This window comes from Amycolatopsis sp. w19, from assembly GCF_051373225.1.
GTDB classification, from domain to species: Bacteria; Actinomycetota; Actinomycetes; order Mycobacteriales; family Pseudonocardiaceae; genus Amycolatopsis; species Amycolatopsis japonica.
Map to the genome: position 1 here is coordinate 742,915 of NZ_JBPQFM010000001.1, position 227,910 is coordinate 970,824.

Annotated in this window: 211 protein-coding genes and 2 pseudogenes (2 of these 213 cut by a window edge); 106 read left to right on the plus strand and 107 right to left on the minus strand. The window is 68.7% G+C overall.

Going from position 1 to position 227,910, the window contains the following annotated elements:
* From ACSMFO_RS03340 to ACSMFO_RS03360, 5 genes are all read left to right on the plus strand, one after another.
* Positions 1–928: the 3' portion of an NAD(P)/FAD-dependent oxidoreductase gene (locus tag ACSMFO_RS03340; RefSeq protein ID WP_436456859.1), read on the plus strand. The gene continues 335 nt to the left of window position 1, outside the view; 928 of the gene's 1,263 nt are visible here — the last part of the coding sequence; its start codon lies beyond the left edge, outside the window; its stop codon occupies positions 926–928.
* An 11-nt stretch (positions 929–939) separates the two neighbouring features.
* Positions 940–1,110 (plus strand): hypothetical protein, encoded by a 171-nt coding sequence (locus ACSMFO_RS03345; RefSeq protein WP_038513393.1) that lies wholly within the window; start codon positions 940–942, stop codon positions 1,108–1,110.
* A 90-nt stretch (positions 1,111–1,200) separates the two neighbouring features.
* A complete protein-coding gene (locus ACSMFO_RS03350; RefSeq protein ID WP_436456860.1) occupies positions 1,201–1,677 on the plus strand; it encodes a GreA/GreB family elongation factor in 477 nt (158 codons plus the stop codon).
* Positions 1,678–1,710: 33 nt separating this feature from the next.
* Positions 1,711–2,514, plus strand: a complete 804-nt coding sequence (locus tag ACSMFO_RS03355) for a metallophosphoesterase (RefSeq protein ID WP_436456861.1) — start codon at positions 1,711–1,713, stop codon at positions 2,512–2,514.
* A 10-nt stretch (positions 2,515–2,524) separates the two neighbouring features.
* Positions 2,525–2,968 (plus strand): DUF6389 family protein, encoded by a 444-nt coding sequence (locus ACSMFO_RS03360; RefSeq protein ID WP_436456862.1) that lies wholly within the window; start codon positions 2,525–2,527, stop codon positions 2,966–2,968.
* Here ACSMFO_RS03360 and ACSMFO_RS03365 read toward each other — a convergent pair.
* Positions 2,926–3,594: a GntR family transcriptional regulator gene (locus ACSMFO_RS03365; protein WP_436456863.1), complete on the minus strand. Its 669-nt coding sequence runs from the start codon at positions 3,592–3,594 to the stop codon at positions 2,926–2,928. The two genes, ACSMFO_RS03360 and ACSMFO_RS03365, sit on opposite strands and share 43 nt — an antisense overlap.
* Positions 3,595–3,653: 59 nt before the next feature.
* On the opposite strand from ACSMFO_RS03365, the gene ACSMFO_RS03370 reads away from it, so the two are divergent.
* Positions 3,654–4,667: a proline racemase family protein gene (locus tag ACSMFO_RS03370; RefSeq protein WP_436456864.1), complete on the plus strand. Its 1,014-nt coding sequence runs from the start codon at positions 3,654–3,656 to the stop codon at positions 4,665–4,667.
* 12 nt (positions 4,668–4,679) lie between these two features.
* The gene (locus ACSMFO_RS03375) at positions 4,680–5,615 is read left to right on the plus strand and encodes an ornithine cyclodeaminase family protein (protein ID WP_436456865.1); all 936 of its coding nucleotides are present in this window, start codon (positions 4,680–4,682) and stop codon (positions 5,613–5,615) included.
* Here ACSMFO_RS03375 and ACSMFO_RS03380 read toward each other — a convergent pair.
* The 6 genes from ACSMFO_RS03380 to ACSMFO_RS03405 form a co-directional block, all read right to left on the minus strand.
* Positions 5,594–6,496 carry an SAM-dependent methyltransferase gene (locus tag ACSMFO_RS03380; protein ID WP_436456866.1) on the minus strand — a complete coding sequence of 301 codons (903 nt, stop codon included), beginning with the start codon at positions 6,494–6,496 and terminating at the stop codon, positions 5,594–5,596. The two genes, ACSMFO_RS03375 and ACSMFO_RS03380, sit on opposite strands and share 22 nt — an antisense overlap.
* A gap of 35 nt (positions 6,497–6,531) precedes the next feature.
* A complete protein-coding gene (locus tag ACSMFO_RS03385) occupies positions 6,532–8,157 on the minus strand; it encodes a carboxylesterase/lipase family protein (RefSeq protein ID WP_436456867.1) in 1,626 nt (541 codons plus the stop codon).
* A 212-nt stretch (positions 8,158–8,369) separates the two neighbouring features.
* Complete coding sequence (locus ACSMFO_RS03390) at positions 8,370–8,600, minus strand: hypothetical protein (protein ID WP_073843210.1); 231 nt, start codon at positions 8,598–8,600, stop codon at positions 8,370–8,372.
* 109 nt (positions 8,601–8,709) lie between these two features.
* The gene (locus ACSMFO_RS03395; protein WP_436456868.1) at positions 8,710–10,884 is read right to left on the minus strand and encodes a xanthine dehydrogenase family protein molybdopterin-binding subunit; all 2,175 of its coding nucleotides are present in this window, start codon (positions 10,882–10,884) and stop codon (positions 8,710–8,712) included.
* A complete protein-coding gene (locus ACSMFO_RS03400) occupies positions 10,881–11,843 on the minus strand; it encodes an FAD binding domain-containing protein (RefSeq protein WP_436456869.1) in 963 nt (320 codons plus the stop codon). The genes ACSMFO_RS03395 and ACSMFO_RS03400 overlap by 4 nt, the downstream gene beginning before the upstream one ends.
* The gene (locus ACSMFO_RS03405) at positions 11,830–12,282 is read right to left on the minus strand and encodes a (2Fe-2S)-binding protein (protein ID WP_037338075.1); all 453 of its coding nucleotides are present in this window, start codon (positions 12,280–12,282) and stop codon (positions 11,830–11,832) included. The genes ACSMFO_RS03400 and ACSMFO_RS03405 overlap by 14 nt, the downstream gene beginning before the upstream one ends.
* A gap of 221 nt (positions 12,283–12,503) precedes the next feature.
* Between ACSMFO_RS03405 and ACSMFO_RS03410 the strand changes: the two genes are divergently transcribed.
* Entirely contained in the window at positions 12,504–13,079 is a 576-nt protein-coding gene (locus ACSMFO_RS03410) for a TetR/AcrR family transcriptional regulator (protein ID WP_436456870.1), read from the plus strand.
* Between the two features lie 232 nt (positions 13,080–13,311).
* On the opposite strand, the gene ACSMFO_RS03415 is transcribed toward ACSMFO_RS03410, so the two are convergent.
* Together ACSMFO_RS03415 and ACSMFO_RS03420 are read right to left on the minus strand one after the other, a co-directional pair.
* On the minus strand, positions 13,312–15,051 hold the full coding sequence (locus ACSMFO_RS03415; RefSeq protein ID WP_436456871.1) for a pyruvate dehydrogenase: 1,740 nt from the start codon (positions 15,049–15,051) through the stop codon (positions 13,312–13,314).
* Positions 15,052–15,121: 70 nt separating this feature from the next.
* Positions 15,122–15,712, minus strand: a complete 591-nt coding sequence (locus ACSMFO_RS03420; protein WP_436456872.1) for a cysteine hydrolase family protein — start codon at positions 15,710–15,712, stop codon at positions 15,122–15,124.
* A 120-nt stretch (positions 15,713–15,832) separates the two neighbouring features.
* Between ACSMFO_RS03420 and ACSMFO_RS03425 the strand changes: the two genes are divergently transcribed.
* The gene (locus ACSMFO_RS03425) at positions 15,833–16,789 is read left to right on the plus strand and encodes a helix-turn-helix domain-containing protein (RefSeq protein ID WP_436456873.1); all 957 of its coding nucleotides are present in this window, start codon (positions 15,833–15,835) and stop codon (positions 16,787–16,789) included.
* A 401-nt stretch (positions 16,790–17,190) separates the two neighbouring features.
* Here the strand turns inward: ACSMFO_RS03425 and ACSMFO_RS03430 are convergent, their stop codons facing one another.
* Complete coding sequence (locus ACSMFO_RS03430) at positions 17,191–17,544, minus strand: ArsR/SmtB family transcription factor (protein ID WP_436456874.1); 354 nt, start codon at positions 17,542–17,544, stop codon at positions 17,191–17,193.
* A gap of 263 nt (positions 17,545–17,807) precedes the next feature.
* Here ACSMFO_RS03430 and ACSMFO_RS03435 point away from each other — a divergent pair, with 263 nt between their 5' ends.
* On the plus strand, positions 17,808–18,449 hold the full coding sequence (locus ACSMFO_RS03435) for a hypothetical protein (protein WP_073843221.1): 642 nt from the start codon (positions 17,808–17,810) through the stop codon (positions 18,447–18,449).
* A 17-nt stretch (positions 18,450–18,466) separates the two neighbouring features.
* On the opposite strand, the gene ACSMFO_RS03440 is transcribed toward ACSMFO_RS03435, so the two are convergent.
* From ACSMFO_RS03440 to ACSMFO_RS03465, 6 genes are all read right to left on the minus strand, one after another.
* Entirely contained in the window at positions 18,467–18,616 is a 150-nt protein-coding gene (locus ACSMFO_RS03440) for a hypothetical protein (RefSeq protein WP_198941630.1), read from the minus strand.
* A gap of 108 nt (positions 18,617–18,724) precedes the next feature.
* Complete coding sequence (locus tag ACSMFO_RS03445) at positions 18,725–19,075, minus strand: beta/gamma crystallin domain-containing protein (protein ID WP_038513360.1); 351 nt, start codon at positions 19,073–19,075, stop codon at positions 18,725–18,727.
* Between the two features lie 202 nt (positions 19,076–19,277).
* Positions 19,278–20,648 (minus strand): aspartate aminotransferase family protein, encoded by a 1,371-nt coding sequence (locus ACSMFO_RS03450; protein WP_436456875.1) that lies wholly within the window; start codon positions 20,646–20,648, stop codon positions 19,278–19,280.
* Positions 20,645–24,709: a Pls/PosA family non-ribosomal peptide synthetase gene (locus tag ACSMFO_RS03455; protein ID WP_436456876.1), complete on the minus strand. Its 4,065-nt coding sequence runs from the start codon at positions 24,707–24,709 to the stop codon at positions 20,645–20,647. Before ACSMFO_RS03455 ends, ACSMFO_RS03450 begins: the two co-directional genes overlap by 4 nt.
* Complete coding sequence (locus tag ACSMFO_RS03460) at positions 24,706–25,974, minus strand: aspartate kinase (protein WP_436456877.1); 1,269 nt, start codon at positions 25,972–25,974, stop codon at positions 24,706–24,708. The genes ACSMFO_RS03455 and ACSMFO_RS03460 overlap by 4 nt, the downstream gene beginning before the upstream one ends.
* 495 nt (positions 25,975–26,469) lie before the next feature.
* On the minus strand, positions 26,470–27,456 hold the full coding sequence (locus ACSMFO_RS03465) for an Acg family FMN-binding oxidoreductase (RefSeq protein WP_436456878.1): 987 nt from the start codon (positions 27,454–27,456) through the stop codon (positions 26,470–26,472).
* On the opposite strand from ACSMFO_RS03465, the gene ACSMFO_RS03470 reads away from it, so the two are divergent.
* Both ACSMFO_RS03470 and ACSMFO_RS03475 read left to right on the plus strand, forming a co-directional pair.
* Complete coding sequence (locus ACSMFO_RS03470) at positions 27,455–27,607, plus strand: hypothetical protein (RefSeq protein ID WP_436456879.1); 153 nt, start codon at positions 27,455–27,457, stop codon at positions 27,605–27,607. The two genes, ACSMFO_RS03465 and ACSMFO_RS03470, sit on opposite strands and share 2 nt — an antisense overlap.
* 42 nt (positions 27,608–27,649) lie before the next feature.
* On the plus strand, positions 27,650–28,312 hold the full coding sequence (locus tag ACSMFO_RS03475; RefSeq protein WP_436456880.1) for a response regulator transcription factor: 663 nt from the start codon (positions 27,650–27,652) through the stop codon (positions 28,310–28,312).
* Here the strand turns inward: ACSMFO_RS03475 and ACSMFO_RS03480 are convergent.
* The 6 genes from ACSMFO_RS03480 to ACSMFO_RS03505 form a co-directional block, all read right to left on the minus strand.
* Positions 28,309–30,045, minus strand: a complete 1,737-nt coding sequence (locus ACSMFO_RS03480) for a GAF domain-containing protein (RefSeq protein WP_436456881.1) — start codon at positions 30,043–30,045, stop codon at positions 28,309–28,311. The two genes, ACSMFO_RS03475 and ACSMFO_RS03480, sit on opposite strands and share 4 nt — an antisense overlap.
* Before the next feature lie 51 nt (positions 30,046–30,096).
* Positions 30,097–30,981 carry a universal stress protein gene (locus ACSMFO_RS03485; protein WP_436456882.1) on the minus strand — a complete coding sequence of 295 codons (885 nt, stop codon included), beginning with the start codon at positions 30,979–30,981 and terminating at the stop codon, positions 30,097–30,099.
* Complete coding sequence (locus ACSMFO_RS03490; protein ID WP_360131763.1) at positions 30,978–31,583, minus strand: CBS domain-containing protein; 606 nt, start codon at positions 31,581–31,583, stop codon at positions 30,978–30,980. The genes ACSMFO_RS03485 and ACSMFO_RS03490 overlap by 4 nt, the downstream gene beginning before the upstream one ends.
* A gap of 12 nt (positions 31,584–31,595) precedes the next feature.
* Positions 31,596–32,456, minus strand: a complete 861-nt coding sequence (locus ACSMFO_RS03495; RefSeq protein WP_436456883.1) for a universal stress protein — start codon at positions 32,454–32,456, stop codon at positions 31,596–31,598.
* Between the two features lie 169 nt (positions 32,457–32,625).
* Positions 32,626–33,309: an ABC transporter ATP-binding protein gene (locus ACSMFO_RS03500; protein WP_436456884.1), complete on the minus strand. Its 684-nt coding sequence runs from the start codon at positions 33,307–33,309 to the stop codon at positions 32,626–32,628.
* Complete coding sequence (locus ACSMFO_RS03505) at positions 33,306–34,388, minus strand: ABC transporter permease (RefSeq protein ID WP_436456885.1); 1,083 nt, start codon at positions 34,386–34,388, stop codon at positions 33,306–33,308. The genes ACSMFO_RS03500 and ACSMFO_RS03505 overlap by 4 nt, the downstream gene beginning before the upstream one ends.
* A 171-nt stretch (positions 34,389–34,559) precedes the next feature.
* Here ACSMFO_RS03505 and ACSMFO_RS03510 point away from each other — a divergent pair, with 171 nt between their 5' ends.
* Both ACSMFO_RS03510 and ACSMFO_RS03515 read left to right on the plus strand, forming a co-directional pair.
* Positions 34,560–35,735, plus strand: coding sequence for a sensor histidine kinase (locus ACSMFO_RS03510; RefSeq protein WP_436456886.1), 1,176 nt, complete (start codon positions 34,560–34,562; stop codon positions 35,733–35,735).
* Positions 35,732–36,367, plus strand: coding sequence for a response regulator (locus tag ACSMFO_RS03515; protein ID WP_073843236.1), 636 nt, complete (start codon positions 35,732–35,734; stop codon positions 36,365–36,367). Before ACSMFO_RS03510 ends, ACSMFO_RS03515 begins: the two co-directional genes overlap by 4 nt.
* 305 nt (positions 36,368–36,672) lie before the next feature.
* Here ACSMFO_RS03515 and aztD read toward each other — a convergent pair whose 3' ends face one another.
* The 4 genes from aztD to aztB are packed head-to-tail and all read right to left on the minus strand — an operon-like array spanning position 36,673 to position 40,806.
* On the minus strand, positions 36,673–37,845 hold the full coding sequence (aztD, locus tag ACSMFO_RS03520; RefSeq protein ID WP_436456887.1) for a zinc metallochaperone AztD: 1,173 nt from the start codon (positions 37,843–37,845) through the stop codon (positions 36,673–36,675).
* A 26-nt stretch (positions 37,846–37,871) separates the two neighbouring features.
* Positions 37,872–38,771 (minus strand): zinc ABC transporter substrate-binding protein AztC, encoded by a 900-nt coding sequence (aztC, locus tag ACSMFO_RS03525; protein ID WP_378418784.1) that lies wholly within the window; start codon positions 38,769–38,771, stop codon positions 37,872–37,874.
* Positions 38,768–39,958, minus strand: a complete 1,191-nt coding sequence (locus ACSMFO_RS03530; RefSeq protein WP_436456888.1) for a hypothetical protein — start codon at positions 39,956–39,958, stop codon at positions 38,768–38,770. The genes aztC and ACSMFO_RS03530 overlap by 4 nt, the downstream gene beginning before the upstream one ends.
* Complete coding sequence (gene aztB, locus ACSMFO_RS03535; RefSeq protein WP_360097905.1) at positions 39,955–40,806, minus strand: zinc ABC transporter permease AztB; 852 nt, start codon at positions 40,804–40,806, stop codon at positions 39,955–39,957. The genes ACSMFO_RS03530 and aztB overlap by 4 nt, the downstream gene beginning before the upstream one ends.
* 48 nt (positions 40,807–40,854) lie before the next feature.
* On the opposite strand from aztB, the gene aztA reads away from it, so the two are divergent.
* The 3 genes from aztA to ACSMFO_RS03550 all read left to right on the plus strand — a co-directional run bounded on the left by aztA (position 40,855) and on the right by ACSMFO_RS03550 (position 44,168).
* Positions 40,855–41,589, plus strand: a complete 735-nt coding sequence (gene aztA, locus ACSMFO_RS03540; protein ID WP_436456889.1) for a zinc ABC transporter ATP-binding protein AztA — start codon at positions 40,855–40,857, stop codon at positions 41,587–41,589.
* Between the two features lie 9 nt (positions 41,590–41,598).
* Positions 41,599–42,075, plus strand: coding sequence for an SMI1/KNR4 family protein (locus ACSMFO_RS03545; protein ID WP_436456890.1), 477 nt, complete (start codon positions 41,599–41,601; stop codon positions 42,073–42,075).
* Positions 42,076–42,158: 83 nt separating this feature from the next.
* Positions 42,159–44,168: an acyltransferase family protein gene (locus tag ACSMFO_RS03550; protein ID WP_436456891.1), complete on the plus strand. Its 2,010-nt coding sequence runs from the start codon at positions 42,159–42,161 to the stop codon at positions 44,166–44,168.
* On the opposite strand, the gene ACSMFO_RS03555 is transcribed toward ACSMFO_RS03550, so the two are convergent.
* Positions 44,169–44,732 carry a TetR/AcrR family transcriptional regulator gene (locus ACSMFO_RS03555; protein WP_436456892.1) on the minus strand — a complete coding sequence of 188 codons (564 nt, stop codon included), beginning with the start codon at positions 44,730–44,732 and terminating at the stop codon, positions 44,169–44,171.
* A gap of 73 nt (positions 44,733–44,805) precedes the next feature.
* Between ACSMFO_RS03555 and ACSMFO_RS03560 the strand changes: the two genes are divergently transcribed.
* Positions 44,806–45,282 (plus strand): nuclear transport factor 2 family protein, encoded by a 477-nt coding sequence (locus tag ACSMFO_RS03560; protein WP_436456893.1) that lies wholly within the window; start codon positions 44,806–44,808, stop codon positions 45,280–45,282.
* On the opposite strand, the gene ACSMFO_RS03565 is transcribed toward ACSMFO_RS03560, so the two are convergent.
* Positions 45,279–45,962: a class I SAM-dependent methyltransferase gene (locus ACSMFO_RS03565; RefSeq protein ID WP_436456894.1), complete on the minus strand. Its 684-nt coding sequence runs from the start codon at positions 45,960–45,962 to the stop codon at positions 45,279–45,281. The two genes, ACSMFO_RS03560 and ACSMFO_RS03565, sit on opposite strands and share 4 nt — an antisense overlap.
* Before the next feature lie 663 nt (positions 45,963–46,625).
* Between ACSMFO_RS03565 and ACSMFO_RS03570 the strand changes: the two genes are divergently transcribed.
* Both ACSMFO_RS03570 and ACSMFO_RS03575 read left to right on the plus strand, forming a co-directional pair.
* The gene (locus ACSMFO_RS03570; protein WP_233629657.1) at positions 46,626–47,027 is read left to right on the plus strand and encodes a hypothetical protein; all 402 of its coding nucleotides are present in this window, start codon (positions 46,626–46,628) and stop codon (positions 47,025–47,027) included.
* 123 nt (positions 47,028–47,150) lie between these two features.
* Positions 47,151–48,605 (plus strand): trypsin-like serine protease, encoded by a 1,455-nt coding sequence (locus ACSMFO_RS03575; protein WP_436456895.1) that lies wholly within the window; start codon positions 47,151–47,153, stop codon positions 48,603–48,605.
* A gap of 57 nt (positions 48,606–48,662) precedes the next feature.
* Here ACSMFO_RS03575 and ACSMFO_RS03580 read toward each other — a convergent pair whose 3' ends face one another.
* Entirely contained in the window at positions 48,663–49,094 is a 432-nt protein-coding gene (locus ACSMFO_RS03580; RefSeq protein WP_436456896.1) for a hypothetical protein, read from the minus strand.
* Between the two features lie 337 nt (positions 49,095–49,431).
* Between ACSMFO_RS03580 and ACSMFO_RS03585 the strand changes: the two genes are divergently transcribed.
* Positions 49,432–49,683 carry a hypothetical protein gene (locus ACSMFO_RS03585; RefSeq protein WP_038513300.1) on the plus strand — a complete coding sequence of 84 codons (252 nt, stop codon included), beginning with the start codon at positions 49,432–49,434 and terminating at the stop codon, positions 49,681–49,683.
* Here the strand turns inward: ACSMFO_RS03585 and ACSMFO_RS03590 are convergent.
* Positions 49,655–51,115 (minus strand): aldehyde dehydrogenase, encoded by a 1,461-nt coding sequence (locus ACSMFO_RS03590; RefSeq protein ID WP_436456897.1) that lies wholly within the window; start codon positions 51,113–51,115, stop codon positions 49,655–49,657. The genes ACSMFO_RS03585 and ACSMFO_RS03590 overlap by 29 nt on opposite strands.
* A 77-nt stretch (positions 51,116–51,192) precedes the next feature.
* Between ACSMFO_RS03590 and ACSMFO_RS03595 the strand changes: the two genes are divergently transcribed.
* The 3 genes from ACSMFO_RS03595 to ligA all read left to right on the plus strand — a co-directional run bounded on the left by ACSMFO_RS03595 (position 51,193) and on the right by ligA (position 54,938).
* Positions 51,193–51,729: a TetR/AcrR family transcriptional regulator gene (locus ACSMFO_RS03595; protein WP_436456898.1), complete on the plus strand. Its 537-nt coding sequence runs from the start codon at positions 51,193–51,195 to the stop codon at positions 51,727–51,729.
* A 65-nt stretch (positions 51,730–51,794) separates the two neighbouring features.
* A complete protein-coding gene (locus tag ACSMFO_RS03600; protein ID WP_073843258.1) occupies positions 51,795–52,892 on the plus strand; it encodes a calcium:proton antiporter in 1,098 nt (365 codons plus the stop codon).
* Positions 52,893–52,946: 54 nt separating this feature from the next.
* Positions 52,947–54,938: an NAD-dependent DNA ligase LigA gene (ligA, locus tag ACSMFO_RS03605; RefSeq protein WP_436456899.1), complete on the plus strand. Its 1,992-nt coding sequence runs from the start codon at positions 52,947–52,949 to the stop codon at positions 54,936–54,938.
* 64 nt (positions 54,939–55,002) lie between these two features.
* Here ligA and ACSMFO_RS03610 read toward each other — a convergent pair whose 3' ends face one another.
* From ACSMFO_RS03610 to ACSMFO_RS03625, 4 genes are read right to left on the minus strand one after another with little or no spacing between them, the layout of a single operon-like run.
* Positions 55,003–56,133: a family 2 encapsulin nanocompartment cargo protein terpene cyclase gene (locus ACSMFO_RS03610; protein ID WP_360095447.1), complete on the minus strand. Its 1,131-nt coding sequence runs from the start codon at positions 56,131–56,133 to the stop codon at positions 55,003–55,005.
* Positions 56,134–56,150: 17 nt separating this feature from the next.
* Entirely contained in the window at positions 56,151–57,014 is an 864-nt protein-coding gene (locus ACSMFO_RS03615; protein ID WP_073843264.1) for a geranyl diphosphate 2-C-methyltransferase, read from the minus strand.
* 53 nt (positions 57,015–57,067) lie between these two features.
* Positions 57,068–58,456, minus strand: a complete 1,389-nt coding sequence (locus ACSMFO_RS03620; RefSeq protein ID WP_038513284.1) for a family 2B encapsulin nanocompartment shell protein — start codon at positions 58,454–58,456, stop codon at positions 57,068–57,070.
* Positions 58,453–59,874, minus strand: a complete 1,422-nt coding sequence (locus ACSMFO_RS03625; protein ID WP_038513282.1) for a family 2B encapsulin nanocompartment shell protein — start codon at positions 59,872–59,874, stop codon at positions 58,453–58,455. The genes ACSMFO_RS03620 and ACSMFO_RS03625 overlap by 4 nt, the downstream gene beginning before the upstream one ends.
* Positions 59,875–60,328: 454 nt before the next feature.
* Here ACSMFO_RS03625 and cmtR point away from each other — a divergent pair, with 454 nt between their 5' ends.
* Genes cmtR through ACSMFO_RS03645 form a run of 4 tightly spaced genes read left to right on the plus strand, consistent with a single transcriptional unit; the run spans position 60,329 to position 62,402 of the window.
* Complete coding sequence (gene cmtR / locus ACSMFO_RS03630; protein WP_436456900.1) at positions 60,329–60,655, plus strand: Cd(II)/Pb(II)-sensing metalloregulatory transcriptional regulator CmtR; 327 nt, start codon at positions 60,329–60,331, stop codon at positions 60,653–60,655.
* Entirely contained in the window at positions 60,652–61,305 is a 654-nt protein-coding gene (locus tag ACSMFO_RS03635) for a cation transporter (protein WP_436456901.1), read from the plus strand. Before cmtR ends, ACSMFO_RS03635 begins: the two co-directional genes overlap by 4 nt.
* Positions 61,306–61,315: 10 nt before the next feature.
* Complete coding sequence (locus ACSMFO_RS03640; protein WP_436456902.1) at positions 61,316–61,927, plus strand: class I SAM-dependent methyltransferase; 612 nt, start codon at positions 61,316–61,318, stop codon at positions 61,925–61,927.
* Between the two features lie 43 nt (positions 61,928–61,970).
* On the plus strand, positions 61,971–62,402 hold the full coding sequence (locus ACSMFO_RS03645; protein WP_436456903.1) for an LppU/SCO3897 family protein: 432 nt from the start codon (positions 61,971–61,973) through the stop codon (positions 62,400–62,402).
* Here the strand turns inward: ACSMFO_RS03645 and ACSMFO_RS03650 are convergent.
* Both ACSMFO_RS03650 and ACSMFO_RS03655 read right to left on the minus strand, forming a co-directional pair.
* Positions 62,348–63,196: an MBL fold metallo-hydrolase gene (locus tag ACSMFO_RS03650; RefSeq protein WP_436456904.1), complete on the minus strand. Its 849-nt coding sequence runs from the start codon at positions 63,194–63,196 to the stop codon at positions 62,348–62,350. The two genes, ACSMFO_RS03645 and ACSMFO_RS03650, sit on opposite strands and share 55 nt — an antisense overlap.
* On the minus strand, positions 63,190–63,768 hold the full coding sequence (locus tag ACSMFO_RS03655; RefSeq protein ID WP_436456905.1) for a TetR/AcrR family transcriptional regulator: 579 nt from the start codon (positions 63,766–63,768) through the stop codon (positions 63,190–63,192). The genes ACSMFO_RS03650 and ACSMFO_RS03655 overlap by 7 nt, the downstream gene beginning before the upstream one ends.
* 70 nt (positions 63,769–63,838) lie before the next feature.
* On the opposite strand from ACSMFO_RS03655, the gene ACSMFO_RS03660 reads away from it, so the two are divergent.
* Positions 63,839–64,732, plus strand: coding sequence for an NADP-dependent oxidoreductase (locus ACSMFO_RS03660; protein ID WP_436456906.1), 894 nt, complete (start codon positions 63,839–63,841; stop codon positions 64,730–64,732).
* A 6-nt stretch (positions 64,733–64,738) separates the two neighbouring features.
* Here ACSMFO_RS03660 and rraA read toward each other — a convergent pair whose 3' ends face one another.
* Positions 64,739–65,218, minus strand: coding sequence for a ribonuclease E activity regulator RraA (rraA, locus tag ACSMFO_RS03665; RefSeq protein WP_436456907.1), 480 nt, complete (start codon positions 65,216–65,218; stop codon positions 64,739–64,741).
* Positions 65,215–65,820 (minus strand): TetR/AcrR family transcriptional regulator, encoded by a 606-nt coding sequence (locus ACSMFO_RS03670; RefSeq protein WP_436456908.1) that lies wholly within the window; start codon positions 65,818–65,820, stop codon positions 65,215–65,217. The genes rraA and ACSMFO_RS03670 overlap by 4 nt, the downstream gene beginning before the upstream one ends.
* A 59-nt stretch (positions 65,821–65,879) precedes the next feature.
* Here ACSMFO_RS03670 and ACSMFO_RS03675 point away from each other — a divergent pair, with 59 nt between their 5' ends.
* On the plus strand, positions 65,880–66,116 hold the full coding sequence (locus tag ACSMFO_RS03675) for a hypothetical protein (RefSeq protein WP_436456909.1): 237 nt from the start codon (positions 65,880–65,882) through the stop codon (positions 66,114–66,116).
* On the opposite strand, the gene ACSMFO_RS03680 is transcribed toward ACSMFO_RS03675, so the two are convergent.
* A complete protein-coding gene (locus ACSMFO_RS03680; protein WP_436456910.1) occupies positions 66,100–66,720 on the minus strand; it encodes an NAD(P)-dependent oxidoreductase in 621 nt (206 codons plus the stop codon). The two genes, ACSMFO_RS03675 and ACSMFO_RS03680, sit on opposite strands and share 17 nt — an antisense overlap.
* On the minus strand, positions 66,717–67,607 hold the full coding sequence (locus ACSMFO_RS03685; RefSeq protein WP_436456911.1) for an EamA family transporter: 891 nt from the start codon (positions 67,605–67,607) through the stop codon (positions 66,717–66,719). Before ACSMFO_RS03685 ends, ACSMFO_RS03680 begins: the two co-directional genes overlap by 4 nt.
* 79 nt (positions 67,608–67,686) lie before the next feature.
* Here ACSMFO_RS03685 and ACSMFO_RS03690 point away from each other — a divergent pair, with 79 nt between their 5' ends.
* Positions 67,687–68,559: a LysR family transcriptional regulator gene (locus tag ACSMFO_RS03690; RefSeq protein WP_436456912.1), complete on the plus strand. Its 873-nt coding sequence runs from the start codon at positions 67,687–67,689 to the stop codon at positions 68,557–68,559.
* A 620-nt stretch (positions 68,560–69,179) separates the two neighbouring features.
* Here the strand turns inward: ACSMFO_RS03690 and ACSMFO_RS03695 are convergent.
* Together ACSMFO_RS03695 and ACSMFO_RS03700 are read right to left on the minus strand one after the other, a co-directional pair.
* Positions 69,180–70,040, minus strand: coding sequence for an NAD(P)-dependent oxidoreductase (locus ACSMFO_RS03695; protein WP_436456913.1), 861 nt, complete (start codon positions 70,038–70,040; stop codon positions 69,180–69,182).
* Positions 70,041–70,050: 10 nt separating this feature from the next.
* Entirely contained in the window at positions 70,051–70,926 is an 876-nt protein-coding gene (locus ACSMFO_RS03700; protein ID WP_436456914.1) for an NAD(P)-dependent oxidoreductase, read from the minus strand.
* Positions 70,927–71,009: 83 nt separating this feature from the next.
* On the opposite strand from ACSMFO_RS03700, the gene ACSMFO_RS03705 reads away from it, so the two are divergent.
* The 4 genes from ACSMFO_RS03705 (at position 71,010) to ACSMFO_RS03720 (ending at position 78,269) form a co-directional block, all read left to right on the plus strand.
* Positions 71,010–74,198, plus strand: coding sequence for a BTAD domain-containing putative transcriptional regulator (locus ACSMFO_RS03705; protein ID WP_436456915.1), 3,189 nt, complete (start codon positions 71,010–71,012; stop codon positions 74,196–74,198).
* Positions 74,199–74,345: 147 nt separating this feature from the next.
* Positions 74,346–76,922, plus strand: coding sequence for an FtsX-like permease family protein (locus ACSMFO_RS03710; protein ID WP_436456916.1), 2,577 nt, complete (start codon positions 74,346–74,348; stop codon positions 76,920–76,922).
* Complete coding sequence (locus ACSMFO_RS03715; protein ID WP_360095495.1) at positions 76,915–77,607, plus strand: ABC transporter ATP-binding protein; 693 nt, start codon at positions 76,915–76,917, stop codon at positions 77,605–77,607. Before ACSMFO_RS03710 ends, ACSMFO_RS03715 begins: the two co-directional genes overlap by 8 nt.
* Positions 77,607–78,269 (plus strand): ABC transporter ATP-binding protein, encoded by a 663-nt coding sequence (locus ACSMFO_RS03720; protein WP_436456917.1) that lies wholly within the window; start codon positions 77,607–77,609, stop codon positions 78,267–78,269. Before ACSMFO_RS03715 ends, ACSMFO_RS03720 begins: the two co-directional genes overlap by 1 nt.
* 73 nt (positions 78,270–78,342) lie before the next feature.
* On the opposite strand, the gene ACSMFO_RS03725 is transcribed toward ACSMFO_RS03720, so the two are convergent.
* On the minus strand, positions 78,343–79,971 hold the full coding sequence (locus tag ACSMFO_RS03725; RefSeq protein WP_436457068.1) for a tannase/feruloyl esterase family alpha/beta hydrolase: 1,629 nt from the start codon (positions 79,969–79,971) through the stop codon (positions 78,343–78,345).
* A gap of 241 nt (positions 79,972–80,212) precedes the next feature.
* Between ACSMFO_RS03725 and ACSMFO_RS03730 the strand changes: the two genes are divergently transcribed.
* The gene (locus ACSMFO_RS03730; protein WP_436456918.1) at positions 80,213–84,505 is read left to right on the plus strand and encodes a GH92 family glycosyl hydrolase; all 4,293 of its coding nucleotides are present in this window, start codon (positions 80,213–80,215) and stop codon (positions 84,503–84,505) included.
* A 58-nt stretch (positions 84,506–84,563) separates the two neighbouring features.
* On the opposite strand, the gene ACSMFO_RS03735 is transcribed toward ACSMFO_RS03730, so the two are convergent.
* A complete protein-coding gene (locus ACSMFO_RS03735; RefSeq protein WP_436456919.1) occupies positions 84,564–85,955 on the minus strand; it encodes an MFS transporter in 1,392 nt (463 codons plus the stop codon).
* A 640-nt stretch (positions 85,956–86,595) separates the two neighbouring features.
* Positions 86,596–89,379: a M36 family metallopeptidase gene (locus ACSMFO_RS03740; RefSeq protein ID WP_436456920.1), complete on the minus strand. Its 2,784-nt coding sequence runs from the start codon at positions 89,377–89,379 to the stop codon at positions 86,596–86,598.
* A 154-nt stretch (positions 89,380–89,533) separates the two neighbouring features.
* On the opposite strand from ACSMFO_RS03740, the gene ACSMFO_RS03745 reads away from it, so the two are divergent.
* The 4 genes from ACSMFO_RS03745 to ACSMFO_RS03760 are packed head-to-tail and all read left to right on the plus strand — an operon-like array spanning position 89,534 to position 96,439.
* A complete protein-coding gene (locus tag ACSMFO_RS03745; protein WP_436456921.1) occupies positions 89,534–90,430 on the plus strand; it encodes an RNA polymerase sigma-70 factor in 897 nt (298 codons plus the stop codon).
* Positions 90,431–90,460: 30 nt separating this feature from the next.
* Positions 90,461–91,219, plus strand: a complete 759-nt coding sequence (locus ACSMFO_RS03750) for an SDR family oxidoreductase (protein ID WP_436456922.1) — start codon at positions 90,461–90,463, stop codon at positions 91,217–91,219.
* A 55-nt stretch (positions 91,220–91,274) separates the two neighbouring features.
* Positions 91,275–94,355, plus strand: coding sequence for a GH92 family glycosyl hydrolase (locus ACSMFO_RS03755; RefSeq protein ID WP_436456923.1), 3,081 nt, complete (start codon positions 91,275–91,277; stop codon positions 94,353–94,355).
* The gene (locus tag ACSMFO_RS03760; RefSeq protein ID WP_436456924.1) at positions 94,352–96,439 is read left to right on the plus strand and encodes an FUSC family protein; all 2,088 of its coding nucleotides are present in this window, start codon (positions 94,352–94,354) and stop codon (positions 96,437–96,439) included. Before ACSMFO_RS03755 ends, ACSMFO_RS03760 begins: the two co-directional genes overlap by 4 nt.
* A gap of 129 nt (positions 96,440–96,568) precedes the next feature.
* Here the strand turns inward: ACSMFO_RS03760 and ACSMFO_RS03765 are convergent, their stop codons facing one another.
* From ACSMFO_RS03765 to ACSMFO_RS03780, 4 genes are all read right to left on the minus strand, one after another.
* A complete protein-coding gene (locus ACSMFO_RS03765; RefSeq protein ID WP_125733869.1) occupies positions 96,569–97,213 on the minus strand; it encodes a DUF4360 domain-containing protein in 645 nt (214 codons plus the stop codon).
* 223 nt (positions 97,214–97,436) lie between these two features.
* The gene (locus tag ACSMFO_RS03770) at positions 97,437–98,078 is read right to left on the minus strand and encodes a DUF4360 domain-containing protein (protein WP_436456925.1); all 642 of its coding nucleotides are present in this window, start codon (positions 98,076–98,078) and stop codon (positions 97,437–97,439) included.
* A gap of 255 nt (positions 98,079–98,333) precedes the next feature.
* On the minus strand, positions 98,334–99,188 hold the full coding sequence (locus ACSMFO_RS03775) for an LLM class F420-dependent oxidoreductase (RefSeq protein WP_436456926.1): 855 nt from the start codon (positions 99,186–99,188) through the stop codon (positions 98,334–98,336).
* An 8-nt stretch (positions 99,189–99,196) separates the two neighbouring features.
* On the minus strand, positions 99,197–99,598 hold the full coding sequence (locus tag ACSMFO_RS03780; RefSeq protein ID WP_436456927.1) for a nuclear transport factor 2 family protein: 402 nt from the start codon (positions 99,596–99,598) through the stop codon (positions 99,197–99,199).
* A gap of 91 nt (positions 99,599–99,689) precedes the next feature.
* Here ACSMFO_RS03780 and ACSMFO_RS03785 point away from each other — a divergent pair, with 91 nt between their 5' ends.
* Both ACSMFO_RS03785 and ACSMFO_RS03790 read left to right on the plus strand, forming a co-directional pair.
* Positions 99,690–100,178 carry a MarR family winged helix-turn-helix transcriptional regulator gene (locus ACSMFO_RS03785; protein WP_073844588.1) on the plus strand — a complete coding sequence of 163 codons (489 nt, stop codon included), beginning with the start codon at positions 99,690–99,692 and terminating at the stop codon, positions 100,176–100,178.
* A gap of 43 nt (positions 100,179–100,221) precedes the next feature.
* Complete coding sequence (locus tag ACSMFO_RS03790; RefSeq protein WP_016334432.1) at positions 100,222–101,211, plus strand: malate dehydrogenase; 990 nt, start codon at positions 100,222–100,224, stop codon at positions 101,209–101,211.
* Between the two features lie 12 nt (positions 101,212–101,223).
* Here ACSMFO_RS03790 and ACSMFO_RS03795 read toward each other — a convergent pair whose 3' ends face one another.
* A complete protein-coding gene (locus ACSMFO_RS03795) occupies positions 101,224–101,607 on the minus strand; it encodes a MerR family transcriptional regulator (RefSeq protein ID WP_436456928.1) in 384 nt (127 codons plus the stop codon).
* A 54-nt stretch (positions 101,608–101,661) separates the two neighbouring features.
* Here ACSMFO_RS03795 and ACSMFO_RS03800 point away from each other — a divergent pair, with 54 nt between their 5' ends.
* Together ACSMFO_RS03800 and ACSMFO_RS03805 are read left to right on the plus strand one after the other, a co-directional pair.
* Complete coding sequence (locus ACSMFO_RS03800; protein WP_436456929.1) at positions 101,662–102,501, plus strand: NAD(P)-dependent oxidoreductase; 840 nt, start codon at positions 101,662–101,664, stop codon at positions 102,499–102,501.
* Between the two features lie 75 nt (positions 102,502–102,576).
* Positions 102,577–105,024, plus strand: a complete 2,448-nt coding sequence (locus tag ACSMFO_RS03805) for a DUF6493 family protein (RefSeq protein ID WP_436456930.1) — start codon at positions 102,577–102,579, stop codon at positions 105,022–105,024.
* Here the strand turns inward: ACSMFO_RS03805 and ACSMFO_RS03810 are convergent.
* On the minus strand, positions 105,007–106,140 hold the full coding sequence (locus ACSMFO_RS03810; RefSeq protein ID WP_436456931.1) for an SWIM zinc finger family protein: 1,134 nt from the start codon (positions 106,138–106,140) through the stop codon (positions 105,007–105,009). The two genes, ACSMFO_RS03805 and ACSMFO_RS03810, sit on opposite strands and share 18 nt — an antisense overlap.
* Before the next feature lie 556 nt (positions 106,141–106,696).
* Here ACSMFO_RS03810 and ACSMFO_RS03815 point away from each other — a divergent pair.
* The gene (locus ACSMFO_RS03815) at positions 106,697–107,569 is read left to right on the plus strand and encodes a helix-turn-helix domain-containing protein (RefSeq protein WP_436456932.1); all 873 of its coding nucleotides are present in this window, start codon (positions 106,697–106,699) and stop codon (positions 107,567–107,569) included.
* 6 nt (positions 107,570–107,575) lie between these two features.
* Here the strand turns inward: ACSMFO_RS03815 and ACSMFO_RS03820 are convergent, their stop codons facing one another.
* On the minus strand, positions 107,576–108,673 hold the full coding sequence (locus ACSMFO_RS03820; RefSeq protein ID WP_360130645.1) for a HesA/MoeB/ThiF family protein: 1,098 nt from the start codon (positions 108,671–108,673) through the stop codon (positions 107,576–107,578).
* Between the two features lie 285 nt (positions 108,674–108,958).
* Between ACSMFO_RS03820 and ACSMFO_RS03825 the strand changes: the two genes are divergently transcribed.
* Together ACSMFO_RS03825 and ACSMFO_RS03830 are read left to right on the plus strand one after the other, a co-directional pair.
* Complete coding sequence (locus tag ACSMFO_RS03825) at positions 108,959–109,828, plus strand: helix-turn-helix domain-containing protein (protein WP_360130648.1); 870 nt, start codon at positions 108,959–108,961, stop codon at positions 109,826–109,828.
* Positions 109,818–110,051 carry a DUF397 domain-containing protein gene (locus tag ACSMFO_RS03830; protein ID WP_436456933.1) on the plus strand — a complete coding sequence of 78 codons (234 nt, stop codon included), beginning with the start codon at positions 109,818–109,820 and terminating at the stop codon, positions 110,049–110,051. Before ACSMFO_RS03825 ends, ACSMFO_RS03830 begins: the two co-directional genes overlap by 11 nt.
* 84 nt (positions 110,052–110,135) lie before the next feature.
* Here the strand turns inward: ACSMFO_RS03830 and ACSMFO_RS03835 are convergent, their stop codons facing one another.
* On the minus strand, positions 110,136–111,002 hold the full coding sequence (locus tag ACSMFO_RS03835) for a TetR/AcrR family transcriptional regulator (RefSeq protein ID WP_436456934.1): 867 nt from the start codon (positions 111,000–111,002) through the stop codon (positions 110,136–110,138).
* 88 nt (positions 111,003–111,090) lie between these two features.
* On the opposite strand from ACSMFO_RS03835, the gene ACSMFO_RS03840 reads away from it, so the two are divergent.
* Together ACSMFO_RS03840 and ACSMFO_RS03845 are read left to right on the plus strand one after the other, a co-directional pair.
* Positions 111,091–112,890 (plus strand): right-handed parallel beta-helix repeat-containing protein, encoded by a 1,800-nt coding sequence (locus ACSMFO_RS03840; protein ID WP_436456935.1) that lies wholly within the window; start codon positions 111,091–111,093, stop codon positions 112,888–112,890.
* A gap of 70 nt (positions 112,891–112,960) precedes the next feature.
* Positions 112,961–113,590: a hypothetical protein gene (locus ACSMFO_RS03845; RefSeq protein ID WP_436456936.1), complete on the plus strand. Its 630-nt coding sequence runs from the start codon at positions 112,961–112,963 to the stop codon at positions 113,588–113,590.
* Positions 113,591–113,616: 26 nt separating this feature from the next.
* On the opposite strand, the gene ACSMFO_RS03850 is transcribed toward ACSMFO_RS03845, so the two are convergent.
* On the minus strand, positions 113,617–114,990 hold the full coding sequence (locus ACSMFO_RS03850) for a PLP-dependent aminotransferase family protein (protein ID WP_436456937.1): 1,374 nt from the start codon (positions 114,988–114,990) through the stop codon (positions 113,617–113,619).
* On the opposite strand from ACSMFO_RS03850, the gene ACSMFO_RS03855 reads away from it, so the two are divergent.
* On the plus strand, positions 114,989–116,212 hold the full coding sequence (locus ACSMFO_RS03855; protein WP_436456938.1) for an aminotransferase class V-fold PLP-dependent enzyme: 1,224 nt from the start codon (positions 114,989–114,991) through the stop codon (positions 116,210–116,212). The two genes, ACSMFO_RS03850 and ACSMFO_RS03855, sit on opposite strands and share 2 nt — an antisense overlap.
* Positions 116,213–116,268: 56 nt before the next feature.
* Here the strand turns inward: ACSMFO_RS03855 and ACSMFO_RS03860 are convergent, their stop codons facing one another.
* The 4 genes from ACSMFO_RS03860 to ACSMFO_RS03875 form a co-directional block, all read right to left on the minus strand.
* The gene (locus tag ACSMFO_RS03860) at positions 116,269–118,311 is read right to left on the minus strand and encodes a M3 family metallopeptidase (protein ID WP_436456939.1); all 2,043 of its coding nucleotides are present in this window, start codon (positions 118,309–118,311) and stop codon (positions 116,269–116,271) included.
* Between the two features lie 102 nt (positions 118,312–118,413).
* Positions 118,414–119,124: a histidine phosphatase family protein gene (locus ACSMFO_RS03865; RefSeq protein ID WP_436456940.1), complete on the minus strand. Its 711-nt coding sequence runs from the start codon at positions 119,122–119,124 to the stop codon at positions 118,414–118,416.
* 110 nt (positions 119,125–119,234) lie between these two features.
* Positions 119,235–120,074, minus strand: coding sequence for an undecaprenyl-diphosphate phosphatase (locus tag ACSMFO_RS03870; protein WP_037311927.1), 840 nt, complete (start codon positions 120,072–120,074; stop codon positions 119,235–119,237).
* Complete coding sequence (locus ACSMFO_RS03875; protein ID WP_436456941.1) at positions 120,074–121,120, minus strand: LLM class F420-dependent oxidoreductase; 1,047 nt, start codon at positions 121,118–121,120, stop codon at positions 120,074–120,076. The genes ACSMFO_RS03870 and ACSMFO_RS03875 overlap by 1 nt, the downstream gene beginning before the upstream one ends.
* A 136-nt stretch (positions 121,121–121,256) precedes the next feature.
* Between ACSMFO_RS03875 and ACSMFO_RS03880 the strand changes: the two genes are divergently transcribed.
* From ACSMFO_RS03880 to ACSMFO_RS03890, 3 genes are all read left to right on the plus strand, one after another.
* Complete coding sequence (locus tag ACSMFO_RS03880; protein WP_038513211.1) at positions 121,257–122,222, plus strand: aldo/keto reductase; 966 nt, start codon at positions 121,257–121,259, stop codon at positions 122,220–122,222.
* 113 nt (positions 122,223–122,335) lie between these two features.
* Complete coding sequence (locus tag ACSMFO_RS03885) at positions 122,336–123,349, plus strand: YncE family protein (protein ID WP_436456942.1); 1,014 nt, start codon at positions 122,336–122,338, stop codon at positions 123,347–123,349.
* Entirely contained in the window at positions 123,346–123,567 is a 222-nt protein-coding gene (locus ACSMFO_RS03890; RefSeq protein WP_016334446.1) for a DUF5703 family protein, read from the plus strand. Before ACSMFO_RS03885 ends, ACSMFO_RS03890 begins: the two co-directional genes overlap by 4 nt.
* Before the next feature lie 332 nt (positions 123,568–123,899).
* Here the strand turns inward: ACSMFO_RS03890 and ACSMFO_RS03895 are convergent, their stop codons facing one another.
* Genes ACSMFO_RS03895 through ACSMFO_RS03910 form a run of 4 tightly spaced genes read right to left on the minus strand, consistent with a single transcriptional unit; the run spans position 123,900 to position 127,484 of the window.
* Positions 123,900–124,646, minus strand: a complete 747-nt coding sequence (locus ACSMFO_RS03895) for an SRPBCC family protein (protein WP_436456943.1) — start codon at positions 124,644–124,646, stop codon at positions 123,900–123,902.
* A complete protein-coding gene (locus tag ACSMFO_RS03900) occupies positions 124,647–125,243 on the minus strand; it encodes a winged helix-turn-helix domain-containing protein (protein WP_436456944.1) in 597 nt (198 codons plus the stop codon).
* Between the two features lie 40 nt (positions 125,244–125,283).
* A complete protein-coding gene (locus tag ACSMFO_RS03905) occupies positions 125,284–126,162 on the minus strand; it encodes an alpha/beta fold hydrolase (RefSeq protein ID WP_436456945.1) in 879 nt (292 codons plus the stop codon).
* Positions 126,162–127,484, minus strand: a complete 1,323-nt coding sequence (locus ACSMFO_RS03910; protein WP_436456946.1) for a M20/M25/M40 family metallo-hydrolase — start codon at positions 127,482–127,484, stop codon at positions 126,162–126,164. Before ACSMFO_RS03910 ends, ACSMFO_RS03905 begins: the two co-directional genes overlap by 1 nt.
* 210 nt (positions 127,485–127,694) lie before the next feature.
* On the opposite strand from ACSMFO_RS03910, the gene ACSMFO_RS03915 reads away from it, so the two are divergent.
* Positions 127,695–128,810 (plus strand): serine hydrolase domain-containing protein, encoded by a 1,116-nt coding sequence (locus ACSMFO_RS03915; protein WP_436456947.1) that lies wholly within the window; start codon positions 127,695–127,697, stop codon positions 128,808–128,810.
* A 481-nt stretch (positions 128,811–129,291) separates the two neighbouring features.
* Complete coding sequence (locus ACSMFO_RS03920; protein WP_436456948.1) at positions 129,292–130,035, plus strand: hypothetical protein; 744 nt, start codon at positions 129,292–129,294, stop codon at positions 130,033–130,035.
* Here ACSMFO_RS03920 and ACSMFO_RS03925 read toward each other — a convergent pair.
* The 3 genes from ACSMFO_RS03925 to ACSMFO_RS03935 all read right to left on the minus strand — a co-directional run bounded on the left by ACSMFO_RS03925 (position 129,949) and on the right by ACSMFO_RS03935 (position 132,224).
* Positions 129,949–130,176, minus strand: coding sequence for a YxiG-like protein (locus ACSMFO_RS03925; protein ID WP_436456949.1), 228 nt, complete (start codon positions 130,174–130,176; stop codon positions 129,949–129,951). The two genes, ACSMFO_RS03920 and ACSMFO_RS03925, sit on opposite strands and share 87 nt — an antisense overlap.
* A 4-nt stretch (positions 130,177–130,180) precedes the next feature.
* Complete coding sequence (locus ACSMFO_RS03930; RefSeq protein WP_436456950.1) at positions 130,181–130,489, minus strand: YxiG-like protein; 309 nt, start codon at positions 130,487–130,489, stop codon at positions 130,181–130,183.
* 502 nt (positions 130,490–130,991) lie between these two features.
* Positions 130,992–132,224 (minus strand): acetyl-CoA hydrolase/transferase family protein, encoded by a 1,233-nt coding sequence (locus tag ACSMFO_RS03935; RefSeq protein ID WP_436456951.1) that lies wholly within the window; start codon positions 132,222–132,224, stop codon positions 130,992–130,994.
* A gap of 256 nt (positions 132,225–132,480) precedes the next feature.
* On the opposite strand from ACSMFO_RS03935, the gene ACSMFO_RS03940 reads away from it, so the two are divergent.
* From ACSMFO_RS03940 to ACSMFO_RS03960, 5 genes are all read left to right on the plus strand, one after another.
* Entirely contained in the window at positions 132,481–135,351 is a 2,871-nt protein-coding gene (locus ACSMFO_RS03940) for a type 2 lanthipeptide synthetase LanM family protein (RefSeq protein ID WP_436456952.1), read from the plus strand.
* A gap of 13 nt (positions 135,352–135,364) precedes the next feature.
* Positions 135,365–135,559: a hypothetical protein gene (locus tag ACSMFO_RS03945; protein ID WP_016334466.1), complete on the plus strand. Its 195-nt coding sequence runs from the start codon at positions 135,365–135,367 to the stop codon at positions 135,557–135,559.
* A gap of 89 nt (positions 135,560–135,648) precedes the next feature.
* Positions 135,649–138,537: a helix-turn-helix transcriptional regulator gene (locus tag ACSMFO_RS03950; protein ID WP_436456953.1), complete on the plus strand. Its 2,889-nt coding sequence runs from the start codon at positions 135,649–135,651 to the stop codon at positions 138,535–138,537.
* 3 nt (positions 138,538–138,540) lie between these two features.
* Entirely contained in the window at positions 138,541–138,780 is a 240-nt protein-coding gene (locus ACSMFO_RS03955; RefSeq protein WP_073843331.1) for a glutaredoxin family protein, read from the plus strand.
* The gene (locus ACSMFO_RS03960) at positions 138,777–138,992 is read left to right on the plus strand and encodes a putative acetyltransferase (RefSeq protein ID WP_360130293.1); all 216 of its coding nucleotides are present in this window, start codon (positions 138,777–138,779) and stop codon (positions 138,990–138,992) included. Before ACSMFO_RS03955 ends, ACSMFO_RS03960 begins: the two co-directional genes overlap by 4 nt.
* A gap of 449 nt (positions 138,993–139,441) precedes the next feature.
* On the opposite strand, the gene ACSMFO_RS03965 is transcribed toward ACSMFO_RS03960, so the two are convergent.
* Together ACSMFO_RS03965 and ACSMFO_RS03970 are read right to left on the minus strand one after the other, a co-directional pair.
* A complete protein-coding gene (locus tag ACSMFO_RS03965) occupies positions 139,442–140,326 on the minus strand; it encodes a manganese catalase family protein (RefSeq protein ID WP_436456954.1) in 885 nt (294 codons plus the stop codon).
* 33 nt (positions 140,327–140,359) lie between these two features.
* On the minus strand, positions 140,360–140,815 hold the full coding sequence (locus ACSMFO_RS03970; protein WP_037338321.1) for a DUF4383 domain-containing protein: 456 nt from the start codon (positions 140,813–140,815) through the stop codon (positions 140,360–140,362).
* Positions 140,816–140,981: 166 nt separating this feature from the next.
* Here ACSMFO_RS03970 and ACSMFO_RS03975 point away from each other — a divergent pair, with 166 nt between their 5' ends.
* Entirely contained in the window at positions 140,982–141,650 is a 669-nt protein-coding gene (locus tag ACSMFO_RS03975; protein WP_436456955.1) for a hypothetical protein, read from the plus strand.
* A gap of 1 nt (position 141,651) precedes the next feature.
* On the opposite strand, the gene ACSMFO_RS03980 is transcribed toward ACSMFO_RS03975, so the two are convergent.
* The 4 genes from ACSMFO_RS03980 to ACSMFO_RS03995 form a co-directional block, all read right to left on the minus strand.
* Positions 141,652–142,959, minus strand: coding sequence for an aldehyde dehydrogenase family protein (locus tag ACSMFO_RS03980; protein WP_436456956.1), 1,308 nt, complete (start codon positions 142,957–142,959; stop codon positions 141,652–141,654).
* A gap of 488 nt (positions 142,960–143,447) precedes the next feature.
* Complete coding sequence (locus tag ACSMFO_RS03985; protein ID WP_436456957.1) at positions 143,448–145,781, minus strand: chitobiase/beta-hexosaminidase C-terminal domain-containing protein; 2,334 nt, start codon at positions 145,779–145,781, stop codon at positions 143,448–143,450.
* Between the two features lie 124 nt (positions 145,782–145,905).
* On the minus strand, positions 145,906–148,269 hold the full coding sequence (locus tag ACSMFO_RS03990) for an ATP-binding protein (RefSeq protein ID WP_436456958.1): 2,364 nt from the start codon (positions 148,267–148,269) through the stop codon (positions 145,906–145,908).
* An 81-nt stretch (positions 148,270–148,350) separates the two neighbouring features.
* Positions 148,351–148,770, minus strand: a complete 420-nt coding sequence (locus tag ACSMFO_RS03995) for a hypothetical protein (RefSeq protein WP_436456959.1) — start codon at positions 148,768–148,770, stop codon at positions 148,351–148,353.
* A 195-nt stretch (positions 148,771–148,965) separates the two neighbouring features.
* On the opposite strand from ACSMFO_RS03995, the gene ACSMFO_RS04000 reads away from it, so the two are divergent.
* The 4 genes from ACSMFO_RS04000 (at position 148,966) to ACSMFO_RS04015 (ending at position 152,465) form a co-directional block, all read left to right on the plus strand.
* Positions 148,966–149,985 (plus strand): transcriptional regulator, encoded by a 1,020-nt coding sequence (locus tag ACSMFO_RS04000; protein ID WP_436456960.1) that lies wholly within the window; start codon positions 148,966–148,968, stop codon positions 149,983–149,985.
* Positions 149,986–150,065: 80 nt separating this feature from the next.
* Positions 150,066–150,890, plus strand: a complete 825-nt coding sequence (locus tag ACSMFO_RS04005) for a hypothetical protein (RefSeq protein WP_038513178.1) — start codon at positions 150,066–150,068, stop codon at positions 150,888–150,890.
* Between the two features lie 121 nt (positions 150,891–151,011).
* Positions 151,012–151,635 (plus strand): cyclodeaminase/cyclohydrolase family protein, encoded by a 624-nt coding sequence (locus ACSMFO_RS04010; RefSeq protein ID WP_436456961.1) that lies wholly within the window; start codon positions 151,012–151,014, stop codon positions 151,633–151,635.
* Positions 151,632–152,465 (plus strand): bifunctional 5,10-methylenetetrahydrofolate dehydrogenase/5,10-methenyltetrahydrofolate cyclohydrolase, encoded by an 834-nt coding sequence (locus ACSMFO_RS04015; protein ID WP_072027049.1) that lies wholly within the window; start codon positions 151,632–151,634, stop codon positions 152,463–152,465. The genes ACSMFO_RS04010 and ACSMFO_RS04015 overlap by 4 nt, the downstream gene beginning before the upstream one ends.
* 166 nt (positions 152,466–152,631) lie before the next feature.
* Here ACSMFO_RS04015 and ACSMFO_RS04020 read toward each other — a convergent pair whose 3' ends face one another.
* Positions 152,632–153,204: a TetR/AcrR family transcriptional regulator gene (locus tag ACSMFO_RS04020; protein WP_436456962.1), complete on the minus strand. Its 573-nt coding sequence runs from the start codon at positions 153,202–153,204 to the stop codon at positions 152,632–152,634.
* A 113-nt stretch (positions 153,205–153,317) separates the two neighbouring features.
* On the opposite strand from ACSMFO_RS04020, the gene ACSMFO_RS04025 reads away from it, so the two are divergent.
* Positions 153,318–154,058, plus strand: coding sequence for a class I SAM-dependent methyltransferase (locus tag ACSMFO_RS04025; RefSeq protein ID WP_436457069.1), 741 nt, complete (start codon positions 153,318–153,320; stop codon positions 154,056–154,058).
* A gap of 44 nt (positions 154,059–154,102) precedes the next feature.
* On the opposite strand, the gene ACSMFO_RS04030 is transcribed toward ACSMFO_RS04025, so the two are convergent.
* The 3 genes from ACSMFO_RS04030 to ACSMFO_RS04040 all read right to left on the minus strand — a co-directional run bounded on the left by ACSMFO_RS04030 (position 154,103) and on the right by ACSMFO_RS04040 (position 158,362).
* Complete coding sequence (locus ACSMFO_RS04030; RefSeq protein ID WP_436456963.1) at positions 154,103–155,554, minus strand: cellulose binding domain-containing protein; 1,452 nt, start codon at positions 155,552–155,554, stop codon at positions 154,103–154,105.
* Positions 155,551–157,875 carry a cellulose binding domain-containing protein gene (locus tag ACSMFO_RS04035; protein ID WP_436456964.1) on the minus strand — a complete coding sequence of 775 codons (2,325 nt, stop codon included), beginning with the start codon at positions 157,873–157,875 and terminating at the stop codon, positions 155,551–155,553. The genes ACSMFO_RS04030 and ACSMFO_RS04035 overlap by 4 nt, the downstream gene beginning before the upstream one ends.
* A gap of 121 nt (positions 157,876–157,996) precedes the next feature.
* Positions 157,997–158,362, minus strand: coding sequence for an RNA-binding S4 domain-containing protein (locus ACSMFO_RS04040; RefSeq protein ID WP_436456965.1), 366 nt, complete (start codon positions 158,360–158,362; stop codon positions 157,997–157,999).
* A gap of 173 nt (positions 158,363–158,535) precedes the next feature.
* Here ACSMFO_RS04040 and ACSMFO_RS04045 point away from each other — a divergent pair, with 173 nt between their 5' ends.
* Positions 158,536–160,077 (plus strand): GMC oxidoreductase, encoded by a 1,542-nt coding sequence (locus ACSMFO_RS04045; RefSeq protein ID WP_436456966.1) that lies wholly within the window; start codon positions 158,536–158,538, stop codon positions 160,075–160,077.
* A 57-nt stretch (positions 160,078–160,134) separates the two neighbouring features.
* On the opposite strand, the gene ACSMFO_RS04050 is transcribed toward ACSMFO_RS04045, so the two are convergent.
* A complete protein-coding gene (locus ACSMFO_RS04050) occupies positions 160,135–160,614 on the minus strand; it encodes a carboxymuconolactone decarboxylase family protein (protein ID WP_125733837.1) in 480 nt (159 codons plus the stop codon).
* On the minus strand, positions 160,611–161,690 hold the full coding sequence (locus ACSMFO_RS04055) for an NAD(P)H-dependent amine dehydrogenase family protein (RefSeq protein WP_436456967.1): 1,080 nt from the start codon (positions 161,688–161,690) through the stop codon (positions 160,611–160,613). The genes ACSMFO_RS04050 and ACSMFO_RS04055 overlap by 4 nt, the downstream gene beginning before the upstream one ends.
* A gap of 374 nt (positions 161,691–162,064) precedes the next feature.
* Between ACSMFO_RS04055 and ACSMFO_RS04060 the strand changes: the two genes are divergently transcribed.
* A complete protein-coding gene (locus ACSMFO_RS04060; protein ID WP_436456968.1) occupies positions 162,065–163,210 on the plus strand; it encodes a Cmx/CmrA family chloramphenicol efflux MFS transporter in 1,146 nt (381 codons plus the stop codon).
* Here ACSMFO_RS04060 and ACSMFO_RS04065 read toward each other — a convergent pair.
* Entirely contained in the window at positions 163,143–163,778 is a 636-nt protein-coding gene (locus ACSMFO_RS04065) for a GNAT family N-acetyltransferase (protein WP_436456969.1), read from the minus strand. The genes ACSMFO_RS04060 and ACSMFO_RS04065 overlap by 68 nt on opposite strands.
* A gap of 43 nt (positions 163,779–163,821) precedes the next feature.
* Between ACSMFO_RS04065 and ACSMFO_RS04070 the strand changes: the two genes are divergently transcribed.
* A complete protein-coding gene (locus ACSMFO_RS04070) occupies positions 163,822–164,418 on the plus strand; it encodes a formylglycine-generating enzyme family protein (protein ID WP_436457070.1) in 597 nt (198 codons plus the stop codon).
* Between the two features lie 82 nt (positions 164,419–164,500).
* Positions 164,501–164,764, plus strand: a complete 264-nt coding sequence (locus ACSMFO_RS04075) for an amphi-Trp domain-containing protein (protein ID WP_016334492.1) — start codon at positions 164,501–164,503, stop codon at positions 164,762–164,764.
* Positions 164,765–164,921: 157 nt separating this feature from the next.
* On the opposite strand, the gene ACSMFO_RS04080 is transcribed toward ACSMFO_RS04075, so the two are convergent.
* The gene (locus ACSMFO_RS04080; RefSeq protein ID WP_350595736.1) at positions 164,922–165,647 is read right to left on the minus strand and encodes an SDR family oxidoreductase; all 726 of its coding nucleotides are present in this window, start codon (positions 165,645–165,647) and stop codon (positions 164,922–164,924) included.
* 92 nt (positions 165,648–165,739) lie between these two features.
* Here ACSMFO_RS04080 and ACSMFO_RS04085 point away from each other — a divergent pair, with 92 nt between their 5' ends.
* Positions 165,740–166,414 (plus strand): TetR/AcrR family transcriptional regulator, encoded by a 675-nt coding sequence (locus tag ACSMFO_RS04085; protein WP_436456970.1) that lies wholly within the window; start codon positions 165,740–165,742, stop codon positions 166,412–166,414.
* A 1-nt stretch (position 166,415) separates the two neighbouring features.
* On the opposite strand, the gene ACSMFO_RS04090 is transcribed toward ACSMFO_RS04085, so the two are convergent.
* On the minus strand, positions 166,416–167,264 hold the full coding sequence (locus ACSMFO_RS04090; protein ID WP_436456971.1) for a fructosamine kinase family protein: 849 nt from the start codon (positions 167,262–167,264) through the stop codon (positions 166,416–166,418).
* A 99-nt stretch (positions 167,265–167,363) separates the two neighbouring features.
* On the opposite strand from ACSMFO_RS04090, the gene ACSMFO_RS04095 reads away from it, so the two are divergent.
* Entirely contained in the window at positions 167,364–168,053 is a 690-nt protein-coding gene (locus ACSMFO_RS04095) for a hypothetical protein (protein WP_436456972.1), read from the plus strand.
* Here the strand turns inward: ACSMFO_RS04095 and ACSMFO_RS04100 are convergent.
* The gene (locus ACSMFO_RS04100; protein WP_436456973.1) at positions 168,024–168,851 is read right to left on the minus strand and encodes a helix-turn-helix domain-containing protein; all 828 of its coding nucleotides are present in this window, start codon (positions 168,849–168,851) and stop codon (positions 168,024–168,026) included. The genes ACSMFO_RS04095 and ACSMFO_RS04100 overlap by 30 nt on opposite strands.
* 57 nt (positions 168,852–168,908) lie before the next feature.
* Here ACSMFO_RS04100 and ACSMFO_RS04105 point away from each other — a divergent pair, with 57 nt between their 5' ends.
* A complete protein-coding gene (locus ACSMFO_RS04105) occupies positions 168,909–169,772 on the plus strand; it encodes an alpha/beta fold hydrolase (protein WP_436456974.1) in 864 nt (287 codons plus the stop codon).
* Here ACSMFO_RS04105 and ACSMFO_RS04110 read toward each other — a convergent pair.
* Positions 169,769–170,146 (minus strand): hypothetical protein, encoded by a 378-nt coding sequence (locus ACSMFO_RS04110; RefSeq protein ID WP_125733829.1) that lies wholly within the window; start codon positions 170,144–170,146, stop codon positions 169,769–169,771. The two genes, ACSMFO_RS04105 and ACSMFO_RS04110, sit on opposite strands and share 4 nt — an antisense overlap.
* Before the next feature lie 161 nt (positions 170,147–170,307).
* On the opposite strand from ACSMFO_RS04110, the gene ACSMFO_RS04115 reads away from it, so the two are divergent.
* A complete protein-coding gene (locus ACSMFO_RS04115; protein ID WP_436456975.1) occupies positions 170,308–171,063 on the plus strand; it encodes a thioesterase II family protein in 756 nt (251 codons plus the stop codon).
* Between the two features lie 95 nt (positions 171,064–171,158).
* Positions 171,159–172,175 carry an alpha/beta fold hydrolase gene (locus ACSMFO_RS04120; RefSeq protein WP_436456976.1) on the plus strand — a complete coding sequence of 339 codons (1,017 nt, stop codon included), beginning with the start codon at positions 171,159–171,161 and terminating at the stop codon, positions 172,173–172,175.
* On the opposite strand, the gene xylA is transcribed toward ACSMFO_RS04120, so the two are convergent.
* A complete protein-coding gene (gene xylA, locus ACSMFO_RS04125; protein ID WP_436456977.1) occupies positions 172,172–173,341 on the minus strand; it encodes a xylose isomerase in 1,170 nt (389 codons plus the stop codon). The two genes, ACSMFO_RS04120 and xylA, sit on opposite strands and share 4 nt — an antisense overlap.
* 93 nt (positions 173,342–173,434) lie before the next feature.
* Here xylA and ACSMFO_RS04130 point away from each other — a divergent pair, with 93 nt between their 5' ends.
* A complete protein-coding gene (locus ACSMFO_RS04130) occupies positions 173,435–174,610 on the plus strand; it encodes an ROK family transcriptional regulator (protein ID WP_436456978.1) in 1,176 nt (391 codons plus the stop codon).
* Here the strand turns inward: ACSMFO_RS04130 and ACSMFO_RS04135 are convergent.
* The 4 genes from ACSMFO_RS04135 to ACSMFO_RS04150 form a co-directional block, all read right to left on the minus strand.
* Positions 174,567–175,028, minus strand: a complete 462-nt coding sequence (locus tag ACSMFO_RS04135; RefSeq protein ID WP_436456979.1) for a hypothetical protein — start codon at positions 175,026–175,028, stop codon at positions 174,567–174,569. The genes ACSMFO_RS04130 and ACSMFO_RS04135 overlap by 44 nt on opposite strands.
* A gap of 103 nt (positions 175,029–175,131) precedes the next feature.
* Positions 175,132–175,551 carry a hypothetical protein gene (locus ACSMFO_RS04140; RefSeq protein WP_436456980.1) on the minus strand — a complete coding sequence of 140 codons (420 nt, stop codon included), beginning with the start codon at positions 175,549–175,551 and terminating at the stop codon, positions 175,132–175,134.
* 64 nt (positions 175,552–175,615) lie between these two features.
* A complete protein-coding gene (locus tag ACSMFO_RS04145; RefSeq protein WP_436456981.1) occupies positions 175,616–176,533 on the minus strand; it encodes a lysyl endopeptidase in 918 nt (305 codons plus the stop codon).
* A gap of 99 nt (positions 176,534–176,632) precedes the next feature.
* Entirely contained in the window at positions 176,633–177,244 is a 612-nt protein-coding gene (locus ACSMFO_RS04150; RefSeq protein ID WP_436456982.1) for a LysE family translocator, read from the minus strand.
* On the opposite strand from ACSMFO_RS04150, the gene ACSMFO_RS04155 reads away from it, so the two are divergent.
* Positions 177,243–177,788 carry an Lrp/AsnC family transcriptional regulator gene (locus ACSMFO_RS04155; RefSeq protein WP_436456983.1) on the plus strand — a complete coding sequence of 182 codons (546 nt, stop codon included), beginning with the start codon at positions 177,243–177,245 and terminating at the stop codon, positions 177,786–177,788. The genes ACSMFO_RS04150 and ACSMFO_RS04155 overlap by 2 nt on opposite strands.
* A 239-nt stretch (positions 177,789–178,027) precedes the next feature.
* On the opposite strand, the gene ACSMFO_RS04160 is transcribed toward ACSMFO_RS04155, so the two are convergent.
* Entirely contained in the window at positions 178,028–178,510 is a 483-nt protein-coding gene (locus ACSMFO_RS04160; protein ID WP_072027029.1) for an Lrp/AsnC family transcriptional regulator, read from the minus strand.
* 135 nt (positions 178,511–178,645) lie between these two features.
* On the opposite strand from ACSMFO_RS04160, the gene pdhA reads away from it, so the two are divergent.
* The 6 genes and pseudogenes from pdhA (at position 178,646) to ACSMFO_RS04190 (ending at position 184,424) form a co-directional block, all read left to right on the plus strand.
* Entirely contained in the window at positions 178,646–179,734 is a 1,089-nt protein-coding gene (pdhA, locus tag ACSMFO_RS04165; RefSeq protein ID WP_436456984.1) for a pyruvate dehydrogenase (acetyl-transferring) E1 component subunit alpha, read from the plus strand.
* A complete protein-coding gene (locus ACSMFO_RS04170) occupies positions 179,734–180,732 on the plus strand; it encodes an alpha-ketoacid dehydrogenase subunit beta (protein ID WP_436456985.1) in 999 nt (332 codons plus the stop codon). The genes pdhA and ACSMFO_RS04170 overlap by 1 nt, the downstream gene beginning before the upstream one ends.
* Positions 180,725–181,918: a dihydrolipoamide acetyltransferase family protein gene (locus ACSMFO_RS04175; protein ID WP_436456986.1), complete on the plus strand. Its 1,194-nt coding sequence runs from the start codon at positions 180,725–180,727 to the stop codon at positions 181,916–181,918. Before ACSMFO_RS04170 ends, ACSMFO_RS04175 begins: the two co-directional genes overlap by 8 nt.
* An 81-nt stretch (positions 181,919–181,999) precedes the next feature.
* On the plus strand, positions 182,000–183,388 hold the full coding sequence (locus tag ACSMFO_RS04180; RefSeq protein WP_436456987.1) for an MFS transporter: 1,389 nt from the start codon (positions 182,000–182,002) through the stop codon (positions 183,386–183,388).
* Positions 183,297–183,572 (plus strand): annotated as a pseudogene (locus ACSMFO_RS04185) (VOC family protein); the annotation flags it as partial. The gene ACSMFO_RS04180 and the pseudogene ACSMFO_RS04185, both read left to right, overlap by 92 nt.
* A gap of 78 nt (positions 183,573–183,650) precedes the next feature.
* On the plus strand, positions 183,651–184,424 hold the full coding sequence (locus ACSMFO_RS04190; RefSeq protein WP_016334513.1) for a PE-PPE domain-containing protein: 774 nt from the start codon (positions 183,651–183,653) through the stop codon (positions 184,422–184,424).
* 465 nt (positions 184,425–184,889) lie between these two features.
* On the opposite strand, the gene fusA is transcribed toward ACSMFO_RS04190, so the two are convergent.
* Positions 184,890–186,929, minus strand: a complete 2,040-nt coding sequence (gene fusA / locus ACSMFO_RS04195; protein WP_436456988.1) for an elongation factor G — start codon at positions 186,927–186,929, stop codon at positions 184,890–184,892.
* 382 nt (positions 186,930–187,311) lie between these two features.
* Between fusA and ACSMFO_RS04200 the strand changes: the two genes are divergently transcribed.
* From ACSMFO_RS04200 to ACSMFO_RS04210, 3 genes and pseudogenes are all read left to right on the plus strand, one after another.
* Entirely contained in the window at positions 187,312–188,331 is a 1,020-nt protein-coding gene (locus ACSMFO_RS04200) for a sigma-70 family RNA polymerase sigma factor (protein ID WP_436456989.1), read from the plus strand.
* A gap of 130 nt (positions 188,332–188,461) precedes the next feature.
* A pseudogene (locus ACSMFO_RS04205) lies at positions 188,462–189,792 on the plus strand (MFS transporter).
* Entirely contained in the window at positions 189,789–190,532 is a 744-nt protein-coding gene (locus ACSMFO_RS04210) for an isocitrate lyase/PEP mutase family protein (RefSeq protein WP_436456990.1), read from the plus strand. Before ACSMFO_RS04205 ends, ACSMFO_RS04210 begins: the two are co-directional and overlap by 4 nt.
* A gap of 10 nt (positions 190,533–190,542) precedes the next feature.
* On the opposite strand, the gene ACSMFO_RS04215 is transcribed toward ACSMFO_RS04210, so the two are convergent.
* Positions 190,543–191,679 carry a serine hydrolase domain-containing protein gene (locus tag ACSMFO_RS04215; RefSeq protein WP_436456991.1) on the minus strand — a complete coding sequence of 379 codons (1,137 nt, stop codon included), beginning with the start codon at positions 191,677–191,679 and terminating at the stop codon, positions 190,543–190,545.
* A 212-nt stretch (positions 191,680–191,891) separates the two neighbouring features.
* Between ACSMFO_RS04215 and ACSMFO_RS04220 the strand changes: the two genes are divergently transcribed.
* Positions 191,892–192,386, plus strand: a complete 495-nt coding sequence (locus ACSMFO_RS04220) for a hypothetical protein (protein ID WP_436456992.1) — start codon at positions 191,892–191,894, stop codon at positions 192,384–192,386.
* On the opposite strand, the gene ACSMFO_RS04225 is transcribed toward ACSMFO_RS04220, so the two are convergent.
* Positions 192,383–192,733 carry a hypothetical protein gene (locus ACSMFO_RS04225; RefSeq protein WP_436456993.1) on the minus strand — a complete coding sequence of 117 codons (351 nt, stop codon included), beginning with the start codon at positions 192,731–192,733 and terminating at the stop codon, positions 192,383–192,385. The two genes, ACSMFO_RS04220 and ACSMFO_RS04225, sit on opposite strands and share 4 nt — an antisense overlap.
* Positions 192,734–192,805: 72 nt before the next feature.
* On the opposite strand from ACSMFO_RS04225, the gene ACSMFO_RS04230 reads away from it, so the two are divergent.
* The 4 genes from ACSMFO_RS04230 to ACSMFO_RS04245 are packed head-to-tail and all read left to right on the plus strand — an operon-like array spanning position 192,806 to position 194,836.
* Positions 192,806–193,201 (plus strand): GntR family transcriptional regulator, encoded by a 396-nt coding sequence (locus ACSMFO_RS04230; RefSeq protein WP_037338426.1) that lies wholly within the window; start codon positions 192,806–192,808, stop codon positions 193,199–193,201.
* Positions 193,198–194,205 (plus strand): DUF5808 domain-containing protein, encoded by a 1,008-nt coding sequence (locus tag ACSMFO_RS04235; protein WP_436456994.1) that lies wholly within the window; start codon positions 193,198–193,200, stop codon positions 194,203–194,205. Before ACSMFO_RS04230 ends, ACSMFO_RS04235 begins: the two co-directional genes overlap by 4 nt.
* A 27-nt stretch (positions 194,206–194,232) precedes the next feature.
* Positions 194,233–194,454: a hypothetical protein gene (locus tag ACSMFO_RS04240; protein WP_436456995.1), complete on the plus strand. Its 222-nt coding sequence runs from the start codon at positions 194,233–194,235 to the stop codon at positions 194,452–194,454.
* Positions 194,455–194,485: 31 nt separating this feature from the next.
* Entirely contained in the window at positions 194,486–194,836 is a 351-nt protein-coding gene (locus ACSMFO_RS04245) for a DUF5997 family protein (protein WP_084098217.1), read from the plus strand.
* Here the strand turns inward: ACSMFO_RS04245 and ACSMFO_RS04250 are convergent.
* The 6 genes from ACSMFO_RS04250 to ACSMFO_RS04275 all read right to left on the minus strand — a co-directional run bounded on the left by ACSMFO_RS04250 (position 194,833) and on the right by ACSMFO_RS04275 (position 203,372).
* Positions 194,833–195,585, minus strand: coding sequence for a LysR family substrate-binding domain-containing protein (locus tag ACSMFO_RS04250; protein WP_436456996.1), 753 nt, complete (start codon positions 195,583–195,585; stop codon positions 194,833–194,835). The genes ACSMFO_RS04245 and ACSMFO_RS04250 overlap by 4 nt on opposite strands.
* A 526-nt stretch (positions 195,586–196,111) precedes the next feature.
* The gene (locus ACSMFO_RS04255; protein WP_436456997.1) at positions 196,112–198,835 is read right to left on the minus strand and encodes an AbfB domain-containing protein; all 2,724 of its coding nucleotides are present in this window, start codon (positions 198,833–198,835) and stop codon (positions 196,112–196,114) included.
* Positions 198,836–198,845: 10 nt separating this feature from the next.
* Entirely contained in the window at positions 198,846–199,838 is a 993-nt protein-coding gene (locus ACSMFO_RS04260; protein ID WP_038513096.1) for an ABC transporter permease, read from the minus strand.
* Positions 199,835–200,791, minus strand: coding sequence for an ABC transporter permease (locus ACSMFO_RS04265; RefSeq protein ID WP_436456998.1), 957 nt, complete (start codon positions 200,789–200,791; stop codon positions 199,835–199,837). Before ACSMFO_RS04265 ends, ACSMFO_RS04260 begins: the two co-directional genes overlap by 4 nt.
* Before the next feature lie 38 nt (positions 200,792–200,829).
* Positions 200,830–202,302 (minus strand): sugar ABC transporter ATP-binding protein, encoded by a 1,473-nt coding sequence (locus tag ACSMFO_RS04270; protein ID WP_360128931.1) that lies wholly within the window; start codon positions 202,300–202,302, stop codon positions 200,830–200,832.
* Positions 202,303–202,304: 2 nt separating this feature from the next.
* The gene (locus ACSMFO_RS04275) at positions 202,305–203,372 is read right to left on the minus strand and encodes an ABC transporter substrate-binding protein (protein WP_016334530.1); all 1,068 of its coding nucleotides are present in this window, start codon (positions 203,370–203,372) and stop codon (positions 202,305–202,307) included.
* Between the two features lie 161 nt (positions 203,373–203,533).
* On the opposite strand from ACSMFO_RS04275, the gene ACSMFO_RS04280 reads away from it, so the two are divergent.
* From ACSMFO_RS04280 to ACSMFO_RS04300, 5 genes are all read left to right on the plus strand, one after another.
* Positions 203,534–204,532: a LacI family DNA-binding transcriptional regulator gene (locus ACSMFO_RS04280; protein ID WP_072027016.1), complete on the plus strand. Its 999-nt coding sequence runs from the start codon at positions 203,534–203,536 to the stop codon at positions 204,530–204,532.
* Between the two features lie 89 nt (positions 204,533–204,621).
* On the plus strand, positions 204,622–205,725 hold the full coding sequence (locus ACSMFO_RS04285; RefSeq protein WP_436456999.1) for a sensor histidine kinase: 1,104 nt from the start codon (positions 204,622–204,624) through the stop codon (positions 205,723–205,725).
* Positions 205,722–206,363 (plus strand): response regulator, encoded by a 642-nt coding sequence (locus ACSMFO_RS04290; RefSeq protein WP_436457000.1) that lies wholly within the window; start codon positions 205,722–205,724, stop codon positions 206,361–206,363. The genes ACSMFO_RS04285 and ACSMFO_RS04290 overlap by 4 nt, the downstream gene beginning before the upstream one ends.
* 249 nt (positions 206,364–206,612) lie before the next feature.
* Positions 206,613–207,011: a hypothetical protein gene (locus ACSMFO_RS04295; protein WP_436457001.1), complete on the plus strand. Its 399-nt coding sequence runs from the start codon at positions 206,613–206,615 to the stop codon at positions 207,009–207,011.
* 2 nt (positions 207,012–207,013) lie between these two features.
* Entirely contained in the window at positions 207,014–208,381 is a 1,368-nt protein-coding gene (locus ACSMFO_RS04300) for a GlxA family transcriptional regulator (protein WP_436457002.1), read from the plus strand.
* Here ACSMFO_RS04300 and ACSMFO_RS04305 read toward each other — a convergent pair.
* Positions 208,315–209,268, minus strand: a complete 954-nt coding sequence (locus tag ACSMFO_RS04305) for an Acg family FMN-binding oxidoreductase (protein WP_436457003.1) — start codon at positions 209,266–209,268, stop codon at positions 208,315–208,317. The genes ACSMFO_RS04300 and ACSMFO_RS04305 overlap by 67 nt on opposite strands.
* Before the next feature lie 96 nt (positions 209,269–209,364).
* Positions 209,365–209,724, minus strand: coding sequence for an antibiotic biosynthesis monooxygenase (locus ACSMFO_RS04310; RefSeq protein ID WP_378415099.1), 360 nt, complete (start codon positions 209,722–209,724; stop codon positions 209,365–209,367).
* A gap of 51 nt (positions 209,725–209,775) precedes the next feature.
* Here ACSMFO_RS04310 and ACSMFO_RS04315 point away from each other — a divergent pair, with 51 nt between their 5' ends.
* Positions 209,776–210,633 (plus strand): DUF1206 domain-containing protein, encoded by an 858-nt coding sequence (locus tag ACSMFO_RS04315; protein ID WP_436457004.1) that lies wholly within the window; start codon positions 209,776–209,778, stop codon positions 210,631–210,633.
* A 51-nt stretch (positions 210,634–210,684) separates the two neighbouring features.
* Positions 210,685–212,034, plus strand: a complete 1,350-nt coding sequence (locus tag ACSMFO_RS04320) for a DUF2252 domain-containing protein (RefSeq protein ID WP_436457005.1) — start codon at positions 210,685–210,687, stop codon at positions 212,032–212,034.
* An 18-nt stretch (positions 212,035–212,052) separates the two neighbouring features.
* Here ACSMFO_RS04320 and ACSMFO_RS04325 read toward each other — a convergent pair whose 3' ends face one another.
* The 3 genes from ACSMFO_RS04325 to ACSMFO_RS04335 all read right to left on the minus strand — a co-directional run bounded on the left by ACSMFO_RS04325 (position 212,053) and on the right by ACSMFO_RS04335 (position 216,885).
* The gene (locus ACSMFO_RS04325) at positions 212,053–214,620 is read right to left on the minus strand and encodes an FtsX-like permease family protein (protein WP_436457006.1); all 2,568 of its coding nucleotides are present in this window, start codon (positions 214,618–214,620) and stop codon (positions 212,053–212,055) included.
* Between the two features lie 4 nt (positions 214,621–214,624).
* Positions 214,625–215,365 (minus strand): ABC transporter ATP-binding protein, encoded by a 741-nt coding sequence (locus tag ACSMFO_RS04330; protein ID WP_073843433.1) that lies wholly within the window; start codon positions 215,363–215,365, stop codon positions 214,625–214,627.
* 113 nt (positions 215,366–215,478) lie between these two features.
* On the minus strand, positions 215,479–216,885 hold the full coding sequence (locus ACSMFO_RS04335) for an amidase (RefSeq protein WP_436457007.1): 1,407 nt from the start codon (positions 216,883–216,885) through the stop codon (positions 215,479–215,481).
* A 234-nt stretch (positions 216,886–217,119) separates the two neighbouring features.
* Between ACSMFO_RS04335 and ACSMFO_RS04340 the strand changes: the two genes are divergently transcribed.
* Together ACSMFO_RS04340 and ACSMFO_RS04345 are read left to right on the plus strand one after the other, a co-directional pair.
* Positions 217,120–218,442 (plus strand): MFS transporter, encoded by a 1,323-nt coding sequence (locus tag ACSMFO_RS04340; protein ID WP_360083783.1) that lies wholly within the window; start codon positions 217,120–217,122, stop codon positions 218,440–218,442.
* Positions 218,439–218,987, plus strand: coding sequence for a nuclear transport factor 2 family protein (locus tag ACSMFO_RS04345; protein WP_436457008.1), 549 nt, complete (start codon positions 218,439–218,441; stop codon positions 218,985–218,987). Before ACSMFO_RS04340 ends, ACSMFO_RS04345 begins: the two co-directional genes overlap by 4 nt.
* Before the next feature lie 219 nt (positions 218,988–219,206).
* On the opposite strand, the gene ACSMFO_RS04350 is transcribed toward ACSMFO_RS04345, so the two are convergent.
* The 5 genes from ACSMFO_RS04350 to ACSMFO_RS04370 form a co-directional block, all read right to left on the minus strand.
* Complete coding sequence (locus tag ACSMFO_RS04350) at positions 219,207–219,848, minus strand: response regulator transcription factor (RefSeq protein ID WP_037338472.1); 642 nt, start codon at positions 219,846–219,848, stop codon at positions 219,207–219,209.
* Between the two features lie 10 nt (positions 219,849–219,858).
* The gene (locus ACSMFO_RS04355; RefSeq protein WP_436457071.1) at positions 219,859–221,073 is read right to left on the minus strand and encodes an amidase; all 1,215 of its coding nucleotides are present in this window, start codon (positions 221,071–221,073) and stop codon (positions 219,859–219,861) included.
* Between the two features lie 5 nt (positions 221,074–221,078).
* Entirely contained in the window at positions 221,079–221,339 is a 261-nt protein-coding gene (locus ACSMFO_RS04360; protein WP_436457009.1) for a hypothetical protein, read from the minus strand.
* Entirely contained in the window at positions 221,336–221,836 is a 501-nt protein-coding gene (locus ACSMFO_RS04365; protein WP_436457010.1) for a flavin reductase, read from the minus strand. The genes ACSMFO_RS04360 and ACSMFO_RS04365 overlap by 4 nt, the downstream gene beginning before the upstream one ends.
* A gap of 70 nt (positions 221,837–221,906) precedes the next feature.
* Positions 221,907–223,394, minus strand: a complete 1,488-nt coding sequence (locus tag ACSMFO_RS04370) for a PAS domain-containing sensor histidine kinase (protein WP_436457011.1) — start codon at positions 223,392–223,394, stop codon at positions 221,907–221,909.
* 159 nt (positions 223,395–223,553) lie between these two features.
* On the opposite strand from ACSMFO_RS04370, the gene ACSMFO_RS04375 reads away from it, so the two are divergent.
* The 6 genes in view from ACSMFO_RS04375 to ACSMFO_RS04400 are tightly spaced (at most 35 nt apart) and all read left to right on the plus strand, a layout consistent with a single transcriptional unit that may run on beyond the window.
* Entirely contained in the window at positions 223,554–224,693 is a 1,140-nt protein-coding gene (locus ACSMFO_RS04375; protein ID WP_038513036.1) for an acyl-CoA dehydrogenase family protein, read from the plus strand.
* 35 nt (positions 224,694–224,728) lie between these two features.
* A complete protein-coding gene (locus ACSMFO_RS04380; protein WP_038513032.1) occupies positions 224,729–225,100 on the plus strand; it encodes a hypothetical protein in 372 nt (123 codons plus the stop codon).
* 5 nt (positions 225,101–225,105) lie between these two features.
* On the plus strand, positions 225,106–226,401 hold the full coding sequence (locus ACSMFO_RS04385) for an aromatic ring-hydroxylating oxygenase subunit alpha (protein WP_436457012.1): 1,296 nt from the start codon (positions 225,106–225,108) through the stop codon (positions 226,399–226,401).
* On the plus strand, positions 226,394–226,888 hold the full coding sequence (locus tag ACSMFO_RS04390; RefSeq protein ID WP_038513029.1) for an aromatic-ring-hydroxylating dioxygenase subunit beta: 495 nt from the start codon (positions 226,394–226,396) through the stop codon (positions 226,886–226,888). The genes ACSMFO_RS04385 and ACSMFO_RS04390 overlap by 8 nt, the downstream gene beginning before the upstream one ends.
* Positions 226,885–227,634: an SDR family NAD(P)-dependent oxidoreductase gene (locus tag ACSMFO_RS04395; RefSeq protein WP_436457013.1), complete on the plus strand. Its 750-nt coding sequence runs from the start codon at positions 226,885–226,887 to the stop codon at positions 227,632–227,634. The genes ACSMFO_RS04390 and ACSMFO_RS04395 overlap by 4 nt, the downstream gene beginning before the upstream one ends.
* A 15-nt stretch (positions 227,635–227,649) precedes the next feature.
* A protein-coding gene (locus ACSMFO_RS04400) for a PDR/VanB family oxidoreductase (protein WP_436457014.1) crosses the window boundary here: on the plus strand, positions 227,650–227,910 show its 5' portion. 693 nt of this gene lie beyond the right edge of the window; only the first 261 of its 954 coding nucleotides appear in the window; it begins with the start codon at positions 227,650–227,652; its stop codon lies off the right edge, out of view.

The window sequence follows — 227,910 nt, forward strand, 5'->3', positions numbered from 1 at the left end:
CCGCGCGGTCGAGGCGAACGCACCGCTGAACGACGAATGCCTGGAAGCGTTCGACGTCCTCACCACGAACGGCGTGGACGCGCCGACCATCGAAGCGCCGATCACGGCGGCGTTCGAGACCGCCGACCACGCCGCCGGCCTGATCGGCGAACTGCGGCGGATCGAGGAAGTGGGACAGGGCATTTCCTACACCCGCCTCACCGCGGCCGACCTCGCCGAGCGGTTCCCCCAGGCCACGGCCAGGCTCGGCGCCGGTGTCCGGATCGACGGGCAGCGCTACGTGGATCCGGGCCGGTTCGTCGAGTCGCTGGCACGGTCGGTGGTGAGCCGGGGCGGGACGATCCGCCACAAGTTCGAGGTCGCTTCCCTGCGCGCGTACCGTCACGCGCTCAGCGTGCGCTCGAAGACGGGGCAGACGGTGAACGCCAACGCGGTCGTGCTGGCGACCGGGGCCTGGCTCGGAGATCTGGGCCGCAAGTGGGGCGTCAAGGTCCCCGTGCGGGCCGGGCGCGGCTACTCCTTCACCGTGCCGACCGACGAACCGGTGCCCGGACCGCTCTACCTGCCGGACATCCGCGTGGCGTGCACGCCGTACCGCGGAGGGCTCCGCGTGGCCGGGACGATGGAGTTCCGGAAACCGGACGCTCGCCTGGATCCGGCCAGGATCGCCGCGATCATCGCCTCGGCGCGGCCGTACCTCACGGGCCTGGACTGGGAGCGGCGCACGGACGAATGGGTCGGCTCCCGCCCCGTCACCACCGACGGGCGGCACGTGATCGGCGCGACCAGCACACCAGGGCTCTACGTCGCGGGCGGGCACGGGATGTGGGGACTGACCCACGGCCCGATCACCGGACGCCTTCTGGCCGAGCACATCACCACCGGCAAACAGCCGGAGGCGCTGCGGCCCTTCGACCCCCTTCGCTGATTCGGACGGAAATGCTCCCAGAGAAAGAAACCCCACCGGGCGAACAGTCCGAAGTGGACCGGCTCCGCGCCGAGAACGCCCTGCTGCGCACCGAGAAGGACCTTCTGCTGAAGGCCGCGATCGGGTTCGCCACCGACGCGGGCGCCTTCCAGCGGCGGTCCCGTGAACCAGAGACCCGCTGACCGACGCGGGACTCACCGAAGGTCTGTGGGGGCCGGGTCCTTTCCGCGCCCGGCCCTCACAGACGTATCCACCGAAAGGCGATCACCACCATGTCCACCGTCTCGTCAGGCCCTTGGCTGACCAAGGAAGCGCACGCTCGGCTGATGCGGGAGCTCGCGACGTTGCGGCGCCCCGGCACCGACGACCGGTACGGCGACGACGAAATCACGCACAACGCCCACCGCCAGGCACGGATCCGGCAGATCGAGGACATGCTGCGCGGCGCCGTCGTCGGACAGGATCCACCCGACGACGGGATCGCCGAGCCCGGCATGGTGCTCACCGTCCGGTACGACGACGGTGACACCGAGACCTTCCTGCTCGGCACCCGCGACGAGGCGGGACACGGCGCCCTGGAGGTCTACTCGCCCGATTCGCCGCTCGGTCGCGCGCTGCACGGCGCGAAACCGGGTGACCGGCGGGAATATCTCGTGCCGAGCGGCGGGTCGGTCCACGTCACGTTGCTGGACGCCAAGCCTTACGGGCGGCATCGGGAGGCTGGAGTGCGCCGGCGCGAGATTCCGTAACCTGGGTCCTGACGACCGGCTTGGGGAGTGCGTATGGGGAAAGTCGCCCTCATCGGCGATGTCGGCGGGCATCCGGATCAGCTGCGCCGGGCCCTGGCCTGGCTCGGCGTGACCTCGGAACGACTCCCACCCGAGCTCACCGTGATCCAGGTCGGCGATCTCGTCGATCGCGGCCCCGACAGCGCGGGGGTGCTCGACATCGCGGGGAAACTGCTGGAGGACCGGCAATGGATTCAGCTCGCCGGGAACCACGAGACGCAGTACCTGCCGGGCGGAGAGATCTTCTGGCGCGAGCCCTTACCGGAAGACGACGTCACCAGGTTGCGGGAGTGGTGGGCCGACGGCCGGTTGCGGGTGGCCGAGGCGGTACGGACCGCCGACGGCGAAGAACTTCTGGTCACGCACGCGGGTCTGACGCTCGCCTGCTGGCAGCGTCTGGGAGGACCGACGTCGGCGACGGAAGCCGCGGCGATCCTCAATGAGCGCCCGGACTTGATCTGGGAAAGAGGCGAACACGGCCGCGACGAGGACGCAGGGCCCTTGTGGGCCGAATCGGGAGCGGCCTTGCACGAACCGTGGATGGGCTACTTCGGCGTCGTACCGTTCGGCCAGGTCCACGGGCACTCCACGGTCGTGCGGTTCGCCGAGCGGACCTGGCGATGTGCGGGCCGGATCCGGCACCGTACGACGGTCGACTGGCGGGCCCGCCACGTTCGCGTACGGATCGGAGGGCGTGTGTTCACCGGTATCGATCCGGGGCACGGCCGCACTGGTGCCGACGAGTGGCGACCGCTCATCCTCGACGACGCCCACGTCACGACACCGAGCCGACGCTAGATTGTCCTGTGTGGACCAAGACGAGTACCGCCGCCGACTTCGCCGCGTCCTCGACGCGCATTCCGACGACGTCGCCGCGCGGCTGAGGGTGATCGTCGGAGCGATCGGCGACAGGGTCGAGAGCGTGCGGATCGAGGTGTTCCCCGACCAGGACGGCGAGGGCACTTTCGATGTCTGGGCCCGGTTCGAGGGCCCGGACCCCTATGTCCTCAACAAACCGATCGACGAGCACCGCCACCTGTTCGGCGTCGTCCACCACGAGACAGGCTGGGAACCCGACGTACCGCCGCTCCCACGAGGCCTTTCGGCGGACCTCATCGTGGACACGGTCGTCGAGTGGCTCGACTCGGTCTGGGCCCGGACGTTCGACCCGCAGCCGTCGATTCCGGTGGAGGTCTCCTGCCCGGACGGCTACGGCTCGGCCGCCCAGATACCGCGGACATGCCCGATGTGACGACGCATCAGCGCCTCCGCACCGTCGGCGTCACGGGCCTCGACGAGCTCGACGAGTTCGGCATGTTCGCGCGCCGAGGCGACGAGCTGTCCGCGTTCGGCCAGGACCTTGAGGCCGTAGATCCGTGATCGGGCACGCAGCGACCGGACGATTTCGACGAGGTGTTCGTTGCCTGCCAGTCCCAGCAGCGCGAGATGGAACTCCATGTCGAATCTGACGTGCCCGATCAGGTCCTGCTCGACGGAAGCGCGCTCGATCCCGGCCGCGAGCTCGCGGAGTCGCTTCAGAGCGTCGGTGTCGACGCCCGTCTCGGCGATGCGGCGCACGGTGGGTACCTCGATGAGGGCACGCAGCTCGGTGAAGTCGTCGAGTTCGTGTTCGGATGGCTCGGTGACCCGGAAACCCTTGTTGCGCACGGTTTCCATGAGCCCTTCCTTGACGAGGTCGAGCATCGCCTCCCGCACCGGCGTCGCGGACACACCGAACTGTTCGGCCAGCGTGGGCGCCGAGTAGACGACACCGGGGCGCATCTCGCCGGAGATCACCGCACCGCGAAGGTTCTCGATGACCTCGTCGCGCAGGTTGCGACGACCACCGATCGACGACAGTCCTTCGACCGCACCCATCATCGACCCCTTCACCAGGCGTTGTCTCAGTACAATGTCACATGTTACGTTCGTTCACCATGACAGACGATGGGGTCGAGGCGGTGGATTACCACTGCGGTGGCGAACCGTTCAGGATCGTCACGGCGATGGCCGGGCCGGCCGGAGCGACGGTCGCGGAAAAGCGCGTCGCGGCCGCCGTCGATCCCGAGGTCGACGGATTGCGGCAGCTGCTCTGCTCCGAGCCTCGCGGGCACGCCGACATGTACGGCGGTTTCATCGTGGCGCCGGACGATCCGGGCGCCCATTTCGGCGTTCTCTTCTGGCACAAGGACGGCTTCTCCGCCGCGTGCGGCCACGGCACCATGTGCCTGGGCACCTGGGCGGTCCAGACCGGGCTGGTGCTCGCCGATCCCAGCGGCGTCACCGACGTCGTGATCGACGTTCCGTCCGGACGGGTGACCGCGCGGGTCTCCACGGCCGAATCGAAGGTCACCGCGGTCGACTTCGTCAGCGTCGCCGGCTACCTGCTCCATGACGAGGTCATCGTGGAGACCTCACGCGGCGCCGCCTCGTGCACGATCGGGTTCGGCGGCGCGATCTACGCCCACGTGACGGCGGCGACCTTCGGCCTCTCCGTCGACAAGGCCTCGCTACCCGAATTGATCACACTGGGGCGGGAGATCAAGAACGAGATCAACGCGACCGCGTACGCCGAGCACCCGCTCGATCCGCGTCTCAGCGGCGTCTACGGCGTGATCTTCTTCGACGAACTCGGCGACGAGGACGGAGACGTCCACCAGCGCAATGTGACCGTCTTCGCCGACGGGCAGGTGGACAGGTCGCCCTGCGGTTCGGGGACCGCCTCCCGCGTCGCGGCTCTGCACTCGTCCGGACGGCTGGCGACGGAAGGCACCCTCGTCCACTCGTCGATCGTCGGTTCGACGTGGTCCGCCCGGATCGCGGACACGACCGTGGTCGCCGGCCGGAACGCGGTGCTGCCCATCGTGACCGGCCGCGCGTTCCGCACCGGTCACCACCGGTTCGTCGTGGACCCCGACGACGACCTGGTCCCGGGCTTCGTACTGCGCTGACAAGGAGGATTCGTGGACGTCGTGACCTTCGGCCCGGACGAGATCCGGTCCGCTGTGTCCATGCCCGCCGCGATCAACGCCGTCCGGGACGGGGTTCTCGCCCTGCACCGCGGAGAGTTCGAAATGCCGACGCGAACCGTGTTGCGCGACGGCGGATTCCTCGTGATGTCAGCGCACCACCGTCCGACCGCGTCGGCGATGATCAAGACCTTGAGCCTCGATTTCGACCGCGACCCGGCCATCGCCGGCACCGTCGTCTGGAGCGAACTCGGCCACAGCCGTCAGCTCGTCGCCGACGCCATCGAGGTGACGCGCATCCGCACCGGCGCCATCACCGGCGTCGCGACCGATCTGCTGGCCCGGCCGGAAGCGAAGACGTGCACCCTCATCGGCGCGGGTGGGCAGGCGGCCGACCAGATCCGCGCCGTGCACGCCGTCCGGCCGCTGACCGAGCTCAGGATCGTCAGCCGCGGACTCGAACGCGCGGAAGCGCTCGGCAAGGCACTCGGCGCGGAGCTGGACATCAGCGCCGTCGTCCTCACCGATGCCGACGAGGCCGTTCGGGACGTGGATATCGTCTGCTGCGCGACGACGTCCACCGAACCCCTGTTCTCCCTCGAATCGCTGGCCGAACACGCGCACGTCAACGCCATCGGCGCGTACCGCCCCACCATGCGAGAACTGCCCGACGAACTGCTCGCCGACGCGACCGTCGTCATCGACGAACGAGACGCGATCCTCGAGGAGTCCGGGGAGATCATCCACGCTCTCGCGGCGGGGGCCATCACCGAGTCCGACCTCATCGAACTGGGTACCGCGCTGACCGACGGCGTCGTGAAGCCGGGAGGCCGCACGGTCTTCAAGTCCGTCGGCGTGGCCATGCAGGACTGGGCGATCGCGCGTCTTCTCGCTGCCAGGCAGGCAAGTCAGAGGATCCCGCTGACGTAGCGCATGTCCCCCATCCGCATGCCGTCGTCCGTCAACGCGGGCAGACCGTTGACGGCGAACAGTTCCCGGATGGTGATTCCGGTCAGCGTCCAGCCTCGATCGGCCAGGTACGGACCGGCCTCGTTGCGTTCGCCGAAGTAACGCAGCCTCGCCATGTCGGTGTCGACGCTGTGCTCCCGCCAGCGTTCGGACATGCGGTTCAGGCGTTCCTTCGTCTCGGCTTCCTCGCCCGGCCGGGGGTTCGGCCTGCTTTCGGTGGCCACGCGGCTTCCCGGTGCGCTGAGCTCGGTGATGCGGTCCAGCAGGTCGTCCTGCGCCTCGGGTGGCAGGTAGCCGAGAAGGCCTTCGGCGCTCCACGCCGTCGGCAGAGCGGAATCGAAACCGACGGCGCTCAAGGCACCGGGCCAGTCGGCGCGGAGGTCGGCCGCGACCGCCCTCCGGTCGGCGGTGGGCTCCGCGCCCAGTTCGGCCAGCGTGCGTGTCTTGAACTCGATGACCTGCGGCTGGTCGAGTTCGTACACCACGGTCCCGGCAGGCCAGGGCAACCGGTACGCCCGGGAATCCAGCCCCGAAGCCAGGATCACGACCTGCGCGATCCCGGCTTCGGTGGCGTCGAGGAAGAACTCGTCGTAGAACCTGGTGCGGACCTTGGCGACGTCGATCCACACCTGCTCGACGAGTTCGCCGGGGGCGGTTTCACCCGACGCGAGGCGGGTGAGGGAGCCGACGCCCACCGCCCGGACGAGGGGTTCGGCGAACGGGTCGTCGATGAGCGAACGATCCGCGCGCGTGGCCATCGCCCGCGCCGTCGCGGCCATGGTCGCGGTCGTGCCGACGCTGGAGGCCAGATCCCAGCTGTCTCCGTCGTGCCTGGTGGACATGATCCTCCCCGTGGACTTTCCCGGATTATCGTCCGTCAGCGTCCTTCGGTGAACGGGGTCAGCTTCTTCCAGAATCCGCAATGATGCTGACGCGGGATGTCGGTCGTGAGCCTGCTGTCCCCCGCGGCGTTGAGCGACATGACGACGGGGTTCTCGGCGGTGTAGCGATCCCAACGAGGAGTGCCGTCCACGGTCGGGTCACCGGTGCGGGCGAACCCGGTCCACTGCGCGACGAGCTGGTCGGACAGGACCTGCTGATTCGGCGCGAGTTCGACGCCGTCCGGGAACAGCAGGAGCCATTCGGCGATGTGGTAGGCGCCGTTCGGTTTGGTGGGATCAAGGAAGAACTGCGGCGGGACGTCCGTATCGTCCATCTGGTAGGCGAAGACCGGGATGTGTTCGGCCAGCCGTTCGTTGTTGAGCATCGAAGGGCAGACCGAGTTGGAGTCGGCCACGATCGTCCGGAAGGCGAGGAACGGCGCGGGCGCGGGGAACCGGGTCAGCGGATAGAGGCGTTGGACCGCGGTGGCGTGCTTGCCGTACTGCTGGCGCACCAGTTTCTCGTAGTCGGCCGGAGTCGAGGCGGACGGCAACTGTGTCTCGTCGCGGGCGACGCCGTGCATCAGCGCGACGTCGTTGACGCGCCCGGTGGCGAAGGCCTCCCCTGGCGACATCGGCAAGGTCTTCCCGTCCACGGTCGGCGCGACCGTCCCGTTGTCGGGGTTCCTCCCGTGATCCGCCTGCTTGAGCAACACCGCGGCAGGCGTCTTACGCAGGCAGGCGGCAGCTGCGGCGACGTCGCCGCAGCCGACGGCCGCGGCGAACCGTGCCCCAGTGCGCTGAGCCTGTGCTTCGGTGGGCAGCTTCGCTTTGCAGTCCTGCGCCTGCCACACGGTGTCGACGCCGAGCAGCGAGTTGTACTCGCCGCTTTCGCTGATACCGCGCTGGAACAACCCCGCCGAGGCGGGCGAAATCGTGTGGGCGCAGACGCTCGACCCGCCGGCGGAAGCACCGTAGATCGTCACGTTACGGGGGTCGCCGCCAAACCGCGAGATGTTGCGCTGCACCCAGCGCAACGCGGCCTGCTGATCCTGCAGTCCGTAGTTCCCGGCCTGCGCGCCGAACGCCTCGTGGGCCAGGAAACCGAAGATCCCCAGCCGATAGTTGACCTCCACGCTGATGACGTCGCCCGCGGTCACCAGGCGGCTCGCGTCCTGCGGTTTCCACAGCAGGAACCCGCCTCCATGGAGCTGCACCATCACCGCGAGCGGGCCGGGGCCGCGCTTGGCGGGCACCCGGACCGTCAGGTTGAGGCAGTCCTCGTCGTCCGAGCCCGGCCCCGCACCTGCCGGTTGCGCGCACTGTTTTCCCTCGGTGGTCGCGACGAACGGCTCGGTCCACGGCGTGGGCCGCCGTGGCGGCTTCCACCGCAGTTCGCCGGTCGGCGGTGCGGCGTAACGGATCCCTTGCCACGATGTGACCGCGGCGCCGGCGACACCGCACACCGGGCCGTCGTCGGTCGCCACCGTGGTACCCGGCGAACAGGCCGGTGTGGGTTGCTTCGCTTCGCGCAGATCACCGGCCATGGACGCCGAGCCTGCCAACGGCGTCATCAGCACGACAGCCGCCACGACGGCGGCCACCTTTCTGTCGAGTCTCATCCGTCCTCCTTCACTCCCGCCCGGCACGAGGGGACGAACGGCCTACCGGCGCGGGCACGACTGCGACACTGCCCGTGTCCCGATCTTTCCAGTCTGGCCACGCCCAATTCCGGCGCAACCACCGTTCGGTCGCGCCGGAATTGTCAAATCGAGGGAGGAAATGGTCTTTCGCCGGGTTGGTCTTTCCACTTCGGACGGACAGGCTGCGAAACTCAGTGGTCCTGGCGGCCTTCACGTTCGCGGAGGACACGGGCTTCCCGGCGGCGCAGGTCGGCCCGTTCCGACCAGCCGTCGATCAGGTCGTAACCCGCGATGCAGAGGCCGAGCAGGCCGAGGATGCCGACGATCACCGCGGCGGGGATCAGGTCCAGCTTCGAGCACAGCACCGCCGCCGCCATCAGGACGGCACCGATGCCGAGATTCCATTTGCCGAAGCCGCTCATGCTCGTTCCTGATTCCGTAGAGAAGACGCGATCAGGGAGACATGATGCCGTACGGCGGACGCGAGCGTGGAGATTCGGGACGTGACGTGTCCCGAATCTCCACACCCTTCTAGGACTCGTCGAGGAGATCCTCGATCACGATGGGGATGTGCCGCACCCGGATGCCGGTGGCGTTGTGGACGGCGTTCGCGACCGCCGCCGCCATCCCGACCGTGCCGATCTCGCCGAGCCCCTTCGCGCCGACCGAGTTGTGCAACGTGTCCGGGTACTCGACGAAGTGGACGTCGACCTCGGGGATGTCCGCGTTCACCGGGATCAGGTAGCTCGCGAAATCCCCGTTGGCGAAGCGCCCGTTCTCCTCGATCTCCAACCCTTCGTGCAGAGCGGCCGACACACCCCAGATCATGCCGCCCATGATCTGGCTTCGCGCCGCCTTCGGGTTGATGATCCGGCCGGCGTCGAACACGCCGAGCATGCGCGACACCCGGATCTCGCGCGTCCACCTGTGCACGCGGACTTCGCAGAACTGTGCGCCGAACGAGCTGAACGAATGCTTCGTCAGCTCCTCGCCGGGCGCCGAAGAACCGGTCACGGACAGCGCCGGCCGGTCCAGAGCCCGCAACAGCTCACCGAAGGTCATCATCCGCTCGCCGGCCTGCACGTGGCCGTCCGCGTAGGCGACCTCCATGCCTTCGAACGGCGCACCCGGGGCCGACGCCAGCGCCAGCAGTTCGTCGATCGCCTTGGCGGCGGCGATCATGATGGCCGTCCCGGCGCTCGCGGTCGCCGTCGAACCGCCGGACATACCTCCGGACGGCAGGCGCGAGTCACCGAGCCGCGCCTTGACCCGATCCGGCGAGATGTCGAGCGACTCCCCGCCGACCAGGGAGAGCACGGTCAGCAGGCCCGTGCCGGGGTCGGCCCCGCTGGTCGCGACGGCGGCCGTGTCGTCGGGCAGCAGGGTGATCTCGACCGTGGCCGGGAATCGCAGTGCGGGGAACATGGCGGTGGCCGTGCCCATGCCCACGAGCCAGTCGCCGTCGGTTCGCCCTTCGGGTGAGCGATCGGCCCAGCCGAACCGCTCCGCGCCGACCCGGAAGCATTCGTCGAGATGCTTGCTCGACCACTGCAGGTCCTTGCCGGGCGGAGCGGTCGAGTTGTTCCGCTGCCGCAGCTCGATCGGGTCCATGCGCAGCGCGACCGCGAGTTCGTCGATCGCGCTTTCCAGCGCGAAAGACCCGGGCGCTTCCCCCGGTGCCCGCATGAAGGTGGTCGGCGGGATGTTGAGCGGCACCATCTTCTGGCTGATGGACAGGTTGCGGGTGGCGTACCACTCGCGTGAGGTGCCGTGCGAGGTCGGCTCGACGAACGACCGGTCCATGGGCGTGCTGCACCACGAGTCGTGCTGGAGCGCGTTGAGCGTGCCGTCGTGTTCGGCGCCGAGGGCGATCTTCTGCACCGTCGCGGCCCGGCCCGCGGTCGCGGTGAAGACCTGTTCCCGGCTGAGCACGGCCTTCACCGGCCTGCCCAGCGCCCTCGCTGCGGCCGCCGCCAGGAACGCCGGGGTGGACGTGTGTCCCTTGCCGCCGAACGCACCGCCCACGAACGGGTTCACCGCGTGCACCTCGGACGGCTCCACGCCGAGCGCCATCGCCAGTTCCGCAGCCTGCAGATCGGAGGCCTGGTTGCCGCTGTGGATCGTGAGTCCGTCGGCACCCCAGGCCGCGACCGCGGAATGCGGTTCCATCGCGGCATGGTTCTGCGTCGCGGTGGTGTACGTGGCCTCGACGACCACCGGACTCTCCGCGAGCGCGTCTTCGATCGACTCGACACCCTCGGCGAGGATCGCGAGGGACGACGGCCCGCCCCTCCCGTCAGGTGCGTCTTCGGCCGAGGCGAGGCCGTCCTGCAGCGAAGTCAGGGCGGGCCGGGTCTGATAGAAGACCTCGACCAGCATCGCCGCGTCGCGCGCCTGCTCGTACGTCTCGGCGACCACGAAGGCGATCGGCTGGCCGTAGTAGGTGACTTCCTTGTCCTGCAAAGGAACCCAGGTCTCACCCATGAACGGCGTCGCGGGCGTGTGCAACTGCAGCGTGTCGAACGGCGTGTACACCCCGACCACGCCCGGAGCCTCCTTCGCCGCCGTGACGTCCATCAGGTCGATCTCACCGTGGGCGACGGTGCTCAGTACGACGTAGCCGTGGACCAGCCCGGGAAAGGAGAAGTCCGCCCCGTATTCGGCCCGGCCGGTGACCTTCAGCGGCCCGTCCACCCTGCTGGTCATGAGCGGTTCCCTTCGGTCAGTTCGAGCAGCGCGCGGACGATGGTCCGCCGCAGCAACGACGGCTTGAACGCGTTCGCGGACAGCGGGCGCGCGCCCTCGGCGGCGAGCGACGCCGCCGCTTCGAAAGCGGTGACGGTCGCGGGCGCACCCCGCAGGGCCTCCTCCACGGCCGGCAGCCGCCACGGCACGGTCGCCACACCGCCCGCCGCGACCCGGGCATCGACGATGCGCGAGTCCTCGACCCGCAGCGCGACCGCCGCGGAACACAGCGCGAACTCGTAGGACTGCCTGTCACGCACCTTGACGTACGTGGAGTTCGACGCCCAGTCCAGCCGAGGGACCACCACCTCGGCGATCAGCTCGCCGGGCCGCAGATCGGTCTCGACCTCGGGGGTCTCACCGGGCTGCCGGTAGAACGAGGCCAGGTCGACGGTGCGGGTCCCGCTCTCGCTGACCAGCCGGAGCCGCGCGTCGAGGGCGACCAGGGCGACGGCGACGTCGCTGGCGTGGGTCGCCACGCACGCATCGCTCGTGCCCAGCACGGCGTGCATCCGGTTGGCGCCCTCGATCGCCGGGCAGCCGCTGCCCGGCACCCGCCGGTTGCACGGCATGGCGACGTCACGGAAGTACGAGCAGCGTGTGCGCTGCATGAGGTTCCCGCCGATGCTGGCCATGTTCCGGATCTGCTGGGACGCGCTGAGCAGCAGTGCCCGGGAGATCACCGGGTACACCCCGGCGTGTCCGGCGATGTCGCCCATCCGCTCCAGCGCGCCGAAGCGCAGGCCGTCGGTGGTGTCGATGCCGCGCAGCGGGACCGCGTTGATGTCCAGGACCTGTCGCGGAGTCAGGACGTTCAGCTTCATCAGGTCGACGAGGGTGGTGCCGCCCGCGAGGAAGGTGCCGGGTGAGGCGACCGCGTCCTCGACGGTCTCGGGTGCGAGAAGCTCAAAGGGACGCATCGGCCCTCCTCGCCTGCTCGACCGCCGCGATGATGTTCGGGTACGCCGCGCACCGGCAGAGGTTGCCGGACATGAACTCGCGGACGTCCTCGACGTCCTGTTCGACGGCGGCGACCGCCGACATGATCTGCCCGGACGTGCAGAATCCGCACTGCAGGGCGTCCTGGTCGACGAACGCCTGCTGGACCGGATGCAGACCGTCCTCAGTGGACAGTGCTTCGACCGTGGTCACCGGCTGTTTCACGGTGGCGGCCAAGGTGAGACAGGACAGCACCGGCCGTCCGCCGACGTGCACCGTGCACGCGCCGCACTGCCCCCTGTCGCAGCCCTTCTTCGGACCCGTGACGGCGAGCCGCTCTCGCAGCGTGTCCAGCAGGGTCACCCCGGGATCGACACTCAGGTGTTCCGTCCTGCCATTGACTTCGAGTGAGATGTCCACTGAAACTCTTTCCGCAGATCGTCCTGGCCGCGGCCAGGACGGCGTAGGTTGAGGTGGTGGGAGTCCGTTCGTGAATCGAAACGGATATTCATCCGCTTCGATTCAAGTTAGCGGATCGCGATCCACCCGGCAAGGTCGGTGTCCACTCCTGGAGTCGCTCCAGGTTTCCCGGTTCCCTCGGCTACATTCACGGAGAACGGGATCGGTGGACAGGAGGGCAGATGACGACGGGTTCGGTCAATCCCCGGCGTGCGGACACCCGGCGCAACCACGAGCGCATCCTCGCCACCGCCGCGAAGTCGCTCGCCTGCTCCGGTGAAGTGTCGTTCAATGCCATCGCGAAGCAGGCCGAGGTCGGCGTCGGCACGGTGTACCGGCACTTCCCCACCCCGGAAGCCCTCATCCTGGCGGTGTACCGGCGCGAGGTGCGCCAGCTGGTCGAGATCGTGCCCAGCCTGCTCGAGAAGTACCCGCCGGAACAGGCTTTCCGAGTCTGGACGACCGATCACCTGGCGCACTACATGATGACCAAACGCGGCCTGGCCGACGCCTTGCGCGCCGCGGGAGCCTCACGCGGAGAGCTGCCGGCGGGCGCCTATCAGGACATGGTCCGGGCTGTCTCGACCTTGCTGCAGGCCAATGTCGATGCGGGCACCGTCCGCGCGGATCTGAAGCCCGAGACCATCCTGCGCGGCCTCGGCGGACTGCTCTACCTCGACCCGAAAGGCGAATGGCGAAGCGACGTCGCGAGCCTCCTCGACCTGCTCTGGCGCGGGATGGGCACCGGCCGAGCCTGACCATCCACGGTGGACGCCATGTTCAGAATCAATGCCAGAACTTGTTGAGCGGTAAGGAAAAGGTGTCGTGGTCGCGGGCGGGTCGGTGGTGGGGTGAAGGCTCCCTTCGCCGCGTCTAATGCGGTGAAGGGAGCCTTCACGGACCCATCATCTGTCGTCGGCGAACTATCAGTGACGAACAGGCATATCTGCTGGAGCTGGGGCCTTCACGCGCAAAGTCGGCGCAGCGGTCTCACGGCCGCGGGATGTTGCGGAGGTTGGCCCGGGCGAGATCGATCATCCGGCCGACCCCGCCTTCGAGCACGACCTTGCTCGCGGCCAAGGCGAATCCGCCGAGCTGACCGGCGGTGATGTGCGGCGGGACGGACAGCGCGTTCGCGTCCGTCACCACATCCACCAGCGCGGGGCCGTCGTGGCTCAAAGCTTCCTTGAGCGCCGCGCGCAGGCGGGTCGGATCGGTCACCCGCTCGGCACGCAGCCCCGCGCCACTGGCGATCGCGGCGAAGTCCACCGGGCGGTGATCGGTCTGATAGTCGGGAAGTCCGTCCACCAGCATCTCCAGCTTCACCATGCCGAGCGAGGAGTTGTTGAACGTCACGATCTTGACCGGAAGGTCGTGCAGGGCCACGGTGAGCAGTTCGCCGAGCAGCATGCCCAGGCCCCCGTCGCCGGACATCGACACGACCTGGCGCCCCGGGTAGGCGAACTGCGCGCCGATGGCGTGCGGCAGTGCGTTGGCCATGGTGCCGTGCAGAAACGACCCGATGACCCGGCGGCGCCCGTTGGGCGTGAGATACCGGGCCGCCCACACGTTGCACATGCCGGTGTCGACGGTGAAGATCGCGTCGTCGGCGGCAAGTTCGTCGAGGAGGTCCGCGGCGAACTCCGGATGGATGGGCACGTGCCGTTCGACGTTGCGGGTGTAGGCGTCGACGACCTGTTCCAGCGTCTTGCAGTGATCACGCAACATCCGGTCCAGGAAGGTGCGGTCGGTCTTGCGCCGCAGGAGCGGCAGCACGGCCCGCAGGGTCTCCCGCACGTCGCCGTGCACCGCCAGCTCCAGCGGGGTACGGCGGCCCAGGCGGGTCGCGTCGTGGTCGACCTGCACGGTCCGCGCCTGGGGAAGGAAGGAGTCATAAGGGAAATCGGTGCCGAGCAGGACCAGCAGATCCGCGTCGTTCATGGCCCGGTAGCAGGCGCCGTAGCCGAGGAGACCGCTCATTCCGACGTCGAACGGATTGTCGTACTGGATCCACTCCTTGCCGCGCAGGCTGTGGCCGACCGGCGCCTGCACGGTCCCGGCCAGCTCCATCACCTCGGCGTGCGCGCCACGCACCCCGGCACCGGCGAACAACGTGACGGTTTCAGCCTCGTTGATCAGCTGGGCGAGCCGGGCCACCTGCGGCTCGGGCGGCACGACCGTTCCGTGCTCGGTGACCGGCACCCCGTTCCCTGTGGGCGCGACGGCGTCGAGATGCGCCACGTCGCCAGGCAACACCAGCACCGACACTTCGCCGCGGGACAACGCGTGCTGCATGGCGATCCGCAGCACCCTCGGCATCTGGGCCGGCCTGCTGATCTGCTCGCAATAGCCGCTGCAGTCGACGAACAGCCGCTCGGGATGGGTCTCCTGGAAGAACCCGGTCCCGATCTGACCGGACGGGATATGCGAGGCCAGCGCGAGAACCGGAGCTCCCGTGCGGTGCGCGTCGTAAAGTCCTTGCACCAGATGGGTGTTGCCGGGACCGCAGCTGCCGGCGCACACCGCGAGCCGTCCGGTCAGCTGGGCCTCGGCCGCCGCCGCGAACGCGCCGGCCTCCTCGTTGCGCACGTGCACCCATTCGATACCCGGTGTCCGGCGGATGGCGTCGACGATGGGGTTGAGGCTGTCTCCGACCACGCCGTAGATCCGCTCCACCCCGGCCTGAACCAGGACTTGGACGAACTGCTCGGCGACGTTGGGCTTGGCCATCAGGACCCCTTCGATGCTTCGGCGGCGGGAACACCTTCATGATCCACGCGCGAGCGCGGCCTCGCAGGTCCTAACCGAGCTCGGCCGAGGAACCGACGACGACCGCGTAGAGATCACCGATCGTGGCGAGCGCCGCGCGGTGCTGTTCGGCGGCGGTCACCGGACCGGCGACGGACGGGAGCGGACGCGTGGCGCAGGCGGCGGCCACCACGGTCGGGCTGTTCCCGCGCAGGAACGCGCCTTCCGTGGTGAACGTGACGCACATATGCGTCATGAACCCGGCCACGACGACGTCCTGGTGCCCGGCGGCGTCGACCAGTTCCCCCAGCCGGGTTCCGACGAACGAGTTCGGCGCGGTCTTCACGACGACCTCCTCGCCCGGAGCGGGGGCGACCCGCTCGTGGATCCGGCCGATGTCCTGCTGGAGGTCGTACGGGCTGCCCTCGCCGCCGTCGTGCATGACGTGAATGACCGTCGCGCCCTCGGATCGGGCGCGCGCCAGCAACGTGGCCGCCTCGTCGAGCGCTGCTTCCCAGCCGTCGAGCTCCATCACGCCGCGCGTGTAGGTGTTCTGGTAGTCGACGAGGATCACCGTCGCGTCCGAGAGTGCGGCGGGGGTCGTCGGCAGGGTGCTGATTTCGCGGAGAGTGGTGCTGGTCATCGTGTTTCCTTCGCTTTCTGTCGGTACGGCTACCATCTTGTCCGACCCGATTCGATATCGAGATACGGAATCGGGTCAGGCAGGGTCGAGATCGGCCGACATCCGCGGGAAGAGGGATCGATGAGTGCTCCGAGGGTGGCCGTCCTGGCGTTCGAGGGAATCAGCCCGTTCCACCTCGCCGTCCCGTCGCTGGTGTGGGGCCCGGAATCCCCGGCTGGCGACATGGAGCCGTGGCCGCTCACGGTCGTCGCCACCGAACCGGGCAGGCTCACCACGAGCGCCGGATACACGATCGACGTCTCCGCGGGGCTCGATGCCCTCGCGGACGCCGACATCGTCGTCGTGCCGTGGTGGTCCGCCCCGGAAACCGCGACGCCCGCGCCCGTGTCCGCCGCGCTGCGAGCCGCGCACGAACGCGGAGCCCTCGTCGTCGGGCTCTGCCTGGGGGTCTTCGCCCTCGCGGACGCCGGCATCCTCGACGGCCGCGCCGCGACGACCCACTGGAAATGGATCGAGACGTTCCAGCGGCGCTTCCCATCGGTCGAGCTGCGCCCCGAGGAGCTGTACGTCGACGAGGGCGACGTCGTGACCGGCGCCGGTGCGACCGCCGGGATCGACACCTGTCTTCACCTGCTCGCCCGCACGGAAGGGCAGGTCGTCGCCAACCGCGTCGCCCGCCGGATCGTCGCGGCGCCGCACCGTCCCGGCGGCCAGGCCCAGTTCATCGAGCTTCCCGTACCCGCCGCGGACGAGGATCCGCTCGCCGAGGTGATGAGCTGGGCGCGAGCCCACCTGGGCACGCCGCACAGCATCGACGGCCTCGCCGCCCGAGCGCATATGAGTCGCAGTACGTTCACCCGCTCGTTCCGCGCCCGCACCGGGACCACCGTCCACAACTGGCTTGTCGCGCAACGTCTCGCGCGGGCGCGGCACCTGCTCGAGACGACCTCGCTCGGCGTCGACGCCGTGGCCGCACAGGCCGGTTTCGGCACGCCCGCCCGGCTTCGCGAGCACTTCGCCACCGCACTGGGCACGACGCCGACCCGCTACCGGGTCGAGTTCTCCGCCCCGCGCTGACCAGCCGCGCGACGAGTGAGCAATCCTTTTCTCATACACAGCGGGAAAGCGGAATCATCATTTCCGCAAAACCCGGCGAAGCCGCCGAAAGGGCCATGTCCTACACTTCGCTTTTCAGATCGATGAATAACTCACCCCCGAGGGTGAGCTCAATCGAGTGCATTGCCCGGCGGAACTGGATCGAAGAAGCCGTTCCGGGGCAAGATGATCGGGCACGAGGACCGGCGCGACGGAGGACCATGTGGAGCTGTGCGGAACCCCCATCTTCGACTCTTTGGTCGAGGAGACACGGCGGACCCGGGACGGCGAGGACCATTCCGAATCGAATGGGAAGCACGCCGATTCCGACAACGAAAACAAATGACGGTCGCAGCGAGGCCGTGAATATCCGAAATTGCTTTTCATCCTGATTCGGGCGAATCCGCACCGATGGAACTCTGCAGATCGTCGAGCAGTCCCAGCTGGCCGGTAATGACCCCGGTCAGAATCCCGCGCGCGACGGCGAGCAACTCGGCGACCGACGGACTGGTCAGGGAGTAGGAGACGGTCGTGCCGTCCTTGTGCGGCACCACCAGGTTGGCCCGGCGCAGCACGGCGAGCTGCTGGGACAGGTTGGCGGGCTCGATACCGAGGTCGGCCAGCAGCTCCGAGACGTGATGGTCCCGCTCACTGAGCAGTTCGAGCACGCGGATCCGGACGGGATGCCCCAGCGTTTTGAAGAACTCCGCCGTCGCCTGATACAGGGGGCTGTTCATCGGCATCCCTTCCCCGCAGAGCCGTCCGCACCTCCCTGATCGTGCCCGAGATCAAGGGCGGCCGAACGTCACCTCACACGGAACGGGCGCGACCACACCCGATCAGGGCACAAACTCGCGGTTCTTGAGCAGCACCGCACATCCATTAATTGCATATTTATGCAAGTCTGCATATCAGAGAAGGTGAGAACACCTGTGAGTCACGGCATGCGGGATTCCGCGAGCCTCTTGTCGAGCCTCCGGCCTGCCACGAGGAGCGGACGGTGACCACACGCCACACCATCCCCGCCGCGGCCACCCGGGCCCATCTGGTCCTCGCCGCGCACGCGGCGGAACTGGCCGATCTCGCGGCGAACGCCGCCAGGGTGGACGCTTCCACCCCGCCGGACCACTCCGGCCTGATCGGGATGGCGCAGCAGATCGTCGAGGCGGCGGTGGTCGCCGCGCGACTCGACGGAAAGACCTGGCAGGAGATCGCGGGCGGTCTCGACGGGGAGACACCGAAGTCGGCTCGAACCCGGTATTGGCCCTCGGTCGCACGGTTCCGGGCGGACCCCTTCCCCGCGCAGGGCTCACGCCGCGAGGGTGTGCCGGGAAACACCGAGCAGACGACCCTCCGCCTTCGACGCCTGCCCACGGTGGAACAGCGGTCCGACACGACCACCGAGCCCACGACTCGCGCGCCTGCCGGACACTTGGCCCTGGTCACGATCCCGGCCGAGCAGAGCGACCCCGAACCGCCTGCCGTGGAAGCCCGCCTGAAGATCGCGGAACGGCTCGTCGCCGCCTACGAGCGGATCGCGACCAACGACCGGCAGCCCCCGCAATGGATACTCGACGGACTGGCCCACGCCCGTCGCACGGCCGCGGAACTGCGCGGCCACGCCGGGACACCGGCTGAATGACCTGCCGCGGCAGGAAGCTACACCGACGTCGCGAGACCGGCTTCGCGGTCCAACTCGTGCTCGTCCTCGGTCTGCGTCCGCGACACCATCTTCGCGACCAGATCGAAGATCGGCGTAGCTTCCTGCGGGAAGGTCACGCTCTGCTGGTTCGCGCTCTCGGCGATCATGAACTGCTACTCCTCAAGGGTGACGACTACAGCGACTGTTCACTCTAACGGCCGGGTATCGATCACGGGCCGTATCCGGAGTTTTGGTCGCTCCCCCTGAGGCGATCGTCACCAGATGCGCACCTCGTACACCCGGACGGTCCCGGCGAAACCGACCCCCTGCCAGTACCCGAGGGTCGACGATTCGTACCGGCCGTTGCGCTCGTAGTTGACCGTCACCTTGTTGTTGCCCGAAGTGACGTTGTAGACCCCGCCGATGTCCGTGCCGGTGACGCCGCCGTTCGCGAAGCACCGGTTGGTGCCCATCCCGTTGCCGAACGAGATGTCCAGCTTCACGAAGTCGTCCCTGTTGCCGCAGGCGACCTGGTCGATGGCGAAGGCCGGGCTCGCCGGAACCGCGACGAGCAGGCCGAGCGCGGCCGCACCGACGACCGAAAGCCTCTTGGCACTCTTCCGCATGGGGCTGGATTCCTTTCCTCGCAACGGATAGCTGCCCGACCGGGCGTGAGCGAGCCTATCCACGCAAGAGCGGCGAAGAACGAAAAGTCCGCGATGCTGCCTGTTGCGCACACCGACGCTGTCCGAAGAGGCAACGGCCTCGTGAGTGGTGCGGACGGTTAGAACCGTCCTCACCACTCACGAGGCGGGACCTGCGGATTCCCTACTGCGGCGGGCCACAGCGCTCGATCGCGTCCAGCAGGATCGCGCAGGCGAGGTCGATCTCCTCGGCGGTCACGGTCAGCGGCGGCATCAGGCGGATCACGCTGTCGTCGCGGCCGCCGAGTTCGACGATCAGCCCGTGCTGCAACGCGTACGCCTGCACGGCGCGGGCGTATCCGCCGGCCGGGCGGCCGTCGCGCGGATCGGCCAGCTCGATCCCCCACATCAGGCCGAGGCCGCGCACCTCGCGGACCCAGACGTCGCCGTGCAGGGCGCCGAGCCGTTGCGCGAGTTGTCGCCCGCGCTGCCGGACATTGCCGAGCACGTCGTCCCGCCGGATGATGCGGACCGCCGCCGCGCCGGCGGCGAACGCGGCCTGGTTGCCGCGGAACGTCCCGGTGTGCGCGCCGGGTGCCCAGCCGTCCAGCCGCCGGTCGTAGAAGATCACCGCCACCGGGAGTCCCATCCCGCTCAAGGCCTTCGAGGCGATGATCACGTCGGGCTCGATGTCGTAGTGCTCGAACGCGAACCAGGTCCCGGTGCGGCCGCAACCGGTCTGCACCTCGTCGACGACGAGCGGGATGTCCAGTTCCGCGGTCAGCGCGCGGACCCGGCGCACGAAGTCGCGGTCCGCCGGGATGATCCCGCCTTCGCCCTGCACCATCTCCAGGATCACCGCGGCGGGAAGGGGGATGCCGCCGTTGGGATCTCGCAGCGACCGTTCCAGCAGGCCGACGCAGTTGGTCGCGCAGGTGTCCGGCGAAAGCCCCACCGGGCACCGGGCGCAATAGGAGTACGGGAAGAAATGCACGCCGGGCACGCCGTTGGCGATCGGCCGTTTCTGGGCGACGAGCCCGGTCAACGCCATCGCGGCGTGACTCGAGCCGTGGAACCCGCCCTGGAACGACACCAGGTCACCGCGTCCGGTCGCGGTCTTGCACAGTTTGATCGCGGCGTCCACGGCGTTGGCGCCACCGGGACCGCAGAAATGCATCCGCATCCGTGAGCTCAGGCCCGGCGGCAGCATGGACAGCTGGGCGTCGACGAACTCGCGTTTCGCCGCCGTCGGGAAGTCCAGGCCGTGGGTGAGTACGTGCATCTGTTCGGTGGCCGCGTGCACCAGTTCGGGATGGTTGTGGCCGAGGGAGAGTACGCCCGCGCCCGCCAGGAAGTCGACGAAGACGTTCCCGTCCATGTCCCACAGGTAGCTGCCCTCCGCGCCCGCGATGGCGATCGGCAGGTGGCGTGGATACGCCCGCGCGCTGGATTCCCACTGTCGCTGGTGTTCGAGGAACTCGGCCGAACGCGGCCCGGGCAGGGCACCTTCGACGCGAGGGGCGAGTGCCGGTCTCGCCGTGGGAGTGCGGGTCATGGCAGCCTCCTTGCCGCGGTGATCTCTTCCGCCGTGTCGAGTTCGACCGCCGGATTGGCGTACCAGCGGGTCCGGGCCGGTGCCGTGGTGCCCTTCATCAGGAACGCGTCCGCTTCGGCGATCGCCCCGTCCGCCATCGTCACTCCATAGTGGACGAAGGAGCCGGTGCTGAGGGTGCACCCCGCGCCGATGTCGATGTAGTCGGATTTGAACGTGCCGTCCTCGAGCGAATGTCCTTGCACGACGGTGTGCAGGTTGAGCACGCAGTCGTCGCCGATGCTCACCAGCGACCGCTCCGGGATCGCGCACCCGTCGTCGAAGACCCGGCGGCCGACCCGGACGCCGAGACGACGCAGCAGGAACGGTTTGAACGCCGTCCCGTTGAACAGTGCGAGATAGCGGGCCGGGCTGAGCTTCCAGAACCGCTCGTGCCGCCAGAAGACCGGATCGTAGATCGAGCAGAACCTCGGCCGCAGCGCCCGGAAGCCCTGCACGGCGAGTTCCGCCGCCATGAGGAACGCGACCGAGAACACGAGTGTCGCCACGATGCCGACACCGACCGCGAGTGGACCGATCCGCTCGTGCAGGGCACCGGCCGCCGTGCTGATCAACAGGATTCCGAGCAGGTGCAGCCAATGCACGAGCAGGTAGACGCCGATGGTGACGGTGTTGTGGCGGTTCTTCCCCCGAAGGCCCCGGCGCAGCGCGTCCCCGCTGCCGAGATGCTCGAATCCGGTGTCGCGGCGGACGGTCCGGGGGATCTCGAAGGCGGGCGACCCCAGCAGGCCGACGTTCTCCCGGACCGGCCCGTCCAGCGGAACGAGCACCTTGGTGGCCAGCAGGCAGTTCCGGCCGATCCGCGCGTCCGGCGGGAAGGCGATCTCGTTGCCCAGGAACGCCTCCGGCGCGACGGACGTCCTGCGCAGCCGGAACGACGAGGACGAGAAGTCGGCGTTGAGCAGCGAAAGACCGTCCGAGACCATCGTCCCGGTGCCGACCGTGCTGAGGAACGGCGTCTCGTGCTTGACCTCGACCCCGAAGTTGGATCCGGTCTGCCGGATCTTCGACAGGTCGTATCCCAGCGCGCGCAGGTAGTACACGATGTAGCTGCTGTCGCCGAACAGGTACGTGTACGCACGCATGTTGGTCAGCCGCGCGATCAACCGTTGGATGGCGAAATGCCTGCCGTAGAGCGGATAGACACGATCCGGCCGGAGGAAGAGGCCGAGCAGGCGCGGGATCACGAGGACGACCGCGAGTCCGGCGAGCAACGCCCCGAAGTACAGCAGAGCGGAGTCGAGGATCCGGCCGCGATAGAAGGCCCAGCTCGTGAAGTCCGTCGTCGTGGTGAGCCAGCGGTCGACGAACACGTCGGCTCCGCCCAGGGTCACGGGAAGCGTCACCGAGAGCAGGAGCAGCAGGCTGGACGCGCAGAAGACGATCGGCCTGAGCCTGCCGCGCGGGACCGTTCCCAGCGCCCGGTAGTCCACCGTGGAGAGACGAGCGGGCGACCCGTGCCAGCTTTCGCCATCGGGGACGGATTGCCCGGAGTTCAACGACGACGAGTGGCCGAGCTGTGAGTCGTGGCCGAGTGCCGTGCCGATGTCGAGCACGGTCATCTCACCGACGAAGGCGTTGTCGCCGAGGGTGACCCGACCGGTCTGGATCCGCCCCGCCCTGGCGCGGTAGCACGAGAAGTACGCGTCCTTCCGGATCACCGCCCCGGCACCGACGCTGACCAGATCGGTGCACACCGGCGGGTTCCGAGACAGGATCACGGCGCCTTTGCCGATGTCCGCGCCGAGCGCACGCAGGTACCACGAGTACAGCGGCGTACCGATGAACAGCATCAGCGGGCTGAACCTGACCAACGTCCTGACCGTCCAGAAGCGCAGGTAGCCGACGCTCCACAACGGGATCTCCCCCGGCTTCCACCGGCCGACGATCGCCCATTTCGCCACGATCGGCACCACGGACATGATGACGAAGACGACGAGCCCGAGTCCGGCGGCGCGCGCGTAGCTCTCGACGAACCCCGTCGCTGCGGAGATCCAGGCGAATCCCGTGTCCAGGATCCAGCCCGAACCGGCCGCGTAGGCCAGAAACGCCAAGAGCTGGAAAACTCCACAAAGGACGTACGACCCGGTCGACGCGCGGCGCGGCTCCTCGGCGCGAGCGACCGTCACCTGGGACGCGGCGGCGGCCGACTCGGCGAGACCGCGAACGGTGGGGTTGAGGTACACGTCCCTGGCCGACAACGGCGCGAGGTCTCCACGTTCCCGGATCACCGCGCAGAACTTGGCCAGCAGCAGGGAGTCGGCCCCGTAGTCGTCGAAGAAGTGCCCCGTCGCCGAGATCCGCTCGATCCCGAGGACACCGCCCAACGCCTCCGCCAAGCGGAGTTCGGTTTCGGTGGCCGGTGCCACGTAGCCGACGTCGTTTCCCGCTCTTCGCGGACCGCTGGGCGCCGGGAGATGCTTGCGGTCGGCCTTGCCCGCCGGGGTCAGCGGGATGTGGTCGAGCCTTTCGAGATAGGCGGGCACCATGTAGCCCGGCAGCAGTTCCGCCAGACGACCACGGAGTTCACCGGGATCGACATCCGCCTGGTCGCGGCGCAGGCTGTAGTAGGCGACCAGTTCGACGGTGCCGGGTTCCGGATGGTGGGTTTCGACCACCGCCTGGGCGATTCCGGGGATCTGCAGGAGGACCGACTCGATCTCGGTGAGTTCGACCCGGTAGCCACGGATCTTCACCTGCGTGTCGGCGCGGCCGTGGTATTCGATCTCGCCGTCCGGGGTGATCCGGCCCAGATCACCGGTGCGGTAGATGCGCTGGGACGGATTGTGCCCGATGCCGAGGAAGTCCGGGATGAACGCGCGCTCGGTCAGGTCGGCCCGGTTGAGGTAGCCGCCGGCGAGCCCGATCCCGGCGATGCCGATCTCGCCGAGCTCACCTGCGGCCAGCGCCCTCGGCTCGTCCGGGTCGAGGATGACCACGGAATACGTCGGCAGGGGCACGCCGATGGTCACCGGCCGATCGGGCCGCAGCACCGACCACGTCGCGGTGACAGTGGCCTCTGTCGGGCCGTAGACGTTGAGGAACCGTCTGTCCGGGCGATACCAGCGGCGCACGAGGTCTTCGGGGCACGCTTCACCGGAAACCAGAAGGAATCTCAGCAGCGGCAGGTCCTCGTCGAGGCTGGCCAGCAGCGTCGGGACGCAGCACAACGCGGTGACCTTGTTGTCCCGCAGGAATTCGAGGAGGTCGTGACCGACGAGCGCGGCGCCGCCGGGTTTCGGCACGAGCGTCGCGCCGCTCAGCAACGGCACCCAGATCTCCTCGACCGAGAAGTCGAACGCGATCGTCATGCCCTGGTAGACCCGGTCGGTGTCCTGGATGCCGTAAACCTCGGCGGCGACCTGGACGAAATTGCAGATCGAGGCATGGTCGATCGTCACGCCCTTCGGCCGCCCGGTCGAGCCGGACGTGTAGACGACGTAACAGAGTTCGTCGGCCGGTGCACCCTTTTCGACTGCGGTGAGCCGCTCGCCCGAAAACCCGGCGATGCGATCCGAGTTATCGTCGACACAGAGCACCTCGACACTGCCCGGCTCGAACCGGTTACGCAGGTCGGCGGTCGACACCACGAGCCGGACGCCGGCGTCCTGGACGATGTAGGCCAAGCGGTCGTCCGGAAACCCCGCGTCCAGCGGTACATAAGCCGCGTTGACCTTGAGCACGGCGAGCATCGCGACGTAGGGGTGAACCGGCTCGCTGAACAACAACCCGATCCGGTCGCCGGGCCGCACCCCGTGGGCTCGCAGGTGCCGGGCGAGCCGATTCGCCCGCTCGTCCAAGCCGTCGAACGTGAGCTTCTCGCCCTCGGCGTCGACCGCGAGACGGTCGCCGAGGCCGTCGGCTCGCAGCCGGTCGCAGAGCCGCTCGTACAACTCTTCCAGCCGATCGCCGACCCGCCATCGAATCCGCTGGTCGTGGCCGTCGCAGGTCAGGACCAGGCCATCGGTGGTGAACTGGCCCGACGGCAGTCCGTAGGGGCTCATGTCCTGTCCGCCGACAAGCCGAACGAGTCGTGCAGGGCGCGGACGGTCGTGTCCACGGCGTCGGCGGGGATCACGGCGGTGAGGCGCGACTGCGAGGTCGTCATCGCGGGCACCGTGACCCGGTGGTCGGCGAGGACTCGGAGCAACTCGGGGAGGAACCCGGGCGGATCGAGCAGCGCGGTGCCGACCACGGAAACCGAGCCGAGTTCCTCGAACACTGTCGAGCGGGCGTCCAGTTCCATCGCGAGCCGGGTGATCGGCAGGCCGAGCGGCTCGGTCCCCCGGACGGTGAACCGCAGTTCGCCGGGATCGGGCCAGCTCAGGTTGTCCGGCCGCACCCCGCAGCCCGCCAGCGTCGCGAGAACGCGCGCGTAGTGGTCCGGGCCGGAGGCCGAAACCTCGACGCGGACGAGCCGCACGTCGCGCTCGTGGGCGATGCCGATGACGCGGGGAGTGCCTTCCAGCGACGGTTCTTCCGCCGTCACGACGGTCGACGGGCCGGGATCCGACGCGTGCGTCACCCGCACCGCCACTCCGTGACGGCGCGCGAGCTCGACGGATCTGGGATGCAGCACCCGTGCGCCGAGCCCGGCGAGCTCCACCATGGCGTCGTACGAGATCCTCCGGACCGCCCGGGTGTCTTGCACGATCCGGGGATCGGCCGTGCGAACGCCGTGCACATCGGTCCGGATCTCGCATTCGGAACCGCCGAGCGCGGCCGCGAGCGCCACCGCGGTGGTGTCGGAACCGCCTCGGCCCAAGGTCAGCAGTTCGCCGTCGGCGTCGCGCCCCTGAAACCCGGCGACCACGACGACCCGCGCGTCACGCAGCCGCGCGACGATCTTGCCCGGATCGACCCGCACGATGGTCCCCGCGCCCGGTTCGCCCGCGACCTCGATCCCCGCCTGGTCACCGGACAACGAGACGGCCTCGATCCCGCGCTCGGCCAACGCCATCGCGAGCACCGACGCGGACACCTGTTCACCGGTCGCCATCAACTGGTCGAGTTCTCGGGGAGCGGGCGGTTCGGCGAACTCGCCAGCCAGCGCGATCAACCGGTCGGTACTGTCCCCCATCGCCGACACGACCAGGACCACCCGATCTCCCGCTTCGGCGATCGCGGCCACTTCGGCGGCCACGTCGTTCACCATTTCCGGCGTGGCCAGCGACGAGCCTCCGTATTTTCGTATGACCAGTCCTTCGTTTCGCGTCTGCGACAGGGGTGGATTCGGGCTGACGTCGAGTTTCGGGGAAGAATTCACCATTTTCCTTAATAGGTAGCCACAGTGGCCGCATTCGCGGTGGGGTATACGGCAGAGTTCGGAAGTGCCTGCCGGACAAGATGCCCTGGCGGAGGTGACAGGATTGGAAAGTAGTGCGGGACACTTTCCACGGGTACCTCCGTAAGTACGAAAGATCGGTCGTCCGTTTCCCCCAGGCCATAACCCGACGACAGCGCGCAAGGTTATGACGGCAAACAGCCGAGTTCGATGGAATTAGGGCAGACGAATGACGTATTCGCAGTGACTTCGAAATTCGGGAGAACGACGGCGTGACAAAACGGAACGAATTTCCCCACTCGCCGGAAGTTACGAGATCCTTTTACGTGCCCGAAGCCGAGGAGGAACCCGTCAAAATGACCATGCCGCGCGCGGTGGCCGAAACCCAGCATTTTTCCCACTGTTCGGAAAGAGGACATGACGACGCCCGGTCCCATATCGTGGACCGAGTCGTCGTATGTCCTTTGTGGAGTCTCGGGTTCAGAAACCGCGACCGAGTATTTCGTCGATCGCGCGGCGCGGGCTGGACGGCACCGCACCGGCGGGATAGCCGAGCCGCATGATCAGCTGCGGGAAACCGGCGAGTTCGAGATCGTCGCACAACGCCGAACGCACTTCGGGCAGATGCAGCGGCTGGGTCAGCACCGAGCCGACGAGACCTCCGTCGACCGCGTCGAGCCAGGTGCGCTGCACGGCCTGTCCCGCGGCCAAGTGGTCGTGGCGGGTGTCGTCGAGGGTCAAGAAGACGAGCAACGTCTCTTCCGTCAGCCGATGGGTCAGGACCACACTGTCCGGCAAGGCCGTCGACGGCCGGACCAAGCCCGCCCAGGGCAGCGAGCCCGGAGGAAGCGCCGTCGCGGCGAGCCCCACACCGTGTCGGTGCGAGACCTCGTCCCGGATCGTCCACAGGGCGAGCTCGCGCTGGTATCCGTGGTCGTGCTGATGGGCTTCCGCCGCGAATTCGAGCAGTTCGGCGACGTGAACCAGTTCCAGCTCGTCACGGATCGGCCTGGCTTCGACGCCGGCCGAGGCGGCGGTGTCCACCAGCTCGCCGATCCGCTGAGGCGAGACGGGGCGGCCGGCGAACCGCCGCCGGTGGCTGCGCCGTCGTTCGATGGCCGAGTAGCGGTGCAGATCGTCCGCGGACGGCAACGCACGCTCGTCTGGCGTGACCGACGCGACCACTTCCGGGCGGCCCGGTTCGGGGAACGTCTCCGTGCGCGGTGCGTAGCCGAGCACACGGACGGCGAGCTCCAGGTTCGTGAGAGCGGCGCCGCAGGAGATCACCCGGTCGCGGCCCAGCGGATCGTGTTCCGGGAGGGTCAGCTCACGGCGTTCGATCAACAGGAGCCTGCCGCCGTCGAACTCCAGGATCCACGGCTGGGTGTTGTGCACCGAGGGCGCCCGAAGCAAGGTCCGTGCCAGGACCTCCGTCTCCCCCGTCGACCAGATCTCTCGTCGCTCCATGCTCCCTGCCCTCCGCGGTGGCGCCGTGCTCGAATCCACCGTGCGCCACACCGGGACCGGTGCGCAGGTGCGGACGGCTCCGATCTCCGGGACCAAAGCCCTACGACGCCGGGACGTCCAGGCCGCTGTGCCGTCCCGCGTGCCGGAGTAGGTTCGGCAGCACGGCCAGGACCCTGCGGCGGGAGGACGAGCCATGGTGACCAAGGTGTTCCTGGTCGACGATCACGAGATCGTCCGGCGTGGGCTGTCCGATCTGCTCGGCAGCGAGCCGGACATCGAGATCTCCGGCGAAGCCGCGTCGGTCTCTGAAGCGCTCACCCGGATTCCCGCGACCGAAACCGACATCGCGGTGCTGGACGTCCGCCTCCCGGACGGCACCGGCATCGAGCTGTGCCGCGAGCTGCTCTCGACCCGGACCGACCTGCGTTGCCTGATGCTCACGTCCTACGCCGACGACGAGGCCCTGCTCACCGCGATCATGGCGGGTGCTTCCGGCTTCGTCCTGAAACAGGTGCTCGGCAACGATCTCGTCTCGGCGATCAGGACCATCGCCGAAGGCGGCTCACTGCTCGACAGCCGCACCACCGCCGCCCTGATGAGCCGCATCCGCCGGGAGCACGACCGCGACGATCCGATCGCCGGGTTGTCCGAGCAGGAACGAGCGGTCTTCGAGCTCATCGGGGAAGGGCTCACCAACCGGGAGATCGGCGAACGGCTCTTCCTGGCAGAGAAGACCATCAAGAACTACGTTTCCCGCATCCTCGGCAAACTCGGCATCCAGCGCCGGACCCAGGCCGCCGTGCTCGCGAACGAGCTCAAGAAGGAAGACCGGCTCCGCCTGTTCGGCGACCGCTAGGCGCTTTCGTGCGACAGCGGGACACGCCACGCGATCCGGGTCCCGCCGCCCTCCCTGCCGGTGAACTCGGCGTATCCGCCGCATCGTTCGGCACGCTGCAAGAGGTTGTCGAGCCCGCTGCGCCTGCCGGACGAGGGCAGCCCGACGCCGTCGTCGCTCACCTCGATGGCGAGTTCGGTGCCGGCCTCGACGGTCACGGAGATCTCTTTCGCGCCGGAGTGCCGGATGGCGTTGCTCAACGCCTCACGGACGACGGCCTCGGCGTGCTCGTACACCTCGACCGGCACGAGGGTGTCCACCGCGCCCGCGATCCGGACCGACGGTGTCACGGCCGAAGCCGTCGTCAGTTCCGTGACGATGTCGAGCAGCCGCCGGCGGAGACCGGCCGACTCCCCCGCTCCCGCGGTGTGCAGGTCGAAGATCGAGGTCCTGATCTCGCGAACGGTCCGGTCGAGTTGCTCGACGGCCTGCGTGACCCGGTTGCGGGCGAAGTCGTCCGGCACTCTCGGCAGGATGCTCTGGAGGCTCATACCGGTGGCGAAAAGCCGCTGGATGACGTGATCGTGAAGGTCCTGCGCGATCCGGTCCCGGTCGGCGAGCACGTCCAACAGGCGCTGGTTGCGCTGCTTTTCGGCGAACTCGAGCGCCACCGCGGCCTGGTCGCCGAACGACGACAACATCGGGATCTGGTCGGCCTTGAACTGCTGCGTGCCCTTCTCCCGGCTGGCGACCAGCACGCCGCCGACACCCGACGCGCTGGTCAACGGCGCCAGCGCTCCGGGGCCGGAAAGCGCCTTGTCCGCCGAACCGAACACAGTGCCGAGGTCGGCGACGAGACAGGTCTGCCCGCCGGCGAAGATCTCGTCGAGCAAGGGATGCTCGCCGGAGACCTGCTTCCCCCGTAGCGGACCCTGCCGTCCGCCGCTCACCGCGGTGACCGTCAACGGCCGCGTTCCCTTCTCGCCGTCTTCGGCGAGGAGGATCATCACCTCGTCGGCCCCGGCCAGCTCACGGACGCTTCCGACGATCAGTGCCAGCGTGTCCACGACCGACGCGCCACCGAGCAGCTCGCCGTTGACCTTCGCCACCGCCTCGAGCCACCGCTCCCGGGTCCGGGAGCGCTCGAACAGGCGAGCGTTGTCGATGGCCACGCCCGCGGCCGCCGCGAGTGCCTGCAGGACGACCTCGTCGTCCGCGGTGAACTCGGCGGCTCCGCGTTTCTCGGTCAGGTACAGGTTCCCGAACACCTCGTTCCGCACCCGGACCGGCACACCGACGAAGCTGTGCATGGGCGGATGGTTGGCCGGGAAGCCGACCGAGGCGGGATGCGCCGAAAGGTCCGGGACCCGTACCGGCTGCGGATCCTCGATGAGCAGGCCGAGCAGGCCCCTGCCCTCGGGCAGGTGGCCCATCGTCTCGCGTACGTCCTGCTCGATGCCGACGTACACGAACTGGGAGAGGCCGTCCTCGTCGCCGAGGACACCCAACGCCCCGTATTGGGCGTCGACCAGCTCGACCGCGGCCTGGACGATGCGCTGCAGGGTCGAATCGAGTTCGAGACCGGTCCCCACCGCGAGAACCGCGTCGAGCAACCCTTGCAGCCGGTCACGGGTCTTGACGATCTCCGAAAGCCGCTCCTGGACCTCGTGCAGCAACTCGTCCAGCCGGAGCCCGGTCAGCACCGCCGCGCTGGGCGGCGGATGCCCGCCCGCCGGTGATGGCTCGGACGCCATCGCCACCTCCTTCCGGATAGGGTGACGACTCGTTCATCGTCCGCACCGGCCTCAGCGTTCCATTCGGCGGACCACCATCACAGGGCATTCCGCGTGCTGGGCCAACGCCTGGCTGGTCGAGCCGAGCAGGAGCCCGGTGAACCCGCCACGACCGCGGCTGCCCACGACCACGAGCCTCGCCTTGGCGCTCCACTCCAGCAGAACCTGCCGCGGCCGGTCACGCACCAGCGAGCGTTCCACCGTGACGTCCGGGTACTTCTCCTGCCAGCCCGCGAGACGTTGCGCGAGCAGCCTGCGCTCATCGTCCTCAATGGACTCCCACTGGCTCACCAGGCGCGCCATCCCGTAGACGTCGTCATAGGTGACGTCCGACCACGCGTGCACGGCGACCAGCGTCGCGGACCGGCGCGAGGCTTCGTCGAAAGCGGCCTCCAGGGCCCGCTCGCTCGTCGGGCTCCCGTCGATCCCGACGACCACCGGCCCCGTGTCGGGCTGATTCGTCGTTCCCTTCCTGCTCCGGAGCACGACCACGGGACAGTGCGCGTGCGCGATCAGCGCGGATGCCGTCGATCCCAGGGTCATCTGCCCGAAGAAGCCCTTGCCCGTCCCGCCGACCACGACCATCGTGGCCGACTTCGACGCGTCGACCAGCGTCGAGACCGGCGAATCCGCGGGCATGAGGGTGTCGACCCGGACACCGGGCGCGGTCGATCCGGCTTCCGCCACGGCCTCCTCGAGAACACGCCCGCCCTCGCCCGCGAGCACGTCGAACCACGGCACCGGCCCGGCCAGACCGCCACCGTAGGCCCACTGCTCCACATGCAGGGCATGCACGACCAGCAGCCCCAAACCTCGTTCGGCCGCGACGGTGGCCGCCCATCGCACGGCCACCCGGCCCGGTTCCGCTCCGTCCACCCCGACGACGATCCGGCTCATCTCTCACCTTCCTGGTAGGTCACTTTCGCTTGGACGACACCGGGGATCCCCTCCGCGATGACCTTCGCGACGTGATGGTCGGTGTCGTTGCCGTATCGGTCCCCGATCCGGACAAGGCCGTCCTCGACGTCGACCGTCCAGCGGCCGGGGCCGCCGTAGATCGCGAGGTGGTGCCGGACGTCGGCGGCGATCGCGCTGTCGGCTCTCGCGAAGGCGCGGACGAAGTCGGCCCTGGTGACGATCCCCACCACCGCCGCACCGTCCACAATGGGCATCGCCCGGATCTTCCCGTCCAGCAGCGCCTTGCCGACCTCGGCGAGGTCCGCCCCGGCGCTCATCGCGGTGGCGGGCGTCGTCATCACCTCCGCCACGGTGGCGCCCGGCGTCCCATGACCGGCGGGACGCCGGGCGAACCGGACGTCTTCGGGGAATCGGTCCCGGATCAGGTCCGCCTCGGTCACCATGCCGATCAAGCGGTCGTCGTCGTCCACCACCGGGAGAGCGGTGAAGCCGTGCTCGGTCAGCAGTTCGGCCGCGTGTTTGGCGCTCGTCCCCGCCGTGACGGTGACGACCGGCCTCGTCATCAGATCCCTTGCCCGCATGTCGTTCCCGTCTCACAGGTCGGCGTCGTCGCTCGCTACAGCGGGCCGGATGACGGCGACAGGGCACTCCGCATGGGCGATCAGCGCCTGGCTCGTCGAGCCCAGAAGCATCCCTTCGAATCCGCCGCGGCCACGGCAGCCGACGACGAGCAGGCCCGCCCGCTTGCCGAGTTCGAGCAGTGCACGGACGGGACGGCCCTGCCGCAGGACGAACTCGACCGGCACCTCCGGGTACTTGTCCCGCCACGGAGCCACTTGCTCTTCGATCGACTTCCGCTCGTCGTCCTCGACCCGATCCGACAGGTCGGACCAGGTCCGGACGACGGTCAGCCCGGCGTTCCGCGAATTCGCTTCGTCGAAGCCGAACCCGAGGGCGCCCTCGCTCGCCGGAGAACCGTCCGTGCCGACCACGATCCGGTCCTCGTCGCGCCAGGCGCCACGGACCACCACGATCGGGCAATGGCCGTGTTTGGCGAGCGCGACCGCGGTGGAACCGATCAACGGTCCGGTGAACCCGCCCAGCCCCCGTGATCCCAGCACCAGCATCGTCGCCCTGGTGGACTCCTGGACCAGCGCGGGCACCGCGCTCCACTCCCGGACCGCGGTCTCGACGACCAGGTACGGAAAGCGGGCCAGCACCGCCTCCCGTACCTGCGACACCCACTCTTCTCCCAGACCGGCGAACCCCGCTCGGATCGTCTCGGCCGGTGGAAGAACACTCGGTACCTTCGCGAGCGGCACGGCGTAGACATGGACGAGCCGGAGCGGCACACCCCGTCGTGAAGCGGCGCCCGCCGCCCAAAGGGCCGCCGTCCTCGCCGAGCGGGATCCGTCGATCCCGGCGACGATCGAACCTTCCGTGGCGATCGGCATCCCGGCTCCTTTCGAGGTCGGACCCGCTGTTGTGGGCCGGTCCCAGTCTCGAATGGCGGCACCGCCCGATCGCAGAGGACGAAGTCCCCCGGCACCTGCTCCCGGGTCCCGGTCGCGTCGCCGACCGGCCCACGAGGAAGGGGCGAAAGTCCCTATGACCGGAGACGGATCAGCCGACCGGCGCGGGGCTGCCCAACCGTCCATCGTGGACTTCGACGATCCGGTCGACCGCGGTGAGATGGGCGCGGTCGTGCGTGACCAGGACGGTCGCGGTGGCCCGCTGATGGGTCAGGCGCGTGATCAGATCGATGACCGCGGCACCGCGGTCGTGGTCGAGGGCGCTCGTCGGTTCGTCGATCAGCAACACGGTGGGCTCGTTCATCAGCGCACGCGCGATGTTCACCCGCTGCCGTTGGCCGCCGGAGAGCTGGTGCGGGCGACGTCCGGCCTGCGGCCCGAGCCCGACGGCGTCGAGCAGATCCAGGGCCACGCCGCGTGCCGCCGACGGGGAGCGGCCGTCGATCCGGGCCATGACCTGGAGTTGTTCGGCGGCGGTGAGGGCGGGCAGCAGATTGGGTTGCTGGAAGACAATCCCGATCTTGCGGCGGCGTAGCTCGGTGAGTTCACCGCGGCTCAGCCCGGTGGTCTCAGTGCCGTCGATGGTGACGGAACCGTGGTCCGGGGTGATGAGGGTGGCGGCGACGGCGAGCAGGCTGGACTTGCCCGAGCCGGAGGGCCCGGCGACGGCGGTGATCGTGCCCGGCGGGACGTCCAGGGTGACGCCGTCGAGGGCGGTGAGGCGGGAATCGCCATCGGGATAGGTGAGGGTGACATCGGTCAGGTTCAGGCTCATCGGGCACTCCCCAATGCGGTCAGCGGGTCGACGGAGGTGATGCGGCGGACGGAAAGCGCGGCCCCGAGAGCGCCGAGCAGGATCATCACGGCGGCCGGGACCAGCACGGTGGCCGGCGTCAGCAGGAAGGGCACGGCGGATCCGGCGACGACCGCGCCGAGGCCGACGGCCAGTGCGGTGCCGACGGCGGTGCCGCCGACGAGAAGGACGACAGCCTGGCCGAGCGCGTCCTTCAGCAGGAAGGCCGTACTCGCTCCCAGCGCCTTGAGGACGGCGATGTCGCCGCTGCGCTGGATCGTCCAGACGGTGAAGAAGGCGCCGATCACGAGCGCGGAGATGGCGAACAGGAACCCTCGCATCAGTTGCAGCGAGCCGTTTTCCGAGGCGTAGGAGCCGATCGCGGACAACGAGTCGCTCTTCGAGACCGTCTTCGTGCCGGCGGCGAGATCGGTGGCCGCGAGATCGGCGTCGGCAGTGGTGGTCAGCGCGAGCACCGTCGCGCTCGGCTCGCCGCCGGTGGGTGGCACCGTCTTCGCCCAAACGTCGAGGCCTGCCCATACCACCGGGGTGTGGCTGAACCAGGCGTCCCCCGACACGGCGGAGACCGTCAGCTGACGCCCTGCCACGGCGATGACGTCCCCGCTCCGGACACCCAGGTCGTCGGCGGCGGACGTCGACAGCACCACCGAGCCGCGGGTGATGTTCGCGCCGCCCGGGGCGAGCGCCGAACCGGGCCGGACTCCGAAGACGGAGATCCCGGCACTGCGGTTTCCCGCGGTGGCCTTGGTGGTGGAGATGCCCAACGGCTCGGCGCCGGTGACGCCCGGGGATTCGGCCCACTGCCGCCGCTGCGTCTCGGTGATCGCGGAGTTGGCGTAGGAAAGGCTCTGCCCGTCACCAGGAGCGGCGAAGACGATCTTGTCGGCGGGCAGGCCGGTGATCGCGGAAATGTTCTGCTCACCCAGCCCGGCGGTGAGCCCGGACAACAGGCCGACCAGCAGGGTGATCAGCACGACCACGGCTCCCATCAGGGCGAACCGCCCTTTGGCGAATCTCAGATCTCTCCAGGCGACGAACACGGTTCCGGTCTGTCCTCTCCGGCGGGTGGGCTGGTTACCTCTCCACGATCGCGGCCGGAGACCGCGACGACATCTGGCCGGAGATGGCACTTCGCCCGCCGGAAGACGGCACGCCGGTTCTACCTTTGGATAGAGGCGCCCGCCGGTCGCGCTCCGTAATCTGGAGGCACTGTGACCACCGCGCCCCCTTTGACCCCGACCAGCCGGGTGCTGACCTGGTGTCTGCACCTGCTGCTCATCGCCCTGCTCGCACTCGCGGCCGTCCGTGCGGTGGCGGACCGCTCGTCCGACGCGGGAGCGGTCGTCGCGACGGCGTTGGCGTGCGCTGTCGTGTACGCGGCAGGCCCGCTCCTGCCGCGTGTCAGGACGTCCCGGCAGGCCGCCCTGTGGTGGCTGATCGCGGTGGGCGTCGTGTGGCTGGTCCTGTTGGTGCTGACCGCCGACGGCGTCTGGGTCGCCTTCCCGCTGTACTTCCTGCAGTTGCATCTGCTGCCGCGCCGTCAGGGCCTGGTCGCGGTGATCGCGACCGCGTTCGCGGCGATCACCGCGTTCGCCGCCCACCAAGGTTCCTTCGTCCCGGCTGCGGCGATCGGCCCGGCGCTGGGAGCAGCCGTGGCGGTCGCGGTCGTCTGGGGATACCAGGCGCTGTACCGCGAAAGCGAACGACGCCGGAACCTGATCGAGGAACTGACCGCCACCCGCGCCGATCTCGCCGAAGCCCAGCACGCGGCCGGAGTGCTCGCCGAGCGGGAACGGCTGGCCCACGAGATCCACGACACCCTCGCCCAAGGGCTGTCGAGCATTCAACTTCTGTTGCGTGCCGCGGAAAGAACCCTGCCCGACACCGCCGGGAACGCCGCCCGCTACGTCGAGCAGGCCCGGCAGGCGGCCGCCGACAACCTGGCCGAAGCCCGCCGCTTCGTCGTCGCGCTGTCCCCGCCGGCGCTCGACGACACCACGCTCACCGACGCGCTGGAACGGTTGTGTGCCACCACCAGCGCCCGGCACCTGATCACCGCACGGTTCCGGTTCACCGGTACGCCCACTCCCCTGCCGACCGCGTACGAGGTCACCCTGCTGCGCATCGGCCAGGCGGCCCTCGCGAACACCGTCCGTCATGCCGACGCGTCCACCGCCGAAGTCACCCTGTGCTACCTCGACGAGCACGTCCTCCTCGACGTCGTCGACAACGGTGTCGGCTTCGATCCGGAACACAGCGGCTTCGGCCTGACCGCAATGCGGACCCGAGTCGAAGCCTTGGACGGAACCTTCGCCATCGAGTCCTCCCCCGGCCACGGCACCGAGTTGTCCGTGCGGCTGCCCGTCGAAACCAAGGAACGTCCGTGACCGAACCCGCGATCCGGCTCCTGCTCGCCGACGATCATCCGATCGTCCGGGCGGGCCTCCGCGCCTTGCTGGAAACCGAACCCGGTCTCATCGTCTCCGCCGAAGCCGCGACCGCGGAGGAAGCGGTGTCCCGCGCGGCCGAAGGCGACATCGACGTCGTGCTGATGGATCTGCGCTTCGGCCCCGGCATGACCGGCGCCGAAGCCACCGCGGTGATCACGGCGCGGCCGGACGCTCCGCGCGTGCTGATCGTCACCACCTACGACACCGACGCCGACACACTGCCCGCCATCGAAGCGGGCGCCACCGGCTATCTCCTCAAGGATGCCCCACCCGAGGAGCTGGTGACCGCCGTCCGTACCGCCGCCGCCGGACGCACCACCCTCGCCCCGACCGTCGCCGACCGGTTGATGAACCGGATGCGGATGCCCACCACCGCGCTGACACTGCGCGAGATCGAAGTCCTGGTCCTGGTCGCCGACGGCCTGTCCAACCGGGCCATCGCGGAACGGCTCCACCTGACCGAAGGCACCGTGAAATCCCACCTCGCCCGCAGCTACACCAAACTCGGCGTCGACTCGCGCACCGCCGCCGTCGCCACCGCGACCGACCTGGGCCTCATCCGCCGCTGACCGCCTGCCGCGGCAGGTTTCGGCTCCGTCCGTGAATGCCTCCTTAGGGACTCTGGGTCCCTCAAGGAGGCATTCACGGACCGGTATTCGTTGATCTACGTCTGACCTGTGCGTGAGCGGGATTAGCTCCGTTCAGACCGGGCCGAGCGTTGTCCATGAAGGATTTGGGACGTTCACCGTCCCAAATCCTTCATGAACGAATCCAAGCGCGGACGAGCCAGGACGTACAACGCCCCGAACCCCTCGGACTCGACCCACACCGCAAGGGGAGCGAAGGCGCGGCTGCGTGGTGGGGCACGAGTTGATCAGCCTCCGAGCACGCCGCTGACCTCGTTCGGCGTTCCCGGGATCGTGCCGGTCGCGGTCTTCGCGCCGGACGCGAGGTCGACCGAGTGGATCTTCTTCTTGCCGGGATCGGTGACGTAGGCGGTTCCGCCGCGGACGAAGATCGCCGGGCGCGGCTGCTGCCACTCGATCGGCTCCTGCCAGGTGCCGATGACGGCGATCTTCTTCGTCACCGCACCGCTCACCGGGTCGATCACGTGGATCTGACCGTCGGTGCCCAGCACCAGCGCCTCGCCCTGAGGACCGCGGGCCAGCGAACGGAAGGTGTAGCTGGTCCCGATGTCGACGTGCTTGAGCGTGGCCTTCTCGGTGTCGATCAAGGAAATCCGGGTCGGGCGCTCGAGCTCGGCCGCTTCGTCGACCTTGTAGTCGCCCAAGGTGATCGGCGAGACGTCCGAACCCGCCTGGTTACCGATGCGCCCGTAGGCATCCGGGCTGGTCACCTTGGTGATCACACCGTTCCGGTAGATCAGCGCGCCGGTCTGGCAGCCGACCACGATCGCCTCCCCGCGCGCGGCGGCTTCACCGTGCACACCGGGGCACTGCTCGTTGCGCGCGATCTCCTTCTTGTCCTTGTCCAGCACCACGATCCCGGACCGCTTGTCCTTGTTCCCGACGGTGGTCACCAGTTCGCCGTTCTCGAGTTCTACGGCCACGCCGTGGTGTGCTTCCGGCGTCTTGTGCTTCGGCGCGGGGAAGGCCGCGGTGCCGATCGTCTTCGGGTCGAAGACGGTCACTTCGCCGGTCCCGTCGGCGAACAGCACCGTCTTACCGGCGTGACGGACGACGTGGCCCGGCTTGGCCGCCTTCACTTCGTTGTCCGTCAGGACGGCGCCGACGGCGTCGAGGACCCGGAACCCGGTGGAGGTCGAGACCATGAGGTGCCGGTCGTTCCCGGCCGGGTTGAGCCGGTTGAAGCCTTCCAGCGGAAGGTTCTTCGCGACCTGCAGGGACTTCCCGTCGAGCAGGACGATTCCGCCGTCGTAGGTGACCGCCACCGGATTCGCGACGACGGGAGCCGGAGCCGCGTTCTTTCCGGGTTCCGCCGCCGGCTGTTCGGTCGCGCAGGCGGCGAGTGCGAGGGTGCTCGCCGTCGTCGCCATCAGCGCGAGATATCGGGTCTTCCGTGCCATTTCACTGTGCCTTTCGTCTGTTCCGATCAGGAACGGGTCAAACCGGTGGTGATCGATTCGGTGTTGGCGCGCATCATTTCCAGGTAGGTGGCCGCACCCTGGCCTGGTTCGCTGAGCGACTCGGAGAACAACGGGGCCACCTGGACGTGCAGCCCCGCCTGCTCGGCCAGTACCCGCGCGAGCCGGTCCGGCTGGGAGGAATCCGCGAAGATCACCGGCACTCCCGCAGCGCGAACGGTGTCGGCGAGGGATTTCAGATCCGAGGAGCTGGGCGACGCGAGCGTCGTCCCGCCGGGAATCACCGCGCCGACGACCTCGAACCCGAACCGCTGGGCCAGGTAGCCGAACACGTGGTGATTCGTCACCAGCTTCCGGCGTTCGCGGGGAATCCCGCCGAACTTCTCGGTCATCATGCGGTCGAGCGCTTCGATCTCCCCGCGATAGCGGTCGGCGTTCGCGCGGATGACCGCTTCGTCGACGCCGCCGACATGGGCGACGACCTCGTCCGCGATCGTCTTCACCGCGTCGCGCACCCGTGCCGGATCCGTCCAGAAATGCGGGTCCGGCTTGTTGTCGGCGTAACTGATCGGGTTCACCCGCTCCCCGGCGGGCAGCGCCGGTACGCCGTTTTCCTCGGCTGTGCGGACGGTGCGCAGCATGCCCTCTTCGAGCCCGAGTCCGTTGTAGACGATCAGGCCCGCCCGCTCGACCTGGGCGGCCTGCTGTGCGGAGATACCGAACGAGTGCGGATCGGCGTTCGGCTTCATCAACACGGTCACTTCGGCCTGATCGCCGACGACGGCGCGGGTGATGTCGCCGAGGATGTTCGTCGTGACGACGACCGACTTGCCGCCCCCGCCGCTTCCGGAGCACCCCGCCGCCGCCAGCAGCGCCACCGCGACCAGGGCGAGTGCCCGGCGCCTCATCGGCCGGTCTCCACGATGTGGCCCGCCTTGCCGCCGACCTTCAGGGTCCTGGCACGCCGGAGGTTGTCGTTGTAGTCGATCTCGTACACGTCCGCGGACAGCGGGTTGTTGACGTAGGCGCGCGTCGAATCGACCTGGATCGAGGCGGCGGCTGTCGCTTCCGGAGCCAGGAGCGGGATCGCCGTCTGTTCCTTTCCGGTGCCGTCGAAGGAGCGCAACTTCCCGTCTCGGCTGAGGACCAGCAGCGGGCCGCCCTCACCGACGGCGTTCACCGCGGCGACCGGCCCGGTCTCGACGTACTGCCAGCTGCGGCGTCCGACGTCCAGCGCCCACACGGCCGATTCGCCCGCCTGGGCGGCCAGCGTGGCGCCACCCGGCCGATGGAAGAAAGCGGTGGCACGTTCCTGAGCGGTGACGCTGCGCGGATACGGGATCTTCACCCCGGTGAACGCACCGTCCTTTTCGCTCACCAGCAGAGCGCCGTCCGCGCATCCGAAGACGACACCACGCCGGGTCACCGCCTGGCCCCGCAGTTCCGGACATGGCTGGCCGATCTCGGCCACGGCCTTGCCCTGGCGGTCGTGAACACGCACTCCGCGGGCGAACGGCTTACCTGCGTCCGCCACCGTGGCGATGATGTGCTCGCCGTACGGGATCGCGACGCCGGCATGCGGCTCGCGCGGGATCTTCCCCAGGTCGGTGACCGTCCCCTTGTCCAGCGCGGCACGGTCGAGCAGGGTCGCCGTTCCGTCCGAATAGGACAGTGCCGAGACGGCGGGATCGCTGTAGGCCGCCAAAAGCTGCTTTCCCGGCGCCACCCCGACATCACGGACCTTCGCCCGGTAGTAGTGGACGTGGTCACCGTGGTCGACCATCCAGGACCCGCTGTCGATCATCCGGATCGTGCCGTCTCCCGCGGTCAGGTAGCCGAAGCGGCCGTCGCCGGTCACGGCTTGCACACCGTCGACACGCCCGACTTCGTGCACCTCCTCGGTGATGAGGTCCACGACCCGCACCGCGCCCGTGTCCGAGTCGGCGACGATCAGCCGCGACTGCGCCTCTGCCGCCTCCTCGGCGCCTTCGACGTAGCCGTGCGGGACTTCCGCGGTCACCTCCTTCGGCTGCTCCCCGCCGCACGCCGCCAAGGTCAGCGCCGCGACGACCGCCGTCACTGCTTTCAGTTTCATCGTGAGCACTCGATCTCCGGTGTCAGGGAACGGAATCGCTGTCGTACGAACGACAGGAACGCGGAAAGGAAGAACAGGAGGACCGCGGCGGCGGCGATGGTCGCGCCCGCCGCGGTGCCCCAATGCCAGGACACGAGCAGACCGCCGACCGTGGCGGCGATACCGAGCAGCGCCGCGACGAGCATGATCGTGGTGATCCGCCGCGACCAGAAGAGCGCCGCCGCGGCGGGGGCGATGAGCAGGCCGAACACCAGCAGCGTCCCCACGACACGGAACGACGCGACGATCGTGAGCGTGACCAGTCCGAGCAGCACCGCGTTCGCGAGCCGTGGCCGCAGCCCCAGGGTGTGCGCTTTGCGGACGTCGAAGGTGAGTGCGGTGAACGAACGGTGTCCCACCAGCGCCACCACCCCCACGACGAGCAGGGTGATCGCGAGGCCCACCAGGTCGCCGGATCCGACGGCGAGCACGTCACCGAACAGGAATCCGGTGAGATCGACGGCGAACGACCGCGAGTGCGACACGATGATCACGCCGCTCGCGAGCATGCCGACGAACAACAGCCCGATCGTGGTGTCCTCGGAAAGCCGCCGCGAACGCCCGAGCGCCGTCACCCCGAGCGCCATCACGCCGGCGCTGATCGCCGCACCGATCAGCAGGTTCACGCCGGTCAGCGAGGCTATCGCCACGCCGGGCAACATGCCGTGCGACATCGCGTCGCCGATGAACGCCATGCCGCGCAACACCACCCAGGTGCCCACGACCGCGCACACCGCCGAAACCAGCACTCCCGCCACCAGCGCGCGCTGAACGAACGACACCTCGAAGGGGATCAGCAACCACTCCACGCGTCACACTATAGTGGTAATGATTGTCATTATCTGAAAGAGGGTGGGATGACCCCGGACACAACGGCGCTCACGATCGACCGTGCGCACGCCCATTACGGCTCCCGCGAGGTGCTGCGCGGGATCACCGCCCAGGTCCCGTCGGCGCGGCTCACCGCGGTCGCCGGCGCGAACGGCGCGGGCAAGTCGTCGCTGCTCAACCTCGTCGCGGGTGTGCTCCCGCCGACCACCGGTTCGGTGACCCGCCGGGATCCGGGCCGCGTCGCCTACGTGACCCAGCAGAGCGAGGTGTCGCGATCGCTGCCGATCACCGTGCGCGCGACCGTCACAATGGGCCGCTGGGCGCACCGGGGACATTGGCGACGACTGTCCAAGTCGGACCGAAAGATCGTCGGGGAATGCCTGGAGCTACTGGAGATCACGTCGATCGCGGACCGGCCGATCGGCATGCTGTCCGGCGGGCAGCGGCAACGCGCGCTGGTGGCGCAGGGACTCGCCCAGCGATCCGGGTTGCTGCTGCTCGACGAGCCATCGGCCGGTCTCGACCTGCACGCCCGCCGTTTGATCGACGAAGCCTTGCGCGCCGCACTCGCCGAGGGCACGACGGTTCTGCGGGTCACGCACGATCTCGAAGTGGCGGGACGGGCCGATCACTGCCTGCTGCTGCAGGACGGCCGCCTCGTCGGTGAAGGCGCGCCCGCTTCCGTGCTGACCCCGGAGCGGGTGGCGGACGCCTGGGGTCTTCCGACCGGAATTCGGCCAGGAGCCGCCGATGCTCGCTAGGGTGTACCGGTGGAAGCGACGTGGCAGGACCTCGAGCGCCTGAAAACTCGCGTCGGCCTCGAACTCCCGCCCGAGCTGCTCACCTGGTGGGCCCTCATGGGCGGCGTCGACGACCAGCGCGATCACGGAGCGGGGAACCGATCCGTAGAGCTGGTCCCGAAGGGCTACCTGCCTCTGTCGGTGGCGCGTGCCGAGGAGGAGTACGCCCGACAGTCGCAGTACCCCGACCCTGGCTGCTGCACTCCCGAAGGAACGCACCTCAAGCAGGCGGGCGCGAACGGATTCCCGTACTGCACAGCGGTTCTGCCCATCGGCCGGTCCATCGACGGCGGCCTGCTGTGCGTCGATCTCCGGCAGGGCGAGCACCACGGCCGGGTCATGGAGTGGTACGCCAGTGAAGGGATCTACGACTCCGGCTGGGCGAGCGTCACCGAGATCCTCGACGAGATCGCCGAGCGGCTCGACGACGGGCGCGGTGTGACGTGACACTCCCCTGACGGTGGGAACGAAATCACCCTGGGTCACCACCTAGGCTGCCAGGACGTCCGACCGTCAGTGAGGAATCGCGTATGCCAGCCGCCGAAGCAGCGGAAACGCGCCGCCGCTATCGGCCAGAGTTGCAGGGACTGCGCGCCCTCGCGGCGCTACTGGTCGTGGTCTACCACGTGTGGCTGGGCCGGATCTCCGGCGGCGTCGACGTCTTCTTCCTGATCTCCGGGTTCCTGATCACCGGCCAGCTGGTTCGGGCCGCCGACCGCGGGCGGATCGCGTTCCGGCCGCTGTGGGGCCGGATGATCAAGCGGTTGTTCCCCGCCGCGATGACCGTTCTGCTGGCGGTGCTCTTCCTGGGAATGTGGCTGCTGCCGCAGGATCGCTGGTTCCAGACCATCAAGGAGGTCTTCGCCGCCGCGCTCTACGTCGAGAACTGGCGGCTGGCGGCGGATTCGGTCGATTACTTCGCCCAGCACAACACGGCGAGTGTCGTCCAGCACTACTGGTCGCTGTCCATTCAGGGGCAGTTCTATCTCGTGTGGCCGCTGCTGATCGGGCTCGTGGCCTTCGCCGCCACTCGGCTGCGCCGTTCCCTGACCGGCTCGGTCGCGATCACCCTCGGTGTGCTTTTCGCCGTGTCGCTGGCGTTCTCCATCCGGCTCACCGCGACGAACCAGCCGCTGGCGTACTTCCACTCCCTCACCCGGGTCTGGGAGTTCGCCCTCGGCGGGCTGCTCGCGCTGGCCATCTCCCGCTTCGTCCTGCCTCGGCTCGTCCGTATCGTGCTGGGCTGGATCGGCGTGGCCGCGCTGGTGACCTGCGGGATGATCCTGGACGTGGGCGAGGTCTTCCCCGGCTGGGCAGCCTTGTGGCCGACAGTCTCCGCCGCGCTCGTGATCGTCGCCGGCGCGACCGGCAGCCGCACGGGCGCGGATCGGTTCCTGTCGTCCCGGCCACTGGTGTACCTGGGCAATCTCAGCTACGCGCTGTACCTGTGGCACTGGCCGGTGTTGCTGTTCTACCTGGTCGCTAGGCATCGCGAAGCCGTCGGACCGCTCGGTGGGGCGGTGGTGATCAGCGTGTCCCTGGTCTTGGCGGCCGCCACCTACCGGTTCGTCGAAGAACCGGTGCGGAAATCCTCGATCGGCGAGCGGACGCCGTGGGGTGCGTACCGATTCGCCGTGCTCGCGCTGCTCCCGGTGCTCCTGGTCGCCGGAACCTGGCAGGTGGTGAGCACCAAGAAGGCCGACTTCACCATCGCGCTCGACGACGAAAACCATCCCGGCGCGATGGCCCGTGACCCGGAAGCGCCGAAGAAGACCGTCCCCGGCAAGGAAGCGCTACCGCCGCTGATCGCCGTCCCGAACGACTGGGGCGGTATCCCCGACGCGCAGTGCACACCGTCCCGGTTCGACCAGATCCTCGAAGTCTGCACCTCTCGGCCGGAGGGTGCCCCGGCTAAGACGATCGTCGCCGTCGGTGACTCCCATATGCAGCAATACCTGGCCGCGATCAAACCGATGGCGGAGAAGAACGGCTACCAGGTCACGTTCATGCTCAAGGGGGCGTGCCCGTTCTCCACGACGTCGGACGTGATGCCGGGCGACCCGGGTTGTCTCGCGTGGAATTCCGCGGCACAGAAGGAAATCCTGGCGATGCGACCGGACGCCGTCGTGGCACTGTCCACTCGGGACGTCCGGGTCGGCCCCACTGAGAAGACGCCGCAGGGTTTCGTCGACCAGTGGAAGGTCCTCGATCGCGCGGGGATCCCGGTGGTGGCGATCCGCGACAGTCCCCGCCCCGGTTTCTCCCCGCCCACCTGCATCGACACTCACGGAATCAAAGCACCCGAATGCACCGTGCCGCGGAACAAGCTGCTCGCCGAGCCGCCGTACGCGAAACTGAAGGACGTACCCGAGAACGTCTCCTTCCTCGACTTCAGCGACTATTTCTGCGGGCGGGGACTCTGCCGTCCGGTCGTGGGGAACGTGCTGGTGTACATGGACGACAACCACGTCACCGCCAGTTTCATGACCACCCTCTCCCCGGTGCTGGAACGAGGAATGATCAGCGCGCTCAGCTGGTGATCACAGACCGAGCAGCGCCTTGACGGTCTCGCGCGCCTGACGGGCCGGCGCCGGGTCGCCGCTGATCCCCGCCGTCACGATCGCCCCTTCGGCGAGCAGGTACACCGGTTCCGTGACCGGCCGTCCGGTGGCCCGCACCCAGGCCTCGATCTGCGCGTGGAACTCCTGTTTGTGGGCCCGCACCTCGGCCAGCACGGCCGCGGACGACGGGCCGAACTCGCCGTGGGCGTTGATCCAGGCGCAGCCGCGGAAGCCGGGTTCGGCGAACCAGCCGGCGAGCCAATCGAAGATCGCGAGCACACGCTCCTTGGGATCCTGGACTTCCTCCACTCGAGCGGCCAGGCTGCCCCGCCAGCGCTGGTCACGGCGTTTGAGCATCGCCACCACGAGGTCTTCCTTGGCTTCGAAGAAGCGGTAGATCCGCTTGAGTGAGAGGCCGGACGCCGCACGGACCTGATCCATGCCGACCGCCTGGATGCCGTTCTCGTAGAAGAGTTTCTCGGCGGCGTCGAGCAGGGCTTCGCGGTCCACGCGGTTCTGCTCGTCGGTGACGGCGGCCGGCATCGGTACTCCCTTGACGTCGAGAACGGTCGTTCCCTATCGTAGGCGTCAGACGTAGAGAACGCACGTTCTCAACATGAGGAGGTTCGACGTGACGGAAGATCGCCCGCCCTACCCGCCGTTCACCCGGGAGACGGCGCTGCGGAAAGTCCAAGCGGCGGAGGACGCCTGGAACACCCGCGATCCGCGGAAGGTGGCGTCGGCGTACACGCCGGACTCCGTTTGGCGGAACCGTGACACCTTCGTCCAGGGCCGGGAGGAGATCGCCGCGTTCCTGACGGCGAAGTGGGAGCGAGAGCTGGATTACGCGCTGCGCAAGAACCTGTGGACGTTCACCGAGAACCGGATCGCCGTCCGGTTCCAGTACGAATGGCACGACCGGGCCGGACAGGTGTGGCGCAGCTACGGCAACGAACTCTGGGAGTTCGACGAGCGCGGCCTCATGAGCCGTCGCGAGGCGAGCATCAACGACGTCGCGATCCCCGAGTCCGAGCGACGCATCTTCGGCCCACGCCCCCAGGAGGAACACGGCGACGAGTTCCCGCTCCGCTAGTCCACGATCGCCGAGATCTCCCACAGCCCCAAGGACTTGTCGGCGTAGGCGCCACCCTCTTCGGTGCACCCCTCGACCAGTACGGCCAGCGGCTCGGGGAACCCGAACGGTTCCCGGCACAGGTTCAGCGGCCGCCAGTCACCGGTCACGATGTCGTTGTTGGTGCCGAGTTCGGTGAACGTCGTGGTCAGCAGGTACCGGGAACCGCTCCGCCGGAGGTTGCGCAACGCCCGCTCGATGTCGGCGAAACTGAGATGCACCAAGCAATCCCGGCAAAGCACGAGATCGGCCTTCGGCAGCGGGTCGGCGGTCAAATCGAGCACCTGGAACTCGTGGACCGGATCGCCCCGGAACCGCTTCGCGTTCAGCTCGATGAGATCGGGCACGATGTCCGCACCGATGTAGCGGTCGAGGTCGAGATCCACCTGGCTGAGCCAGCCGTAGTCGCCACACGGAAGATCGAGCAGCGTCCGAACCCCGAAGCGATCGAGGAGCAGAGGCAACTGATCGCTCAGCTCCCGCGTCTGGACGGACTCGGAGCCGGGCCCGGAGACCGACGAGGAAGTCCACAGCCGGGAGCGGAAGATGTAGGTGAAACGATCCTGGGTCCCCATGCTTTCCAGCTCGCCGGCGACCCTCCGAAAGTTGCGCTGCGCCGTGGTGATCGGTCGTTCGTCCACTTCCGCATCGTAGATGACCTCGCGCCCCACCAAGCCACTGTCACGCTCTCTCCCAGCTCAAGTACATGAAGGCCCCCTTCCTTGCGCTAGACGCAAGGAAGGGGGCCTTCATGTACTTGGGGAAGGAGGCCTTCACGGACCTTCAGCCAATCAGACCAGTCACTCGCTGTTGGTAAGCCGAGCGGGTCGACTACGAGCGACCAAGCGCCTGAACGAGTGAACCCAACGTGAGCATGATTGCTCGAATCTCGGCGACCTTGACCGAAGTTCGACCGTACTCGACAGTTGCGATCAGCATTTCGCATCTTGCGAAAATGGCGCGCACGCAGGGGAAGATCTTGGTCGTCACCTGCGAAGAGAACCGCAGCTGCACTTTCACGCCGACGCCGGGATACGCAAGTTGCCGACCTGTCGACGGCGCTGCTCCATTCGGCCCCTCCCGCTACTTTTAGTAGTTTTCCGGGTCACCCAGACCGTTGAGCGACGCGTGCATACCGTTCAGCGCGACACACGCTGTACTACTGAACGGTCACAGTCCGCTTTCGCCAAGATGTCCTCAGCCGCACCGGTCAAGAACCGGTAACGCACGCGTGGCCCCCTGCTGTCACAGGAGGCCACGCGGATGTCCATTCGCAAGCTCGCTAGAACAAGGACAGGACGGTCGTGACCATACAGCCTGATAACGCGAAGACACCAGACAACGGACCGCCCCAACGGGTCAAGGTCGTCATCGAGCACGTCGAAAAGCCGGCTCGGCGAGTCGCGACGTCCGCGGAGATGATCCGCGCGGCGCGGCCGCTGCTGAGGACGCCGGGACGCCATCGCAAAGTGCAGAGCCGCGACAGCTGGCTCTGCCTGGCGATGGCTGTCCTCGCCGGCTGGGCTCCGACGTTGCGGATGTGCCTGCTGCTGACGGTCGGCGGCGCCATCGTCGTCGGCGTCGTCGAGATCAGCACTCCGAAAGTCGGGGTGTCAGCGGGGACCAGCATCGGTCTCCTGACTCTTTTCGGCGCCTGGATTGTCAAGTCCCGGCAAGGTAAACCGCGGCGAGAGCCGAGTCTGTAAACGAATTCCGCCCCGTGCCCGCCTCGTCGCGGGCACGGGGCGCGGCAATGTCGGAAAATCTCCACGCTCGTTCGGTGCCCTCCGGTTAAATGATCGCGAAGTCCCGACATGTGAGGAGATCTCGTGCGGAGAGCTAGAAGACTGGGGGCCCTGGTCGTTTCGGTGCTGGCTGCGGCCACGGCACTGGGCGGCTCGGCGTCGGCCGAAACCGTGCAGTCGTTCCACACCTCGCTCGACCCCGCTTCGGTGCGGGAGTCGGTGCGCTATCTCGTCGAGAACTACCGAGTGAGCGAACAGGAGGCGTTGCGCCGCCTGGAATTGCAGACCGACGGCGGCAAGCTGGACGAACTGCTGCGACGCGACCGCGGCACCGAGTACGGCGGCATGTGGCTCGACCAGGACCGGGGGCAGCTGGTCGTCGCGATGACCAAACCCGCGGCGGCCGAGCCGTATCTGAGGGCGATGCCGAAGCGTTCCGCTGTTCGCACGCAACAGGTCCAGCACTCGTTGCAGCAGCTCAACGCGGCGAAGGAACGCGTCGCGGCCAAGGTCGGCGCGGGACCGGACGCGGTCTACCTGCCGTCGGTGAGCGAGTCGGAAAACCGTGTGGTGCTTTGGGAACGCGACTGGGTGGCCCGGGCGAAGGCGGCCGTGGCCACCGAGACGAGCACCGCGCAACGGGCCACGGCGGAGGAATCCGGCATGGTCGTCTCCCGGGTGCTGAAGAATCCGAACGCGCTGGCCACGCCGAACGTGGATCTCGGTTTCTGTCATCCGCTCTACTGCACGAACTACGGTCCGATGCGGGGCGGTCTCCGGCTGGACATGACGCGGGACGACGGCACCTGGGGCGGCTGCACCAGCGGGTTCAACCTGCGGTCCACCGGTGGCGGTTTCCCCGGCAAGGGATGGGTGCTCACCGCCGGGCACTGCATGCGGACGAAGACCAACAACACGCCGACCCAGCACAACGGCAATGACGTCCTGCAGCAGCACGGCATCGAGAAGAGCTCGTATCCGTACGACTACGCGGCCCTGCCGTACGTCAACGACGCGGCGTCGACGAAGTGGCTCGAAGGCCAGACCGGCCGCAACCGCGTGCTGAAGTACTGCCGCAACGGAGGCATGGACAGCAACGGTGACACCCCGTGCGGTGCGCAGGCCACATCGGTGGACGAGTACATCACCGGCGCGCGCAAGCTCGCCGAGATCAAGGCCGGATATGTCGTCTGCGCTTCCGGCACGGCGTCGAGCAAGGTGAACTACCCCGATTCCGTCGACAGCGGAGCGGGCGCCGGCTACCTCGTCGGGACCCGCTGCGGCCGGGTCCTGTCCACGGACGTCGGCATCAACACCGACCTGTGTGCTCGTCCGGGCGACAGCGGCGGACCGCTGTTCAGCCAGGCCGACCACGCGGCGTTGGGCATCCTGGTCGGCAACCAGCAGTCCCGCTCGGGCCCCTGCCAGGCCGGTGAGCTGAACAACTACGCGCCGATCGAGACGATCACGACCGATCTCAGCGAGCGGATCGCCAGTCAGGGATCCACCTTCGCGGTGATCACGACTCCGAACGGCTGATCTCGCCATTAACTGGAGGCCCCCTTCGTCGCGGACGCGGTGAAGGGGGCCTTCGCGTCACCTGGTCAGCAAGGGACCTTCGTAGCGCAACGCGTCATCATCGCCGTACACCCGGACCGTCAACTCCGGCGGCTCCCAGGGTGCGAACACCTCGTCGATCGTCCGGGGCTCCGGCCCCAGGTCCACGTCCACGGCGAAGGTGTGTGCCACGATCTCGGCCTGGACGACGACGCCGTCCGCGTCGGTCACGTCCAGCCGGGTCACCCCGGGGTCGATCGCTCCCAGCGCGCCCGGCCGCGCGCTCCACACCGCGAACCCACGCTCCGTGGTGTCACTCCCGTATCCGGTGCTCATGATGTTGAACAGCGTGCTTTCTCCCGCCCGGAAGACGCATTCCGCCTCGACACCCGAGTCCTGGTAAGCCAGCATCCGCCCGTCGCCGGTGCCGGTCCCGATCCGGGCTCCGGTGTGCCACCCCTCGTATGACACCTGACCCGCCGATCCGGCGGACCGGTAAAGCTCGGTGAGGGCCGTCAGTTCCGCGATCCACCGCGCGGTTTGTTCATCACTTGCCGGGGCCACTACGCGTGTGCCCTCCTCTCGGACTGTCCACAATGGTCACCATCGAGGCTGGCACACCCGGATGTCGATCACATCGGGGTTTCCCCGGAGATCGCTCCGCCCACTGCACGGTTCGATGCAACCGGCGTCGGCGATTAGGCCGAGCAGAGCAATCTCGCGGGATCCCCGTCATGGGTGATCCGGTCGCCCGTCGGAGTGTCGCCGGGGCGAACCGGCGACACTCCGAAGCAGAGGGGTACGGCTGATGACCGCGCAGCGCACGATCACGGACGAGATCGGCGAAATCGGTGTCTGGCTGATGGGCGAATTCGGCGGCCGGTTACCCGCGAACGTGATCAGCCGGGTGCTCAACGCGAGCAAGCGCGACCTCGAAGGCCGCATCGACCCCGAAGAGCTGGGCGAGATGTTCCATACGCTCTGCCGGTTCCGGCTGCAGCGGATCCTGGCCGCGGACGAGCGGATCACGGTCAAGATCCCGGACGCTCGCCTTTCGTGACGGTCTTGAGCTCGACGTACTGAGCGAGGCCGGCCGCGCCGTATTCACGGCCGATGCCGCTGGCCTTGTAGCCGCCGAAGGGACCGTCGAAGCCGATCGGCGCCCCGTTGACGGTGACCGTCCCGGTGCGCATCCGTCGTGCGACGGCGAGCGCGCGGTCCTCGTCGGCCGACCAGACACCGCCGGAGAGCCCGTACTCGGAGTCGTTGGCGATGCGGACCGCGTCGTCCTCGTCGGTATAGGGGATGACGACGAGCACGGGCCCGAAGATCTCCTCCTGGGCGATGCGCATCGTGCTCTCCACGTCGGCGAACAACGTCGGCGTGACGTAGTTGCCCTTGTCCAGACCTGGCGGGATTCCGGAGCCTCCGGTGACCAGGCGCGCGCCCTCGGCGATTCCGATCTCGATGTAGTCGCGCACCCGCCGCTGCTGGTCCGGCCGCACCATCGGGCCGATGAAGGTCTTCTCGTCGGCCGGGTCGCCGACCACGAGCGATTCCATCATCTCCTCGAGCCCGGCGACGACCTCGTCGTACCGGTCGCGCGGCGCGAGGATCCGTGTCTGCGCGATGCAGGCTTCGCCGTTGTTGAGCAATGATCCGAACTTCAGCCCGGCGATCACGTCCGCCATGACCGCGTCGGGCAGGATCACCGCCGCGGACTTCCCGCCCAGCTCCAGGCTGACCCGCTTCAGCCGCTCCCCCGCCAGCGACGCGATCCGGCGGCCGGCGGCGGTCGAACCGGTGAACGCGATCTTGTCGACGCCGGGGTGCTTCACCAGATACTCGCTGGGCTCCCGATCCGCGGGCAGCACGCTGATCACTCCGGAGGGCAGCCCGGCCTCCTTGAGCAGGTCCGCGAGCAGGCTCATGCTGAGCGAGTTCTCCGGCGAGACCTTGAGGACGACGGTGTTCCCCGCGAGCAGCGCCGGGACGATTTTGGCTATCGACGCCGAGAAGGGCGAGTTCCACGGGATGATCGCGGCGACCACCCCGATCGGCTCCCGCCGCACGATCGAACGGAACGGCGCGGACGGGTCCGAGGGCGTGAGCGTCTCCTCCCACCCGAATTCCTCCGCCGCCTTCAGGTACGAGACGGCGAGACGTCCCACTCCGGGCTGTCCGGCCCTCGTGAACCAGAGAGCGGAACCGTTCTCGGCCGAGATGAGCTCGGCGATCTCGTCCGCTCGGGCCTCCCTCAGCGCGTTCAGCCGCCGAAGCACCGCGATCCGCTCCTCCGGCGGGGTCCGTGGCCACGGACCTTCGTCGAAGGCGAGCCGGGCCGCGGCGACGGCGCGATCGACGTCGGCCGGAAGAGCTTGGACGACGCGTCCGAGAACCGACTGGTCATGCGGGGACACGATGTCCAGCCGCGTCGGATCGCTCGGCGCCGTCCACTCGCCTCCGATGAAGAGCCTGTCGTTCGTGATCACCGTTGCACCTCTCTAACTGTCACAGTCAAGTAGCACTTACGACGAATAACGGCACAGCAGCGTGATACATTCCCGAAATGAGAGCCGACGCTACGCGCAATCTCGAAGCCGTCCTGACCACCGGCGCGCGCATGCTCGCTCACGACCCCTCGGCCAGCATCGGCGCGATCGCCGCCGAAGCCGGTGTCGACAGGCGCACCGTCTATCGGCGCTTCGCCTCCCGCGAGGAGCTCCTGTCCGCCATCTACGACTCGCGGCTGACCGCGGTCGAGCAGGTCGTCCGCGCCGCCCGGCTCACCGAGACGGCGGTCCCCGTGGCCTTGCACCGGTACGTCGAAGGCATCATCGAAGTCAACCGCGCCTGGCCGGTCGAACTGACCCGGATGCGCGCCGAACCCTCCATCCAGGACCGCCGGAACCGGCTCTCCGCCGAGGTGGACACGTTTCTCCAGCGGGCCACCGACGAAGGATTTCTCCGCGCGGACGTCCCGGACGGCTGGGCCGGGCGGCTGCTGATCCAGCTCCTCCACCTCGCTTCGCGGGAGGACGTGGACGCCCCGCGCGCCGCCGATCTGCTCGTCGAGACCTTCCTGAGCGGGGTCGGTGCCCGCTAAGAACTTCGTCACCCCACGACCCCCATGGAGCGGCGACGTCACGCAGAGTGTGCGAAGGTGGCGGCATGGCCGCTTCCCCAAGGCGATTCCCCCTGTCCTGGACGACCGTCATGCCGGTCCTCGCCATAGTCGTGCTGGCGTTGAGCTGGGGCCGCGACCTGGGCGCGGTGCCGGTGATCATCGTCGCGCTCGCGCTCGGCGGGACGGTGCTGGCCGCGGTGCACCACGCCGAGGTGGTGGCGCATCGCGTCGGGGAGCCTTTCGGCTCGCTGGTGCTGGCGATCGCGGTCACGGTCATCGAAGTCGCGCTGATCGTGACGATGATGTCCTCCGGCGGCCCCGAGGCCGGGACGCTGGCCCGCGACACGGTGTTCGCCGCGGTGATGATCACCATGAACGGCATCGCCGGCATTTCGCTCATGGTCGGCGCGCGTCGGTACGGCGAGACGCACTTCAACCCCGAAGGCAGCGGCGGCGCGCTCGCCACCGTGGCGACCCTGGCCACCGTCAGTCTCGTGCTGCCGACCTTCACCACCAGCACCCCGGGGCCGGCGTTCAACGGCACGCAGCTCACCTTCGCCGCCGTCGCCTCGCTGCTGCTCTACGGCCTCTTCGTGCTCACACAGACCGTGCGCCACCGCGACTTCTTCCTGCCGGTCGACAGTGAGGGTTCGGTCAAGGAAGAGGAACACGCCGAGCCGCCGACCAACAAGGCCGCGCTCACCAGCCTCGGCCTGCTGCTCGTCGCGCTGGTCGCCGTCGTCGGCCTGGCGAAGGTCGAATCCCCCGCCATCGAAGCGGGGGTCAGCGCGGCGGGCTTCCCGCAGTCGTTCGTCGGCGTCGTGATCGCCATGCTGGTGCTGCTGCCGGAAACGCTGGCCGCGACCAGGGCCGCGCGGCGCGATCGGATGCAGACCAGCATCAACCTCGCCTACGGTTCGGCGATCGCGAGCATCGGGCTCACCATCCCGACCATCGCGCTGGCGTCGATCTGGCTGGACGGGCCCCTCCTGCTGGGCCTCGGCGCGACCCACATCGTGCTGCTGGCGCTGACGATCGCGGTCAGCGTGCTCACCGTCGTCCCCGGCCGCGCGACCCGGCTGCAGGGCGGCGTGCACCTGGTCCTGCTGGCCTCGTTCCTGGTGCTCGCCATCAACCCGTGACACGAGTCCTCTTCGGACCGGGTTCTGTCGGGGGTCCCGGGTAATCTCAGCCCCGTGAACGCTCGGGACCGCATCCAAGAACTCGCCGATCAGATCGTCGTCCTTCGCGACGCCTACTACCGGGGCTCGCCGAAGGTGGCCGACGCCGACTACGACGCGATCGAAGACGAATTGCGCGGGCTCATCGAGGCGAATCCCGAGCTCGCCCCGGAGCCGAACCCGCTCGACCAGGTCGGCGCGCCCGCCGTCCTGCACGCGCCCATCCGCCACTCGCGGCCGATGTTGTCGCTGGAGAAGGCGACCAAACCGGAGCAGGTCGAGGCGTTCTTCGCCCGGTTCCCCGGGCAGCCGGTGGTCGTCATGCCGAAGCTCGACGGTCTGTCGCTCGCCCTCGTCTACGAGAACGGCCGCCTCGCCAGGGCGGTCACCCGCGGCGACGGGACCACGGGCGACGACGTGACCATGCTGGTCCGGGCGCTGACCGACGGCGTCCCGGACAAGGTCGACGCGCCCGGCCGGGTCGAGGTCCGCGGCGAGGCCGTCATGCTGCGTTCCACTTTCGCCGCCTACAACAAGGTCCACCCGGACAAGCCGCTGATCAACCCGCGCAACGCCGCCGCGGGCACCCTGCGCGCGAAGGATCCGGCCACCGTCGCCGAGCGGCGTCTGCAGTTCTTCGCGTTCGACCTCTCCACGGAGCCCGACAGCGCGGAAACCGATCTCGACGGCGCGCTGCGGACGCTCGGGTTCGCCGCCGCCGACATGCGGCACTGCGAAGACGCCGAGTCGGCGCAGGCCGTCATCACGACCATCGAGCAGCAGCGCAACGATCTCGACTACGACCTCGACGGTGCGGTGCTGCGCCTGGCGGATCGCGACGCGTACGCCGCAGCCGGAACGCGGTCCAGTTCACCGCGCGGGGCGCTGGCCTTCAAGTTCGCCGCCGAGGAGAAGACCACTGTGCTCGCCGATGTCGTCTGGGACGTCGGCAAGACCGGCAAGATCGCGCCCGTCGCGTGGCTGGAGCCGGTGTTCGTCGGCGGGACCACCGTCACGCGGGCGACGTTGGCCAACCAGGAGGTCATCAAGGCCCGCGGGATCAAGATCGGCGACACCGTGCTCGTGCGGCGCGCCGGCGACGTGATCCCGTTCGTGGCCGGTGTCCTCGACGCCGCCAAGCGCACCGGCGAGGAGCGGGAGATCGTGCCGCCGTCGGTGTGCCCGTCGTGCGAAGAGCCGCTGACCGAACAGGGCAACAGCCGGGAACTGTTCTGCACCAACGTCGCCTGCCCCGCCCAGACCGTCCGGCGGCTGATCCACTGGGCGTCGCGCGCGGCCGCGGATATCGACGCGATCGGCGGCGTCTGGATCGAGCGGCTCGCCGAGGCCGGGATTCTCGAACACCCGTCGGACTTCTACCGGCTCACCAAGGAAAAGCTGCTGGAGTTCGATCGCATCGGCGACATCTCCGCCACCCGCATGATCGAGTCGATCGACGCGAGCCGGGCCGTCGGCCTGCGCCGCGCGCTGATCGGTCTCGCGATCCCGATGGCCTCCGAAGGCACCGCCGCGCGGCTGTGCCGGGCCGGGTTCGGTTCGCTGGAAGCCGTCGTGGACGCGGGCGAAGAGGGGCTCGTCGCCGTCGAGGACATCGGTCCGAAGGTCGCCGCGTCCCTGATCGAGCACCTCACCCGCCTCCGTCCCGAGCTCGAGCGGCTGCGCGAAGTCGGAGTCTCGCTGGACGTACGTGAAGAAGACCTCCCGCCGGTCGTCGCGGCAGGCGCTCCGCTGGAAGGCAAGACGGTCGTGGTCACCGGATCGATCAGCGACCCGCGCTCCGGCGAGAAGGTGCCGCGCCCGACCTTCCAGCGGCTGTGCGAAAAGGCGGGCGCGACCATCGCGTCGTCGGTCTCGGCGAACACGGACCTGCTCATCACCGGCGCGGACGTCGGCGCGAGCAAGCTCACCAAGGCCGAAAAGCTCGAAGTCGAGGTCGTGGACCAGGGCGTGATCTGGGGCCGGCTGATCGAGGCCGGCGTCGTCTGACCTCCTCCCGCGTTTAGTCCTCTGAATGCGGACGTTCGTATCGCGAACTACCGCATCCAGAGGACTAAACGCTGGGCTTCGTCCGGTAGCGCGGGCTCGTCGAGTGCCATTCGAAACCGCCGCCCATCCAGCCCCGCAATCCGCGCAGGAACCGTTGCAGTTCAACGGAAGGAACCGCGCTCAGCTGCTCGTGGGCGGCCTGGAAGTCACGGACGACGTCGTTGTGCAGTTCGACGGTGATCGCCGTGGCCTCTTCGATCGTGCATTTCCGGTCGTCGGCGATCAGCAGGACCGCGTTGCAGGGCGGCGATTCGTCCTCCAGATCCTTGGTGACGGAGTGCACGTCGTTGACGAGCACTGCCGCCGTGCCCGCTTGGATCGCCGCCTCGCGGACCCGAGGGTCGTAGTAGAGGTTCGACGTCAGTTCGTAACCGCCGAGGACATCGATCAACGTCATCGAGGTGTAGAAGCTGTCGTGCTGCCTGGCGGCGAGATACTCCCACGCGGGCGGGTATTTCCCGCTGTGGCGCCACGCCGCGTAGGCCGTCCAGCTCACGAACATCGCGAAGGTCGAGTAGCAGACACGCTGGACCTGCGCGGCCGTCCCGGATCGCCGCAGGAAATCCGTCGCCGAGCCCAGTGCCACCAGGACCCGGTCGTTTCGCAGCGTTTCGTCGAGGTCTCGGCTGAATTCGCCCAGCGACGGCACCGGGTCCATGGCGGCCATCGCCAGCGCGAGCTTCGGCGGCAGCTCGGCCGGGACCGCGCCGAGCGACGTGTCGTCGGCGTAGAGGTCGTCGGCCGCCCACCAGGCGGCGTTGAGCTTCGCCGAGATCAACAGCCGCTCGGGATCCTCGCAGTCCGGATGAGCGAGCATGACGAGCCTGCCGAAGCCCGCCTTCCCGATCTGCTCGCACTCCTCCTCGTCGAACCCGCACTCCCCCGCCCACAGCACCAGCCGCCGGTCGACCTCCACGGCGAGCGGGTCGTTGATCCGTTCGGTGACGGGGCAGTACAGCGGCGGCGCCGACCCGTCACCCCACGGCCGGTACGCGTAAGCCGGGTCGAGACCGGGTTCCTCAGGTGACGGAGCCTCCTGAGGAACCGCGGTCAGCCGGGCCGCCAGCCGGGCGGCGGACGTGCCCAGCCCGCTCGGACCGGCCAGCAGTGTGGCGAGCGCACCCTGTTCGGTCATCGCTTCGCTCTCCAGGTTCAGACGCGGTCCGCGGCGATGAGCAGATAGTGGAAGCTGCCTTCGCGGTAGGCGTCGAGGAACGGTCCTTCGATCCCGGTCGCCACCGAAGACTTCGCCCGCAGCTCCCAGTACGGGATCGTGTCCGGCGTCAGATCCACCACCGAGATCGGCACCAGGTCGTTGGCCGTCATGGCCTTGAAGTACTCGCTGCGCGGATGGATGTTGCACGTGTAGTGCTGGTCGATCTGCGCGACGGCCTTCGACCGGCCGCCCGTCACGTCGTTGTAGCACCCGGTGATGGTGACGTAGCGGCCGCCGAACTCCAGCTGTCGCGCGTGCTCGGCGAACAGCTCGTGGAGGTCCACGTACATGGTGCTTTCATTGTTCCAGATCGCCTTGCGCGAGCCGCTTTCGAAGCCGGTGTCGAGCATGTTGCGGAAGTGGTAGCGCACCCGGTCGGCGACGCCGCGGATATCCGCCTGGTGATTGGCGAACTCGACCTGCTTCTCCGAGATCGAGATCCCGTCGACGTGGCAGCCGAACCTCGCGTTGGCCATGATGCTGGACCCGCCGCGGCCGCAGCCGGCGTCGAGGAGGTGGTCGTCCGGTTTGACGTCGCCGAGGTGATCGAGCAGAACGTCGGCCTGCGCCGTCTCCAGGCGGTGCATTTCGGCGATGATCCGCTCGTCGCGGGTCTCTTCAGGGCCTTCCAGCACCGACCAGTCGACCTCGCCGACCCCGTAGTGGTGGTGATAGAGCCCGTCCACATCGCCCAGACGCAGGTTGACCGGGTCCTTCTCCTTGTTCCAGTACGACGCCACCGACTTCTGGTACTCGGTGCGCAGAACCTTGGCGGGAGCGGGAGTACGGGCGATGGTCACGTGGGTGGTCCTTTCTGGAGCGTTGTTGTTCGTTGTCGTCGCGGGGCGAGGGGTCACCGCGCGACCTCGACGTTCTCCAGCACACCGAGTGCGTCGGGCACGAGCACGGCGGCGGAGTAGTAGGTGCTGACCAGGTAGCTGGCGACCGCCTGATCGGAGATGCCGTCGAAGCGCACGTTCAGTCCCGGCTCGTATTCGTCGGGCAAGCCGGTCTGGTGCAGCCCGATCACGCCGTTGTCCTCCACGCCGGTCCGCATGGCGAGGATCGAGGACGTGCCGTTCTCGGTGATCGGGATCTTGTCGCAGGGCAGGAGCGGCACCCCGCGCCACGCGGCGACCACCTTGCCGTCGACGGTGGTGCCCTCCGGATACAGGCTGCGGCGCGTGCATTCCCTGCCGAACGCGGCGATCGCGCGCGGGTGGGCGAGGAAGAACTTCGTCTTGCGGCGGCGGCTGACGAGTTCGTCCATGTCGTCGGGTGTCGGCGGACCGGACCGGGTCTGGAACCGCGACTTGAGATCGGCGTTGTGCAGCAACCCGAACTCACGGTTGTTGATCAGGTCGTGCTCCTGCCGCTCACGCAGCGCCGAAATGGTCAGCCGGAGTTGCTCTTCGAACTGGTCCATCGGCCCGTTGTAGAGATCGGTCACCCGCGTGTGCACCCGGAGCGCCGTCTGCGCGACGGCCAGGTCGTACTCGCGCGGCGAGATCTCGTAGTCGACGAATGTGCCCGGCAACAGCGGCTCACCGTCGTGGCCGGACGACATCCCGATCTCGGCCTCGCCCTTGGCGTTCTGCGGCTTTCCCTTGTGCGAGAGCATGTCCTGCACATGTCGGCGCATCGCCTCCGACCGGCCGTTGAGGTCGGCGAAGTCTTCGGCGCGCAGGGTCAGCACGATCACCGGGGTGACGGCCTTGGCGGTGAACGGCCAGTTCCGGTCGATACCGGCGAGCATTTCGTCGCCGAAATGGTCGCCGTCGGCCATGCTGCCGACGGAGGCTTCGGCACCGTATTCACCCGGCACGACCTTGGCGATCTTGCCGTGCGCGACCAGCACGACCTCGTCGAGCGGAGCGCCGTGGCTGACGATCGTCTCGCCGGGCTGGTACTCGTGCTGCACGAACCGGTCGGCGAGTGCGGTGAGCGTGTCCTCGTCGTCGAAACCCCGCAGCAGAGCCAATTCCGCGAGTTCCTGCGGGACGACCCTGACCTCCGTGCCGACGTTGGTGAAGCTCACCCGTCCGTCGCCGATCGCGTAGGTCAGCCGCCGGTTGACCCGGAAGGTGCCACCGGTCGCCTCGACCCAGGGCAGCATCTTCAGCAGCCAGCGCGGCGTGATGCTCTGCATCTGCGGCCGCGTCTTGGTGGTCGTCGCCAGATTCCGCGCGGCGGCTGGGCCGAGACTGAGCCGCCGGTCGGCCTCCGGCGTCGCGGCGGTCATCCTTCGCGGCCGAGTTCGGCGGCTTCGAGGACGGCCAGCGCGTCCGGTACCAGCACGGCGGCGGAGTAGTAGGTGCTGACGAGGTAGGAGATGATCGCCTGCTCCGAGATGCCCATGAACCGGACGTTCAGCCCGGGCTCGTATTCGTCCGGCAGGCCGATCTGACGCAGGCCGACGACGCCCTGGTTCTTCTCCCCGGTGCGGATCAGCAGCACGGAACTGGTGCTCGTCTGGCTCACCGGGATCTTGTTGCACGGCAGGATCGGGACGCCACGCCACGACGGCACTTTGTGCCCGCCGAGGTCGGTGCCGGTCGGGTAGATGCCGCGTTTGCTGCACTCACGGCTGAACGCGGCGATCGTGCGCGGATGCGCGAGGAAGAAGCCGGGGTCCTTCCACACCAGGGCGAGCAGGTCGTCGAAGTCGTCCGGCGTCGGCGGGCCGGTGCGCGTCGCGATCCGCTGGGTGAAGTCGGCGTTGTGGAGCAGGCCGAAGTCGGTGTTGTTGATCATTTCGTGCTCTTGCCGCTCACGCAGCGCTTCGATGGTCAGGCGTAACTGCTGTTCGGTCTGGTCCATCGGCTGGTTGTAGAGATCGGACACCCGGCTGTGGACCCGGAGCACGGTCTGGGCGACGCTCAGTTCGTATTCGCGCGGCGAGGTCTCGTAGTCGACGAACGTGCCCGGCAGCAGCGGCTCACCGTCGTGTCCGGACGAGATGTCGATCTCGGCCTCGCCGAAGTCGTTGGAGCGTCCGGAGTCCTGCGACGCCTGCTCGATCTGCGCCTGCAGCGATTCGGACTGTTCGAGGACGCGCTCGAAGTCCTGGCGGGTCAGGGTGAGCACGGTGCAGGCGGTGGACGCCTTGGCGGTGAACTCCCAGATGCCGTCGTCGTCCACGAGGGCCTGCGCGCCGAAGTAGTCGCCGTCCTTGACGACGCCGAGCGCGGTCTCGTCACCGTAGTGACCGGGGCCGGTCTTGCTGATCTTGCCGTGCGCGATGAGGAAGACCCGATCGGCGCGGTGCCCGAATTCGACGAGTACGTCGCCGGCCGCCACTTCCTGCTGTTCGAAGCGGCGCGCGAGTTCGGCGAGGACCTCTTCGTCGTCGTATCCCTTGAGCGGTTTCAGTTCACCGAGTTCCGCCGGGATCACGCTGACCTCGGTGCCCGCCTTCGAGAAGGTCACCCGCCCGTCGCCGACCGCGTAATTGAGCCGCCGGTTGACCCGGTAGGCACCGCCGTTCACCTGAACCCATTCGAGGGACTTCAGCAGCCACCGGGAAGAAATTCCCTGCATCTGCGGAACGGATTTGGTCGTCGTCGCCAGGTTTCGCGCGGCGGCGCGACCCAAACTCAGCTGCGGGTTTTCCGACCCCTGGACACCTTCGGCGGAAGTGCCCGATTCGGTCACGGTCACAGCAAGGTCCACCCTTCGATAGTCGTGTGAACAAACAAGATCCACAAATCGCGGCGTGCCGGTCATGCCCCGAAGTGCGGCCCCGCAGGATCAACATAGCAAGGGGTTTTTCCCGCACAAGCGCACTTTCAGGTAATACGACAAGGCCACCCGAATGCCGATTTTCCCATTGTGCAGGAAAGCTTTTGTTCACGTCACTCGGCGCTTTATGGCCGCCACGCAATCGGGCCAGTAATTGTTCTGAGGTGTCACGCGGGGCCGCGCCGAAACTCCCCGCCGTGCCCGCGGCACGGCCGTTTGAGTGGCCACACCGGACTCTTTCGGGTCGCCTCCGCGTCCCCGTTCGCCGCTGGCTTGACAGACAGCGACGAAACAGAGGGTCGCGTCCGGACACTCCGTCGGGTCATGGTTCAGCCCTTGCTGACATATCAGCGATGGCTGTACTGTCCCGCGTGTGCTGACAGTTGAGACCCAGGGTGCCGCGCTCGCCCGGCTCGGTCGTGCCCTCGCCGACCCGAATCGGTGCCGGATCCTGGTCGCCCTCCTCGACGGAGTGAGCTACCCCGGCCGGCTGGCCGATCAACTCGGCCTGAGCCGCTCGAACGTGTCGAACCACCTCGCCTGCCTGCGGGGTTGCGGGCTGGTGGTGGCGACCTACGAAGGCAGGCAGGTCCGTTACTCCCTGGCCGACGCGCATCTGGCCCGCGCGCTGCGCGAACTCGCCCAGGTCGTGCTGGCCGTCGACACCGCCGAGGCCTGTGTGGACGAGGTTCTCCGATGAGTGTGGAGAGCGGGTCCTGCGTGGACGGTTGCTGCGCCACGACGTCCACAGTGGCCCCGGACCGCCGCGCACAGTTGTCCCGGCGCGTCCGACTCCTGGTCGCCGCGACGATCACCTACAACGTCGTCGAGGCGGTCGTCGCCATCTCGGCGGGCACCATCGCGTCGTCGACCGCTCTGATCGGCTTCGGCCTGGACTCGGTCATCGAAGTCGCCTCGGCCGCGGCCGTCGCCTGGCAGTTCTCCGGCAAGGACCCGGAAGCCCGCGAACGCACCGCGCTCAAGGTCATCGCGGTGTCCTTCTTCGCGCTGGCCGCCTATGTCACCGTCGAGTCGGTACGCACCCTGTTCGGCGCCGACCCCGCCGAACACTCCCCCGTCGGCATCGTGCTGGCGGCGGTATCCCTGCTCGTGATGCCTTTCCTGTCCTACGCCCAGCGCCGGGCCGGGCGCGAACTCGGTTCCGCGAGCGCCGTCGCCGACTCGAAGCAGACCTTGCTCTGCACCTACCTTTCCGGTGTGCTGCTCGTCGGGTTGCTGCTCAACGGTCTCTTCGGCTGGTACTGGGCCGATCCCCTGGTCGCGCTCGTCATCGCCGCCGTCGCGATCAAGGAAGGCCGCGAGGCCTGGCGCGGCGAACACTGCTGCTGAAAGGAGCGTCATGACCCCGCCCGCACGGTGGAACCGGTACTGGGACGGCAAATCCCGCAACTACGACCGGGAAATGCAGTTCATGGACCGGAAGCTCTTCGGTGATTCGCGGGCGTGGGCCTGCGGACAGGCCACCGGCGAGGTCCTCGAAGTCGCCGTCGGGACCGGCCTGAACCTGCCGCTCTATCCCGGCGGGGTCACGCTCACCGGCATCGACCTCAGCGACGGCATGCTCGCCATCGCCCGAGGCCGCGCCGAACGCCTCGGCCATCCGGTGACGCTACGGCGCGCCGACGCGCACGACCTGCCCTTCGACGCAGATTCGTTCGACACCGTGGTCTGCACTCTCGGGCTCTGCGCCATCCCCGACGACGGCAAGGCGTTGCGGGAGATGGCCCGGGTACTCCGGCCCGGCGGCAGGCTCATTCTGCTCGACCACATCGTGAGTTCGTCCCGCGCGGTCCGCGGTCTGCAATGGATCGCCGAGAAGATCACCGTGCCGATGGCGGGCGAGCATTTCCTCCGGCGGCCGTTCGACAAGATCGGCGATCTCGGCCTGGCCGTCGAACAGCGGGAGCGGTTCAAACTCGGGCTGGTGGAACGGCTCGTCGCCCGCAAGTGAGCCGTGTCATCCGAATTTCATCGACACGGACGATGCTGAGGACGTGACCTACCCTCAGCAGCAGTCGCCCATCTGGCAGCAATACCCCGTCGCGCCGCCGAAGAAGACGCCGAACACCGGGCTGATCGTCGGCATCGCCGCCGCGGCGCTCGTCGTCACCGGCGGAGCGATCGCGGTGACCGTCGCGCTCGTCACCGGCGGCAGCGCCCCCGAGGTCGACCCCGACCCGTTTTCCGCACAGGCCGGGGATTGCCTGTCGGCCGACGAAGACGCCGGCTCCAATGGCGCGTTCAGCTCCAGCGCCGTGCGGGTGCACTGTTCGGACGGTTCCGCGAACTACACTGTGATCGCACAGCTTTCGAGCGGGTCCGGCTCGGATTGCAACGCCGTGCCTGGCTACGAGTACGGCAACCCCGTCGTCTACGACTTCACTTCGGGGCAGTCGCGCGAACTCTGCGTCATGCCCAAGGGCTGAGTGAGGCGCCGCACTTGCCCGGCGTGCAGATCGCTCACCCACTCCCATCCGGGTTCGGCCGACGAGCCGATCCGCGGGTCGTCGGGAGTACGGCCGTTTCGCACGGCGTGGACATACGTCCGGTCCAGGTCGATCCGTACGCGCGTCTGGCCGGGGCCGCCGACAGCCCCGTGGCCGGGCACGACGACCTCGACGTCGTCGGCCACCTCTTCGAGCAGCCGGAGCCCGGTCAGGTAGTCCCCGAGAGGATCGGCGGTGTCGTCGAACATCGGGACCAGGACGTCGGAAAGCATGTCGCCGGCGACGAGAACCCCGTGCTCCTCGATCACCAGCGCGGCATGTCCGGGAGCGTGGGCCGGATGCTCGATGATCCGCAGTTCCGGGCCGTCCCAGGGAATCCGCGTGCTTCCGGCGGGCAGAGCGGTGACGAGGCCGAACAGTTCCACCGGCACCTCGCCGGCGATTTCCGGTGGCAGCCCTTCGGCGAAGTCGGCCTTCCAGTCCTCTTTCGACCGAAGATCGCGCAGGTAGGCGGCGCAGCGGTCCGTGCCATAGCGGGGCACGTCGCCGAACGCGGCGTGCCAGAGCGCGTGATCCCAATCGGGATGGGTCGCGAAACCCGCCACCACGCTCCGGCCGGACTGGGCCAGGTCGTTCGCGAGGCAGGCCATTTCGTCTTCGGTGATCCCGGGGTCGACGAGCAGCACGCCTTCCTCGCCATCGACGATGACCGTGTTGTTGCGGAGCAGCGCGCTCTGGTGGACCAGCACACGGTTCGCGACCTGGGTCAACATGCTGCGGTGACCTCCCAGGCCGCTTCGATCATCCGGAAGATCTCGTCCACCGCGGCCTCCGGATCGGCCGCCTCCCTGCCGATCGAGTAAGCGTCGAGCACGAACCTCGCGATGGTCCGGCAGGCGGTCGCGGACCGCGCCGACTCCGGATCGGCCGCGATCGCCGCCGCCAGCGACTCCGCGTGGCGCAGCCTCATCGCGTCCTCGTACTCCCGCAGCGCGGGCGATCCGTCGATCATGCGCCAGATCGGGGCGGCGCCCTCCGCGGTGCAATGCCGCACCATCGCGTGAACCTCACGGCACAGTGCGGGGATGAGCGGGTCACCATCCGGCCGTCCGGTGACCGCCCGAGTGAGGCCTTGCTCGAAGTTCGCGTCCTGCTCGAACACCAAAGCCTCTTTCGAGGCGAAATGGGAGAAGAGGGTCGTGACGGCGACGTCGGCCTCCGCGGCCACCTCGCGGATGCCGACCGCGTCGTATCCGCGCTCCAGGAAAAGCCGCAAGGCGGTCTCGGCGATCTTCTGACGGGTCGCGGCCTTCTTCCGCTCGCGACGTCCGGTCGGCGCTGTCATGCGGTGAAGCTACCAGATGCGAAACAAAAACCGTTTCAAAACACTAACCGTTAGTGCTACGGTCGGTCGCATGAAGCAAGTGATCTTCACCGAGTTCGGTGGACCGGAAGTCCTGCAACTCGTCGACGCCGAAGAGCCGCACGTGGGACCGGGCCAGGTACGCATCGCCGTGCGAGCGGCCGGAGTGAACCCCGTCGACTGGAGAATCCGCGAAGGCCAGGTCCTCGGCGCACATCCGACCGGGCTGCCGTCCGGCGTAGGCCTCGACGCAGCCGGCGTGGTGGACGAGGTGGGCGAAGGCGTGGACGGGGCCGCGGTCGGCGACTCCGTGTTCGGCGAGGGTGCGAGCACCTATGCCGAGTTCGCCGTGCTGTCGGCCTGGGCGGTAATGCCCGACGGGCTCACCTTCGAGGAGGCGGCCGGATATCCGTCCGTCGTCGAGACCGCACTACGGCTCATCCGCGAAGCCGATGTGCGACCCGGCGAGACACTGCTGGTCAGCGGCGCGTCCGGCGGGGTCGGCTCGGCGGTACTGCAGATCGCGCGTGAACGCGGCATCACCGTGATCGGCACGGCGGGCGCCGCGAACCAGGACTATCTGCGGGATCTGGGCGCGCTCGCCACGACCTATGGCGAAGGCTGGGTGGACCGCGTGCGGCGGCTCGGCCGGGTCGACGCCGCACTCGACCTGGCCGGGGCAGGTGTGATCGCGGAGCTGGTCGAACTGACCGGGGATCCAGGGAAGGTTCTCTCGATCGCCGATCTCGGCGCGCCCGAATTCGGCGTCCGTTTCTCCGGCGTGGCCGGGAGCGTGCCGGACGCGCTGGCCGAGGCCGTCGACCTCATCTCACGGGGAAAGCTGCACATCCCCGTCGAGAAGTCCTATTCGCTCGCCGATGCCGCGGCGGCACACGCCGACAGCCATGCCGGGCACACCCGCGGCCGCCGGGTCATCGTCGTCTGAGCGGGGTCAGCCGGCGGGAAGGATCACGACGCCGTCGTCGTCGGAGTAGAGCGTGTCGCCGGGAGTGAAGGTCACTCCCCCGAAGCCGACCGGGACGTCGACAGCGCCGACGCCCGCCTTGGAGCTCTTGCGCGGGTTGGTGCCGAGCGCCTTCACCCCGAGCGGGAGCCCGGCGAGCTCGGCGCTGTCGCGTACCGCGCCGTTGACGACGATGCCGGCCCAGCCGTTGTCGACGGCGGACTTCGCGATCATGTCGCCGGTGAGCGCGCTGTGCAGGGAACCGCCGCCGTCGACCACCAGGACGGCGCCGTCACCCGGGGTGGCCAGGAGTTTCTTGACCAGGCCGTTGTCCTCGTGACAGGAGACGGTGCGGATCGGGCCGGAGAAGGTCCGGTGCCCGCCGAACTGCCGGAACTGGGTGTCGCAGACGCGCAGCCCGTCGCCGTGTTCGTCGACGAGGTCGGCGGTGGTGAAGGAATCGATCACGGCTCCCGAGTGTAGGGCGGGAAAAGCGTGTCCAGCACGTGGGTGAGGATGGCGGCGGGATCCGCGGCGGGGGCGACCGTCTGACGCAGCGCGAGGCCGATGCCCAGGGCGCCGAGCATGACCACGGCGTGATCCAGCGGCAGGGCGGGTTCGAGACGCAGGCGACGGGTGTGTTCGGCGAGCAGGGCGACCACTTCGTCGTCGTGGCGCCGCTGGATAGCCGCGACCAGCGCGGCGGTTTCCGGTTGCTGCGCCGTCGCGGCGAGCACCTCCGCGGCCGCCGCGCTCCACTTCGCCGCGTCCTTGTCCGCGACGTCGACGGGATTCAGCGCCGCGATCACGTCGTCGCGCGAAGTGGCCCGAGCCAGCGCTTCGCGAAGTCCCCGCAGATGACCGTCCGCGTCGGCTTCGATGATCGCCAGCCACAGCCCTTCCTTGCCGCCGAAGTGCTTGTAGACGGCGCCGCGGGTGTATCCGGCGTCGGCGGCGATCTCCTCGACCGTCGCCGCGAGGAAACCGCGCCGAAGGAAGACCTGGCGTCCGGCGGCCAGCAGGTTTTCATGGGTGCGGCGCTGCTGCTCGGCCCGCGTCAGCCTGGTCATCGTCTCGCATTCAGAACAGAGTGTTTCTGGAAACGCGACGTTACTGTACCGTCGTTCGCATGGACTTCCTGGCACCGGTGGCGGCGTTTCTGAGCCTTCCCCTCTTCCTGGCCGGATTCGCGTGGTACGCCGCGCGTGCCCGGCGTTGCGGTGTCAGCCAGTCCTTGCTCGCGCCGATCGAGGAGATCTGGGATCCGATCGCGCACAAGACGAACATCGAGATCCAGATCGAGGCCGAGCGGAGTCCGGAGACGCCTTCCCCCGGTGATCCGCCCGAGTTCAATATCCGACGGTGAAATGCCGGTCCTGTCCCGGATTCTCGAGTTCGTCGACGATGGCGACGGCGAGATCCTCCGCCGAGATCCGGGACGATCCGTCCGCCGCGGCGAGGATCGTCGTCGTCCCTCGCCGGTAGGCCCCGGTCCGGACGCCGGGCTCGAGAAGCGCGGGTGGGCTGAGGTAGACCCAGTCGCCTGTGTGCGCTTCGCAGGCTTGGAGCTGCGTCGTGCTGGCCGAGGCGATGGTCCGCCACGCCACCGGGACGAACGCCGGATCGTCGATCACGAGCCCGCCCGACGGCGAGCGCAACGGCCCCGCACCGCCGACGACCAGGACACGGGTACCGGCCGCCGCATCGAGCAGCGCCGTGACCGTGGCGGCGACGGTGTCTTCCGCGCCGGGCTGGGGTCTCGTCGCGCCCACGACGGCGTCGACTCCCGCGAAGACTGCGCTCATCCGATCGACGTCGGTGGCGTCACCACGCACGACCTCGACACCCGGATGGGGCGATTTCGGCGGCATACCGCGGAAAACGGCGGTGACGTGGTGTCCACGGGAAGCGGCTTCGGCGACGACGCGGGAACCCGCCATCCCCGACGCTCCGACGACGGCGATCTTCATCGGACGGCACCCTTCGGGGTGATCTGACCCGCGACGATCGAGGCCAGGGCGAGCGTGAACCCGGCGAGCTGGATCGGGCCGAGCGACTGACCGAGGAGCGCGGCTCCGAGCAGCGCGGCGACCATCGGCGAGAGCAGGCCGAGAACGGCGACCGAGGTGACCGGCAGCGACGTGATCCCGCGGAACCACAGGACGTAGGCGAGCAATCCGCCGATCAGGCCGAGCCAGAGGTAGCCGAGAGCCGCGTTCAGGTCGATGGCGGGCGGTGCTCCTTCGAACAGGAAGGTCACCGGCACCAGGAACAATCCGCCCGCGGTGAGCTGCCACGAGGCGAAGGCCGTCGGCCCGACGTCCGCGGGGCGTCCCCAGCGTTTGGTGAGCGTGACGCCGAGCGCCATCGTCGCGGCGCCGCCGAGTCCGGCGATCACACCGAGGACGTCGAAGCCCGCGGCCGGCCCGAGCACCACCAGCCCGACACCCACGATCCCGACGATCCCCCAGGCGAACCGCCACGCGGACGGGCTCTGCCGCAGTACGGCCACCGCGAGGATCGCGACGAGCAGCGGCTGGGCGGCGCCGAGTGTGGCGGCGACTCCGCCGGGCAGCCGTTCGGCGGCGACGAACAGCAGGGGGAAGAACATCCCGATGTTGAGGACCCCGAGCGCGGCGGCCTTCAGCCACCAGGTGCCACGCGGGAGGGTGCGGGTGATGGCCAGCGCGATGAGCCCGGCGGGCAGGGCGCGCATGAGCCCGGCGAACAGCGGGTGCCCCGGCGGGAGGAGTTCGGTCGTGACCACGTAGGTCGACCCCCAGACCATGGGGGCGAAGGCGGTCAGCGCCGTGCCGGTGAGACCGGCGGCGAGCGGTGTGGTCGTCAGCGTTTTCACGCTTCTCAGCTTCGGACTTGCGGATCAATGAGTCCAACACATGTTTGTCACTTGATCCATCGTGATTCAAGATGGATCCATGGAGCTTCAGCAGATGCGCTACGTCGTGGCCGTGGCGGAGACGAACAGCTTCACGCGGGCCGCGCAACGGTGTCTCGTCGTGCAGTCGGCACTGAGCCACCAGATCGCCCGGCTGGAACGCGAGCTCGGCGCGAAGCTGTTCGAACGCACGAGCCGCCGGGTGCGCCTCACCGCCGCGGGCGAGGCGTTCCTGCCCGCAGCCCGGCAATGCCTCGAAGCCGCCGAACGGGCGGGTTCCGAGGTCGCGGCGGCCGTCGGCGAGATCCGCGGGCGGCTCACCGTCGGGGTGATCCCGACCGTCGCCGCGGTCGACGTCCCGGCCGCGCTGCAGACCTTCCGCAGCCGGTACCCGCACGTCCGGATCGGGCTGCGGGTCGGGGCGAGCGGACAACTGGTCGAGCAGATCAAGGACGGCGCGATCGAAGTGGCGTTCCTCGGTCTCCCGGTGACCGATCGGCCGGACGGTGTGGGCACCTGCGAACTGGGGCGTGACGATCTCATCGCCGTGGTGGCTCCCGGACATCCGCTCGCCGTCGAGTCCGAAGTGGACTTGAAGCGGCTTTCGTCCGAAGTGTTCGTGGACTTCCCGTCGGGATCGGCGGGGCGGGCCCAGACGGATCAGGCGTTCGCCGCGGCCGGGGTGACACGGGAGGTCGCGTTCGAGGTGACCGCCGCCGACTTCATGGCGCGGCTCATCCATCAGGGACTGGGCGTGGCGCTGCTGCCGTCGAAGTACGTGCCGAACTTGACCGATGTCGTCACCGTGCCGGTGCGGGACGCGCCCGCGCGGATCGAGCACCTGGTCTGGAACCGCTTCACCGTCACACCGGCGGCGAAGGCCTTTCTGGAGGTGCTGGGCGTGCTCGCTTGAAGTACGTGAAGGCCCCCTTCACTGCGCTAGACGCCAGGGTCCCGGCAAAGTCGCATAAGTGCTGGCCGATACCACTCTCGACGAACGGCGGATGACAGGAGGTTCCCCTGTTTCCGTCCACAAAGGACGCCGCCCGGCGAGCAAATGTCCGTTTGAGTCTTATTTGTTCGGTTTATAAGTGGGTCGTGAGTGGCGATTGTCGTTAGAACGACCAAAAACACTCACGGCCACCCCGGAAAACGCCCAAACCGGGCATGTTCGCCTTGGCAGTGTCCCCTGTGGACGGTCGAGCGATGTGGAGGATCAGCGTGACGAGCCCCTTGGTCACCGCTTGACCAGCGCTTATGCGACTGTGCCGGGGCCCTGGCGTCTAGCGCGGTGAAGGGGGCCTTCATGTACTTGGGGAAGGTGTGAAGGTCGAGTTTCCTCGGCTGAGCCGAGGGAAGGAGGCCTTCACACGCCGCCGCTGTGGCTGCTGAGGCTGGTGTTGTTGCTGAGGCTGCGGGTGGCGATCGCGTCGTCCGTGAAGGCCTCCTTCCCTACCTTCAGGGTAGGGAAGGAGGCCTTCACGGACCGGCGACCAACGGCCACCCACATTCAGTAGGTACCTGAGACCGCGCCTACTTGACGTCCGCCTTGATGATCTCGAACAGGCTGGTCCACGAGCTACGCCCGTGGCCCGCGGCGATCGCCCGGTCGTAATGCGACTTGATCGCCTCCGGCAGGTCCAGGTCGATCCCCGCGTCCCGGCTCGCCTCGACGATGTGGTCGGCCGTCGCGCCCATCATCGTGACGTTGGCTTCGTCGCCGGGGTGCTCGCCCTTCTCGATCTGCTCGGCCGCGGCGTCCAGGTAGAAATCCATCATCTTGAAGTTGTCCTTGGCGTACGGGACGAACTTCTCCACCGGCACCCCGGCCGATCGCACCAGCGCGCTCGCGTGCATGAACACCGAAAGCGAGGTCAGGAAGACGTCCAGCTGCGCCTGGTAGAACAGCTGTGCCAGCCGCACGTCCTCGCCGAGGTAGTCCGGCCGCCCGATCAGCGCCAGGGTGTCGCGGTGCTTGTCGAACACGTCGGTGGGGCCGCTGTAGAAGACATACGCCTCGTCCTTGCCCACCAGTTCGGCGGGCACCATCACTCCGCCGGCGACGAACCGCGCCCCGCGGGCCTCGACCCAATCGGCGGCTTGGCGGGTCTTCTCCGGGGTGTCCGAGCTGAGGTTGACGATCACCTTGCCCGCCAACGCGTCCTCGGCCTTCCCGAGGATGTCGTACATCGCGGCGTAGTCGGTGAGGCTCAACAGCACCAGCTCCGACGCCGACACCGCGTCCGCCGGGGTCTCGGCACGCACGGCACCGGCGGCGACGACGCCGTCCGCGCGGGCGGCGGTGCGGTTCCAGACGGTCACTCCGTGGCCGTTCTCCAGGAGCACCCGGACCATGGCCTGTCCCATCGGGCCGAGCCCGATCACTGTGATCATTGTGTTTCCCTTACTTCTTGAGGAGTTCGATGACGCCGATCAGGTCTTCGGCGCCGTGTCCGTCGGCGACCCGCTTGTCCATCAGCGGCTGCAGCGGGGTGAGCAACTCGGCGCTGATGCCCTGGTCTTTCGCCGCCTGCGCGAGATTCGGGTAGGCGGCTGCCTGCATCCCGATGTTCGACACGACATCGGTCACGTAGTCGCCGTCGTCGATCTGTTCGGCCGAGCGCTCCAGGAAGCCGCCCATCGCGTCCAGCCAGCCGCGCAGCAGCGGCGCGAATTCCCGCGCCTTGACTCCGGCCGAGCCGACCAGCGCGTACGCCTGGATGACGCCGACGAAGTACCCGTACATCCCGCTGAGCAGCGCGATGTCGTGCAGTGGCGCCAGTCCGGGGTCGGCGCCGAGGTAGTTGACGCCGCCGAAGGTGTCGAGCGCGGTGCGGGCGTGGCCGAAGACGGTGCCCGATCCGCTGTAGAAGATGAACGCCGCCGGCGTGCCGATCATCGGCGGGACGGCCATGATCCCGCCGTCCAGGTAGGCCGCCCCCAGCCCCTCCGCCCAAGCGCTCATTTCGCGGGCCTGGCCGGGGGTGCCGTTGGTCAGGTTGATCAGCTGCCGTCCCTCGAGCTCGGCCGCCACCGGGTCCAGGACCTCGTGCACCGAGTCGTAGTCGAGCAGACAGGCGATCACGATCGTGTTCGCCGCGAGAGCCTCCGAGATGGTCGAAGCGACCGAAGCTCCCTTCGCCGCCACCGCCTCGGCCCGGCTCGCGGTCCGGTTCCAGGCGGTGACCGGGTGGCCCGCCGCCAGTAGTGCTTCTACGAGCGCGGTTCCCATCGCGCCCAGCCCCAGCACCGTCACCGGGGTCTTTCCGTGTTCGCTCATGGGACCACCGTGACGCGGCCCGCGCACGGATCGCTGCGGGTTCACGCACGGTCTTGTCGGTGGTCCGCGCTAACGTCGGTTTCGTGCGATTCGGAGTGCTGGGGCCGCTCGCCGCGTGGACGACCGCGGGCGAGCCCGTCGTCGTGCCCGAGGCGAAGGTCCGCCTCCTGCTCGCCGCGCTGCTGTCGCGCGAGGGCAGGGCGGTGTCGGTGTCGTCGTTGACCGACGATCTCTGGGGCGAGCACCCACCGGGCAATCCCGGCAACACCCTGCAGACCAAGGTCTCCCAGTTGCGTCGCGCCCTGGAGCGGGCCGAGCCGGGCGCCAGGGAGCTCGTGACCCACCAACCGGCCGGCTACGTCCTCACCGTCGAGCCCGGCGACCTGGACGTCCATCGGTTCCGCGCGCTCACCGCCCGCGCCCGCGAGGCGGTCGACCCGCGCGCTCGTGCGGCCCTGCTGACAGACGCGCTGGCGCTGTGGCGAGGGCCGGCCTATGCCGGGTTCGAGGACGAGCCCTTCGCCGTCGCCGCCGCTCAGCGGCTGGAAGAGGAAAGGCTGCTCGCCGAGGAGGACCGTGCCGAAGCCCGGCTGGCCCTAGGCGAACACGGCGTCCTCACCGGGGAACTGACCGGTCTGGTCTCGCGGAATCCGCTGCGAGAGCGGTTGCGCGGGCTGCTGATGCGCGCGTTGTACGCGGCCGGGCGGCACAGCGAGGCGCTCGAAACCTATGCCGAGCTGCGGGCCCGCCTGCGTGACGAGTCCGGCCTGGAACCGGGCCCGGACCTCGCGGCGCTGCACCAGGCGATCCTCACCCGCAGCCCGGAGCTCGAGACCGCTCGTGCCGCCGAGCCGGTGCGCGGAAACCTTCCTGAGGCGCTGACCGAGCTGATCGGCCGCACGACCGCGGTCAAGGAGGTCGGGGCGCTGGTCACCGACGCGCGGCTGGTCACCCTCACCGGCCCTGGCGGTGTGGGCAAGACCAGGCTCGCCATCGAGGCCGCGTCACGGCTCACGATGGCCGACGGCACCTGGCTCGTCGAGCTGGCGGGTCTGGACGTCGTCGAGTGCCCGACGTGCCCGCCGGAGGATCTCGTCGCCGTCGTCGTCGCGGCCGTACTGGACCTTCGCGAGGAGGCGACGTCCACCGGAACACTGACGCAGTCGATGGCCGCCGCCTTACGGGACAAGGAGATCCTGCTCGTCCTGGACAACTGCGAGCAGGTCGTCGAGCCGGTCGCGGCGCTGGTGGAGCGGTTGCTCGCGGCGGTGCCTCGGCTGCGTGTGCTCGCCACCAGCCAGGAACCGCTCGGGCTGCCCGGGGAGAACGTCTGGGCGGTGCCGCCGCTCGAACTGCCCGAGCACCCTGATTTCGCCGTCGTGCGGGAATCGAGCGCGGTCCGGCTGTTCGCGGCCCGCGCCCAGGCATCGGCGCCGGGGTTCGCGCTCGACGCGGAGAACGCGGCGGTGGTCGCCCGGATCTGCCGCACCCTCGACGGAATCCCGCTCGCGCTCGAACTCGCCGCCACCCGGGTCCGGACGCTCGGCGTGCACGAACTCCTCGCCCGTCTGGACGACCGGTTCGGCTTGCTGTCCTCGGGCAGGCGAGGCGGGCCGCGCCGTCAGCAGACCCTCCGCGCGATGATCGACTGGAGCTGGAGCCTCCTGAGTGAGCCCGAGCAGATGGTGCTGCGCAGGCTCGCCGTCCACGCAGAGGGGTGCGGGCTCGACGCGGCCGAGTCGGTCTGCGCGGGCGGGGAGATCGCCGCCGGGGACGTCCTGGATCTGCTGTCCCGCCTCGTCGACAGGTCGTTGGTGGTCAGCAGGCCGGGCAGGTCCGGCGAGCCACGGTTCCGGCTGTTGGAGTCCGTTTCGGCCTACGCCTTGGAGCACGCCGAGCAAGCGGGCGAGCTCGACGATCTGTACTTGCGGCACGCCCGCTTCCACGTCGAGCTGGCCGAACGCGGTGACGCGGGGTTGCGCGGCCGGGAGCAGCGCCGTTGGCTCGACAGGCTGGACGCCGAGGGCGCCAACACCCGGCGAGCGCTGGAAACGCTGCTGAGGCAAGGAGAACAACGGCTCGCGGCGCGGCTGGTGAACGCGACGACCTGGTTCTGGTTCCTGCGCGGGCGGCTCACCGAGGCCCGGCGCTCGCTGGACCTCGTGCTCGGTATGGAGATCGACGCCGGAGACGAGTACGCCCAGGCTCTCGGCTGGCGCACCGGGATCGCCGTGCTCGACGGCACCGGCACGGACGCCGCCGTGGACGAGACCGTGCGGGGCATCGCCGATCCCGGTGCCCGGGCGCGGATGTCGTGGTTCCTCGGCTACGCGTGGTCGACGGTCGGCGACCTGTGCCGCGCGGAGAAACTCACGCTCGACGCGTTGGAAACCGCCCGCGACATCGGCGACGACTGGAGCGCCGCGGCCGCGCTGAGCGACCGGGCGTCCCATCTGATCTCCGGCGGCGACCTCACCGGCGGTGGCCGGGTCGCCGCGCAGAGCGCCGCGATCTTCGACGGACTCGGCGAACGCTGGGGCTGGCTGCAGGCGTCGTTCGTCCTCGGCATGCTGGCGTCGATCGCCGGGGACTACGAGCACGCCCTCCGCGTCCATCGGGAAAGCCTTCGCCGCGCGGAGGAACTCGGGCTGTGGCCGGAGGTCGCCTACAAACTGTCGTGGCTGGGCCGGACGGCGCTGCTCATGGGCGACTTCGACGAGGCGAGGGAGTACCACGAGCGGGCAAGGACGCTGGCCGTCGAACACGGCTTCAAGCCCGCTGAGGTCTACGCCGAAACCGGGCTCGCGCTCGGCGCGCGACGCCAGGGGTTGTTCGACGAGGCCGAGCGGCGCCTGCTGTCCATACTGGACTGGCATCGCCGCGTGGAGTCCGAAGCGGGCAGCACCCTGGTCCTCGCCGAGCTCGGGTTCATCGCCGAACAGCGCGGAGACGCGGTGGCGGCGAAACGACTCCAGCTCGACGGTCTCGCGATCGCACGCCACAGCGAAGATCCCCGTGCGATCGCGCTCGGCCTCGAAGGTCTCGCCGGCGCGGAAGCGGCGGCCGGTGCGCATCGCCTGGCCGCGCGGCTGCTGGGTGCGGCGGCGGCTTCCCGCCGTTCGGTGGGCGCTCCCCTGCCGAAGGCCGAACGCGGTGACGTCGACCGGATCACCGGCGTCGTCGTCGCGGCGCTCGGAGAAACCGCATTCTCGGCGGAGTGCGAGGCGGGTGAGGCCTTACCGATCGATCAGTTGGTGACGGACAGTCAGTAGGCATGCACCCGTATCACCACAATGGACCATCCCTTACTTCACGTCAGCAACAAACGGTGATTTCTTTCTGTCGCCCGGGCGCCTCGACCGGTAGCGTGCGTATCCATGCGGGTGAGGTGGGGGGCTCCCGGCGGGCCCAGGGTGACAATGCCGTGGCGAGCGGCTCCGAAGGCGGCACTGACCAGTCCTCTGACCTTGATCATCGCGGCGGTGACCGCGTTGCTGGCCTGTTTCCTCGGCACCGCCGCCGTCCTGCAGGCCTCGGCCGCGGGCGGCGCGGCCGTCACGTACCAGTCCGACATCGTGTGCCCGGACTACTACGGGCCCGTGTTCAGCAAGGACAACGTCCCCGCCGCGGTCGCTCCGCAGGTGATCGACTCGGTCCGCCGGAACGCGCCGGCGCACGGTTTCCCCGCGCCGGTCACCTCCCGCTACACGCCGTACCTCTTCGGCACCGAATTCAACGGCGACCCCAACTACAAAGTCGTCCTCGCTCATCGGGACCAGGCGACTCAAGGCCATCTCGATGTGGCGGGCGGATCGTCGGGAGCCGGATTCCTGCTCGGCACCGTCGTGGCCGGGGCGGAGAACATCAAGCCCGGCGCCACCCCGAGCATCAAGGGCACCCCGATACCACCGGTGACCGGGCTGTACCGCGACCTTCCCGATCCCGCGCCGCGCTGGTGGTGCTCGCAACAGCGGAACGCCGTCGTCAGCAGGCTCGCCAACGACCCGCTCGACTCGGTCATGTTCGCCAACGACGGCAAGACCTTCGACGACACCGTCCGCGCGCTGAACATCCCGACGATCAAGACGCTCCACATGTCGTTCTACGACGCCCCGCCCAAGACCGTGGGCGAAGCCGAGGATCTCCAGGAACGCGGGAAAGCGCTCATCGCCGCGGTCAAGGCGGATCTGGGTTCGCGCGGCCTCGGTGACGCGATCATCGGGTCGCTGCCGTTCGAGCGCTCCGTGGAGATCAGCAACCAGGCCGAATCGAACGTCCTGATCTCGATCCTGCCGCTCGCGGCCATCAGCATCCTGGTCGGCTGCGCCGGGATCGGCACGGTCGCCCTGCAGTGGTACCAGCGGCGGCATCCGCAGCTGAGGTTGCTGTCGGCCCGCGGCAGCGGCCCGGGAGCGCTCGGACTGCTCGCTGTCGCCGAGCTCGGGCTCCCGATCGTGGCGGGCGGCGCGGCCGGCGCGGTACTGGCCCGGCTGTTGCTCGGCGTGTACGGACCACCGGGTGAACTGAACGACGGGGCGACACTGTGGGGGTCGCTCGTCGCGGCCGCGATCCTGCTCGTTTCGCTCGCGCTGCTCGCCGGCGTGATCTCCGTCCGCACCCATCGGGAATTCGAACTCGGCCGGGTCCGCTCCGGACGGCGCAAGAAGGTGAAGCTCCTGGCCTTCTTCCCGTGGGAGCTGCTCACCGCCGGTGTCGCCCTGCTCGGCTGGAACCGGCTCGTCGACTACAGCAAGGGATCGCGGATCGGCAACCCGCTCCCCCAGGTCGATCCGCTCGCGCTCACGTATCCGGTGTTCGTCGTGCTCACCGTCGGGCTCGTCGCCGCGCGGCTGGCCTGGCTCGCCCTGCACGCGTCGCATCGCGCGCACTTGTGGTCCCGGCCCGCTTTGCAACTGGCCATCCGGCGGCTCGCCAGTGCCCGTGCCCCGGTCACCGGCGTGCTCGTGATCGGCACGCTGGCCATCGGGACGCTGGCCACGGGGATCGGCATCGCCCGAGGCCAGGAGGAGGCGCTGCAGACGAAGTCCGCCATCTTCGTCGGGGCCGAGACCAGGGTCGACACCGAAAGCGTCGTCGGCACCGGGAAGGTCGCCCTGCCGGCCTCGATCACCGGCAGTACCGCGATCGTCGGCGAGCTGACCGGTGCGGGCAATGTCGTGCTGGTCGTGGATCCGCGGACGTTCCGGCAGGCGGCCACGTTCGGCCCGCTCGACGGAGCGGAGGTCGACCGGCTGCTGGGCGGCCTGTCGAGCCCCTGCGCCGGTGTCCCGGCGATCCGGATCGGGCACGACCCCGCCCAGAAGGCCACGCTGCCCGCCGGTCTCGGGGAAGCCAGGGCGGTCGGCGAACTGCCGATGTTCCCGATCATCGGCACCAAGGCCGGGTACGTGGTCTCCCGGGATTCGCTCAGCGAGGCGCAGCTGCGCTCCGTGCCCAAGTGGAGCCTGCTGTCCAGCTCGTCGATGACGCAGGTGACCGAGGCGCTGGCCTCCGTCGGTGTGATGACCGCGGTCAACCGCGTCACCCGCGAGTCCGCGCTCGACGCGCTCCCGTTCTACGTGGTGTCGTGGACGTTCTCGTTCATGGCCCTGCTCGGTGCCGTCCTCGGTGTGGTGGCTGTGCTGTCGCTCCTGGTCGCGGTCGAAGTCCGCCGTCGTCAGAACGCGCTGGCCGGGGCCTTGGTGCTGCGGATGGGGATGCGGCCTCGCGCCCTGCTGGCGAGTCACCTGATGGAACTGGGCGCGCTCAGCGGGCTCGCCGTGGTGATCGGCGTCGTCTGCGGTGTGTCGGTGGCGGGACTTTCGGTGCCGCGCTTCGACCCGGCGACGTTCCTCCCGCCGCAATCGGCGCTGCCCGACCCGACCCCGCTCGCCCTGACCGTGCTCGCCGTCGGTGTGCTGGTCGTGGCGCTGGCGGGCTGGATCGCGATGCGCTCGGTGCGCACCGCCCGGACCGCGGAGTTGATCCGTGCCTGAGAAACCGATCTTCCGGCTGCGTGGCATCGGCGTCGACTACCAGACGCCGGCGGGCACCGTGACCGGCGTCGACGACGTCACCATCGACATCCCGGCGCGCGGCATCACCGTGCTGGCGGGGCCGTCCGGCTCCGGGAAGTCCACCCTGCTGCGGACGCTCGGCCTGTTCGAACAGCCCGTGCGGGGCACGATCTCCTTCCAGGGCACCGAAACCGGAAAGCTCCGGCATCGCGACCGGCGGGCGCTGCGGCGGAACCACCTCGGCCTGGTGTTCCAGAACCCGACCGACAACTTGCTCGGGTATCTGAGTGTCGCCGACAATCTCCGCGCGGCGGCGGAATCGGCCGGAACCGAATGCCTGCCCGACGACATCCTCGATCAGCTGGGGCTCGGCGGCACTGGCAGCTGGCGGATCTCGGCGCTGTCGGGCGGGCAGCAGCAGCGGCTCGCGTTCGGCTGCACGCTCGCCCGCCGCTCGACCGTCGTACTCGCCGACGAGCCGACGTCCCAATTGGACGAAGCCTCGGCCGACCGCGTGCTCGACACCCTGAAGTACCTGGCGGGTCAGGATTTCGCCGTGATCGTCGCCTCGCACGACGACCGGCTCATCGAGCTCGGCAGCCGGGTGGCGCGGATGCACAAGGGCAGACTGGAAAAGGTCGAAGAACGGGAGGTCGTGCCGTGATGGCGGAACCCGCCCTCGAGGCCGTCGGGTTACGCCGTCGGTTCCCCCATCCCAGCGGAGATGTCGAAGTCCTGCGCGGGCTCGAACTGCGAGTGGCCGCGGGTGAGCTGGTCACCGTGTCCGGCCGTTCCGGCTCCGGCAAGAGCGCGTTGCTGGCTCTGCTGTGCGGTTTCGACTCGCCCGATTCCGGCAGTGTCCTGCTGGACGGCGTCCCGATAGCGGGCGCGCCGCCATGGCACACCTGCGCCGTCCTGCCGCAGGCGCTCGGCCTGGCGAACGAACTGACGATCGCGGAGAACGTGGCGTTGCCGCTGCGGCTCCGGTCCGACACCCCCAAGCCCAGCGCGAAGGACATCCACGCGCGGGTTTCGGAACTGCTGGAGGAACTCGGGATCGGCGACCTCGGCGAGCGCTACCCGCTGGAGGTCTCCTTCGGGCAGCAGCAGCGCGTCGCGCTCGCCAGGGCGGTCAGCGGGCGGCCTCGGGTCCTGCTCACCGACGAGCCGACGGCGCATCTGGACGCGGGGAGCACGCCGCGGGTGCTGCGGCTGTTGCGGCGCTGCGCCGAAGAAGGTGCCGCGGTCATCGTGGCGACGCACGACGACGAGGTGCACCGGATCGCGGACCGGCGGGTACGGCTGCTGGACGGCGTCCTTTCCTAGCTTCCGGATGTCATGAAAGGGTCGTTCAGGACGTTTTTCGTCCTGAACGACCCTTTCATGACATTTGGCGCGGCTAGGGAGCGACCGGCCCCGGCTTGCCGTACAGCCCGTTCCCCGCCCAGTTCACGAGATCGCGTGAAGGCCGCGAAGGCGGAACCGGCACGAAGTTCGCGGCGTCGTCGACGCTTCCCGTGCCGTCGTACTTGGCCTGCAGCGGATACGGGAACACGGGCCGCGTACGGAAGACCTTGCCGTCGGCGTCGCGGCCGGTGGCGATCGTCCGGTCCGGTGCTGTGCCGCGCTCGACCCAGGAGACCAGTTCCTTCAGCGGGTCGTACTCGGTCAGCTTGTCGCCGGTCGCGCAGTGGTACAGCGCGGGAACCATGAACAGCCGGGCCCAGTTCGCCGTCGCGGCGGGGCCGCCGTTGGCGCGGGTGAGCCGCTCGTAGTAGTCGATGCTGCCCGCGGCGGGGATCGCCTGGTCCGCCCAGCCGTGCCAGATCACGAGTTTCCCGCCAGCGCGGCGGAATTCGCGCAGATCCGTCGACATCGCGTTGGAGCGGATGCCTTCCGGGGTCAGCCGGTCGAATTCACGGGAGGTGAAGGCGAACTTCTCGACCGACGAATGCGGTGTGCCGATCGGGTAGGCCATGTACTTCAGGTAGTTGTCGGCGAGTGCCTGCGCGAAGGGGACGCCGCCGGTTTCCGGCGACGGGATGATCCAGCCGTACCACGAGAGTTCGGAGCCGACGGTCTGGCCGCCCGGGTACAGTTCGCGGCCGCGTTCGTCGGTCGGCGGCGCGTAGATCTTCTTCGTGGCGGCCACCTGCGCCGGGGTGAGGCAGCCCGCGTTGTCGGTGCCCGGCGGGCAGGTGATCGTGGCCGGGTCGAAGCGGCAGGTGCGCGGATCGTCGATGGCGCCGTCGCCGAGTCCGTCAGACCTGTCGCAAGAGGACAGTGCGGCGGCGTGCAACGCCGGGAGTTTCTCGGCGGTCAGGATCGGTTTGCCGTCGGCGCCGGTGTTCACCTTGGCGAGCCAGGTCTGATACACGCCGAGCAGCGGGCCCCAGTATCCGGCCGGTGCGCCCGCGACGATGCCGTCGAAGTCGTGCGGGTAGCGCTGTGCGAGCAGGAGCGCCTCACGGCCGCCGTCGGAGCAGCCGCTGAAATACGACTTCCTGGGCGGAGCTCCGTAGAACGCCGTGATCAGCCGTTTGGACGCCTTCGAGACCACGTGCGGCGCACGGAACGCGAAGTCGTCGCGGGCCGCCTGGTCGTTCTCGGCCCACTTGCCGTCGTCGACGACGGAGGGGGTCTTGCCGACGTGCCCATCGTCGGTGGCCGCCACGGCGACGTCGCCGCCGTGCGGGAGACCGCAGTCGGCGAACGGCGGCGTGGTGACCACTCCGCAGAAGCCGCCGCAGCCGAACTGCAGGTACCGGCCGGCGTAGGTCTTGGTCGGCAGCCGCAGCTGGAACCGCACCGCCGGCTCCACGTAGCCGCGGACGTCGCAGTTCTCCGGTTCGGTCGCCGTCGCCGGTACGACGGTCGCGGTCTCGACGTGTGTGGTCGCGCCGGGAACATCGTAGGTCCGCACCAGGTCGGCGCAGGTGCGCACCGGGCGGAACGTCGTTTCGCCGGCGGTGGCCGCCGGAGCCGTGAGTATCGAGCCTGCCGTGATGAGCGCCGCCACGCCGAGCATGGACAACCGCCGCATGTCCCCACCCCAGTTTCCCGGATCGACTTCAGCCGTCACTTCACCCTGGCCCCGGCCCTGTCCGTTGTCCACCAGGTTTCCGGGCATCCGGGTTGTCCAGTTCGGGCCAGGTTTGTCCGAGTGTCTTGACATCGATGTCACAGCCGGGCTTTTCTCTCTTGGCGCCACCGGTCCCCCTGCCTGGACGGCGCCCAGCATGCCCCCGCGAGAAAGCATTGGTGCAACGATGCCCCGAAGCGTCAGACCTTGGGTCTGCGGCCTCCTGAGTGCCACGGTGGTGGCGTCCGGGCTGGCGGCCCTCCCGGCCACCGCCTCGGCCGAAGAGCTCCCACCGGATTTCCACTCGTCTTTCGAACCAGGCGAGCCGGAGCCGACATGGAGCGACACCGTCGACGTCGACCCCTCGGGCAAGCCCAAGGCGTTCGGTGTCGACGGCGCGAACGCCACCACCATCCCCGGCGACATCCGCGGCAAGGTCACCGAGGTCTCCGCCAACAGCGAGAACACCCCGAACGAGGGCGTGGCGAACCTCGTCGACGGTTCGACCGACACCAAGTGGCTTGCCTGGACCCCGACCGGCTGGGCGCAGGTCACGCTGTCCGAGCCGACGTCGATCACCCGGTACGCGCTGTCCTCGGCGAACGACTTCGACAACCGCAACCCGCAGGACTGGACGCTTCAGGGTTCCGCCGACGGAAAGTCCTGGACCGATCTGGACAAGCAGACCGGGCAGAAGTTCAGCGAGCCGTTCCAGACGAAGGAGTACCGCCTCCCCGCCGCGAGTGCCGCGTACAAGTTCTTCCGGCTCGACGTCACCAAGAACAACGGTGGCCCGATCATGCAGCTCTCGGAGCTGCTCCTGGCGAACGAGGACCCGGCGCCGCCGGCGCTGCCGAACATGCGCAGCTTCGCCGACAGCGGTCCGGGCAGCGGCTACACGAGCAAGAACCGGGTCGGCTTCACCGGCCTGCGCGCATTCCGCTACTCCGGCAGCCACAAGGCGCAGGGACACGGCTGGTCGTACAACAAGATCTTCGACGTCGACATCCCGGTGGCGGCGACCTCGGAACTGTCGTACAAGGTGCAGCCGGAGTTCATCCGCGGCGACCTGAAGTACCCGAGCACGAACGTCGCGGTGGACCTGGCGTTCACCGACGGCACTTACCTGAGCCAGCTCGGCGCCGTCGACCAGTATGGCTTCGGGCTTTCCCCGCAGGGCCAGGGCGCGAGCAAGGTGCTCTACACCAACCAGTGGAACCTGGTGCGCTCGCAGATCGGCGTGGTCGCCAAGGGCAAGACGATCGACCGGATCCTGGTCGGCTACGACAACGCCGACGGACCCGGTTCACTGCAGGGCTGGCTGGACGACATCAAGGTCTCGGCGACCCCGACACCGCCGGCGAGCCTGCGCCCGTCCGACAACGTGCTGACGACGCGCGGTTCCCTGTCCAACGGGTCGTTCTCCCGCGGCAACAACATGCCCGCCACGGCGGTCCCGCACGGGTTCAACTTCTGGATCCCGACGACCGACGCGGGCACGTTGAGCTGGATGTACTCCTACCACTCGCGCAACAACGAGCAGAACCTCCCGGCACTGCAGGCGTTCTCCGCGAGCCACGCGCCGAGCCCGTGGATGGCCGACCGGCAGACCTTCCAGTTCCTGCCCTCGGCCGCGAGTGGTGTGCCGAACCCGGACCGCGAAGCGCGGAAACTGCCGTTCAAGCACTCCAACGAGACGGCGCGGGCGCACTACTACGGCGTCGATTTCGAGAACGGGATCAAGACCGAGGTCGCGCCGACCGATCACGCCGCGCTGTACCGGTTCAAGTTCCCCGGTGCGGACTCGAACCTGATCTTCGACAACGTCAACAACAACGGCGGGCTCACTCTCGACCCGGCCGGCCGGTCCATCACCGGGTACAGCGATGTGAAGAGCGGGCTGTCGGCCGGTGCGACCCGGATGTTCGTCTACGCCACCTTCGACAAGCCGGTGACCGCCGGTTCGAAGCTGTCCACCGGTTCGGGTGACCAGAAGCGGGACAACGTCCTCGGCTACCTCAAGTTCGACGCGGGCGCCGACAAGACGGTGAACATGCGGATCGCGACCTCGCTGATCAGCGTGGACCAGGCGAAGAAGAACATGGAACAGGAGCTCGCGCCGAACGCGACCCTCGAATCCGTCGCCGACGCCGCCCAGAACGCGTGGGATCAGAAGCTCAAGGTCGTCGAGGTCGAAGGGGCCTCGAAGGACCAGCTGATCACGCTGTACTCCAACCTCTACCGCCTGTTCCTGTACCCGAACTCGGGCTTCGAGAACGTCGGCACGGTGGAGAAGCCGGTGAAGAAGTACGCGAGCCCGGTGTCGCCGAAGGCCGGTCAGGACACTCCGACCCAGACCGGGGCGAAACTGGTCGACGGCGAGTTCTACGTCAACAACGGGTTCTGGGACACCTACCGCACGGTGTGGTCGGCGTATTCGCTGCTCAGTCCGGAGACCACCGGCAAGCTCGTCGACGGTTTCGTGCAGCAGTACCGCGACGGTGGCTGGATCTCGCGCTGGTCCTCCCCCGGTTACGCGGATCTTATGACCGGCACCAGCTCGGACGCCGCGTTCGCGGACGCCTATCTCAAGGGAGTCAAGGGGTTCGACGTCCAGTCGGCCTACGACTCGGCGATCAAGAACGCCACCGTGACCCCGCCGAACGGCGCGGTCGGGCGGAAGGGCATCGACGAGGGCACGTTCCTCGGGTACGCGCCGAACACCGCGGACCACGGGTTCTCCTGGGCGATCGAGGGCTACGTCAATGACAACGCCATCGCGAACATGTCGAAGAAGCTCTACGACGAGGCTCCGGCGAACGATCCGCGCAAGCAGGAGTACCTGGACAACTACGGGTACTTCACCGAGCGGGCCACGCAGTACGTGAACGTGTTCGACCCGAGTGTCGGCTTCTTCCAGGGCCGTGACGCGGCGGGCAAGTTCACCCGGAGCAAGGAGCAGTTCGACCCGGAGGTCTGGGGTATCGACTACACCGAGACCAACGCGTACGGCATGCGGTTCTCGGTTCCGCAGGACGGACAGGGCCTGGCGAACCTCTACGGCGGCAAGGCGGGGCTGGCGTCCAAATTGGACGAATTCTTCGCCAAACCCGAGCAGGGGCTCAAATTCGGCACCTATCCCGGCGTCATCCACGAGATGACCGAGGCCCGGGACGTGCGGATGGGCATGTACGCGCATTCGAACCAGGCCGCGCACCACACGCTCTACATGTACGACTACGCGGGTCAGCCGTCGAAGACGCAGGCGAAGGTCCGCGAGGCGCTGGCCAGGTTGTACGTCGGCAGCGAGCTCGGCCAGGGTTACGGCGGTGACGAGGACAACGGCGAGCAGTCGGCCTGGTGGCTGTTCGGCATGCTGGGCTTCTACCCGCTTCAGGTCGGCAGCTCGGACTACGCGATCGGCTCGCCGCTGTTCACCAAGGCGACCGTGAACCTGCCCGGCGGCAAGAAGATCGTGGTCAACGCGCCGAAGAACAGCGCGAAGAACGTCTACGTGCAGGGCCTGAAGGTGAACGGCAAGGCGCAGACGTCGACGTCGTTGGCACATGCGGCGATCGCGAACGGCGGGACGCTCGACTTCGACATGGGTCCGAACCCGTCGTCGTGGGGCACCGGCCCGGACGACGCGCCGAAGTCGATCACCAAGGGTGACGCGGTGCCGACGCCGGTGCACGACCTGACCAAGCCGGTCTCCGGCGGGGACGCGGCGTTCTTCGACAACACGTCGCGGACCGAGGCGAAGGTCAAGGCGCCGATCCAGTACCAGGTGCCCTCGACGAACGAGGCGGGTTCGTTCTACACGCTGACTTCGGGCAAGGGCGCGGGCGACGCGAAGAGCTGGGTGCTGAAGGGCTCCTACGACGGGAAGAACTGGGCGGTCGCGGATCAGCGGACCGAGCAGAAGTTCTCGTGGCGGCAGCAGACCAGGGGGTTCAAGATCGCGAACCCGGCGCATTACGCCTACTACCGGCTCGAGGTCACCGCGACCACGGGCGGCGAGGCGTCGCTGTCGGAGTTCGAGGTGCTGGGCAAGCCCGACGCGGCGTGCACCCAGACGATCACGGGTGAGCGCAAGGGTCCGTTGACCGTGCAGAGCGGGGTGACCTGTGTGGACGGTGCGACGGTCTCCGGTCCGGTCTCGGTGGCGGCGGGCGCGAGCCTGATCGTCCGCGGCGGCTCGATCTCCGGGCCGGTGACCGCGAACGGCGCGGCGCAGGTCGTGCTGGACCGGACGAAGGTGGGCGGCCCGGTGGCGATCACCGGGACGACCGGGACGGTGTCGATCGAGCTGACCGAGATCGGCGGGCCGGTGGCGTTGACGGGCAACAAGGGGCCGGTGCTGACTTCCAGCACGATCGGCGGACCTCTGGCGTGCGCGGCCAACTCCCCCGCTCCGACGGACTACGACCTGCAGAACACCGTCCGCGGCCCGGCCGCCGGGCAGTGCGCGAAGCTCTAGTCCTCCGGTATGCGCGTGAAGGCCTCCTTCCCTCGGCTCAGCCGAGGGAAGGAGGCCTTCACGCGCTTCGGGAACGCAGGATGCCGAACCCGACCAGCGCCGCGGACAGCACCGTGAGGGCGAGACCCGCGTAGGTGGTCGCCGTCAGGAAGTCGGCCGAGTGCAGGGCCGCGGTCAGCGCTCCGGGGAAGGCCAGCGCCAGGATGGTGCCGCTCAACGCGATGCCGATCCCGGTGGTGACCTCGCCGGCGGTGTCGACGAGCGCGGCTCCGATGGTGGTCCGGTTCGTGGGCAGGCCTCGCATGACGTTGGTGCCCGCGACGACGCCGACCACCCGCATCCCCGCCGCGACCAGGACGAGCGCGACGGCGATCCAGGCATAGCCGAGTCCGCCGAACACGGTGTAGACCGCGAGCCCGCACACGACGGCGGCGGCGCTGAGCCAGGCGGCCTTGATGAGCCCGACGCGGGTGATCAGCGGGCTGATGACGGCGCCGCCGGCGATGAGGACGACGACCTGGGGCAGCATCCCCAGCGCCGCTTCGGCCGGCGCCCAGCCGAGACCGAACTGGAGGTGCAGCGTCACGAGGTAGCTCAGTCCGGCGGTCGCCAATCCGGCCGCGGCCTTCAGCGCCAGGCCACTGGACACGAGTGGCCTGGCGACGAGTTCCAGGTCGAGCAGAGGATGCCGGGCGGTCTTCTCACGGACGACGAAGCAGGCTCCGGCGACGAAGGCGGCCGAGGCGGCGCCCCACGGCAGAGCCGAGGAGGTGCCCGCTTCGACGAAGAACGTGGGAGCAAGCAAGGCGAGGACGATCGTCGCGGTTCCCAGGACGGCGCCCGCGACGTCGATCGGTTCGCGGTGCAGGCCGGCGGGATCGTCGGCGGGGATACCGGTCCGGATGCCGAGGAACGCGAGCGCGGCGACCGGCACGTTCACCAGCAGCAGCGCCTGCCATGGCGCGACGGTGAGCGCCAGCCCGCCGGCGGTGGGGCCGACGGCGAGGCCGATCAGGCCCACCGTCGAGATCAGTGTGGTCGCGCGGACGCGCAGCAGGTCTTCGTCGAACAGGCGGAACGCGAGGGCGAGCGAACCCGGCGTCGTCATCGCGGCCGCGACACCCATGAGCGCGCGGACGGCGATCAGTTGCCACGCGGCGGTGACGACCATCGTGGCCAGGCTCGCCACGCCGAGCAGGACGAGACCGGAGAGCATGATCTTGCGCCTGCCGACCCGGTCGGCCAGCGCGCCGAACGCCAGCATGAGGCCGCCGAACACGACGGAATACGCGCCGGTGATCCATTGCAGTGTCGTCGTCGAGGCGGCGAGTTCGCGGCCGATGGTCGGCAGCGCGACGTTGAGGATCGAGTTGTCGAGCATCTCGAACAGGAACACGGCCGAGAGCCCGGCCAGCGCGGGCCATTTCTCGACGAGAGCGGGGGTACGCAAAGGGTCTACTCCTTCGGAAAGAAGGAGTGACGGTTCGTTCGATACCGCGTATACGCGTGCTCAGCGAGGTGAGCACGTTTCTACCCCAATGCCTCCAGCCTATCGCACTCGTGAGCGGTACAGACGGTTAGGGCCAACGCACCTATTGGTCAAAAGTTCGCGCGTGAGCAACGGCGTGACTCGGGTGATCAGGGACGTGACTCGCGTGATTGGAGGCCGCACTCGGGGTGTTCCGCCTCTGATCACGCGAGTTCCGGCTTCGATCACGTGAGTGCGGTGCCAGGTCCTTGTGAGTGGTGAGGACGGTTAGGGCAAGGCTGTCTTAATTGCCTACTGAATGTAGGTGCCAATTGGCCGAAAGTCCGTGAAGGCCTCCTTGCCTACCCTCCAGGTAGGCAAGGAGGCCTTCACGGACTTCTCGATCGCCACCCACGGCTCGGCACCACCACCACCAGCTCCAGCAGCCACAGCGGCGGCGCGTAAGGCACCTTCCCCGAGTACATGAAGGCCCCCTTCCTTGCGTCTAGCGCAAGGAAGGGGGCCTTCATGTACTCGGGGTGAGCAAGGGCGGCGGCGCGGCGGTCGTGAGTGGCGATTCGGGTTAGAACCGTCCTCACCACTCACGAGACCGGTGGGCGGGTCAGGCGGCGGCGCCCCGCACCGCCAGTTTCTGCACGTCCATGTACAGGCACCCGGCCGTCGTCGGCTGCGGCGAGCAGGGCCTGTCCGGATAGAACGACAGCTGGTTGGACGAAACGGTCAGGCGCACGAACCGCACGCCGGTCGCGCTGCCCGGAGCGAGCTGGAGCGCGGTGAGCTTGTTCAGGTCGGCGGGTTTGAAGTCGCCGGTGCCTGCCTTCACCCAGGTCGTGCCGTCCGCCGAGGTCTCGACCGTGACGTCCTTGGCCGCGGCGGGCGGGTCGTCGCCGCAGACATTGGTCGGATCGATCTCGATGGCGCTGACGTTGACCGGTTTGCCCAGCTTGATCGTGACGAAGCGCGTCTCGATCTTGCCGTCGGGGCCGACGACCTTGTCGGTCGACCAGCCGCCACCGCCGAGCGCCGACGAGGCGACGAGATCACCGGGACCGCAGCCGTACGGGGTGAAGTCCTCACCGTTGAACGCGGTGACGCCGGCGCCCGCGTCGCCGGACGCCCAGTTGAACCGCAGCGCCCAGTCCACCTTGGTGGTTCCCGACCGCACCGAGACCGCGCGGGTTTCGCTGTCCGCGCCGCCTCCGGAGGCGTAGACCTTCGGATAGGTGCCGGGGAGCACGCCGGGGATGGTGTAGCCGCCCGCGGCGTCGGTGACGGCGGACAGCGAACCGGCGAAACCGGAGTCGTGCCCGCTGAACCGGACCGCGACGCCCGCGATCGGGGTGCCGCTGTCGCGGTTGGTGACCTTGCCGGTCACGGTCCCGGTCGGGGTGCCCGCCGGCGGCGGGGTGGAGAAGTCCTCCGCGGGCGCGGTGTCGGCGCCGGTGATCGACGCGGCGAAGTAGCCCATGCCGCGGGCGGCGAACGTCTTCCACAGTTTGGCGTGCGCGCGGCCGCCGTTGATCACCGTGTCGGCCTGCAGGATCGCGTTCCGCATGTCCAGGAACGACGGCGCCGCGGGCGAAAGCTCCATCGCGCGGGTGACCAGCGCCCGCGTCAGTTGCACCCCGAGCGCCGAGCGGACGTCCCACAGCGTGCTCGCCCAGATCTCTCCGTCGGCGTGGACCTCTGGGAAGCCGATGATCCGGCCGAGGTCGCCGTAGGTGTAACCGCCGGGGCCGGCTCCGGGCGTGCCGGAGCACTGCGGCGCTCCGGCGCCGACCGGGCAGTCCAGCGGCTGAGTGCGGGCGAGCGGAACGCCGTTGCTGACGTAGTCGCCGCCGAGGAGCTCACCCGGTGCCGACGTGTCCTTGATCGCGTTGCGCCCGACGAGGTAGTCGAAGGCGTACCAGTCGCTCCAGGCCTCGCCCATGGAGCCGGACTGCAGGGAGCTCAGGGTGGAGTTGCCCTGCGCGTCGACGACGAGCCGGTTGGACAGGCCGTGGGTGTACTCGTGGTGGATGATCGTGGCGTCGTCCGCGGAGTTCGCCGCGAGGAACGGGTCGGTCGGATCCCTCGGGTCGCGGAACAGGAACATCCCCATCGTCGGCGCCTGGCCGTCCGGCGGGGTGCCCATGAACGCGTTGTCGTAGTAGCCCGGCGTCTGCGCGCCGAGCAGGGTGTGGACCTGGACGGCGTCGCCGTCGACCTTCTCGAAGTTGCCCGCCTCGCGAGTGAAGCCGATCGGGAACGACGCGAGGTGGTCGTGGAAGCTCCCGACGTAGGCCAGCGCCTGCACGGCGTTCTGCTCGCGGTTCTTCGCCCACGAACCCGGTGTCTTCGGGTCCCAGGAGCAGGGCCTCGCCGTCGAGCACGGCGGGCCGACTGCGGCGTTGAAGTCGCTGAACTTGTAGCGGAAGGTGCCGTCGGTGTTCCGGCCGATTTCCTCCTGCGGCTGGAACTTCTGGTCGCCGTTGACGTCGGCGGCGACGTGCGCGACGTTGCCGTCCAGTGTCTTGGCGTCGGCGGGCAGCCAGCCCTTCTGACTCAGGTTGACCTGCTTCTGCGGACCGGGCTGAGCCTCCCAAGCGAGGCCCTTGGCTCCGTCGGCGTCGTTGGCGTGGTTGACCAGGTTCTTGCGGTAGAGCAGTTTCCCGGTGCCGGCGTCGGTCACTTCCTGGAACATCTGGTCCACGGCGGGTTTGGCCAGCGTGTACCAGGCGGGACGGATGCCGTCGCCGGTCAGGAACGCGACCTGTTTCGAGCCGGGGCCGGGTGCGGCCGGCGTCGCCGCGCCGAGCGACGCGGGAAGGTCGCGCACGGGGGCGCCGTCCAGCTGGATCAGCCTGCCGTCCTTGGTGACGTGTGCCTTCAATCCGTTGCCGAACACCGGAACCGCGCCGACGGACTGGGTGAACGACAGATGGTGCGTGCCTTCGACGTCGACGTAGTCCTTGCGCAGGTTCAGTTTCGCGGTATCGGCGGCGCTGAGACCGACCAGACCTTCCTTGTCCCGCAGGTAGTTCAGCACGATGTCGCGGGCTGACCTGCCGCTCGGTCCGGTGAGGAAACCGTCGGTGCGGGCCAGGATCCGGGGCGTGCCGGTCAGCTCGTCGAAGTCGAGCAGGGCCTGGTTGCCCAGTTCCGCCCGCGCGGTCGCGACGGAGTTCGCCCGCGACGCCGCGAGCCGGTCCCGCGCGGCCAGGACGCGCGGACTGGTTCTCGCCGTGTCACGGACATCGACGTCCTTCCCTGATCTGTCCGGTGTGGTGTGCACGGCGCCCGGTGCCGGCGCCGCACCGGCTTGAGGCGCCGTGACCAGCGCTAATACGGTGATGGCGGTCGCGGCGCACAGCGAGGCACGCGAACGCGACGAACGTGACGTCACTCCAGACCCCTCTCTCGGTGGTGACGCAGACGTTCCATTCGTACCGATACAGTCACAGTGGACGTCAGCGCCGATCAGGTACGGCAATCCCGGTGAGCGGTACCCCTGGCAGGATGGTGTCCACAGTGGATTCAAGAGGGATTCGTAGGGGACGATGGACAGCGCGACGGAATTCGAGCACCTGAGGCCCGCCATGTTCGGGCTCGCGTATCGCCTGCTCGGTTCGGCCGCCGAGGCGGAAGACGTCGTTCAGGACGCGTATCCGAAATGGGCGGGCGCCGAGCGCGAGTCGATCGGCTCGCCACGGGCGTGGCTGGCGAAGGTGGTCACCAATCTCTGCCTGAACCGGCTGACGTCGGCCAGGGCGCAGCGTGAGCGATACGTCGGGCCGTGGTTGCCCGAGCCGGTTCTGACCTCGACCGACGTGCTCGGTCCGCTGGAGACGGCGGAGCAGCGGGATTCGGTGTCGCTGGCGATGCTGGTACTGCTGGAGCAGCTCAGCCCGGTGGAGCGCGCGGTTTTCGTGCTGAAAGAGGCCTTCGCCTACAGCCATCGGGAGATCGCCGGGATCCTCGACGTCTCCGAGGTCAACTCGCGTCAGCTGCACAGCCGTGCGCGAAAGGCGTTGGACCGCTCGGATGAGCGACGGGTTTCGAACCCGCGCCATCACGAGAAGCTGGTCGAGAGCTTCCTGTCCGCGGCGCGGGACGGCGATTTGCCCGCTTTGGAGAGTCTGCTCACCGCCGACGTGACGGCGTGGTCGGACGGTGGCGGCAAGGTCACCGCGGCGCGGCGTCCCGTACACGGCGCGGCCAAGGTCGCGCGGCTGTACGCCGGGATGTTCGCCGGCGCCGGCCAGGTGTCGATCGAGATCCTGGAGGTCAACGGCGGCCCGGCGGTGGTCGCGACGGCCGGTGACGCCCTGTTCGGCGTCCTCGGGTTCGAGGTGGTGGACGGCCGGATCCGCGGGCTGCGCGCGGTCGGCAATCCGGACAAGCTCGCCTTCCTGTCGGGGCAGCTGTCACGTTCCGGGTGGCCCACTGGTTCTTGAGGGTGAAAGCTCTCGAGAAGGAGGACCAAGGTGGCGAACCCGATTCTGGTGACCGGCGGTACCGGCGACCTCGGCCGCGAGGTGGTGCGGCGGCTGGCGGCCGAAGATCGGCTGGTCCGCGTCATGAGCAGGCGGCCGCGGCCCGCGAACGTGCGGCACGAGTGGGCGCGGTGTGATCTGAAGACCGGTGACGGTCTCGCCGAGGCGGTCGACGGTGTGTCGGCGATCATCCATTGCGCGTCCACGCTGGGCCGCGGGGACGAGCAGGTGACGCGGAACCTGGTCGAGGCGGCGAAGCGGGCGGGACATCCGCACGTGGTGTACATCTCGATCGTCGGCATCGACGTGATCCGGTTCTTCTATTACAACGAGAAGCTGGCCTCGGAGAAGGTGATCGAGGAGTCCGGTCTGCCGTGGACGGTGCTGCGCGCGACGCAGTTCCACGAGCTCGTCGCGCGGGCGTCGTCGGCGCAGCGGCGGCTGCCGGTGACGATCATGCCGTCGGGGTTCCGGTTCCAGCCGGTCAGCACCGGCGATGTCGCGGGCCGGCTGGTCGCGCTGGCGTCCGGTGAGCCGTCGGGGCGGGTGGCGGACATGGGTGGCCCGGAGGTACGGAGCGCGCGTGACCTGGCGGAGGCGTATCAGCGCTCGGTGAGGCGCCGGAAGCCGATCGTGTCGCTGTGGCTGCCGGGCAAGGCGGCCAGGGCGTTCCGGGCGGGCGGCAACCTGACCCCGGAGAACGCGACCGGTGTGGGCACCTTCGAGGAGTTCCTCTCCTCCCGCGTTTAGTCCTCTGGATGCGGCACACCGAGCCGGGCTCACGCGCGGGAGTTACGGTGGCCTGGTGACGATCACCGGGTTCTTCTCCTCCTTCGAAACGGGTGATCCGCAGCCGGTCGATCCGGCCTTGCGTGTCGGCACCGGACCGCGTTCGTCGCCGACGGCGAAGCCCGGCGTCGGGTTCACCGGCGCGCACGCGCTCCGCTACGAGAACACGCTGCGCGCGACGGTGTTCGAAGTGGACGTCGAGGTCACCGGCCACACCGAACTGTCCTATGTGGTCTTCCCCGAGGCCGAGTCCGACGTGCCCGGCTATCGCGGCACGTTCGTGGCGCTGGACGTCGAGTTCGACGACGGGACGTCGGCCGGGTTCAGCGCCACGGAGCAGGGCCTGGGCAAGACGCTGTACGTGGACCAGTGGAATCTCGTGCGCCGCGGGCTGGGTGCGTTCGCCGGACGGCGGATCACCCGGATCGTCCTGGTCAGCGAACCGCCGGACGGCGAGAGCGCGGGCTGGGTGGACGACGTCCGGCTCGCCGAGCGCACGATCGAGATCCGTGAGCCGGTCGACCACGTCCGCACCACCCGCGGCACGCATTCCAGCGACAAGTTCTCGCGGGGCAACAACTTCCCCGCGACGGCGATCCCGCACGGCTTCAACTTCTGGACCCCTGTCACCGACGCGAGCGCCACCAACTGGATCTACGGCTACCACCGGCACAACGACGCCGAGAACCGGCCGGCGCTGCAGGCGTTCGCGCTGTCGCATCAGCCGAGCCCGTGGATGGGCGACCGGCACACCTTCCAGGTGATGCCGGGCATCGGAGAAGTGGAGGCCGACCGGTCCCGCCGCGCGCTCGCGTTCTCCCACGACGACGAGATCGACCGGCCGCATCACTACGGTGTCAGGTTCGCCAACGGCGTCACCACCGACATCGCCCCGGCGGATCACGCGGCGCTGTTCCGTTTCACCTTCCCAGGTGATCGCGGCTGGCTGCTGTTCGACAACGCCCGCAACCGGGGCGGTGTGCGCCTCGACGCGGCGAACGGTGTGGTCACCGGGCACACCTGGGTCCGCAGCCGGTTGTCGGCGGGGGCGCGGCGGATGTTCGTGTACGCCGAGTTCGACGTCCCGGCCGAACGTGGCGGGAGGATCCGGCGTCCGGTGTGGCGCACGGTGACCGGGTTCCTGGAGTTCGCCGCGGGTGAGGTGACGATGCGGATCGCGACGTCGCTGATCAGCCTCGCGCAGGCGAAGCGGAACCTCGACCGGGAGATCCCCGCAGGCACGAGCTTCGAGCAGGTCCGTGACCAGGCCCGCGCGCGGTGGTCCGAGGTGCTGGACCGGATCGAGATCGAAGGTGCCACTGAGGATCAACGCACCACGTTCTACTCCAACCTCTACCGGCTCTTCCTGTATCCGAACTCCGCGCACGAGGACACGCCGAAGGGCGTCCGTCACGCGAGTCCGGTGATCCGGCGGTGGTGGCCGAGCACGCGAACCAGGACCGGCGCGAAGGTCGTGGACGGCGAGATGTACGTCAACAACGGCTTCTGGGACACCTACCGCACCACGTGGCCCGCGTACGCCCTGCTCACCCCGGGACGGTGCGGCCGGATGATCGACGGGTTCGTCCAGCAGTACCGTGAGGGCGGCTGGATCTCGCGCTGGTCATCCCCCGGCTACGCCAACCTCATGACCGGCACCAGTTCCGACGTGGCGTTCGCCGACGCGTACCTCAAGGGCGTGCGCGATTTCGACGTCGAAGCCGCCTATGAAGCGGCGTTGAAGAACGCGACCGTGACACCGAGCGGCCAGAGCGTCGGCCGGAAGGGGCTGCACGAGTCGATCTTCCTCGGGTTCACGCCGACGTCGGTCCACGAAGGCCTGTCGTGGGCGCTGGAGGGCTGCGTCAACGACTTCGGCCTCGCCAATTTCGCCGAGGCGCTCGGGCGAAGTGACGACGCCGCGTACTTCCGGCAGCGCTCGCAGCAGTACGCGAACCACTTCGACCACCTGATCGGGTTCTTCCAGGGTCGCAACCGTGACGGGAGCCGGCATTTCGGCGCCGCGGGTTACGATCCCGAGGCGTGGGGCGGCGACTTCACCGAGACGAATTCCTGGAACACCGCGTTCTCCGTCCCTCACGACGGCGCCGGGCTCGCCGCGCTGCACGGCGGCGCCGAAGCGCTGGAGTCCAAACTGGACACCTTCTTCGCGACCCCGGAGACCGGCCGCAAACCGGGTTCCTACGGCGGGCTGATCCATGAGATGACCGAGGCCCGCGACGTCCGGATGGGACAGTACGGGCATTCCAACCAGCCGTCCCACCACATTCCCTGGATCTACCACCACGCGGGCGCGCCGTCGAAGACGCAGCGGATCGTTCGCGAGGTGCTGCGGCGGCTCTATGTCGGGAGCGACATCGGTCAGGGTTATCCGGGCGACGAGGACAACGGCGAGATGTCCGCCTGGTACGTCTTCGCCGCGCTCGGGTTCTACCCGCTGGCGATGGGCAGCCCCGAGTACGTCATCGGCTCGCCGCTGTTCACGAAGGCGACCGTCCACCTGGAGAACGGGAAGGACCTGGTCGTCGAGGCGCCCGGCAACACGGAGGACACCGTGTACGTCCAGGGGCTGACGATCGACGGACGGCCACACGACAGCAGCGCGCTGTCGCATTTCGTGCTGGCCGAGGGCGCGGTGCTGAAGTTCGCGATGGGCGAGCAGCCGTCGGTGTGGGGCCGCTCCCCCGCCGAGCCCGCCGCCCCGAGCCCGCTCACGGACATCACGGTGGCCGACGGCCCCCTGTTCGACGACACGACCAAGACGGAGATCACCTTCCCCGGGCGCGAACCCGTCATCGAGTTCCCGGTCGAGGACGCCTCGCGTGAGGTCGTGATGTACACGCTGACCTCGGGAAGCCGGCGGGGTGATCCGCGTTCGTGGGTCCTGGAGGGCTCCGACGACGGCGAGCACTGGACGCTGCTGGACCAGCGGGAAGGTGAGCGGTTCCGCTGGCGGCGTCAGACGCGGCCGTTCGCCCTCGCCGGGCCGGTGAAGCACGCCCGATACCGTCTTCGCGTCACCTCGTCCACCGCCCGGCGGGTCACCCTCGCCCAAGGAGAGCTGCTCGCCCGATGATCTCCCGCATCACCCAGGCCACGACCGACCGTCTGGTCGCCTCCGATCCCGGCCTGGTCCGGCTCCGGCTCGGTTTCTCGGCCGTGCTCAGCATCGTGGTCGCGGTGCTGGCCATCCTGCCGTTCCACCAGCCGCTCACGGTCATCCTCGTCGCCGCGATCGCCGCGATGACGTCCGCCTTCACCGTCAACGACGAGACCCCCGGGAAGCAGGCGGTGACGCTGATACTCGGGCTGGTCCTCGGCGCGGCGTCGCTCACGGCGGCGAGTGTGGGCTCGGCGGTGCCGCCGCTGGACAGCATCGTGTTCGTGCTGCTGATCTTCGTCGCGGTCTACGCGCAGCGATTCGGTGCGCGCGGGATCGCGCTCGGCTCGCTGTCGTTCTTCCTGTTCTTCTTCGCGATGTTCCTGCAGACGCATTTGAAGCAGGTCCCGGTGCTGCTGCTGGCGCTGACGATCGGGATCGCGGCCAACGCGGTGGTCCGGTTCGTCCTGCTGCGACGGCATACCGACGCGGAGTTCCTGCGGATCCGGCGGGCGTTCCGGGCGCGGCTCGCCGCTGTGGTGCGCGCGGCCGAGGACCATCTCGCGGTCGGTGGCAGTGAGCGCACCCGAAAACGGCTCCGCACGACGAACGCCCGGATGCACGAATCCGTGCTGCTCATCGAGGACACGGCACCGGAGGTGACCGGCGCGGATTCGGTGAACCGGCTGCGCCGCCGGGCGATCGAGGTCGAGCTGGCGGTGCAGTGGCTGACGATCACGGTGCAGCGCACCTGCGCCGAGGATCTCGACGACGACGTCCGCGACGATCTGATCGCGCGGATGCGGCGGTTCCGGTCGCTGATCGAGCGCGACCCGCGGGAGCTTCCGCTGATCAGCGAGACCGAAGAGTTCAGCAAGATGCTGGTGGAAGGCAGCCGGATCGACGAGCACGCCGCGCCCGGTGACGGCGTCCGGCGCGCGCTCGCCGAACTCGCGCTGGCCGACGTCCGCGCGCAGCGGGTCGCCGAACACGACGTCTCCGATGCCGTCGACGATCCCGCGGATCCCGACGAGGAGAAGTCGTCGGCGTTCGCCTACGACAACCAGACGCGCAGCGCCATCCAGGCCGTGGTGGGCGGCGGGCTCGCCGTGCTCGGCGGGGAGCTGGTGTCGAGCCAGCGGTGGTACTGGGCGGTGCTGACCGTGTTCGTGGTGTTCATCGGCTCGTCGACCGCGGGGGCGACGTTCGTCAAGGGGGTCCGGCGGATCGGCGGCACGCTGATCGGGATCGTGGGCGGGCTGGTGCTGACGCTGCTCGTATCGGGCAGCGTGCCGGCGACGCTGGCGCTGATCCTGGTGTGCGTGTTCGGCATGGTCTACATGGCGCGGGTGTCGCAGGTGATCATGGCGTTCTTCATCACCAGCATGCTCGGGCTGCTCTACAGCCTGCTGGGGACGTTCAGCATCGAGGTGCTGTGGATCCGGGTCGCGGAGACCGCCGTGGGCGCGGCGGCCGGGGTGCTGGCGGCGGTGGTGATCGTTCCGGTGCGCACGCGCGCGGTGATGCTCGACGACGTCTCGGCGTTGCTGGAGGAACTGGACGAGTTCGTCGAGAAGACCGCGGGTCTGTTGTCCGGTGCGGAGAACGTGAGCGTCATCGAGAAGTCGCGTGACCTCGATCGAGCGGTGGACAAGGTCCGCACGACGATCGAACCGCTGACACATCCGGTGAACCTCAGCAGCCGCCGGGACTACGGCTGGCACGTGCTCACGACGGTGGAGACGATCGCCTTCCGCGCCCGGCATGTCGCGGCGCGTTCGCAGGCGGGGCTGCTGCTCAACGAGGCGGATCGGCTGCTGCTGTACACCGGGCGGATCCGGGCGAACACCGCCGTGCTGCGGGAGGCGATCGGTGATCCCGGCGGTTCGGGGCACGGGACGCTGGTCCGGGACGACGGGACGCCGGTGGCGGACCGGATCGACGATCCGCGGGCGCGTTCGGTGCTGACGAGTCTCGGGCACCTCGACGAGACGGTGATCGCGCTGGGGCGGGTGTTCGGGGTGGAAGCCACCGATCCGGAGCCGTCCGGGAAGCCGTGACGTCCCAGGTCGGTCCGTGAAGGCCTCCTTCCCCAAGTACATGAAGGCCCCCTTCCTTGCGCTAGACGCAAGGAAGGGGGCCTTCATGTACTTCAAACCATCCACGAGCACTCACAAGGTTTTCAGGGGTCAGTTCTTCGGTTTCGGGCAGTTCTTCCACGAGAAGTGGTACGTGGTCTTGATGGAACCGTCGGTCGAGTCCATGGTGACGAAGCTGGTGGTCTTCTTCGGATCGGAAGTGCCGACCGCGGCCCGCAGTTCCGTGTTGATGTTGAAGTTCCGGTCCTCACCACAGGGTTTGTAGACGATGGCGCCGACTTCGATGTCGTCGGTGAACTGCCAGTTGTCCTCGAACGGGCCTTTGAGATTGTGGTTCACGTACGACGTCGGCGAATTGCCTTGGAAGTAGTAGTTGGCGCGTTCCAGTCCGGTGGCTCCCGCGGCCAAGGAGGCGAATCCACGGTAGTCGGTGCCCGCGATGCCGTACGTGAATCCCTGCGGCACGTGAACGTAGAGGTTGAGCTGACAGTTCTTGCGCAGATCGGTCGGTTTCGCGCCGACGCCGACCTGGGCGGTGTATTCGCTGTAGGTGACGGTGAACGCGGTGTTGTCCGGCGATACGGAAACGGCCGCCGTACCGGGTTTGCATCCGGTTCCGTTGACCGTCACGACGTCGATGACTATCTTGTCGGACGGCAACGGGGGCGGCACCCACGCGTTCGGGGTGACGACCGAGGAGAAAAGCGTTACGGCAGCGACCAGCACGTTGAGCATGGGATCCTTCCCAAAGCTTCGGCACGGCGGGATCGGCGGATTCAGCGAGACGATTTCTCCCTGCCGCCCGCCGGAAATGGGGTCGTCGAGAAGACTCGTCGCCGCCGGGCAGGGCGGCGACGAGCGGTGAAGTCCTCGTTCAGAGCGGCCAAGGCCCTGACCGGGCATGGGTGGGACGGCCTTCTTCCGGACCGGGAAGCAGGCCGTCACCCTGGAGGAGAGGTCAGGAGGCCGGGCAGGTCTTCCACGAGAAGTGGTAGGTGGTCTTGAACGCGCCGTCGGTGGAATCCATCGTGATGAAACTGGTGGTCTTCTTGGGATCCGACGAACCCGCGCCGACCCTCAGTTCCGTGTTCACGTTGAGATTCCGGTCCTCGCCGCACGGCTTGTAGATGATGACGCCACCTTCGGCTTCGTCACGGAATTGCCAGTTGTCCGACAGTGGCCCGTTGACCGGATGGCTCACCTGTGCGGTCGGCGAATTCCCTTGGAAGTAGTAATTCGCCCGTTGCAATGCCTTGGCGCCGGATTCGAGCGATGCGAAACCGCGATAATCGGCGCTGGCGATGCCGTAGGTGAATCCTTGCGGCACGTGGATGTTGAGGTTCAGCTGGCAGTTCTTCCGGAAGTCGGTGGGCTTCGCGCCGACGCCGACCTGTGCGGTGTATTCGCTGTAGGTGACTGTGAAGGAACTGTTGTCCCTGGCCACGGCCACGGCGGACGAACCCGGCGGACAACCGGACCCGTTGACGGTGACGACGTCGATGACGACCCGGTCGGGCGGCGGTCCGGGCGGCGGGGACATGCTGTTCGGCGTTATTATCGACGAGAAAAGAGATACGGCGGCAACCACTGCATTGAGCATGGGGTCCTTCCCAAAACTTCCACACGGGGGGCGGGGAACTGGGCGGACTCATGCTAGCGAGTCGATCATCACGATGCCGCCCGCCGATCGGACGAAACCGTCTCGGCAATCGGTTCATGAAAAGATATTATGGACTGTAACCGTTTTCCGGGGCCAATGGGAACACCATTGTCCCCGGAAAACACCATTCGATTCGCACGATATGAAAGATGCTTCGCGGCTTCGCCGTTGACGATTCCGCGGAGACAGGCCGGTTCAGGCGGCCACCAGGCTCGCGGCCTCGCCGAGCACGGCCACCGCGCCGGGTTCCCACGCGCCGGCGGTGATCACCACGACGTGGTCCAGCCCCCAGGACGCGAACTCGCCGCACCGGCGGGCGAAGTCCTTTGAGGACTCCCCCGGCGCGAGCCGGGTCGCGATGGTCTTCTCGATCTCTTCGACGGGCCGTCCGACGTCGGCGCAGTGCCGGGCGAGGACGTCCAGCCGCGCACGGACGGTCTTGCCTCCGTCGGGAATGTCGAAGAGGTTGCAGGCGTCGGCATGCTCGGCGACCAGCCGCAGGGTCCGTTTCGGCCCGGTGCCGCCGATGAGCACCTTCGGCCGCCGCACCGGCAAGGGGTTGTTCACCGGCCGTTCCAGCCGGTAGTGCCTGCCGGCGAACTCCGAGGTGTCGCCGTCCCACATCCGGCCGGCGATGCGGAGTGTCTCCTCCAGTCGTTCGAACCGCTCGGGGACCGGCGGGAGCGACAGTCCCATCGCGCGGGCCTCGTCCTCCTGGTAGCCGGCGCCGATCCCGAGCCAGGCGCGGCCCCGCGAAAGGACGTCGAGGGTGGTCACCGCCTTCACCAGCAGGGCGGGGGCGCGGAAGGTGGCGGCGCTGACCATGGTGCCGAGCCGGATCCGGGACGTCGCCGAGGCGAGGAAGCCCAGTGTCGTGTACGCCTCCAGCATCTCCGAGTCCGGCGCGCTGCCCGGCGCCGCCTGCAGGAGATGGTCCGCGACCCACAGGGTGTCGAGACCGGTCTCGTCGGCTGTGCGGGCGACCTCGAGCAGGCTGTCCACCAGTCCGCCGGGCCAGGAGAAATCGGTGACGCTGACGCTGATTCGCATGATCTTCCTCATCTTCCAGGGGTTTCGAAGGGCGGCGGGCCGCCGATCGGGCTCAGGTGGATGCCGGCGATGAGCCAGCGGTCGTCGTCGCGGACGAACACGTGGGTGACACGGAACCGGCCGTCGACCCGGTTCCCCTGATGTGTGCCTTCCTGGGCGTGCACGCCGATGGAGACGGCGGCCGTGCCGTGGTCGCGGACGTCGACCTCGGTCCAGTCGAGTTTCTCGGTGATCAGGTCGCCGCCGCGGTATCGCTGCAGCCATTGCGGTTTCCCGAGCACGAACCCCAGTGGCCCGACCAGGGTGAAGTCGGCGGTGGTCATCGCGTCGAGTGCTTCCGTGTCGCCGCGGACCTCGGCGTCGGCCCAGCGGGCCCCGAGGTCGCGGATCTCGTTCTCCGTAGTGCGCATGGCGTTTCCTCCGTTTCGTTCGACGCCTTCAACGTTAGATATCGAACGATTCGATGTCAAACCCTTAGATTGATGCGCTATGCTTCGGGACGTGCAGAAACCCACCGCGGCACCCATCGGGGTCGTCCTCGCCAAGACCGCCAAGTCCGTCGGGCGCGCCTTCGATCAGGCACTGGCCGCCGACGGCGGCTCACAGCCCGTCTGGCAGATCCTGATCACGCTGAAGACCCGGCGCGTGGCCAACCAGCGAGAGCTCGCGGCCGCGGTCGGCATCCAGGGCGCCACGCTCACCCACCACCTCAACGCCATGGAGAGTGCGGGCTTGATCACCCGGCGGCGCGATCCCGACAACCGGCGCGTGCACGTCGTCGAACTCACCGACGAGGGTGAAACGGTCTTCCACCGGCTGGCGAAGGCGGCGATCGCGCACGACAAACGGATCCGGGCCGGGTTCAGCGACGAAGAGATCACCACGCTGGCCGGGCTGCTCTCGCGACTCGCCGCGAACGTGGCCGCCGACGGCATCGATCAAGAAAACAGTGACTGGACGCACCCGAACGGCGACTCGGGACAGGACTAGCATCGCGGTACAAGTCGATGTCGCCTCAAGCTGGAGAACCGCAATGACCCAAGCCCCTGTCAACGTCACCGTCACCGGTGCGGCCGGCCAGATCGGCTACGCGCTGCTCTTCCGCATCGCGTCCGGTCAGCTGCTCGGCCCGGACACCCCGGTGAAGCTGCGGCTCCTGGAGATCCCGCAGGCGGTCAAGGCGGCTGAGGGCACCGCGATGGAACTCGAAGACGGCGCGTTCCCGCTCCTGTCGGGCATCGACATCTTCGACGACCCGAAGCAGGCCTTCGAGGGCGCGAACGTCGCCCTGCTCGTCGGCGCCCGCCCCCGCGCGAAGGGCATGGAGCGCGGCGACCTGCTCGAGGCCAACGGTGGCATCTTCAAGCCGCAGGGTGAGGCCATCAACGCCGGCGCGGCGAGCGACATCAAGGTCCTCGTCGTCGGCAACCCGGCCAACACCAACGCCCTCATCGCGCAGGCGCACGCGCCCGACGTCCCGGCCGACCGCTTCACCGCGATGACCCGCCTCGACCACAACCGCGCCCTCGCGCAGCTGTCGAAGAAGCTGGGCGTACCGGTGACCGAGCTGAAGAAGGTCGCGATCTGGGGCAACCACTCCGCGACCCAGTACCCGTCGATCGCGCACGCCGAGGTGTCCGGCAAGGCCGCGACCGAGGTCATCACCGACCAGGCCTGGCTCACCGACGACTTCATCCCGACCGTCGCCAAGCGCGGCGCGGCGATCATCGAGGCCCGCGGCCTGTCCTCCGCGGCGTCGGCCGCCTCCGCGGCGATCGACCACGTCCACACCTGGGTCAACGGCACCCCCGAGGGTGACTGGACCTCGGCGGCGGTCGTGTCCGACGGTTCCTACGGTGTCCCCGAGGGCCTGATCTCCTCGTTCCCGGTCACCGCCGCGAACGGCGAGTACAAGATCGTCCAGGGCCTGGAGATCGACGACTTCTCGCGCGCCCGCATCGACGCTTCGGTCAACGAGCTGGCCGAAGAGCGCGACGCGGTGAAGAAGCTCGGCCTCATCTGAGCCTGAACCACCTCACGAAGGCGGCCGTGTCCCCCGGGACACGGCCGCCTTTTCGCGGCCGATGATCGTGTCGAGGTTCGCACGGGTGCTCTCCAGCTCGCCGATCGCGGTGTCGATCCGGGCACGCTGCTCTCGCAGGGCTTCGACCAGCTCCGGGCAATCTGGGGTCAACCAGCCGTCCTCGTCGACGATGCAGGGCAGGATCTCCAGGATCTGCGCGGTGTTCAGCCCGGCCCCGAGCAGGATCCTGATCCGCCGCACCGCCGCCACGTCGGCGTCCCCGTAGACGCGATAACCACTCGGACGCCGCTCCGGGGTGAGCAGACCCTGCTCCTCGTAGTACCGCAACGCGCGCTCGCTGACGCCGGTCCGCCGCGCGAATTCCCCGATCCGCATCCGCACTCCCCGGACTTGACTCTCACGTGGATGTCAAGGTTTAGCTTAGCCGCCATGACCACCGTGACCGTCCTCGGACTCGGCCCCATGGGACACGCCCTCGCCGCCGCGTTCATCGCCGCCGACCACCCCACCACCGTCTGGAATCGCACCCCTGGCAAGGAAAACGGCCTCGACGCCACCGTCGCCGCGACCGCCGCCGAAGCGATCACGGCCGGACCGCTCGTGATCGTCTGCGTGCGCGACTACGCCGTCGCGCGATCGATCCTCGACACCGACGCACTCAAAGGCCGCACCCTGGTGAACCTCAGCGGCGGCTCTCCGGAACAGGCCCGCGCGATGGCGACGTGGGCCGCCGGGCACGGCATCGGCTACCTCGACGGCGTCATCATGGCGACCACCGACGCCATCGGCGGCCCGGACGCCGCCCTGTTCTTCAGCGGCCCCGCCGACGTCAACCAAACACACCGGCCCACTCTGGCCGCGCTCGGCGAGAACGCGCTGTACGTCGGCGACTCCCCCGGCCGGGCCGCCGCGTTCGACGCGTCGTTGCAGGACATGCTCTGGACGTCGATGAGCGGCGTGATCCACATGTTCGCGCTCGCCAAGGCGGAAGGCATCCCAGCCGCCGACATCGCCGAACACGCCAAGGCACTCCTCGGCTTCTTCCCCGCCATGATCGACCTGCTCGCCGAACAGGTCGCCACCGGGAACTACTCCGGCGACGCGGGCACCCTCCACTCCACAGCCGCGACGATGGACCACATCCTCGACGCGATCCGCGCGCAAGACCTCGACAACGGCGTCCTGTCCGCCGCTCGCGCCGAAGTACGGCGAGCCATCGACGCGGGACACGGGGAAGACGGGTTCGCCAGGCTCGCCGCACTTCAGTGAGAGGCCTTCACGGACTAGGAGCACAAGGCGCGGTGTGAGCGGAGGCGTCCTCACCACGCACGACACAATGGGGCCGTGCACCTCGACGCGCTCCTCACCGGCCAGCCCTCGGAAGTCCTCACCAGGGCCCTCGAGCTTTCCCAAGCCGAGCGGAAAGCCCTCGTCCCCGAACTACTGGCCACCTTCAAGGACAGCCGCGAGTTCGTCGAGATCAAGCCCGACACCTACGGCGCCCGCAACCCGCTCAAGGCCCAGCAAGCCGCGACCGCCCTCTGGACCGCCCTCCCCGCGAGCGACCCCCTGCTGCGCAAACTCTGGATCGCCTCGCCCACGATCCTCGAACGCGTCCTGCAGGACCGCTCGCTCACCGAACGCAAGACGATCGCGTTACGCATGATCGGCCACCACACCGCCTGGGAAGCCGTCCGCCGCATGGTCCTCGACGGCGACCTCGAACCCATCCGGACACCGGAATACCACACCGGCTGGTTCCGCTGGGCCGAACGCTTCCGCGGGAAATCATTGGCCGAACGGCTCCGGACCGAACGCGAAGCCCTCACCGAGATCTGGGAACTGCTCACGATCGAAGGCAACGCCGACGGCAGCTTCGCCGCCTTCGACAAGTACGTCCGCGACCAGGACAAATGGTCAACCGCGCTGCTCGAACTCACCGGAACCGGCGAACTCGACCGCACTCGGCTTCTCGACCTCACCCTGGACGTACTCGCCCGCGACTTCGCCGCCTTCCGCGCCCAGTGGTACGCCGCGCTCCACGAAGCGCTCGCCCCCACCCCGGACGAGCGCACAGCGGCTCAGCACCGCTACGCCCGGCTGTGCGGAAGCAGCCTGCCACGCACCGTCTCCTTCGCCGTCAAAGCACTGTCCCTTGTGGACAAACAAGGCACGCTCGACGACGAAATCGCGCTCCAGCACCTCCCCGCCGCAGCGGCCGGACGCGGCGCCGCCACCGCCAAACTCGCACTCAAACTCACCGGCCGCATCGCCGACCGGCGACCCGAACTCACCGGCCTCGCCAACGAAGCCTTCGAAGCGGCACTCACCCACGAAGCCTCCGACGTCCGCGCCATCGCCACCACCCGGCTCGGTGTCACCCCTGAGGCGCCGCCCGTCATCGAGACCACCGAGTACCCGGAACCCACCCGAACACCGTGGGACCAGCGCAAAACGCTGACCGTCCCACTCGAAGTCCCCGACACCCCGGCCGCGGTCGCCGAAGCCCTCTCCTCCTTGCTCGCCGACCCCGACCAGGCCGACCTCCTCTTGGCCGCCCTCGACGGGGCCCACCGTGTCGCCGGCGAGCTCCAGGACGCCCTCAAACCGCTGGTCAAACGCGCCGCGCGAATCGCCGCCCAGCAGTACAGCGCGGCGGTGCCGAAGATGATCGCCACGCTCGTCCTCGGCCTCACCGGCCGCGACGTCGCCCCTCTACCGCAGGTCGACGGCTGGCGCCGCCCCCTCCACCACCGGATCACCGCCCTCCTCGACGGCACCGCCGTCCCCGTCTCCGCCGCCACCCATCAAGGCGGCTGGCTCGACCCCGTCGTCTTCGTCGCCCGCATGCTCGAACACCCGGACGCGGCGGAGGACGACGTCGCCGACGCACTGCTCCGTCTCGCTCCCGACACGCGGCCCGCAGCCCTCGTCCTCGCCACAGAACTCACCGGACCGCACGCCGGCACCATCCGCTACGCCCTCGGCGGGCCGCCCATCGACGACACGGGCTGGACCGCCCTCGCCGCAGCCCGCGCCCGGCACCCCGAATCCGCCGACCCCGCCGCCGCACTCCGCGGCGAACCCGGACCGTCGATCACCTGGACGTTGAAAGCCGGTCTTACCGACTACGGCTCGAACACACTGGACATCGAACGAACCCCGGAACCCGCCCCGCAGGAGGTTCCCTGGCTGGGCACGCCCTTCGAGAACCGGGCCCCCGAGTGGCTCGGCTTCACCGAATGCCACGAAGCGGTCTCCTCCCCCTACGACCGCGACCACCTCGAAGCCACCGTCGCCGGAAACCTGTACTTCAACGACATCGAAGTCGGCTATCCCGTGGAGAAGGCCGCGCTGCCTCCGTTCCTCGACAGCCCCTCGGTCCCGGGCATCCCCGGCACGATGCTCCTCGCCACCACCCTCGCGCTGAAACGCCCCGCCGCCGTCCAGCTCGGCACGGACGCCGTGCTGACCCTGCTGGACCGTCGGATGCTCGGCCCCCGCGCGCTCGGCGAGGCGTTGGGCGCACTCGGCCCGCAGCTCATCATCACGCGACTGGCGCCCCGGCTCTCGGTGATCGCGAACGAACACCCGATCGCCGTACTGTCCACACTGGACACGTTGCTGCCGAAGCTGGAGCCCTCACACCGCGGCATCTTCGCGCTGCTGGAACTCGCCGCGGACCTCGTGGACCGCGGCGCGGGCACGATCAGCGCCGAAACGAAGGAGTGGCTCGCCGGCTTCAAGGGCAGTTCGAAAGCGGCGAAGGCGGCGTCACGACTCAGCGGCTGACATCCGGGCCGCCAGCACATGCGAACAAGGCCCTCGGTTCTCCTGATGCTTGGCCCACCACACACACGTGCAGCCGGCGGGCGAAAGCCGGACGCGCTGCACCGAGCCGGCGCGGGTGATCTCGTAGCCACCGTCCGGCAACATCCGGACGGCTCCGGCGGCAAGGAGCTCACGGGCTTTCGCCAGCCGGCCGTTCGCCGGAGCAGCCCCGCTCGGCAACTCGCGCGGGAACCACGAGCCGTCGACGACGTCGTACCCGGCACGACCCGCGACGAGTTCCGGCACATCGAGCCCCGCCGCCAGCGCGTTCAGCCAACCGCCTTCACCCGAGAAACCACGGGACGGCTCCGGGGACAACGTGACGACGAGCCGCGCTCGCTCCAACCGCAGCACCCAGGTCGCGACCTCGCTGTCCGGTCGCGTGTAGACGGTCAACCCTTGAGCGAACCGGACGAGCGGCTCGACGACCCGCAACCGATGGAGCCCGGTCGCCGGGATCGAATCCCGCCCCGGCCGTGACGTCATCCGCAACCCACGGCCCGACGCCACCGCCCACGACTTGCCGACCGACGTGGGCAGCCTCCGCAAGAAGTTCCGTGTCTCCGCCTTGTCCAGCTCCGCCTTCTCGATCGCTCCCGCCGTGACAGCGGCGACCTCGGCGAACCCCGACACCCAGCGATCCGGCAGCGGCACCACGGACTCGTCGTTCTGCCCGTCGAGAGTGCGGAGCCGGATCCCCTCGCCACGAACGGTCAGGTGCAACGGATCCTGGGCGACGACTCCGGCCAGAACGGTTCGCGTCGCCTCGGACAGGTCCACATTGGTGCAACCCTCGCCGAGGTCACCCGCTTCCAGGAGATCCAGCCTGGCGTACAGGCCACAGCACGGCGAGAAAGCCTCCGCGCGCAATGTCGTCCGGTCCGCAGTGAACACCGGATCGGACTCGGCGATCAGCCGGTTCACCATGGACGGAGGCATCCAGAACCGGGTGCGGGCAACCTTCCCGAGCACGAGCAGCGCCTGGGCCGCCTGTGCACCGGGCTCCAGAAAACCCTGGAACAGCACGGACGTCGGGGCGTCCTCTTCCAGCTGTTCCAGCAAGACCTCGGTGATCACCGGACAACCTTAGCCAGGGCCCCCGACAGTCTTTGCGGGTTTGGAATGAGCTTGAAGTTGATCTTGTCCTATGCCCGGCTGAATAGGTCGTTATACACTTTATTGAACGGCAGACCTCGGGGTCACCACCCGAGGCCTGCCGCCACCCTCCCCCGGGTCTTGAGCTGTCAGGTCGACCTCCAGGTAATGAACGGGTCCGACTCCCCTGTCACGAAGTAGGCCTCGCGGTCGAGGTCCCGATACTCCGGAGCCGAGCCGCGCTGACCGATCGAGCCCCCTCCCCCGAAAGACACACTCTCGTCCCGGCGGCACACTCGCCCTGCCCCGTAGCCGATCGCCAGCCCTAGTGGCAACAACGCGAGTTCGGCGATCTGTATCCAGTTGGCGAACATCGGACTCCCTCTGCTCGGCTTGCTCTGCCCTCTCATGTTATTCGCCACCTATTCTCTCATGAAGCGTCTATTCGTGTACTATTCTCAACCTATTGCTATCCGGGGGTAGCATGATCACACCTCGAGCCACAGCTCCAACCGCCTCGACCCTGCGAAAGAAGCTCATGTCCCCTTCGCCGCCCGACCCTGCTTCCGACCGCGCACGGCTCGCCATGAAACTCCGGGCGATCCGGGCCGCCACCGGACTGTCCGGCAACCAATTCGCCAAGACCTTGGGCTGGCCCCAATCGCGGGTGTCCAAGATAGAGACCGCGGCACAGTTTCCGACCGGCGAAGACGTCAGCCGATGGCTTGCCGCCGCCGACGCTGTCACGGAGGAAGACGCTGTCACCGAGCTACTCAAGCGCGCCCGCATCGAGTCGGTGTCGTTTCGCCAAGAGTTCCAGAAGCCCGGCGGGGCCACCGCGCAACAGCGATCGGTTCTCGATCTGGAGCGGCAAGCGTCCCGAGTCGCCACGTTTCAGCCGGCGCTGCTTCCCGGTCTGCTGCAGACGCCCGGCTTCATGCGAGAACTGCTTGCGCTCCCCTCCGGCCCCGCGAGCACGGGCGGCGCCTCCGACACCGACGTCGAGCACATGGTGGCCGTCCGCATCGAACGGCAAGCGCAGTTGTACGAACCGGGCAAAGCCATGCCGTTCGTCATCGGCGAGGCAGCCTTGTGGATCCGGATAGGCGATCTGGAGACTCAGCTCGGTCAACTGGACAGACTTCGCTCTCTCGTCGGCCTTCGCACGGTCGACCTCCGGATCATGCCCTTCAGCGCCCCCATGCCGATCGCTCCGCTGCACGGTTTCCGGATTCATGACGCGGATCTCGTCGTCGTGGAGACGTTCGCCGGCGAGCACCTGTTCATGGATCCGGACGAGATCGCCGTGTACGAGTACATGTTCGGCCGGCTGCAAGCCGAAGCCCTGGCAGGGAACGAAGCGGCTCAGCTGATCCAGAGCGTGTCCCGGCGATTGACCGGCGAGTGCTGAAGCCGGTCACACGGCCGTTCGACAGGTTCGGCATTCCGCGTGCGGCTGTTCCAGGCTGGTGATGAAACTGTGGTCCATCGTGGCGAGACTGAAACCGTATTGACTGTTGAGCGCGAGCTTCGGCGCGTTCGTGATCAAGCGCATCACCGCGTGCGCGACGAGGTTGCCCGCGACGCCGGCCGTCACGGCGTTGGCAGCGTGCGCCGGGATGGTCGCCGCGGGTCTCCACGTCGCCAGCGGCGGTCGCTGAGCGTCGCGATCCTGCTCCGCGAGACGAGCGCACTCATAGCAGGGTCCCGCTCCCGGCTGGTAGATGCCCAGGTTGACCTGCGGGCCGTGATAGCCGCCGTACACCCAGGGCGTGCCGGTCGACGCGCACGCCTGATTCGTCCACGTCCGGAGCTCCGGAGGGCGATCGGCCGTCATGATCAAGACGTCACAGTCGGCGGCCAGCCTCCGCAACGCGCCGACGTTCTCGATCCTCGTCGGCTCCCCGGTGACTTCGACATCCGAGTTGGCCGCACGTAGCCTGTCCACCGCGACTTCCACCTTCAGGAGGCCGAGGTGCTGTTCGGCATAAAGGATCTGTCTGCTGAGGTTCGACAGTTCGACCACGTCCGGTTCGACGCAGTGCAACCGCCCCACCCCCGACATGACCAAGCTCAGAGCGGCCGTGCAGCCGACACCGCCCACGCCGACCAGCACCACTCGCGCTCGGGCCAAGGAAACTTGGAAGTCCCAACTCGAGTCTCTTCGCGTGAGGTCGATCCATCGGTACAGCGACCGGCCTCTCGAATGACGCTCGAGCTGTCTCGCCGTCAACGCGATACATGCCGGCTCGTCGGCGTTCTCGACGTACCCGAGTTCAATCAGCGTCTCGATAGCGGCAGCTGCCTTGTCGGGACAGAAACCCGGAATCCGGTCAGCCAGGTCGTCAACGACCTGGCTGACCGTTCGCGTTCCGTCCAGAAGGTCCAGCAATGCCCACACGGCGCCGTCAGGGTCTCGCAGTTCGGCGGCGATGCCGAAGACTTCCCCGCCGATCCGGATCCAACCGTCACCGAAGCGAACCGGACGATGCTCGTCTTTGATACGTGGACGCACCGGAACCCCTCCTCGGTCAACCGTTGTCTCCGCTGTAAACATGGCGAATCGCGTCAACACGCTCCACCATCACGATCTCGATCATCACCGACCACCCCCTCTCCCCCGACAAGACCGACTTGCCACCCCCGCCTACCTGCGACCCCACCTCCACAATGTAAAGTCCTTGTTTGTAGACTACCCAAATGTAGAACTCTACATTGTGGTCGTCTATAGTAGTTTCTAGACTAAGAGGGTGATCCTGGGGACTACCCTCCGTGATGACGCCGGGGAGGACGTGACTTCGTGGGCAGCCTGAACCCCACCGCGATCAAGCGCTGGATCGCGCTCGAGATGAAGCGCCTCCGGGAGGTCGCCGGGTACGACCGAGCAGCCGCGGCGGAGCGCATCGGCAAGGCCACGACGGTCATCGCACATATCGAGACCTCACGGAATCTGCCTGCACCCGCAGATCTCGAGGTTCTGCTCGACTTTTACGGAGTACCGGATCGAGCACCGTTCTTCCGCGACCTGACGAAGCGGGCGAAACGCGGCCGCGACTGGTGGATCAAATTTGATCAGGGGGTATACGAATGGTTCAACCTGTACCTGGGACTGGAGACCGGTGCCGCCCGAATCAGCACCGTGGACCTGGTCGTGCTGCATGGACTCTTCCAGACTCGTGATTACGCGCACGCGGTCATTCGCGAGGGCCGTCGATGGGGCAGCGCGGCCGAACTCGATACCATGGTCGAGCTCCGAATGGCACGACAGGAGCCCTTGAACCGACCTGAAGACGCACCACAAATCTGGTCGATATTGGACGAGAGCGTCCTTCGTCGCCAGACAGGTGGCCCGAAGGTCATGCGCGACCAGTTGCAACACTTGATGGATTTATCCGAGCAACCTAATATCGATATCCAGATTCTCCCCTTCTCCGCAGGAGCCCATGGGGCTTCGGACGGAACGTTCGTACTCTTGGACTACCCTCCGGAATTCGGAGGCGACCCCGGAACCGTTTATGTCGAGAATCGACGTGAAGGCCTCTATTACGAAGACAGGGAAGATCTTCTTCGATTTCGAAAAACGTTCGAACGTCTCCAAGCGCAAGCGGAGCATCCTGGGCGGACACGAGATTTCATCCAAAATTTGGCAAGGGAACTCAATGATCAATGACACGTCTCGACCCACCCTCGTCGGCCTCACCGGCTGGTGGAAGTCGAGCTACAGCGCCGGCGCGTCCGGCTGCGTCGAGGTCAACAACACCGTCCCCGGCTTCGTAGGCGTACGGGACTCGAAACTCGGAGAGCAGAGCCCGGTCCTCGTATTCGAACAACATGAAATGCGAGCATTTGTACTCGGCGCCAAGAACGGCGAATTCGACAATCTGCTCACCTGACCCCGAGGCGGTCCGCTCCAGCGGGAGCGGACCGCCTCCTTCGAGGGCAAGGGTTCGAGTCATAGACATCCTGAATTCCACACTTCAAAGCTGAGCCTGACGGCGCCGGTAGGCGCGTTGCTGGCACGCCCGCGAGCAGTAGTCCCGAGGCCTGCCCCGGCCTCCCCCGTCCAACGGCTTACCGCAGACGACGCACTCCCCTCCTCCGGTTTCGTCACTGATTACCTCACTCCCCTGGCTTTGGACGAGCGTCTCTACACCGTCGAGGGTTCGCCGCAGCCCGAATTCGAAGGCGTCCAGCGGAGCATCCATCCCCCCGGCCTTCCACAGCCGCTCCAACGCCGGATAGCGGTCCAGGCGCTCGAAGAGTGACTCGCGTTCGCTCCACCAGCGCTCGTGGGTCACCCCCGTGCGCCGCTGGAGTTCCGCGGCCTCCCCCGCCTGACGCGCGGCCGACTCGACGAATCCGCCCACCAGGTTCACCACCGCGATCACCTGCGCCGGCGCCAGACCGCTGCGTGAGGCCACGTCCAGCGCGTGGTCGTAGCCGGCCATGATGTTCGGCCCCGGCAGGCGGCGTGAGCCGGCGCTGTGGACCAGCCACGGATGCCGGTGGTACCTCTCCCAGGCCAGTCGCGCCCAACGTTCGAGGCCCGCTCGCCAGCCGAGCCCGCCCGAAGACCCCATCGGGAACTCGCCGTACACCACGTCACGCATGAGTTCCACCAGTTCCGCCTTGCCGGGGACGTACCGGTAGAGCGACATGGTGGTGGTGCCGAACCGTTCCGCGACCTTGCGCATCGACAGCGACGCGAGCCCTTCGGCGTCCGCGACCTCGACGGCCGCCGCGACGATCCGGCCGAGGCTCAATCCGGGCCGCTCCGGCTCGGACGTCCCCCACAGCAGTTCGATCGCGCGCTCCGGATCCGGCTGCGCGTCGTCTTCCGCCACCCGCTACTCCCTTGACGCTCTTCGCTCGTTCGTGTTTAGCTGATAAACCTCAGTATATCCCATATACCTCTCGCAGGAGCGCTTCAGCATGCCCGAAATCAGGTTCTTCGTATCTCCGGACGGCAGCGACGACTGGCCTGGCACCGCCGACCGGCCGTTCGCCACGCCGAAAGCCGCCCAGAAGGCGGTCCGCGCCGCGACGGCCACCATGACCGGCGACGTCATCGTTTCCTTCACGACGGGCGTCTACCGACTGGACGAACCCCTTTCCTTCGCCGACACACAAGCCGATTCCGGCTCGAACGGCTTCCGCGTGATCTACCAGGCACACGGCTACGGAACAGCCGACCAGGCAAAGGTCGAACTGAGCGGCGGCCGCGAGATCACCGGCTGGTCGACGGGCGACGACGGCGCCTGGACCGCGCCGATCGGCGACCTGGCACCGCGACGGCTCACCGTCGACGGCAAGCCCGCGGCCCGGGCAGCCCGCGCGGACGGGCTCCCGGGAAACGTGACGAAAACAGCCGCTGGTTACGTCACGGACAGCGTGGAGCCTCAATCGTGGCCGGACCCCTCCGGGCTGGAGTTCGTGTACCCGGGCGTCTATCCGTGGTCCGAAGCCCGGCTCGCGGTCGCGTCCATCTCCGGCGACGCCTCCTCGACCACGATCACCATGGCTCAGCCCGCCTTCGACAACGCCAAATCCCTCTACGACGCCAAGTGGTACGGCGCCGGTGGCGACGGCGCTTGGGACGGCCTCGCCACTCCGTCCACGCTCGAGAACAACGTGGCCTTCCTGACCGAACCGGGATCCTTCGCCGTCCGCCGCACCGACACGGGCGATCACGTCCTGCACTACCGCCCGCGGCCCGGCGAGAAGATCAACGAGACCAGTGTCGTCGCTCCGATGCTCGAAACGCTCATCAGCGGACAAGGCGTGCACGACCTCGTGCTGCGCGGCTTCGCCTTCACCGACGCGACCTGGTCCGGTCCCGACCGCGCCGGCGGCTACCTGCACTATCACGGCAACGCACGCTACGAACGGGGCGACTTCCAGAAGATCGACCTCGGCGCGGACGTGGGCTACGTCCATGTGCCTGCCGAGCCGGTCCAGCTGCCCGCCAACGTCAGCCTCACGTCGGTCAGCCGCGTCTCCCTCGAAGGCAACCACTTCACCCGTCTCGGCGCGGGCGGTCTGCTGATCGAGGACGCCACCGACGTGCGGATCCTGACGAACGTCTTCGACGAGATCTCGGGCAGCGGGATCGCCGTCCACGCGAGCAACCGGGTCGCGGTCGAAGACAACCTCGTCCATCACATCGGCACCGAGTACCGAGGTTCGCCTGCCGTCCTCGTCGTCGAGTCCGCGGAGACCTCCGTGGCACACAACGAGATCCACGACGTCCCGCACAACGGCATCGTGATCACCGGCGGCGAGCGCGCCAAGGGCACGCAGGTGATCTCGAACCTCGTCGAGCGCAGCATGGGCAAGCTCATGGACGGCGGCGGGATCTACCTGTCGGCACCACAGGGCTCGTCGTTCGCCGGCGGGGCGCTGGTCCGCGGCAACGTCATCCGCGACGTCCTCACCTCGTACAACTTCGGCCTCTACACCGACTACGGCGCGGCGTGGATCACCGTCCTCGGCAACATCGTCCACCGGGCCGACACCCCGATCGTGCTCCAGGTGGGCCCGCCGATGGAGAACGTCGCCTTCATCGGCAACTTCTGGGACGCCCTGCCCGACGGCTACGACACCCCGCCCGAGACGGTGACCGTGGCCGGGAACACGGTGCTGCCCAAGGAGAGTTTCGACGAGGCCGTCCGGACGAACCCGGCGGCCGCGGACATCCTCGCGCGGGCGGGCCGCCGAGGTCTGGAACGATGATCACCGCTCCTGCCGGGCGCGAGTCCGGCAGGAGCCGCTCCGGCCACGATCATCGAGGAGACCACGCGCGATGCCGACCCAGACCACGGAAGCCCCCGGGACCCGCCGACGGCTCGCGCGGATCGCGACCGAGGTGCTCGCTCCCTGGGTCTGGGTGCTCGGTCTCCCGCTGATCGTCGCCTGGAAGGTCACCGGATACCACGTCGGCGAGACGGTGCTTTGGGGTCTCGTCGTCGGCGTCACCGGCTCGCTGATCCCGATGGCCGTGATCGTGCGCGGCGCCAGGAAGGGCAAGTGGGACAGCCACCATGTCACCGATCGCGCCGGACGGCTCGTCCCGTTCGCGGTCTGCATCGGCTCGCTGACCGCCGGCTTCGTCGTCCTGATCGCCGGCGGCGCCCCGCACGAGATGATCGCGCTCGCGGCCGCCGAACTCGTCTGCCTGGTCGCCGCGCTCGCGATCACCTTCGGGCTCGAATTCAAGATCTCGATGCACGCAATGGTGGCGGCGGGTGCGGCCGTGATGCTGATCCGCGTCTACGGCCCCTGGCTCGCCTTGGTCTTCCTCGGCGTCGGCTGGGTCTGCTGGTCCCGCGTCGAACTCGGGGATCACACCAAAGCCGAGGTCACGGCCGGGATGGCCGCCGGTGTCGTCCTCGGCGGTGGTGTTTACCTGTTGCTTGACGCGATTCTGACCTGAGCCCCACCGTATAGGTCGTTATACACTTAACGGAGCCGCTTGATGCCTTCGACGAGCTCGGCGACGTCGTTCGCGGCGGCGAAGCCGAGGCGGAGGAACGGTCCGGCCGGCTCGGCGGCGAAGAACCGGTCCCCTGCGCCCACCACGACTCCCCGCTCCCTCGCCGCGCGAGCGACCGCGTTCGCATCACTCCCCGCCGGCAACCGCACCCACAGATGCAACCCGCCCTCGGGCAACCGCGCGACAGTCCACTCAGGACACTCCCCCGCCAGCGCCGCGGCCGCCTTTCCGCATCGCTGCCGTAGTTCGGAGCCCAGCTTCCGCACGTGACGTTCCCAGGACGGCGCGCTGAGCAGTTCGAGGGCCGCCTCCTGCAGCGGACGGGAGACGAAGAAATCGTCGACCCGCCGGATCGCCTTCATCCGGTCGAGAACGGGTCCACGCGCGATCAGCGCCCCGATCCGGAGGCTCGGCGCGGCGGCTTTGGTCACCGACGTCAGATGCACGACCGTGCCGTCGCGATCGTCGGTGATCAGCGGACGCGGCGCCGTGGCTCCGTGCGAGAGGTGCCGCGCGAAGTCGTCCTCCAGCACGAAAGCGCCCGCCGCGCGCGCCACCTCGAGGACCTGAGTGCGGCGTTCCGGCGTGAGCGCGGTCCCGGTCGGGTTGTGGAAAGTGGGCTGACAGTAGAAGAGCCGGGCGCCGGTCATCGCGAACGCCTCCGCCAGCAGATCCGGCCGGACCCCGTCGTCGTCGAGGGGAACCGGCACCGGGCGGAGCCCCGCAGCCCGTGCGGCGGCGAGCGCTCCCGGATAGGTCGGCGATTCGACGAGGACCGGGCTGCCGGGCGCCGCGATCGCCCGGAACGCCATGGAGAGCCCGCTCTGGCCGCCGGCGGTGATCAGGACGTCGTCCGGTGACGCACCGGCGGGCCCCGCGAACACCGACCTCAACGCGGCCAGCCCGGCAGCGGGTGCCCGATCCCAGGAATCCGGACGGCGCCCCGCCCGCGCGAGCGCCGCGCTCAGGAAACGGGTCGCCTGCAGGGATCGGTGTGGATATCCGCCGTCGAGCAGGATCGCGCCCTCCGGTGGCGGGCCGAGGACGCCGGTGAGCGATGTGGTGTCGACGCTGCGATCGGTCAGCGCGACGGTCTGCCATGCCGTGTCGAGTGGCCCGTCCGACGTCGACGGCCGGGCAGCCACATACGTCCCGCTTCCGGGCCGGGTCACGACAGCGCCCTCGGCCGCCAGCAGAGCGATCGCGCGCGAGACCGTCACCGGGCCGACCCGGTAGCGCTCGATCAGCTCGCGGCTGCTGGGCAACCGGTCCCCCGCGGCCGCCGTGCGGATCAGGGAACGCAGCTGGAGGACGAGTGCGGAAGTGCTACTATCCGACATGAAGGACCATGATAGTGCTACTGAAAATTACGCGGAATCACTACTGGACATTCCCGCGCTGCGGGCCGATACGCCGGGCAGCGAGAAGGTCGTCCACTTCAACAACGCGGGCTGCGGACTGCTGGCGAAGCCGGTACTGGCCGCCATGCTCGATCATCTGAATCTCGAAGCCGAGTTCGGCGGCTACGAGGCCGCCGCGGCACGGTCGGATCAGGTCGCGGGCTTCTACCGCGAGATCGCCGGGTTGATCAACGCGCGGCCCCGCAACATCGCCTTCGCGGCGAGCGCCACCCACGCCTACTCCACCGCGCTTTCTTCGATCCGGTTCGAGCCCGGCGACGTCGTGCTCACCACCCGCAACGACTTCATCTCCAACCAGATCGCGTTCCTGTCGCTGCGAAAGCGGTTCGGGGTCGAGATCGTGCACGCACCGGACACGCGGGAAGGCGGTGTCGACGTCGAGGCCATGGCGACCCTGATGCGCACCAGGAAACCGAAACTGGTCGCCGCCACGCATATCCCGACCAACTCGGGGCTCGTCCAGCCGGTCGCCGAGATCGGGCGGCATTGCCGGGAGCTCGGCCTGCTGTATCTGGTCGACGCCTGTCAGTCGATCGGCCAGTACCCCATCGACGTCGACGAGATCGGCGCCGACCTGCTCACCTCGACGTGCCGTAAATTCCTGCGCGGCCCACGCGGTTCGGGGTTCCTGTTCGTCTCCGACCGGTTCCTCGAAGCCGGGCACGAGCCGCTGTTCATCGACATGCACGGCGCCCGCTGGAGCGCGCCCGGCACGTATGAACCCGCGAAGTCGGCTTCCCGGTTCGAGGAATGGGAATTCCCTTACGCCACCGTGCTCGGCTGCGCGACGGCGGCGAGGTATGCCCGTGAGGTCGGCCTGGAGGCGATCTCACGGCGCACTCCCGCGCTCGCGGCGAGGCTGCGGGACGGTCTCCGCGCCATCGCGGGCGTCGAAGTGCTCGACCGTGGCCCGGAACTGGGTGCCTTGGTGACGTTCTCCATCAAGGGCTGGGAGGCCGTGCCCTTCAAAACGGCGATGGACGCCAGGCGGATCAACTCGGCGCTCAGCTACCGGGAGTTCGCGCAGTTCGACTTCGGGGACAAGGACGTCGACTGGTGCCTGCGGCTGAGCCCGCACTACTACAACACCGAGCGGGAAGTGGACGACGTCGCCGCGGCCGTCGCCGAACTCGCCGCCTGAACGCGGTCTCCCCGCCTGGGCACTGGGGTGACCGGGCGGGAAGACCGTCAGGAGGATCAGGCCCCGGCGAGGCCGCGGCGCTTCAGCAGCGGCTCGATCTCCGGGTCACGGCCGCGGAACGCACGGAAGGCGGCCATCGGGTCGACGCTGCCGCCCCGCCCGAGCAGTTCGCGGCGGAAGTGGTCGCCGTTCTCCCTGGAGAGCCCGCCGTTCTCGCGGAACCACTGGACGGTGTCGGCGTCGAGGACCTCGCTCCAGATGTAGGAGTAGTACCCGGCGCTGTAGCCGCCGCTGAAGATGTGCGCGAAGTAGGTGGTGCGGTAGCGCGGCGGCACCGCTTCCAACGCGACCCCGGCCTTGGTCAGCGCCTCGGCCTCGAACCGCTGGACGTCGTCGACGTTGTCCTCGGTGCCCAGCGCGTGCCACGCCTGGTCGAGGAGCGACGCCGCGAGGTACTCGGTGGTCGAGAAACCTTCGCCGTACTGCTGCGACGCCAGGAGCTTGTCGATCTGCTCCTGCGGCAGCGGCTCGCCGGTCACGTGGTGCTTGGCGTAGTTGGCCAGCACCTCGGGCCACAGCATCCACATCTCGTTGACCTGCGAGGGGTACTCGACGAAGTCACGCGGGACGTTGGTGCCGGAGAACATCGGATACTCGACGTCGGAAAGCAGCGAGTGCAGCGCGTGCCCGAACTCGTGGAACGCGGTGACGACCTCGTCGAAGGTCAGCAGGGTCGGCTCGCCCGCCGGCGGCTTGGCGACGTTGAGCACGTTCACCACGACGGTCTTGGTGCCCAGGAGCTTCGTCTGGTCGACGAAGTTGTTCATCCAGGCGCCGCCGCGCTTGGAGTCACGGGCGTAGTAGTCGAGCAGGAACAGGCCGAGTTCCGAGCCGTCGGCGTCGAAGACCTCGAAGATCCGGACCTCGGGGTGGTACTTCGGCAGGTCCTCCCGCTCGGTGAAGCTCAGGCCGTACAGCTTCGACGCGGCGAAGAAGACGCCGTCGGTCAGCACACGGTTCAGCTCGAAGTACGGGCGCAGCGCCGCGGTGTCGACCTCGAACCGGTCCTTGCGCACGCGCTCGGCGTAGAACGCCCAGTCCCACGGGCGCAGGACCGCGCCGGGGATGTCGGCTTCGAGGTAGCGCTGCAGTTCTTCGGCCTCCGCCTTGGCGTTGGCGACCGCGACCGGCGCGAGACGTTCCAGGAGCCCGACGGCGGCCTGAGCGGTCTTCGCGGTCTCGTCCTCGATGACGTACGACGCGTGGTCGGGGAAGCCGAGTACGGCGGCCCGCTCGGCCCGCAGGCGGACCAGTTCGGCCACGACCCTGTTGTTGTCGGATTCGTTGCCCCGGTTGCCGCGCGAGACCGACGCGGTGAAGATCCGCTCGCGCAGCGCGCGATCCTCCAGCGAGGCCAACGCTGCCTGCGCCGTCGGCAAGGTCAGTTTGAGGACGTACTTGCCTTCCTCGCCGGCGGTTTCGGCGGCGGTGGCGATCTCGTCCTCACCCAGGCCGGCGAGTTCCGCGACGTCGTCGACGACAACGGCGAGCTCGTTGGTGTCCTTGAGCAGGTTCTGCTGGAAGCGGGTCGACAGGGTGGAAAGCTGCTCGTTCAGCTCGCGCAGGCGCTTCTGGTCGGCTTCGGGCAATCCGGCGCCGGCGCGGCGCACGTCGGTGTGGTGCCGCTCCAGGAGGCGGAGCGACTCCGTGTCGAGGCCGAGTTCGTCCTTGCGCTCGAACAGGGAGTTGATCCTGCCGAACAACGCCGGGTTCAGGTTGATGGCGTCGGCGTGCGCGGCCAGCCGCGGCGCCATCTCGGCCTGCACGCGCTGGATCTCGTCGTTCGCGTTCGATCCGGCGAGGTTGAAGAACACGCTGGACACGCGGGACAGCAGCCTGCCGGACTTCTCGAGCGCGACGATCGTGTTCTCGAAGGTCGGCGGCTCCGCGGAGTTGGCGATCTCCTCGATTTCGGCGGCGTGCTCGGCAAGGCCCGCTTCGAAGGCGGGAAGGAAGTGTTCGTCGGCGATCCGGTCGAACGGCGGAAGGGCGTAGGGCAGCTCACTCGGCGCGGCGAACGGGTTGTCCTGCGAAATCATCGGTGTTGCTCCCGGGTCGTCGAATCTGCTGTTCTGGCCACCTTACGGGCAGTGAGGGGCCGGTGGATGCCGTCCGTGGCGTGACACCGCGAACGGGAATGGTCACGCTCCGGTGGTACCGCCCACCACCGCGTCGGAGCTCTGTTTTCCCTTGCCACGCTTGGCTTTCGCCTTGGGCGGCGGTGGGGCGATACCGGTGAGGTCGCCGCCGTTGTCGTTGACGCGCAACACGAACGGACGAGTCTCGGTGTACCGGACGACCGAAACCGACGCCGGGTCGACCACGATCCGCTGGAAGGAATCGAGGTGCTGTCCGAGCGCGTCGGCGAGGATCGCCTTGATCACATCGCCATGGCTGCATAAGAGCCACACCGCGTTCTCGCCGTACTTCTCGGTGATCCGGGCGTCGTGCGCGCGGACGGCCGCGACCGACCGGGCCTGCATCTCGGCGAGCCCTTCGCCGCCGGGGAAGACCGCGGCCGACGGATGCGCCTGCACGACCCGCCAGAGAGGTTCCTTGACCAGATCCTTGAGCGCGCGCCCGGTCCATTCGCCGTAGTCCACTTCGGACAAACCGGGCTCTTTGACCTTGTCCAGACCGCGTGCCTCGGCCAGCTTCGCGACCGTCTGGCGGCAGCGGAGCATCGGCGAGACCACCAGCTCGGCGAGCGGGACCGGCGCCAGGCGCTCGACGAGCGCGGCCGCCTGCGTCCGGCCGGTGTCGTCCAGGCCGACCTTGGGCGTGCGCCCGGCCAGGACACCCGAACCGTTCGCCGTGGACTTGCCGTGGCGCAGAAGGATCACAGTACTCACGTGGCCCACCCTACGTGTCGTGCTTTGCCCCCCTCCCGCGTTTCGTCCTCTGGATGCGGTAGTTGCGCGTGCAAGGACCGCATCCAGAGGACGAAACGCGTCGGGGAGGGTTACAGGTGCGGGCCCTCCTGGGGGTCCAGGACACCGGTGAAGATCAGGACGAACAGCAGCGCGCCGAGCACGAGCCGGTAGATCACGAACGGCACGAAGCTCTTGGTCTTGATGTAGGACATCAGCCACGCGATGACGGCGTACCCGACACCGAACGCGACCAGCGTCGCCAGGATCGTCGGCCCCCACTGCGCCGGGGCGCCGTCCTTGCCGATGTCGGTCAGCTTGTACAGGCCCGAGCCGAACACCGCCGGCAGCGCCAGCAGGAAGGAGTATTCCGCCGCTTCCGCGCGGGTGTAGCCGAGCAGCAGCCCGGCGCTCGTGGTGCCACCGGAGCGCGATACACCCGGGATCAGCGCCAGCGCCTGCGCGAACCCGAAGCCGAGACCGTGCGGCACGGTCAGGTGGTCGAGGGTGCGCTCCTGCTTCCCGATGCGGTCGGCCACCAGGAGGATCAGGCCGAACACGATCAGCGTGGTCGCGGTGATCCGCAGGTCACGGAAGGTTTCGTCGATGGCGTCCTGCAGCAGCAGGCCCAGCACCACGATCGGCAGCGAGCCGACGATGATCAGCCAGCCCAGCCGGGCGTCGGGGTCCTGCCGCCAGTCCTTCTTGTAGATCGAGAAGAACCAGGCGCGGAGGATCTTCCCGATCTTCGACGAGAAGTACAGGATGACCGCGAGTTCGGTACCGATCTGGGTCACCGCGGTGAACGCGGCGCCCGGGTCGTCCCAGCCGGCGAGCGCCGCGGTGATCCGCAGATGCGCGCTGGACGAGATCGGCAGGAACTCCGTGAGGCCCTGGACGAGCCCGAGGACCAGTGCTTCGAACCATCCCATCAGGCGACACCGGCCGATTCGACGGCTTCGGCGGCGACCTGGAGGGCGTGTGCGGAGCCCTCGGGATCCGGCATGGCGGGCGCGACGGTCAGCGTCGTGACACCGGACTCCGCGAAGGCCTGCATCCGCTCCGCGACGCGCTCCTTGGGCCCCAGCAGCGACGTCGCGTCGATGAACTCCAGCGGGACGGCCGCCATGGCGCCCTCGTAGTCCCTGCCCAGATACTTCTGCTGGACGTCGGCCGCTTCGCGCTCGAAACCCATCCGGCAGGCGAGCTGGTTGTAGAAGTTCTTCTCCCGGCTGCCCATCCCGCCGATGTACAGCGCCGCGTACCCGCGGACCGCGTCGGCGCAGGCCTTCCAGTCGTCACCGACCACGAGCGGGACGGTGGGGACGACGTCGAATCCGTCGAGGGAGCGCCCGGCCTTGTCCGCCCCGGCCTGGATCAGCTTCAGCTGCTCACCGGCGTGCTCGGGCGAGTAGAAGACCGGCAGCCAGCCGTTCGCGATCTCACCGGTCAGTTCGAGGTTCTTCGGGCCGATGGCGGCCAGGTACACGGGGATCTCTTCGCGCACAGGGTGCACGGTCAGGGTCAGCGCCTTGCCGGGCCCGCCGGGCAGCGGCAGCTGGAAGTGGTCGCCGTCGTACCGGACCCGGTCGCGGCTCAGCGCCTTGCGGACGATGTCGACGTATTCGCGGGTGCGGCCGAGCGGCGACGCGAACTTCACGCCGTGCCAGCCTTCGGAGACCTGCGGGCCGGAAACACCGAGGCCGAGGCGGAACCGGCCGCCGGAAAGCGTGTCCAGGGTCGCGGCCGTCATCGCGGTCATCGCCGGTGTCCGCGCGGGGATCTGCAACACCGCGCTGCCCACGTCGATCCGTGAGGTCTGCGCCGCCACCCATGAGAGCACCGTCGGCGCGTCCGAACCGTAGGCCTCCGCGGCCCAGACGACCGCGTAGTCCAGTTCGTCCGCCTTCTTCGCCAATGCCAGGTTGGCCGCGTCGTTCCCCGCGCCCCAATAGCCCAAGTTCAGTCCGAGTCGCACGGCGTGAATGTATCCATCGGAGTGTCACTCCTCCGTTCAGGGTGTTGACAGCCGATGACCCGCACGGTGGTACTCGATCACGACACGCTCACCTGCTCCGCGACCCGCACTTGCCTTCCGGCTAGGCTCGCCCGTCGTGGAAAAGCGACAGCTCGGCCGGTCGGGACTTCGGGTCTCGCGGATGGCCCTCGGGACCATGACGTGGGGTGGCGACACCGACTCGGAGGAGGCGGCCAGCCAGCTGGTCGCGTTCGTCGACGCCGGGGGCACCCTGGTCGACACCGCCGACATCTACGGCGAGGGTGAGAGCGAACGCGTCCTGGGCGCGCTGCTCGGCGACCTGGTCCCCCGCGACGACATCGTGCTCGCCACCAAGGCCGTCGCCCGCCGCACCGACGGCCCGTTCGGCGGTGGAGCCTCGCGCGGTGCCCTGCTGAGCGCGCTCGAAGGCTCGCTGCGACGGCTCGGCACCGACCACATCGATCTCTGGCAACTGCACGCCTGGGACACCACCGTGCCGGTCGACGAGACACTCGCCGCCCTCGAATACGCCGTGACCAGCGGAAAGGCCCGCTACGTCGGCGTCTCCAACTACTCGGGCTGGCAGCTGGCGACCGCCGCGGCCCGCAGTTCGGCCGTCGCCCCGCTCGTCTCGACGCAGGTCGAGTACTCGCTGCTGGAGCGCGGGGTCGATCGCGAGGTCGTCCCCGCGGCCGAGCACCACGGCATCGGGCTCCTGCCGTGGGCACCGCTCGGCCGGGGCGTGCTCACCGGCAAGTACCGCAGCGGGACGCCCGCCGATTCGCGCGGCGCTTCGAGCGTTTTCGCGGGCTATGTCGAACATCACCGGACCGATCGCGCGGCCAGGATCGTGCAGGCGGTCGCGACGGCCGCCGACGGCCTCGGCACCTCGCCGCTGGCGGTCGCGCTGGCCTGGGTCCGCGACCGGCCCGGAGTCGTCGCGCCCGTGGTCGGAGCCCGTGACACCGGTCAGCTGACCGGCTCGCTCACCGCCGAGGACATCACGCTCCCGCCCGCCATCCGCTCGGCGCTCGACGACGTCAGCGCGATCGAGGTCGGGTACCCGGAACGCGGCCTCTGAGCCGTCTCGAATATTGGATTAGGTGACTGTTGGGTGACGCTGACGTGACGTGGTGGAGTTCCAGGAGGATGCTGGACAAGTCCGTTCGACGAGTAGCAGGTGGAGGCACCAAGGTGGGTCGGCTGTCCGCCGTTTCCCGGATCGCGATCCCGCTCGCCGGTGTCCTGGTGCTCTCGTCCTGTAGTTCGGACGACACGCCGAACGACTCCTTGCAGATCGTGCAGAACCCCGTCGCGGCGACCGCGGCGGTCTCCCCCGCCGTGACCGTCAAACCCGCCGGTTCGGTGTTCGCGGTGCCGGGGGTGCGGGCCCTGGTGACCGACGAGGCGAGCAAGTCGCTGGTCGTCGCCGTTTCGGAGCCGCCGTCGCTGCGTATCTACGAACTCGCCGCCTTGGACGCCCCGAAGACGACGGTGGCCCTGCCCGGTCCTGCCGAGCGCCTGACGGTCTCGGGCTCCCAGGTGCTCGCCAGCGTTCCCGGCAAGAGTCTCCTGGCGAAGGTCTCCCTCCCCGGTGGCGCGCTGGAGACGGTCCCGGTCGCGGGGCAGCCGTCGGCCGGTCTCGCCGACGGCGACGCGACGCTGGTCTCCGTCCGGGACCGCAAGGCCGTCGAGGTGCTGTCGAAGAACGCGGGACCGAGGACCATCACCGGGCAGATCTACAGCGCCGACGACGTGCTGAACACCGGTGACGGCGTGGTCGTGCTCGACAAGCTCCGCACTGCCCTCTTCGCTGTCGACCTCACCGAGGGCAAAATCGGCGAAGGCCTGCGCGCCGGCGACGGCGCGGCCAACGCCGTCACCGACGATCTCGGCCGCGTCTTCGTCACCGACGCGCGCGCGGGCGCCCTGCTGGCGTTCTCCACGACTCCGCTGCTGTTGCGCCAGCGCTACCCCGTTCCCGGCGGGGCGTACGGCATCGCCTACGACCGCACGCGCGGCCTCGCCTGGGTCACGCTCACCGAACGCAACGAGGTCGTCGGTTTCGACGTCCGCGGTGGAGAGCCGATCGAGAAGCACCGGTTCCCCACCGTGCGGCAGCCAGATTCGGTCACCGTCGACGAGCAGGGCGGCCGTGTGGTCGTCGGCTCGGCCATCGGAGAAGGGATCCAGGTGATCACGCCATGACAGTGGTGGACGAGGCGGTGGTCGAAGGGGATTGGGAGTACCGGCGGCTGCAGCTGCCTCCAGGTGTTTCCCGGCGGGCGGCGGCCACGCAGCTGTCGATCCACGCCGAGTTCGCCGGCTGGGAGCTTTCGACCGTCCGGCTCTACTCGGACGGGACCCGGAGGGTGTGGTTGCGCCGGAAGCGCACCGCTACGCCGCTGCCCGGCCTCATCACTTGAGAAGCAGCCGATGATGTGGGCCCTCCCGACCGGCTCCGTGCCGTCGGGTGGTCGCTGTAGTACGTGAAGGCCCCCTTTATTGCGTCTAGCGCAGTGAAGGGGGCCTTCACGTACTTGGGAAGGTGTGAAGGTCGAGTTTCCTCGGCTGAGCCGAGGGAAGGGGCCCTTCACGCGCTGCCGCTGCGACTGCTGGGGCTTGTGGGGCGCGTGTGACACTCGCAAGTCCGTGAAGGCCTCCGTGAGGGACTCTGGGTCCCTCACGGAGGCCTTCACGGACTTGGCACGCGCGACGAAAGCGTCCTTCACCGCGTGCGATGCGGCGAAAGGCCCCTTCAGCTCTTGAAGACCCGGCCCAGCCAGCCGGCCCAGATCCCGTCCTGTTCCGCGGGATCGACATCGCCGAACAGGTGATGCATCGCGACCATCGGCCCGGCGAACCCGCGCACGAAGCGCAGGAAAGCGTCCGAGGTCCGGATGCCGACCGTCTGCGTGTTCGCGAGATAGACCTCGCCCTCCACAGTGGACACCGAGTCGGTGGAAAGCCGTACCCGGTCCCCCGTTTCCGGCCGCCCCGCGAGGCCGAGTTCCCGGCCCAGCTTCAGCCACGCGCTGTCCCAGTCCCCGATCATCGGCCCGAACACCGTCACCGGCACGGCCTTCCGGCCGGCGAACCGGTTGAGGTATTCGACGAGGGTGCGGAGGAACAGCTCGCCACCCGCGGTCATCGCCTCGAACTCGTCTTCCCAGTCGTCGCCGGGCAGGAAGCCGCTCGTCACGGTCCGCAGCACGGTGCTGCCGCCGGAGCGGCCCTCGATGAGGAATTCGTACGCGACGAACCGTCCGTCCGGCGCGGGTTCCGTGCCGTAGACGAGCCGCTCCAGCGGGTCCCAGGACGTGATCGCCGACGTGGGTTCGTAGCCGCCGAACGCGGTCTTCACGGTTCCGCCGACGCCGCCGTCGACCTCGTTGCGGCCCATGAACCACGACGTGATCCCGGGTCCGGTCGCGATGGCGTCCCAGACCTGTTCGGGCGTCGCGTCGACCTCGAGGCGGTCGGTGATCTCGAATTCGTGGCCCACTCAGCGCTCCTCGGGGTCGGTTCTGACACTCGGATGGACGGCGACGACGATCCGGTGATCGCGGCCCTGTTCGGCGCCCTCGTCGTGGTATTTGCTCACCAGATTCGTGATCGCGACGGTGAGCTCTTCGGCGAACGCGGCCCGGTCCGCGGCGGAGGAGAACCGCACCTCGCCGTCGATCGCGAAGGTCGCGACCCGCTTGCGCGCCTTGGTCGCACCGGTGATCAGCAGGCCGACGTCGCGAACGAGCCTCCCGGCCACCGCGAGCAGCCAGCGTGCGGACAGCCGGTCCGGCGACTGCGCCGGATCGGGCTGCACGGCCGAGAGCGCCGTCGGCGAGATGACGTACGAGGACGCCGTCGCACGCATCATGCGCTCGGTGACGTTGCCCTTCCGTCGTTCCTCGACGAGCTCGACCAACCCGTGCTTCTCCAGCGCGCGAAGGTGGTAGTTCACCTTCTGTCTCGGCAGGTCCACCCGCGCGGCCAGCATCGTGGCCGACGCCGGCTCGGCGAGTTCGGCGAGCAGCCTGGCCCGGACCGGATCCAGCGACACTTCGGCCGCTTCCGCGTCCTCGATCACCGCAACGGAGAACATGCCAAGAAGGTGTCACCGAAAAGAGTTTTTGTCAAGGAAGTCAGTCTTGTCGGTGCACCCGGTTCGCGAGTGCCAGCAAGCGGGGCACCACCTGCGGGGCCGCCTCGAGCGGGACGACGTGCCCGACCCCGGGGAGCACCACGGACGTGCCGTTCTGCACCGCACCGGCCAGCTCCTCGACGTCCGCCGTCGGCACGAGCCTGTCGCGCTCCCCCACGATCGCGATCACCGGCACCGCGCCGACCTGCGACAACGCGGATTCCCGGGTGTAGGCGTCCAGCGCCGGACGGAACGCCGACACCGTCTGCGGCCAGTTGCCGCGGATCATCCGCACCGTCAGTTCGACATCGGCGGGCACCGGGTCGTCCCCGAAAAGCCACCACCGCAGCCCGGCGGTCACCGCCTTGCTCGTGTGCTCCCGCACCAGGCCGATGAGTTTGGTCCCGAAGACCATCTCCAGGTCACGGCCGAGTTTGCCGAGCGCGTTCGGCCAGATCGCGTCCGGCGTGACACCGCCCGCCGACATCGCGAGCAACCCGATTCCCGCCACTCGCGCCGCGAAGACGTCCGGGTGGCGCTGGGCGAGCGACAGGATCGCGAGCCCACCCATGTCATGGCCGACCAGGACGACCTTGCCGTCGGGGATGACCTTCTCCAGCACCTCGGCCAGATCGTCGGCGAGGTGTCCCATGGTCGCCGACGCGGCCCGGACCTCGCCCGATTCGCCGTGCCCGCGCTGGTCGTAGGCGAGCACCGCGACCGGCTTCTCCGCGGCTTCCGCCAGCACCGGCGCGATGGCGCGCCAGCTTCGCCTGTCGAGGGCGTACCCGTGGAGGAGGACGACGGTCACCGGCGCCGACGGATCACCCCAGCGTTCGAAATGCAGGGGTGTCCCGTCGGCGGCCAGCAGACCGGGCATCAGGCCGAACGGAGGAAGCGGTCGAGCACGCGCACGCCGAACTTCAGCGCGTCGACCGGGACGCGCTCGTCGACTCCGTGGAACAGCGCCGAGAAATCGAGGTCCGCGGGCAGCTGCAGCGGGGCGAACCCGAAGTTGCGGATCCCGAGCGACTGGAAGGACTTCGCGTCGGTGCCCCCGGAGAGCATGTACGGGAGCGTGCGGGCGCCAGGGTCCTCGGCGAGGACCGCGTTGGTCATGGCGTCGACCAGGGCACCGTCGAAGGTCGTCTCGACCGGCGGCAGCTCCATCCACTCCTTCTCGATGTCCGGGCCGAGGATCTCCTCCAGCTCGGCGTTGAACGCCTCGAGACGGCCGGGAAGGATCCGGCAGTCGACCGAAGCCTCCGCGACCGAGGGGATGACGTTCGATTTATAGCCCGCCGTGAGCATCGTCGGGTTCGCCGTGTCACGCAGGGTCGCGCCGATCATCCGGGAGATGTTGCCGAGTTTCGCGACGGAACCCTCGATGTCGTCCTCGGGGAAGTCCCAGCCGGTGATCTCGGTGACGCCGTCCAGGAACTCGCGGACGGAGTCGGTCATGACCAGAGGGAAACGGTGGTTGCCGAGCCTGGCGACGGCCTCGGACAGCTTGGTGACGGCGTTGTCGCGGTGGATCATCGAGCCGTGACCGGCTGTGCCGCGCACGCGCAGCTTCATCCAGCGGATGCCCTTTTCGGCCGTCTCGATGAGGTACGCGCGGACGTTGTCCTTCAGCGTGATCGAGAAGCCGCCGACCTCGCTGATCGCCTCGGTGACGCCCTCGAACAGCTCCGGCCGGTTCTCGACCAGCCACTGCGCGCCGTACTTTCCGCCCGCTTCTTCGTCGGCCAGGAACGCGAAGACGAGGTCACGCGGCGGGACAACGCCGTTGATCTTGTAGTGACGGGCGAGCGCGAGCGCCATCCCGCACATGTCCTTCATGTCGACCGCGCCGCGGCCCCAGACGTAGTCGTCCTGGATCGCGCCGGAGAACGGGTGCACCGACCACTCCGAGGCGTCGGCGGGGACGGCGTCGAGGTGACCGTGGATCAGGAGCGCGCCGCGCGAGGGGTCGGCGCCCGGCAGCCGGACGATCACGTTGTGGCGGTCCTTGCCGCCGGACTCGACATAGGTGATCTCGTAGCCCGCGTCGGTGAGCTTCTCGGCGACGTACTCGGCCGCGGCGCGTTCACCGACCAGCGTGTCGGGGTCACCGGTGTTGGTGGTGTCGATGCGGATCAGTTCACTGGTGAGGGTGACTGCCTCTTCGGCTGCTGCTTCGATCAAATTCGGTTCGGTCACCAGGCATTCCTACCATTGGTGGAGCCCGCCGACCCGTTGCCACCGCGTGGTGGACGTCGTGTGACGGCCCACTCCCCCGTGTGCCCGGCGATCTGCTCTCTTCGAGTGGTTGTGATTTTCAGGTACTGCGGGTGGCGAACGCCGGCCGCTAGCGTCGGCTCACCGTCGTTCGGGGAGAGCCTTCGGGCTTCTAAGGGGGATTTTCGCATCGTGCAAAGAAAACTCTCGCGGGCTTCGCTGCGAATCCGGCTCGTCGCCGCGCTCACCGCGGCCGGTCTGATCGCCACCACGGGCACCGCGCTGGCCGACGCCGACGCCGACGCCGATGGCAAGGTCGTGCAGGAGGCGCTGGACCAGCTCACCACGACTGGAGGAGCGCTCGGCGCGCAGGCCAGGGTGACCGATGGCCACCAGCGTTTCACCGCGCGCTCCGGCAAGGCGGAACTGGGTTCGAACCGGCCGGTCCCGGAGAACGGCCGGTTCCGCGTCGGCAGCATCACCAAGACGTTCGTATCGACGGTGCTGCTGCAACTCGCCGGCGAGGGCAAGCTCGACCTGGACGTGCCGGTCGTCCGCTACCTGCCCGGCCTGATCGACGGCCGCATCACCGTGCGCCAGGTCCTGCAGCACACGAGCGGCCTCTACAACTACACCGACGCGTTGCCGCTCGACCCGGCCGAGTTCGAGAAGATCCGCTACAAGCACTGGACGCCGCAGGAACTGCTCAAGATCTCGACCGGCAAGCCGCTCGACTTCGAGCCCGGAACCCGGTGGAGCTACTCCAACACCAACTACGTGGTCGCGGGTCTGCTGGTGGAACGATTGACCGGCAGGCCGTACGAAAAGGCGGTCGAGCAACGGATTTTGAAGCCGTTACGCCTCCACGACACCGAGGTTCCCGGCGACGACGTCGACATCACCGGCCCGCACGCCCACGGCTACGTGTCCGTGGCGGGCAAGCCGACCGACATCACCCGCCTCAACCCTTCGGTCGCGTGGGCCGCGGGCGAGATCATCTCGACGACCCGTGATCTGGACACTTTCGGCGTGGCTCTGGCGGGCGGCAGGCTGCTCAAACCCGCACAGCAGCAGGAGATCACCAAGACCACGACGGTCAGCCCCGAATACGGTCTCGGCCTGCAGGTGCAGACCCTGCCGTGCGGTGCCCGGGTGTGGGGCCACAGCGGCGGTATCCCCGGCTATTCTTCGCAGCTGCTGACAACGCCGGACACCCATAAGCGGCTGGAGCTTTCGGCCACGAGCGCGCCGACCGGAGGCGATCCGAACCCGGCGTTCGTCAAGCTGCTCACCGAGGTCTTCTGCTGATGCTCCACCGGTCCACGGGCACGATTTTCATCGAGGACAACGTTTTCTCCCTCGGAGCCTTCCCCGCCCCCCGACACCACGGGATTGCTCGCCACGGCACCGGGTTTCGTCGCGGTCACCTGCGGCGTCCATCTCGGCGACATCACCGTCACCGCGGATACCGATACCCCCATCACGCTGCCGCCGACTCCGGACGGCGACTTTCGAGTACGGGGACTCAGTACGTCACCGCGACGCCGGTGAAGACCGTGGACCGAACGATCCGGTCGAACAGCACTTGATCCAAATCTGGCCGGACACACCACACTCCGACGAACTGCTGAAGGCCACAGACAAAACCGGCGCACGCTGGCGCGATCCCCGACGACGCTGAACGAATTCACCGGGAACGGCATTTTTACGCTCATACCCCCGCCGTTTCCGCGCTAGTTTCCTTCCCGGAGGGACCGGGGGACCTGGTCACGAATCGGCGGGATCGGAGATGACCGGCGTGAAAGGCACCGTCCTCGGGCGCTCGGCGGGGGCGGCATTGCTCCTGTTCGCGGCGGCCTGCAGTACTCCCACGACTCCCCCGCCCAGCACTCCATCGTCGTCTCCGGCGACCACCGCACCCACGAGTACGACGCCGACGGTCGATCTTTCGTCCCTGCGTCAAGGCGCGGTCCCGGCGAAGTACCCCGAGCCGGATATGAGCAAGTTGCCACCCAAGCCCGCGGACTCCGCACCGCTGCGGGAGCGGATCGCCTGGGAAGCACTGCAAAAAGTGACCAGATTCGCGCATCGCCTCGACCCCGCGGCGCGCTCGTCCTGCCCCGCGTTCGACCCCGGGCGCACCACCACGGTGACCTGCACGGTCACTTATCTCGGCGAGGGTTACGACTACGTGCTGCGCGACATCAAGTTCCAGGGCACCGGGCTGACCGACGGCCGCACCGAACAAGGAACCGTCTCCTACAAGGCGGACCTCACCGCCGGGCCGATCGTCCGCGACCAGGTCGAGTCGGTGCTGCGCTACCAGAACAGCACCGAATACACGGCCTGTGACATGCCCGAGCACGTGCGCTTCGGATTCGACTCCACCCGGCGACGGCCGTCCGGGTCGTCAGTCGTCGGCGAGTGGATCTACGTGCCCGGCATCTCATGCCGCTACCTCGATTCCAAGGCCCGAGCGGTCAAAGCCATTCCCTTGGAGCTCTACGACTGGGGCGCGCCCATCCATCCGTGATAGCGGTTCGGCGGCTGAGGCGGACGCTTCCTGGGCGTCGCCGTCATCGGCCGCGGTGAAGGGCGAGTAACCGATCTCGACGCGGTCGACCGACAGGTCGGAGAACACGAGCGAGATGGTGTGGCCGTTGGCCTCGATCATCGCCTCATGGAACGGCCGGCCCAGCCCGCCCCTGCTCGAAGTCGACCAGCCGATCGTCCAACGACCGGCTCCACGTCTCGCGTGTCACCGCGGAAGCCACCGACGCACGGACACAATGCTTGAAGCGATAGCGCAGGAACTCCGGCCGGATCCCCGTCCGAGGATCCGCCGTCGCGTAGACGAGCACGTCGTAATCGCGCATGTAAGTCGGTGAGCCCGTGAAAGACGAGTGCGACGAGCCTCGATGAGAACGCGCTTCCCCTGGCCCGGTCACCCGTATCGGTGATCCTCGCCGACTCACCATTCGTGGCATGTGGATCACCGGTTCGTGTCACCCCTCCGCCCACTTGCCGTAGCGGAGGCTTAACGTCCACATCAGCGCGCCGCAACCCCGCTACGCACGGTGTCAGCTCCCACGAAACCCACCCCTGGCCCAAAACACGAAAGACTTACGTGTTTATCGTAGGAAGATTCACGACCCGCCGAACGCCCGGGAAATCGTTTTTTGACAGGTCGCCAACGTGGTGAAAATCTTCGATCGCTCCTCGCGAGAGCACAACCGAACACGAAATCCGAACAAGGAGCCCCTCAATGCAGATGTTCACCCAGCACGTGCACCACGGTCACGACCTCATTTCGGGTCTGCTCGCGCACCTGGCCCACGTGCTCGGATGGCTGGTCTGACGCTCTAAGCACAGGGATTGACGGGGGCCAATCTGTTGGCGCGGGTCGGCCCCTCGTGTTTGCGACCCGGTAAAGGGGCACGATCGTGTCCCTTTACCGGGTTCCGGTTTTTCGAGCCGAAAGAAATACCGCTAAAGCGCGAATCCCAGGTCCCTGCCCCGCGCGATGAGTTCTTCCCGCGCCGAAGGATGCGCGACCTGGTCGACGATCTGCCGCGCCTGCTCGCTCGCGTCGTTGCCCCAGATGGTCGCGACACCGTGCTCACTGACCACGAAACTGTGCTGGAACGACGTCACCGGACCGGTCAGCCGGGGCACGACCGTCGAAACGTCGGCCTTCGGATGCCACGACGGCAGCGCGATGATCGCCCGGCCACCGGGTGAATGCAACGCTCCGACCACGAAATCGGTCTGCCCGCCGAACCCCGAGTAGATCGCCCCTCTCACCCGGCTCGCGTTGGCCTGGGCGTACAGGTCGACTTCGAGGGCGCTGTTCACCGAGACCAGACCTCGCTGGCGGGCGATCACGGCGGGATCGTTCGTCTTTTCCGTACGCAGCAGGCGGATCCGCGGATTGCGGTCGAGCCAGCGGTACAGGTCCGCACTGCCGAACACGAACGACGCCGTCACCGGTTCCGCCGGATCGAGAGCACCCGCTCGGTCGAGCGCGAGCACGCCGTCGCTGAACATCTCCGACCAGATCGCGAGCCCGCGCCGTCCGGTCACCGCCGCCAGGGTCGCGTCGGGGATCCCGCCGATGCCCAGTTGCAGGGTCGCACCGTCCTCGACAAGCCCGGCCACCCGCTCACCGATGGTCCGCGCCGTGTCCCCCACCGGCCGCGGGACCGGCGACAGCAGCGGTTCCACCACCTCGATGCCGTAGTCGATCTCGTCGACCGGCACGACGCCGTCGCCGTAGGTGAACGGCATCTCGGGATTGAGCTGCGCGATGACCAGGCCGCCGCGGGCCCGCACCGCCTCGATGGCGGCCGGCAGGATGTTCACCTCCGTGCCCAGCGACACGACGCCGTCCACCGGGGCCGAGGTGTGCAGCAGGACGACGTCCGGCGGCAGCGAGTGCTTGAGCAGCTGTGGCACCAGCGAAAGCCGGGACGGGAAGTACCGCAGCCCGGGGCGGCCGCGCATACCCGCGCCCACGAACGGCGTCTCCAGCATGACACCCTCACGGTCCGGCATGCCGGCCTGCGCGTTCAGCGCGAACAAGCGGTACTCCGCCAGTGCCGCGTCCAGCACCTTCAGCGCCCGCATCGGCGTGGCGAAGTTCCCGCTCACCACTACTCGCGGCTTTGAAGCGGGCACGCCCGCGAGAACGGAACCGAGCTGGCTCTCCGACAAGACGCGCATGAGCCGATCATGCCCGAGGAGCCCCTCGCCGGCGCGGGCCGGACCCCCAGAAACCGGCCCGCGTCCGGCCCCGCCCGACCATGGTGCGACCGGGACCGGTGCCCGCGCATGGGTGCCGGGACCCCATATTCCGGTGCGGCGTCGAACGGCCACCGTCCGTGCCCGGCGGTCACTCTCCGGACATCTTCGTGTGTGCGCTGAATGTGGGGGTGCCGCCCCCATGTGCGTACCGCGCCGGACTGAAAGCATTACCGCCGTGACGCCCCCACCATCGGCGACGTCCCTGCCGCCGAGGTGGTGGGAGCACGGCCGGACCCCGCGCGAACGGACAGCGGACAAGCCCCTCTGGGCCGACTTCGCCGAACACGCTGTCACCACGCTTCTGCCGGAGCGCCCCCCAGTCGGTGACTGGCGTGTGCGGTTCGCCGGGGTCTTCAGGTCTCTCGTCGACGCCGCCTCGCGTGACGCGGTCCCGGACGATCTCCCCGGCGCCGACGTCGACGCGCTTCGTCGGGGTTTCGCGGCGCAACTCGACCAGCATCTGCTCAACCTCTCGGTCCGTACGCTGGTCCTCGAACTCCACCGCGCCCGCAAAGCCGGAGCCCTCCAGGGCGAGACGCCCGAAGAGCGCTTCTCCGATTTCGTGCGCCGGCAATCCACTCCGGCCGGGCTGGTCCGGTTGTTCGGCGAGTACCCGGTGCTGGCCCGGCTCCTGGCCCAGGCCTGCCTGTACGCCGCCGAGGCCCACGCCGAAATGCTCGCCCGGTTCTCGGCCGACGCGGCCTTGCTGCCCTGCTCGGTCATCGACGGCGAACTCGGCACGCTCGTCGAGGTCGCGGGCGGGTTCGGTGACTCGCACGCCCGCGGCCGGTCGGTCAAGCTGCTCCGCTTCTCCAGCGGCGCCAAGGTGATCTACAAACCGCGCTCGCTGATCCTGCACGAGCGGTTCACCGACGTCGTCGAACAGCTCAACAAACGGCTGCCCGGGCTCGAACTGCGCACCGCCGACGCGCTGACGCGTGACGGATACGGCTGGCTCCGGTTCGTCGAACATCAGCCGTGCGCCGACCTCGGCGACGTCGACCGCTTCTACCGCAGGCAGGGCATCCTCCTGGCGCTCCTGCACGCGCTGGACGCCACCGACGTCCACTACGAGAACATCATCGCCTGCGGCGACCAGCCGGTACTGATCGACATCGAGACCCTGTTCCAGCCGTCGCCGCCCGTCCCGCCGGAGGGCGACCCCGCGGCGGCGATGCTGGCGCGTTCGGTGCAGCGCACGCTGCTGCTCCCCCAGCTCTTCGCCGGCGAGCACGGTGCCGTCGACATCTCCGGCCTCGCCGGCCGCGGTGGCAAACTGCCCACCGACCGGGTCGATTGGGCCGACGCGGGAACCGACCGGATGCGGCTGGTCCGGGTGCCCGGCGAACTCGCCGGGAGCAACAACCTGCCCCGCCTCGACGGCCGCGACGTCGCCCCCGCCGAACACAGCGCGGCGCTGCTGGCCGGATTCCGGCTCGGCTACGACGCGATCTCCACCGGACGGGACGAACTCGCCGAGCTTCTCCGGCGCTGCGCCGAGGATCCCATCCGGGTGCTCATCCGGCCGACGAACTTCTACTCCCGCCTGCTGGACGAGACCACCCATCCCGACCTGCTTCGCGACGCCGCCGACCGCGACCACGCGTTCGACCTGCTCGAAGAAGACTCGGTGCGGGAGGAGAAACTGCTCCGGCTCGTGCCGCACGAGCGGGACGATCTGTGGGCGGGCGACGTGCCGATGTTCACCTCGAACCCCGGTTCGACGTCGCTGCTGGATTCGTGTGGCGACAGCGTCGAAGGGGTCGTCGAACAGCCGTCGCTGGACACCGTGCTGGCGAAGGTCGCCGAAATGGATCCGCTCGACCAGCGGGACCAGGAATGGCTGATCTCGGCCACCCTCGCCATCAGCACGGCGGCCGACGGCCACCACGGCGGCGGCGAGACCGCGGAAACGGCGGTGCCGAATCAGGCGCCGGACGCGGAACGGCTGCTGGTCACCGCGTGCGGGATCGCCGACCAGATCGTCGCCAACGCCTTCTCCGACGAGCATCGCTCCAACTGGCTCGGGATCGAACTCGTCGACGACCGTTACTGGACCGTTCTCCCGATGGGCGCGGGCCTCGGCGAGGGCTACTGCGGTGTCGCGTTGTTCCTCGCCCAGCTCGCCGAGCTGACCGGGATCGCGCGGTACCGCGATCTGGCCGCGTACGCGATCAGCCCGCTTCCCGGCCTCTTCGCCACCCTCCGAGCCGATCGCGAGCTGGCCGCCACCGCCGGCTGCGGCGGGCTTCTCGGACTCGGCGGTGTCGCGTACACGATCGCCCGGCTCAGCACCCTGGTCGGCCTTCCCGCGGGTGACCTCATCGAGCAAGCCGTCGAGCTGATGCCCGAGGCCACCTCCGAAACGCCATCCGGGTTCACGACCGGGCTCGCGGGTGGTGTCGCCTCGATGCGTTCGGTGTATGTCCAAACAGGACTGGAGACGGCGCTGGCGCGAGCCGACCGCTACGCCGCACAACTGCTCGAACGCGAACGTCCATCGGAGAAGGCCTTCGCCCGCGGTTCGGCCGGGATCGACTGGGTCCTCCGGGCACACGACCGTCCCGGCGAAGAACCACCCGGAAAGGCGGACGATCGGGCGGAAAGCACCGGCGGCTGGTGCGACGGACTCGCGGGTGACGCCCTCGGAATGGCCGCGCACCTGCCCGATCCCGAGCACGCCAGGGACCTGGACCGGACGATCAGGCGGCTGACCGACGGGGCACCGCTCAAGGATCTCAGCCTGTGCCACGGCGAGTCCGGAGTGCTGGACGTGTTGTGCGTTCTGGCGGAGAACGGGCACACTGGCGCCGCGGCCGCGGTACGCCGCCGGACCGGTCATCTGCTCGCCGCCATCGACCAGCGCGGTGCCCGCTGCGGGACACCCGGCGCGGTCCCCTCGCCAGGGCTGCTGAGTGGCCTGGCAGGGATCGGCTACGGCCTGCTGCGGCTGGGATTCGGCGACCGGGTCCCTTCCGCGCTCCTGCTCCGCCCCGACCGGCCGCATCCCGCGGCCACCGTTTTTCCGCCGGTAAACCGAGTATGAGGAGAAGAACCACATGTACGAAAGAGATCTGCCCGCCACCGAAGACGTCCTCGGCGCCGTGAACCTGCCGCGCGCCCTCGAGGTCGGCTCGCGCAACCACGCGCTGGCGGGCAGCAAGCCGCGGCTGAGCGCCAACCCGCTCGCCACCCTGTCCACGGACACCGGTTCGCCGTCCGTCGTCAGCGTCTTTACCGGCGGCTGGATTTAAGAGAGGCTCACGGAGGCGGGCTCGCGCCGCCCGCCTTCGTGATCAACTTTTGGCCGTGACAGCGGAATCCGCTCGCTATAGTCACGGCGGTGGGTATCCGTTCGTCGCGGGTGATCGGCCGCGACGCCGAACTGGCCGAGCTCTCCGGAGCTCTCGATCGCGCCATCGCGGGTCGCGGCGGCGCGATCTTTCTCGTGGGCGAAGGCGGCATCGGCAAATCCCGGCTCGCCGTCGAAGCCGCCTCGCGAGCGGTCGCCGCCGACATTCCGGTGTTACAGGGCAGGGCCAGTTCGATCGGCCCGCTCGTCCCGTTCCGTCCGCTCACCCAGGCACTGCTGTCGCATTTCCGCGGCGGGGGCCCGCCGGAGGCGACCGAACTCGACCCGTTCGTCCCCGTGCTCGCCCAGCTCATCCCCGACTGGAGCCGAGGAGACCGGCCACGAGAGTCCGGCTCCCTGCTGGTGCTCGCCGAAGCGGTGTTCCGGCTGCTGGCCGTCACCAGCCGCGACCGCGGCGCGCTCCTGGTCCTCGACGATCTCCAGGACGCCGACGCCGAGACGCTGTTCATCCTCGAATACCTCGTCGACAACCTGCCCGCGGCGCAGACCCTGTTCGTCGGCACGCTCCGCAACGAGCCCTCCGACGCGCTGCGCCTGGCGACCTCCGGAGCGCAGCGGATGAGCTGCGCCGTCGTCGAACTCGGCAGGTTCGGCCTCGCCGACACCCACGCGCTCGCCGCCGCCTGCCTTGAGACCGAACCCGGGCAGTTGCCATCGACCGCGACAGAACTGTTGTGGCGCAACAGCGCCGGCCTTCCGTTCATCGTCGAGGAACTGCTCCACGGCATGGTGAACGACGGTCTGCTGGTCGAAGGCCGCGACGGCTGGCGCGTCATCGGCGAACTCCGTGCCCGCGTCCCCGCCGCGCTGGTCACCAGTATCGGTGCCCGGATGGAGCAACTCGGCGAGCAGGCCGGCGAACTGCTTTCGGTCGCGGCGATCATCGGCCGCCGCTTCCCGCTGACGGTGGTGCAGGCGGTCACCGGGACCAACGACCGGACGCTGCACAACCACCTGGGCGCCGCGGTCTCCGCGAACCTGGTGACCACCGACGAGATGACGCCCGGCTGGTACGCCTTCCGACATCCGCTGACCGCGGAAGCGCTGCTGGCGCGCCAGTCACCGGCGCGGAAGGCGGAACTCGCCCGGCAAACCGCCGACGCGGTCGAGGAGCTGTACCCGGGACTGCCGGGCGACCTGTGCGCGCTCGTCGCGTCTCTCCGGCTGACCGCCCTGGACGAGCGGGCGGCGGGCCGGCTGTTCGCGGAGACCGGCCGTCGCGCTCTCGACGCGGGTGCCGCGGACTCCGCGGTCACGATGCTCACCAAGGCCCTCGACCTGCTCGCCGGGGCCGACGCGGGTGATCGGGCCGAGGTGCTGGAGACGCTGGTGCACGCGCTCGGGCAGACCGGTCAGTTCGACCGGGCCGTCGAGCTTTCCGCGGCGTTCGGCGAGATCGGCACGCTCGAACGGGCCGCGAAACTGCGCACCCAGCTGGCGTGGGCCGCCTACATCGCGGGGCGGCACGACGAATGCCTCGGCCAGATCGAACGCGCCCGTGCTCCCCTCGGCTCGGCGATCACCCCCGCTCAGCAGGCGGCACTCGACGCCGTCGAAGCGAACCTCTGGCTCGACGTCCCCGGCAAGACCGGCACGGCCGAGCGGCTCGCGCGTCAGGCGTGGAAGGTCGCCGAGGCGACCGAGCAGCCGTTCGTCGTCTGCCAGGCGTTGCAAGTGCTCGGGATGCTCGCGCTGTCACGGGACCTCAGCGAATCCGAGCACTACATGCAACTCGCGCGGCGGACCGCCGAGGACAACCATCTGCACCATCTCCGCACCCAGGCGCTGGTCCGGCTCGGCGGGCATCGCGTGCTGATGAACGGCGACGAGCAGACCTTGCTGCTCGCTCGCGCCGACGCCCAGCGGACCGGGTCGATCACGCTGCACTGCGCGGTCGATTCCGTGCGCACCATGCACGCGATCCTGCGCTGCGATTTCGGCACCGCGCACACGTTGCTCGCGGAGAACCTCGCCGTGCTGGGCAGGCTCCGGCTGACCGCGTTGCTGCAGTACGCGCATATGACCAGGGCGATGTCGGCCGGGCACCGGGCGGACCGGCCCGCGATGGAGCAGGCACTCGACGACTTCCGCGAGAGCGGCGGCGAGAACGCGCAAGAGATGGTGCTCAGCATCGGGCTGGCGCGTGTCTTCTGCTCGCTGCTCGAAGAGGACTTCGACCGGGCCCGCCGCGAACTCGGCCAGGTCATCGAGCTGGAGGACCGGCGGCCGAGCCGGTTCCACCTCGCCGGCCGGCACGGGCTCCGGACGCTCGTCGACACTCTCGGCGGCGCGCCCTGCCCGGAGGACGGATCCGCGGTGAGCGGGATGCGGTGGAACCGGCAGTTCGTCGAATTCGCGCGCGCCGTCGAGCACGGCAGGCGGGGCGACGCGGCCGAAGCCGAACGAGCGGTGGCCTCCGCCCTGGAGACGTCGGCGCCCTATCCCCTGGCCCGCCATCTCGGGCTCCGGCTGATCGCCGAGCCGGCCGCGGCCGACGGCTGGGGCGATCCGGCAGGCTGGCTCAAGGAGGCCGAAGAGTACTTCCACGGCAGGGACATCCAGGCAGTGGCGGCCGCCTGCCGGACGCTGCTCCGCAAGCTCGGCGCCCCCGTCCGGCAACGGCGCTCCGGCGTCGACCGGGTGCCCGGCGACCTGCGCGCGGCCGGGGTCACCGTGCGCGAATACGAGGTGCTCGTGCTGCTCGCCGAGCGGATGGGGAACAAGGACATCGGCGCCCGCCTGCACATCTCGCCCCGGACGGTCGAGAAGCATGTCGCGAGCCTGCTCGCCAAGACCGGGCTCGCCGACCGTGCGGCCCTCGCCGAACACGCCGCCGGACCGCGACCTGGCATGCTGTGAGCCATGAGCGACCTCACCGTGTACGGCGCCGGCTGGTGCCCCGACGTCAAACGCAGCCGGGCCCTGCTGGATTCGAAGGGCGTCGAGTACGACTACATCGACGTCGAAGCGGACTCCGGCGCGGAGGAGACGGTGCGCGCGCTGCAGAACGGTGAGCGGCGGATTCCGACCATCGTCTGGCCGGACGGCACCCACCTGGTCGAGCCGAGCGACGACGAGCTCACCGCGCACCTGAACCGGTGACCCTCCCGGACGTCCCGGTCGGCACGAGGGTCGTCGTGCGGTACCGGATCGAAGGCGGGTTCACCGACGCCCTCGGCTACCTGCGCTCCCGTGACGACACGGAATGCACGGTGGAGACCAAACGCGGACTCGCGACGATCCGGCTGGCGGACATCGTCCTGGCGAAGACGGTCCCGCCGCCTCCGGCTCCACGCAGGCCTCGTGAGTGGTGAGGACGGTTAGAACCAAGGCTGCCTTAGGTACCTACTGAATGCGGGTGGCCGTCGGCCGCAGGTCCGTGAAGGCCTCCTTCCCTACCCTGAAGGTAGGCAAGGAGGCCTTCACGGACTACACGATCGCCACCCGCGGCTCTGCAACACCATCAGCCCCAGCAGCCACAGCGGATTCGCGTGAAGGCCCCCTTCTCTCGGCTGAGCCGAGGAAGGGGGCCTTCACGTACTACAGGGGGCGCGCCTCGTGAGTGGGTGTCTTGGGTGCCTACGGTCGAGCGGTTTCGCGTGACCGGTGGGACGCCATTCGTGTCTGGACGGACGACACTCAATAGGACTCGGCCGTCGCCGCGGAGGTTGCGAAAGCCACTTTCGCAACGTTGAAGGTTGCGAAAGTGGCTTTCGCAACATCTCCAGCACTCCACGGACCGTGAGCCCCATCGCGAACCGGGCTAGCTCTTGCGCGACTTGGTGGCCTTCTTCTTCTTCGCGTCCTTGGCCTTGCCCTTGACCGTCCCGACGGCGTCCTGCAGCGGCGCATAGGTGCCGAACAGCGCGGGATCCGGCTTCGGAGCGGTGCCCGGACCGCCGAGCGGCTCCGGGTCCATCAGGTACTCGATCCCGTCTTCGCCGAAGCTCCAGCCGCCCTTCGCGCCGTCCGGCCCGTCGGACAGATGCCACACGGTGTTGTTGTGGTCCTGGTTCTCCTCGTCGAACAACGCCGTCGGCGCGATGTCGCCTTCCAGGCCGTCGGCCTTGAGTTCCTCGATCGCGGCGAGCCACTGCTTCTGGTGCACCGTGTCGCGGGCGAGATTGAACTGCAGCATGGCCTTCACACCCGGGTCGTCGGTCATGTTGTACAGCCGGGCCGTCTGCAACCGGCCCTGCGCCTCGGCCGCGGCGTTCGCCCGGAAATCGGCCAGCAGATTGCCCGACGCGACGACGTAGCGGCCGTTCCAGGGGTAGCCCTGGCTGTCGCTCGGCGTGGCCCCGCCACCGGAGATGATCGCCTGCTGGGGGTCCATCCCGCCCAGGATCGCCGCGGTGGCCGGATCCTTCGCCGCCTCGGCCACCATGGTGGCGGGTGCCCCTTCCAGCAGCCGGGCGACCATCGTCGCGAGCATCTCGACGTGCCCGATCTCCTCGGTCGCCGTATCCATGATCAAATCCTTGTACTTGCCCTCGATCCGGCAATTCCAGCCTTGGAAGAGGTACTGCATGGTGACGGTCATTTCGCCGTAGGCGCCGCCGATGAGTTCCTGCAGCTTTCGGGCGTACAAGGCGTCCGGCTTTTCCGGCTTGGCCTCGAACTGGAGCGATTTGGTGTGACGGAACACTGATTACCTCCGAATACTGGGGGGAAGAACGGATCAGCGAGAGTCGGCGATCGGCGCCTTCGAGCCGGAAAGCGGAATGAGCCCGAGTGCGATCATCCCGACGGCCAGCCCGAGGTGCAGCCAGTTGTCGGCGCTGTTGACCGGCACGAAATTCGCCGCCGACCCGTGGTCGATCAGCAGGCCGTACAGCCAGAGCACGAGATAGATCACTCCGCCGCCGACGAGGAACGCCTTCGCGCCGCTCGCCGTCCGGGCCAGCAGGATGCCCGCGACACCGAACGCCAAGTGGACGATGTTGTGCAGGATCGAAACCTGGAACACGCCCAGCAGCAAAGCGCCGGACTCGTGCCCGGCCCCGCTCAGCTGCTCGTAGTTCGTCGTGATGCCGGGAATGAAGCCGAGAATGCCGACGAGCAGGAAGACCGCGCCCACGCCGAGGGCGATGAGCTGGCGCGGAGCCCGCCGAACGGTGGCCGGCGATGCAGTCATGATTTCCTCCGATCCAGGTGGAATGAACTTCTGGAGCATCGAGTACCCGTGCCGGAGCCGGTCACACCGGGGAATCGGTGTTTTCGAATTCGTGGGAATTCCCGTGTAATCCGATGCCGCCGGGGTAGCCACCGCCCAGTACTCACATCGCAAGGAGGCGGAAATCGTGGCCGAGCACGAAGCACTGCAGGCAGGGCCGATCGGCAGGCTTTTCCGGGCCGGCTTCCACGCCCTCTCCGCACTTCGCGGCGCGCGAGCGTTCCACCCGAACGGCCTACTGCTCAAAGGCGAACTTCACGCTTTGAGGCGCGACGACCTCGCGTTGCCGCCGGAACCGGTGACCGTCACCGTTCGAATGTCCAAAGGGGCCGGGCTCCCGGGTCGAATCCCCGACGCGCTGGGGCTCGCGGTCCGTGTCCCCGCCGCCGACCGCGATCCGTGGGATCTCACCCTGACCACTTCGGCTGTCCGGGTGGTGCCGCGGCCGGCGCGATCCTGGACCACCGGCCGCTTCAGCTCGTTGCTGCCCTATCGCGTGAACGGCGAACTGGTCTGGCTGTCGGCCCGCGCGGAAACGCCGCGGCACACCGAAGCGTCGCTGGACGCCTTGAGCCGACTGGTGAACGAAGGACCGGTGACCTACCTCGTCGAAACCGTCCGCGCGAACGGGCATCGGAAACCCTGCGCGACGCTGACCCTCCACGAGGTGGACCAAGACGCCTCGCGCCCCGCCTTCGATCCGATGTTGAACGCTCCCCCCGGCTGGGAGCTGCGGCCCCGCTGGCTCACCGGGTTGCGCGAGCGCGCCTACGAGGGCAGCCGCGAAGGCCGCTGACTCATCCCGCGAGCGGCTTGTCCAGCACCGCCTTCACGTGGCTGAAATTCTCGATCGAGTAGCGCCCGTGATAGCGGCCCATCCCGCTCTCCCCCACCCCTCCGAACGGCAGCTCCGGCGCCGCGAGATGGATGATCGCCGCGCCGAACACCAGCCCGCCCGACGAGGTCTCCGTCTCGATCCTGCGCTTGGTCTCCTCCGATTCGGTGAAGGCGTACAGCGCCAGCGGCTTGTCGCGCTCGTTGACGAACGCCAGCGCCCCGTCGACGTCGGGCACGTCGATGATCGGCAGGATCGGGCCGAAGATCTCGTCCCGCATCACCGGGGCGTCCGGCGAGACATCCGTGAGCACGGTCGGCGCGATGTACTTCTCGTCGCGGTCGGCCTGACCGCCGACGACCACGGTTCCGTTGTCCAGCAAGGCGGCGAGCCGGTCGTGGTGCCGGGTCGAGATGATGCGGCCGTAGGTTTCGCTGGTGGCCGGGTCGTCGCCGAACATCGCTCGGACGGCCTCGGCCAGGTGTTCCGCCAGCTTCGGGCCGGTGTCGCCGATCGCGAGGACGTAGTCGGGCGCGACGCAGGTCTGGCCCGCGTTGGCGAACTTGCCGTAGGCCAGCCGCTGGGCGGTCACGGCGAGGTCCGCCCCCGGCTCGACGATCGCCGGGCTCTTACCGCCCAGCTCCAGCGTGACCGGCGTGAGATGCTTCGCCGCCGCGGCCATGACGATCCTGCCGACCGTCCCGTTGCCGGTGTAGAAGATGGTGTCGAACTTCTGCTCCAGCAACGCCGTCGTCTCGGGGATCGCACCTTCGACGACACGGACGCCCTCGACGTAGTTCGGCAGATGCTCCGCGATCGCGGCCGAGGTGTTCGGCGACAGCTCACTCGGCTTGACGACCGCGCAGTTGCCCGCCGCCAACGCGCCGACCAGCGGCGCGAGCACCAGTTGCAGCGGGTAATTCCACGGCCCGATGATCAGCGCGACCCCTAGCGGCTCGCGAACGACGCGGCCGTCGGCCGGTCGCAGCGGATACGGCAGGCCGGCGGGCTCCGGGCTCAGCCAGGAGTCGAGATTCTCCAGCGTGTGGTCGATCTCGTTCCGTACGAGCGCGATCTCCGCGCGCTTCGCCTCGGCGGTGTTCTTGCGCAGATCGGCGTAGAGCGCCTTGAGGAAGACCTCGGCCTGCTCGGACAGAAGGGTCCGCAGGCCCGTGAGCTGCGTTCGCCGCCACTCCACCGGTTTCGTGACACCGGAGCGGAAGAGGGTGCGCAGTTCTTCGACGACGGCGGGGGCATCGCTGCTGATCATGGTTCTGAGCCTAACCGTGGGCGGTCACTGCCGCGCGGTATAGGGCGTTATACAGAAGCCTAAGGCGTGACTCGCGTGATCAGGGACGTGACTCGCGTGACTGGAGGCCGCACTCGGGTGTTCCGCCGCTGATCACGCGAGTCCCGTCTTCGATCACATGAGTGCGGTGCCAATGCCTCGTGAGTGGTGAGGACGGCCAGAGCGACGGGTGCCTTGAGTACCTACTGGACTGTGGCTGTGGCTGTGGCTGATCGCGGGTCGGGTCCGTGAAGGCCTCCTTGCCTACTCTGAAGGTAGTGAAGGAGGCCTTCACTACCTTCCCCGAGTACATGAAGGCCCCCTTCCTTGCGTCTAGCGCAAGGAAGGGGGCCTTCATGTACTTCAGGTGCCCGACCCGGCGGTCGTGAGTGGCGTTTCGGGTTAGAACCCGAAACGCCACTCACGACCAGCCGCACCGACGCGCGAAGAAAGCGACCGTCAGTCCGGAGTTACGGGTAGCTCACCAGGTTGCTCGGCCGCGTGTCCGGCGGCGTCACAGCCCCGGCGTCGTTGATCACGTGGGTGATGGTCCCCTTGTAGTTCAACGAGACCGTCACCAGATTGTGGAACCGGACGCCGGAGCGGTTCGGCACCTCGAACGCGTGATACAGGTTCACCGACGGGTTGTCGTTGAAGAAGCAGTAGCTGCCCAGGCCCCACGCCTCGTGCGTGGTCACGTTGTCCCCCACCTTGTAGGCGGCGTACCCGTTGAGCCCGTTGGGACTCTTCCAGCCCGCCTGGTCCGGGACGTCGTACGGGATCTCGTTCTGGAAGAAGATCGTCCTGCCGTTCTGGCCGTTCCAGATCACCTGGTACTTCTGGTAGTGCTCGACGAACAGGCCGGTCGCCAGCACGTTGTCGCCGTTGACGACCACGCCGGTGTCGCCGGTGTTGATCGTCCAGCCGTAGGTGCCCGCGTTGCCGTGGTCGGCCCGCCAGGCCCAGATGTGGTCGATGATCGTGTCACGGCTGTTGACGATCAGGCTGTTCGTCGCCTTCCCCGCGATCTGGCCGCCGATCCGGAAGAACACGTCCTGCAAGGTCGTCGGGTTCGCCGCGTGGTTCGTCGCCGAGCCCGTCTGTCCGACCGTGAGCAGCGACTGCGAGTTGGTCGTGCCGGCGTCGAACAGCAGCCCCTTGAGCCGGACGCCGTCGACGTCCGCGACCTTCATGGCGTCGACGCCGTTGTCCGGGACCAGCGTCGGGTAGCCGACGCCGAGGACGACGGTGTTCGCCTTCGTCACATTGAGCGTCTGGTTCAGGTGATAGACGCCCGGCGTGAAGAACAGGTTGCAGCCCTGGGAAAGCGCGGTGTTGATCGACGACGCCGTGTCCCCCGCCTTCACGACGTAGAACTGGCTCATCGGCAGCGAGGAGCCCTGGGTGCCGCCGTTGGCCCAGCTCGGCCCGGAAGCGTTGGTGCGCAAGGCGGGCAGGAACACGCGGTACTTGCCGGAGCCGTCGAGGTAGAGATACGGGACGTCACGAGACACCGGCGTGGTGCCGAGCGTCGTCTCCGGCGGGTTCGGGAAGGTGTTCGCGGGAGCGCCGCTCGTCCCGGAGAAGACCATGTTCCAGACGCCGCCGTCCCAGCTGCCGTAGCTGCTGTCCCGGGTGTACCACTGCTGCTGCGAGATCGACGCGGCCTGTCCGGAGACCTTGGTGTCTGCGGTGTAGCCACCGCTCGCGAACCCGTAGCTGGCCGGGTAGAGCTGGAGCCCGCCACGGATGTCCATCCGGCGGAACGGCGCGGCCTGCGCGACGGCCCAGCGGGTCGAACCGCTGCTCGGGACGACGGCGAGGTTCTCCGCCGAGCGCCAGAAGTTCTGCAGCGCCACACCCTTGTCCGACTCGTTGAACGCGTCGACGGTCACGTCACCGTTGATCACCACGTCGCCCGGGTTCTGCCCGAGCCCCGCGACCGAGGTGTAGTAGCCGACGTTGTCGTGGATGCCGTTGTACACACCGGGCTTGAACAGGTGCGCGTACCGCCGCTCGGTGAACTGCGCGGTCAAGGTGTCCTTCTGCGCGTTGAAGTCCGCGTCGAGCCGGGACTGGATCGACGCCGCGGACATCCCCGGGTCGAAGATCCGCACGTTCGGGCCGAAGTCCGGGACCTCGGCCTGCGCCGGGCAGGTCGCCTGTGTCGATCCGATCGTGTAGCTCGCCGACGCCACCGGGGAGTTCGCCGAGCCGGATTTGAGCGCGATCGCGGAGATCGTCGCGGACGTGGAGACCGTGATCGGCCCGGTGTACAAAGTGGACGACGCCGTCGGCGTGGAACCGTCCACTGTGTACCGGATAGTCGCGCCGGAGGTCGCGCTCGACAGCGTCACCGAACGCGCGCTCGGGTAACTGCCACCCGGCGGATCGAAGGCCGGCGACGCGACGGTCGTGCCGCTGCCGCCATGGGTGTACGTGAAGTGCGGGGTGTCGTACTGCGGCCCGTTCTTCTCGTAGGTGAACCAATAGTCGAGCACCGTGCCCGCCGAAAGCGAGCCGACGGTGTGCCGCCACGTGCCCCCGTTGTCGGTCATGCGGACGTTCTGCTGTCCCACTCCCGGAACACCGGTGTAGTGGATGTCGACGTAGCGCGCGGGGCTCGCCGGAGTGAAGGAGAACTGCGCCTGGGTCGCGTTCAAGGACGCGGCACTCTGGCTGTAGTCGGCGGCCGCGGCGGTGGCACCGCCGAGCCCTGCCGCGATCAGGAGCGCGGAAAGGCCGAGGGCGAGCGCGCCCCGGAACCCTTTCCGCCGTTCGGGCTGCACAAAGATCCGGTTCACGTCGTGACACCTCCGGCGTTGGAAATCCACGGGCGAAGCAATTCGTTGCGCGCCACAACAAAGTAGCCGTCCGTGCGATATGTCCAGATCACGCTTCGGTAACACTGGTGGTCCAAACCACTGACTACTCCGGACAGCCCCTCCGAGTACCGCCGTTCCGCTCGCCTCGTACCGCCGTTCGGGTCACCCAGGCCGCGATCTGCGCACGGGAATCGAAGTCCAGCTTCCGCAGGATGCGCTGGACGTGGCCCTCGGCGGTGCGGCGGGAGATCACCAGCCGATCGGCGATCTCCCGATTGGACAGGCCGTCGGTGATCAAGAGCGCTACCTCGTGCTCTCGGTCGGTGAGTACGGTCTCGACCTCGGCGACGGGACCGCTCTCCGTGCCCTCGGCTTCGTCGAGCGCGAAGGCGACGGCCTCTTCCAAGGTGAACTCGCTCCCGTACCGCGACAGGACCGCGTACCGGCTGTCACCGAGCGCCTCACGGGTCCGCGCCTCACAGTCACCGTGCGGGGCACCGAAATACTTCGAGCCGAACATCGGGTAGCCGACCGATTGCCAGATCCGCCCGGCGCAGCCGAGCAGGGTCGCCGCACGCGCCCAATGCCGCAGCGACGACTCGATCCACGCGAGCACCTCGATCGACAACACCATGCCGAGCAGGTCGTTGAAGGTGCGCTTGATCCTCAGGCAGTTGCGCGCGTAACCGATCGCCGGCTCGAATTCGCCCCGGTTCAGCGCCACGAGCGCCAGCACGTAGATCGCATAGGCATAGGCCCATTCCTCGCCATGCGCGGCGCCGATCGCGCGCGCCTCTTCGCACAGCTCCGCGGCCTCGTCCAACTCGCCGAGGAATATCGACGCGATCGCCATCTCGATTCCGGCCAGCATCACGTTGCCGTTCAGCTCGCCCAGCCGTCGATAGCGGATCCGGGCGTCCTGGAACAGGTCCTTCGCGTAGCCGACGTCGTCGCCGACCAGCGCGTTGCAACCCAGGCGGTGGATCGCGTAGGCGAGCGCCGCCTCGTCCCCGACCCTGCCCGCTTCGGTGCGGCACTCCCCCAACAGAGTCACCGCACGCACGACGTCACCCTGCAGCGTTGACACGTATCCGTTGACCCACAAGGCTTTCAAGCGGTCTTTGCCGCCTTCGCGGACGGCTTCGAGCGCGTGATCGAGCCAGTGTCTCCCCTCCCCCAGCACGCCGCAGCCCGCCCAGTAGAACCACAGCGTGCCCGCGAGCTTCAACCCGGTCCTGCCTTCGGACGGCGTGGCGAGGCAATAGTCGAGCGCTGCGCGCAGGTTCGCGTGCTCCAGTTTGGTCCTCGCGCAGATCTCCGCCTGCTTCGGCCCGAACCAGTCCCGCTCGCTCCGCTCGGCCTGCGCGAGGTAGTAGTCCCGATGGCGGCGCAGGACCGCGTCCTCGTCACCCATGCCGTGCAGCTTCGCCCTGCCGAACTGGCGAAGCGGCTCCAGCAGCCGGTATCTCGTCCGGTCGCCGTCGCGTTCGAAGAGCAGGACCGACTTGTCCACCAGCCCGGCCAGGTGCCCGAGCACCGACCGAGCGGACAGCCCCTCCCCGGCGCAGACGAATTCGGCCGCGGACAGGCTGAACCCGCCTCCGAAGACCGATGCGCGCGCCCAGAGGACCCGCTCGGCGGCACCGCACAGGTCGTGGCTCCACTCCACTGCCGCCAGCAGCGTCTGGTGCCTGGGCAGTCCGCCGCGTTCCCCCTTGGCGAGCAAGTGGAAGTTGTCAGCCAGCCGGGTCGCGAGCTCGTCGAGCGACAGCGCCCGGACCCGGACCGCGGCCAGTTCGATCGCCAACGGTATCCCCGCGAGCATCCGGCACACGTTCGCGATCAAAGCCTGGTTCTCGTCGGTGACGACGAATCCCGGCTCGACCGCGGCCGCCCGTTCGGCGAACAACGCCATAGCCGGATAGTCACGCCAGGCCCCCGATCGCAGCGGGATCCGGGGCGCGGGCAGCGGTAGCGGCGCGACCTGCCAGAGATGCTCTCCCGGGATCCCGAGCCGTTCCCTGCTGGTGATGAGGAAGCGGAGCCCCGGCGACACCCTCAGCAGCCGATCCGCCGACGCCGCACAGACCTCTATCAGGTGTTCGCAGTTGTCCAGGATCACCAGGATCCGGCGCCCCCGCAGGTGATCCGCGAGCACGTCCGCCTGGTCACGGCCCGTGTCGTCGCGGACGCCGAGCGCCTCCAGCACCGTGTGAGCCAGCAGATCCGGGTCGGACAGATCCGCGAGTTCGACGAACCAGACACCGTCGGGGAAGGCCCGGCGCAGTTCGGCGGCGGTATGCAAGGCCAGCGTCGTCTTGCCGACGCCGCCGACCCCGGTCAAGGTCACCAGCCTCGCCTTGGACAGCAGTCTTTTGACCTCGGCGACGTCCCTTTTCCGACCTACGAAACTCGTGGTCCCGGCGGGGAGGCTGCCCGGCCGGTCTGCTGCGGCCGCGGTGCCCACCCCAGAACCGTACGGACGCCCGCGACCGGCGGTCAACGAAGCCAGTGGCCCGTTCGCTCGGTCAGCCCAATCCGGATTCAGTTAGTCCGGCACCACATAGAGCGTCGACACGTCGCCTCCGTGCATGGCCACGAGGCTGGTCCGGCAAGCGAAGAGCACCTCGCGGTTCGCGACCGTGTCCGGTGGGACACCACAGCCGTCGCAAGAGAGTTCGACCGATCCCGGAAAGGTCTCGTCGATCTCGACGTCGACCGTGCGGTCGCAGCGCCGGCACCAGCGATGCCCGGTGACGACCAGTACGTGCAACGGATCGGAGATGCACTGGTGCAACCAGCAGCGGTGCACGTAACAGGTCGTACGCGCGTGTGCGCTCAACCCGTGCTCCTCCGCCACGTCCTCGGCGGCGAGGATCGCGGCCAGCCGACGGTCGGCGAGCTCGCCGTACCGATCCAGACGACCGCCCGCCCGGGGTGTCGTACGCGCATCCTCCGAGGAGACCAACCGGAGACGGGCTCGCGAGGGCGGTGTAGCACTTAGCACCATGTGGGTCTCGACCTTTCGGCATCCACTGGAAGTCCTACCAGGTTGCTCTCGTTCCGCCTGGGCGACACCCGTACAACTACCTGTCTTCTTACCTGAGCGCACTTTGAGTTTCGCGGTGAGACAGTCGCGGCGGCGCGTCGTCCGGGCTACGCTTTGAGCCACGAAATCGCGCTGGGGTTACGTCAGGGGTTAATGACCATGACAGATCCTGAAGCCGCCTCTCGCCGCCACCTCATTCCTGACCGGGTGCGGGACCATGATGTCGAGGCGCTGGAAACACAGACGAAAGCGCTTCGTGCCGTCGACTACCAATGCGGGGGCGGGATGTGCCGCGACGCGGTCGTGGTCCGGATCCGGCGCGGCCATCGGATGCTCGCGATGTCGATCTCCGAACCGTTGCGGGCCAGGCTTTTCTCCGCGGTCGCGGACCTGCACAACCTCGCCGGATGGACGTGTTTCGACAGCGGTCACGTCGGCGCCGCGCAGCATCATCTCGATGTCGCGCTGAAGCTCGCCGCCGATGGCGAAAACGCCGAATTGATCGCGAACATCCATTACCGGCGAGGCCGGATCGATCTGCATTACGGAGTGATGGACGAAGCCCTCGCACAATTCGAACTGGGCAGGCTCGCCGCGAAGCGGGCCGGCTCGAAGCTGGCCGCGAGCATCCTGAGCGCGAACCAAGGCTGGGCCTACGCCAAGAAAGGCGACGCGAACCTCGCCGTCGGGCTGATGGGCCAAGCAGGCGAGGAATTCGCCGAGAAGGGTGACGCCGAGTCACCCGACTGGGCGAGGTTCTTCACCGAGGTCGACGTTTCCGCGATGGCGGGCTCGGTGCACACCGACCTGGCTTTGCGCAGGGGTGGCCGCCATGTCGGACAGGCGATCGCCGCGCTCACCGACGCCGTACGCGGATACGGTCCCGAAATGGCGCGCAGCCGTTCCCTGTGCCTGGCCATGCTGGCCACGGGACACGTTCTCGGCGGAGACGGCGACCAGGCGCTGTCCGTCGGCATCCAAGCGATCGAAAGCGCCGAAACGGTCAAATCGGTCCGCACGAGAGACCGGCTGCGCCCGCTTGAGCGAGAAGCCGCCAAACACCCCGACGACGCCGCTTGCCGGACTTTGTCCGAGGCGGTGACCTTGTTCGTCACCGGCCGCGACCAAACCTGAAGAAGATCCGTTTGTACGGACCTTGTACTCCCGCTGCCCATGCTGCCCGGACCAACCGGATCCGTTTCAGGAGGCAGGAATTGTTGACCAAGGTAGCCGTGCTCGCGACAGCGACCGCGCTCTCCTTCGGCGTGGCCGCACCGGCCGGCGCCGAAGTGACCGCGTTGCCGACCGCCAGCATGGAAGCGGTGCTCAAGGCCGCGCAGATCGACCCGCGCCGCGCGGACAGCGCGCTGACCCCCGGCGCCAAGGACAGCGTGCTGCTGGTGGAGCAGGCACTGGCCGCCAAGGGACTGCTCGACCAGCAATACGTCGACGGCCACTTCGGCACGTCGACGATCACGGCGTACTCCAGCTACCAGAAGTCGCTGGGCTACACCGGGATCGACGCCTCCGGCCTGCCGGGAAAGACGTCGCTCGAGAAGCTGGGCGAGAACCGTTACACCGTCACCGCGGTGGTCTCGGCGGGTAGCCGCCTGACCTACCACGGCAAGACGATGAACACCCGGACCAAGGCGATGCTGGTGAAGGCCGAGGGTCTGCTCGGCAGGCAGCTCACCATCACGCAGGGCTCGTACAACCCCGGTGGCGTCGGTGCTTCGGCCGGGACGCACGACGGTGGCGGCGCGCTCGACATCGGCGTCGAGGGCATGTCCTCGACCACGCGGACTGACGTCGCGCGGAAGCTGCGCCAGGTCGGCTTCGCGGCTTGGGTCCGGACCCCGGCCCAGGGCTTCGCCTACCACATCCACGCCATCGCGCTGTCCGATCCGGACCTGTCGTCCGGCGCGCAGCACCAGGCAGGTGACTACTACCTCGGCTACAACGGCCTCGCCGGTCGCGGTGCCGACGACGGCCCCGCCGTGTCGCCGAAGCTCACTTGGGAGGAGTACCTGCGTTCCTGAACACCTTCACCGAAGGCCACCTTCACCGACGTAGATCGTCGCGAAGGTGGCCTTCGGGCTGTCCGGGAACGCCCAGGTAGGCTTCGGCGCGACGGCAAAACCAGCGGGAAGGGAACATCGCGTGGAGGCTCAACCGGTCGGTCAGTGGCTCGACGAGCTGGCATCGAAGGCCTCGACGCCCGGTGGTGGCGCGGGTGCCGCGATGAACGCCGCCGTCGGTGCCGCCCTGGTCTCCATGGTGTGCAACCTGACCATCGGCAAGCCGAAGTACGCCGAGCACGAGGCAACCATGACCGAGGCGCTCACCAAGGCCGAAGACCTCCGTGCACGCGCTCTCGGCCTCGCCGCCGACGATGCCACCGCGTTCGACGCCGTGGTCGCCGCGTACAAACTCCCCAAGGCCACCGACGAGGAGAAGCAGGCCCGCACCGCCGCGATCCAGGCCGCGCTGGTCGGCGCCGCCGAGGTGCCGCTGCGCACGGCCGCCCTCGCCGCCGAGGTCATCGACGTCGCCGCCTCGATCCTCGAAGGCGCCAACACCAACGTCATCTCCGACATCGCGGTCGCGGCCTCGTCCGCGAAGTCCGCGCTCGAATCAGGCGTGGTCAACGTCGAGGTCAACCTCGCGTCCATGTCGGACGAGCAGCTCCGCAAGGAGACCGAGGCCCGCCTCACCGAGTACACCCCCGCGGCCGGGCGCGCCGACGCCCTGATCGCCCAGGTTCGCGAAAGGCTCGCCCGATGACCCTGATCGACGGGCGCGCGATCGCCGCCGCCATCACCGCCGAGGTCACCGAGACCGCCGCCAAGCTTCGCGAATCGGGCACCGCCCCGACGCTGGCCGTGCTCGTGCCGACCGACGACGACGCCACCGCCTGGTACGTGCGCTCGATCGAGCGTGCCGCCAAGAAGGTCGGCGTCGACTGCCGCGTGGTCCAGCTCGAAAAGCCGACCGGCGCGGACGTCACCCGCGAGCTCGACAAGCTGTCCGCGGACCCGTCGGTCCACGGCATCATCTGCCAGACCCCGCTGCCCGAAGGCGTGACGCTCGACGACGTCGGCGCGCATATCGACCCGCGCAAGGACGTCGACGGCGCCAACCCGGTCAGCCTCGGCCGCCTCACCGCCGGCCTCCCGACCTACGCTCCCGCCACCGCCGCCGCGGTCCTGGAGATCCTGAAGCGCGAGCAGGTCGCCCTGTCCGGCGCCCAGGTCGCCGTCGTGGGCCGCTCGACCATCGTCGGCAAGCCCGCCGCACTGCTGCTGCTCGGCGAGCACGCGACGGTGACCATCTGCCACTCCCGCACCAAGGATCTCGCGGCGGTCACCAAGGCCGCGGACGTCCTGGTCGTGGCCGTCGGCCGCGCGCACTTCATCGGCGCGGACCACGTCAAACCCGGTGCCGTGGTGATCGACGTCGGCACGAACCCGACTCCCGAAGGCGGGCTCGTCGGCGATGTCGACCAGGCCGCGGTCGAGGAGATCGCGGGTTCGATCACGCCGGTCCCCGGTGGCGTCGGCCCCGTCACGACCTCGCTACTGCTGCGGCACACCGTCACCGCCGCGCAGTCCTGATCCACCGAGATCGAACTCCGCACTCGCGTGAGCAGAGGCGGATCTCGCGTGATCAGAGCCGGAACTCATGAGATCCGGCTCTGATCACGCGAGTTCCGCCTTCAATCACGTGAGTGCGGAGTCTGATCACGCGAGTCACGCCTCGGGCACCGCCGGGCGAACGTCGTCAGGTCCCGATCACCGTCTCCACCACCTTCCGCACCTGCGCGATCTCCGGCGCGGGCGCGGTGCGGTCCGCGTACAGCAGATGCGTGGCACCGATGAGCGTTGCGGCCAAAGTCTCGACGTCGGAGTCCTCGGCGATCCGGCCCAGATCCCCTTCCGCCTTGAGGTAGCCGCCGATCATGACGGCGGCCTGGGTCAGCACCGGAACCCCGGCGGGCCATTCGCGGCGCAATCGGGCGCGAAGCTCGTCACGGAAGATCACGAGCGGGACGATCGCGACGGCGACCGACTCGAAAACCGCCGTGAGCGCCGTGGTGAGGTTGTCCACGACCGTCCCGGTGCCGACGGCCTCCCGCAGGCCCTTCTCGTCGAGCTTCTCGATCCGGTCGAGCACGAACTCGGCGAGGAAGCCGTCGAAATCGTCGAAATGCCGGTGCAGCACGCCTTTCGCGCAGTCCGCCTCCGTGGTCACCGCACGGCTGGTGAGCCCGCTCGGCCCGTCCCGCAGCAGGACCCGTTCGGCGGCGTCGAACAACTGCGCGCGGACGGCGCGCAAAGCCACTCCTGTCGGCATTCGGCTCCCTTGCGTTGACGAGTGGGCAAGTGCCCACTTAAGGTGGGCGCATGCCCACTCTACCTTCGGGGCAAGAGCCTCATCGCCATCGACAGGCCGCGGAATCCTTCGGCGTGGACGTCGAACGCTACGACCGGACCCGCCCCGCCTATCCCCCGGAACTCGTCGAACACCTCATCGCCGCCGCTCCCGGCCGCGAGACCCTCGACGTCGGCGTCGGCACCGGCATCGAAGCGCGCCAGTTCCACGCGGCGGGCTGTCACGTGCTGGGCGTCGAGCCGGACGAGCGAATGGCCGAGTTCGCCCGGCAGAGCGGAATCGACGTCGAAGTCGCGAAGTTCGACGATTGGGAGCCCGCCGGACGCCGGTTCGACCTGCTCGTCTCCGGACAGGCCTGGCATTGGGTCGACCCCGTGGCCGCCGCCGCCAAGGCCGCCGAGGTCCTACGGCCCGGCGGACTCTTCGCCGCGTTCTGGCACGTACCCGAACCGCCGGAAGAGGTCGCGGACGCCTTGGCGGACGCTTACCGGCGGCTCGTGCCGGACGCCCCGATCGATCTCAAGAGCGTGCCGAAACAGCCCTCTGACCCGTACGGGCCACTCATCGTGAAAGTCGCCGACGGTCTGCGCGAGGTGGGCGGGTTCGGCGAGCCGGAACGAAGCCGTTACGACTGGGACCGGGTCTACACCCGTGACGAATGGCTGGACCAGCTTCCGACGTTCGGCTCGCTGACCTGGGTCGAATCCACAGTGCGACAAGAGATCCTCGCTGAAGTCGGGGCGGCGATCGACAGGATGGGCGGCCGGTTCACCGCGCGCTACGCCACCGTCGCGATCACCGCGGTCCGGGACTGACCCGCCGGTGACGGGAGCCGCGCCGCTCCCGTCACCGGCGTCCGTCAAGGCGTGACGGGGACGTTGGTCAGCCCGTTCACCGCCCTGGACACGGTGTTGGACGCGTAGACCACGTTCGGCCGTTCCGAGCATTTGGACGTCGACGTGATCTTGATGGCGTACTGGCCGACGCCGCCGAGATCGGACTTGTTGTCCCGCCACACGTTCCCGCAGCCGTTCGGGAACGACGGGGTGGTGGCCGGATTGTGCGTCTCGTAGCCGTTCGCGAAGGTTCCCGGCGAGGCGAAGGTGCCGGTGTTCCCCTCGATGACGTATCCGAATCCCTTGACGTCGATCCAGGAATCGGCCGAGTTCTGCCCGGAAATCCCTTGACCGTCGAAGGTGTTGCCGCGGATCACGCCGCCTTCGGTGCCCTCCTTGACGTCGATGCCCTCCGCGGCCACGTACGGTCCGATGTGGTTGTTGAGCACCTGGATCCGGTCGCTCCGGTCGACCCCGCCGGAGTTCCCGTGGCAGGCCCAGTTCGAGTTCGCCGAGCCGAGGTAGACGCCCTCGCCGTACCCGGCCTGCACGAGTCCGGTGTGGCTGATCGTCGAGTCACGGATGACGCTGTCGGCCGAGGAACGGCGGAAGTGCACGGCCTCCTCGTCGATCCGGTGCACCCGCACCCCTTCGATCACCGTGTGGTGCGAGCTGTCGGCGACGATCCCCTTCTTGGCTTCCTGCACGGAGAAGCCCTGGAGGTGCCAGTACGGCGCACCGTACAGCCAGAACCCGTACCCGGAATCCCAGCCCGCCGTCGGGGCCGGGCAGGACGGTGCCTCACCGGACGGGCCGTCGTTGATCAGGACCGCCGTCGACGGTCCGGTCACCGTGATCGGCGCGGCCGCCGTGCCGGGTTTCGTCGCGACGAACGAACCCCGGTACGTTCCCGCGGCCAGCCGGATGGTCCGGCCCGGGATCGCCGCGGCCAACGCGGCCTGCAGTTCCGCCGCGGTGCCGACGTCGACGACGTCCCCGGACGGCACGCTGGTGGTGGTCGTCGGCGAAGTGCTTGTGCTGGTCGGGGACGGCGGGGTGGTGGTCGTGGTCGGCGCTCCTCCCCCGCACGGGCTGCCGTTGACCGTGCATCCGGTCGGCAGGCCCAGCCCGGTGGTGTTGAATCCGAAGGACGCCGTGGCGCCGGGTTTGATCGTGCCGTTGAAGGCGGCGTTGGTCACCTTGTAATGCTGCCCGCTCCTGGTGAGCACCGAGCTCCACGACGTGGTGATCGCGGTGCCCTCGGGCAGATCGAACTCGATCGTCCACTGTGTACTGTTCGCGTCCCCGGCGTTGGTCAGCGTGTACTTCCCGCCGTATCCGCTGTCCCAGGCCGAGCTTTGGGCGAACGTCACGGTCAGGCTCGGGGCGGCGGCTTCCGCCGTGACGACGGCGCCGAACAGTCCCGCCGCCGACGCCGTGGCCGCGATCGCGGCGAGCAGTCGCTTCCTCGTCATTCCGTGCCTCCGCATTTCGTTCCGGCGATCGAGCAGGCGAACGGCAGCCCCTGGCCGGCGGCGTTGAAACCGAACGTCGCCGTGCCGCCGGGTTTGACGCTCCCGTTGTGGGTGGCGTTCCCGAATCGGTAGTGCTGCCCGGTCCTGGTCAGCACCGAACTCCAGGAGCCGGTGATAGTCGTCCCGGCGGGCAGGTCGAACTCGACCACCCACGACCCCACGGAGGCCGAACACGTGTTGCTGATCGTGAAGCCGGCGCCGTAGCCGCTGTCCCACACCGACTTGCGGGTGAAGGTCGCGTTCAGGCAGGCAGTGGGGTTCTGTGTCGTCGTAGTGGAGGTAGGGGTGGTCGTGGTGGGGCTCTGGCTGGTCGGGGAAGACGGCGGCGTCCCGTCGACGGCCTTCAGGAACAGCGACGACGCGGCATCGGTCTTGGACGCGTCGACGCCGTGTCCGACGGTGTAGTCCCGCTGCTCGTTCTTCGCCCAGTCGGCGATCGGGGTCCCGCCGACGTCGAGGTGCTTGTACGCCGTGCCGTCCCACCCGAAGGAGTAGACGCGGTGGCGGTCGGCGTAGAAGTCGTTATACGGGCCGTTGTCCGCGAGCTGTTTGGTCATGGCGTTGTTGAAGAACACGTTGCGATAGCCGGAGGCACCCGACCACTTGACGGCCTTCTTGCCCGCGCCCCACCAGATCGGGAACCAGTTCGAGTCGTCGGGACCGCCACCGCCCTCCTCGCCGCAGTTGGCGCGGCAGTTCCCGGACCGGTGCGCGTACGGGACCTTGACCGTGTTGAGCTCGAAGAGGTTGTTGCGTTCCCAGCCGCCGTGGAGGTTCAGGTCGGAGTCGAACGAGTTGCCGATCACCACGTTGCCCGCGGCGGACCACTGGAAGGTGAAATGCCGCAGCAGGGTCGAGGTGTTGCCCGCGTAGAGCGAATCCCAGACCCGGGAGCCGCGGAAGTAGCCGTTGCCGCCCTTGCCCTTGTTCCACGATCCGTTGAGTTCGTTGTCGACGATCTGGAGGTTCTTCGCCTCCTCGGTGACGATCGGGTGCGAGCCGGTCATGTCCGCGCGGATACCGCGGACCCAGGAGTTCGCCGCCCACTTGAACACGATCCCGTGCATCTCCGCGGCGGGCGCCATGTTGCCGTAGTTGTTGTTCGCATCAGCGGGGTTCAGACCCGGCATGTCCTGGGTGAACCCGAGGTCCTCGAACCCGACGCCGAGCACCGGGTCGACCAGCGGTGCCGCCTTCGAGTCGTAGGTGGCGCCGTCGATCGGGGCGGAACCGTCCGAAGTGGAGTTCACCGGGACGTCGTACTCGAGCGGTTTGTCGAGGGTGATGGTGCGTGCCGTGGTGTCGAGCGCGGCGATCGTGAAGATCTGCTGGCGCATGTGCATGTTCAGCAACGGGAACGTGGTCGGTGTCGCCTGCTGCTGCTCGTAGAACTTCTGCGAGTTGGCCGCCCGGATGTTGACCAGGTTCCCGGCGGCGAGCGAGGTCAGCGCGCCGCTGCTCGCCAGGTGGACGACCTTGTCCCCCGTCCGCGCGGCGAACGCCGTGTCACCCGGCTTGCCCCGCAGCTTCACTCCGGCCTTCCAGTGGACGTTGATCGTGCCCTCGAAGATGTCCTTGCGGTTCGCGGGCGCGGCGGCGTAGTCGCTCGCGTAGGACGTGTGCACTCCCCTGGACTGGACGCGGAACAGCCCGCGGCCGGGCCACAGCCAGCCGCCCTTGCCCGCACCCGAGGTCATCCCGTCCTCGTCCCAGTCGGAACCGTCCGGAGTGAGGGCGTCGTACAGGGTGTTCGCGTCCGGCTTGTAGACGAACTTCGTGGCGTCCTTGCCCGCGCCGCGCAGGATCAGGTAGTCGGCGTCGACGTGGATCTCGTGCGTGACGTCGAACCGGCCGGCCGGGAAGGTGATCGTGCTCAGCTTCGTGTAGCTCCCGGACGGCGAGCACGCGCTCTTGATCCCGTCGATCGCCGCCTGGATCCCGTTCGTGTCGTCGGCGCCGTCGTCCGGTTCGACGTTGTACTGGCTCGCCAGTTCGGCCGCGGTGACCTGGCAGGCGGCGTTCGGATTCACTTCACCGGCGCCGGGTAGCGCGGCACCACCGCGATATCCGGCTTTGGACCAGTCGTAGAGGCCGGCGACCGGCGCGCGGCGATTGGCCGCGCCGAGGTCGAGGCCGGTCAGCGCGCCTGGTCCCGGCGCCGCGTCCGCCGCCGGGGGCGGTATCTGCAGGAGCGCGACGGTGGCGACCACGGCGGCGACCGCCGGTAGGACGGCACGACGAAGAGGACTTTTTCGGGACACCCGAAACCTCCGTGACGGACTGACGGAAGGTGTTGCGGCGTGTACACCCGGACCCCGTCTTTATAGTTCACGTCCCTGGCGTCCGTCAACGGATGTGAATCACGTCCACGTATGTGAACGGTCAGTGCTCTCCGGAGCGGAAGCGATCGAGCACTCGACGTTCCCGTTTCGTCGGACGCCCCGCGCCCCGCTCCCGCCGCGCGACCGGTACGGCGGCCTCCGGCGGCGGCGCCGGCGTCCGGTCGATGAAACAGGTCGCCGCGTCGGCGGCACCGACCCGCTTCTGGATCACCCGCGCGACTTCCAAGATCCGCGTCGTGTCGTGAACCCGCGCACGGACCTCGTCACCCGCCACGACGGTGGTCGCGGGTTTGGCGGGTTTGCCGTTCACGCGGACATGGCCGCCACGGCAGGCCGCTGCGGCGTCCGGACGCGTCTTGGTCAGCCGGACGGCCCACAGCCAACGATCAACTCGAGTGGACTCCACAGCAGTACATAGTGGCCTATCGGCCGACTTTATTGCCACTCGGTATAGACGCAGGTATAACTTGTTCTAAATCCCTCAACGGTGAGGAAGATCACGTGAGCGACGAAACCATGTGGAGAAGCGCTTCCGGACAGTTATCACGTCGCCTCTTTATTGCTGGAACCGGTTCTATCTTGGGGGCCGCCGCCCTCGGTGGGACGGCTTCCGCGAAAAGTTCGATCGCCGACGCCGCCCGAATCCCGGCGCTCGTCATCGGCTCCGGATACGGCGGCTGTGTCGCCGCGCTCCGGCTCGCCGAAGCCGGCGTCGACGTCCACCTCGTCGAACTCGGCATGGCATGGGACACCCCGGGCACGGACGGCAAGATCTTCGCCAACACCACCAAGCCCGACTATCGCTCCTTCTGGCTGCGGACGAGGACCAAGCAGCCGTTGAGCAACTTCCTCGGCTTCCCGCTCGACAAGGACGTCCCGCGCCACACCGGGATCCTCGACGCCGAAGAGTTCAGTGGCATCACCGTCTACCAGGGCCGAGGTGTCGGCGGCGGCTCACTGGTCAACGGCGGGATGGCCGTCACGCCGAAGCGCGAGAACTTCGGGTCGGTTCTACCGACGGTCGACGCGGACGAGATGTACGGCGTCTACTACCCGCGCGCCAACGCGGGTCTCGGCGTGGCCACCATCGACCCGGACTGGTTCGAGACCGCCGAGTGCTATCAGTACGCGCGAGTCGGCCGGAAACACGCGCAGCGGTCGGGTTTCCCGTTCCTGTTCGTCCCGGACGTGTACGACTGGGACTACATGAAGAAGGAACAGGCCGGCACGGTCCCGAGGTCCGCGCTGGCCGGGGAGATCCTCTACGGCAACAACGCGGGCAAGAGGTCGTTGCAGCAGACCTATCTCCCGCGGATCAAGGCGACCGGGCGGGTGACGATCTCGGCGCTGCACCGCGTCACGTCGGTCACGCCCGCGTCCGGCGGCGGATACACCGTGGTGATGGAACAACTCGACACCGGAGGCACGGTGACGGCGACGAAGTCGGTCACCGCGGACAAGGTCTTCTTCGCGGCCGGCAGCGTCGGCACGAGCAAACTGCTGGTCAAGCTCAAGGCGACCGGCGCCCTGCCCAACCTCAACAACGAGGTCGGAAAAGGCTGGGGCGACAACGGAAACGTCATGTGCGGCCGGGCGAACCACATGTGGGACGCCACCGGGGCCCTGCAGTCGTCCATCCCCACCGCGGGGATCGACAACTGGGCGGCCGGCGGAGCGTTCGCCGAGGTCGCGCCGCTGCCCACCGGTATCGAGACCTACGCCTCGTTCTACCTGTCGATCACCAAGAACCTCAACCGCGCGACGTTCTCCTGGAACCCGAGCGCGAACAAGGTCGACCTGAACTGGCAGACCGCCTGGAAACAGCCGTCGATCGAGATGGCGAAGACGATCTTCGACAAGATCAACGCGAAGGAAGGCACGATCTACCGGACCGACCTCTTCGGCACGTACAAGATCTGGGGTGACCACCTCACCTACCACCCGCTCGGCGGCGCGGTGCTCGGCAAGGCGACCGACAATTACGGCAGGCTCCACGGCCATCCGGGGCTTTACGTGATCGACGGCGCGTTGATTCCGGGTAATACGTCGGTGAACCCGTTCGTCACCATTACCGCGCTGGCGGAAAGGAACATCGAAAAGATCGTCGCCACCGATCTGTGACGACGATCCATAATAGGCCGGGGCCGCCACCCCGGCCTATTCTTTGAACAAGCACTGTCATATCTTCGGAAGAACGCAGACGGTGTCGATGCCCAGAACGTGGTTCAGCCGTCCGAAGGCGAGCCAAGAACCGATGCTCATACTCAGTTCGACGATCTCCTTCTGGCTGTAATGCTCCGCCATCCGCTTCCAGAATTCGTCGTCGATGCCGTGGTGGTCGAGCGCGTAGCGTTCGGCGTACTCGGCGGCCAGCCGGGTCCGCTCGTCGAACGCGTCGGTGGTGCGCCACTCGGTCACCGCGTCGGCGAACTCCTCCTCGACCTTCACCCCGTCGCGTTCGGTCCGCCAGTCCAGGCAGAAGACGCAGCCGTTGATCTGCGCGATCCGCAGCCGGGCCGCCTCGAACTCGCGCAGCCCCAGCGTGGTGTGCGAGTACACCGCGAGCGAGAGATTCGACGCCGCGACGCCGATCCCGGGCACCATCTCGCCCCACACGTAACCGATCGGGTCCTTGCCCTCGGGAATGTCGATGTTCATCGCGCGCTCCTTCCGAGCTTGCCGGTGGCCGGTCGCAAGGGGACGTCGAGTGCGTCGTAGAGGCCCGGTTTCGCGTCCACGAGCCAGTCGATGGCGCCGACCAGCCTGCCGACCGCGGTCGCGTTGCCGCCGGCGGACCGGTTCTCGCCCTCGTCGGTGGCCTCGACCGAGACCTCGATCCTGGGACGGCCTTCGATGATCACCTTGTGCGCGCCGTCGCCGCTGGGCGGCATCGGCCAGTCCGGCGCGCACGAGGCGTGGATCCGGGTGACGTGCTCGACGACGATGCGGGGTTCGCCGTCCACGATCCCCTGCACTTCGAACCGGACGGCGCCTTGCGTGCCCACTTCGAACTCGCCCATCGCCCGCGTGGTCACGGTTTCCTCGAGCGGGCGGCGCTCGAGCGTCTCGCGGATCTCGTCCAGTTCGACGCCCAGACCGCGCGCGATGAGCCGGACCTGCCCGCCCCACACCATCGTGGGCACCGACGGGGCCAGCATCGGCGGCTGATAGTCCATCGGCTGCCCCATCCCGACCAGATAGCGGACGGAATCCGGCTGGTCGTAGGTGGAGTAGTCGAAGATCTCCTGGCAGCGGACCGCGTCCACGGTGGTGCCGAGCCCGCTGACCAGCAACGGCAGGATGTCGTTGCCCCAGCCGGGATCCACGCCGGACACGAACAGCGAACCGCCACCCTCGGCGATCGCCGCGAGCACCGGCTCACGCAGTTCGTCCGGCGCGTTACGCTGGTCATACAGCGCGTAGAGCGCGGGCGTCACCACCACCGCACCGGCCCGGACCGCGCGGACGATGTCGGCCAGCGCTTCGGCGGGCCGGATGTCACCTGACGCCGCGTACACCACCGCCCGTGGACCCGCCGCCAGGACCGCTTCGACGTCATCGGTCGCCGCCACACCCAGTTCGCCGTCGATCCCCGCGAGCGCGGCCGCGTCACGGCCGACCTTCGCGGGATCGTGCACGAGCACTCCGGTGAGTTCCAGCGCCGGATGCGCGTCGACGGCCCGGATGGAGGCACGGCCGATGTTGCCCGTACCCCAGACAACCGTGGGAATCATGGAGTCGAGATTAACCGAATCCAAGTGCGGTTCCCAGTACCGGAACAGTCACGAAACCGCAGGTCAAAGCGCATTACTCGGGTTCATTCGAGCGGGCAACGAAACCGTTCCGGTACGCGGAACGGGCGCCGTTTTCCCCGCGTCCGGCAATACCCGTTGGACCGGTCGCGCGACGTCTGTGTAGTGTGCGCTCTCGTGACGAGCCCCGAGTCGGACAGAACCCCGCCGCCGGTCATCCGGCGGCGAGTCTTCCTTTCCTGCCGTTAGGTCCTCTCGCCTCCCGGTGACCGGAGCGCTGTTCCGTGCGCCCGGCCGGGTTTCCTCCTGTCCAGCGCACGGCTCCTCCTGATCGCCTTTCCCATGGGAGTCGTCCGTTGCCCCTGTTCGTCTATGTCCTCGGCCTTGCCGTTTTCGCGCAAGGCACCTCTGAATTCATGGCCTCCGGTCTAGTACCGGGGATCGCCGGCGAGCTGTCCGTACCGGTGGGCGCGGCCGCCGCGCTGACCTCGGCCTACGCCGTCGGAATGATCGTCGGCGCTCCCGCGATGGCCGTGCTCAGCGCGCGCTGGCCCCGGCGCCGGGCGTTGGCCGGGTTCCTGGCCGCTTTCGTCGTCGTGCACGTCATCGGCGCCGTCACGACGAGCTTCCCGCTGCTGTTCGGCACCCGGGTCGTCGCGGCGGTGGTCAACGCCGGTTTCCTCGCCGTGGCGATGCCGGTCGCGGTCGCTCTGGCGCCACAAGGGAAACAGGCGCGGGCGACCGCGATCCTGTTGGCGGGCATCACGTTGTCGTGTGTGGCCGGAGTACCCGCGGGCGCCGTGCTCGGCGATCTCGCGGGCTGGCGCTCCGCGTTCTGGGCGGTGGCCGCGTTGTGCCTTCCCGCGCTGGTGCTGGTGTTCCGTTCGGCACCCTCCGGCGCGGCGACGCCGCCCGAAGTCTCGATCAGGCGCGAAGCGCGCGAACTGAAAGCGCGTCCCGTCCGTCAGTCGATGCTCTTGGCCGCGTTGGTCAATGGTGCGACCTTCGCGACGTTCGCCTTCCTCGCGGTCATCGCGACGGACGTCGCGGATCTTCCGGCCGGCGCGGTTTCCGGGCTGCTGGCGGCGTTCGGCGTCGGCGCTTTCCTCGGTGTCACGGTGGCGGGCCGCACGGGCGATGGTGAACTCCGGCGCGGTCTGGTGCTCGCGTTGTGCGCCTTGCCGGTGGGCTGGGCCGCTCTCGCGGCCACCGGCGCGCACCCGATCGCGTTGTTCGTCCTGGCGACCGTCCAAGGTGGACTGTCGTTCGGCTGTGGTTCCGCGCTCGTGGCCCGGGTCATGCACGTGACTCCCGGAGCTCCGACGCTCGGGGGTTCGTTCGCGACGGTCGCGCTCAACGTCGGCGCGTTCCTCGGGCCGGTCCTCGCGGGTTTCGTCACGGAGTCGACGGCCGACTACCGCTACGCCATCTGGATCAGTGCGGCGATCGCGCTTGTCCCGCTTCCGTTCGTTCTGCGGAAGAGGTCGCCGGTCCGTTCCTGAGCCGCGCGTGCAGGTGGACGTCGTGCCACCCGTCGACGTGCAACATCGATGAGCGCAGCGTGCCTTCGAGTTCGTACCCGGCCTTGCCCGCGACGCGGCACGAGGCGGCGTTCGCGGTGGAATGCAGGAGGAACAGCCGGTTCAGCCGCACGGTTTCGAACGCCCACCGCGTCAACGCCGCCACCGCGTCGCCCGCGATCCCCGCGCCGCGGGCGGCCGGGAGAACCCAGTAGGACAGTTGCGCCGACGCCTCGAAGAGCGAGATCGCGCGAAGACCGACCTGCCCGACCGGCCGGTCTTCGCGCGCGTCGACCACGGCCCAGCTCGCGTCGGTCTCGTCCGTCCAGCGCCGTTCCCAGCTCGCGATCCACTCGCGGGCCTCGTCCGCCCCGTCGATACGGCGGACATGCCAGCGCTGGATGACGGGGCAGGCGAAGGCGGATTCGACGTCCTCCGCGTCGTCAGCGCACCAGGGTCGCAACACCAGCCTGTCGTCGACGATCAGACACGGCTGCCGGGCCGAGCGGAAGGTACCGGCGGGGAGAGCGGGCTCGATGAGCAGAGGCACGCGCCCATCATGGCGGGTCCGGCTGGGTAACATCGGCCGGACCATGGAGATGATCACCGTCCCGGCAGGCCGGGCGACGCTGGCGGACCGGCGGACGCAGCGGAGCTGGACCGTCGATGTCGCGTCGTTCCTGCTCGGCCCGGTTCCGGTCACCCAGGAGACCGGACGGCTTCCCCTCGTCGACGTCTCCTGGCAGGACGCGCTCCTGTTCTGTAACGCCCTGTCCGAACGCGAGGGTCTGACTCCCGTCTATGAGCTGGATTCGCCGACCTGGGACCGGTCCGCGAACGGCTACCGCCTGCCCACCGAAGCGGAATGGGAACACGCCTGCCGCGCCGGCACGACCGGCCCCCGTTACGGACCACTCGACGAGATCGCCTGGTACCGCGGGAACTCGGCGGAGTCCGTGCACGACGTCGGCGGGAAGGCGCCCAACGCGTGGGGCCTGCACGACATGCTCGGCAATGTCTGGGAATGGTGCTGGGACGTCTACGACGCCGAGGTGTACGGCGAGTACAGAGTGTTGAAGGGCGGGGGCTGGTTCGACGAGCAGTGGAGCTGCCGGGCCTCGGTGCGGCGTCGCAGCCACCCCACGTTCCGCGTCGACGACGTGGGCTTCCGCCTCGCCCGGTCACTGTGACCCCGGCCTCTCGCAGGTGTCGATCACCCGATTGAATGACGCCAGGACACCCGGCCAGGGTGTCGGACCTCTGGAGGAAACCGTGACCGGAACCGCTCCCCGAGACGTCGAACGCGTCTACTCCACCGCCGACGTCGTCGCGAAACTGCGCAGGCTCGCCGACGCGCTCGAGTCCGAGACCTCGTTCCGCATCCAGATCGCCGGGGAACGGTTCCGCGTCCCCGCCCGCGCGCAGTTCTCGATCGAGCACGAGCGCGGTGACGGTGAGGAAGAGGTCGAGTTCCAGCTGAAGTGGAAGATCGAGGAGACCGACTCGGACGACGACGCCGAGGGCACCGTCGTCTGACCTTTCTGTCCACAAAGGACAAATTGTGAGCCCAAGGGGGCCCCGAGCGTCGGCGATGCAGCCTCCGCTGACGTTGTGAAAGCCACTTTCGCAACCTTCAACGTTGCGAAAGTGGCTTTCACAACCTGTCTAACCGCCTTCACCACTCACGAGGGCCTCAGACGATACCGCCGTTGGCGCGAAGGACCTGCCCGTTGACCCACCGCGCCGGACCGGCGAGGAACGAGACGACCTCGGCGATGTCGGACGGGGTGCCGAGGCGTTCGAGCGGGGGCTGCGCCGCCATGCTCGCGATGGTCGCCTCGTCCTTGCCGTCGAGGAACAGCGCCGTGGCGGTCGGGCCGGGGGCGACCGCGTTCACGGTGATGTCGCGGCCGCGCAGTTCGCGGGCGAGGACCAGCGTGACGGCTTCGACGGCGCCCTTCGTGGCGGCATAGGCGGCGTATCCCGGCAGGGCGAGACCGAGCACCGAAGTCGAAAAATTGATGATCGCGCCGCCGTCGCGCACGCGGCGGGCGGCCTGCTGGTCGACCACGAAGGTGCCGCGGATATTGGTGCGGTGCAACCGGTCCAGCCGGTCGAGATCCAGTTCGGCCACCGGCGCGAGGTACATGATTCCCGCCGCGTGGACCACGACGTCGACACCGCCGAACGTCTTCTCCGCGATGTCGAAGACGGCCGCGACGGCTTGCTCGTCGGCGACGTCGGCCTGGGCCGCGATCGCCTGGCCGCCCCTGCCGGTGATCGCGTCGACCGCGGCCTGCGCCTCGTCCTTGTTGCCGCCGTACACGACGACGACCGCGAATCCATCCGACGCGAGCCGCTCCGCGGATTCCCTGCCGATGCCCCGCGACCCGCCGGTGACGATCGCTACGCGTGCCATGACTTGCTCCCATCAGGCGTTTCCATTGATAACGAGATCACAGTATCACCGATATCGAACCACTGCTACCGGACGAGTGTTATCGTCGATACATGACGTTGACGACGAAAGACCGGTTGGTCCGCGCGGCCGCGGAGCTGCTGCGGGAGGGCGGACGCGAGGCGTTGTCGACGCGTGCGGTCAGCGCCGCCGCCGGAGTGCAGGCGCCCACGCTCTACCGGACCTTCGGCGACAAGGACGGGCTGCTCGACGCAGTCGCCACGTATGGCTTCAAGAGCTACCTGGAGGGGAAGCACGCCCTCGGCGAGACCGACGACCCGGTGGGCGACCTGCGGCGAGGCTGGGACCTGCACGTCGAGTTCGGCCTGCAGCAGCCCGCCTTCTACATGCTCATGTACGGCGAGCCCCGCGTCCGCGAAGCCCGCCGGGAGGCGGACGCGATCCTCCGCCGGATCGTCGGCCGCATCGCCGAGGCCGGCAGGCTGCGCGTCCCGGTCGAACAGGCCGCGCAGCTGGTGCACGCGACCGGCATGGGCGTGATCCTCTCGTTCCTCGCCAGCCCGCCCGACCAACGCGACCCGGACCTGATCGTCGCCGCGCGCGAACATGTCATCGCGGCCATCACCACCGACAGCGCGGACGAGGCGTCGGACGTCCCCAGCCGTGCGATCGCGCTCAAAGCCGCGCTGGAGAAGGAACACGGGGACGTACTGACCCCGGCCGAGCACGCGATGCTCGCCGAATGGCTCGACCGCCTCGCGCGGTGACCTACCGGCCGACGGCCTTCGCCGCCGCGACCGCCTGACCGGCGTACGACCGTCCGAAAAGGACAGTGTGGACCAGGAGCGGGAACAGCTGGTGCGCGCCGATCCGGTCGGTCCAGCCGTCGGCGAGCGGGGCGACCTCCTGGTAGGCGGCGAGCACCCGGTCGAGCAACGGGCAGCCGAACAACTGCAGCATGGCTAGATCGGTTTCGCGGTGACCGCCGTGCGCCGCCGGATCGATGAGCGAGGCTTCGACAGGCCCCCACAGCACGTTGCCGTTCCACAGGTCGCCATGCAGGCGCGCCGGAGGTTCCGCCACTTCCGGGAGCCGCGCGCAGGCCCGCTCGATGACTGCGGCCTCGTCAGCGTTCAGAGTGCCCTCGTCGACCGCGCGACGGACATAGGGCAGGACTCGATACTCGGCGTACCACCGCGACCAGTCGTTTCCTGGCGTGTTCTTCATCGGGGCCAGGCCGATCCACGCGTCGACGGGGCCGTCCGGCGGCGCCGCGCCGAACGCGGGCGCGCCCGCCGCGTGCAGTGCCGCGAGCCCTCGCCCCAACCGCTCCGCGGCGTGATGCGTCGGCCGCCCTCCGCCCACCAGATCCGTGACCATCCACTCGTCGTCGTGGCCGCGCACTTCGGGCACCCGCACGGCACCGGGCTCCCCCAGCCACCGCAGGCCAGCGGCCTCCGCGGGTATCGCGTTCCGGGCATGGCCCCGTTTGACGACCACGGTGTCGCCGCTGTCCAGCACCACTTCGGTCACCCCGCTCGAGAGGCTTCTCTGCCCGGAGACGGCGCGTCCGGTGATCCTCGTGGCAGCCTCGGCAGGCGGCGAAACCTGGGTCATGTCCGCAACCTACCTCCGCCGATCGGGTGAACGCTCGTTGGCTAAAGTGCACTTCGGGGGAAATCCAAATGTTTTCACTTTTCCGAGGGGAGATCGGTCGTGCCCACACGTCCGATAGTTCGTCATGCCGTCGTCGCCGCGATGCTCGGTGCCGCGCTGGTCGGCTGCACGCCACCGCAGAACGTCGGTCAGGCCCGGAGCGCCGGCGCCACCACTTCCGGCGAGACGTCGGCCAGTGAACCGACGACGACGCCGAAGCCGTATCTCACCACCACGCCGACCCTGGAGGTCACCGGCGAGGCGGTCAAACCGGGTACGAAGCTCAAATTCGGCGAGCAGGCGATCATCCCGTTCTACAGCCACTACGCGAAAGGGGTCATCGGGCTGACGGTCACCGTGGAATCGGTCAAAGCGCCCGACGCCGACATCGACGGCCTGCCGCTCAAGGATGAGGACAAGGCGAAGCTGCGGGGCAAGAACTTCTTCTTCGTCCGCGAAAAGCTCACCAACGTCGACGGCTCCAACATGGCCGAGGTGTACACCCCGATCCTCAGTGCGAAGACCAAGAGCGGCGGCTGGCCGGGTTCACTTCTGGGCATGGGCGACGCCGACGTCACCGGGTGCGAGGACCAGAATTTCGCACCGAAGGACTTCTCGACCATGGGCGCGGTCTTCGAGTCCTGCCGTCTGCACTTCGGGGTCGCGTCCGATCCGATCACGTCGCTGTCGTACACCTCGCAGCCTTACGAAAGCGCTGATTCACGCGCCGTCACGTGGCGGAACAAATAGCCCAGCCGGTTTCCCGGCCTCGGTCGGGCTGCATCCGGTCAACGCCCGGAACTCCCGGACGAGATGCGCCTGATCGCTGTAGCCGCCCAGGTGCGCGACCTCGGCCCACGGAAGGGACGACGCCCGGCTCATCAACGCCAGCACCCGATTGAGCCGGGCGATCCGCCCGGCCGTGCGGGGGTTCAGCCCGATCTGTTCGCGAAACCGGGCGTTGAGATGCTGCCTGCTCCAGCCGATCTGGTCCGCGAGAGCGTCGATGCGGACCGGGCCCGCCGAAAGCCGGTCCCACGCGTGCCGGACCGGGGCGGCCAGCACGGGACCGCGAGCCAGCTTCGCCGCGAGATATTCGTCCAGCAGCCGGAATCTCTCCGCCCAGTCCGCCGCCTCGGCCAGCCGTTCGGTCAACGCCCCGACCGGCAGAAGCGCGGACGCCGCGACCACCGAATTCGTCAGTTCCCGCAACGGAATCCCGAACAACGCGTACGCGCCGAGCGGGGTCAGGGTGACCACGATCCCGCGCGAAGCCCCGGTCTGTTCGACACGCAACGGCCGGTCTCGCAGCCCCAGAACCGGCGAATCGGGAACCTCGGCACCGCGGGCAGGGGCGTCGAGGTCGATCATCCAGGTGAGCACGGACAACGGGGTGATCTGCCAGGAGTTCGCGCCCGCGTCGGGGAGGTCGTGCGCGACGTAGCTCGCCACGTGGGCGGCCAGCGCGGGATGGGGCCACCGGAGAACCCGCTCGCCGGGTGCGCGGGCGATATCCCGCCGCGGCACCACGAGACCCCACCCGCCCATGCCTTCACCTTACTTTCGTTCAAGACCGGAAACGCGGCTTTGCCTAGCGTTCCGCTCATGCGGAAAATCGGGGGTTTCAAAAATCCGGCGGCCGAGGAGCACTACTTCGCCGCCTATGACCGCGCCATGGCCGAGTGCCCGGAGCCGGACGCGGTCTTCGACGTCGAAACGCACCATGGCACCACGCGGGTCTACCGCTACGGGAACGACGGCACGCCGATCGTTCTCTTGCCGGGGCTCATGGCCACTTCCGCCTGTTTCGCGACCCTGATCCCCGCTTTGGCGGAGCGACACTCGGTCTACGCGATCGACACCCTCGGCGAAGCGGGCCGAAGCGTGCATAAGGCCCCGTTCAAAGACATCCGCGACCGGGCGAGCGCTCTGAACGACGTCTTCGAGAACCTGGGACTGACCGACGTGCATCTCGTGGGCGGTTCGACCGGTGGCTGGCACGCGGTCAACCAGGCGATCCACGCGCCCGGAAGACTCGCGTCCATCGGATTGCTGGACGCCACCACCGTTTCGGCGCCGTTCTCCCGGCGCGTGTCCTGGTACGGCTTGCCAGTGGCCGTACTCGACAACGATCGCCTGTGGCGGCGGTTCGTCGCGTGGACCGCCGGAGAGGACGTCCTCGACCAGCCCGCCGCCCGGCTGATCCTCGCCGGGATCCGGTGCTATCGCGCCCGGGTGCCGTTCCAGGTTCGCCCGAACGAAGCCGCGTTACGGTCCGTCGAAGTGCCCACGTTCGCCCTGTTCGGCGGACGCAGCGTCGTGCACGATCCGGTCACCGCCGCCACACGACTCGAAAGCCTCGTCCCCCATGCCGACGTCGAGATCCTGCCGGACGCCGGTCACTATCTCTATCTCCGCCCGCCGGATCGCGACCGGATCATCGAGCGCGTCCTCGGCCGGTCCGGTTAAGCGGCCCGAGCACCGAAACGGCGGCGCGCGGCGGCCAGGCTGGCCCGGCACGCGGCGATCAGCCGGGCGGAGGCGGCGCTCTCGCCGTGGCCGCACCGCGGGCAGAACATCGTGACGTCGCCGGACAATTCGTCGATGGAGACGGTCAACGCGGTCGCGCACGAACGGCACCAGCGGTGCCGCGTGATCGGGTTGACGTGCAGCGGCGAAGCCACGCATTGGTGGATCCAACGGCCGTGCACGTGGCAGGTCAGCCGGTCGTCCGGGGACAGGCGGCCGACGTCTTCCGCGTCGTCCTCCATCGCCAGCAGAACCGGCAGGGTGCGGCTCACCGGGTTCAGCCGCGTGGTCGAGGCCAGTGTCGTGGTGTTCATCGCTTTCTCCTTCCGGCTCTTATCAAGACGTCGAACAGGAAGTGCCAGATACGACACGGCCGGGCATCTTTTCCCGAAGAGCTCCCCCTCGTGGGTGAATTGATCTTGGTCGAATCCGAACCGTTACCCCATTCGGGTTAATGGCGCGTATCTTTCGGATCATGACGGCCGCACTCGTTCCACTGTCCACATCAGACAGTCGTGGCCGCGGCTACCTGGTGTTTCCGCCCGCCGGCGGCACGCTGCGCGCGTTCGACCCGCTCGCCGGCGCGGCCGATGCGGACGTTCGGGGCGTCGAATACCCCGGACACGGGGGAAGGCTCGCGGAGCCGCCGGCTTCCGCCGTCGAAGAACTCGCCGCGCAGTCCGCCGCCGCGATGCCGACGGCCTGGTTCAGCCGCTCCGTGACCATCGGATTCGGCATGGGCGCCTTCGTCGCGTTGGAAACGGCTCAACGGCTGGGTGTGTCGCCTCGCGCGCTGATCGTCGTGGACGCGTGCGCCCCGCAACGGCGTTCGCCGGACAAGAACGCCAAAGCGGGGGCCTCGGCGATGGGGCGGGTGTTCGGCCGCACCGGGCTCACCCCCGTCGCGGGCTACCGCGATTCGCCCGAAAGCTGGGAGTACGCCCTGGACCTGCTGCTCGGCGATCTCCAGTTGCTGAACGCCTACCGCGGGCCCGCCAAGACCCAGCTCCCGTGCCCGATCGCGGCGATCCGCGGCACCGACGATCCCGCGTCCGCTTCGGGCGACGACGCCACGGGCGGCTGGCGGGTGTGGACGTCCGGTCCGTTCGTGGGCCGCGTCGTCCCCGGCGGATACCTGGGCGTTCTCGAATCCGGCCGGGAGGCCGAGTTCTGGGCGCGGATCCGCCGTCTGGAAGCGGCCTTCGTGGCCGCCGAGCCGGAAGTGGCCTAGGGCGACTTACACCGGTGACGTCGTCCGACGGTCGCCGCGCCCGGAGCCGTCCCCTTAATTTCGTCCCGTACCAGGCGTTTCGCGGGAGGAATCAGATGCTCAGCAGGAGAAGGTTCGCGCAGGCCGTCGTCGCCGCGACAGCGGGTGCCACCGTGGCGGGCTGCTCGGCCCAGCCCGCGGCGGCACCGATGGCCGCGCCAGCCACGACCGGCGGAAACACCTCGTTCGGCCCGCTCAAGCAGATCGACGCCGGAGAACTGAGCATCGGTTACGCCGAAGCCGGCCCCGCCGACGGCCCGGTGGTGGTCCTCCTGCACGGCTGGCCCTACGACATCCACAGCTACGTCGACGTCACCCCACGCCTGGTCGCGGCCGGGTACCGGGTGATCGTGCCGTTCCTGCGCGGCTACGGGCCGACGCGGTTCCTGTCGAAGGACACGTTCCGCAACGGCCAGCAGTCCGCGATCGCGGCCGACATCGTCGCACTGCTGGACGCGCTCAAGATCGAGAAGGCCGTCTTCGGTGGCTTCGACTGGGGCGCCCGCACGGCCGTGATCATCGCCGCGCTGTGGCCCGAGCGGTGCAAGGCGCTCGTGTCGGTGAGCGGCTACCTGGTGACCAACCGGGAGACGAACAAGCAGCCGCTCTCCCCCGCCGCCGAACTCGGCTGGTGGTACCAGTACTACTTCGCCACCGAGCGCGGCATCCTCGGCTACACGAAGAACCGGCACGACTTCAACAAGCTGATCTGGAAGATCGCGTCGCCGAAGTGGACCTTCGACGACGCGACCTACGACCGTTCGGCGGCCTGTTTCGACAACCCGGACCACGTGGCCATCGTGATCCACAACTACCGGTGGCGGCTGAGTCTCGCCGAGGGCGACCCGAAACTCGACGCCCTCGAACAGAAGCTCGCGCAGGGTCCGGCGGTTTCGGTGCCCACCATCACGATCGGCAGCGACTTCGACGGCCCGAACACCGACGGCAAGGCGTACCGGTCGAAGTTCTCCGGCAAGTACGAGCACCGCGTCCTGAACGGCATCGGCCACAATGTGCCGCAAGAGGCGCCGGAGGAGTTCGCCAAGGCCGTCCTCGACGTCGACCGGTTCTAGCGGGCCCCGGTGAGGTGTTCGAGGGCCAGCTGGGACAGGCGGATGAAGCCGTAACCGCGTTCCGCCGCCTTGTCCGGATCGAAGTCCTCGAACGCCGACCGGTCCGCCAGCAGATCCGCCGCCGTCTCGCCCTCGTTCAGTGTCGACGTCGCGAGCTCGGGGACCAGGGCGGCGTCCAGCGCGGCCCGCACCTCGGGATCGGCACGGAAGGCGCGGGCACGTTCGGCGAACAGGAGATAGCTGGCCATGTTCGCCTCGGCGCTGGCCCACACACCGTCCATGTTCTCCGTGCGCAGCGGCTTGTAGTCGAAGTGGCGCGGCCCGTCGTAGCCGCCGTGCTCCAGCAGATCGACCAGGAAGAACGACGACAGCACGTCGCCGTGGCCGAACACGAGGTCCTGGTCGAACCGCGGGCCGCGCTGGCCGTTGAGGTCGATGTGGAACAGCTTGCCCTGCCACAGCGCCTGCCCGATGCCGTGGACGATGTTGAGCCCGGCCATCTGCTCATGCCCGACCTCGGGGTTCACGCCGACGATCTCGTGGTTGTCGAGGGTGGAGATGAACGCGAGCGCGTGGCCGATGGTCGGCAACAGGATGTCGCCGCGAGGTTCGTTCGGCTTCGGTTCGAGCGCGAGCCGGAGGCCGTAGCCCTGGTCGAGGACGTACTGGGCGAGGAAGTCGATGCCCTCGCGGTAGCGGTCCATCGCCGCGCGGACGTCCTTCGCGGCGTCCGTCTCGCTGCCTTCGCGGCCGCCCCACAGCACGAACGTCGACGCGCCGAGTTCGGCGGCGAGGTCGAGGTTCCGCAGCACCTTCCGCAGCGCGTAGCGGCGGACGTCACGATCGTTGCTGGTCAGGCCGCCGTCCTTGAAGACGGGGTGGCTGAACAGGTTCGTGGTCACCATCGGGACCACGAGGCCGGTCTCGGCGAGCGCGCCCTGGAAGCGTTTCAGCTGCCGCGCGCGGTCGTCGTCGGCCGAACCGAACGGAACGAGGTCGTCGTCGTGGAAGGTGATCCCCCACGCGCCGAGGTCCGAGAGGCGGTGCACGGCTTCGACCGGGTCGAGCGGGGGGCGGCTCGCCGGGCCGAACATGTCGTTCGCCTGCCAGCCCACGGTCCACAGCCCGAAGCTGAACTTGTCCTCACGCGTCGGTGCCTGAGCCATCTCGCCTCCTATTAGTTTGATGCCTGAACTTATCGACGCCCGACCCGGCGGGTCAAGGCTTTCGTTCAGGCATCGAACGAATACAATCGCGCGATGATCGGCACTCGCCCGGCGGGACAGCACACCGTGCGGCAGCACAACGCTGCGCTCGTCCTCAGGGCGATCGCGGATGGTCCCGGCACGTCGCGGGCAGGCCTGGCCGCCGCCACCGGGCTCACGAAGGCGACCGTGTCGAGCGTGGTCGACCGGTTGATCGCGGCGGATCTCGTGGCCGAAGGCGAGCCGGAGCAACGCGTCGGCCCCGGGCGGCGCGGCACCGTCGTTTCGCTCTCCCCCACCGGCCCGCACGGACTCGGCATCGAGATCGGCGTCGACTATCTGGCGTCCTGTCTCGTCGATCTGACCGGCGCCGTCCGGGCTCAGGAGGTCCGATACGCGGACAACCGGACCCCGCGGGTTTTCCAGCGCGTGTCGGCGTTCCTGCGTAAAGCCCGGAAGCAGGCGGACACGCTGGGCGTCCCGGTCGGCGGCGTCGGTATCGCGGTGCCGGGCCTGGTCGAATCCGGCCTCGTGCGGCTCGCCCCCAACCTGGGCTGGCGCGACGTCGACCTCGCCGACCGGCTCGGCGGGACGTTCACCGTCGCCAACGAAGCGAACTTCGCGGCGCTCGCCGAACTCTGGCACGGCTCGGCGTTGCCGGATTTCGTCCACGTGTCGGGTGAGATCGGGATCGGGGCGGGCATCGTGCTGGACCGCGCCCTGTTCGAAGGCGTCCGCGGTGCGGGCGGCGAGATCGGCCACCTGCCCGTGGCGCCCGACGGCCCGCCGTGTTCTTGCGGCGCGAACGGCTGCCTGGAACGAATGGCCGGCCAGGAAGAGATCCTGCGGCTCGCGGGAGCGGAAACGGTGGACGAACTGGTTTCCTCACTGGAATCCGGCGACGCCGCCGCGCTTTCCGCGGTGACCATCGCCGCGGGACATCTCGGTGTCGGACTGTCCACTGTGGTCAACCTGATGGACGTCCCGGCGGTGGTGCTAGGCGGAACCTACGCGCGGCTGGAGCCGTGGCTGCGTGAGCCACTCCTCGCCGAACTGGAACGCCGCGTGCCCACCACGGCGTGGTCGCCGGTGCGCGTCGTCCGCTCGGCGCTCGGCACGGGCGCGGCCGTCCGCGGCGCCGCCGGCTCCGTGATCCGCGGCATCCTCGCGGACCCCGAGCACCATCTCACGACTCACTCGCCATCCGATCAGGACGCTCGGGATCGGTGACCCCCGACAACGACGCTTCGATGGCCTGCGCGCGCGCCTCGATGTCCGCGCGCTGGACGCGCCGGGCGTAGGCGATGAGTTCGTCGCGATCCGCGTGCGGGAGCCAGCCCTGCTCGCAGCCGGTCTCCAGCCGCACGAGGTAGCGCACCAGCTCCGCCGACTCGGCGCCGAACTCCCGCATGCGGCGCGTCAGCAGCTCCGCCGCGGCGAGGTAGCCGTTGTTCCAAGCGTGGACCGCCAGCAGTTGCGCGGTCGCGGCGAGGATGTCGCCGAGGTGGAACCCGCCCTCCGCGGCGAGATGCCCGGCGATCCGGAAACTGCGTCTGCCCTCGCCGACCGGCCCCTCTTCGCGAATCGCTTCGAGCAGCGCCCCGATCTGCCGCGTCAGGTAGTCCTGACCCTCGTTCTCCACCGTCACCGCATTCCTCCACCCAGTCGCCGTGATCGCAGGAAGGTGTCAATGGGGTGTACGGCAGATACATCGAATGCCGAACCGTTATCACCCGAATGGCGTGTGTCGGTCAACAGGGTGCCACCGCTCCGGTCTCGCCCGCGGGGCACCAACCCGGATGCTCGCGGAGCCACTTGTCGCGCTGTTTCTCGACGTCGCGTTGCGTCATCCCGCGTCCGGCATTGACGCAGCCGCCGGTCTGGCATTTGGAGTTCGTCCCTGGCTCGTAGCACTGCTTCTCGTCCTTGCGGCAAGCCGCTCTCCGTTGGTCCGCCTTCGACTTGACGGGCACCTTGCTCGTGGTCGGCGTGGCGGTGACCGAAGTCGTCACGACCGTCGTGGTCACGTCCGTGCTCGGCGGGTCGGTCGCGGCCGGCTCGACGCTCGTCGTCGCCGTGACAGCGGGACGTGACGCCGGTTCCGTCCGCGCACAGGCGGTCGCCGCGAAGAAGACCGCGGCGACCGCGAACAGGATCAGCACACGCGCCACGATTCCTCCGCCTCCGCCATCGAACCCGCCTGTATTCGGCGTAGGCGCGGAGAGCGTTACAGCGTCAGCTCATTGTGGCGGTGTTGATCGCCCGCGCGTAGTCGGCGGCCGTGCCTTGCGCCGAACACTTCTTGATGTCGTCGTACAACCACATGAAGCCACCCGGAATCCCCACGGACGACTTCCAGGCCCGCATCTTGCTCTCCACCTGAGCAGGCGAATCCCCCGCTGTGCAGCCGGAGCCGTTCTTGCACCAAAGTCCCGGATCCACCGGCATGCCGAGCGACCGCGTCCAGGTCGCCGGGTCGTTGCCGCTGCCACCCGCGTAAGCCTGCAGGTACACGCGATCGACCAGGCCGCCGAGCCCGTTCTTCACGCCTTGCCAGTACGACACCGCGGTGTACGGAGCGAGCGTGAAGTTCCGGTAGCCCATCGCGTTCGCCATCCGCGCAAACGTGACGGTGGAGTCGACGTCGTAATGCGCTTCGTCGTCGTTGTTGATCGCGTCCGCGCCGGTGACGTTCTTCAGCGCCAGGAAGTTGCGGTACAGCACGGTCCCGCTGCCGGTGCCGTCGCGCATGATCAGGTTGTCGATGGCTTCCCAGTCCGGTGTGCCCCAGGCACCGACGGAGACCTCGATGCGATCGACCGACGTTGGCGCCTGCTTCAGCGTCCGCAGCCGCGCCGGCCACCCCGCGTCGCCGACATATTGGCCGTCTTTCACCACGAGGTGGTCGTTGTAGTACAGATCCCCGTTGTCGTGGACGTGGATGCTCCACAGGATGACCGTGGTGAAACCCGACGACCGCAGGACGTCCATGACACCCTGTCCGTCCTGATAGAACGGTCCCCCGCCGTAGATCGCGGACCGGCCGGCCGCGGCGGAGCTCACCTGCGCTTCGGCCGTATCCGGCTGACTCGTTTGGACGATCGACGCGGCGACCACCAAGGCCACCGCCGTACGCACCCAGGTCCACCGCATCAGGTCAGCTCCCTTCGGCCCGCTTCGGAGGGTATGAGATTTTCCAACGGTGCGGCCAGGTTTGTTCGGCGACCTGTCCGGTGGAATGGACCATTCGGCTCACGCCACCAGTCGCTCGACGACCAGGAGTGCTCCCACCAGGATCATCGAGACTCCGGAAACCCGGGAAACGACAAGGGAAACGGCGGGGCGGGCGCGCAGCAGGGCTTGTGCTCCCACGCCGACGCAGGGGTAGACCATCGCGCAGGTGCCGACGAAGGTCAGCCCGAGCACGGCCAGCTGGACCGGCATCGGCCAGCGCGCGGCCGGGTCCGTGAACTGCGGCAGCATCGCGACGAAGACCAGCAGTCCCTTGGGATTCAGCCCGCTGACCGCCATCCCTTCCAGCAGCGTTCCACCCCGGCTCCCGACTTCCCCGGGAGCGCTACCCGGCGTCGACGGATGGCGCACTGTCTTGAAGCCGAGCCAGATCAGGTAGAGCCCACCGGCGACGGTGAGCGCGAGCAAGGCGATCGGCGTCGACGCGACGAGGACACCCAGGCCCGCGGCGACCACCAGCGTCATGGCCAGGTAGCCGAGAACGATGCCGCCGGCGGCCGGCAGGGCCTGGCGACGAAGTCCGGCGCTGATCGCGAAAGCCCAGTCGGCGCCGGGCACCGCGATGAGCAGGGCCGCGACGCCCCAGAAGGCGAGAACGGATCCGAGAGGCATGCTCGAAAAGCTATTCGCGATCCGGCCGAAGGTGCTTCCAACTTCTGCCCCGTCGGGCGGCAAGCGTGGAAGAATCTTCCCCATGGACGCTGTCGATCGGAAGATTCTTGCGATACTGCAAGAGGAGGGGCGTCTGACGCTCACCGAACTGGCCGAGCGGGTCCAGTTGAGCGCGTCGCCGTGCCACCGCCGGCTGCGCGCGCTCGAACGGGACGGCACGATCAGCGCGTACCGGGCGGTGGTCGATCCAGCCGCGCTGGGGCTGAACTTCGAAGCGCTCGTGTTCGTCACCATGCGGCAAGAGGACCGCGAGACGCTGCTGAGCTTCGAAGACGCCGTCACGCAGATCCCGAACGTCCTGCTCGCGCAGCGGCTTTTCGGCGACCCTGACTACCTGCTGCGCATCGTCACCGCCGACCTCGCCGCGTATCAGCGGCTTGAGGACGACGTGCTGTCCGCGTTGCCCGGGGTGCAGCGGCTGAACTCGACGCTCGTGATGAAGCAGGTGGTCAACGACCGGCCACTGCCCACCACTGCCTCGTGAGCGGCGAGGGTGAACCGCCCCCCTATGTACCTACCAGTCCGAAGTCCGTGAAGGCCTCCTTGAGGGACTCTGGGTCCCTCAAGGAGGCCTTCACGGACTGGCACACAGACCGCGGCGTGATCGAAGGCGTGACTCGCGTGATCAGGGACGTAACTCGCGTGACTGGAGGCCGCACTCGGGTGTTCCGCCGCTGATCACGCGAGTTCCGCCTTCGATCACGTGAGTGCGGTGCCAGGTCCTCACCACTCACGAGGGGCGACGCCTGGCTGCTCCTCGAAGATCAGCCAGGTCCGCGTCGAGCGCACGCCGTCCAGCGCCTGCAGGCGTTCCAGGACGACGTCCCGCAGCGAAGCGTTGTCCGGTGTCCGCACCAGCAGCAGGATGTCGAAGTCGCCACCGACGAGCGAGACGTGCTCGACGAACGGGATCTCCCGCAGCTCGGCGGACATCGTGCGCCACGACGTCTGCTCGACGGTGATCAGGATGTACGCGCTCGTTCCGAGCCCGGCCCGCCGAGGGTCGATCCGGGCGCCGAAGCCGGTGATGACCCCTTCGGACATCAGCCTGTCCAGCCTCGCGTAAGCGTTGGTGCGCGAGATGTGCAGCCGTTCCGCCAGTGCCCGGACGGCGAGCCTGCCGTCCGCGGTCAGTTCGGCGAGGATGGCGCGATCGATGTCGTCGAGGGCAAGGACCGTTCGTCCCGGATCCGGCCCGTGAGCCACGCCACTACCGGACGGTCGGCCCGGCTGAACCGATTCTGACGACAGTTTGTCGCTCATTTCGCGCACCTCTTGAACACTGGGACTTCGGAAACCACGATCTCAGCATCATATGTCTGTGAAAGGTGGTGCTGCGCCATGTCGCGGGAGACCCCTGCCGCCGCGTTGCTGCCGTCCGGGATCCCGGTGCGGTTCCTCGCCGAGGACGGCACGCGCGTCGACGAGCACGGTGACTACACCGTGCCGCCGGCCGAACGGCTCGTCGAGGCCTACCGGCTGATGGTGCTCGGCCGCCGGTTCGACGCGCAGGCGACCGCGCTGACCAAGCAGGGCCGCCTCGCCGTGTACCCGTCCAGCGCCGGTCAGGAGGCCTGCCAGGTCGCGAGCGCGCTCGCCCTCACCGACGCCGACTGGCTCTTCCCCACCTACCGCGACTCGGTCGCGCTGGTCGCCCGCGGCCTCGAACCGGGCGAGATCCTGACGCTGCTCCGCGGCGACGCGCACTGCGGTTACGACCCCGCCAAGACCCGCGTCGCTCCCCAGTGCACGCCGCTGGCGACGCAGACCCTCCACGCCGCCGGCCTCGCCCACGCGATGCAACGCCGGGGCGAGGACGCCGTCGCGTTCGCGCTCATCGGCGACGGCGCCACCAGTGAGGGCGACTTCCACGAGGCGCTCAACTTCGCCGCCGTGTTCAAGGCTCCGATGGTGTTCTTCGTGCAGAACAACGGGTTCGCGATCTCCGTCCCGTTCGAGAAGCAGAGCGCCGCGCCCGCCCTGGCGTACAAGGGTGTCGGCTACGGCGTCCGCTCCGAGCAGGTCGACGGCAACGACGCCCTCGCGGTCCTTTCCGTGCTGGACGACGCCGTCGCGCACGCGCGTTCCGGTCGCGGGCCGGTCCTGGTCGAGGCGCACACCTACCGGATCGACGCGCACACCAACGCCGACGACGCCACCCGTTACCGCGACCAGGCCGAGGTCGAGAAGTGGCGGGCGGCCGACCCGGTTCGCCGGCTGGAGACCTATCTGACCACCGAGAACCTGTTGTCCGACAACGACATCGAGCGGTTCCGGGCCGAGGCGGAGACGTTCGCCGCCGGGGTGCGCGACACCCTCAACGCCGACGTGGAGCCGGATCCGTTGTCGCTGTTCGAGCACGTGTACGCCGTCCCGACCCGTCAGCTGGCCGCCCAGCGGGCGCTGGTCGCGGCCGAACTGGAGGCCTGATGACCGAGATCTCGATGGCACAAGCCCTCAACGCCGCCCTGCGTGACGCGGTCAAGGACGACGACCGCGTGCTGATCTTCGGCGAGGATGTCGGCCCGCTCGGCGGTGTGTTCCGGGTGACCGACGGCATCACCGCCGATTTCGGCGAGCAACGCTGTTTCGACACGCCACTGGCCGAATCCGGCATCGTCGGTTTCGCGGTCGGCATGGCGATGGGCGGGTTCCGTCCGGTGGTCGAAATGCAGTTCGACGCCTTCGCCTACCCCGCGTTCGAGCAGATCACTTCCCACGTCGCGAAGCTGCGGAACCGCACCCGCGGCGCCTTGTCGCTGCCGATGGTCATCCGGATCCCCTACGCGGGTGGCATCGGCGGCGTGGAGCACCACTGCGATTCGAGCGAGGCCTACTACACCCACACGCCCGGCCTGCGCGTCGTCACTCCGGGCACTCCCCAGGACGCCTACGACCTCCTGCGCGACGCGATCGACTCGCCGGATCCGGTGATCTTCCTAGAACCGAAATGCCGCTACTGGTCGAAGGAACCCGTGTCCTTCACCCGGGACGGCGCGCCCATGGACCGCGCGGTCGTGCGTCGCGAGGGCAAGGACGTCACACTGATCTCGTACGGCCCGATGGTCGCCACCGCGCTGGAGACCGCGGAGGCCGCGACCGCCGAAGGCTGGGACGTCGAGGTGGTCGATCTCCGGTCGCTGAGCCCGTTCGACGACGAGACCGTCGCCGCCTCGGTGCGCCGCACCGGACGCGCGGTCGTCGTCCACGAGGCGGCCGGATTCGGCGGCTACGGCGCCGAAGTGGTCGCCCGGATCACCGAGCAGTGCTTCCATCAGCTGCACGCGCCCGTCCTGCGCGTCACCGGGCTCGACATCCCTTACCCGCCGCCGAAACTGGAGCGCCATCAGCTTCCGGACGTCGACCGGATCCTGGACACCGTCGCCCGGCTGCAGTGGAACGACGAACCGGTGGTGGCCGGTGCCTGATTTCCTGCTCCCCGACCTCGGCGAGGGCCTAACCGAGGGCACCATCGTCACCTGGCTCGTCGCGGAGGGCGACACCGTCGGCGTCGACCAGCCCGTCGTCGAGGTCGAGACCGCGAAGGCCGCCGTCGAGGTGCCGGTGCCGTTCGCCGGCGTCGTCACCCGCCTCCACGGTGAACCCGGCCAGTCGCTGCCCGTCGGCGCTCCCCTGCTCACCATCGGCCCCGGGTTCACCGAACCCGGCGTGACGACCGCGAGCGAGGGCAGCGGCAACGTCCTCATCGGCTACGGCACGACCACCACGACCAGGCGCCGCCGGACGCGCACCGTCGTCGCCACCCCGGAGAAGCCGTCGAAAGCGCCGGGCGTGATCTCGCCGTTCGTCCGCAAAATGGCCGTGGACAACAAGGTCGACCTGACGAAGCTGACCGGCAGCGGCCCGGGCGGCATCATCCGGCGCGCCGACGTCGAAGCGGCCCTCGCCGTCCCGGAGCAGCGAGACGGCGAGACACGGATCCCGCTGACCGGCGTCCGCAAGGCGGTCGCCGACAAGCTTACGACCTCGCGGCGTCAGATCCCCGAGGCGACGGTCTGGGTCGACGTCGACGCGACCGGACTCGTCGCCGCGCGGAAGTCGCTCAACGCCTCGGCACCGGATCGCCCCGTCAGTCTCCTCGGCCTCGTCGCCCGGTTCGCCGTCGCGGGCCTGCGGAAGTTCCCCGAGCTGAACTCTCGGGTCGAAGGCGACGAGATCGTCCTGCTTCGGGACATCAACCTCGGTTTCGCCGCGCAGACCGACCGCGGTCTCGTCGTGCCGGTGGTCCGTGACGCGGGCTCACTGTCCACAAGGGAGCTTTCGGCGGCGATCGGCGACCGGACGACGCAAGCCAGGGAAGGGAAGCTCGGCCCGGCAGGCCTCACCGGCGGAACCTTCACGGTCAACAACTACGGGGTGTTCGGGGTGGACGGCTCCGCCGCGATCATCAATCACCCGGAGGCGGCGATTCTCGGCATCGGCCGGATCATCGACCGCGCTTGGGTGGTCGACGGCGAGCTGGTGGCGAGGAAGATCTGCGAGCTGACGCTGGCGTTCGACCATCGGGTGTGCGACGGCGGGACCGCCGGCGGGTTCCTGCGGTTCGTCGCGGACTGCGTCGAATCGCCGGTCACCGCGCTCGGGGAGCTCTGAGCGGGTCGCACAACTCGCGGTTGTGACCCACCAACGACCCGTTGTTCGACTTCGGGGCCCCGGCTTGGTTTGATCTCGCGCGTGGGTGGGAGATCGCTGGGGCGACGGTTCGGCTGGCTGTGGGCGGCGTACGCGGCGAGCGCGTTCGGGACGAGGTTCGCGTTCGACGCGTTCAGCCTGATCGCCATCGTCGTACTCGGCGCAGGCACCGCCGAGGTCTCGTTGCTGGCGGCCGCCGGTCTCGTCGTGGGCGCCGTGGTCGCGCTGCCGCTCGGCCCGTGGGTCGAGTTCCGCCGCAAGCGGCCGGTGATGATCGCGATGGATCTCGTCCGGTGCGTGGCGCTGCTGACCGTCCCGGTGGCGTACGCGTTCGGGTTGCTGGGCTTCGGCCAGCTTCTCGCGGTGTCCGTCGTCGTCGCGGCGGCCGACATCACGTTCTTGGCCGCCAGCGGGGCTTTCCTCAAAACCCTGCTGCCCCGCGAAGATCTGCTGGTCGCGAACGCCCGGTTCGAGTCGACCACCTGGACGGCCACCGTGCTCGGGCCGCCGCTCGGGGGTTTCGCCGTCGGTCTGTTCGGGCCGGTGATCACGATCGCCGCCGATGCGGTCAGCTATCTGCTTTCGGCGCTCGGGATCCGTGCCGTCGGCGGTTCGGAGCCGCCGCCCGCGAAGCCGGAAGGCGCCCGGTTGACCGGCCGCGACCTGCGGGAAGGCTGGCGATTCATCCTCGCCCATCCGTTGTTGCGGCCCCTGTTCGTCAACACGATCGTGGTCAACGGCCTGATCATGGCGACCGCGCCGCTGTTCGCCGTGCTGATGCTCGGGCAACTCGGCTTCGCGCCCTGGGAGTACGCGGTCGCCTTCGCGGTGCCCTGTCTCGGCGGGTTGATCGGGGCGCGGCTCTCCCGGCCGTTGGTCGCCCGGTACGGCCGGGACAAGGTCCTCTTCGTCTTCGGGTGGCTACGGGTCTGCTGGCCCGTTTGGCTGGTCTTCATCCAGCCCGGTGTTCCCGGCCTGATCCTGGTCATCGTCGTCGAACTCTGCCTGATCACCTGTATCGGTGTGTTCAACCCGGTACTCGCCACCAGCAGACTCGAACAGGTGCCCCTCGACCGCGCGGCCCGCACGCTGTCGGCCTGGTCGATCGCCGGGAAGCTCACCACCGCCGGCCTGACCGCGCTGTGGGGCCTGCTCGCGATGGTCACCGGCCCGCGCGCCGCGGTCGGCATCGCCGGGGCGCTCATGCTGGCGACACCGCTCCTGCTCCCCCGAAACCGTCGGACCCCTGTGCCAGTATCCGGGCATGTCGATCAAGAGAGTGGTCACCGACCTCGAGACCAAGACGCTGGCGGAAGCGAAGGCCTTCTACGTACAGGTTCTCGGCTTCGAGGTGGTGATGGATCACGGCTGGATCGTGACCCTGGCCGATCCGGAGCGGCCGGAGGTCCAGCTGAGCCTCATGACCCATGACGAGACGGCGCCCGTCGTGCCGATCGCTTCGATCGAGGTCGACGACGTCGACGCGAGGTACGCGGCCGCCAAGGCCTCCGGTGCGGAGATCGTGCACGAACTGACCGACGAACCGTGGGGTGTCCGGCGGTTCTTCGTCCGGGATCCGAGCGGGCACGTGGTCAACGTCCTGTCCCACCGCTGACGTCCGAAGGGGGTTTCATCAAAATTTCATGACTCGTCCCTAGCGTTCGACCACGCACCGTAGTCGAAGGAAAGGACGATGAATGTGAAGAAACTCAGGGGGGTCCTGGCGGCGGCCGCGCTGGCCACCGGCTTGATCAGCGTCATGGCGCCGTCGGCCCAGGCCGACCAGGCGCGCTACTACATCCTCGTCGGCGGCACTTGCGACGGGGCCGCGACCGTCTACAACGACGCCTGGTTGCGGGGCGGGATCAAGAAGGTGGTCCACTACCCGGCAGGGGCCGCCGGAGCACCGAACTGCGACCAGACGCCCATGGACCAGAGCGTCGCTCGCGGGCACGAAGAGGCCCGCCGTGTCGTCCAGAGCTCCTTCGACGAGAACCCCGGGGCGGAATTCACCGTCGTCGGCTACTCGCAGGGCGCCCTCGTCGCGAACCTGGTGCTGAACGACATCGCCGACGGGAAGCTGGCCGTGGACAAGTCGCGGTTCCGGGCGAAGATCTTCGCCGACCCGATGCAGCCCGTCGGTCCTCCGGGACGCGGGATCAGCGCGGTGCTCCCGGCGGGGACCGGGGCACCGTCGCCGTTCGGCGGCTACGTGTCGTTCGGGCCCGGCCGCACCGACTTCGGCGGCATCCCGTTCATCCGCTACTGCATCGAAACCGACGGTGTCTGCCACTTCGACACCATCGAGGCGCCTGGCGGCTATTTCGCCCAGCACCTCTGCTACCAGTGGGCCCGCCCCACCGATCACCGTTCGATCATGGAGGACACGATCGCGGACGGCGTGTACACCAACGGATCGCACGCGCTGCCGCGGCAGAACTGCCGTCCTCCGTGGCCTTCGGTGTGACCGGCTGAAGACGGCTGCCGCCCGGCGCCCGATAGCCGGGTGACAGCGGTTCGGGCGATGGCCCGCCCACAGTGTCGTGGGCGGGCCATCGTCGGGCTACTGCCTGCTTGATGGATGTATGTCCGACTCACGACCCCGTATCGCTTCAGCGGGCGCGTGTGTTCGAAGGGACGGCGCGTGTGATCAAGCGGCCGACACGCGTGACTGGACGGACGACACACGCGTAGCCGGGGCCTGCCCCGAGCCGTCCGCCTGGACACGCGTGTCGTCCGTCTGATCACACGCGCCGGCCATCCAGTCACGCGATACCGCCACCTCGCGCATCAGCCCCGCGCTAACCCGAACCGCCACTCGTGATTCCTGTACACAGCGTCGGCCGATCCCTCATCTCACCGGGCGAAGGACGCTTTACCCGCGTCGTATGCGGGTAAAGCGCCCTTCACCCCGAGACCAGAATGGTGCGAACTACTGGACCGGCAGGCCTTCCGGTGCCGGAGCATGACCCACCGGCCGGGCGGTGAACGTGCCCCGGCCCTGGGTCCGGCTCCGCAGCCGTGTCGCGTAGCCGAACAACTCGGCCAGCGGCACGGTCGCGGTGACCACGGTCGTTCCGGCGCGCACCACCGATCCCAGCACCCGGCCACGCCGGGCGGCGAGGTCGCCGAGCACCACGCCGACGGCGCTTTCGGGCACCGTGACGGTCACTTCGGCGATCGGCTCCAGCAGCGTCATCGCACCGGCGGCCAATGCGGCCCGGAGCGCGAACCGTCCGGCCGCCCGGAACGCCAGCTCCGAAGAGTCCTTCGGATGGGTCGCCCCGTCCGTCAGCGTGACCCGGACACCGGTCACCGGATGCCCGCCGAGCGGGCCTTCCGCCAGTGCGTCACGGCAACCCGCTTCGACGGCACGGACGTATTCCCGCGGCACCCGGCCACCGACCACAGTGGACTCGAACGCGAACTCCCCTTCCTCCAGTGGTTCCGTGTCGATGACGACGTGGGCGAACTGCCCGGCGCCGCCGTCCTGTTTGACATGCCGGTGGACGAAACCGGACACGCCGCGCGCGACCGTCTCGCGACAGGCGACCCGAGGCCGTCCGACGCCGACGTCCAGCCCGTGGTCGCGCCGGATCTTCTCCACCGCCACCTCCAGATGCAGTTCGCCCATCCCCGACAACAGGGTCTGACCGGTCTCACGATCGGTCCGGACGACCAGCGAGGGATCCTCCTCGACCAGCCGTGCCAGCGCCGACATCAAGCGTTCCGTGTCGGTGCCCTTCCGCGGTTCGACGGCGACCGAGACGACCGGATCGGCCGCGACGGGCGGCTCGAGCAGGATCGGCGCCGACGGCGTGCACAGCGTCGCGCCGGGGCGGACCGTCTTGAGCCCGACCACCGCGACGATGTCGCCCGCGACGGCGCTGTCCACCCTGGTGTGCCGGTCCGCCTGAACCCGCAGGATGCGGCCGACGCGCTCGCTACGGCCGCTGCCCACGTCCATCACCGCCTCCGAAGTCCGGATCGTGCCCGAATACACCCGCAGGAACGTCAACCGCCCGGTGGCGGTCGCGTGCACCTTGAACGCCAGCGCCGCGAACGGTGCCGACGGATCGGCGAGACGTTCCCGGGCCGTGCCCTCGTACTCACCTCGGACCGGCGGAACATCCGACGGCGCGGGCAAGTACGCCACCACGGCTTCCAGCAACGGCTCCACCCCGCGGTCGCGGTAGGCCGAGCCGCACAGGACCACGACGCCGTCGCCGGTCCGGGTGAGCTCGCGCAGCGCCGAGACCAGCGTGTCCGTCGACACCGCCGACGACGCGCAGAATTCCTCCAGCGCCCCAGGATGAGCTTCCGCCACGGCCTCGTCGAGCAGGCGCCGTCGCCGGTTCGCTTCGTCCACAAGGGACTCCGGAATCGGTCCTTCCTCGGCGGCCTCGGCGCCGTCGGTCCAGACGAGTGCCCGCATCCGCAGCAGGTCGACGACGCCGACGAAACCGTCTTCCGCCCCGATCGGCAGCTGGACCACCAGGGGACGCGGATGCAACCGCTCCCGGATGGACGCCACGGCCGCGTCGAGGTCGGCACCCGCGCGGTCGAGTTTGTTGACGAACGCGATCCGCGGCACGCCGTGCCGATCTGCCTGACGCCACACCGATTCGCTCTGCGGTTCGACCCCGGCGACGCCGTCGAACACGGCGATCGCGCCGTCGAGGACGCGCAGCGACCGCTCGACCTCGTCGGAGAAATCGACGTGGCCGGGGGTGTCGATCAGGTTGACGCGATGGCCGTCCCACGAACAGCTGACGGCGGCGGCGAAGATGGTGATGCCACGGTCTCGCTCCTGGGAATCGAAGTCGGTGACGGTCGTGCCGTCGTGGACCTCACCTCGTTTGTAGGTGGTGCCGGTGATGTACAGGATCCGTTCGGTGAGGGTGGTCTTGCCGGCGTCGACATGGGCGAGGATGCCCAGGTTGCGGACGGCGGACAGCGGGACGGTGCGCATGGCGCGGGCCTTTCGGGCTGAACTGGCGAAACTCCGACGGCGCGATTCGGCGAACGCGGACAGGCGCCTCTCACCGTTGCGCGGCAACGGGAAGAGGGCAGGCGTTCGTGAGACGGGCCGGTGCTAGCCGCGCGGCCGGCACCGGGTGCGCGGAGACACCAGGATCACCTCGTAGCGAGCCGAGGGGACGACGACGGCGCGGTGATGACGCACGGTCCTGTCCTTCCTCGCCGGGGTGATTTCGTGGCGAGTGTAGCCACTCCGCTGTGGACTGCGAACCGGTTTTCCGCGAATTCGGGGGAAACCGGTCGGCGACCGACAAGTTTCCGGCGACGGCGGTGTCCATCCCTTCGAGAGACACCACAAGAGGAGGGAACCCCGCATGCGGGTGGACGAACTGCTGGCCCTGGCGAAAACCGGTGACGGCGAGGCGTTCCGTGATCTCGTGGCGCCGTACCGCCGTGAACTGCAGGTGCACTGCTACCACATCCTGGGCTCGGTGCAGGACGCCGAGGATCTGCTGCAGGAGACGATGTTGGCCGCGTGGCGCGGGATCGACGCGTACGAGGAACGCGCGTCCATCCGGACCTGGCTGTACCGGATCGCGACCAACCGCTGTCTCAACGCGCTGCGGGCGGGTGCCCGCCGTCCACACGACCACGCGGCCTACCGACCGGAGGTCCCCTTGCCCGAGCCGACCCGCCGCCGCCCCGAACCCAGCTGGCTGGAGCCGTACCCGGATCTGCTGCTCGCCGAGATCGCCGACCGGGTGCCCGGCCCGGAGGCTCGCTACGAGGCAAGGGAGTCGATCTCGCTCGCGTTCCTGGCGGCGCTCCAGCGGCTTCCTCCCCGGCAGCGGGCCGTGCTGGTCCTGCGCGACGTCCTCGGGTTCCGCGCGGCCGAGGTGGCCGGGATCCTCGACACCACCGAGAACGCCGTGACCAGTGCGCTGAACCGGGCGCGTTCGGCGCTGGCCGAGGAGATGCCGCCGGGTGAACGGGAGTCCGCTCCCCTGCCCGATTCCCCGCGGGAACGCCGGATCGTCGACGAGTTCACCCGTGCCTTCGAGAACGGCGACGTCGAGGCCATCGTGGCGCTTCTGACCGACGACGCCTGGCTGTCCATGCCCCCGCTTCCTCTGGAATACCAAGGTCCGGAGGCTGTCGGGCACTTCCTGGCGACCGTGGCGCTCTGCGATGGCCGCCGGTATTCGCTGATCCCGACTCGCGCCAACGGTCAACCCGCTTTCGGCTGCTACCTCCGCGACCCGAGGACGCCCATCGGCCACGCGCACGGCGTGCTCGTACTGGAACTCGCGGGCGATCGGGTCACCGCGGTGACCCGGTTCCTCGACAACTCACTGCTCGCGGCCTTCGGGCTGCCCCGCTCCCTGCGCGGCTGACCGCAGGCTTCCCTGGCCACGCCCCGCCGGGCGTGTGCCTCGTCATGCCCGGAAACACTTCCACCAAGGAGAAATCTTGACCCCGAAACAGGCGTGGGTCCTGGCGCTCGCCTCAGTGGCGTCATTCATGATGGCGCTGGACAGCCAGGTCGTGACGACGGCGCTGAGCACGGTCCGCGAGGATCTGTCCGCGTCGATCGAGCAACTCGAATGGATCGTCAACGCCTACAACCTCAGCTTCGCCGTCCTGCTGCTCACCGGGGCGGCACTCGGCGACCGGTTCGGCCGCCGCCGGATGTTCGTCACCGGTCTCACGGTCTTCACCCTCGCTTCGGTGGGCTGCGCGGTGGCCGGGGACATCGGCACGCTGATCGTCGCGCGGGCGGTGCAGGGCGCCGGTGCCGCGATGGTGCTGCCGCTGTCGCTCACCCTGATCAGCGCGATCTTCCCGCCCGAGCGGCGGGCAAGGCGATGGGGCGCTACCTGGGGCTCACCGGGCTGGCGACGTTCAGCGGCCCGTTCATCGGCGGCGTCATCGCCGAAGGGCTGGCGTGGCAGTGGATCTTCTGGCTCAATCTGCCGGTCGGCGTGGTGGCGGTCCTGCTGACACTCCGGCGTGTCGACGAGAAGACCGGTCCTGGTCACAAGCTCGACCACGGCGGCGTCGTCCTGGTGTCACTGGGATCGATGGGCATCGTGTGGGGCCTCGTCCGCGGAAACCTCGCGGGCTGGGACAGCGCCGAGGTCCTGGGCTCGCTGGCCCTCGGCGTCGCGCTGGTGATCGGCTTCGTGTCGTGGGAGCGACGCAGCGAAGCGCCGATGCTGCCGATGCGGTTCTTCAGGCTGCGAGCCTTCTCGACGGCCAACGCGGCGAACTTCTGCGTCTTCGCCTCGCTGTACGGCACGTTGTTCCTCCTGCCCCAGTACTTCCAGACCGCGCAAGGTCTCGGGCCGTTCGAGGCGGGACTGCGGATGATGCCGTGGACCGCGACCCTGACGATCTGCGCGCCCGTCGCCGGAAAGCTGGCGGACAGGTACAGCGCGCGGATGTTCGTCGCCGTCGGATTGCTGCTCCAGACGATCGGCATGAGCTGGATCGTGCTGGTCGCCGAACCCGGCGCGGGCTACGCCGTCCTGCTGCCGGGGCTGATCGTCAGCGGCGCCGGGATCACGTCGGCCATGCCCGCCGCACAGCGCTCGGCCGTCGGGGCGGTGCGGCCCGCCGAGATCGGCCAAGCGTCCGGCGCGTTCATGACGCTGCGGATCTTCGGCGGGGTCTTCGGGGTGGCGGTGGTGGTCGCCGTCTTCGCCGGTGCCGGAAGCCATCTGTCCCCGGAGGAGTTCGGCAGCGGCTTCACGGCGGCGATGGCCGCTGTCGTCGCGTTCGCCTTCGTCGGCATGCTCGTCGCGCTACGCATGCCGACCGCCCTGTCCACTGCCGATCGAGGAGGAAACCGATGACCGATCCGAAGACGCTGGCCGAAACACTGCGAGGCCTGCACAGCGGGGAAATGCTCGTGCTGCCGAACGTCTGGGACGCGGCGAGCGCCGAAATCGTTGCGGAGGCGGGTTTCCCCGCGGTCGCCACGGCGAGCGCCGCCGTCTCGGCGATGCTCGGGTACCCCGACGGCGAAGGCGCGCCGTGGCAGGAGATGTTCGCGGCGGCGGCGCGGATCGCCCGCGTGGTACCGGTTCCGGTCACCGTGGACGCGGAAGCCGGCTACGGCCTGGCACCGCGGGAATTCGTGGAACGGCTGCTGGAGACGGGAGCCGTCGGCTGCAATCTGGAGGACACCGATCACCGGTCGGGCGGACTGGCCGACGCGGACGAGCACGCCGAGCGGATCGCGGAGATCCGTTCGGCCGCGACCGGCGCCGGAGTCCCGATCGTCGTCAACGCGCGGGTCGACACGTTCCTGGGCGACCGCGGGATCCCGGAGCCCGACAGACTCGCCGAGGCCATCCGGCGCGGCAGGCTCTACCGGGAAGCCGGTGCCGACTGCGTGTACCCGATCGGGGTCCGGGGCCGGGACGATCTCGCCGCGCTGGTCACCGAACTCGCGTGCCCGGTGAACGGGAACGTCGGCGAGGAACTGGATCTGGCCGCACTCCGCGAACTCGGTGTGGCGCGGGTGTCGTACGGCCCGCGCTTCTATCGCGCGGCGCTGGAGGGATTCCGTACCGCCATCGGGAAGCTGTGACTTGGTGTCCTCATTTGCAGAAGGCGGTGTCCACAGCGGCCATGACCGCCTTGGAGCCCTTGTCGCCGTCGCCGAAGGTCCCGGGCAACGCGGTCACCGCGAGCCCGACGGTGCGGCCGTCTTCCGTGGCGCCACCGCGGGTTTCGAACCCGTGGATGTCCCCGCCGTGGCCCCAGTACACCCCGCCGCAGCTGAGCGGGTTGCTCATCAGGCCGAGCCCGTACTTCGTCCCCGGGAACAGGGGCGCGTCGACCGTCTTCCGCATTTCGGCCAGCTGCGCGGCGGGCAGCAGCCTGCCTTCGAGCAGAACGCGGAAGAACTCGCCGAGGTCACCGGGCGTCGAGATCAGCTGACCGGCGGCACCGCCCCAGGACGGATCCAGTTCGGTCGCGTCGATCACCTTGCCGGTGGCGGAGTTGCCGATGGCGTAGCCCTGCGGATGCCGTCCCTGGATGGTCTGGTCACCGACCTGCGGCCAGTAGGTGTTCTTCAAGCCCGCCTTCTTGATCACGCGTTCGGTGATCTGCTCGTGGAGCGGACGTCCGGTGACCTTCTCGATCACCATCCCCGCCAGCAGGTACCCGGTGTTGCTGTACTCCCACTTGGTGCCGGGCGCGAACGTCGCCGGGTGACTCAGTGCCGCGGCGAGCAGCTCGTGGGTGGGGAAATACCGGTGCTGCACCTGTTCGAAATCCTGAAGTCCCAGGTACTCGGTGTAGTTCGGCAGCCCGCTCGTGTGCTGCAGGAGGTGCCGGATGGTGATCTTGGTGGCGTCGATGCCCTCTCCGCGCACTATGCCGGGCAGGTACTTCTCGATCGGCGCGTCCAGTTCGACCTTGCCCTCGGCCACCAGTTGCAGGACCACGACCGCCGTGAACGTCTTGGTGTTGCTGCCCGCGCGCACCCTGCCGTCCCGCGGGACCGGGACCTGGCGGTCGATCCGCGACGAGCCCGCGACCAGCGACGTCGTCCGCCTGCCGTCGGACACGGCGACCAGCGCGGCGGGGAATTTCTCCTGACGCACCAACGAGTCGAGACTCTTGCGCAGCTCCGCCCCCTTGGCAGGAGCCGCGTCCGCCGCCGTCGTCCACGCGGCGCCCATCAGCCCCGCCACCGTCAGGACCACCACACCCTTGCGTACCGTCATTCGCACTCCCTCTCCGACGAAATCGACACTGACTACCTTGGCCGAGGCGGAGGCGAAGATCAGCAGTGCAGGCTCCCGAATCCGGGGTGGTGCTGGCGCTACCCCACGAAAATTTTCGACCGGAATTCGTCCCACCATTGTCCGCGCGGGACGTGGCTGGGCTAAGGTCAGTCCGGTAAGTGGACTAGACCACCCGAGGCCGGGAGGCGACGATGCCCCTCGACGAACAGCAGACCTGGGCACTGCTGCGAGAGCTGGACGAACCCGGCCACTGGGAGGTGCCGCACGACTTCGACGGACCGGCCGCACGGGCCCGGTTCGAGCGGCTGGCCGAACGATTCGAGCGACTGTTCGGCTGTTCCTGCGAAGTCGACCGCCATGTCCAGGACGCCAGCCACCTCGGCCGGATCGTGATCCCGGCGGACGCGACCGCCGCACTGGACCAGGTGACCGTGACGGTCAGCAACTTCGGCGGTCTCGTCGCGGTGACACTGGGAAATCCGGGCAGCTACGACGAAGACGAGGAACGCGAGTTCTTCCCGGCGCAGGTGCGAAGACAGGTCGAAGACGAGCTGGAAGCGCTCGGCTACCTGCCCGTCTCCGAACACCCGCTGTGGACCAAGTACACCGGGATCAGCGGATTCGACGCACTGTATCCGCCGGATCGGCCACCTTCCTGGTGGGACCGGTTCTTCGACTACCTCTAGACGAGCACGCCCACGAGATCCGCCGCGTTCGGCGCGCTGACGAGCACCTCGTCGAAGGGGAGCCCGGCGACCGCGCGATCGATCTCGATCCGCAGCCCCGGCACGCCCCGGCGAGCCGACACCAGCTGGCGCGTCCCCGTCCCCAGCCCCCAGTAACCCACCTTCAGCACTCCGCTGATCAGCACCCCGGCCCGCCCCCCGCGCGTCCGTCGCACGGGCTCTTCGACGAGTTCGACGGCCTTGATCGCCGACGACGACACGAGCACTTCGTCACGCCATACGGCCAGCCGCTCCCAGGACGAGAACCTCACCCGCACTCCGCCATCGGCGATGTCGATCGTCGCCATCATGACCACCTTCCCCTGCATAGCCAGCTGATGTAGTTGTTATAGCAACTGTATAGCAGATATCCTGACCGGGTGTTGCTGACTCTCGACCTCGACAGCGAGGTTCCGATCTACCAGCAGATCCGCGATCGGATCGTCGAAGCCGTCGCCGACGGCACGCTCGCCGAGGGCAGCGCCCTGCCCTCCACCCGTCAGCTCGGCGCCGACCTGGCGATCAACTTCCACACCGTCAACAAGGCCTACGACCTGCTGCGGACCCAGGGGTTCATCCGCATCAACCGCAAGACCGGCGCGGTCGTCCGGCGGGACGCGACCTCCGGTCCGGCGGAGGACGGCTACGCGGACGAGTGGCAGGAGCGCCTGCGCACCCTGCTCGCCGAGGCCGTCGCGCTCGGCGTGGGCCCGCGCGAAGTGACAAGCCGCTGCGAAACGGTGTTGGACTCCTTCGCGGTGAGCGCGCGGCGATGATCTGGCTGTACTTGGCCCTGATCGCGTTCACCGCGGCGGCCTTCGCCTCCGCGCCCGCGCTCGCCCGGCCGACACTCCCCTTCGGCGTCCGGATCCCGGCCCGGCGTTCCGGCGAGGCCGTCGTCCTCCTCGCCCGGCGCCGCTACAACCGGGGTATCGGCGCGGGAGCGATCGTGGCCTGCGTCGTGATTCTCTTCGATTGGCTCACGCCCGAGGTCGTCCTGCTCGTTCTCGCCGGCATCTACTCCCTGCTCGGCTGCCTGGTCCACCGCTCGATCGCCACCGCGAAACGCGAGGAAGGCTGGTATTCCGGCACGCGGCAGGCAGTCGGCACCGACACCTCGCTGCGCTCGGATCCGGTCCGTCCACAGTGGATCCTTCTGGCGCCCGCCGTCGTGCTCGCGGTCGCTGCCGCGGCCGGCGGATGGTTCACCGGGGCGACGGGCTTCTCGATGGTCTTCGCGCAGGTCCTGGTCATCGTGCTGACCTCGCTCATGACCGTCGCGATCTCACGGGCCAGGCCGGAAATCGACGCCGCGCAGCCGTCGGCGTCGGCGTCGCGGTACCGGGAGTATCTGCACGGCGTGCTCGCACTGCTGCTGATCTCGGCGGGCTGCGTCAACGCGACCCTGCTCGTCGTCTCGCTTCAGCTGTGGGGTGTCGTCGATACGACGGTGCCGGTGACGATCGTGGCGTACCTTCCCCTCGCCGCCGCGTTCATCGCGTGGATCGGTTTCACCGTCCGGGCAGGCGACGCCGGGCACCGGTTGCCGCGCGCCGGCGACGAACCGGAGACCCGCTACGAACAACGCGACGACGACCGCCACTGGTACGCGGCCGGGATGGTCTACCTGAACCGGAACGATCCGGCGCTGCTGGTGCACCGGCGGGTCGGGACCTACTGGACGCTCAACCTCGGGCATCCGATCGCGTGGGTCGTCCTCGCCGCAGTCGCCGTGCTCACCGGACTCGGCGTCGTGACCCTCCCGGCGAAGGGCGGCTGACGGTACCCTGGCCGTGGGTGAGGAACCGTGGCCGTTGTGCCGGACTTCGTGGGAAAGCAGGCGCTCGACGCCTGGCTGTCCGGGCACGACGCGGGCCTGTCGCTGCAGGGCCCCGATCCGGACAGCCCGCATCCCCTCCTGAACGGCCTCGTCGTCGCGCAGGTGCCCGCTGCCGAACCTTCTGGAAGACCAGGCCGAGGGCTGATCACCGGGTGTGATCGGCGGTGCCGGGGCCGCTCGTTACCCTGAGGCAATGACGTCGCAGAAAACCCCTCAAACGATGAAGCCCGCGACAGCGGCGAAGAAGCTGGGTGTGTACCTGGAGGCAACCCCGGCGGAGTTCCAGGAGGGTGTCGTCTCCCGCGACGAGCTGAACGCACTGCAGACCGAGCCGCCCGAGTGGCTGCGGGACCTGCGCCGCAACGGTCCGCATCCGCGTCCGGTCATCGCGGCGAAGCTGGGCGTCTCGATCAGCGGTCTGGCACGCGGCGGGATCACCGGCGCCCTCACCACCGAAGAGATCGACGCGGTCAAGAGCGAAAACCCCGACTGGCTGCAGCGGGAGCGCGAGACCCAGGCCGAGGTCCGCAAGGAGGAGGCGCGGCTCAAGGCCGCCCGCACCGAAAGCTAGCCGCGACGACGGGGCTTGCCGCGTTTCCCGCCCTGGGGAGCGCGGCGATTCCCCGACTGCGGCTTCCGGCCGCCGGTCTGGGGACGGTTGCCCTTGACCGGGGCCTTCTTCGCCGGCGTTTGCTTTTCCTGGGCCTGCTGCCGACCGCGCGTGCTGTTGACCGTCCGGCCGCGGACGATCCCGATGAACTGCTCCATCAGATCCGTGGTCTCGTCGTCCGGCCAGGACAGCGCGACCCCGGACTCCGGAGTGCCGGAGATCGGACGATAGGTCAGGTCACGCCGATGGTGCAGCCGCGCGAGCGACTGCGGGACGATCAGGAGCCCGACCCCGGCGGCGACCAGTTCGATGGCGTCCGCGGTGGTGGCAGGCCGCTCCAGCGCGGGCTTCCCCGGCGGCGTGTCCCAGTCCAGCGTGTCGTCGAGCGGGTGCAGCACGATTTCGTCGGCGATGTCGTCGACGGAGACCTCGTCCGCGGCGGCGACCATATGGTCCTTCGGGACCACCACGACCGTCGTCTCGGTGTAGAGCGGGATCGCGTGCAGGCCCTCACGGTCGATCGGGAGCCGCAGCAGGACGGCGTCCACCTCACGCTCCCGGACGAGCCCGACCGCCTCGGCGGCCGTCGTCTGGACGAGCTCGAGCGGGACGTCGGGTGACCGCTCGTCCCAGATCCGGACCCACTTCGAGGGCGTCACGCCGGGGACGTACGCGAGCTTGAAGGAGGCGGGGGCGTCCGGGCCGGTCATGGAGGCAAGGTTACCGGGAGTGGTCACCGCCCTCGTGAGTGGCAAGGACGGTTCTAACCGTCCTTGCCACTCACGAGGGTTGGGCACCTGAAGTACATGAAGGCCCCCCTCCTTGCGCTAGGCGCAGTGAAGGGGTCCTTCATGTACTTGGAGAGGGTGTGAAGGCCCCCTTTCCTCGGCTGATCCGAGGGAAGGGGGCCTTCACGCGCCGCCGCGGTGACTGCTGTGGTTGCTGGTGCAGGTGGGCCGCAGGTGGCGGTCCCTGAAGGTAGTGAAGGCCTCCTTCACTACCTTCAAGGTAGGCAAGGAGGCCTTCACGGACCCGACCCGCGATCAGCCACAGCCAGAGTCCAGTAGGTACTTAAGGTGGCACCGCACTCACGTGATCGAAGACGGAACTCGCGTGATCAGCAGCGGAACACCCCGAGTGCGCCCTCCAAACACGCGAGTCACGTCCCTGATCACGCGAGTCATGCCTCCGCTCACGCCGCGCCTATGTGTCAGTCCGTGCCACGCACGAGATCCACTACGGAGCCCAGGCCGCGGAGACCGCCCACGTGACGTCCTGGTCGTACGAGACCGGGTTGTCGAACGGGTGGCCGCCGCCGCTGGTGGCGACGTAGACCTCCTCGGCGTAGTGCCGCATGTTCGTGCCCAGTTCGTTCACCGACGCCAGCCGCACGCCGCCGGCGCCGGGCTGGGCGCAGAACGTCGCGTCCTTCCGGAACAGGTCGGTGTTGTCGTTCCCGTTCAGCCGCACCCGGAAGTCCGCGTGCCGCAGGAAATTGCCCGGATAGTTCCGCGCCTCCAGCGAGTAGCACGACGGATCCGCGAGACCGCGCCGTACGACGAACGTCGCGTCCGCCTTCAGCAGAGCCGCGCTCCCGGCGTTCACCACGTCCGTCCGCGCGAGGCCGTCACGATGCCGCAGGAAGCGGTCCGTGAAGCCGGGTGTGGTCACCTTGAACGAGCGTGCCTGGTCCAGCGGCAGATCGGCGCCACTACGCCAGAGCGGGATCGTCGCTGCCCACGTCGTGTCCGCCGCGAAGCTCGACGGCGTGTCCCACGGGTTCGGCCCGCCGCTGCGCGCGAGATAGACGGTCGCGGCGTAGTGGCGGATGAAGGCACCGGGCTGGTTGAACGACTCCAGTGCTGTTCCCCCGGCGCCTTCCCTCGCGCAGAACGTCGCGTCCCCGGCGAACTGCGCCGAACCGTCGTTCGCGTCCTTCCGGATCCGCGACGACGCGTGGCGCAGGAAGTGCCCGGGGTAGTTCCGCGACTCGAACGACAGGCACGACGCGTCGGCCAGTCCCTGCCGGGCCCAGAACGTCGCGTCCTTCTTCCCGAGGTCCGCACTGCCTTCACCGAGGACGTCCGTGCGGACGAAATCGTCCTGGTGCCGCAGATAGCGATCCGTGTATCCGGCCGTCGTGACCCGAAGCGACAGGAGTTCGCCCCGGCCGACCTCGGTGCCCTTGGCGATGGCGAGCACCTTCTGGTTGATCTCGCGCACCCGCGCTTCGGACATCTTCAGCACGCGGCGGTCGTAGGTGTAGAAGCCGTTGACCTCGTTCTCGACGTCGTACGGTTCGGTGTAGACCGACGCGGAAAGCCCCCGTCCGTGCACGAACCGCCCGACCTGTTCGGTGATCTCGACGTACCGGTTCGTCAGCGACGTCTCGTCCGGATACAGCGCGCCGTACGCGAAGCCCTTGCCCGGCTCCCATTCGTGCCCGGTGACGCGTCGCCCGAGGCCGCCGTACTCCCCCAGCACCGCGATCCTTCGCGCGTCGGGTTGCCTCGTGCCGATGGAGACCTGGTACGCGTGGTCGTCGATCACGTCGCCGTTGCCCGGATCCGGATCGGACACACAGCAGTTCGATCCCGAGTTGTGGTTGATCAGCCGCGTGTCGTCGATCGAGCGCACCAGATCCACGATGCGACCGGCGTCGTACTCACCCCAGCCTTCGTTGAACGGCACCCACTGCACGATCGAGGTGATGTCCTTGTGCTGCTCGATCATCCGCCGCAGTTCGGATTCGTAGTTCGCGTGCCCGTTCGGGACTTCGTCGATCGAGTCGAGCGACGGCATGTCCTGCCAGACCATCAGCCCCAGTTTGTCGGCGTGGTAGAACCATCGCGCCGGCTCGACCTTGATGTGCTTGCGGACCATGTTGAAGCCCAAGGCCTTCTGGCGTTCGAGGTCGAAGCGCAGCGCCTCGTCGGTCGGCGCGGTGTAGATGCCGTCGGGCCAGTAGCCCTGGTCGAGCGTGCCCAGCTGGAAGACGAACTTGCCGTTGAGCAGCGGCCGCATCACGCCACCGACCATCGCCTTGCCCAGCGAACGCATGCCGAAGTATCCGGTGACGACGTCGCCTCCCGGCAGCCGCACGCGCAGGTCGTAGAGGAACGGGTCGTCGGGCGACCACAGCCGCGCGTTCGGCACCGGGACCCGCAGATGAGACCCGACGGCACCGGTCGCGGTGCCGACCACCTGGCCGCCTGAAAGCACTTCGGCGGTCGCTTGCTGCCCAGGGGTTCCCTGGACGACGAGGTCGAGCGCGCCGCCGGGGACGTCGGGAGTGGTGTCGAGCCGCGTGATGTGCTCGGCCCGGACCGGTTCCAGCCAGACGGTCTGCCAGATCCCCGACGCCGCCGTGTAGAAGATGCCGCTGGGCGACTTGCGCTGCTTCCCCACCGGGTACCGGCTGCCGTCGACCGGCGACGCGACGCCGACGACGATCTCGTTCTCCCCCGCCTTCAGCGCCGGGGTGATGTCGAAGGAGAAGGCGTCGAAACCACCGGTGTGGCTCCCGATCGACGTCCCGTTGACCCAGACCTTGGTCTCCCAGGTGACGGCGCCGAAGTTGAGCTTCACCCGGCGACCGTCCCAAGTGGACGGAACGGTGAACGTCCTCCGGTAGAACATGTTGTCCTCATGCCGTTTGATCCCCGAAAGCATCGACTCGATCGGGTAAGGCACGAGTACGTTTTCGCTCAACGGCCTGCCGATCGGCGGCGAATTCAGGTTCGGCGCGCCGGTGAATCCCCAGGTTCCGTTGAGGTTGAGCCATTCCGGGCGCACCAGCTGCGGGCGCGGGTACTCGGGCAGCGCGTTCGACGGCGAGACCTGGTCCGTCCACGGGGTCGGTAGCGGTACGGGAGCGGCTTGAGCGACGGGAACGAGTGTCGTCGCGGCGGCCAGCAGACCGGCCACGACGCTCAGGGCGCGCGCGGTTCTTCGGTGCATGCGATCTCCCCTATCTCCTGGCGGTCGTGCGCGCCAGTGACCGCTGCAGAACAACGACCACCAGCAGGAACGCACCGCTGACCACCGACTGGTAGTTGCTGTCGAGAGTTCCTATCTGGTTGATGACGTTCTGGATGACCGTTCGGATGCCCACGCCGATGACCGTTCCGAGAATCGTGCCCATCCCGCCGGTCAGCAGGGTGCCGCCGATGACGACGACGGAGATGGCGTCGAGTTCGAGGCCGACGCCGATCACCGTGACACCGGACTGCAGATAGGCCGCGGTCAGCGCGCCCGCGAGCCCGGAAAGTACCCCGCTCATCACGTAGACGGTGACCTTGGTGCGCGCCACCGGCAGCCCCATCAGCTTCGCGGACTGCTCCGAGCCGCCGGTCGCGAACACCGCTTGCCCGAACCGGGTCCGCCGCAACAGGAGCCCGCCGATCAGGCACAGCGCCGCCGCGATGAACACCGGATAGCCGAACCCGAACAGCGTGCCGCGCCCGAGTTCGACGAACGCCTCGCCCTCCGGGATCTTGTACGTCGTCGCGCCCTCGGTGGTGATCGCGAGCAGCAGTCCGCGGGCGAACAGCAGCGACGCCAGCGTGACGATGAACGGCGCCATCCCGGTCTTCGCGACGAGCAACCCGTTGATCAGGCCGATCAGCCCGCATACGGCCAACGGCAGCAGGAGTGCGACAAGGAAGCCCCATTGCGATCCATAGGCGGCGAGGACCCCTCCGAGCGCGTAGACCGAACCCACCGAGAGGTCGATCCCGCCGGTGATGATCACGAACGTCATCCCGAGCGCGATGATCGCGAGGAACGAGCTCTGCAACGCGATGTCGCGCAGGTTGTCCAGGCTGCCGAAACGCGGGAACAGCAGCCACGCGACGGCGACCATGAGCACCAGCGCGATCGCCGCGCCCTGTTTCTGCAGGACCCCGGTCATCAGCTCGCGCCGGGTGGAGTCCTGGGCGGCCATCGTGGGCGCCGCGGTCATCGGCTGCTCCGTTCCCGTGCGACGTACACCGCGCCGACGATGATCGCGGCCTGGATCATCTGCGCGGTCGAATCCGGCAGGTTGTGCTTGATGAGCGTGGCGCGGACGAGCTGCATGAGCAGGACACCCATCACCGTGCCGAGGATGCGGACACGGCCGCCGGTCAACGGGGTGCCGCCGACCACGACCGCGGTGATCGCGGACAGTTCCATCAGCAATCCGGCGTCCGCGGGGTCGCCGGCGCCGAGCCGGGCGGTGGAGAGCACCCCGGCCAACGCCGCCAGCAAGCCGCAGATCGCGTAGACGCCGATGAGGACGCGGTTGACCGGCAGCCCGGCGAGCACGCTGGCCCGCCGGTTGCCGCCGATCGCGACGAGCCGCCTGCCGAACGCCGTCTTCCCGACCAGCGCCGCCACCAGGACCGCCAGGACGGCCGCGATGAGCACGCTCACCGGGATCCCGAGCACCTCGCCGTTGCCGAGCGCGAGGAAATCCGGATCGTGCAACTGGATCAGCCGGCCGTCGGCGAGGACGAGCGCGAGCCCGCGCCCGCCGACGAGCAAGGCGAGTGTCGCCACGATCGGCTGGATCCCGACTTTGGCGACGAGGACCCCGTTCAGCGTCCCCGCGGCCAGCCCCGCCGCGAGCGCGACCGCCACCGCCGGCAGGGTCCCGGCGCCGAGGTACAGCGGGACGAGCGCGGCCGAGAGCGCCATCACCGCGCCCACCGACAGGTCGACGCCTTCGGTGCCGATCACCAGCGCCATCCCGAGCGCGACCACCAGTACCGGCGCGGCCTGGATGAGCTGGGTGCGGAAGTTGCCGACGGTCAGGAAGTTCGCCGTGAAGGCGATGTTGAACAGCACGAGCGCGACGACTGCGACGTACACGCCGTACTCCTGCAGCCACCGCGCCACGCGGGTCCGGTCCACCGTTTTCGCCGTGTCCGTCATGGTGGGTCCCGGTTCCTCCGTTCTCCGCTGGGTACTGGTCATTCCGCGCCACCCGAAGCGATCGCGGCCAGCACGTGGTCCTGCGTAAGCTGCTCCCCCGCGAGTTCCCCGACCACCGCACCGTCCTTGAGCACGACCAGCCGGTCCGCTCCGTCGAGGAGCTCTTCCATCTCCGACGAGATCAGCAGGACGGCGAGCCCTTCTTTCGCGAGTTCGTCGATGAGCGCCTGCACCTCGGCCTTCGCGCCGACGTCGATACCCCGGGTCGGCTCGTCGAGCAGCAGCACCTTCGGCTCGGTGCAGAGCCAGCGGGCCAGCAGCACCTTCTGCTGGTTGCCGCCGGAGAGCTCGGCGACCTTCTGGTCCGGGCTCGACACCTTGATCCGCAGGCGTTTCACGAACGTGTCGACGATCCTGTCCTGCCGGGCCCGGCTGACCAGACCGAAACGGGACAGCTTCGGCAACGCGGCGAGCACGATGTTCTCCCGCACGGAAAGATGCGGGATGATGCCTTCGGTCTTGCGGTCCTCGGCGAGCATGCTGACGCCCGCACGCATCGCGGCCGCCACATTCCCTTGCGGGACTTGCTTTCCCCCGACCAGCACAGTGCCACCGGAGAGCGGCAGGTCGCCGACGATCGCCCGCGCGGTCTCCGTGCGGCCGGAGCCGAGCAGCCCCGCGAGACCGACGATCTCGCCGGGTTTGATCTCCACCGAGACACCGCCCAGCCGGTTGCCGCTGGTGAGGTTCTCCGCGCGCAGCACCGGTTCCCGGCCTGCCTCATGGTCGCCCTCGAAGGCCGTCGCGCCGTGCGAGCGGATGTCGCCGACGCTGCGGCCGAGCATCATCGACACCAGCTCCAGCCGCGGCAGGTCGGCGAGCGGTCCGGTGTGGACACGCCTGCCGTCCCGCAGCACCGTGACGCGTTCGCAGATCCGGTACAGCTCGTCCATGCGGTGGCTGACGTACACGATCGCGATCCCGCGTTCGTGCAGCCTGCCGATGACCTCGAACAGCGTCTCGACCTCACGCGGTTCCAACGAGGACGTCGGCTCGTCCATGATCACGACGTCGGCGTCGACCGACACCGCGCGGGCCAGCGCGACCATCTGCTGGGCGCCGACGCCGAGTGTCCCGAGTGGACGGCGGACGTCGGCGTCGATGCCGTAGTCCGCAAGCAGCGCCGCCGCGTCGGAGTTCATCCGCGCCCAGTCGACCAGCCCGAACCGCTTCCTCGGCTCACGGCCGAGGTACACGTTGCTGGCCACGCTCATCAGCGGGATGAGGTTGACCTCCTGGTAGATCGTGGAGATCGCGCCTCGCGCGTGGATCGTGCCGGAATCCGGCTTGTGCACGCCGGTGAGCACCTTGATCAGCGTCGACTTGCCGGCGCCGTTCTCGCCCACCAGCGCGTGCACCTCGCCCGGTCGCAGCGCGAACGACACGTCGTCGAGCGCGCGCACCCCGGCGAACGTCTTCGTCACGCCTTCGACCTCGAGAACCGGTTCCATCGTCAGTACGCGTTTCCGAGCTTCTGCGCGGCGTTCGCCGAGTCGTACTGGTCGTCGGAGATCACGACGGTCGGCGGGATCTCCTTGCCCGCGGCGAAGTCCTGCAGCGTCGAGAAGGCGAGCGGACCGAAACGCGGGTTGGACTCGATCACCGCGTTGTAGCTGCCGTCGGCGATGAGCTGGACGGCGTTGCGGGTGCCGTCGATCGAGACGATCTTGACGTCCTTGCCCGGCGTCTTGCCCGCGGCCTTGAGCGCGGTGACCGCGCCGATGCCCATCTCGTCGTTCTCGGCGTAGACCGCGGTGATCTCGGGGTTGCTCTGGATGAGCTGCTCCATGACCGCCTGCCCCTTGGAGCGGTCGAACTCGCCGGTCTGCTCGGCGACGACCTGGATGCCCGTGGTCGCGGCGATCTCGTCCTTGAAACCCTTGGTGCGGTCGGTGGTCACGTTGTTGCCGGACGCGCCGAGCAGGATCGCGACCTTGCCGGTGCCGCCGGTGGCCTTCACCATCTCCTGCGCCGCGCGTTTGCCCTGCTCGACGAAGTTCGAGCCGATGAAGGTCAGGTAATCGGCGCACGGCTGCGAGGTCACCTTGCGGTCGATCGTGATGACCGGGACCTTCTTGGCCTTCGCCGCGTCGAGGGCGGGCTGGAGGCCGTCGGAGTTCAGCGGGGCAACGATGAGCAGCTGCGCGCCCCGGTCCAGCAACGACTTGATGTCGCTGACCTGCTTGTTGAGATCGCTCTGCGCGTTGGTGACCAGGAGTTTGTCGTCCGGGACACCGAGTTTCTTCGCTTCGTCCTTGATGGACTGTGTTTCGGCGATCCGGAACGGGTTCGCCTCCTTCTCCGACTGGGAGAAGCCGATGACCGCGTTCTTCACGTCCACCTGCGGGTAGCCGGTCTTCTCGCGGGCGCAGCCCGGCCCCGCGGCCTGGTTCGGCGCCGCCGAAGCGGCGGGACCGGCCCCCGACGGGGCGGATTGCTGGGTCTCACGGCTGGTGCAGGCCGTCAGCGCGAGCGCGAGGCCGGTCACCAGGAGCAGGGTGCGGCGGATGGGCAGGGACATCGATCGCTCCTCGGGGAAGTCGAGTACACGGATCTGCGGTGACCCATGTCACTCGTAGGGACGATGCCAGATTTACATCGTTGGTACAACGTTGTAAATCCGCCGTTCGCGCGGCTAGGCTGTGCCGGATCTGTACCGGAGCACTGCGGAGGGGAGCGAGGGTGGCCACGCTCAAGGACGTCGCCAAGCTTGCGGGCGTCTCGGTCAAGACCGTGTCGAACGTGGTCAACGGCTACGACTTCGTCAAGCCGGAGAACCGCAAACGCGTCGAGGAGGCACTGGCCTCGACCGGGTACCGGCCCAACCTCGGTGCCCGCAACCTCCGCCGCGGGCGCACCGGGTTCCTCGGGCTGATGCTGCCCGAGCTGAGCATCCCGTACTTCGGCGAGCTGGCCGGCCTGGTGCTTCAGGCGGCGCAGGAGCACGAGTGGAACGTCCTCATCGAACAGACCCTCGGCACCAGGGAACGCGAGCGCAACGCGCTGTCCGCACTGGGCCCGCATCTGATCGACGGCGCGATCATCAGCCCGGAGGCGTTGCACACCAACGACTTCGAGGATCTCGCACCCGGTGTCCCGCTGGTGATGCTCGGTGAGCACGTCGTCGACGTCCCGATAGACCACGTCGGTATCGACAACGTCCAGGCCGCCCGGATCGCGGTGCGGCATCTGATCTCGCTCGGCCGCCGCCGGATCGCCGCGATCGGGGCGCATCCGCAGCGCCATACCGCCGCGCAGCGGCTTGAGGGCTACCACTCCGCGCTCGCCGAGGCAGGGCTCGCGCCCATCCCGGAACTGGTCCTGCCCGCGCTGCGGTATCACCGCGCCAACGGCGCCGAAGCGATGGCGCATCTCCTCGCTCTGCCGGAGCCGCCCGACGCCGTCTTCTGCTTCAACGACCTCCTCGCCATCGGCGCCCTTCGCGCCGCGGCCGAACGCGGCGTCCAAGTGCCGTCGGACATGGCGATCGTCGGTTTCGACAACAACGAGGAGAGCGCGTACAGCCTGCCGTCCCTGACGACGATCGCACCGGACAAGGCGGCGATCGCGCGGGCCGCCGTCGATCTCTTACGGCGGCGTATAGCCGGTGGGAGCGACCTCGAACCGGAAGACGTCCAAACCCCCTTCTCGCTCGAAATCCGGAACAGCACGATCGCCTAACCCCGCGTTTAGTCCTCTGAATGCGGTAGTTGCGTGCACAAGGACCGCATTCAGAGGACGAAAAGCGGGAGGCGTGGCATGGTGTGTCCGTGAACCGGGCCCTGGCGGTGCTGACCCTCGTCGCGTACGTGACGTTGCCGCTCGGCTCGGCCAAGTACGAGACGCTCGTGCTGCCGACGCTCCTCGCCGGGCTCGTCTACGCGGCGATAGCGATCGTCGGTTTCCCCTGGGTGCAGAAACACGGACGCGCGTGGGCGATCGCGTACGTCTGCGTTCAGTTACCGCTCGGCTTCACCCTGTTCTCGCTGTCGGGCGCCGCCGTCGGGGCGGTCCTGCTTCTCGTGGTCCTCGTCTGCCACACCGTGTTGCTGCTGCCCTTGCCGGTGGCGTTCGGGGTCGCGGTCGTGATCCCGCTCATCCACCTGCCGATGGCGCCGATGGACGGCCTCCGCGAGGGGCTCGGGACGCTGGCGGTCATGGTCTTCGCCGCCGTGGTGACCGAACTGGTCGTGCGGGAGAAGCGGGCGCGCGAGGAGCTGGCCGAGGCGCACGAACGTCTTCGCGACCACGCCGCCCAGGCCGAACAGCTCGCGACGATCCAGGAGCGCAACCGGCTCGCGCGCGACATCCACGACGGGCTCGGCCATCACCTCACGGTCGTCCAGATGATGTTGCAGGCCGCCCGCGCGGTGATCGGCACCGGCGACACGGAGCGGGCCGACGGGATGCTCGCCAAGGCACAGGATCAGTCGCGCGAGGCGCTGGCGGAGGTCCGGCGGTCGGTGTCGGCGTTGAGGGAGCCGCGCTCCGAGCCGCTCACGGACGCGTTGCGGACGCTGACGGACGAGGCTTCCGCTGCGGGCGTGCCGACCGGGTTCGAAGTCAAGGGCACCGCGAGGGACACCCGCGCCGACGTGGAGGAGTCGCTGTTCCGGGCGGCCCAGGAGGGATTGACCAACGTGCGCAAGCACGCGCGGGCCAAGGCCGCGACCGTGGTGCTCGACTACGCCGTCACCGATCGAGTCCGCCTCGAAGTCCGCGATGACGGTCTCGGGCTCACCGGGGATTCCCCACCGGACAAGGGTTTCGGCCTTATCGGGCTCCGCGAACGGGTCGCCGGCCTCGGCGGCCGGGTCTCGGTCGACTCCACCGAAGGCCAGGGCCTGACACTCACCGTGGAGGTGCCGGGATGACCGTCCGCGTGGTGATCGTCGACGACCAGGCGTTGTTCCGCGAGGCCTTGGCGACCCTGCTGGAAGTCCAGCCTGAGATCGACGTCGTCGGCGAGGCGGCGAACGGCGAGGAGGCCGTGCGGCTCTGCGCCGAACTCCGCCCCGACGTCGCGCTGATGGATCTGCGGATGCCCGTGCTGGACGGAATCGCGGCCACCGCGCGGCTTCGGGCCGAGCAGCCCGGCGTGCGCGTCTTGGCGCTGACGACGTTCGACGACGACGAAGACGTGTTCGCCGCGTTGCGCGCGGGCGCCGTCGGCTATCTGCTCAAGGACGTCTCGTCGACGCGGCTGGTCGAAGCGCTGGTGGCGGCCGAACGGGGCGAATCCGTACTGCAGCCTTCCGTCGCGGCCAAACTCGTCGCGCGGGTGGCCCGGCTCCCCGCCGAGACACCCCGGCCGTCGGCGACGCCGCTTTCGGACCGGGAACTGGAGGTCGTCCGGCTCCTCGCGGACGGCCGCAGCAACCGCGAGATCGCCAAGACGTTGTTCCTCGCCGAGGGCACGGTGAAGAACCTCGTGACGAGTGTCCTGTCCAAGCTCCAGGTGCGGGATCGCACCCAGGCCGCCCTGCGCGCGAAGGAACTCGGCCTGTTCTGAGCGTTGGGTACCTACTCCGGTCGGAAGTCCGTGAAGGCCTCCTTGAGGGACTCTGGGTCCCTCAAGGAGGCCTTCACGGACTGGGCACACTGGGCCCAGCGTGAGTAATGGCGTGACTCGCGTGATCAGGGACGTGACTCGCGTGACTGAACACCGGTCACATGACCTCGCGCATGACTTCCGGCACCTGCCCTCGTGCCCCGCCGCGGCCGAACATTGCTCCCGTCGCAACGACCGAGGGAGCCGGAAATGAACCACACGACAGAACAGAAGACCCGCAAGCAGGCCGTCCTGCGCTTCACCCGCCACGCCGTGGAGATGCTGATCTCGATGGTGGCCGGGATGATCGTCCTCGAGCCGGTCTGGTCGTTCCTGTGGCCGGGCCTCGCCGCGAACGTGACCGCGAACGCGCTGGTGATGGCGACGAACATGTCGCTCGGCATGGCGCTGTGGATGCGGATCCGGCGCCACGGCTGGGCTTCGATCGCGGAGATGTCGGCCGCGATGTACGTGCCCTATCTGCTGTTCCTGCCGTTCTTCTGGACCGGCCTGATCTCGGGATCGACCCTGATGACGGCCGGGCACGTGCTGATGGTGCCCGCGATGCTCGCCGCCATGTTCCGCCGCCGCGCCGAGTACGGAGCCTGACCATGCGATCCTTCGTCCGTGTCACGCTGACCGTGCTGGCGTTCACCGTCGCCGCACTCGCACTGCCGGTCACGCTGGGCGCCGTCACGCTCAGCGCCAGCTTCGAGAACCGCTACACGCAGAGAACCGACGGGGTCGCGCCGCCGCCGACACCCAAGGCACACGATCCCGCCAAGCCGACCGCGGTGGTCGTCGTCGGGAACGAGGGCGCCGTCGTCTCCGACGCGCTCGCACCGTACGAGGTCCTGGCGGCGTCCGGCGCGTTCAACGTCTACACCGTCGCGCCGCAGGCGCGGCCGGTCACCTTGACCGGCGGTCTCGATCTCAGCCCGGACCTCGGTTTCGCCGATCTCGACCGCCTGCTGTCGTCGAAAGCCCCGGACGTCGTGGTGGTACCCGCGTTGCCGGATCTCGGCGAGCCGACCACGCGGCCGGTGACCGAGTGGCTGAAGCGGCAGTCGTCGCGGGGCTCGCTGCTCATGAGCGTCTGCAACGGTTCGGGCGTCCTCGCCTCGGCCGGGCTCCTCGACGGGCGGAAGGCCACCGCGCACTGGATCCGCATCGGCGGGTTCGACGACGAATTCCCCTCCGTGGACTGGATCCGCGGCACGCGCTACGTCGACGACGGGAACATCGTGACCACGGCAGGCATCCTCTCCGGGATCGACGGGGCGCTCCACGTCACCGAGCGCTTCGCCGGCACCGAGACCGCCCGGAAGGCGGCCGAAGCCGTCGGCTGGACCCACTACTCCCCCGGTTCGAGCCGGCCGATGACGCAGAACAGCTTCGACGCGGCGGACACCGTCGTCGGGTTCAACACCGCGTTCCGGTGGGACAAGCCGATGCTGGGGGTCCTGCTGACTCCCGGGGTCCGGGAGCTCGAACTCGCCGCGGTGTTCGACACCTACGGCCAGTCGCTAGCGGTCGAAACGACGGCCGTCGGTCTCGACGGCTCGCCGATCCGGTCCCGGCACGGACTGACCTTCGTCCCACGCGGCACGCCGACGGCTGAAGACCGGCTCGTCGTGCCCGGCGCGGAGGCCGCCGCGGGTCACGCCGCCGATCGGTACTCCGCGCTCTCACCGGTGTACCTGCACGCCGGGCCCGGGTTCCCGTTCGACGCCGTGCTCGAAGACCTGGTGCGCACCACCGACACCGCGACCACGCGGTGGACGGCCAGGACCTTGGAGTACGAGACGGGGCATCTCGCGCTGGACGGCGAGGCGTGGCCTTGGACGATCACGCTGCGCCCGTTCGGGCTGGCCGTCCTCGGGCTGCTCGTGGCCTTCGGGATCCGAGCCCTCTACCGCATGATCCGGAGGACGTCGCCGACCGGGCGGCGAGGGGTGGTGGACCCCGGGAAGCCGTAACCCAGGCGGAAAACGGCCTGCGGGTGCGCGTTCTCGCCGAGCAGCGACCGGAGGACGGCGCGAGCGGACGGGATCTCCATGGGCTGCGAGTAGAACGACGCGCTGAGGCCGAGCGAAGTCGCCGTCAGCAACGCCCGCTGCATCGCCCGTCCGGCCCGGATCTGGGCGAGCGGCCCGTCGGTCGGTGTCGTCAGCACCGCGACGACCGGATCGCGTTCGAACTCCCGGGCCTGCTCGCTCTCCCCGTGATGCCGGACGGGCAGCAGGCCGCCCGACGGACGCGGTCCGCCCGCGTAGGCCGGGACGCCGTCGTTGCCCCCGCTTTCCCTGGTCCACGCCCGGAGTTCCGCCTGGAAGCGGTCGTCGAGGGTCTGCAGGTGATCCGCCCGCCGGATGAGTCCCGCGACGGCCTCCAGCAGACCCACCTCGTCGAGCAGGACCAGTTTCGCGCCCTCGTCCCCGGCGGCCCGCCGCACCGCGTGCCGGGCTCCGGTGGGCACCGGGGTCGAGGCGAACGGCCGCCGGTTGCTGTACCGCACGCGGATCGACGCCGCCAGCCGCTGCTCCGCCGCGCTCGCCCGGTGCCGGGGCCCGATCCCCACCCTGGCCAGCAGTTCCGGCCGGTCCTTCTCCGGCAGGAACTCCACGTCGCAGGACCGCCCCGCGACGGCGATCGCGAGTTCGAGGTTCAGCAACGCCGCGCCGCAGGACAACCGCGCTTCCCGGCGGTCCGGGTCGCAGACCTCGAGTACGCGATCCTCGTCGAGGACTACGCCGATGACGTCCGATCCGACTTCGAAGAGCCACGGCTGGGTGTTGTGGGGTGACGGTGCCCGGACGGCGGCCTCCAGCGCGGCGGTGACGACCGGTGCTTCGGTGAGGATCATCGCGGCTCCCTAGCCCGTGGAGGTCACCTCAGCCTTTCGCGCGGGAGCCGGGGCCGGAAGTGGCCGTGGTCCTTTCCGGATCGGGACCTTCGGCCCTCAGTCAGCTGCCCGCGGGCCGGGGCCGGTCTCCCGGACGACGCGGTAACGGGGGTTCGCGCTCACCCGCGACTCGACCTCGCCGGGCAGGCCGTCGAGCGCCGCCTGGATGGCCGCGAGCCGGCCCTCGGTGTCGGACGTCTCCTCGAAATGCCGGTAGTCCGCCTCGCTCGCCCAGCTGACCAGGTTGACGACCCGCGTCCCGTCCACGCTCGCGTGGAACCGGGCCGAAACGTAGCCCGGGTAGAACCGCACCCAGCGGTCCTGGATCTCGGCGAAGGCCTCCACCAACGCCGCCTGGGTCTCCGGCCCGTCGACCGCGTACTCGATGATCGAGTAGAAACCCTTGTCCTCACTCATGTTCACTCCTCGAAAGCCGATGATGAAACCCAGCCTTCACCCTCGACCTCGGTGGAGATCAAGAGTGACCTGCCCGACATTTCGGGCACATTGCTCCGGCCGGGCCTGGTGGGCGGACGTCGGCTCGGCGAGGATCGCCCGATGCGCGACAGCAAGACGTTCGGCCTCATCGCCCGGGGCGGGCTGGTCTGCTACGCGGTCGTGCACCTGCTCGTCGCTTGGCTCGCGGCACAGGTCGCGCTCGGCGACCACGCGAAAGCCGACAAAGCGGGCGCCCTGCAGCTGGTCGTCGCCGAAGGAGGCGCGTGGCTGCTGTGGCTGATCGCGGCCGGTCTCGCCGTGCTGGCGATGTGGCAGCTCGGCGAGGCGATCGCCGGGCACCGGCACGTGAAGACGCGGCGGCGGACCGTGCGCAGGATCGTCAGCGGGATCGAAGTCGTGCTCTACGGCCTCGTCTCCTACAGCGCGGTGAAGATCGCCCTCGCGGGCGCCGACGACGGTCAAGGCTCCCTCGTGGCCGGGATCCTCGCGGAGTCCTACGGACCTGTCTTGGTCACTCTCGCCGGTGTCACCGTCGTGGCGGTGGCGGTGTTCCTCGCCCAGCGCGGATTCCGGAAGACCTTCGTGCGGGAGCTCGATTTCGGCGGTGCGACCGGGACGGCCAGGACCGTGACGATCCGGCTCGGGCAGATCGGCTGGATCGCGCTCTCCGCCGCGTACGGCACCATCGGCGTGCTGACGGTCGTCGCCGCGGTCACCTTCGACCCGGCCAAGGCGAGCGGCCTCGACGCCGCGTTGAAGACGCTCTCCGCTCAGCCGTACGGCGGTCCGATGCTCCTCGCGCTCGCGGCGGGCATCGCCGCGTTCGGCGCCTTCGCGCTACTGGACGCGCGTTTCCGCAAGATCTGATCTGCCCGGCGAAGCGACCTGTGGCACCGTGAACGACGTCGGGAGGTCGTGATGGCAGGTGTGGTCGAGTCGATCCGCGAGCAGGGCGAGGACGCTCGTCAGGCGCGGATCGTCGAGGTGCTGGTGGAGGCCTTCGAAGATCTCATGCGCGCGGACGCCGACGCGTTCCGCCGCAAGTTCCGCAAGATGGCCGCCGCCCCGTTCGCCTTCTACCGGGGCTCGGCGTGCCTGTTCTACGCGGACATGGCGCACGAGGACGATCCGTGGTCGAACGCCGAGACCGGCCGCGTGTGGATCCAGGGCGATCTGCACGCCGAGAACTTCGGCAGCTACATGGATTCGTCCGGGACGTTGGTGTTCGACGTCAACGACTTCGACGAGGCCTATCTCGGCTGCTTCACCTGGGATCTCAAACGGCTGGCCGCCAGTGTCGCGCTGCTGGCGTGGAGCAAGGCGATCTCCGACGACGACATCGAGACGCTGATCGGCACCTATCTGCGCGCCTACGTCAAACAGGTCCGCGAGTACGCCGAGCGACCCGGCGACGAACTCGTCCGGCTCCAGCTGGACAGCACCGAGGGTGTCCTGCACAACGTCCTGCTCAGGGCCCGGCTCAAAACCCGGATCGATCTGCTCGACGAGCTGACCACCGTGGAGGACTACGACCGCAGGTTCCGGCACGGGCCGGGCGTCCGCGTCCTCGACCAGGCCGAACGCGAAATCGCGATCCAGGCCTTCGAGTCCTATTTGGACACCATCCCGGAGAACAAGCGGTTCGGCAGCATCACCTACCGGGTCAAGGACATCGTCGGCCGGACCGGATTCGGGATCGGCTCCGCCGGGCTGCCCGCGTACAACATCCTCGTCGAAGGCCGGACGCAGGCGCTCGAGAACGACGTCGTCCTGTCGATGAAACAGGGGAACGTCGCGGCGCCGAGCCGCATCGTCGCCGAGGAGCGCATCCGCGGCTACTTCACCAACGAGGGGCATCGCACCGCCGTCTCCCAGCGCGCGTTGCAGGCGCACGCGGACCCGTGGCTCGGGTACACGGAGATCGACGGGACCGGGTTCGTCGTCTCGGAGTTGTCGCCCTACGTCGACGATCTGGACTGGTCTGAGCTGACCGAGCCGTCGGAGATGGGGCCGGTCCTCGACTATCTCGGCCGTGCCACCGCGAAGATGCACTGTGTGTCCGATTCGGACTCCGAGCAGACGCTGGTCGATTTCCAGAGCGAAGAGGCCATCGCCGGGGTCATCGGCGACCGCGAGGACGAGTTCGTCCGCACGCTGACCGAGTTCGGGATGGCCTACGCCGAGCAGTCACGGGACGACCACCGGTTGTTCGTGGACGCCTTCCGCGGCGGGAAGATCCCCGCCGTCCGGCCCGCCGCGGAGGGCTGACCGGACGACAGGGATCGGCTATTCGCGGAGACCGATGGCCTCGATCGGCTTCGACCGCAGCGCCACGCGAGTGGCGAGGCCGAGCGAGACCAGGCCGAGCAGGATCGCCCCGGCGATGACCCCGCCGAAGACGGTGACCGTGCCCGACGGCAGCGGTGTCCCGCGCAGGCCGAGGTTCAGCAGCATCAGGGGGATCCCCGCCACCACGGTGCCCAGCAGGGCCGCGACGCCGACCGTCGCCAGTGCTTCGAACCGCATCATCCGCACCACCTGGCGTTTCGTCGTGCCGATCAGGCGCAGCAGCGCGAACTCCCGCGAGCGCTGCGCCGTGCTCATCACCAGCGTGTTCGCCACCGAGATCACGACGTAGCCGAGGATCACCCCGACGGCGACCAGGTTCACGTAGAACTGGGCGTCCTGCTGCCCGTTCGCGGGTGCGGCCACCGCCGATCCCGGTGTCACGGCCAGCCCCGGATACCGGACCGCGAGTTCGTTCAGCGCGGCGGTCACAGCGGCGGAATCCGCATCGGGTTGCTGCCGCACCAGCACCGAATCGTCCATCCGGTCGCCGGTGTGCGCCCTCGCGAGATCGGCGGGCAGCACGTAACGGCCGAAGGCCTGCTCACGGGTGTAGGTGGCGACCAGCCGCAGCTTCGCCGGAGCACCGTCACCGAAGAAGAACTCGACCTCGTCGCCGACCTTCTTCTCGTACCAGTCGGCTTCCGATTCGCTCATCGCCACGGTGTTCCCGGTCAGGTCGGTGATCTTGCCCGACACGACGCCCGGATCGACGTTCCCGCGGACCTGCGCGCCGTCCAGTCCCTGCGCCGCGTACCGCTCGACGCGCAGTTTGTCCTGCTCCTGCACGGTGTTCAGCACCTCGGTGCGCACCACGGGCGTCGCGGCGGAGACACCGGGGACACGCCGTGCCGCCTCGGCGACCTCCGGGGACAGCCCGCCGGTACCACTGGCGAGCACGTAGTCGGCCGTGGTCGACTCGACGGTCTCCTCCTGGCGAGCCGCGGCCGCCGAGGTCTGGCTGTAGAACATCGTCAGCGCGAACGAGACCGCCAGCATCACCGGCGTCACCGCGGCCGCCAGCCGTCGAGAATTGGCCTGGCTGTTCGCGGCGGCCAGGTAGCCGCTGATCCGCGAAGTCCGGTTCAGCACCGGGCCGACCAGCCGCGTCATGAGGGCGACCACCTTCGGGCCGAGCACGCCCAGCCCGATCACGATCACCAGCGCCGAACTGCCCGAAGCCGCCAATCCCGCCTCACCGCGCACGAAGATCGGGACCATCGCCCCGGCGAGACCGGTCACCACCAGCGCGCAGCCGACGATGAGGCGCACCCGGCCGAGTTCGCGCCGCTCCACCGCGGCCTCGCCGAGTGCCTCCACCGGGCGAATCGACGACGGCCGCCGCGAAGCCGACCAGGCGGCCAACCGCGCCGTGCCCAGGCCCAGCACCAGCGCGGCGACGAGCGGGATCGGGCTGATCGCCAGTTCGAAGTCCGGCGGGATCACTCCGATGGCACCGAAGGCGTTCCGCAGGCCGAAGCCCACCGCGACCCCGAGACCGCTGCCCAGGACCCCCGCGACCGAGGCGACGATCATCGTCTCGGCGCCGATGAGCTTGCGGATCTGCTGCGGTGTCGCCGCGATCGCCCGCAGCAGGGCGAACTCCCGGCGGCGCTGGTTGATGACGAGCGCCAGGGTGCTGGCCACGACGAACACCGCGATGAGGAGCGCGAACCCGCCGAACGATCCCGCGAGCGCCATCAGCAGCATCCGGGTCTGGCTGACGTCGAGGAACTCGACCGTGCTGCGCTCGACCCCGGTCGCCACCGTCACCTTGTCGCCGACCGCGGCGCTGATCTTCTCGGCGAGGTCGCCCGGCGTGACACCCGGCTCCGCCAGCACGCCGATCGCGTGCGCCTGTCCGGGGATCCCGGCGAGTTCGGTGGCCTTCTCCGGCGAGAAGAACAGCGCGGACTGCCGGGTGAGGCCGTCGCCCGTCTTCGGGGCGGCGATCCCGGAGACCCGGAACTCGACCGGTGTCGAGCGGACGGCGATCTTCACCCGCTGCCCGACCGACACGCCGCTCCGTGACGCGAGGTCCGCGTCCAGGACCACCTCCTCGGCACCGGCGGGCGCACGGCCGTCGCGCAAGGAGAACGGCGCCAGCACGGCGGCGTCCCAGTTGTGGCCGAGCGACTGGCCGCCTTCCGGCCCGTTCAACGGCCGGCCGTCGGCGGTCACCACGGTGGCCGGGAAGCTCTGCTCCGCCACGACACCACGTACGCCGGGCACCGCGGTGATCGCACCGGTGAGCGTCACCGGCACCGTCGCCTGCTCGGCCACCTGCTGGCCGTCGAGCGCGCCGGTCCCGGGCGGTGCGACCGTCTGCCCGCCGCCCACGACGACCGCCGCGTCGGCGTACCGCTGGGTGGGGACACCGGCGCGCAGACCGGATTCCATCAGGACGCCGCAGCCGGCGACCAGCGCCGTCCCGCACAGGATCGCGACGAATGCACCGACGAAACCGCTCAGGCGGGTCTTCGTCGTCTGCCAGGCCAAATCCCACATGACGTCACCACTCCCCGAGGTGGGTCATGCGCTCGGCGACCCGTTCCGGGGTCGGCGCCGGGAGGTGGCCCGCCAGCTTGCCGTCGGCGAGGAACAGCACGCTGTGCGCGGCCGACGCCGCGACCGGGTCGTGGGTGACCATCAGCACGGTCTGCCCCATGCCGTCCACAATGGAGCGGAGAAGGTCGAGGACCTGTTTCGCGGTGCGGGTGTCCAGCGCCCCGGTCGGCTCGTCGGCGAGGACGACCTCCGGCCGGGTGACCAGCGCGCGGGCGATCGCGACCCGCTGCTGCTGGCCACCGGACAGTTCGGACGGACGGTGTTCGAGCCGCTTCGCGATCCCCACGCCCTCGACGATCTCGCGCAGCCACTGCGGGTCCGGCTTCTTCCCGGCCAGCCGCAGTGGCAGCGTGATGTTCTGCAGCACGTTCAGCGACGGCAGCAGGTTGTAGGCCTGGAAGACGAACCCGATGCGCGTCCTCCGCAGCTCGGTGAGCGCTTTCTCCCGCATCCTGCTCAGTTCCGTGTCCCCCAGCAGCACCCGGCCCGAGCTGGGCTTGTCCAGCCCGGCCGCGCAGTGCAGGAAGGTGCTCTTGCCCGAGCCCGACGGTCCCATCACCGCGGTGAACGTGCCCCGGCGCACTTCGACGGTCACCCCGTTCAAAGCCGTGACCGCGCCGTCACCGGATCCGTAGACCTTGCTCACGGAGTCCAGCGACAAGGCGCACGCGCCCCCTGAATTCATCGTCTCCCCTTAGCGGTGGTGATCTCTCTCGCCAAAACCTACGGGCGGCGAGGGCCGTGATCGATCCCGCGTGAGGGAAGACTCGTGGTAGCGCTGGCACCACCATGAGACGGTCAGGCCGGTCTGCGAGCGGTGTGACCGTTCGCCTTCTCCAGCGCGTGCGCGATCCCGAGGGCGCGAAGATCCGTGTGATGCGGGGTGACCACCTGGACTCCGATCGGCAGCCCGTCGGCGGTGAACCCCGCCGGGACGGCCGTGGCCGGGCATTCCGTGGCCGAGATCAGGTAGGCCGCGCGCATCCAGTGCAGATAGTTCTCGACCTCGGTCCCACCGACGGTCTTGGGGTACTCCAGCTCCGCGTCGAACGGAAGTGCCTGGCTGGCGGGAAGAACGACGGCGTCCACGTCGGCGAAATAGGCGCGTACGCGGTGGAACAGTTCGGTGCGCAGACGGTTGGCGGTCGCGATGTCCGCTCCGGTGAGCGCACGTCCTTTCGCGACATTCCAGCGGACGGTCTGCTTGACCTTGTCCGGCTCGCTGTCGACGAGGTCGCCGACGGATTGCGCGTAGTTCAGCGCGCGGAAGGTCTGGAACACCTCCTCCGCCCCGGTCAGATCCGGGCAGCCGGAGACGACCTTGGCGCCGAGCCGGCGCAACACGTCCACCTGCCCTTCCACGACCGTCGCGATGTCGGCGTCCACGGGCACAAGGCCGCCCAGATCGGGCGAGACCGCGATCCGCAGGCCGTGCAACCGGGACGGCAATGCGGCGGTGAACACGCTGCCGGGTTCGGCCAGCGACAGCGGAGCGCGATCATCCGGGCCCGCCTGGACGGACAACAGCAGCGCCGTGTCGGCGACCGTGCGTCCCATCGGGCCTTGCACGCCGAGGGTGAACCAGGCGTCCTTGGCCGGCCAGGTCGGCACCCGCCCCGGACTCGGCCGGTGGCCGACGACATTGCAGAACGAGGCGGGATTCCGCAGCGATCCGCCCATGTCACTGCCATCGGCCAGCGACGTCATCCCGGCCGCGAGCGCGGCGGCGGCGCCTCCGCTCGAACCGCCCGCCGAACGGTCCGGCGCGTAGGGATTGCGGGTCAGACCGAACACCGGATTGAAGGTGTGTGAACCGGCGCCGAACTCGGGCACGTTCGTCTTCCCGAAGACGATCGCCCCGGCCGCGCGCATCCGGGCGACGACGAGTTCGTCGGCGTCGGGAACGTTGTCCGCGAACGCGGGCGAGCCGAAGGTGGTGCGCATCCCCACCGTCGCGTGGAGGTCCTTGACCGCGAGCGGAAGCCCGTGCAGCGGCCCGAGCGACCGACCGGCGGCCCGTGCCTCGTCGGCCGCCGCCGCGGCGGCCCACGCCCGCTCCCCGTCGATACTGACGACGGCGTTCAGCACCGGGTTCACCGCCGCCACGCGATCGAGGGTGGCGTCGAGCAGTTCCCTCGCCGACAACTCGCCGGAGGCCAGCAGTCCGGCCTGGACGGTGGCCGGCAGATCGTTGATCGCGCTCACGACGCACACCATCGCACCCGATGACCCTTTCGGACAAGAAGTGGGTTGGAACTGCCGACTATCGCCACATTCATGGCCGATTCTGGCACCTGATGGCCCGCGGTAGGGAAATCCTTCAGCCCGCCAACAGGTTCCTCCAATAGGCGCGGCACCCCCGCCTTCCTACCTTGGGACGAACGTTGCCGGGGAGGGGCGCAACGTCGACCGCCCGTCACCGTTCAAGGAAGAGCGCGCATGACAGCATCCACCGCTCCATCCAGGACCACCTCGTCCCAGACCCGCCGGCTCGCGATCGGCGCGGGTGCCGGGACCTCGCTGGAGTTCTTCGACTTCTCCATCTACACGGTCGCCTCCGCGCTGGTCTTCCCGAAGGTGTTCTTCTCCGGCGACACCGATCCCTGGTTCGCCTCGTTCATGAGCCTGGCGACCTACACGATCGGCTACGTCGTCGCGCCGCTCGGCGCGATCGTGATGGGCTGGGTGGGCGACCGCTACGGCCGCCGTCGCGCCATGCTCATCACCTTCTACCTCATGGGCGCGGCCACCGTCCTGATGGGACTGTTGCCCGGCTACGCCACCATCGGGGTCGCGGCGCCGTTCCTGCTCGTCCTGTTGCGCCTGGTGCACGGTTTCTCCCGGGGTGGTGAGCTGGGCGGGGCGTCGGTGCTCGCCGTCGAGCACGCGCCGCCGTCACGACGGGCGGCGTTCGGCGCCTTCGTCGCCTTGGGCTCGCCGCTCGGCGCTCTGCTGGCGAACCTCGCCTTCGTGCTGATCTTCTATTTACCGCAAGGGGTCATCACCAGCTGGGGCTGGCGGATCCCGTTCATCGCGGGCGCGGTCGTCCTCGCCATCGGTGTCTGGGCGCGGCGCGCGCTCGAGGAATCGCCCGTGTTCCACGAGCTCGCGGCCAGCAAGCTGGACGAGAAGATCGTCAAGATCCCGATCTGGAACGTCATCCGGGACAACTGGGGCAGGCTGCTGCTCGCCGCCGGCGCGAACACCGGGCTCAACGGCGTCATGTTCGTCCTGGCCGGATTCATGCTCTCCTACGCCGCCGGTCCCGCGCCGAAGGGCCTCGGCCTGGACATCCAGGACGTGCTGTGGTGCACGTTGCCCGGCCTCGCGATCCACGCGGTGACGGTCGTGCTCGGTGCCCGGCTCTCCGACCGGCTGGGCCGCAAACCGGTGATGCTCGCGGCGTCCGTCGCGGTCCTGGCGTACATGTTCGCGCTCTTCCCGATCGCGCGGGTCGGCACGCTGACCGCCTGGGCGCTCGCCATCGCCGGCGGTTTCGCGCTCACCGGGTTCCTGTTCGGCCCGCTGATCACCTACCTGACGGAACTGTTCACGCCCGAACAACGGCAGTCCGGCGCTGGGCTGGCGTACCAGATCGGTGCGGTACTCGGCGGCGGTCTCGCGCCATCGATGGCGAACCGGCTCATCGAATGGACGGGTACTTCGACGTCGGTCGGCTACTACCTGGCAGGCGGGATGGCGCTGACCGTCGTCTGCCTGCTGGCCCTTCCCGAAACCGCACCCGTGAGGACCCACCGATGAACGACGAACTCACCGAACTCCGGCGCCGCGTCGAGGTGCTGGAGGCCGAGGCCGAGATCCGCCGTGTCCAGGCCCGCTACATGTTCCTCTGCGACACTCCGTGCCCGGAGTACGGCGTCACCGACGACGACCGGCGCATCGACCTGATCCTCGAGCTCTACGCCGAGGACGCCGTCTGGGAAGGCGTCGGCGAGCACTACGACGGGCAGTTCGGCCGCGCGGTGGGCAAGGACGCGATCCGGGCGCATTTCCAGCGGTTCTGGGGCGAGAAACGCGACCCGGCGCTGGTCCTCAACGCCCATTACCTGACCTCGGAACAGATCCACATCGACGGCGACCGGGCCGACGGGCAATGGATCCACGTCCAGCCGTGGCTGTACGCCGACGGGACCGGGTTGCTGCGGTCGAGCAGGCTCAACAACGCGTTCCGGCGTGAGGACGGGCGTTGGCTGATCACCCGTACGCGGACCGAGAACGTCTTCATCGCGCCGCTGCCCGCGGGGTTCGCTTCGGACTTCCCGGCGACTTCCGTACTGATGGCTTGACCTGGCACCGCACTCACGTGATCGAAGCCGGAACTCGCGTGATCAGAGACGGAACACCCGAGTGCGGCCCCCAATCACGCGAGTCACGTCCCTGATCACGCGAGTCACGCCTTTCCTCACGCCGCGCGTCCTGTGTGCCCAAGTCCGTGAAGGCCTCCTTGAGGGACTCTGGGTCCCTCAAGGAGGCCTTCACGGACTTGCGCCGGAATTCCCGCGCACCTAGACGGTGACCTGGTGCTGAAGGACATCGCGCACCAGAGTGCCGAGGCTGTCCGACTCGGTCTTGGCCTTGATCCGGGCCCGGTGCACGTCGACGGTCTTCACGCTCGTGCCCAGCCGTCGCGCGATCAGCTGGCTGGGCAGACCGTCGATCACCAGCCGGAGCACCTCCCGTTCGCGCGGGGTCAGCGTCGCGATCCGCTCGGCGACGGCTTTGCGGCACGCGGCCTCCGCGAACCGTTCCGCCGCGACCACCAGTTGCGCCTGGACGACCTCCAGCATCCGCTGCGGCTCGTACGGCTTCTCGAGGAAGTCGACCGCACCCAGGCGCAGCGCCCGCACCGACATCGGGATGTCGCCGTGCGCGGAACAGAAGATCACCGGGGCCGGGAATTCACGGGCGACCAGCTTCTCCTGCAGTTGCAGGCCGCTGAGCCCCGGCATCCGGACGTCGATGATCAGCACGCTCGGCTCATCGGGGTCGAACTCCTCCAGGAAGGTCGGCCCGTCCGGGTAGACGAGCGCCTGGATGCCGACGCTCTCCAACAGGAACACCAGGGATTGGCGGATGGCCTCGTCGTCGTCGACGATGTAGACCACCGGCGACGTCTCGCCGCCGGACGCGGAATCGGTGGTGACCATGGAGAGCTCCTTACCATGAATCCCCGGCGAGCACCCGCTCCGCCCAGCACGCGTGCCCGAGCAGTTCGTTGTCCCCGCCGTGACGGCCGACGAGTTGCAGGCCGAGCGGCAGGCCGGCCGCGTCGGTGAATCCGGGAACGGTGACCACGGGCAGGCCGAGTGCCTGCCAGCCTCGGCTCAGCACCGGGTTCCCGGTCGCCTGCAGTCCGTGTGGCGCCGCGCCGGGTGCGGCCGGGCCGAGTACGACGTCGAACACGTCGGCCAGACGGACGGCGCCGTCGGCGATGGTGGCGCGGGCGGTTTCGTATTCGTCGACCGACGTCGCGGCCCCGGCCTGGAGCAGCTGTGCCAAGGGCGCGCTCAACCGCTCGGCCACCGCGAGTTCGGCAGACCTTTCCCGCGCTGCCTCATAGGCCATCACGACGGGATGTGCGGCCGTGAGCTCGGCCATCAGCTGTTCGTCGCGGAACGGCTCGACGGTCGCCCCGGCCTCCCGCAGACGTTTCGCCGCTTGAGTCAGCGCATGCCGCATCGGTGCTTCGACGACGTCGAGCGCGTCGGCCGCCCACACCAGGATCCGCGGCGGACGCGGTTCCTGTGCGGGATCGCCGGTCAGCGCGGACCACGCGAGCGCGAGATCGGCGGCCGTGGCCGCGAAGACGCCGTGGCTGTCCAGGCTGGGGCTCAATCCCGTCACCCCGGCGACCGGGTACCTGCCGTGGCTCATGACCAGCGAGGCAACGCCGCAGTACGACGCCGGTCTGGTGACCGATCCGGCGGTCTGCGAACCCAGCGCCAACGGCACCTGCCCGGACGCGACCGCGGCGGCCGAACCGCTCGACGAGCCGCCCGGGGTGTGGCCGAGGGCCGCGGGATTCCGGGTCGGGCCGGGCGCGAAGAACGCGAACTCGGTCGTGACCGTCTTGCCGAGCGGAGCCATTCCGGCCGAGCGCCACGCGGTCACGATCGCCGCGTCCGAGGTCGCCGGAGCGGCCTCCGCGCGCAGTGTCGAACCGCAACGGGTGGGCACACCCGCCAGATCGATGATGTCCTTGACTCCGAGTGGCACACCCGCGCCCGGCAGGAAGTCCGTCCGGTCGACCCACGCGCGCAGCTCCGCGTCCGTTTCGGCGATCCGGGCGAGCGCGCGTCGCGAAGCCGCCTCCGGAGTGGTGCGCCCCTGCCGCAGGTCCTGGACGAGTTCCCGCAGCGACCACGGGCGCATGAGGTTCACTCGTCCTCCCAAGCGGCGTCCGCTTCCCAGTAGTCGACGCCGCCGGCACTGACCGCGTGCCGCCACTCGGACGTCCGCTTCAGCCTGGGTTCGACCCGCGCCGTCACTTCGTCGGCGGCGGCGGGACCGTCGGCCGGAGCCTGCCAATGGACCCAGTTCAGCTCGCGGCCCTCGGAGTCGTGCACGAAGAGATCCACGTGGCGCCAGCCGTACCCGTGGTTGTCGTTGTAACACATCAACGTGGTGCGCTCGCTCATGGCGCGATCCGGTGGAATTCGCGGCGGAAGTAGGCGAGTCCCCCGGCGTCCTCGTCGACGAAGACGTCCTCGACCTCGACGAAGAGCACCGTGTGCGTCCCTTGGGTGAACTCGGCGCCGACTCCTCCGATGAGGACGGCGGCCGCGTCGCGGACGACGGGGATGCGGAACCTGTCGTGGTCCCAGACCTCGAACCGGAACCGGTCGAGCATCGGCACGTCCGTCGCACCGGCGAACTGCAGGGCGAGATCCTTGTGCTGGGAGGCCAGGACGTTGATGGCCATCCTGCCGTTGGTCCGGAAGATGTCGTGCGTGTAGCTCGACTGGTTGACGCAGACCAGCAGGGTCGGCGGTGAGTCGGTGACCGAGCAGACCGCGCTCACCGTGATGCCGGCGCGGCCGCTGACGCCGTCGGTGGTGACGATGTTGACAGCCGTCGAAAGGTTCGCCATCGCCGCGCGAAACCGTCGCTGGGTGGTGGTCAGCTCATCGGGCATACCTCGACGCTAGAGCCGGGGCCGAAACCGGCGATATCCCGACTTCCACCGCGCCGCCTGAGGATTTCCCTTACGTGTCCAGCGGCAGCGCGAACCCGAACCGCGAGCCCCCGCCTTCCCGCCGCTCGGCCCAGATGCTCCCGTGCTGCCGGGTGATGATGCGGTGGCTCAGCGCCAGCCCGATCCCGCTGCCACCGGGTTTGCTGGTGAAAGACTCGGCGAAGGGATCCCTGGCGACGCCGCGGCCGTGATCGTCGACGGTGAGAACGCCGACCCCTTCCTTGGCTTGAGTGCCCACCGTGATCCGCCGCTGCGGGGGTTCGCATTCGGCGGTCTCGTCGATCGCGTTGAGGCAGAGGTTCATCACCACCTGCCCGGTGAGGACGCGTTCGCACCGCACCAGCACCGGCGCAGGATCGAGCCGGACCTCGACGGCGACGGAGTTCGGCGCGGCGCTCAGCTCGATGAAGTACAGGCACTCCCGGACGATCTCGTTCAGGTCGACCACCTGCTCGACCTGTTCCAGATGCCCGACGAAGGACCGCAGCGAACCGACGATGTCCTTGGCCCGGTCGATCTGGCGGGCGACGCTGTCCAGGCCGTAGCCCATCTGCTCGCGGACGTCACCGCCATCCGCCATCGTGGCGGCCCGCGCGCGGATCCCCGCGATGAAGTTCGCGGCGGCGGCCAGCGGCTGCCCGAGTTCGTGGGCGATCGCCATCGCCATGTCCCCCATGGCGTTGTAGCGCGCCAAGTAGTTCTCGTGCCGCAGTTCCAGCTCTCGCCGTGCTTCGCCGCGGACACGCTCGGACACGTCGTGCAGGATCATCAGATACGCGTCGACCTCGGACTCGGAAAGCCGCTCCAGGCTCCCTTCCAGCCAGGTCGAGCTCTCCCCCGGCAACTCCAGCTGCACCGGACCGACCGGATCGGCACCGGCGACCACCTCGGCCCAGCGCACCGGCCTGCCGCCCAGGTACAGCCGCGCGTACGCGGTCAGCGGCTCCCCCGCCAGCCGATCGTCGTCGCCGGTCAGGCCGAGGAACGTCAGGGCGCTGTCCGTCGCGAACCGCACCGCGCCGGCGGCGTCGAGCATGAACGCCACGGTCGAGGTGTGCCGTGCCAGCGCGTCGACGTACGACGTCGTCAGCTTCAGCTCTCGTTCGATCTCCTCCGCGCGCTGGATGTCGCGGAACTGGACCATCACCGCGGGCCCACGCTCCAGCTCGACCCGGATGGCGACCGCGTCGGTGGGGATGACCCGGCCGGATTTGCTCCGGTAGTGCCACACGATCCGGCTCGAACCGTGGTCCACCGCCGCCTGGAGCCACGCTCGACCGATCACCCGGTCGTACTGCTGGGCGGAGCTGCTCATGTGGTTGGCCTTGAGCGGGCGCAGCTCGGACAGACTGAATTCGAGCATCTCGCACGCGGCGGGATTGGCCCACAGGATGTTCTTGGTCGCCGCGTCGTGGACCAGCACGCACGCCTTCGAGGCGTTCATCATCGCCACGAAGTCGCCGGTGGCCAGCTCAGGCGCGATCGGGTCGACCTCCACGGCCTCAGCATAGGAGTTCGCCGCCGGGCCCTCCGGTAAGGATTTCCCCTACCCGTCTGCGTGGGAATCCCCGGCCGTCGGCAGGCAATGACCAATGGCCACACGCGGCGGTGATCCCTAGCGTCGGAGACATCTTCCCTACGACGCGAGGAGCGCCCGATGGCCCAGATCCAGGAGAGCCCGGCCGTGACACTCGACGATGTCCTGGCCGAACTCCTCGAGCGCCGTCAGGAGTTCCGGGACCAGAGGTACGTCTCGCGTGACTTCGTCGGGCGGCTCAAGGCGGCAGGCGTCTACCGGTCCGCGACGCCCGAACGGTTCGGCGGCAGGCCCCTGCCCCCGGCCGAATTCCTGCGGATGGTGGAGCGGATCTCCGTCGTCGACGGATCCACCGGATGGGTGGCCAGCTTCGGCTCCGCGCTGGTCTACCTCGCGGCGCTGCCCGTCGAGACGCAGGCCGAGCTCTACGCCGACGGTCCCGACGTGTGCTTCGCCGGTGGTCTCTTCCCCGTCCAACGAGCCGAGCCCACCGCCTCCGGCTTCCTGGTCGACGGGCGCTGGAAGTTCGCGAGCGGCTGCATGGGTGCGGACATCCTCGGCGTCGGGATCCCAGGCGACGACACGACCGCCGGAAAGCCCCGCACCGCCCTGCTGCGGCCCGAGCAGGTCGAGATCGTCCAGGAGTGGGACGTCGTCGGGATGAAGGGCACCGGGTCCTTCGACCTGGTCGTCGACAAGGTCGAGGTGCCACGCGAATGGACGTTCATCCGCGGCGGTGAACCCACCATCGACGAGCCGTTGTACCGCTACCCCACCCTCGCCTACGCCTCCCAGGTGCTGGCGGTCGTCGGTGCGGGTGTCGCCCGCGCGGCGCTCGACTTCGCGACCGAGGTCGGCAGCGGCCGTTCGGGTGTCACGGGCGCGCCGAAACTCGCCGACCGCGCCTACTACCGGACGGGACTGGCCGAAGCCGAGGCGACGATGCGTTCGGCGCGCGCGTACTTCTACGAGGTCACCGACGAGGCGTGGCAGACCGTGCTGAGCGGCGATCCCGTGGCGCCGCACCAGAACGCCCACCTCCGGCTGGCCTCGACCCATCTCGCGAAGACCGCCGCCGAGACCGTCAACCGGGTCATCGGCCTGTCCGGGACGGGTGCCATCGCCACGAGTCATCCGCTGCAGTGGCTGCTCGGCGACGCGCTCGTCCCGCAGCAGCACGCCTTCCTGGGGCCGGCCATGTACGACGCCGCGGGTGCCGTGCTGATGGGCCATCCGCCCACCGTTCCCGGCTTCCAGTGACCCACCACCGACCGACGAGGAGTTGGACCACCACCATGAGCGACACCCCGTTGCGTGTGCTGTTCTGCATCGGCATCAACCAGAACTTCTTCGACCTTCCGGAAGGCGGCGTCGCCACCGGAGACGTCTGGACCGCCTTCGTCGCGCTGATGGACGGCATCAAGGGCCTGCCCGGCGTGGACTTCATCGGCGACATCGACGACGACTCGCATATGGTCGGGCCGTCCGACGGGTGGCCGTGGACGTGTTACCTGCTCTGCGACGTCGACACGCAGGAAACCGTCAAGCAGGCGTGCGACTTCCTGCGCAGCACCCCGGTCGGCGACAGCCCGTGGAAGCTGTGGAAGTACGCCAAGATCGAAGCGCGTATCGGCCGCGCCCTCACACCGCGCGAATACCGGGGCTGATCGCGATGACCGAATTCACCGCCGCCACCGTGTACGACCTGCCGCCCGCGGACCTCGTCCTCGGCGACCGGGTCGCCGGCCGGATGTACACCGACCCCGCGATCTTCGACCAGGAGATGACGAAGATCTTCGAGCGGTCCTGGATCTGGGTCGCCCACGAATCGGAACTGCCCAAGGCCGGCAGTTTCAAGTCGACCCATGTCGGACGGCATCCGGTCATCGTCACCAAGGACCGCAAGGGCGAGATCCGCACGCTGGTGAACCGCTGCCGCCACCGGGGCGCGTCGCTCTGCGAGAAGAAGACCGGCCACGCCAACGGATTCACCTGTCCTTATCACGCCTGGTCCTACGGGCTGGACGGCAAACTGCGCGGCATCCCGTACCCCGACGGGTACGAGGGCGTGATGGACAAGGCGGATCTCGGGCTGAAGACCCTGCGCACCGAGTCCTACGGCGGGATGATCTTCGCGACCGTGGACGCCGACGCCGAGCCGCTGGCCGACTTCCTCGGCGACGTCAAGCTGTGGATCGATCGCTTCATGGCGCAGGGTGGCGGCTATCCGGTGAAGGTGCTCGGCACCCACCGGTTCACCTACCGGGGCAACTGGAAGATCCAGCTGGAGAACACCACCGACGGGTACCACTTCCCCATCGTGCACCGCTCCTGGATGGCCTCGGTCGACGCGGAAACCGCCGAGATGATGTCGTTCATGACCGATCCGACGGCGGTCACCCACGACCTGGGCAACGGCCACTCGGTGATGCAGATGGTCCCCGAACACTCCGATCTGGAGGCGGACGACGGCAGCGAACCGCTCCAGCCGCGGTTCGACGGCCTGGTCGCCCAGCTCGAAGCCGCCGGGGCGGACGAGGCCGAGATCCGCAGGCTCGTCCGTGCCGTGCACGGCACGGGGTTCAACCTCAACCTGTTCCCGAACGTGTCGATGTCGATCTCGTTCTTCCGGGTGTTGCGGCCGATCAGCGTCGACGAGACCGTCATCGAGCACGTCGCCCTCGGCAGCGACGGCCCGGCCGAGATCGTCGGGCCGGTCAACCGCGAGCGGCTGCGCGCCCACGAACATTTCCAGGGTCCGTTCGGGTTCGGCACCCCGGACGACTCCGAGGGCTGGGACCGGGTGCAGCGCGGCGCCCAGGGCGCGCCCGAACTGCCGATCATGGTCAACCGCGGTCTGGGGCGCGAGAAGCCCTCCGCCGAAGGCTGGCCGACCAGCCACGTCACCGACGAGACCGGGATGCGGGCGGCGTACGCCCAATGGAAGCGGATGATGAGCGATGACTGAGACCCTCACCGATCCCCGGGTGGTCCGCGCGATCGAGCTGGCCTGGCGCGAGGCCGCGCTGCTGGACGCCAAGGAATACGAAGCCTGGCAAGGGCTTTACGCCGACGACGCGCGGTACGTCATCCCGATCGAACGCGACGCCGAGGATTTCGACGACGTCCTCAACATGGTCCACGACGACGCCCGGATGCGCGGGTTGCGCGTGCGGCGGATGACCGAGGGCTACGCGATCGCCGCGGTGGACTCGGCGATCACCGTGCGGACCGTCTCGCGCTTCATCCCCACGGACGTCGACGACCGGTCGGTCACGCTCAAGGCCGCCCAGATCATCGTGGCGTACAAACGCGGCCGTCACGACCTCTGGGCCGCGGACGTCGACTACGTCGTCCGTCTCGGCGCCAGTGGCGACGAAGACCGCTTCGCCCGCAAGGTCGTCCGGCTGGTCAACGCCGACGAAGCCGTTCCCGCCGCGGGATTCCTGCTGTGAGCGGCCCCGCGCCGGTCGCCGTGATCACCGGCGGGGCGACCGGGCTCGGCGAGCGGATCGTCCGGCGCCTGCACGGCGGCGGCCACCGCGTGGCGATCGCCGACCTCGACGAGGCCGCCGCGAAACGGCTCGCGACCGAGTTGGACCGGACCGGGGCGCACGCCCAGAGCTATCGCGTCGACGTCGCCAGCCGCCCGGACATCGACCAGTTGCTCGCGTCGGTGCTCGGCGATTTCGGCGGCGTCCAGGTGCTGGTCAACAACGCCGCCCGTACCCAGGCACGACCGTTGCTGGAGATCACGCCGCAGGAGCTCGACGAGGTGATGGCGGTGAACTTCAACGGCACCTTCCACGCCTGCCAGCTGTTCGGCGCGCACATGGCCGAAGCAGGGTACGGCCGGATCGTGAACCTGGCCTCGCTGGCCGGGCAGAACGGCGGCACCTCGACCGGCGGGCACTACGCGTCCTCCAAGGGCGCGATCCTGACGGCGACCAAGGTGTTCGCCCGCGAGCTCGCCGCACGGGGAGTCACCGTGAACGCGGTTTCCCCCGGACCGCAGGACAGCCCCATGGTCCACCGGATCGTCGGTGAGGAGAACCTCGCGAAGCTGACGGCAGGCGTCCCGGTCGGACGGCTGGGCAGCATGACGTTCATCGCCGAGATGGTGGCGCTGCTCGCCTCCCCCGAAGCCGCCTCCGTCACCGGCGCCTGCTGGGACGCGAACGGCGGCCTGTTCATGCGCTGACCAGGAGGCATCCAGATGACGAACGTCCTTTTCCGCGTCGTCGAAATCACCGAGGAGACACCGGAAATCCGTACCCTGCGGCTGGTCCGGCAGGACGACGAGCCGCTGCGCGTCCGTTACCGGGCCGGAGCGCACGTCGACGTGGTCGGCCCGACGGGGGTGCTGCGGCAGTATTCGCTGTGCGGCGCCCCCGACGACCCGCGTTCGATCCTGATCGCGGTCAAACGGGAACCGGCCTCGCGCGGTGGATCCGTGGCGATGCACCAGGTATCGGTC

Bases quoted from the DNA above. Each gene is read 5' to 3' on its own strand.
- ACSMFO_RS03345 (WP_038513393.1), top strand. From the start codon at position 940: ATGCTCCCAGAGAAAGAAACCCCACCGGGCGAACAGTCCGAAGTGGAC.
- ACSMFO_RS03350 (WP_436456860.1), top strand. From the start codon at position 1,201: ATGTCCACCGTCTCGTCAGGCCCTTGGCTGACCAAGGAAGCGCACGCT.
- ACSMFO_RS03355 (WP_436456861.1), top strand. From the start codon at position 1,711: ATGGGGAAAGTCGCCCTCATCGGCGATGTCGGCGGGCATCCGGATCAG.
- ACSMFO_RS03365 (WP_436456863.1), bottom strand. From the start codon at position 3,594: ATGGGTGCGGTCGAAGGACTGTCGTCGATCGGTGGTCGTCGCAACCTG.
- ACSMFO_RS03370 (WP_436456864.1), top strand. From the start codon at position 3,654: ATGACAGACGATGGGGTCGAGGCGGTGGATTACCACTGCGGTGGCGAA.
- ACSMFO_RS03380 (WP_436456866.1), bottom strand. From the start codon at position 6,496: ATGTCCACCAGGCACGACGGAGACAGCTGGGATCTGGCCTCCAGCGTC.
- ACSMFO_RS03385 (WP_436456867.1), bottom strand. From the start codon at position 8,157: ATGAGACTCGACAGAAAGGTGGCCGCCGTCGTGGCGGCTGTCGTGCTG.
- ACSMFO_RS03390 (WP_073843210.1), bottom strand. From the start codon at position 8,600: ATGAGCGGCTTCGGCAAATGGAATCTCGGCATCGGTGCCGTCCTGATG.
- ACSMFO_RS03395 (WP_436456868.1), bottom strand. From the start codon at position 10,884: ATGACCAGCAGGGTGGACGGGCCGCTGAAGGTCACCGGCCGGGCCGAA.
- ACSMFO_RS03400 (WP_436456869.1), bottom strand. From the start codon at position 11,843: ATGCGTCCCTTTGAGCTTCTCGCACCCGAGACCGTCGAGGACGCGGTC.
- ACSMFO_RS03410 (WP_436456870.1), top strand. From the start codon at position 12,504: ATGACGACGGGTTCGGTCAATCCCCGGCGTGCGGACACCCGGCGCAAC.
- ACSMFO_RS03415 (WP_436456871.1), bottom strand. From the start codon at position 15,051: ATGGCCAAGCCCAACGTCGCCGAGCAGTTCGTCCAAGTCCTGGTTCAG.
- ACSMFO_RS03420 (WP_436456872.1), bottom strand. From the start codon at position 15,712: ATGACCAGCACCACTCTCCGCGAAATCAGCACCCTGCCGACGACCCCC.
- ACSMFO_RS03425 (WP_436456873.1), top strand. From the start codon at position 15,833: ATGAGTGCTCCGAGGGTGGCCGTCCTGGCGTTCGAGGGAATCAGCCCG.
- ACSMFO_RS03430 (WP_436456874.1), bottom strand. From the start codon at position 17,544: ATGAACAGCCCCCTGTATCAGGCGACGGCGGAGTTCTTCAAAACGCTG.
- ACSMFO_RS03440 (WP_198941630.1), bottom strand. From the start codon at position 18,616: ATGATCGCCGAGAGCGCGAACCAGCAGAGCGTGACCTTCCCGCAGGAA.
- ACSMFO_RS03445 (WP_038513360.1), bottom strand. From the start codon at position 19,075: ATGCGGAAGAGTGCCAAGAGGCTTTCGGTCGTCGGTGCGGCCGCGCTC.
- ACSMFO_RS03450 (WP_436456875.1), bottom strand. From the start codon at position 20,648: ATGACCCGCACTCCCACGGCGAGACCGGCACTCGCCCCTCGCGTCGAA.
- ACSMFO_RS03455 (WP_436456876.1), bottom strand. From the start codon at position 24,709: ATGAGCCCCTACGGACTGCCGTCGGGCCAGTTCACCACCGATGGCCTG.
- ACSMFO_RS03460 (WP_436456877.1), bottom strand. From the start codon at position 25,974: ATGGTGAATTCTTCCCCGAAACTCGACGTCAGCCCGAATCCACCCCTG.
- ACSMFO_RS03470 (WP_436456879.1), top strand. From the start codon at position 27,455: ATGCTCCCTGCCCTCCGCGGTGGCGCCGTGCTCGAATCCACCGTGCGC.
- ACSMFO_RS03465 (WP_436456878.1), bottom strand. From the start codon at position 27,456: ATGGAGCGACGAGAGATCTGGTCGACGGGGGAGACGGAGGTCCTGGCA.
- ACSMFO_RS03475 (WP_436456880.1), top strand. From the start codon at position 27,650: ATGGTGACCAAGGTGTTCCTGGTCGACGATCACGAGATCGTCCGGCGT.
- ACSMFO_RS03480 (WP_436456881.1), bottom strand. From the start codon at position 30,045: ATGGCGTCCGAGCCATCACCGGCGGGCGGGCATCCGCCGCCCAGCGCG.
- ACSMFO_RS03485 (WP_436456882.1), bottom strand. From the start codon at position 30,981: ATGAGCCGGATCGTCGTCGGGGTGGACGGAGCGGAACCGGGCCGGGTG.
- ACSMFO_RS03490 (WP_360131763.1), bottom strand. From the start codon at position 31,583: ATGCGGGCAAGGGATCTGATGACGAGGCCGGTCGTCACCGTCACGGCG.
- ACSMFO_RS03495 (WP_436456883.1), bottom strand. From the start codon at position 32,456: ATGCCGATCGCCACGGAAGGTTCGATCGTCGCCGGGATCGACGGATCC.
- ACSMFO_RS03500 (WP_436456884.1), bottom strand. From the start codon at position 33,309: ATGAGCCTGAACCTGACCGATGTCACCCTCACCTATCCCGATGGCGAT.
- aztD (WP_436456887.1), bottom strand. From the start codon at position 37,845: ATGGCACGGAAGACCCGATATCTCGCGCTGATGGCGACGACGGCGAGC.
- aztC (WP_378418784.1), bottom strand. From the start codon at position 38,771: ATGAGGCGCCGGGCACTCGCCCTGGTCGCGGTGGCGCTGCTGGCGGCG.
- ACSMFO_RS03530 (WP_436456888.1), bottom strand. From the start codon at position 39,958: ATGAAACTGAAAGCAGTGACGGCGGTCGTCGCGGCGCTGACCTTGGCG.
- aztA (WP_436456889.1), top strand. From the start codon at position 40,855: ATGACCCCGGACACAACGGCGCTCACGATCGACCGTGCGCACGCCCAT.
- ACSMFO_RS03550 (WP_436456891.1), top strand. From the start codon at position 42,159: ATGCCAGCCGCCGAAGCAGCGGAAACGCGCCGCCGCTATCGGCCAGAG.
- ACSMFO_RS03555 (WP_436456892.1), bottom strand. From the start codon at position 44,732: ATGCCGGCCGCCGTCACCGACGAGCAGAACCGCGTGGACCGCGAAGCC.
- ACSMFO_RS03560 (WP_436456893.1), top strand. From the start codon at position 44,806: ATGAGGAGGTTCGACGTGACGGAAGATCGCCCGCCCTACCCGCCGTTC.
- ACSMFO_RS03585 (WP_038513300.1), top strand. From the start codon at position 49,432: ATGACCGCGCAGCGCACGATCACGGACGAGATCGGCGAAATCGGTGTC.
- ACSMFO_RS03595 (WP_436456898.1), top strand. From the start codon at position 51,193: ATGAGAGCCGACGCTACGCGCAATCTCGAAGCCGTCCTGACCACCGGC.
- ACSMFO_RS03600 (WP_073843258.1), top strand. From the start codon at position 51,795: ATGGCCGCTTCCCCAAGGCGATTCCCCCTGTCCTGGACGACCGTCATG.
- ACSMFO_RS03610 (WP_360095447.1), bottom strand. From the start codon at position 56,133: ATGACCGAACAGGGTGCGCTCGCCACACTGCTGGCCGGTCCGAGCGGG.
- ACSMFO_RS03620 (WP_038513284.1), bottom strand. From the start codon at position 58,456: ATGACCGCCGCGACGCCGGAGGCCGACCGGCGGCTCAGTCTCGGCCCA.
- ACSMFO_RS03635 (WP_436456901.1), top strand. From the start codon at position 60,652: ATGAGTGTGGAGAGCGGGTCCTGCGTGGACGGTTGCTGCGCCACGACG.
- ACSMFO_RS03640 (WP_436456902.1), top strand. From the start codon at position 61,316: ATGACCCCGCCCGCACGGTGGAACCGGTACTGGGACGGCAAATCCCGC.
- ACSMFO_RS03650 (WP_436456904.1), bottom strand. From the start codon at position 63,196: ATGTTGACCCAGGTCGCGAACCGTGTGCTGGTCCACCAGAGCGCGCTG.
- ACSMFO_RS03655 (WP_436456905.1), bottom strand. From the start codon at position 63,768: ATGACAGCGCCGACCGGACGTCGCGAGCGGAAGAAGGCCGCGACCCGT.
- ACSMFO_RS03660 (WP_436456906.1), top strand. From the start codon at position 63,839: ATGAAGCAAGTGATCTTCACCGAGTTCGGTGGACCGGAAGTCCTGCAA.
- ACSMFO_RS03670 (WP_436456908.1), bottom strand. From the start codon at position 65,820: ATGACCAGGCTGACGCGGGCCGAGCAGCAGCGCCGCACCCATGAAAAC.
- ACSMFO_RS03675 (WP_436456909.1), top strand. From the start codon at position 65,880: ATGGACTTCCTGGCACCGGTGGCGGCGTTTCTGAGCCTTCCCCTCTTC.
- ACSMFO_RS03680 (WP_436456910.1), bottom strand. From the start codon at position 66,720: ATGAAGATCGCCGTCGTCGGAGCGTCGGGGATGGCGGGTTCCCGCGTC.
- ACSMFO_RS03690 (WP_436456912.1), top strand. From the start codon at position 67,687: ATGGAGCTTCAGCAGATGCGCTACGTCGTGGCCGTGGCGGAGACGAAC.
- ACSMFO_RS03695 (WP_436456913.1), bottom strand. From the start codon at position 70,040: ATGATCACAGTGATCGGGCTCGGCCCGATGGGACAGGCCATGGTCCGG.
- ACSMFO_RS03700 (WP_436456914.1), bottom strand. From the start codon at position 70,926: ATGAGCGAACACGGAAAGACCCCGGTGACGGTGCTGGGGCTGGGCGCG.
- ACSMFO_RS03710 (WP_436456916.1), top strand. From the start codon at position 74,346: ATGCCGTGGCGAGCGGCTCCGAAGGCGGCACTGACCAGTCCTCTGACC.
- ACSMFO_RS03720 (WP_436456917.1), top strand. From the start codon at position 77,607: ATGGCGGAACCCGCCCTCGAGGCCGTCGGGTTACGCCGTCGGTTCCCC.
- ACSMFO_RS03725 (WP_436457068.1), bottom strand. From the start codon at position 79,971: ATGCTCGGCGTGGCGGCGCTCATCACGGCAGGCTCGATACTCACGGCT.
- ACSMFO_RS03730 (WP_436456918.1), top strand. From the start codon at position 80,213: ATGCCCCGAAGCGTCAGACCTTGGGTCTGCGGCCTCCTGAGTGCCACG.
- ACSMFO_RS03745 (WP_436456921.1), top strand. From the start codon at position 89,534: ATGGACAGCGCGACGGAATTCGAGCACCTGAGGCCCGCCATGTTCGGG.
- ACSMFO_RS03760 (WP_436456924.1), top strand. From the start codon at position 94,352: ATGATCTCCCGCATCACCCAGGCCACGACCGACCGTCTGGTCGCCTCC.
- ACSMFO_RS03765 (WP_125733869.1), bottom strand. From the start codon at position 97,213: ATGCTCAACGTGCTGGTCGCTGCCGTAACGCTTTTCTCCTCGGTCGTC.
- ACSMFO_RS03770 (WP_436456925.1), bottom strand. From the start codon at position 98,078: ATGCTCAATGCAGTGGTTGCCGCCGTATCTCTTTTCTCGTCGATAATA.
- ACSMFO_RS03775 (WP_436456926.1), bottom strand. From the start codon at position 99,188: ATGCGAATCAGCGTCAGCGTCACCGATTTCTCCTGGCCCGGCGGACTG.
- ACSMFO_RS03780 (WP_436456927.1), bottom strand. From the start codon at position 99,598: ATGCGCACTACGGAGAACGAGATCCGCGACCTCGGGGCCCGCTGGGCC.
- ACSMFO_RS03790 (WP_016334432.1), top strand. From the start codon at position 100,222: ATGACCCAAGCCCCTGTCAACGTCACCGTCACCGGTGCGGCCGGCCAG.
- ACSMFO_RS03795 (WP_436456928.1), bottom strand. From the start codon at position 101,607: ATGCGGATCGGGGAATTCGCGCGGCGGACCGGCGTCAGCGAGCGCGCG.
- ACSMFO_RS03800 (WP_436456929.1), top strand. From the start codon at position 101,662: ATGACCACCGTGACCGTCCTCGGACTCGGCCCCATGGGACACGCCCTC.
- ACSMFO_RS03815 (WP_436456932.1), top strand. From the start codon at position 106,697: ATGTCCCCTTCGCCGCCCGACCCTGCTTCCGACCGCGCACGGCTCGCC.
- ACSMFO_RS03830 (WP_436456933.1), top strand. From the start codon at position 109,818: ATGATCAATGACACGTCTCGACCCACCCTCGTCGGCCTCACCGGCTGG.
- ACSMFO_RS03840 (WP_436456935.1), top strand. From the start codon at position 111,091: ATGCCCGAAATCAGGTTCTTCGTATCTCCGGACGGCAGCGACGACTGG.
- ACSMFO_RS03845 (WP_436456936.1), top strand. From the start codon at position 112,961: ATGCCGACCCAGACCACGGAAGCCCCCGGGACCCGCCGACGGCTCGCG.
- ACSMFO_RS03855 (WP_436456938.1), top strand. From the start codon at position 114,989: ATGAAGGACCATGATAGTGCTACTGAAAATTACGCGGAATCACTACTG.
- ACSMFO_RS03850 (WP_436456937.1), bottom strand. From the start codon at position 114,990: ATGTCGGATAGTAGCACTTCCGCACTCGTCCTCCAGCTGCGTTCCCTG.
- ACSMFO_RS03860 (WP_436456939.1), bottom strand. From the start codon at position 118,311: ATGATTTCGCAGGACAACCCGTTCGCCGCGCCGAGTGAGCTGCCCTAC.
- ACSMFO_RS03870 (WP_037311927.1), bottom strand. From the start codon at position 120,074: ATGGGATGGTTCGAAGCACTGGTCCTCGGGCTCGTCCAGGGCCTCACG.
- ACSMFO_RS03890 (WP_016334446.1), top strand. From the start codon at position 123,346: ATGACAGTGGTGGACGAGGCGGTGGTCGAAGGGGATTGGGAGTACCGG.
- ACSMFO_RS03900 (WP_436456944.1), bottom strand. From the start codon at position 125,243: ATGTTCTCCGTTGCGGTGATCGAGGACGCGGAAGCGGCCGAAGTGTCG.
- ACSMFO_RS03905 (WP_436456945.1), bottom strand. From the start codon at position 126,162: ATGCCCGGTCTGCTGGCCGCCGACGGGACACCCCTGCATTTCGAACGC.
- ACSMFO_RS03920 (WP_436456948.1), top strand. From the start codon at position 129,292: ATGACCGGCGTGAAAGGCACCGTCCTCGGGCGCTCGGCGGGGGCGGCA.
- ACSMFO_RS03925 (WP_436456949.1), bottom strand. From the start codon at position 130,176: ATGATCGAGGCCAACGGCCACACCATCTCGCTCGTGTTCTCCGACCTG.
- ACSMFO_RS03930 (WP_436456950.1), bottom strand. From the start codon at position 130,489: ATGCCACGAATGGTGAGTCGGCGAGGATCACCGATACGGGTGACCGGG.
- ACSMFO_RS03935 (WP_436456951.1), bottom strand. From the start codon at position 132,224: ATGCGCGTCTTGTCGGAGAGCCAGCTCGGTTCCGTTCTCGCGGGCGTG.
- ACSMFO_RS03945 (WP_016334466.1), top strand. From the start codon at position 135,365: ATGTACGAAAGAGATCTGCCCGCCACCGAAGACGTCCTCGGCGCCGTG.
- ACSMFO_RS03955 (WP_073843331.1), top strand. From the start codon at position 138,541: ATGAGCGACCTCACCGTGTACGGCGCCGGCTGGTGCCCCGACGTCAAA.
- ACSMFO_RS03970 (WP_037338321.1), bottom strand. From the start codon at position 140,815: ATGACTGCATCGCCGGCCACCGTTCGGCGGGCTCCGCGCCAGCTCATC.
- ACSMFO_RS03980 (WP_436456956.1), bottom strand. From the start codon at position 142,959: ATGATCAGCAGCGATGCCCCCGCCGTCGTCGAAGAACTGCGCACCCTC.
- ACSMFO_RS04015 (WP_072027049.1), top strand. From the start codon at position 151,632: ATGACCCTGATCGACGGGCGCGCGATCGCCGCCGCCATCACCGCCGAG.
- ACSMFO_RS04020 (WP_436456962.1), bottom strand. From the start codon at position 153,204: ATGCCGACAGGAGTGGCTTTGCGCGCCGTCCGCGCGCAGTTGTTCGAC.
- ACSMFO_RS04030 (WP_436456963.1), bottom strand. From the start codon at position 155,554: ATGACGAGGAAGCGACTGCTCGCCGCGATCGCGGCCACGGCGTCGGCG.
- ACSMFO_RS04050 (WP_125733837.1), bottom strand. From the start codon at position 160,614: ATGAACATCGACATTCCCGAGGGCAAGGACCCGATCGGTTACGTGTGG.
- ACSMFO_RS04055 (WP_436456967.1), bottom strand. From the start codon at position 161,690: ATGATTCCCACGGTTGTCTGGGGTACGGGCAACATCGGCCGTGCCTCC.
- ACSMFO_RS04070 (WP_436457070.1), top strand. From the start codon at position 163,822: ATGGAGATGATCACCGTCCCGGCAGGCCGGGCGACGCTGGCGGACCGG.
- ACSMFO_RS04080 (WP_350595736.1), bottom strand. From the start codon at position 165,647: ATGGCACGCGTAGCGATCGTCACCGGCGGGTCGCGGGGCATCGGCAGG.
- ACSMFO_RS04085 (WP_436456970.1), top strand. From the start codon at position 165,740: ATGACGTTGACGACGAAAGACCGGTTGGTCCGCGCGGCCGCGGAGCTG.
- ACSMFO_RS04090 (WP_436456971.1), bottom strand. From the start codon at position 167,264: ATGACCCAGGTTTCGCCGCCTGCCGAGGCTGCCACGAGGATCACCGGA.
- ACSMFO_RS04100 (WP_436456973.1), bottom strand. From the start codon at position 168,851: ATGGGCGGGTGGGGTCTCGTGGTGCCGCGGCGGGATATCGCCCGCGCA.
- ACSMFO_RS04105 (WP_436456974.1), top strand. From the start codon at position 168,909: ATGCGGAAAATCGGGGGTTTCAAAAATCCGGCGGCCGAGGAGCACTAC.
- ACSMFO_RS04110 (WP_125733829.1), bottom strand. From the start codon at position 170,146: ATGAACACCACGACACTGGCCTCGACCACGCGGCTGAACCCGGTGAGC.
- ACSMFO_RS04115 (WP_436456975.1), top strand. From the start codon at position 170,308: ATGACGGCCGCACTCGTTCCACTGTCCACATCAGACAGTCGTGGCCGC.
- ACSMFO_RS04120 (WP_436456976.1), top strand. From the start codon at position 171,159: ATGCTCAGCAGGAGAAGGTTCGCGCAGGCCGTCGTCGCCGCGACAGCG.
- xylA (WP_436456977.1), bottom strand. From the start codon at position 173,341: ATGGCTCAGGCACCGACGCGTGAGGACAAGTTCAGCTTCGGGCTGTGG.
- ACSMFO_RS04130 (WP_436456978.1), top strand. From the start codon at position 173,435: ATGATCGGCACTCGCCCGGCGGGACAGCACACCGTGCGGCAGCACAAC.
- ACSMFO_RS04145 (WP_436456981.1), bottom strand. From the start codon at position 176,533: ATGCGGTGGACCTGGGTGCGTACGGCGGTGGCCTTGGTGGTCGCCGCG.
- ACSMFO_RS04155 (WP_436456983.1), top strand. From the start codon at position 177,243: ATGCTCGAAAAGCTATTCGCGATCCGGCCGAAGGTGCTTCCAACTTCT.
- ACSMFO_RS04150 (WP_436456982.1), bottom strand. From the start codon at position 177,244: ATGCCTCTCGGATCCGTTCTCGCCTTCTGGGGCGTCGCGGCCCTGCTC.
- pdhA (WP_436456984.1), top strand. From the start codon at position 178,646: ATGTCGCGGGAGACCCCTGCCGCCGCGTTGCTGCCGTCCGGGATCCCG.
- ACSMFO_RS04170 (WP_436456985.1), top strand. From the start codon at position 179,734: ATGACCGAGATCTCGATGGCACAAGCCCTCAACGCCGCCCTGCGTGAC.
- ACSMFO_RS04190 (WP_016334513.1), top strand. From the start codon at position 183,651: ATGAATGTGAAGAAACTCAGGGGGGTCCTGGCGGCGGCCGCGCTGGCC.
- fusA (WP_436456988.1), bottom strand. From the start codon at position 186,929: ATGCGCACCGTCCCGCTGTCCGCCGTCCGCAACCTGGGCATCCTCGCC.
- ACSMFO_RS04200 (WP_436456989.1), top strand. From the start codon at position 187,312: ATGCGGGTGGACGAACTGCTGGCCCTGGCGAAAACCGGTGACGGCGAG.
- ACSMFO_RS04210 (WP_436456990.1), top strand. From the start codon at position 189,789: ATGACCGATCCGAAGACGCTGGCCGAAACACTGCGAGGCCTGCACAGC.
- ACSMFO_RS04215 (WP_436456991.1), bottom strand. From the start codon at position 191,679: ATGACGGTACGCAAGGGTGTGGTGGTCCTGACGGTGGCGGGGCTGATG.
- ACSMFO_RS04220 (WP_436456992.1), top strand. From the start codon at position 191,892: ATGCCCCTCGACGAACAGCAGACCTGGGCACTGCTGCGAGAGCTGGAC.
- ACSMFO_RS04225 (WP_436456993.1), bottom strand. From the start codon at position 192,733: ATGGCGACGATCGACATCGCCGATGGCGGAGTGCGGGTGAGGTTCTCG.
- ACSMFO_RS04235 (WP_436456994.1), top strand. From the start codon at position 193,198: ATGATCTGGCTGTACTTGGCCCTGATCGCGTTCACCGCGGCGGCCTTC.
- ACSMFO_RS04245 (WP_084098217.1), top strand. From the start codon at position 194,486: ATGAAGCCCGCGACAGCGGCGAAGAAGCTGGGTGTGTACCTGGAGGCA.
- ACSMFO_RS04250 (WP_436456996.1), bottom strand. From the start codon at position 195,585: ATGACCGGCCCGGACGCCCCCGCCTCCTTCAAGCTCGCGTACGTCCCC.
- ACSMFO_RS04255 (WP_436456997.1), bottom strand. From the start codon at position 198,835: ATGCACCGAAGAACCGCGCGCGCCCTGAGCGTCGTGGCCGGTCTGCTG.
- ACSMFO_RS04260 (WP_038513096.1), bottom strand. From the start codon at position 199,838: ATGACCGCGGCGCCCACGATGGCCGCCCAGGACTCCACCCGGCGCGAG.
- ACSMFO_RS04265 (WP_436456998.1), bottom strand. From the start codon at position 200,791: ATGACGGACACGGCGAAAACGGTGGACCGGACCCGCGTGGCGCGGTGG.
- ACSMFO_RS04270 (WP_360128931.1), bottom strand. From the start codon at position 202,302: ATGGAACCGGTTCTCGAGGTCGAAGGCGTGACGAAGACGTTCGCCGGG.
- ACSMFO_RS04275 (WP_016334530.1), bottom strand. From the start codon at position 203,372: ATGTCCCTGCCCATCCGCCGCACCCTGCTCCTGGTGACCGGCCTCGCG.
- ACSMFO_RS04290 (WP_436457000.1), top strand. From the start codon at position 205,722: ATGACCGTCCGCGTGGTGATCGTCGACGACCAGGCGTTGTTCCGCGAG.
- ACSMFO_RS04295 (WP_436457001.1), top strand. From the start codon at position 206,613: ATGAACCACACGACAGAACAGAAGACCCGCAAGCAGGCCGTCCTGCGC.
- ACSMFO_RS04300 (WP_436457002.1), top strand. From the start codon at position 207,014: ATGCGATCCTTCGTCCGTGTCACGCTGACCGTGCTGGCGTTCACCGTC.
- ACSMFO_RS04305 (WP_436457003.1), bottom strand. From the start codon at position 209,268: ATGATCCTCACCGAAGCACCGGTCGTCACCGCCGCGCTGGAGGCCGCC.
- ACSMFO_RS04310 (WP_378415099.1), bottom strand. From the start codon at position 209,724: ATGAGTGAGGACAAGGGTTTCTACTCGATCATCGAGTACGCGGTCGAC.
- ACSMFO_RS04320 (WP_436457005.1), top strand. From the start codon at position 210,685: ATGGCAGGTGTGGTCGAGTCGATCCGCGAGCAGGGCGAGGACGCTCGT.
- ACSMFO_RS04325 (WP_436457006.1), bottom strand. From the start codon at position 214,620: ATGTGGGATTTGGCCTGGCAGACGACGAAGACCCGCCTGAGCGGTTTC.
- ACSMFO_RS04330 (WP_073843433.1), bottom strand. From the start codon at position 215,365: ATGAATTCAGGGGGCGCGTGCGCCTTGTCGCTGGACTCCGTGAGCAAG.
- ACSMFO_RS04340 (WP_360083783.1), top strand. From the start codon at position 217,120: ATGACAGCATCCACCGCTCCATCCAGGACCACCTCGTCCCAGACCCGC.
- ACSMFO_RS04345 (WP_436457008.1), top strand. From the start codon at position 218,439: ATGAACGACGAACTCACCGAACTCCGGCGCCGCGTCGAGGTGCTGGAG.
- ACSMFO_RS04350 (WP_037338472.1), bottom strand. From the start codon at position 219,848: ATGGTCACCACCGATTCCGCGTCCGGCGGCGAGACGTCGCCGGTGGTC.
- ACSMFO_RS04355 (WP_436457071.1), bottom strand. From the start codon at position 221,073: ATGCGCCCGTGGTCGCTGCGGGAACTCGTCCAGGACCTGCGGCAGGGG.
- ACSMFO_RS04360 (WP_436457009.1), bottom strand. From the start codon at position 221,339: ATGAGCGAGCGCACCACGTTGATGTGTTACAACGACAACCACGGGTAC.
- ACSMFO_RS04365 (WP_436457010.1), bottom strand. From the start codon at position 221,836: ATGCCCGATGAGCTGACCACCACCCAGCGACGGTTTCGCGCGGCGATG.
- ACSMFO_RS04375 (WP_038513036.1), top strand. From the start codon at position 223,554: ATGGCCCAGATCCAGGAGAGCCCGGCCGTGACACTCGACGATGTCCTG.
- ACSMFO_RS04380 (WP_038513032.1), top strand. From the start codon at position 224,729: ATGAGCGACACCCCGTTGCGTGTGCTGTTCTGCATCGGCATCAACCAG.
- ACSMFO_RS04385 (WP_436457012.1), top strand. From the start codon at position 225,106: ATGACCGAATTCACCGCCGCCACCGTGTACGACCTGCCGCCCGCGGAC.
- ACSMFO_RS04390 (WP_038513029.1), top strand. From the start codon at position 226,394: ATGACTGAGACCCTCACCGATCCCCGGGTGGTCCGCGCGATCGAGCTG.